The organism is Methanorbis rubei (assembly GCF_032714495.1).
GTDB classification, from domain to species: Archaea; Halobacteriota; Methanomicrobia; order Methanomicrobiales; family Methanocorpusculaceae; genus Methanocorpusculum; species Methanocorpusculum rubei.
Window position 1 is genome coordinate 1 of the sequence record NZ_JAWDKB010000003.1, and the last position, 230,686, is coordinate 230,686.

Genomic DNA, 230,686 nt, shown 5'->3' on the forward strand with positions numbered 1-230,686 from the left:
GTAGTAGTAGTAGTAGTAGTAGTAGTAGTAGTAGTAGTAGTAGTAGTAGTAGTAGTAGTAGTAGTAGTAGTAGTAGTAGTAGTAGTAGTAGTAGTAGTAGTAGTAGTAGTAGTAGTAGTAGTAGTAAGAAAAAAAGAAAAAAATTCCATCTCGTCATAAGCAATGATCTCACGAAATTATTTCGTTGGAAGTTACCCGTTGATGAATATTTTTAAACACGAAAAATCTAAAATAATTCCTTTCCGTGCTGTTCACGTCTGCTCCGTGATGTTTTCTCCGTGAAAGCTCCGTGTTTTCTGTTTTTCCGTGGGCGGAGCTGCATGCGGCCAAGGCATCCCATCTCACCACAAACCGAATATGTTATATGACAACACGTGTCACTCTTATAGTATGATTCTTGGATTACCTGACATCACCGTCTACACCGTTGGCGGAACAATAGTTGTCGTCTTTATCCTCCTCATCGTCTGGGGCCTCACCTTCCCCAAAGGAGAGGAGGAATAACCCATGGCCCTTGCTCAGGAAAGCACATTCATCACCCTCGCCTTAATCGTCGTCTACTTTGTCGTACTGCTTGGTATCGGCATCTGGGCCTCCAAAAAGATCAAAAACTCTGAAGACTACATGCTCGCCGGACGAAGCCTCGGCTTCTGGCTCTTCACCCTCTTAATCGTCTGCTCCATATGCAGTGGAATGACGCTCGTCGGCAGCAGCGGATTTGGCTACACCTCAGGCTGGCCCGGCATCTGGGAACAGATCTTCGTTCCCCTCGCAGCAGTCTTCTGTATCATCTTCTTTGGATCCAAACTCAATAAAGTCGGCAGAGAAAAAGGATGCATGACCATCGAAGACTACTTCGCCGTCAGGTATGAAAACAATCGCGAACTTCGAGCACTCTCTGCACTTGCAAGCATCGCCGTCAGTCTCGTCTACCTCGTCGGTCAGTACACCGCCATCAGCATCGTACTTATCTGGGTGTTCGGCATCGAACACTGGCAGGCACTCCTCATCTCAGGAATAATCATCACCGTCTACACCGTGATCGGCGGACTTTACGCAGTATCATGGACCGGACTCGTGCAGGGACTCATCCTCATCTTCGGTGTTCTTCTCGTCTCCCCGTTCATTCTCAGCTACGCAGGCGGTCTCGAACACATTAATACTGTGCTTGCATCGATCGACCCGAACCTTGTCATGCCGGCATTCCCGAGTGCTTATGCCTCGTACGCCTACTGTACGCCTGAGTTCTTGTTCTCGTTTGGAATTTTATTGATAGTTGGACTTGCCTGTGCTCCCCACATCATGTCCAACGTCTTTGCCGCGAAAAAGGTCTCCTACTTCAAGTGGTCGCCGCTTGTCGCGTTCGGCATCTACCTTGTCATCATGTTCTTAGTCAAACTCTCCGGCATGGGAGTTCGTGTCATGGCAGAGGACGGAAAACTTGACATGATCACATCAGCCAATGCTCAGGACTTCGCTCTGATGTACGGCATTCAGGCAGCAGCCCCGAGCATCTTCATCACCGGATTGTTCGCGGTCATCGTTCTTTCCGCAGTCATGTCAACAACCGACCGACTGATGCTCACGGTTGGAACAGAGTTCTCCTGGAACATCTTCAAGACTATGCTCAAACCCAAGGCAAGTGAGAAACAGGTGGTCCTCGTCAGCCAGATTTGTGTGCTGATCGCAGCAGTTGTCTCCCTGATTCTTGCAATCAATCCGCCGGAGATGCTTGCCTTCCTGATCTGGGTTGGAATCGGTCTGATGCTCTGCTCGTTTGCAGTTCCGCTTCTCGCAGGACTCTACTGGAGACGTGCAACCGCTGCCGGAGCGATCGCGAGTATGGCTGTTGGTCTTGTTTCCGCAGTCGGTCTTGGCTACTACTATCAGTTTGTCGAGAAGCTGCCGATGCACTTCTCGATTTATGCACTGGCTCTCTCGATTATTACGATGGTTGTCGTGAGTTTTATGACCAAGAAAAATTCGGACGAGGCTCTCAACGATACCTATACCGGCCCGTTCCTGCACCCGAGAAAACTTACCAAATAACTTTTTTTAGTTCGATCAAATATCTTATGTCATTTCAGGTAAGAGTGTTTACCAATGATTCTCGGTCTCCCTGACATTACTGTCATCGCTGTTGGTGGAACCATTGTTGTCGTGTTTATCCTTCTCATCATCTGGGGTCTGACGTTTCCAAAGACTGAGGAGTGAGAAACTTTTCCTGCGTTTTTCTTTTTGTTCCCAGCCTCGGCGGCATCAATCCAATAGGACATATATGCAAGGACTGAACAAATATATAAGGAATTTTCATGACGCGGGTTGTAATCTCAGTTGGAGGATCGGTTCTGGTACCGACACTTGACACCCATCGGCTGATGGAGTGGGCAGACGCACTCAAAAAACTGGTCAAAGCCGATCATCAGGTATTTGCCGTTGTGGGCGGGGGTGGGGAAGCCCGCAGATATATCAACGTGTGTCGTGACATCGGGCTTGACGAGGCATCTGCTGACGAGTTCGGCATTTTAATCACCCGCATTAATGCAAGACTTCTCATCTCGGCTCTTGGCGAGTATGCATATCCGAGAGTTGCCGAGTCCTATATGGAAGCAAAAGAGTTTGCCCTGACCGGCAAGATTGTGGTGATGGGCGGCGTTACTCCAGGGCAGACTACTGATGCGGTCGCCGCATGTCTTGCGGAAGAGACCAAATCATCGATGATGATCAACATGACCGCCATTGACGGCATCTACTCTGCCGACCCGAAGAAAGATCCGTGCGCCGCCAAGTACGATACGCTCAGCCCGCAGGGACTGATCGATCTGATCATGAAAGAGAAACTCTGTGCCGGCAGCAACATGGTGATCGATCTGGTCGCTGCAAAAATAACCGAACGCTCCGGCATCCCACTCGTCGTCATCGACGGCCGCGACCCGTCACTCATCTGTCAGGCATTACTCGACGGATGTTTCTCGGGTACGATTGTCGGTGACAAAGTTGTCACCTTCCCGCTCTAACCTTTTTTGTAAATATTTTTTCCGTAGAAAAATATCATGTGAATAATATTTTTTGTATTTTGCTTTGCATGATGTTTCGTTTTTCTCTCATTATGATTCCATGCTCAATACATTTATCTTCGTTACTGTGCATAAGTAGCAGTACGAAAAATCGGTTTGACAAATAAAATCTGTTTCCGATGCAAGAGGAAGTATGCATGCATAATCCCAAACGACTCCTTCTCACTATTTTTATCGTGATTCTCATCCTCACCGCTCCGGCATGGATGTATTTTGGTCCATATGCTGTCCTCAGTTACTTCAATGGAGAAAAGCTCTATACTGTTTCAATCACCGGACTCGAAGATGCCAATATCACTGAGCAGGTAGAAATTCTTGTCCCGCTTCCGCAGATGCGCAACGAGTCAATGTTTCCGGACAGCATATACTCTCAGCAGTTTGACGGCTGGACATCTGAAGTTCGGACGACAGATAACGGTACTGTGTTGGCATTTCGATCAACATCCCTGCCGGTGAAAAATCTTGATGCAGCATTTCATCAGTCACACATCATTTCAGAATCCCTGCCCGACCTGCGTGGTTATACTCCTCCGCTTTCGATGCCGCCCGAGTTGGTGATGATTACCGGAGTTACCATAACTCCTGAGATAGAGAATGTTTCACTCAATCTTCTCCTCATTGCCAGTGTGAAAAAGACCACCGCCCATCTCCTGATTCCCTATGGCATAACCTATATCACCAAATGCCAAACAGAAGTATCCGGAGGATCAGTTGCAGAACCTATTCTTCTGACTCCTGTCAGTTGGGCCATTCCCTGGGATGTCAGCCCGTCTCTGCTTTATAATCCGCTATTTGTAGCCGATTTTCCAAGGCATCTGTCTTCTGGAAGATTCTTTGATTTAGATAATGAGAGGGGAATGGAGAACTTTTTCGAGAGCCGAACTCAGGTATGAAAAAAAATTATCCAATCGAAAAAAGATCATCACTGTTGGCGACAATCACTATCTTGTAAAAAACATCTGGACACAATTCCTGTTTCGTGTGGTTCGTGTTTCAAAAAATCTCAAAGCAGTACCACGTTGAAAAATAACTCTTCCGAGGTCGTACGTCACTTCACAGAATCACACCGCGTAACTCCTATTGAAAAAATTACTCCAAACAGATCTAAACGAAAAAAAAGAGGTGGAAGAGGAGTCACTCACTCCCCATCTTCAGCGAGCCAGGCCTTGTACTCCTCTTCGCTCGGCTTCCAGGAAGGCTTCTTCAGCTTCCGCAGAATCATCGGCGGCAGGAGAATAATTGCCAGAACTGCTACCAGCATACTGACCACATACATGATCGTCTCGTCCAGTCCGAACGCCGCACCATTTGTCTCCGGCAGAAGTCCGACCACGAAGGCAAAGACCAGTGTCACAAGAGCAACACCGCCCACAAGCCACATACCGAACTTTCCTCCCGGAAGTTTGTACGGACGCTCAACATCAGGCTTGGTCCTCCGCAGCTTAATGAACGCTGCGAACAGGAACATGTACATCACTCCGTTAATCAGTGAAGTCATAGCCGTTAAGACCCAGTATCCCTGATTAATCGAGGGGATTGCAATCATTGCGATCGCAAAGATTGAGGAAATAATTGCCTGGACAACCAGTACACCGGTCGGCATACCGTGCTTGTTCACCTTGCGGAAGATTGGCGGAAGATCGCCCGTCATTGCCGCTGGCTGAAGACCTTTTGCAGGACCGACAACCCAGGTAGACAGCTGAGCGATAACACCAATCGCGATCATAATCGAGACAGGGACAATCAGCCACTCAATATTGAACGCGGTGAACATCGCGAGGAACGTCTGCACAATACCTGCATTCAGGCTTACATCGGTCATCGGAATAACAACACCGACCGCAAGCGTACCAAGAATGGACATGATACAGATAATTGCTGCTGCAATAAACATTGCAATCGGATAATCACGCTTCGGATTCTCAGTTTCGCGTGCATGATATCCGGCCATTTCCATACCGGCAAACATCAGAACAAGACTTGCCGCAAAGGTCACCGTACTCATGTTCATCGAAGGCAGCATATTCTCTACCGTCGGCATACCAAGAGCGTTCGGATTGCCGAGTGCAAGCCAGACAATCATCAGCACCACAATGATGCCGATAGGAATCAGCGAACCAAAGAAGGTACCAACCGTTGACAGCGTGGTTGAGCTTCTCGCTGTGCTGACGAAGTTAAACAGAGTAACTCCCCAGAAACAGGCGAGCATCACAATTGCCATGTAGAGATGGTTGTCGCCAAGGTAGGGTGCGAGAATCGCGTACGCCAGCGTTGCCGCAAAGAAGGACACGACCGTTGGGAACCATACCAGATTGTTCACCCAGGAACACCAGATAGTAATAAAACTACCATCTCCCGGGTATGCCTCCTTAACCCAGGCGTAAATACCACCGGCTTTCGGCCAGGTAGAGGCAAGTTCAGCAGCAACGAGAGCTGTTGGAATCAGGAAACATACGGTAAACAGCACATACCAGAAGATCATGCTCCATCCTTCCATTGCCATCGTCGGGAAGTTCCTCAGACTCAGAACTGCCGCGACGTTGATCATGGCAAGGGAGATGACGCCAAGCTTCTTGTTGGTGCTTAATTTTTTCGCCGAGGCACCGGATGCGGTGCCTGCGGCGGAAGGTGAATCAGCCATAATTCAGTTACTCCTTTAAACAGTAGATGTAATACGTTCCATCAATTGCCTCTACTCCATGAGTGTCATGGGCAAATCCGGGGAACTTGCGGTCAAACTCCTGCAGGGTCTTCAGGTACATCAGAATCGGACCATCAGCTTTTCCTGCATTTTCTCCGGGCATCAGCATGGGAATTCCCGGCGGATACGGAACAACTCCGGTTGCAACAACACGGTTTGCCATTTTATCGACCGGCAGCTGTTCGACCTGGGACTTGACAATATAACGGTGGGCATCTGCCGGCGTCATAACCGGAGTCGGCATAACCGCACATGCTTCGTTCGCAAGCTGGGTCTGACGGGTGGATTTGATCTGTTCATGCATCTCTTTTGCGAGACTCTTCAGCGTCATGCCGCCGTAGCGTTCCGGATGGGATTTGACCAGGTCCGGCAGGACAACTTCGAGTGGCGTGTCTGCATCGAACAGACGCTTGAAGTCGAAGAGTGCCGACATAAGGGTTCCCCACTTTCCTTTGGTGACTCCCATCGAGAACAGGAACAGAATATTGTAGTCGCCGGACTTTTCGTTGATGATTCCCCTCGTGTCAAGGTAGGCGAGCACAACTGCTGCCGGAATACCAAACTCTGCATGGGTTCCGTCATCATTCATTCCTGGTGTCAGGATGGTGACTTTGATCGGGTCAAGCATTGCCCAGTTCTCGGACATCTCCGGGAAACCGTGCCAGGCATCTCCGGGTTTGAGTGTCCAGCAGCTCGGGGTTCGTGCGAGGACTTCGGGGTCTGCTGCTTCGAACGCGACCTTCTTGCCTCCGGGCATAGTGACCGTCTCTGGCTGCCATGCCTTGAACCACCAGTTGCCTGCTTTGCAGATGCCGAGTTCGCCGCAGGCCCGTGCCATCATCTGACGGAACCTGACTGCTTCATCGATTGCTTCCTGCATGAGTGCGTCGCCGCCCATGTCCATCATCTTGGAGGAGACGTCGAGGGATGCGATGATGCTGTACTGCGGAGAGGTGGATGCATGCATCATGAACGACTCGTTGAAGAGTGCGTGTTCGAGCGGCTGCTTTCCGTTCTTGATATGGATCATCGATGCCTGCGAGAGTGCGGCAAGCAGTTTGTGCGTGGACTGCGTGGTGATGACGGTCGGTCGGTCTGCTGCCGGACGGCTGTCGTCATGCATGCCGAATCTTCCGGCGTACATTTTGTTGAACTTTGCGTAGCCGTACCATGCTTCATCGAAGTGGATGGTGTTGACGGTCTTGCCAAGAAGGTCTTCGGCATGGACTGCGTCGTAACAGACACCATCATACGTGGAGTTGGTGACAACTGCCACGACCGGAGTTTTGTTCTCGGCTTTGGATCCAAGCGGGTGTTCGGCAAGTTTCTTTGCAAGATTTTTCGGATCCATCTCGCGTTCCGGGATGGGCCCTAAGATTCCGTACCGGTTTCTGGTTGGAATCATGTAAACCGGAATGCCATGGTCAAGGGTGAACGCCTGTTCGAGAGATTTGTGACAGTTTCTGTCAACAAACACGACTTCCTTTGGGGCGACTATTGCTCCCTGGACGACACGGTTTGAGGTGGAGGTGCCGTTCGTGACAAAGAAGGTCATGTCGGCGCCAAAAACTTTTGCAGCATACTCTTCTGCTTCACCGATCGGACCTGAGTGGTCAAGCAGACTGCCGAGTTCGCCGACCGAGATGGAAAGGTCAGAGCGGAAGGTCTGTTCTCCGTAGAATTCGTAGAAAAGTTTGCCGATCGGGGATTTGAGGAACGCAGTTCCTGCGGTATGGCCCGGGGTGTGCCAGGAGTACTCAAAGTCTTCGGAGAAGTCCATGAGTGCGCCAAACATCGGCGGAAGAATTGCTTTGCGATATTTGCGGGATGCGGATTTGACTCTTCCTGCGATGAACTCGGGAGTGTCTCCGAGAATCCATGCGTACTCGTCGATGGTGGAGAAGACGTCAAGCGGAAGCGAGGCGAGGTCTCCGGGTTCGGTGAGCAGAAAAATGCTGACGTATTTATTATGTTCCCGGATGAGTTTGATCAGATCTTTGGCACTCTGTGCTTTCCAGTCGATCATTACGCAGTCTGCCATTGCGCCATTTGCAATGAATCCGTCCTTGAGTCCTTCAAAGGTTTCGACACAGATCACGTTCATTTCATCATTTTTCAGATGATCAATGAGTGCCTGCATGTTACGTGCAAAGGCACTGCCGGATTTTGTGTCGGCCCCGATTATCAGGACGGACAGAGTATCTGTTGGTTCCATAGTTTTCACCTGTGATTTTACAACGTTTCTGGTTGTATGCTGAACTATTCTCTTTGTGTTAATAAAACCATATCAATCGTGACAAATTATGATGAATTTTTTGTTACATTGGATATATTTATATAAAAATTTCAGATATCATGCTGTATTTTTTGTCACGATGCATTGACATATATAGGGGTCAGCAGTGTTTGTACGGATTATTTTTTTGGAGAATGGAGGAATTCGTTTTTTTGTGAGATGATATTCTCTTCCGCGCAGAATCGGGAGTTTTTTTGCAGGAAAAAATGATTTTCGTCTGCGAGGGTCTTTGGCACTTCGTGACCCCTGGATGCAGGAAGGAGTTACTATTTAATTTCACCAATCGAATGATTATCCTACGAATGAATCTGGTGTCTCCGCCGTTTTCTCTTGCTGATATTCCGCACAGCCCTGGCTGTTATCTTTACAAAGACAGCACAGGGAGGATCATTTATGTGGGCAAGGCGAAGGATCTGCGAAAACGGGTGTCGTCCTACTTTCAGAAACGGGATCATGATCCAAAGACGCAGAAGCTGGTGCAAACGATTGCGGATGTGGAGTATATTGTTACCCGGACTGATGAGGAGGCGTATCTTCTGGAGAACAGCCTCATCAAGCGTCATCAGCCGAAGTATAATATCGATCTGCGGGATGCGAAGAGCTATGCATATATTGAGCTGACGAAGGAGACGTTCCCTCGAATTACGATTGCCAGAAAGGCGAAGGGTGCGGGACAGTTTTTCGGGCCGTTTGTTTCGGGGAAGGAACGGGATTATGTGATGACCGTGGTCAAAAAAACGTTTCGTCTTCGGTCCTGCAAGAGTATGCCAAGGAATCATCGTGCGTGTCTGCGGTTTCATATCGGAAACTGTACCGGCCCCTGTGCCGGACATGTGAGTGCCGAGGGCTACGCTCTCCAGTGTTCGCAGGCCGAGGCGGTGCTGAAAGGAAAGACTGCGGAGCTGATCGGTTCTCTGACTTCCGAGATGAATCAGTATGCGGATGCTATGGAGTTTGAGGCTGCGATGCGGTGCCGGGATGTGATTACTGCGGTGACGCATCTTTCGTCACGGCAGTATGTGTCGCGACAGAAGGATTATGATGAGGATGTGATTCATTTTATTGTTTCTGAGGGGACGGTGTTTCTGATGGTGTTCCATGTGTATAAGGGGACGCTCGGGGGACGCGAGGAGTTTATTTTCGAGGAGTCGGATGGGTTTTTCGAGGAGTTTCTGGTACAGTTTTACTCGGACCATCCTGCTCCAAGGGAGGTGATTGTGCCAGAAGCTGTGGATGAGGGGCTTGCTTTGTATCTTGGAACGATTGCGAAAAGAAAGGTGGTTGTGACGGTGCCAAAGATCGGGGAGAAGGCGAAGCTGCTGGAGCTTGCGAAGAAGAATATCGAGACGGTGCACTTCGGTGATGAGATTCGGGTGGAGGAGCTGCGAAAGGCTCTGCATCTTGCGGATGCTCCGCGGGTGATTGAGTGTTTTGATATTTCGCATCTGTCAGGGACCGATACGGTTGCCTCGATGGTGCAGTTCCGAAACGGTCGGCCTGATAAGAAGAACTACCGGAGGTTTCGGATTAAGACGGTTGACGGTATTGATGATTTTTCGTCGATGGCTGAGGTTGTGCGAAGGCGGTACTCGCGGCTGGTTTCTGAGGAGAAGGAGCTGCCTGATCTGATTTTAATCGATGGAGGAAAAGGGCAGTTGTCGTCTGCGAAGCGGGTGTTGGATGAGCTGGAGGTTGATGTGCCGGTGATTTCTCTGGCGAAGAGTGAGGAGGAGGTGTTTGTGTCAGGTGTTCCGTTCCCGCTGCCGTTTGGAAAGAAGACGCGGGCGAATATGTATCTGCAGGAGGTTCGTGATGAGGCGCATCGGTTTGCGGTGACGTATAATCGGTTGCTGAGGAAAAAGCGGGTGTGTGGGTGAGTAGAGGGGGAGGGTAACTTCTCAATGGTCAGGCAGTCTTATGGTAGATATTTGGTGTTCGGGTTGGTGATTTTCAATCAACATCTTTTCAAAGTAGCATCGGAGAATTATCCAAAATGGTTCTATTACTCTTGAGTACAATATCATCTCTCTGAATTCCAAGGAATTGGGTCTGATAAAGCAATTACCATGGAGCACATTCAGAGAAAATATTTAATGTTTAAAGAGCTCCAAAGTATCGGTTCCGTCCTCTGAATTATTGGAGAGAGTGAATCTGGTAATGGGATCACTTTGGAACAGAGAATGAATAATAAATGCGATAATATATTTCTTTCTAATTATGGAAATTCATTATTACCAAAATGAATGGATAATACTATAGAACTTGATTAGGGGTTGAAAAACATCATATGATAACATGGATCATGAAACGGATTACAAAACTGCTGGATAGAGATCTCGAAGGTATTGATGAAAAAAACTTACTCGATGAAGTGAAAAAACAGAGAGACACATTCTTTTTCCTTGTAGTGCTACTGTTGTGTCTACTCGTAATTTTTCTTACCGTATCGACATATTTGAACGAGGTCCCTGAATCACAAATTGAGAACTATTTCTCCACTCAGTATTCTAATGAATATTATCTGATGGCTGAAGAGGAAATTCAATCAATTCTCGTTAAATCAGAGACTATCCCTGATCCAATTGATAAACTTACAGCAATAGCCACATGGGAAATAGATAATTTTACAAATGATCTCGAATACCTGAAATGGAATAAATCATACAATGGAACACAGAAAATCAACGCTGACTACATCTATGACGAAGACGGAAGAATTCGTGCAGTTAGTGGAAAATATCAGAATGATCCGCATTGGATAGCATATCATAAGATAGGTGCTTGTGGGGAACTTACAGCTCTGTTTGGGTATGTGGTCAATCGTTCTGGTTTTGAGACTCGAAAAGTTTGGGCAGAGTATGCAGATAATTTCCAAAACCATGCATGGGTCGAAGTTAAGATAAATGGGGAATGGATGTATTTTGATCCGACAATTTACTGGAATAACCACTACAACAGAGAGAATATCACTCGGACAGAAAAATGGTACGGATCACTGGATGAACAGAATCTATGGGGAGTTCTGGCATTAGGTGTATATGATAAAGAGACAGGTAAAGATGTGTGCGCAGAAAGATATTATAATATTAACCAGGTGAATAGATGGATTGTTTGGTATTATGATATAACGAGGAAGGCTAATTATTATCTAAATGCATTATTGAATAAGTAATAGAGGTACACGTGCCTGCTACTTTAGTTGCTATCAGACTATATCTACAAATAAACACATAACCATGGAAGAAAAATTAGATCAATATTTGGAAATGATTTCTGCTCAATATGTGGAAAATGAACAGTTGTTATTGGCAAAAATTATTGTCAATGCTGAACATGACCTACAAAGTAGATATGATGTCTTAAGTGAATATTACGAATACAGGCTCCTATTATCCGTACCAAAAGAACTCTATTTATCATGTGTAAACGAAAAAAAAGAACTTGAAGATCAGATTCTCAATGACATCCAAAAATGTTCTCTATCAGACAATAGAGATATTATATCAGTCATGATCTCTATGATCCCTAGTGATGGTGATTGGAGAGAACAAACAGGCTTATTGCTCTCGGAGAATCCTGTTGTATCGCCATCAACCGAAGCAAGACTTTGGGGTGATTCTCCAATACATGTTTTTTTCAGTTATTCCAGTACCAATCTCCCATTAATACGATCAATAAAAGAAAAATTATCTGAAATGGGAATAAACCCCTTTGTTGCTGAGGATGATATTCAGCCATCAGAACGATGGGCAGATGAAATTCGCAGTGCTTTGTCTTCCATGCACATCATGATTGCTTTCCTTACAGAAGATTTTCACCAGAGCATTTGGACAAACCAGGAGATTGGTTTTGCGATTGCCCGTAAAATATCGATAATCCCAGTCGGTTTGGGTGCGAAACCCGAAGGATTTCTCTCCCAGTTCCAAGTCCTTACTTGTGATACAGAACAGATTGCGGATAAATTGTATCATAAATTTTGCCAATTATATCCAGACTGCTCTCAGAAGTTATTCTTGAATCTGGCGTTATACAGATTTGAACATGCAGGGAATTATGAATCGGCAAATAACGCAGCCCGTAGCCTATATTCTCACAAGAATCTTTCTGAAGACATGATAAAGAGGGTTATCAACGCGTACAACTCCAACGATCAGATTCGCGGAGCATACGAGATCATGAAGCCAGCATCAAACTCTCTATCCCAAATCATATCTTATTTACAGGAAGTAACTGGACGAGAATATCACATACATCATGGCATCCTCTCAATAAAAGAGTAATATAGTATTATGGCGAAGATATCATCATGACGAATGAGATCAGAGATGCCCTCTCCTCCTACGATACCACCTCTCTTCACAAAGAGATTGATCTCATTCAAAACTGTATCTCTCGGATGGCTCAAAACTCCTTTTTAATAAAAGGCTGGTCAATTACCCTTATTGTAATTACATGGGCAATACTTGGCAAAGAATCGGGATCCTGTCTATCTCTATTATTATTAATCATTCCCATTCTTGCATTTTGGGGACTTGATGGATATTTTTTGCGGTTGGAGCGAATGTATCGTAAAATGTATGAATGGCTACTTAAAGCTAGAATTGAGGAAAAAAATTTCACCAAACCATACGATTTGAATCCATCTCGATTCCAAACAGATGTTGCATCCTGGCTTAGGGTTGTGTTCTCAAGAACACTTCTTTCGTTCTATCTTACATTGGTTGTAATCGTCATTATTGGTGCAGGAATAATGTTTTGTATTTCATAAGGGAGTTTTCATGAAACGACAAGTCTTTTACAGTTTTCATTATGCAAACGATAGCTGGAGAGTGCAACAGATTCGACACATTGGTGTTTTTGACGGGTCGCCATTGCTCTCTGCAAACAAATGGGAAGAAATTAAACGCACTGGTGAATCCAATGTGAAGAAATGGATAAATGACAATCTCAGGATGCGAAGCTGTACAATTGTTCTCATCGGTGAGGAAACTTCCAACCGAAAATGGGTAAAATACGAAATAGAACAAAGTTGGAGAATGGGTAAGGGCGTAGTCGGACTTTACATTCACAATCTTAAGGATAGTAATGGTAAGGGATCGAACAAAGGTAAAAATCCTTTTCGCGGCATCATTATTGATGGGGTAGATTTGGAAGCAGTTGTACCTGTGTATGATCCTCCAGACACAATTTACTCGTCAGCATATCTCAATATACAAAACAATATTGAAGGATTGGTGGAAAATGGAATTAGTATTAGAAATGCATATGAATCACAAAAATCTCTGGTAGCCTCCAAACCGGTAACATGTGATAATAGTAACATAGTGACTGCCCTTGCTACCGCAAGTGTAGTCATCTTGGCTGGCCTTGCTGTTTATGCTTATCTAAACAAAAGACACGATGGTGCAACAGCATATCATTGTCCGTTCTGTGGTACTCTTGTTCCTGCAAAAAACTCACGATGTCCTGTGTGCCACTCATATTTGAAATATAGATAGTTTTCCGGACGGTCATCAATACTCGTAATTTTATCTAAATCTTTTTTCAAGCTCCACAATCCCCATCACTCCCCCATCCCTCACAGCTCCATAATCCCCATCACTCCCCCTTCCCGCACAGCCCCAACAACCTCCTCCACTCCTCCCCGCACAGCATCACTCAACCCCTCTCCCTCCCCCATCCATCCAGGCTGCACCCCGACAACCACAATTCTCTCCGCAGCATCCGCCAAAAATCGTACCAAATGTGAAAGCGCCATCATATGCGTACCAATCGCAGTATCATGAATCCTCTCCTCAGGAATCCTCCTAACCGATCCTGCCGGAAGCCCCATCTCCGCAGCATCCACAATCACCAATAACTCAGGATGAATCCTGCGAACCAACCCGGTAAAATTTTCCGGCGCCGTTCCGCAGTTGTAGGCAACAGCATCCGGCAGACCTGCTGCAATAATTTTCTCAGCAACAGCAGGCCCTGCTCCGTCATCACCATGCAGAGAATTTCCAACACCGAAAACAACAATCATATCAGAAAAAGAGTGCATCGACCGGGACTCGAACCCGAGTTTAGGCGTTGGCAACGCCTAGTGATAACCACTACACTATCGATGCAAGATTGCACTAACTACAATGACGTCTATGCATTAAAACAATTCGGTTTGTAAATTAAGAGCCGCAGCGTTTGAAAAATAAACTCAGCAGTTCCCTACAACCCTCTCCATAAACAAAAGAATGCGGCTGCAGTACTCACGATCCTTGGAAACATGCAAAAGATCACTTCCCTGTACCACAAAATGATCTCCTGACTCACGCAGCCAGAACTCAGCAGACGCAGGGGCAGCGTCCCGGAGACGCATCAGATTTACTGGCGGCACCTCGCGATCATACGCCGCTGCCGCAAACAACGCCGGACGATCACCGATATGTGCTGCTTGCAGTTTCGGCACTGCTGAATACACCACGTCCCCAAAATTCAGCCACAGAGCCGCACGCACAAACGGCCGTTCAATCTCGCAGAGGAAATCAGGGATCCCATACTCCTTCATCGTATCAGTCACCACATCCTCAAACGACGAGTACGCAGACATCGCAATAAGACCATTCAGATCCTCAAGCATCCCAAACGCCACTATTGCCGCGGCCCCGCCCATCGAAACCCCGTGCAAAACAATCGGCAGTCCCTCATATCTCTCCTGACTTTGCACGTACGAAACCACCGCAGCAACATCCGCCGTCTCCTCGTATCCGAGACACACTTGGCTGCCATCACTCTTCCCGTGCCCGCGAACCTCCAGAAGAACTGATGCATAACCGTTCTCCTCCATCAACTTCGCATGTCCGTAAAACTGCGTCACCGAAGGCTGATGAATTCCCGACAAATAGATGATCACAGCTTTCGGATTTTTTGGCGACACCTCAGAGATCCATACCTGATACCCGTCTTCTGTTGTCAGAAACTGTTCGTTCGAAGAAAGACCAAAATTTTCTGGCGAAAAAATCTGCTGCATCGGAGAATTACTCAGCTCATAACTCACATGTCCTGACGTCATCGCAGAAACAATCATCAGCGGAGGTACCGCGAGAACAAATAAAACAGTCACGACAATAATAATCGCAGCGAAAAAAATTCGCCTGCGTTTTTGATCCATAAAAAAATATTATTTAAAGAAGCCGCGCTTCTTTTTCTTCTCATCTTTTTGTGTCTCAGACTCAGAAGAACTCTTTTCCTTCTTCTCTTCCTTCGGCTCCTTTGCAGGTCTCTCCTTCGGAGCATTTCCTTCCGCTGCTAAGAGCTGCTCATACAACTCCCGCTCTGCTGAAGACAGCTTCTTTGGTGTTGCAATCACAATCCTCACCAACAGATTGCCGAAGTTTCCGCGTCTCCGCACTCCTTCGCCGGGAATCCTCAGACGTGTGCCGTAAGCAATGCCTGACGGAATCTTCAGAGACACCTTCTTCTTATCCAGCGTCTCGATCTCGACCTCGCATCCGAGAGCTGCCTGTGCCGGAGTAATCTCATACTGAGTTACCAGATCATCATCCTCGCGGTCGAACTTTGCGTTTGACGCGACCCGCACCTCAATATAGAGATCCCCGTTTGGCGCTCCATAGTCTCCGGCCTCGCCATAGCCCTCCATCCGAAGCCGCATCCCGGACTCAATGCCCGGCGGCACATGCACGGTAACCTTTCGCCTGACCTTCGTCCGGCCGGTTCCGTTACATTTTTTGCAGGCCGACTCAGGGATTTTTCCGCGCCCGCCACAGTTCGGACAAGGGGCAGCAGTCACCATCTGACCGAAGATAGAGTTTCTCACCTGCTTGATCTGACCGGTTCCGCCGCACTTCGGGCAGGTCGTTGTTTTCTTCGTCGTGCTTCCGGTACCATCACACTCAGGGCACTGCTCGGTGTGCATCACCTCAATTTCTTTCTGCGCACCAAACACCGCATCTTCAAGAGTAATCTGGATACGCATCAGCAGATCATCGCCCTGACGGGGGCCGGACCTGCGTCCTCCTCCCCCCCCGCCAAAGAACGAATCAAAGATGTCGCCGAACCCGGAGAAGTCAGCAGTATATCCACCGCCGCCCGGGCCGCCGTAGCTTCCCTTCGAAGCATTCGCGAAGTTTTCGTGTCCTAACTGATCATACTGGCGGCGCTTTCCATCATCCGACAGAACCGAATACGCCTCATTGATCGACTTGAACTTCTCCTCAGCTCCCGCGTCCTTGCAGACATCAGGGTGATACTTCTTGGCAAGGTTGCGGTATGCCTTTTTGATGTCCGTCTCCGTTGCCGTGCGGGGAACACCCAAAACATCATAGTACGATTCCGAACCCATATGTGGTCACCTGAAAAGAAGGGATTTAGTCCTTCTTTACTTCGTAGTCTGCATCAACCACGTTGTCGTCACTCTTGCCGCAGTCGCCGCTGCAGTCAGGTCCGCATCCTTCGCCAGCCGCACCCTGCTGTGCCTGCTGCTCCTGCTGGACCTTCTGATAGATCTTCGAGGTCACCGCAAACACAACTTCCTGCAGAGCATCCATCTTTGCTTTGAGATCTTCTGCTGGTGCATCATCTTTCGCGAGAACCTCTTTCAGCTCTGCTGCTGCTGCCTCAATCTTCTCCTTGTCCTCGGCATCGATTTTGTCAGCAGTCTCTTTATCGTTCACGAGTTTTTCTGCGGCATAGACAGCGTTGTCCGCATTGTTGCGGAGCTCAATCTCCTCGCGGCGCTTCTTGTCCTCTTCCTCGTACTGCTTTGCATCGTTGACCATCTTCTCGATCTCATCATTCTTGAGATCTTTTCTGCCGGTAATTGTCATCGACTGCTCGTGACCGGTACCGAGATCTTTTGCCGAGACATGGACGATACCGTTTGCATCGATGTCGAACGTAACTTCAATCTGCGGCATTCCGCGTGGTGCCGGAGGGATGCCGGTCAGCTGGAACTTGCCGAGGCTGAAGTTGTCGCGGGCGAACTGACGTTCTCCCTGCACGACATGAATCTCAACAGAGGTCTGGTTATCTGCTGCCGTGCTGAAGATCTGACTTTTTCTCGTTGGGATGGTAGTGTTTCTCTCGATGAGTTTGGTTGCAATGCCGCCGAGAGTCTCAATGCCGAGAGTCAGCGGGGTAACATCGAGAAGGACAACATCCTTGGTCTCTCCGGTAAGGACCGCTCCCTGAACTGCTGCACCAAGAGCAACACACTCGTCAGGGTTGATGTTCTTGTCAGGCTCTTTGCCGAGAAGTTTGCGAACCGTGTCCACAACTGCCGGTACACGGGTCGATCCACCGACGAGAAGCACATGGTTGATGTCGGATGCGTTGAGGTTTGCGTCACGCAGTGCCTGCTTGACCGGCTCGACCGTTTTCTGTACGAGGTCGTCGATCAGCTGCTCGAACTTTGCACGGGTTAAGTCCATGTCAAGGTGTTTGGGTCCTGATGCGTCTGCGGTGATGTAAGGCAGGTTGATGTTTGCCTTTTGCAGGGAGGAAAGTTCGATCTTTGCCTTTTCTGCGGCATCCTTTAACCGCTGGGTGGCGACCGGATCCTTTCTGAGGTCAACGCCTTCCTTCTTCTTGAACTCGTCTGCGAGGTAGTCGATGACTCTCTGGTCGAAGTCGTCGCCGCCGAGACGGTTGTTTCCTGCGGTCGATTTGACTTCAAAGAGTCCGTCGTCGAGTGTGAGGATGGACACATCGAAGGTTCCTCCGCCAAGGTCATAGACAAGAACGGTGATCTCGTTCTCTTTGTCAAGTCCGTAGGCGAGAGCTGATGCTGTCGGCTCGTTGATGATACGGAGGACTTCAAGACCTGCGATCTTTCCTGCATCTTTGGTTGCCTGACGCTGTGCGTCGTTGAAGTATGCGGGAACGGTGATGACTGCCTTCTTGACTTTTTCTCCGAGGTAGGACTCTGCATCGACTTTGAGTTTCTGCAGAATCATTGCGGAAATTTCCTGCGGCGAGTATTTTTTGCCGTCGATGTCGACTGCGTAGTCAGTTCCCATGTGACGTTTGATTGAGCTGATGGTGCGGGTCGGGTTGGTGATTGCCTGACGTTTTGCAACGTTTCCAACAAGACGTTCGCCGTCTTTGGAGAAGCCGACGACTGACGGCGTGGTTCTGAATCCTTCGGAGTTTGCGATAACGATCGGGCTTCCGCCTTCCATGACGGCGAGACAGGAGTTGGTTGTTCCGAGGTCGATACCAATTACTTTGCTGCTGATTTTATCTGCCATTGATTTCACCTGTATAATTTTTTATTGTTTTCCAGCCGAGACTGCAACTTTTGCATGACGGAGAACTTTGTCATGCATGAGGTAGCCGCGTATTGCTTCGTCCACAATCATTCCTTCGGGGATGTCGGAAGGGATGTGGGCAACCGCTTCATGATTGATTGGATCAAACTTTTTTCCTTCGGCATTCATTGGCTCTACACCGTTGCGGGAGAGGACGGAAAGATACAGTTTGTGTATCTGTTCAAGTCCTGCCCGGAGATCTTCGTCACCGCCTTTGAGTGCACGTTCGAAGTTGTCTAAAACGTCAACCATGTCGCGGGCAAATTTTTCGTTTGCATAGCGAACGGTGTTTTCTGCGTCACGCTGGTTTCGTTTTTTGTAATTTTCAAACTCTGCGACGAGACGGAGATACCGATCATTTGCTTCGTCACATTTTTTGGTGAGTTCTGCGATCGGGTCAACCGGAGTCTCTTCAACGGTAGTCACCGGAGTTTCCTGTTCCGCCGGTTTTTGATCTTCCGGGGTTGCTGTTTTTTTCTCCATGGTAATTACCTGAATACTTGTTACGACTAATTATTTGTATTGCGGTTCTATATAAACATTTGTTTTGTGAGATATTATGGATATTTGGCAGTTCGAGAAAAGAAGTTGTTTTGTGAGAATTCGGGGAAGTTCAGGTTTTGATAATAGTTACCAAAGGTAAGGGAGCGCAGAGGGTTTGTTTATGGTTTTGGTTTGCCGACTTCGGCCTCTGGATCTTTTTTGCGGTAGAGTTTTATGAGTTTCCAGCAGAGGAGAATAAGAGCGACTGCTGTTGTGACCGGGAAGAGGAAGCGAAGGCTGCCGCGAAAGATGTTGACATGTTCTGCCGGAATTGTCTGAAGCGGAGAGCCTTCGTATGCATGCATTTTGAGGATGGCGGTGTCGATGATCGGCATGCCGTAGGTTTCAAAGAATGAGCTGAGGAGAACGTCAGTTGCAAATATTGCAAGAAAACAGCAGGTGGCAACTGCTATCCAGAGCCTTTGGATTCTTCGTCCCATGATTTTTTCTCGGTACTGTTTGTGTATAATTGTTCTCGTGGAAAAGGATTTTGTTTGTGAGCGCTGCTCCGCCCACGGAAAAACGGAGCACACGGAAATATCACGGAAAAATAAACATCACGGAGCAGACGTGAACATCACGGAAATGAATTGTTTTTGAAAATATTCGCCACCGCGTAAACTCTATTGAAATAATTATTTTTGGAATCATTATTCATTTCCGTGCTGTTCACGTCTGCTCCGTGATGTTTTTCTGTGAAATTTCCGTGTGTTCCGCTTTTCCGTGGGCGGCTCATAAGTAAACAAAAGTGAACCCCGCGAGGTTTTATCACCGCATGCGTTCAACATTAGTACTGCATGACCGAAACGGCATCCCACAATATGACTGATTACGAGGAAACCTACTCCACGTTTTCTATTGCCGTGCCGGAGTATTACAACTTCGGATTCGACGTAGTCGATGCATGGGCGAAAAAAGATCGAAACAAGCTCGCCATGATCTGGACTGATCAGAAAGGCAAGGAGAAGTACTTCACCTTCCGCCATATGATGAATCTGTCCAATCAGATTGCGAATATGATGTTCAAGCAACATATCGGCAAAGGCGACCGCGTAATGATTATGCTGCCGCGGGTTCCAGAGTGGTGGACCTTTGCGCTTGCAGCAATTAAAATTGGCGCTGTGTTCTGTCCTTCCCCCTGCATTCTTACTCCGCACGATCTGAAGTACCGTATTAATCAGGGCAAGTTCAAGATGATCGTGACCGACTCTGAGAACGCGTGGAAGATTGAGGAGATTCTCCCTGACTGTCCGACGCTTTCGGTGAAGTTTCTGACCGATGGCGGACTTCCCGGATGGATAAACTATCAGACTGAACTTGTTCATCCTGCCCGTGCTTCAACCCGGCTCATTCCGCTGGCACGCACTGTCCGGACGAAAGCAACTGACCCTATGCTGATCTTTTTCTCGTCAGGAACGACCGGCGAGCCAAAGATGGTTTTACATACGCACTCCTATCCGCTCGGCCACATTGTGACCGGCAGGTTCTGGTATGATTTAACCGAACGCGATCTGCATTTCACGGTGGCTGACACCGGATGGGGCAAGTCGTCGTGGGGCAAATTCTATGGGCCATGGATGGAAGGGGCCTGTGTGTTTGTCTATGATTACCGCGGAAAGTTCAACGCAACCGAGCTTCTGCCGTTGATCGAGAAGTACGAGATCACGACGTTTTGTGCGCCGCCAACAATTTTCCGCATGCTGATACTTGCGGATCTGAAAGGTTTTGACTTCTCCGAGCTCCGCCAGTGTGTGTCTGCGGGGGAAGCGCTGAACCCTGAGGTGACGCGTGTCTGGGAGGAGGCTACCGGCAAGACGATCTATGAGGCGTACGGCCAGACCGAGACGGTCGCAGTTATTGGTACGTTCCCCTGTATGCCGAATAAACCTGGCTCGATCGGTAAGCCTGCACCAGGATGGTGCGTGCAGCTGCATGATGATGCCGGTAATGAGGTGCCGATGGGTGAGGAAGGCAAGATTGCGATCAAGACGAAGGATCCAAAACCGGTCGGTCTCTTTAAGGAATATCTGGATAATCCCGAAGCTACGTCTTCGGTGTTTGTGAACGGCTGGTATTATACTGGTGATAAGGCGGTGAAGGATGCTGACGGTTATTTCTGGTTTATGGGCCGCGATGATGATATCATTAAGAGTTCAGGATACCGGATTGGCCCGAGCGAAGTTGAGTCTGCGTTGATCGAGCATCCTGCGGTGAAGGAGTCGGCAGTTGTCGGGAGTCCTGATGCTATCCGCGGTGTGATTGTGAAGGCGTTTGTGGTTCTGAAGGATGGATGGAAACCATCCGATGAGCTTGCAAAGGAGCTGCAGAATCATGTGAAGAAGACGACTGCTCCGTACAAGTATCCGCGTGCAATTGAGTTTGTGGATGATCTGCCAAAGACTATCTCAGGAAAGATCCGGAGAGTGGAGCTTCGCGAACGCGAGATGCGGCGCTATCAGGAGTTGCATCACGGCGACTCTGAGTAAGGATTATAATAATTTTTTTTTGAAACGCGAATCGCATGCCTGCGGCCTGCTCACCGCTTCGCGGAATAACGCGAATAAAAAAAATCGCCAATGACGATTTTTAAGGGATTACCAAAATTATTTTGTGAATATTTTTCGTTGTGGTGATCATGCGATGAATTTTTTGAAAAATTATTTTGTGAATATTTTTTTGATGTGGTGATCATGCGACAAATTTTTTTGAAAAATTATTTTGTGAATATTTTTCGTGGTGATGATCACATGGCGGATTTTTTTTTGAAAATCTGGTAGTAGTTTTTGCTCTGTAAGTTTAGGGTTATACTCAGAAACAATCTGGAAAATGTTACGCACTTTAGGGTTATAACCCTAAAGAAATTTCCAGTATCACCAAACATTTTGCCCATAACCCTAAACATTTCTTCCCCAAAACGTACACGGCACCCCGATCCCGCACTTGCCGCACACATCACATCCCGGATACACCGCCTCATTCTCCATACACATCATAAAACATCGTTGCCGATCAAATCCTTCCGGCGAAAGCGCTCCCGCGGGACATCTCTCAAAACACTTCCCGCACGTTCCCTTCTGCTTGTAAAGACACAACTCCTCTTCAAGAGGAACATCAGGCTCAACCGGAATACTCGCCGCAAACGAACTCACTCTTCCGCAGCATCCCATCCTCGTAATCAGCATATTGTTTACCCCGAACGTTCCAAGGCCCGCAAGCACCGCAAAATGCCGATGAGACCATCTGCTTATGAGCAAATCACCGGAAAATCCTGCTGCCTGCCCCGGCAATGCAGCCTTTCCCCCGTTTCGTTCAATCAGCTCTACCAGATGATCATTCAGCTCAGCAAACAGTTCGTTCGTCTCAGAATACGCCCGTGCCCATTCAGGTGATGCGGCAGTTCCCTCGCGATTCGTCTCGGCGATAACTTTTGCGAACGGCAGAAAATATACCACAACCACACTCGCATCAGCAAGAAGATCTTGCGGCATCAGATGATTCAGTGACACGGCCTGCTTCAGACTCTCTATCGAGGGGCTCTTTGCATCGCAGAATCCGACAATTGGCTCGCCCCATCGTGTGGCAATGCCGGAACGTTCTTCGTAGTCTTTGACAAACCTGCCGACCGCCTCCGTAATCATCTGCTTCATAAATACTGATTGATGAACCTGATATCACAATAAGGATATCGAAAAAAAGATTAGAAGTGGAAGTTCTTCTGCACAATCTTAATCGCACAGAAATCGCCGCACATCGTACATGCATCCGTATCAGCAGGCATTCTTGAGTTGCGGATCTCCTTTGCCCTCGTTGCATTCAGAGCAACCGCATACTGGCGGTCCCAGTCAAGATCGCGTCTTGCATGGCCCATCTCCAGATCCAGCTCGCGGGTTTTCGGCAGCTTCACCATATCGCCAACGTGAGCCGCAATGCGGGAACTGATCACACCCTCATACACTTCCTCAGCGGTTGGCAGGGCAAGATGCTCGGCAGGCGTCACGTAACAGATGAAGTCTGCACCTGCTGCGGACGAAACAGATGCTCCGATTGCCGCAACGCGGTCATCATATCCCGGAGCAATGTCGGTCACGAGCGGGCCGAGCATATAGAACGGCTTGTTGTTGGTAACCCGCTTCTCCAGCTGCACATTGGTTGCGATCTCATCGAGCGGAATGTGTCCGGGTCCTTCCATAATACACTGAACGCCTGCCGCATGTGCCTGATCGGCGAGCTCGGCATTGATCAAAAGCTCCTGAATTGCCGCACGATCGGTTGCATCATGACAGGCTCCTGCCCGCATACCGTTGCCGAACGAAAGCGTGACCTCGTGCTCTTTTAAGATCTCCACCAGATAATCGAATCTGCGGTAGAGCGGATTCTCCTGCTCGTTGTGCAGCATCCATGCGGTCATGAATGCGCCGCCACGGGAGACAAGGCCGCCGTGACGTCCCTGATTCTTCAGCCGCTTCACCGTCTCGTAGTTGATTCCGGTGTGGATTGCCATGAAGTTTGTTCCGAGTTTTGCCTGTTCCTCAGTGATCTTGAACAGATCATCCTCGTCCATGAAGACCACGCCGCCTTTCTTGCGTGCGGCCTCGATGAATGCCTGATAGAGAGGAACCGATCCGACCGAGAGCGTTGTCGCTGCAATGACGCGGCGGCGGATGTCAAGGAAATCTCCACCGGTTGAAAGTTCCATCAGAGAATCTGCGCCGGCAAGCTCTGCCTGTCTGGCTTTTTCGATCTCTGCTTCCACGTCCACGATATCTGAAGAGGTTCCAAGAGACGCATTTACTTTGGTGCGAAGACCCGAGCCGATACCGCAGAGCTTTACGTTCCGGTACGGGCTCATCGGAATTACAATATGTCCGCCTGCGATGCTGCGGCGGATGAAATCCTCGGTCACTCCTTCGGCTGCCGCAACGACCTTCATCTCTTCGGTGATGAGGCCGCGTTTTGCGTCTTCCACAATTGTCATGGATAGTAATCAGCAGAGATGTAATATAAATCTATTTTATATTAATTAATACAAATACAATTTAATTTGTGATGCGGGCAAGTGGGGGCGATATCAGAACAAAATATACGAAGTAATTGGTAAATTAGAAAAGAGATGTTGTGCTGGATGTGGGTTTTTTGATTGTGTTCACAATCGAACTTGCGTTCACTTGTCCATCAATCGGTCGAAAAATTTCGGCGTGCGGTGTCCTTCCTGCACATCCACACGAATATAGCCGGGGTTTGCTGCGTCAAGAACTGCGGGCACGATTACTTCTGCGAGTTTGTCACCTGCAATTTCGCCAGCGAGTCCGCCGAGTGTTGCCCCGATATATCTCCCAGTTGTTTTTCCTACAGCTCCGCCAACAATAGGAATCACCGAACCTGCAAGCCCGCCAATCTGTTTTCCGGCAAATCCACCTATTGCCGAACCTGCGGCAACTGATGCAACCTTAATTGGCACCGCCAGATCTGCCGAGAGTTTTTTCATAATCTTTCTGTTATAAGTGACGTCTGCATATATGTTTGCCGATAAACATGATTTTGATCATTCGTGATTTTTGAAGAGCGGAGACGAATATGGGGATGAAAGGCAGAATTAAATTTTGAAACGCGAATAGCACGAATAGCGCAAATAAAAAAATCGCCATTGGCGATTTTTATTCGTGTTATTCGCGTTTCAAAATCTCACCTCCTCTGAAAAGCACATCTTTATATTGTTCACAGTGAGAATTATTATCATGGTTAAAGTCCCCTGTCAGGAGATCGTATGGGACATCATCCCTGCGATGCAGGCAGCTCTCGCCGCAGAACTCGTCAGTCGCGGCGTTTCGCAGATCAATGTTGCCAAGGCCCTGTCAGTGGCACCCTCCGCAGTCTCTCAGTACCTCTCCGGCAAACGGGGATACAGGATCGTCTTCGATGACGAGATCAAAGAACTGATCGGCAAACTTGCCGAGGATATCAATAACGGCACCATCACTGAAAACGAACTCGGCGACAAATTCTGTTTCATCTGCCGGCATCTTCGCAGCGATGAAGGCTGCGGCGGCCCAATCGAATGACAATTTTTTCCGGTCTCCTGCCTGAACAGCCCTTTGCCCTGACCGTCAACGGCAGAAACCTTCTCTCAATCCTTATGATGCCAAATGATCTCGAAGAGTTCGCTTATGGCTATCTCGCAACAGAAGCAATCATTCCCTCTGACGAGATCGAATCTGTTATGATCGATGGACAGACAATTGGTGTCCTCACCACAAATCCGTTCAAAGTTCTTCTGCCCAAACGTGCTGTAGTTTCCGGCTGCGGCGGAACCGCGTCCTATCTTGATCCGGCAAAACTTCCGGTCTTGGGAAAAGGAATCACTGCTCCTTCTTCGCTGCTTACCGCAGATTTTCCTGATGACATTCTCTCGCTTGGCGGCTACTCTGCTGCCGCACGATTTCTGGATGGAGAAACCTTCCTTGCATCCGATCTCAGCCAGCACACCGCTCTTGACAAAGTCACCGGCCTTGTTTTGAAAAATGGGCGTGAGCTAGCTGATGCAATTCTTCTTCTCTCAGGAAAAGTAACTGCGGATACCGTTCGAAAAACACTCAACGCAGGCTATTCAGTTCTTGTATCTTGCCTGCCGCCCACAGCTCTTGCGGTTCAGCTTGCTGACTCCTGCGGTCTCACACTCATGTGTTTGCCGAAGAAGGTTTACACGCACTCAGAACGGATCAGATAAAAAAAAGATTTAGTAAGTGTAGGCAATCGACACTGTTGCGGTTGTCTTCAGCTCACCAGACTGAATCTGAGTCTGTGCCGAACCTGCCATACTGTCTTTTGCCATCGTTGCCATCTCATACGTAGTCGGGTAGGAGACAGAGTATCTGCTCTGATCGATCTGAACGGTTCCGGTTGAAATAATTCTCACATTCAGTGCAGATGCAACAGCGTCCGCATCAGCACGGGACGACTTTACTGCGGAGATGAGAGCATTGTTGCGTTCGGTGATCTGCTTTTCATTGGAAAGTCCAAACTGCAGACTGCTCACACTGTTTGCACCTGCTGCGACCGCTGCATCAATATAGTCGCCAGCTTTGGACACATCATACGAAGTCATCTGAATCGTGTTCGTAACCTGATAGACCTCGGTTCCGTTCGGCCACTTGCCGGGATTGTACTCACCGATCACGTACGAATAGATATTATATCCTGTAGTCTTCAGATCCTTTTCTGCAATGCCTGCACTCTTCAGTGCAGCAATCACTGCTGAAGATGCCTGGGCATTCTGCTGCTGTGCAACTTTTACATCAGGATCGGTTGTCTGGACCGAGAAGCTGATCGTAACTTTGTCAGGAGTTGTTACCGACTCCCCGTATCCTGAAGTGAGAATCACCCGGTCGGTCGGGGAAGTTTCTGCTGCTGCGGGAATCGCACAGAGGGCGAATACCGCAAACAGCAGAAGAACTGCTATCGTAATTTTTTTCATTTGTATCAGAAAAGTAATTGCCCCCAATCCGTCATATAGCTATCTTAAACTACCAAAATAATTGAAGTTTAGAAGAATCAGGTCAGAGACCCTTCTCCGGCATATTGAGAATACGAACCTCCCGCTGCGGGAACGGAATCGTGATGCCGCGTTCGCGAAACAGTCGGTCAACCTCACAGTTTACCGCATCTATTGATGCATAATAGTAGAGAGGCTTTGATGCGCAAATAACCAGCTCAAAGTTCAGACTGGAGTCGCCAAACGACAGAAAATTTGCCTGGGCCGGCTCGTCACGCGAAAGGTACGGAGTTGTGGAAAAAACATTCTCCACCGCGTCCTTCATCGTCTGCTTCACCAGAGCAACATCCGAACCGTAAGCAACTCCGATCTTCAGCCGAATCAGCATATAATCCTGTGGAGCTGAAAAGTTGATCACCGAATCGCCTGCAATTTTTGCGTTCGGAATGGTCATCAGCTGGGAGTCGAGTGTTTTAATTCTCGTACTTCTCGGTCCGATCTGGAGAACTTCGCCAAACTGTCCGTCAACTTTCACCCAGTCTCCAACACGAAACGGTGTGTCAAGGTAAAGGACTACTCCTCCGAAGATGTTGCCAAGCAGATCCTGAGCTGCAAGGGCAACAGCGATGCCGGCAATTCCTGCGCCGGCAAGAAGCGGAGTGATGTTGATCTGAAGCGTTGCGAGCACCATCATTATGCCAAGACTCCAGATGACGACGCGTAAGGAGAACTTCAGGATGGGTCCTACTCTGCTTGGTTCATGCTCTTCGTGCGGGAAAAAGTAGTCAACCGCACTCATACTCATGCGGTAAACCGTCCAGACCGCAAGCAGAACGATCACTGCCTGATAGTATGTGGCACTGATGTTAAGGAGTTCGGGCATGTAAATATGAAACGCGACGTACGTCGTCGTGGCGAGAACGTAGCCTGCGATTGGATAGCCGAACGAGCTGACGATGAATCTGGCGATTCCGCGATGAAAGTATTTGGTGAGGATGCGTGTGGCTACTGCTATACCGATTGCCACAACGATGCCGATGACAAGTATTCCCCCTCCCATGAAGAGTTCATCAAGTTCAAGCATATTTAATTCATTAGCCCCCGCCTCCCCTAATACCTTCGCCCCGTGTCAATGGGTATTTGTGGTTTCAGGCCAAATACTATCATTACGTATGACGGTCGGAACTGATATGGCGAAACTCCTCGCTGAGGTGGTTGATCGGGATATCCGGATTATGCATGTGTGCGGTACGCACGAGGCAGCGATTGCAAAGTACGGCATCCGGTCTGTTCTTCCCCCGCAACTGAAGATTGTGATGGGGCCAGGGTGTCCGGTCTGCATCACGCCGCAGGGAGAAATTGATGCTGCCTGTGAGCTTGCGGAACGCGGCTGTATTGTTGCGACGTATGGTGATCTGCTGAGAGTTCCGGGAACCAAAACTTCTCTTGAGCAGGTAAACGGCGATGTCCGGATTGTGCAGGGAGCGGCTAAGGCGGTGGAGATTGCACGACAGAATCCTGATAAGGAGGTTGTGTTTATTTCGGTCGGTTTTGAGACGACTGTGCCAACGGTTGCGGCTATGCTTCTTGCAGATCCTCCGAAGAACTTCAGTATTCTGGTGTCTCACCGTCTCGTGCCGCCCGCAATGAAGTGGCTGATGGCACAGGGTGAGGCGTCGCTTGATGGTTTTATTCTTCCGGGCCATGTGTGTGCGGTGATGGGGTATCATGAGTATGAGGCGTTTCCTGTTCCGCAGATTGTGGCAGGGTTTGAGCCTGAGGATATTCTGCTTTCTCTTCTGATGATCTGCCGCCAGGTGCAGAACGGGGAGGCGAAGGTGGAGAATGCGTATCCGCGTGTGGTTACCCGCGAGGGAAATGTGAAGGCCCAGAAACTTATGCAGGAGGTATTCACGCCGACGGATGTTGAGTGGCGTGGTTTTCCGGTAATCCCGGACTCGGGTCTTGCGCTGAAGCCTGAGTTTGAGATGTTTGATGCCCAGAAGAAGTTTGATCTGGTGTATGCGAAGGTGACGAAGAATTCGGGATGTATTTGTGATCAGGTTCTTCGCGGTCTCTGCGATCCGTCAGACTGTAAGCTTTACGGGAAAGCCTGTACGCCTCGTGTTCCGATTGGCCCCTGTATGGTGAGTCATGAGGGAGCATGCCGGATCTGGTATCAGTATCAGCTGAATAAGCAGTGACCGTGCCGGCTCTGATGTAACCGCAGTATGCGGTTACAAATTCAATCGTATTCTGCGTCTTGTTTTGGAAATTATTCTGTATCTGTTGATTTTTATTTTTTGTAGCCGATGTTTTGCTATTGTGGTTATTGGATTTTATTTTCTGATAAGAACAATGTCGATTTAGCGGTTACAGAGGTTACAGTTTTGATGAAATTCATTTTTTCGAGTTTAATTTTCATTTGGGAATGTAATTTGCCGAAATTTTGTAACCGCATGTCAGGTTACAGGTTTGTTCTGGCGGGGTTAATTACGAAATGTCTGATGATACCATCTTTATTTATACTGACAAGGTCTATAGTATAGAGCAAATTCTTTTCATGCACTTGTAGGGTAGCGGACATCCTGGAAGCCTCCGGAGCTTTCGACCCGGGTTCAAATCCCGGCAGGTGCGTAGTTTTTTTTTTGGTATTTTTTCTTAGGTATGTGATTGTAATTGCGACTGCCGCAATGTATTTGATTTCAGAAATCGAAAGATACCATCATGATGACTGAAGCTGTCACCGTTACCCTCAGCCCGGAAATTGTGCGTATGCTTGACGTGTTCAGGCAGGAAGAGGACTCCGGCTATGAGGAGGTCATCTCACGCGTCCTTGGGTACCTCACGGATGCAGACAACTATGTCACTGACGAGGAAGTGCAGGAAATTCTTGCAGCAATTGCTGAAGGAAAGGAAAAAGGATCTTTTTCATCTCAAGAGATCAGAGCGATGATTGAGAACAATCTCGCATGACAAAGATCTATTCTATAGAATATTATCCGGCAGCCCGTAGATTTTTGCAAAAACTTGACCCTCATCTTGCTCTGCGTCTCTATGAAAGTATTGAAGAGATTCGATTTGATCCCTGGAGCAAAACCGTTCCTCTTGTGAATATGGATGATCAGAGAAAACTTCGTGTGGGTGAGTACCGGATAATTCTCACCATTGATGATGATCGAATCTTTGTTACTGTCGTAAAGATTGGTCATCGCAAAAATATCTATAAATAATTCAGTGCTTCCCACATCTCAAAAATAATTACTCCTTCCCCACGATCTTATCCTTCACCACTACAGAAAAGATCACCACCGCTATCGCACAAATCACACCAAACGCACCGGTCATGTGAAAGCCCGGCAAAAACTCATCAGCAGTAAGAAGGCCCACAGCCACATTCGCCGCTTCCGGAACCGCCAGATTAAACACCAGAGCATACAACGCAACCCCCACAACCATACCGCTGTACTGGGCAAGCATCAGAACAACCGAACCGGTCCCGCCTTCCCCTTCCGGCGCATGCTCAATCAGTCTCGCACTGGACGGCCCGCCGGAAATACCAAACGTCAGACCGGAAAGTACCATCAGTAAAAGAATCCAGAAGAATCCATTCTCCGGCATCATCACTGCCATCACCAGACAAAATGCCACGCGAACAACTCCTGCACCAGTCACCAGCCAGCGCGGGCCGATTTTATCGGAAAGTGCTCCGGACGGAAGTCCGGTTATCGCGGTAAGCACGGAACTGATCAGAAGAACCATTCCCGAAGCCGCCGGGGAAAGTCCGAGAACGATTGACATATAGAACGGAATGATGTACAAAAATCCCGCGTAAATAATACTGATCAGGAAATACGATGCGGTCACGAGCGTAAAGGGCACAGACCGGAAAATTTTCACCCGCAGGATTGGCTCCTTGATTCTGAGTTCCCGAACAACAAACACCACTGCAGAAATTACAAAAACCGCAGCACAGAACAAAATCTCAGGACTCGTCCAGCCAAGCGGTGCTCCCCGCTCCAAGAGATAGATCAGTGACGCCATCGCGGTAAAGATCAGAACCGCCCCGGCAAGATCGAACTTGATCTTCGGCTGCCGCACAGCTTTTGGAATAATGCGGAGACCAAGAATGACTGCCGCAATGCCGACAGGAATATTGATGAAAAAACACCAGTGCCAGGAGAGGTACTCAGTTAAAATTCCGCCAAGTACCGGACCAAACACCAGAGCGATCGCTCCTGCCGTTGCCGTCATGCCCATCCCCATTCCCCAGTGACGTTTCGGCATTAACCTCACAACCAGAAGCGGGGCGGTCACCGCAATCATCGAAGCGCCAACACCCTGCACTGCCCGTGAGGCGATCAGCATGTTCAGGTCAGGAGAAAGGCCGCAGGCAACTGATCCTGCTGTGAACACCACAAACCCAAGGCAGAAGATCTCCTGCAGTCTCCCGTGATCCGCAATCTGTCCGAACAGCGGAATAAGGCCCACGAGAAATAAAAAGTAGGCCATGATGACCCAGGCCGCAGTCGACATATCCACGGAAAAACCTGTTGCGATTGTTGGCAGGGCGATGTTTACAATCGAGCCGTCGAGTGAGTCGATGAAGACCGCGAGAGCTATCACTGCCAGCAGTTTTTTCAGATGTGAACTGTCCGTAACCACCTGATACATGAAATATTCTCAGGGAAATGCCTGGTCTAAAGCCTCGGTCTTGTAGCTTTTGTGCAGCTTGTCAGCCCAGGGAATTTCCCGCATGGAACCGGTAGCCTTTGCCATCTCAAAAAATGCCTGAGCGTCTGTTGCGTTCTTCATCATCAGAAGAGCATACGCAATACCCACCCAGGCATCTCCGTTGATGTTGCGAACTGCGAGTGCTCTCGTGTAGAGGCGGATTGCTTCATCGTACTGACCAAACTTTGTTGCTGAGTCAGCAATTCTTAAGAGAGTCGGGAAGTCCTCGTGGGCAAGATCCGCAGCTTTCTCGTACTCGGCAACACCTTCACGAACGTTACCGTTCGTGATATTTGCCGAGCCAAGAAACATGTGATACCCGGGATTTGCCGGATCAAGAGTTACTGCCTGTGCATACATCTCGGCCGCTTCCTGCCAGAGTGAGATGCGCTTGTAGGCTGCGGCAAGTTTTGCGTAGGATACTGGAGTCGGAGACCGTTCTATCTCCTCTTTTCTGAGTCGAATCTCTTCAACGATTGCCTCCATTGAGTCGGCCTCGCGTTTGAGATGATGAAGAATTTTTCCTTTTCTGTGGAGAAGGTCTGCATTCTCCGGATATTTTGAGGAGAGCAGCGTGTAGTACACGAGTGCTTCATCGTACTTTCCAAGATATGCAAGCATGTCTCCGGCCTTTATGAGATATATGATATTGTCCTCAAGGCCTGCGGCTTTCTCAAACCAGAGTTTTGCCTCTTCATACTGGTGGACTGCGGCAAGAGCGTCTCCAAGCTCTGCCATGAACTTCGGATTTTCCGGCTCAAGGTCGGTTGCCGTGCCGAACGCATCGATTGCATCGTAGAACTGCTGATCCTGTATCAGCATTTTTCCAAGGTCGCACCAGAGGCCGGTGTTTCTGGAGTTCTCCTCAAGTGTGAGGAGATCGCGGTAAGCGTCTGCTGCTTTGCAAAACTTTCTGTCTGCTGCAAGGTGTTCTGCTGTCTGTACTGAGGGTGTGCTCATACCTCTGTTATTGGTATGCGGAAGAGAAAAAGTGTACTGACCTGACTAAGAAGAGTAAAATGCAACAACATATTTGATGCGGGAAAGAGAATGAGTAAGTAACATTTCACCGCGAGGATAACATAGGATGACAAAGACGATTATTACCGTAGTAGGAAAGGACACTGTGGGGATTATTGCCAAGGTATGTGCATATCTTGCGGCAAACAATGTGAACGTGGAGGACATCTCCCAGACGATCGTGCAGGGCTACTTCAATATGATGATGATCGCTGACGCGAGTGCATCACCAAAACCGTTCGGCGAGATGGTGCAGGACCTTGACACAATCGGCGAAGAGATCGGTGTGAAAATTCGCTGTCAGCGTGAGGACATCTTTACGAAGATGCACCGTCTCTGAGGTTTCTCATGATCAATATTTTCGAGGTCAATGAGACCAACAAGATGATCGAGCAGGAGATGCTTGATGTCCGGACGATCACGCTCGGTATCAGTCTGCTTGACTGCTGCGATGCTGATCTGGATCGGCTGAACGAAAAGATCTATGAGAAAATTACCCGTGTTGCAAAAAATCTCGTCTCTACCGGCAGAGACATCGAGCTTGAGTTTGGTATTCCAATCGTGAACAAACGCATCTCGGTTACACCGATTGCTCTTGTGGGCGGTCAGGCATGCAAGAGCCCTGAAGATTTTGTAACGATCGCAAAAACTCTTGACCGTGCGGCAAAAGACATGGGCGTGAACTTCCTTGGCGGATACTCAGCCCTCGTCTCCAAAGGCATGACGCCTGCCGATGAAAATCTGATTCGATCAATCCCTGAGGCTCTTGCTGCAACCGAACGCGTCTGCAGCTCGGTGAATATCGGCTCTACGAGAACCGGTATCAACATGGATGCAGTGAAGCTGATGGGAGAAATCATTCTTGAGACTGCCGCTGCAACCAAAGACTCAGGAAGTTTTGGATGTGCAAAGCTTGTGGTGTTCTGCAATGCGCCGGATGATAATCCGTTCATGGCAGGCGCGTTCCATGGCGTGACCGAAGCTGACGCAGTCGTGAACGTTGGTGTCAGTGGGCCGGGCGTTGTCAAGCGTGCTCTTGAGTCGGTCCGCGGTCAGAGCTTTGAGATTCTCTGCGAGACGGTCAAGAGAACTGCATTCAAAGTGACGCGTGTGGGACAGCTTGTTGCTCAGGAAGCGTCCGAGCGTCTCGGCGTTCCGTTCGGCATTGTGGATCTTTCGCTTGCTCCGACTCCTGCGGTTGGCGACAGTGTTGCAGGAATTTTAGAAGAGATGGGTCTTGAGTCGGTCGGTGCTCCCGGAACGACAGCGGCCCTTGCCCTGCTGAACGATCAGGTGAAAAAGGGCGGCGTTATGGCAAGTTCTTTTGTCGGCGGACTTTCCGGCGCATTCATTCCGGTCAGTGAGGATCAGGGCATGATTGATGCGGTGCTTCGCGGCGCTCTGACTCTCGAGAAGCTGGAGGCCATGACCTGCGTCTGTTCGGTCGGTCTTGACATGATCGCAATTCCCGGGAACACTCCTGCGACCACTATTTCCGGTGTGATTGCTGATGAAGCGGCAATTGGTATGATCAATCAGAAGACGACCGCAGTCAGACTCATCCCTGCGTACGGCAAGGATGTCGGAGACATTGTGGAGTTTGGCGGCCTGTGGGGATACGCACCCGTGCAGCCGATCAACCGTTTCTCCTGCGAAGCGTTTGTGAACCGCGGCGGCAGAATTCCTGCCCCGATTCACAGCTTCAAAAACTAATTTTTTTTATTTTTCTTAATCCCAGCACATCTTTGAGGTGCTGCCGCTTTCCGGCGCAAAGTACACTTTCCCGCATTTGCTGCAGTGGATCCGAAGCACCTCATTGTTCTCTCCGACAAGTTTGAACTTCTCCGGATCATCGCCCGGTCTCTGGCCCGGGGCAAGATCGAGCTGTGTTTTGCAGAGCTCACACTTGTATACGGGATGCCAGGTTTTTCCTCCGGTGATGATTCCGAAGTAAAAATGGACTTTCAGTGTCCGGCAGTTTGGGCAGTAGTAAATTTTATGGCCGTAGCTTCCGGGCAGGGATGTCTCAGGCACGCCGCCCTGATTTAAGTACTCGAGAGCATTCTGGTATGCTCGTCTGGTGGTGAAGTCCTTGATGAGCGGCGGGTCAGGAGAATTTCCATAAAATACGTTCTGAACCGAGTACTCCCTGCCGGTTCCAAGTGCAAGATATGTCGCCTCTCCGCAGTGGGGACAGTGGAATATGTAACCGAATCCTATGAAAATCACCTTCCTTGTAGTGTTGTACTTACTGATTTATTGTAATGATACTACAATAAAATGGTTGTGAACATGTATCAAATCATTGATCAGTTATAATGATGAGTTTTGTGACACTGGAATAATTATTGTCTTATGATCTTTTGAGACTCCCTGAAACTTCATTCGCTTGTTCCGCAAAATACTTGCCGAAATTTTTCGAGATCTTTCGATTACGAAAAAAACATTTTGAAAAAAATAAAAAAAATGGAAGTGGTTAACGGTCAGCAGTCCAGCTGAGGTGGCCGAGTGTTCTGTAGGTGAACTCGAGCTCCTCAAAGACCGGAATGTTGTGTTCGGTCAGAAGCGTGACTCCCGACTTCATGCAGTCGCCGCCAACAAGGGTTCCGACAAGCAGGTTGTCGGTCTTCTTGGAGTAGTCGATCAAGACGTTTGCGACCTGGACCGGGCTGAGCACTTTGTTCGGGAAGTTGACAAGGATTGCCATGTCCCAGAGCTTGGGGTTGCGGCAGAGCACTTCGAACACATTGCGGAACCGCTCTTCGTCTGCGTCGCCGAGAAGGTCGATCGGGTTGTTCTTGTTCCAGAATGGCGGCAGGAACGTGTTCATCTCATCGATGATCTCTTTGGGGAGGTCCACGATATCAATGCCCCATGTCTCTGCATAGTCGTTGGAGAGAACGGCAAATCCTCCGGCATTGGTGATCACCACTGCACGGCGTCCTTTGGGTGTGCGGTCTGCGTCAGAAAGGATCTTTGCGACCTTGAATGCTCCTGGCAGAGTCTTGACCGGAGTCACGCCGCACTTGCGGAACGCTTCCATGTAGACCTCGTAGGCACCGGAGAGGGATCCTGTGTGCGATGCTGCGGCTGCCTGTCCGCGTTTGGATGAACCTGCTTTGATTGCAACGATCGGTTTGGTCTTGGTGATCTCTTTTGCCATCTCCATGAAGGCGACACCGTTTTTGATCTCTTCGACGTAGAGGATGATCGCTTTGGTGTGCGGGTCACGCTGGGCATAGCTCATGTAGTCGAGGAAGTCAAGGTCAGACTGGTTGCCGACCGACACAACTTCTGAGTAGCCCATCTCGGATCCTTCGGAGAGTGAGATGCCGACAACTGCGTTGACAATTGCTCCCGACTGGGAGATGAATGCGAGGTCTCCCGGCAGCGGGGAGGTCGAGACATACGTTGTGTCCAGTTTGTACGGCGGAAGAATCAGGCCGAGACAGTTTGGCCCGACAATTCGAATGCCGTAGTTCTTGGCGATCTCAACCATGCGGTTTTCTAGTGCACGTCCGTCTTCGTCCATCTCCTTGAATCCGGCAGTGATGACAACAGCCATCTTCACGCCTTTCTGACCGCACTCTTCCATGATGCCCGGGACAAGTTGTGCCGGAACGGTGATTACTACCATGTCAACCGGTCCAGGAATCGCCGAGAGGTTCGGATAGCATTTGACGCCCTGAATCTCTTCGCGTTTGTTGTTGACCGGGTAGACTTTCCCCGGGAACTGCAGGAGGTTGTGGAACACTGCGTATCCCATCTTGGTTTTGTCGTCGGATGCACCGATTACTGCGACCGAACGCGGTTTGTAGTAGTCGATTGGGACAATCTTTGATGCATCGTAGTGCGGTGGGAGTTCAACTGGTTCGTCCTGAATGATGACGCGGGCATCGACTGCACAGCCGCCTTTCTCGTAGAGACGGAGCGGGTTGATGTCGAACTCAGTGACGTTGTCGTTCTTCTCGAAGAATGCACAGGCATTCTTTAAGGTCTGGAACAGGAACTCTTCGTCTTTGGGTGCTTCGCCGCGGTATCCTGCGATCAGGGTGTATCCTCTGATCTGTTTGATGAGACTGCGAAGTTCGTCGTCAGAGCATGGAAGAATTCTGATGCCGACGTCCTTGAAGAACTCGACCAGTGTTCCGCCAAGACCGAACGTGATGACGCGACCGAATGCCGGATCGATTTTTCCGCCGATGATCAGTTCGAGTCCGGGCTTTGCCATCTCTTCGACGATGATGCCTTTGATCTCTGCTGCAGAGTTGTAGGCTTTGACCGAGGTGACGATTTTATTGTATGCGGCCTTTGCCTCTTCATCTGTTTTGATATTAACGATGACACCGCCCGCATCACTTTTGTGAATGATCTGGGGGCTGACGATTTTCATGACAACCGGGTATCCGATCTTTCCTGCTGCCTTTGCCGCAGCTTCCGGGCTGGTCACGATCTCAAATACCGGAGCTGGCACATTGAACTTCCTCAGAAGGTCGTATCCGTCTGCTTCAGAGAGCATTTTCGTGTTTGCATGTGTTGACATGTTTGTATCTCCTGTTCTTCGCGGTTTTTGCAAAACCGCTGTTTCCATGGTGATGGAAGGATTAACATTATTTATCATGTAGATTTCTTAAATACCCTGTGGTCTGATGTGGAGTTCTTTGATCGTTAACAATCGCTTCTGCATTTGTCGAAATCGGGAAAGAGGCTTGCGGATGTTAAATTTCGATGCAAAATGATATTTTTGCAACTTGAGGGATTTTGATGGGCTTTTATAACCTCGCGCGGAATTTTTTGCTTGTGAGTCGCCCACGGAAAAACGGGACGCATGCCTTCCACACGCCGCCCCGTCGTGTTTAGCTCCTCCTTTCAGGAGTCGTTTCGGCCTGCTTACCGCTTCGCGGGAACACACGGAAAAGATCACAGATAAAATCACGGAGCAGACAAGAACATCACGGAAATAAATCATGAAAAAATACTTTAATGGGATTACAATTTTCTTATTCTGTGATGTTCTTGTCTGCTCCGTGATGTTTTTTTCCGTGAAATTCCGTGCGTCCTGTTTTTTCGTGGGTGGCTCAGGAATGAAAACTCGGGCGCTGCAATTTCCTATCCTTTTTTAAGGATGCCCTGCCAATATATATTGCATCAGGCGGGGCAGTAGGGTAGCCTGGTCCATCCTAGAGCGTTTGGGACGCTTTGACCCCAGTTCGAATCTGGGCTGCCCCATTCTTTTATGAAAATGAACACTCCTGAAGCAGTAGCTATTCTTTCAGAACTTAACTGTCTGTACCCTCACACACGTGAGGAGATGAACTTCCTCAGGTTTGAAAATCCGTACCAGATTCTTATCATGACTATTCTGTCTGCCCAGACAACTGACGTTACCATCAACGGTCTGCGTGACGAACTTTTCTCCTGCTATCCAGATCCTGCATCCCTTGCCGCAGCAAGTCAGGATGAGGTCGAACGAATTATTCACCCTGCCGGCTTCTATCACACCAAAGCAAAAAATATTATCGGCACGGCAAAATGCCTGTGCGAAAACTTTGACGGCAGTGTTCCAGAAACCGTTCAGGAGCTTGTCACGCTGCCGGGCGTCGGCAGAAAAACCGCAAACATTGTGACCAACCATGCGTTTGGCAATCCTGTCGGCATCGCGGTTGACACGCATGTCGGCAGACTCGCACAAAGGATAGGTTTCTCCGACAACACCGACCCGAACAAAATTGAGATCGATCTCATGCATCTGTTCCCGAAAGAGTGGTGGGGTGAGATCAATTATCTCTTAATCAGTCACGGTCGTGCGGTCTGTACTGCGCGAAAGCCTGCATGCGAACGCTGCTGCATCAGAGAGAGTTGCCGGACCGGACGAAAATTGGGATCTGAGTGAGTGTCATGACCGAGGTTGATGTACGAACCAGACGACTGATTCTTCTTGCCGCATCTATCGGCGCATTTTTAAATCCGCTGATCGGTTCGATGATCATCCTTGCAATGCCGGAGATTGGAACTGTCTTCACCGTCTCGGCACGCGACCTTGGCTGGCTGTCCACAATTTTTATTCTCGCAAACGCCATCTTCCTTGTTCCGGCATCCCGCCTCTCCGACACGATCGGCTACAAACGATCTTATCTTATCGGCGCCGTAATTGTTGCGCTCTCCTGCGGACTCTCGGTGTTTGCCCCAAGTTACCCGGTTCTCCTCCTCCTCAGAGTCATTGCCGCATGCGGAACCTCGTTTCTGATGATCACCAGCCTTGCCATTCTCTCAAGTGTCTATCCGCTTCATCAGAGAGGAGCGGCGTTTGGCATCAACACCGCGATGGTGTATATCGGTGCGTCAGCAGGTCCCATCCTCGGCGGTTTTCTTACTGGTATGTTTGGCTGGCGGGCGGTGTTTCTCGTCATGGTGCCTCTCGCGTTCGCGGCAGCTATTCCCATGTGGAGATTCTTCCGCGACGAGATCAAAATTCCGTCGAAGGATCCGTTCGACATCAAAGGAACTCTCCTCTACGCAGCAGCAATGCTTTGTCTGATGTACGGACTTTCCACGCTGCCGGAAACACTCTCGTTCGTTCTGGCCGGTATTGGTGCAGTCATGATGGCAGTATTCATCTGGTACGAACTCAAGCTTCCCTCGCCGGTCCTGCATGTCAGGCTGTTCTTTACCAATCACCGGTTTGCCAGATCCTCATACGCTGCACTTCTCAACTATGGCTGCACGTACGGCTCGGTATTTTTCGTGAGCCTCTACCTTCAGTCGGTCGGCCAGCTCACCGCAACAGAAGCAGGCCTTATTGTTTTCTTCCAGCCGCTCATTCAGGCGATCATGACGCCGATTGCCGGAAAATTTTCCGACAGAATCGATCCACGCTATCTTGTGACACTGGGAATGCTGCTGTCAGCGGTCGGCGTCCTGCTGCTCTCCTGTCTTGCTGTCGGCACCGACCTCCACTTCATCGCAGTCACGCAGGTGTTCATCGGTCTTGGCTCTGCCTTGTTCTCAGCCCCGAACACGAACGCCATCATGAGTTCTGTTCCGCCAGCCGAGTACAGCACTGCGTCCAGCATTGTTGCGGTGATGCGGCAGGGCGGCATGATTCTTTCGATGGCAGTCTGCATGTCAACGATCTCAATTTTTGTTGGAGGAACCGACATGCTTGGCCCGTCCATGTATCCTGAATTTTTACAGGCGCTGAAAGTCTCGATGTTCTTCTGCGCAGGACTTGCCCTGATAGGTGTAGTGTTCTCCTGGTTTAGAGGGAACGCGGAAACTGCAATAAAAAAAGAAGTTTGATTTAGTCTCTGCGGAGCAGGACTACTGCTGCGACTGCACCAAGGAGACCAAGGACTGCAATTCCCATCGGGGAAGAAGTCGGGGTCGGGTTTGGCGTCAGCGGAACGTCGACAACGGTGGTCTTGCCGCTTGCGGGTGCCTCGACTGGCTTGGTTGCGGTCTGGTAACCAGCTGCGGAGACTCTGACCTGCGTTACCGGGGTTCCGGTAGAGTAGATTGCGAACTCTGCCTGACCGTCTTTGATGGTACCGTTGTAGGCAACTGCGCCAGAAACGGAGATAAGTTCAACGGTTGCGCCGTTAACGTTGGATTTAACCTGGATAACACCGCGGTCGCCGCCAATCGGCTCATCAGGAGTCAGGGTAACGGTGACCTGTGAGGTCTCGCCCTTTGCCGGCATGGTGACCGGGACTGTTGCGGTCTGGTAGCCAGGTGCTGAAACCTTCACCTGTGTGTACGGGGTTCCGGTAGTGTAGACAGAGAATTCTGTCTGGCCGTTGACGATGGTCTGCGGTGCGCTCTCGTCGCCATTGACGGAGACTAAGACTACAGTTGCACCGTCAACGTCGCAGGAGACCTGGATTACTCCGCGGTCGCCGCCAACTGCGGTGGCTGCCGAGGCTGCTCCGGCAAAGAGTGCCAGAACAACTGCGGCGATAAGGATCATAGTGATCTTTTTCATGATATTTTCCTCCTGAGTTCTTTGAGAACTTTGAGTCAATAAGTGTATCTTCTCTTATACTCCTAAAACCTTTGGTTATTCCCTGTCGAAACACAAACTCTTTTTCGTATTCCCAAGATAGAATAAGGTCATGCATCCGTATGTTGAGAAGATTGCCAGTGTCGGGGCACAGGCCAACCCGACCTTTCAGACTCTTGGTATTGAACCGGTTTCCTGGGGAGACGGAAAAGCTGTTCTGAAGATGAACGTGACTCCTGGTATTCTGAACGGCTCAGGGTTTATGCAGGGAGGATTTTATGTTATTCTTGCTGATGAGGCGATTGCTCTTGCGATTCTTGCCGAGTGTGATGCGGAGAGCGGGACTGCGACGATTTCAGAGACGACGAACTTTTTTCGGGGCGTGAATGAGGGAGTTATCTACGGGGTTGCGTATATTGTTCGGAAAGGAAGAAGAATTGTGTTTGCCGAGGGAGAGGTGCGGAAGGGATCTCCTGACGGCGAGTTACTGTCAAAAACGGTTGTGTCCTACATTGTGACGAAGGCGTAGGTTGGTCAACTCAACAGCCGTCATTATTTTGTCCACTTTTTTTGGTAGGAGTTACGCGGTGGTTCGTGTTTCAATCGCGGGTGATGAACTCTTCCTCAGCAACCGGTTTTCCGTACCGGTTTATTTCGCCGCGATAAATCCGTGTGGAGGATACGGCTTTTCCGTCTTCTGCGAGAACGCACTGAATCTGATAGAGATCGACCATGGGTTTTCCCATCTCCTTTCGTTTGCGGTTGATTTCGTTGCCGACCGGAAATGTTTCGTAGCTGACGACAAGAGCGTCGAAGTCCTGAGTTAAGGCACTGCCGTACTGATCGTAGAGCGGTTCAATTTCATACGTTGCGGCGAACTTCTGCTTCTTAATCCATGCGGTAAGTTCGGCGAACCGCACTTCGTAACTCCTGACCGGATGCTGTTTTCGCGCAGCAAACGGATCAGCAGAAAGACCGAGTACTACATGGCCTCCGCTGCCCGCGGTCATGAACGCCCGCCGCAGCAGCAGCTGGTGTCCGATGTGGAGGGGATCAAATGTCCCGCCAACCATGACTTTCATCTGAGGTTTTGGTATGGGCTGCGAAAAGAAAAGGATGTTGGTACTTCTGACAATTTTTTTTGAAACGCGAATCGCATGCCTGCGGCCTGCGATTCGCGTTTCGAAATATTCGGAATATTTTTTTATCCGCTCGGACCGTAACTGATACCATGAGAAAGCATGTTGTGTGTGGAATCCTCTGCTTCTGCCTGATCGCCACTGTGGTGATCTCCGGATGCATCGGAGTCCCTGATGCTGAAAAGAAACTGATCGTTGTTGGTATCGGAGAAAATAATCCCCCGTACGGATATCCTGATGCAAACGAAACCTATGTCGGTCTTGATGTGGAGTCCATCGAATGGATCGCCAAACAAAACGGCTATGACGTTGCCTACCTGGGCCTGCCCTGGACTGGCATCGTCGAGAATGTCGCCAACGGAACGGTTGACATCCTCTACTGCGGTCTCACCATCACCCCTGAGCGAAGTGAGATCGTTGACTTCAGCGACCCCTACATGATCGTGAACTTTGCAATTGCTGTTCTGCCGAACTCCTCACTGACCAAAGAGGATGTTCTCTCCGGCAATGTTTCCATCAGCACGCAAACTGACGGAACCTCTCATGTATGGACCGAGAAAAATCTCAATGAGACCGGCATTCTTGCTGAGGGAAACCTCAGGCCGCAGGCAACGATTGATGATGCATTCGTGATGCTTGCTGAGGGAAAATGTGACGCAATAATCTATGATGAAGTCACCGTGAACTCGTATGTTGCACGAGGGCTTGCAAAGAATATCGGTGTGATTGAAGTCAACGAGCTCTACGGCGTAGCAGTCCGCAAAGGAGACAACGAAACTCTGCAGATGATCAACAAAGGTATTGCGGATCTTCAGGCTTCCCCCAAATGGCAGGAACTGCTGGACAAGTACGGTGTTGTTCTCTCCTGAACATCTGGTATCCGCTCTGTTCACAAGGTCTGAAATGTTTCAGACTTTCTGAGCAGAATTTTGTGATGCCACAAAAAAGATTTAGTCCGTTTTTTTTCTGAAAAAAGTGAGCGAGTAAATGGTGAACGTGGCTTCGCGGTTTCCTTTTCTCATCATGCCCACTCACCGCTTGCCCACTTACTTTTTTCGAAAAAAACGAATAAATTTTTTTGTGGGAATACATCTGAGCAGAATTTTTTTGTCTTTGGTTGTATTCGAAACAGCCGCAAAAAACATTCCATTTTTTTCTGAGAATATTTTTTTATTCCCTTGAACCGTAATTGATATCATGAGAAAGCATGTTGTGTGTGGAATCCTCTGCTTCTGTTTGATCGTCGCTGTGGTTGCCTCCGGATGTATCGGAACTCCTGCTGAAAAAAAATTGATCGTAGGCATCGGAGAAAATTATCCGCCGTACGGATATCCTGATACAAACGGCACGTATGTCGGTCTCGACGTTGAGTCCATGCAGTGGATTGCCGATCAGAACGGTTTTGATATTGCATACACGGCACTGCCCTGGACCAACATCGTCGATAATGTTGCTGACGGGACGGTGGACATCATCTACTGCGGCCTCACTATCACCCCTGAGCGAAGCGAGATCGTTGACTTCAGTAATCCTTACCTGTCCGTGAACATCGCCGTTGCTGTTCTGCCGAACTCTTCCCTGACGAAAGAGGATGTCCTCTCCGGCAACGCGTCGGTCACCACGCAAAAAGGCGGAACCTCGTATGCATGGACCGAGAAGAATCTGAATGAAACCGGCATCCTTGGTGAGGGGGCCTTCATGCCGCAGGCAACGATTAATGACGCATTTGCAATGCTTGCTGACGGAACATGTGACGCGGTAATCTATGATGAGATTACGGTGAACTCGTACGTCGCACGAGGGGTTGCGAAAAAAATCGGTGTGATTGAAGTCAACGACCCCTACGGCGTTGCTGTCCGCAAAGGAGACAACGAAACCTTACAGATGATCAACAAAGGCATTGCTGATCTTCAGGCTTCCTCCAAATGGCAGGAACTGCTGGACAAGTACGGTGTAATTCTCTCCTGAACATCAAGCACCGATTTTTTTCTTTTTTTATAGGAGTTACGCTATGATGAGTTTCATTGTTGGGGATTATTCTGTAGGTGGTCTCGTTTGGAGTAACCACGGAACACACTGAGCACACGGAATTCCACGGAAAAAACACAGAATACCGCTTCGCTTACGGAAAACACGGAAAGCCTAAGTGTACGAGTATTGTTATATGTCATCGTTTTGAGATGCAAACTTCCTTGGTCTTTCCGTGTTTTCCGTAAGCGAAGCGGTATTCTGTGTTTTTTCCGTGGAATTCCGTGTGTTCAGTGTGTTCCGTGGTTGCCCCAAATAAAACCAAGGACCGAGAATCCCTTTTCCTTATGCTATTTCATACCGCGTAATTCCAATTTTAAAATCCCGTACTAACTCGTTTGCTTTCAGAAAACACACCCTCATTGTTTTTTGCGCAATTTCCGAATACCGATGCACCACATCTCCGAACGAAATCCTGATAACTTGTCGCATTGAACTATAGTACCACTATGGATATCAGCGAAGGCCTCCCGAAACTTACCAGCGGCGGTAAGAGGGGAGAGCGGACCTTCGTCGCTCCGAACGCGACGATTGCAGGCGACGTCACTTTGGGAGACGACGTCACCGTTCTGTTCGGTGCAGTCCTCAGGGCAGACATGGCGAAAATAACGATTGGCAGCAGATCCAATGTACAGGACAACGCCGTGATCCACGAAAGCATCGGTCATCCGGTAACCATCGGCAAAAACGTCTCCATCGGTCACGGCGCAATCATTCACGGCTGCACCATCGAAGACGACTGTCTGATTGGTATGGGCGCAATCATTCTCAACGGTGCTGTGATCGGCAAAGGCTCGCTCGTTGCCGCAGGAGCACTTGTCTCGGAACGAAAAATAATTCCGCCGAACTCACTCGTCATGGGAGTTCCCGGCAAAGTCGGCAGGGAACTCACTCCCGAAGAGGCTGCCGGCAACCTCAAAAATGCCGAAACGTATGTTGCAGTCGGCAGGAGATACCGCAATGAGTGGAACTGACGTCGTCGTAATTGGGGCTGGAGTTGCCGGCATTCAGGCGGCAATGGATGTCGCCAACCACAACATCCATGTCTGGCTCGTCGAACGCGAGCCAACCATTGGCGGCCACATGGGAATGCTGGATAAAACATTTCCGACCAACGACTGTTCGATGTGCATCCTCTCGCCGAAGATGGCCGAGGTCGGGAGACACCCGAACATCACTCTCCTCACGCTTTCGGAAGTCGAAAAAATCGAAGGAACCGTAGGCGACTTCACGGTCAGCATCACCAAATATCCCCGCTATATCCGCGAGGCTGACTGTACCGGATGCGGCGACTGCACCAACATCTGTCCGGTCGAAGTCTACAATAAATTCGATGCAGGAGTTGGCGTCAGAAAAGCCATTTACAAACCCCATGCCCAGGTCGTACCAAACTGGGCGGTCAAAGATAATCTTCACTGCATCGAGTGCGGACTCTGTTACGAAGTCTGCGGCAAAAACGCTGTGCTGCATACTGACGAAGACGCTGTGCAGACGATTACCGTCAACGCGGCTGCGGTCGTGATTGCAACCGGCTACACCCTCTTTGACGCAGAAAAGAAACAACAGTTCGGCTATCTGCGTTATCCTGACGTCATCACCAGCATCGAGTTCGAGCGGATGATCAATGCCGGAGGACCGACACTCGGCGAAGTCCGCCGCATGTCGAATGGTGAGAGACCGAACTCGGTCGTTTTCGTCCAGTGTGTCGGCAGCCGCGACATCTCAATCGGCAGAAACTACTGTTCCTGCGTCTGCTGCATGTATGCACTGAAGAACTCCATGCTCATCAAAGAACATTATCCGGACACCGAAGTCACTATATTATACAACGACCTTCGTGCGTACGGCAAAGGCTACGAAGAGTACGCAGAGCGTGCAAAACAGATGGGTATCAACATCGTTCGTGCATTCCCTGGCGAGATCCAGCAGACGAGATCAAATCTCGTTCTTCCCATTGAAGACACCGAGACCGGCGAGTTCAAAAATCTTGAAGCAGACTTAGTCGTCCTCTCGGTTGGAATGGAGCCGCTCCCTGACACCATTCATCTCGCAAAATCTCTCGGACTTCCGCTGGACGACAACAACTTCCTCTCCTGTGCCGACATGAAACTCAATCCTGCCGGAACGATTCGTCCGGGCATCTACATCGCAGGTGCCGCAGTCGCTCCAAAAGATATCCCTGACTCCGTCATCTCCGGCGGAGCTGCCGCGATGAAGGCAACAATTGACTCCTACTCTTCGGAGGAGAAACCATGACGAGCGATACAAAAACAATCTGGTGGAACGATGAGAACAACTCGATCATGATGATCGACCAGACGAAACTTCCAGTTGAGTTCGTGGTCATTGAGGTGAAGACGGTTGAACGACTCGCCGACGCAATCCGCAGACTCGAAGTCCGGGGAGCTCCGGCTCTCGGCGTTGCAGGAGCTTTCGGTGTTGCGTTATCTGCAGTTTCCTGCACCTCTGACGTTGAGTTTGCCGAGACGGTTGCAAGCGACGCGGCTCTGTTGAAAAGTACCAGACCGACTGCGGTGAACCTTGCATGGGGCATTGACAAAGTGCTGCGGTCGATGGAAAATCTTCCGCCCGAGATGGCAAGGTTCCTTGCGATCACTGTCGCGAAAACTATCGCGGCTGAAGATGAGAAGTGCTGCATGCAGCTTGGCCGCAACGGGGCAGCACTTCTTCCGCAGATCGGAACAGTGCTTACTCACTGCAATGCAGGAGCGCTTGCCTGTTCAACTTGGGGAACAGCGCTCGGCGTGATCCGTTCAGCTCACAAGATGGGCAAAAAGATCTCAGTTGTCTCCTGCGAAACGCGTCCTCTCCTGCAGGGAGCACGCCTGACCGCATGGGAGCTGCATCATGACAACATTCCGGTTACCTCGATCATCGACTCGGAAGCTGCGTATCTGATGCGGAAGGGAAAGATCGACTGCGTTGTGGTGGGTGCCGACCGGATCACGAAGGATGCGGTGTTCAACAAAATCGGAACCTACATGCATGCGGTCTGTGCGAAACATCACAACATTCCGTTTTATGTCGCAGCTCCGGTCTCGACGTTTGACGTGAACGCGAGTGAATCTGATATTATTGTTGAGGAGCGAGCACGCGACGAAGTTGCGGCATTCTGGGGAAAACAGACTGTGCCCGAAGGAGTTCCGGTCATCAACTATGCATTTGATGCAACACCGCTCACGCTCGTGACCGGCATCATCACGGAGGTTGGCGTTCTGTATCCTCCCTACGACTTCTCGACCCTGAGGCAGATGTAAGTCTATGCCGGTCACCCTTCCCATCTCCATTTTTGGTCATCCGTACTGGGATTCGCTGGCTCTGATGATTGGTCAGGCAGCGCTGCTGATCTTTTTCGTCTGGTTTGCTCTGGTAGTGATTACGGTCCTGCTGTTTGTCGTGTCGATCCGGAAGAAACATCTCTACTGCCCCTGGCTTCTCCGGCCTGCGTATCTTCTGCTGAAAGGGGCGGTTCGGACCGGATGCCGGATGTTTGGCATCGATGATACCGAGATAACCACGGTTCTGATCAGGCTTGAGAACGATGTGAACCGCGACGAGTTCGCATCCGTTCCGGTGCAGGAACGTGCGGTGTTTCTTCCACACTGTCTGCGGTCAGCGAAGTGTCCGGCCCACTTGACACCGCTTGGCATCAAGTGTCTTGACTGCGACCGGTGCGGGCTTGGGATGGCGACGAATGCGTTGACTGACGCTGGGTATCTGGTGTTTATTGTGCCGGGATCGACCTACATCAAGCGACTTCTGAAGCGGTTTCATCCTCGTGCAATGATTGGCGTTGGGTGTCTGATGGAGATCAAGCAGTTTCAGGAGATGGCAAGAAAGATTGAGATGACGGCGATGGGTGTTGTGATGAAGTCGGACGGCTGTGTTGAGACTACTCTTGAATGGGACGAGCTGTTTGAGGTTGCATCGATCGGGCTCGAGAAGCCGGTTGTCGGGAGGAAGTAGATGCCTGTTACGCTGCCGTTTGAGATGACGTTGTTCAACAGTCCGTTCTGGGATAATTTTGCGCTGCTGGTCGGACAGATTCTTCTGATTCTGATTATTGTCTGGATCGTGTTTGTGATTGCGATGGTTGCGTTGATTGTTCTTTCAATCAAACGCAAGCATCTCTACTTCCCGATGCTGCTCAGACCGGTCCTCGCGTTTACGGAAGGAGCGGTTGCGACCGGCTGTCAGGTTCTCGGTGTTGATGCAACGCAGCTGATGGAATTCTTGATCAAGATCGATAATGATGTGAACACCACTGCGTTTGCGGCTGTTCCGGTTGAGAACCGCGCGGTCTTTTTCCCGCAGTGTCTGCGGTCTTCCAACTGTCCTGCCCGTCTTACGCCGGACGGGCTGAAGTGTGTTTCGTGTGGCAGGTGTGGTCTGGGCTCCGTCATCCCGCCTCTGGAGGAGGCAGGATACAAGACGTTTTTGATTCCGGGCTCCACGTTCATCAAGCGGATGGTGAAGAAGTACCGGCCTCAGGCGATGATCGGGGTCGGTTGTATTCTTGAGGTGAAGGAGGGTCTTGAGATGGGGAAGCGTATCTCGATGATCACGCTTGGTGTGGTGACCAAGACTGACGGCTGTGTTGAGACGACGATGGACTGGGATGAGCTGCTTGAGGTTGCGTCGATCGGACTGCCTGAACCGATCGTGCGGCGTGAACCTGAGGCGAAATCTGATCAGTAATTTTTTTTCGGGATACCCGACGCAATTTTTTGAAACACGAACCACACGAAGAAAAAATTCATTACGATAACTGCTGTCAATTGGCTCCGAGCGGAACACTGCTTTTTTACGATTTTATAAAAAAATAGTTCAGACCATCTGCTCAGGCGAGCCCTGCATGTACTCGCGGCAGACGGTTGTTGCATAATGGCCAGGCGGAAGCGTAAACATCAGCGTGACATCACTCCCTGCGACCGAGTACTCGATCTCGGTATGGAGCGTAATTTTTCTGTGGGCTCCGTCGAAGTTTGTTCCGGTAAATGCGGCAGCGTCGGCAAAACTTTGCATGGTGACGTTGTCTGTCTTCATCAGCGAAAACATTTCCTCTTCCATTGGTCCCGGAGTCACGGGAAGTGTTGCGCCCGGCATCCATGCGGCGACCGCACACCGACCGCGTTTCATATGCTGACGGGCGGTTGCGATATTTTTCTCGGTCACGGTATCGATGCGGTCGTTCGTGAAGATGAGATGTTCGCCTACCGCTGCGTCTTCGAGAGGCACGCCTCTCGCACAGCGTGCGGAGAGTGCCGAGTTGAAGAGCCAGGACTGGTACGCGGAGACAAACATGGAGAGAAGTTTGGGCGGCATCGCCTGAAGGGCACGCCCGTAGTCGCCCGGCTGCTTCATGAGCGAGTCGAGCATGATGCGTTCGTAGGAGAGCTGGACCGGAAGGTCATGGAGAGCTGCTTTTGCGTCACCGGTCTCGGCGAAGGCACGCCGTGCGGCTTTGACTTCGTCGGACTCCCGCGGGAACACATCGCCGACGTACATTTTCACCGCTTCCTCGTACTCGCCGCGAAGAATGTGAAGGCCGACGCGATGCGTGACCGGCTTTAGTGCGCCGAATCGCTGGATTCCATAGTAGTTGGGGATGCCGGACTCAAGGATGTCTTTGGTGATCGCTTCAACGCGGGCGGTGAGGTCTTCGGCCTCACAGCCGCGAAGTGTTATGGTGAAGCGGTTTCCTTCAAGACTACCGAGACCGAGGGAGAACTGGTGATGAGTTATCGGTTCAAGCGTGATGTCTTTGATGGCAACTTTGGCGAGGTCTTCTTCGGTGACGTCATAGAGGGAGATGTACTGGGTGGTGACTGCGTTGCGGTCTTTGGTTCCTCCCCAGGCAAGCCGTTTCGGACTGATCCCGAGGCGTTTGGTGATCTCCCGCATGGCATGCTGGTGTTCCCATGATCGTTTGGTAAGTTTTACGATGAGGTAGGGGCCGGTGCCGGTAAATTTTATCGGCAGTTCTTCGACGATGAAGTCTTCGGGGCTGCTTCTGAGAACGCCTCCGATGCCTTTGGCATCGGTTGCGTAATAATTCATGCCGAGGGACTGTTCGAGTGGGTAGGCGGATGGTTTCATGATTGTTAGAGAAGCGGGAGACCGCCGGTGATTTTGTCGATGAGTTCAGCTTTGGCAGGGCCGATGCCAAGAGCGGTGACGGTTCCGGGCGGTATTTCGGTGTAGCCTGCGTCGATAATTAAGGAGACGGGAATTCCCTGTATTTCAGCGGTTGCTTTGAGTTCATAGAGTGCCCGTTCGCTCACAGCTTTGAGTGCTACTTTTTTCTGGCCTTCCCGCATCCATGCTTTTTTGTCAAGGAGTGAGGCTTTTTCGTAGGCTCCTATTGAGGCATGGGCTGCCTGGGCACACATTTTGCCGCAGCTGAGTTTGAGATCGGTTCTGAGGATGAGGCATTGTTTGTATTTGAAGACTTCTTCGCCGCCAGTCATTGCTGAGATAGATTGGACGGGAGGGAGGATAAAGAGAGTGGGAATGGGGGATGAACAAAAGTAACCCATCACACTTTGGTCAGACTATTCATAACGAATGCCGCATCATAAATTCAATTGTAAATTAAAATTCATGTATGTAATTTTTCTAATTGGAGATATTAGTACGTCAATTGGTTTACAAGATATGATCATTCTAAAGTAGGACTGTTTCAAATTGAATTCACAGTATCCTATTCTATTGATATGGTCAGGAATGAAAGTAACATGATTGGAAAACACCGAGTAAAACTCATTATGATCATCTCAATGATTGTGATAATGAGTATTGTAATACCATCTGCCTCAGCAGAGTATTTCGCAGAACAAAATACCATGACCAATGAGAATGTCATACAAATGGTCCCATTGCCTACCCCCACATTAATTTCAACACAAAATGTTCTGGCATTGAATGATGATAAAAAATATCCTATTCACATCACGGATTTAGAGGAATATGTATCTTCATGGAATGAAAAAATGGATTGGAATATGTCTCATATTTTGATTTCCGAAACAGTGAAAAAATTGGAAAATTCACCAGCTACTTTATCTGTGTTGAACAAAGATGAGGATGGTTTTTTTATTTCAGATTACGAGACTTTTAAAATAGTTTTATCTCAGGAACTCGGCCTTAACCCTGAACAGACAGATCAATTTGTCGAAAAAACAACTCAGGAGCGCCGAATCAAAGATGAACTTCTTCAGCAAAATGCTTTGGAATCACTATCATTACTTAGAATAAATGCGATGCCAAATCGTGTTAATCCAGTTACCCACTCGGCACCATACGCTTATGGCAAAGTGTACTATCTGTATATATTTACAGATTTTGACCAGAGTCCGAGCCAGTATAAATGGACTCAGGAAAAGATAAATACGGTATTAGGTGATGCATATGTGGGAACACATGCTATCACATATGCTGCTCCATCAAGTGCACGTATGTCCAACGATGGGGGGTATTATTGGATAAGTGTATCTGGAAGTAACCCCGGTCCAGATGATCCAAACGGATATAGGCCAGGAGGTTGGATGGAACGGGCACTTTCCAAAGTTGGTTTCGCAAATTTAGGTTCAGATCAATATATTATTGATGATGTAGCTAGATCTATCAAGGCTCAAACAAATTCCGATTCAGTCATTGTTATGTATTTCACACCAGACGTATATCCGGGATATGCAGTGCCGCTTGAATCAGGTGTATATGGTGAGAGAGCGGTCGTCGCTTATTGGGAAGAAACACCATCTTCTGGTGGCAGTATCCAAGCTAGGGATACTACGTACCAGCATGAAGTACTTCATTTATTCGGGGCCCTTGATGAATATCAGAGTTCCAATTCAGCATACCTTGATTACAGTTATCGTGCCGTGAGTCCAATGAATAGATGGTATCGCAACACAAACTTTCATACACTTAATGAACCGCATGATCACAACAGTGTAATGTGTAATCATAGACAGTCCAGTACTATCGGTGACTCAACAAGGAAGTTTATCGGTTGGGGAGATCATGATGGAAATGGTGTAATTGATCTATTCGACCCATTTGATCAGAATAATTGAGGTAACAAAATATGCCAAATGATTGCTTACATTGTCGGAAAACACTCTTATTTTTAGTGATTATACTTATTGCCATTATTATTGGAAGTTGTGTCTATAGTATATTTGGAGGAACAGCTCCTGATGATAAAAACGATTCATCTCTCTCCTCCGAAAATAATTCCAGTTCCCTTTTTGTTCACTGGCAGGATCTCACCATGGAAAAAATAGGAACACGAACCGTGACTGAAGAGTACATGATCTCTTTTATCACCAAATGGAATGATATACGAAATTGGGGTGCATCAGATGCGGAAATTCTCAGTGCAGTCCAGACTCTGGAAATGATTGCCAGGAAAGCAAATACTTCCAATGAACCAACACCATTCATCCGGTTGGGAAGAGAGGAGTGGGACGAGTATGAGTATGCCATCGATCACATGCCGAAATTTTGTGCGGCGGTTGCCATATTACTGGGACAACCGGAAGCAGAAGTTATCGCGTTCCCTGATGCAGTTAGCATTGATGAGTGGGAGGAGAGGTTTGGATGCAGAAACAGTACCAGTCCAAACTGTTAATTTTTGATCACCAGTAATCACACTTTGGTCAATCTCTTTATGATGTCTTGCGGAAAAAGATACTACCAAGATATCTATGTCCCGCAGTACCGTCGCAATGACTGTTGTCACTCTCATCTGTTTTTCTGTTGCGATCATTTTCCTCGGGCTTGCCACATTGTACGCAGAACCGGACGGGCTCAGTGTTGTCTCTCACGGTCTTCATATTTTACCGGAAAATTCTGCTGAGCTGAAAGAAAAAATGGAAAAACTTGCCGGAGAAAATTATCAGTACTGGCTTGCTACCGATTACTATGATGATGTCCGTGGTAAATTATTCGGAACGGTAGTCACGATAAACTATCCAACACCTATCGATATCACGTGGACGGAGTATCAGTATACAACAGACTCTGATCAGGAAACTACTCCCGTTACCGTGAATAAGATCATCGCAATCATCCCTGACAACTCAGATGAGTATCGCCTTATTGTGTATCGTCCATCTTCCGAAACCGAACACTCCAATCCAAGTGTCTATGTATTTCGCATGCTGCCTGATCAGGCAAACGAACTGCTGGAACTGATCTGACTTGAACCAGTTCAGCAAAAGTAATTTTTTATTCCAAATGTTCCAGCTTCTCAATCAGCGTACACGCAGCACACAACCTGTTCTGCGTCGGTTCGCCGCATCGCTCGCAGACACCCATCTCCGTCACTTCGCCCTGCATAACACCGAGTTTTGCAATCAGTCTCTCCTGACCTGACACAATATTAGAAAGCGTCCCCGGATACTTATGTTCCAGAACCCCAAGCTCGGTCCGGATTCCCGCACGGAGGGCATACTTTGTGTACGGACACTCAGGCAGAGGCGTAAGCAAACGATTCACAATCCCGTAAGCAACCGTCGCCCGTTCCGTACAGCGGCAGAGCGGCTTGATTCTCGGAATAAACAGATCGCCTGCATTCGTATGATAATTCTCCGCAACTCTCCGGATATCCCCACGCAGATAATTCATCAGAACAGACTGCGCCTCATCATCCATACAGTGGCCGGTCGCAATCAGACTCGCCCCCGCATCGCGGGCAGCAGCATTCAGCGCCCGCCGCCGAAGCGTCCCGCAGACCGAACACGCCCGTTCCGGCGCAGACACTAAAAGCTCATCCAGCGTTTTTCCACAGACATCAGCAAACGAAACAATCCGGTGCTCAACACCAAGCCGCTTCACCAGTGAAACGGCTGCCGAGATCGTATCATCGCGATAATTCGCAATCCCCTCATCCACCGTAATCGCCACAAACTCTGCATCAAGATTCAGCTTTGCAAGAACAGTCAGAAGAACAGTACTATCCTTCCCGCCCGAAAGCCCGACCGCCACCCGGGAACCGGAAGGGATCATCGCATACTTTTCAATCGCATCCCGAACGCCCTCTTCATACCATGCCGAAAAATGATCCCCGCACAAAACCGCTCCGCTCGCAGGATCACGCCAGACAGCCTTTGATGCGCAGAGATCACAGACCGCCACTACTCATCCTCCATGTACTATAGATGTGGTCTCAAGTATCTGATCTTCTGCGACGAAGTCGTCAGCAAGAAGAAGCTCGCCTTCAGAGGTCACTAAAATCTCATATGGATTCAAACCAAGACCTGCTAAAATCTCCTCAACCGTTCCTGCCTTGGCATCAGCGACCGAACCGTTCGGGAGATGTACCCTAACCATGAACAAAAGTATTGGCTTTGTGAAAATAAAGTCATCACTACCAATCAGAACAATCCTCTCTCGCGATACATCTTTGCGAGATCCTCATGATCAACTGCACAGGATATCATCTCCAGAAATTCGGCCTTTGACATCCGCAACTGTGCAGCCATCTGAGATTGGAGAAAATCATTCACATCCTGATCATTGTGACTCATATGCGTTTTCACAGCAGCAACCTCTCCATTATCTTCAAAATAATAACGAACATGTCTCTGTCGTCCGGACTCGGGAACGAAACCCTTCTTCTTCAGAACTTTTCGTACAACATCCGCCTTCAGAACAGACATATCTCACATCACAACCGCATCTCTGAAATGTTTCCCGCGTTCCCGTGCTGCCGGCGACAGATGAAGATCAGGATTATTAAAAAACACAAGCCCGTCGGCAAACTGCCGCTGTGCCTCATCTACCGCCTCTTTAAGAGTCGGCAATGAGACAAGAATCGAGTACTCAGTATTTGCCAGTTGGATATATCCATTCTCGGCAATATTCAGAATTAAGGGAAGAGGACTTCTCAGTTTTTTCATCTCGCCGTCAACCGGAATCGTGTGGAGAAAAATTACACCATACTCATTCCCGTCATCTCCCACCTCAATAGTATCCAGAAGAAATTTCAGTACTTCATCGTAGGTCTGATGTTCCTTTTTTCGTGAAAGCATACGCTGTTTCGTCGCCACAGAAACAGACAACTGCGTGCGTCCATCATCTCGATCCATCGCCTGCATGATTATCAGATAATAGGAAAGACAAGAAGATAGAGTTTTTTGTCACCCCCTACACTGCAGTATCCCGCAACTCTTTATCACCAGCAGTAAAAGTACTATCGCAATGAAAAACCTGACCATAAAGGGTGCCCGCCAGCACAATCTGCAAAATATCACCCTTGAACTCCCGCGTGACCAACTCATCGTCGTCACCGGAGTTTCAGGATCCGGCAAATCCACGCTTGCCTTTGACACCATCTACGCCGAAGGCCAGCGGAGATATGTTGAATCCCTCTCATCCTACGCCCGCCAGTTCCTTGGCATCATGAACAAACCGGATGTTGACAGCATCGAAGGACTCTCCCCCGCAATATCCATCGAACAAAAAACCACCTCCAAAAATCCCCGATCGACCGTTGGAACGGTCACTGAGATCTACGACTATCTGCGTCTCCTCTACGCAAGAGTTGGTGTTCCCTACTGCCCGAAACATCAGGTAAAAATTCAGTCGCGAACGCCTGAACAGATCGCAGACGCAATCACCGCAGAGTTTCCCGCAGGCTCGATGATCACCATCTTCGCGCCGATCATCCGCAAGAAAAAGGGAACCTACGAACAACTCTTCCGCGACCTCAACGCCGACGGGTTCACCCGCGTCCGGGTCGACGAAGAAATTTTCCGAACTGATGACGAGATCAAACTCGCCAGATATGTCATGCACAATATCGACATCGTGGTCGACCGGCTCGATCCTTCGGATCGAAGCCGGCTCGTCGAAGCGATCGAGTCAGCACTCAAACGTGCTGAAGACGGACTCGTCTACGCCGCAGGAGCTGAAGGGCCGGACGCAGTTTACTCCGCAAGAATGGCGTGTCCAATCTGCGGCCTCTCCTTTGAAGAGCTTCAGCCCAGAATGTTCTCTTTTAACAGCCCGTTCGGCGCATGCCCGACCTGTAACGGCCTTGGCATCCAGATGAAGTTCGACCCTGAACTGATCATCCCTGACAAAACCAAATCCATCGCTGACGGAGCGGTTGCAATTTACCGAAATTTCCTCGACGGCTACCGCGTCCAGTATCTGGACGCAGTAGCCAAACATCTCGGCTTCACCATGATGACCCCGATCGAGGAACTGACCGAGAAACAGTACAACGGTCTCATGTACGGAACAGACGACACCCTGAAGTTTGTCATGTCCTCGAAGAATGCCGAATGGTCGCATAACGGTCAGTGGGAAGGACTGCTTCCCCAGACCGAACGGCTCTACCGCGAAACAAAGTCCGAGTACCGCAAAGAGGAACTCGAAAAGTTCATGCGTGTCCTTCCCTGTCCTGAGTGTCACGGCAGAAGACTCAAAGATCATGTGCTTGCCGTAAAGATCAATGACAAGTCGATTGCCGACGTTGCCGACCTTTCGATCGATGATGCACTCGCGTTCTTCAACACTCTGCCCTTGACGGAAAAGGAGGAGGAGATCGCAAAGCTGATCCTCCGTGAGATCAACTCACGGCTCTCGTTCCTCCAGCAGGTCGGCCTCGGCTACCTGACGCTCTCCCGTAACGCCGGAAGTCTTTCCGGCGGTGAGGCACAGCGTATCCGGCTCGCGACCCAGATCGGATCGAATCTGATGGGCGTTCTCTACATTCTTGACGAGCCTTCGATTGGTCTTCACCAGCGTGACAACCAGAAGCTGATCGGAACCCTGCAACATCTCCGTGATATTGGCAACACGCTGATCGTGGTGGAACATGATGAGGACACGATTCGTGCTGCTGATTATGTGGTGGATATCGGTCCCGGAGCCGGAGTTCACGGCGGCCACGTCGTGGCCGAAGGAACTCCGGATCAGATTGCGGCAACTCCCGACTCGATTACCGGCCAGTATCTCTCAGGCAGACAGGTGATTCCGGTACCGGAAACCCGAAGGCCTGCGAAGAAGTTCATCAGAATCAACGGGTGCACGGAAAACAATCTGAAAAATATCGATGCGAAAATTCCGATGGGAACCCTGACGGTTGTCACGGGAGTTTCCGGTTCAGGCAAGTCGACGCTGATTTACGACACGCTCTATCAGGCTCTGATGAAGGAGATCTATAAATCCCGCGTGACGCCAGGATCTTACAAGGATCTGATCTTCGAGTCCGAGATCGATAAGGTGATTGTGATCGATCAGTCGCCAATCGGGCGAACACCGAGATCGAATCCGGCAACTTACACGAAGGTGTTTGATGACATCCGTAAACTTTTCGCCGAGACGAAGGAGGCGAAACTTCGCGGTTACGATCCGGGACGGTTTTCGTTCAATCTGAAAGGCGGACGGTGCGAGGCATGTTCGGGCGACGGAGTTATCAAGATCGAGATGAATTTCCTGCCTGATGTTTACATCGAGTGCGAGGAGTGTAAGGGAACCCGCTACAATGCAGAGACGCTTGAGGTGAAGTACAAGGGCAAGTCGATCTCCGATGTGCTGAACATGAGTGTGGACGAGGCGCTGGAGCTGTTTGCGAATGTGCCAAACATTCGTGCAAAAATTGAGACGCTGGCTGATGTTGGTCTCGGCTATATTAAGCTCGGTCAGAGTTCGACGACTTTGTCAGGCGGCGAGGCACAGAGAATCAAGCTGACCCGCGAGCTTGCGAAGCGTGCGACCGGAAAGACGGTGTATCTTTTGGATGAGCCGACTACCGGTCTGCACTTCCATGATGTGAAGAAGTTGATCGGTGTTCTTGATAGTCTTGTTGCGAAGGGCAATACGGTTGTGGTGATCGAGCATAATCTGGATGTGATCAAGTGTGCGGATTATGTTATCGATCTTGGACCGGAGGGCGGTAATGCGGGCGGAAAGATCATTGCGGAAGGAACGCCTGAGGATGTGGCGAAGGTGAAGAAGAGTTATACCGGACAGTTTTTGAAAAAACTGATCTAATTTTTTTGAGAGGGAACTGTTCGGAATTTCCGAACAGTTGCCAGGATTTGCATATACTCCAGACTTTGTTGGCGAGGGGTGACGGTTCCTCTTGGTTTGAACTACTCGAAAATTTCGAGTAGTTCGATCTTCAAGAAGCTCGCCGCTTTGGTAAATCTCTTTGAGATGATACGTGATAGTGTGGCTTTCCACATCGAAGAGTTTCCCCAGCATCTTCTGCGTGAAGTCAGAGGATGCCGTCTTCGTAGCTGACTTTTCAACAGCGTCAGTTCCGCTTTGTATGGAAAAAAATGAGATACTCAACGGCGTTGCTGCGAAGATGGAGGTCGCGTGTCATTTCGTGTTTTTACGCATCCAATTTATCGTTCATCCCCAAATACCTATTCTCTTCTTTCTGTTTTTTCAAGAGGGATGCCCCCCACTACTTTTATCCTCTCCCGTGTCCCATAAAAAGTAGGTATGTACGAGGGAACAGACGTTGGAATGAGCAGCTGGGTAATCTTTGCTGTGGTCATTATCGGCTGCATCATCCTGATTGCAGTAATCTCCCGTATCGAAACAAAATACAATAAAAGATTTGTGAGCAAACGTCAGGAAATAATTCTTGAGAATGCAAGCGAACGTGCACAGGAAATGTTTTCCAAAGAAGAGCAGCCTGAGTTCGTCGTGGGACAGGTGTATCAGATGGAAGACGGGAGCCTCGCAAAGTATGCGGCCGACAAAAAATTTTACAAAATCAAAATGGAAAAATAATTTTTTTGAATGAAACGCGAATAGCGCGAATGAAAAATCGCCAATGGCGATTTTTCGAAAAAAAAATATTCTGAAAAATAATATTAGTAACTCCTGAAAAATCGTCATTGGCGATTTTTTATTCGCGCTATTCGTGCTATTCGCGTTCTTTCGCGAAGCGGTGAGCATGCCTTTGGCATGCGATTCGCGTTTCATATCACGAAATAATATTTCCAATACTTGCGTACCCGTCGCCCCGCTCTTCAGCACAACCGACCGCAGACGCCTTCGTCACATCGATCTCTTTTGTCGTCCGCTCCCGCAGACAAAATGCAAGAGCCGGCGAGCGCTCCACGACACCCGCAATCACAAAGTAGCGTGAATGCAGACAGAACCTGCACTTCTCAGGCGTTACTGATGTGCCATCAGTACACCGAAGTTTTCCCTGTTGAACAGAAATCTCATTCACCGTCATAAAACAACACTGAGTATCCGTGACCGCGGAGGAGTGCGGTGATCTCTTCACGTGATCTGTCAGGCTGTTTTTGCACACCATCAAGCCAGATATTTTTCAGATCCTCATCCTGTGTGACGAGCGAAACTTTGCCTTTCACGCGGGCGACTTCCTCGCCATTTTTGCTGATGCGTGCAGCACAGCAGTGATAATCCTTACAGATAAAGAGTCTTCCCGGATGAACAGTGCAGACATACTTGCCGTCCGCACGTTTGCGGACGAAGAAACAGGCTGAAGTATGCTCATCCTGAATTGAGTGATCATTGTCAAAAATGTCGCGGTACTCAGGCGTGACGAGGACCGCTTTCGTCTCACCAACCACTTCATTTTTGATGTAAAATCCGTACTTAGAGATCTGGCGGTCCATTTTAACAATCTCGCCAATCCCCAGGCAGCACAGTCCGCACTGCGTACACTCAAAACAGCTCATGTTACTAATATCATCGACGTTTCAGCGTAATTAAAGTATGAGTTGGGTCATTTTCAGACCCGATGCATCTCAAACGGTATATCCATATTCAAAATCTCTGACTCCACCACACCAAGCTTCTTCGGGTTGAGGGTCATGGTGAGAACTTCTCCGTCAAGTGAAAACTCAAGGGTCTTGTCGCCGTACGCTCCAAGATATTTTCCGTTACCGAGATTTTCCCAGATGAAGTTCGCATCAAAAGTTTCGTCACGGCCTGCTCCCTGGAAGTCGCCAGCGGCAGAGCCTGAGTAGTCGTCACGGAATGTCGCAGTCGCAGAGCCGTGAGCGCTTACAAAAACAATTGTCATGGTTTTTTCTCCGGCCCAATTACCGAGAATAGGATCACCTGCAGCAGGAGCTTTGGCAGGTGCTGCGGCAGTCGTCTGGGAAACGGTGGGGCTCGTACTCTGCGTTGCTATGGTCACGGACGCAGTTACGGTCGCGGTCGGCTGAGTAAGCGTTCGTACTGTTTCCGTCGCTCCAAGCGTAGTGGCTGCCGGCACTGATGATGCGGTCGAAGCAACCGAAGGCGCTGTTGTCGGCACCGAAGTTGTTGTCATTTCCGGTGTCTGAGTAACTGTTTCGTTGTCCGGATCTGCGATTGTCTGATAGCTCTGCAATGCAGAAATTCCCGAGGAGACAATAAGCAGCACTCCCACACAAACCACTACAAGAATTAGAATCGTTCCAAGTTTTGTATTATCTGCCATATATTCACCACACTTACACGGAAAAACAGTTACGAAAAACGTGAGTCGGAGTGATAAGCCTCCTCCTGTTCGTTGCGGCATTCGGCTAAGCGTCGTACCCGGACCATGGCGTTCAGGCGCCGCACGAGGGTCCTGTTCCGACTTGCACCAGCAGGGATTCGCCGTTCCATCGATCCCTCTGCATCAGCGCTCGACGGGTTAGGTGCCGTCTCATTACTCCGCAGAGGACGTGTCGTTTCTGTTCCAGAGCCGTGACTCTCGCCACCCGTGCTTGCACACGGCTGCGTTACCTGAATGGTGGGAGGACTTTCCTCAGCAATCCCGAAATGATCACCGTCGGCCGCATTCTCCCTCTCACGTATGAATTATATTGGAGTTCGCGGATTATGAATATGTCTGACGCCGGGAGCAAGATTTTTTTTATGACAGATGGTTATCAGATATCTTCGGTTTTTGGCCTGATGTAAGAGGAAACGCAAATAACAGGAACAGAAAATATTCCGTCGATTATTTTCCAAAATATTATGAACAAAGTCCGGAGTCTGATAATCATGAATTTTCTCTAGAATAAAAATGCAAAATCCGCAAACCATTACACTCTTATATTCCAACAACCGATGAATTCGGTAACGAAAATTTCGTTCACATGAAATAGTGTGATCAAAATGGAACTGACATGAACTGGACGACTGATACCTGGATTGCCCTCTTTCTGATCGTGATGTACTTTGCCCTGCTGATCGGCATCGGAGTATGGGCTGCAAAAAAGATCAAAAACTCAGAGGACTACATTCTCGCCGGACGAAGTCTCGGGTTCTGGATATTTCTTTTGCTTCTCATCACCTCCATCTGCAGCGGAGTGACCCTCATCGGTGGCAGCGGTATGGGATTCACTTACGGCTGGCCAAGCATCTGGGATCAGATTTTTGTACCGCTTGCTGCGGTGTTCTGTATTGTGTTCTTTGGATCCAAACTGAATCTGATCGGAAAAAAACAGGGAATCGTAACGCTCGAAGATTATTTTTCCCTCAGATATGAAAACACCCGCGAGCTTCGGATGCTGTCTGCGGTGATTGGAATTTTAGTCTCGCTCGTCTACCTCGTCGGCCAGTACACGGCTATCAGCATCGTGCTTGTCTGGCTGTTCGGCATTGAACACTGGCATGCGTTGTTGATTGCGGCGGCAATCATCACCACCTACACCGCCCTCGGCGGTCTGTATGCGGTCTCATGGACCGGCATGATTCAGGGACTGATTCTGATTTTCGGCATGCTTATTTTTGCGCCAATGATTGTGATGTATGCGGGAGGACTCGAACACATCAACATGGTGCTCGCTTCGATCGACCCGAACTTTGTGATGCCCGCGTTCCCTGAAAGGTACGCGGCGTATGCATACATCACGCCTGAGATCATTTTCTCGTTCGGTGTTCTGTTGATTGTCGGCCTTGCCTGTGCCCCGCACGTGGTCTCCAATGTTCTTGCGGTAAAGGACATCCGCTACTTCCGCTGGGCACCATTAATTGCGTTTGCGGTGTATCTGACGATCTCGATGCTTGTCCGGTTCTCAGGCATGGGAGTGAGGACGTTGGTCGAAGAGGGGACGGTGGTGCTTCCTGATGTTGTGAATGCCGCGGACTACTCGTTTGTCTACGGCATCAGTGCGGCTGCCGGCGGAATGGTTGCGATGGGGCTGTTTGCGGTGATGATTCTTTCAGCAGTGATGTCGACGACTGATAGGCTGATGCTGACGGTTGGAACCCAGTTCTCCTGGAATATTTTCAAGATCATCTTACGACCCGATGCATCCGAGAAGCAGGTTATCAGGATCAGTCAGATTACGATGCTTGTCGCGGTAGTAATCTCGCTGCTTCTTGCGATCAATCCGCCGGAGGTTCTGGTGTTTTTGATCTTCCTTGCGATCGGCCTCATCCTCGCATCGTTTGCGGTGCCGCTTATATCAGGACTCTACTGGCGGCGGGCAACGACTGCCGGAGCGATCGCAAGTATGGCAATTGGTCTTGTGACTGCGTTAGGGTTCGGCTACTATGATCAGTTTGTGGAGAAACTGCCGATGCACTTCTCAATATATGCACTGGCGTTTTCGATTACAACGATGGTGATCGTGAGTCTGCTGACGCAGAAGAACTCGGATGCGGCGCTGGATTCCACCTACACCGGTGGATATCTGCATCCAAAAGAGTAGTTATCTCCTTCAGGAGATGGGATAATACCCGCCGTTTTTTGGCGCACCGCGAAACTCAATCACTCTTTCATATTTCAGTTTTCGTATATGGCGTTCGGTAGTGGAAAGACTTTTGCCGGTTTTTGCTGCAAGAGTGCGGGCGTTGAGGCCGGGTTCTGTTCGGATGAGATCAAGGAGAGTATTTACCCCTTCATTTACCCCTTCATCTTCGGCAATTACACCTTCATCGATAAAAAAATCTTTTTGTGCTTCAATAGAGTGATACTGTAAAAAAATTGTCGATTTTTTAGAATTAGGAAATGAATGATTTGTCGATACACAATTTGGAAAAAATTACTCTTCCTCATCCCAGTGTTCGCGGGTCTTCTCCTCGTACGCCATACCAGGATGTTTCAGGTGCCACTCGGTTCTCCGAAGAACACCGTGAATTGTACTTGCCTCGCGGACCGTCAGATTCGTTCTGCCGAGCACACGCTTTGCAAGCAGAAGGGTCGTCTCCCGCTTCTCGATCGGATGACTGATGCCTTCAAGAAATCTTGCAAAGTGTGCATACAGAGCGTCCATCTCCACTTTGTTTGCAAGCAGATACTCGCCCCGCGGCAGATGGGCAAGCTCATAGCAGATGACACCAATCGCATGAGAGATATTCATAACCGGATACTCTGCGGATGTTGGAATCGTAGCGACGATATCGCAGCGGGCGATCTCCTCATTGTTCAGACCCCAGTTCTCCCTACCAAACAGAATTGATATTCTGCCGTCCACATTTTTGATCATTTCCCGGAGTTCAGACGGAGAGTAGTACGGCATCCGCATCGGGTGCGACACCGACTTTGCCAGACCGCCGGTTGTGGCAACCGCGAGATCGCTGCGGTGAAACACCTCTTCAAGCGTTAAAACCTCGGCCGACTCAAGCACATCCTTTGCATGCGACGCTCTGGCAGTTGCCTCCATCGTCATCTTCGGCGGGTTCACTAAAACCATGTTGTGAAACCCGAAGTTTTTCATGACACGGGCGGCAAACCCGATGTTTCCTTCGTAGAGCGGCTCTACGAGAACGATATCAACCTGCGGCATCGGGTTACCGGACCGCCCTGACCGTATCCTTCAAAACGGCGGGTCCCGCATCGTAGACCGCATTGCCCACCACAATCGCGTCAGCATACTGTCCCATCTCCGCAGCCTTCTCACCAGAGTTGATGCCGCCGCCGTAGAACACCACAATATCCTCGGCAACCTCAGAGACCGCTTTCGTCACAGCCGGATTGCCGTAGGTTCCGCTGTACTCAATGTAGAACACCGGCATGCGGTAGTACTTTTCCGCGACGACCGCGTAGGCCGCGACCTCTTCGGGAGCCAGATCGCACTTTGCATGTGTCAGTTTGCCGACAGATGACGCAGGGTTCAGCACCACATATGCCTCGCCGACAACTTTGTTCCAGTCGATTGGGAAGTGCTGCACCCACTCCTTGTGCAAACCGCAGACAAACATCGGATGCGCCGCGTTGAACACGGTCGGCACGAACACGAGATCCATTCCGTCAAATCTTGCACCAGTCGGGTCGGCAGGCTCCACCACAACAGGAAGCCCTGAGTCGCGGACCTGATCATACAGGTCAGCAAGTTTTTCCGGCGTAACATCCAGCGTCCCTGACAGCATCAGAACATCAGTTCCGCTTGCCGCAATCTCTGCAATCGCACCATCGCCCAGAATCTTATCGGGATCAAGTTTGGTAATATGTCTCCACTCTTTCCAGTTCATTATTTTCCACACACCATTTTTGCTTTTGATTTTAAGTCCGACAGAATTTCCTTATCAATACCGGTCTGTCGGGCAAGTTTTTCGATGTTCGCCTTCTTCAGAAGATCGCAACTGTAGACTCCTGCAAAGCCGAGAGACGCAAGCATCTCAGGCTCAATTCCAAGAGGAGTGAGGGTTGCAACCCCTTCGTCAAACGAAGCTTTGCTGACTGCTTCCGCGGGAGTAACGCCGATTTTTTCTGCAACAATTTTCTGATGCTTGCAGATTGTTGTGACCGACGCTCCTGTTGCAAGAGCAAGACCGGCAGGATTTGCTGCGACAAAAACTGCCGGGTCCTCGCAACCTGCGGCAACATATTTTTTCAGGGTAACGGTTGGAACACCGTACTCTTTCATTTTCGCAATGTTCACCACTTTCCGTGCTTCGGAAAGCAGGGTCTCTGCTTCCGCTTCAGAAAGACCCGACGAGGTCATGTCACTCATCTTTGCTTTTGAGAGACCCGCAACATCAACGATTCCTTTGGAGAAGAATGCATTGCTGACCTTCGAGTGGCCGCGTCCGCGTCGTGGGGCAACGTGAGCTGAGATGAACTTCTTCAGCTCAGTGCGTTTCCGGAGAAGCGCAAGAACATTTTCCGCATCAGCAATCATCTGCTCAGCCTCAGGCCGGGCGATTGAGAGACGTCTCATCAGTTCATCAGACGACATTCCCGCAAGCTCGGAAATTGCATAAATGTGAACTTTGTTCAGCTTCTCAATTCCTGCGTCCGTCATGCCGGGCAGCATGCGGAACGCCTCGGCATTGGTCTGGATGTGGGAGCAGAGCGGGCAACCAATCTTCCACGCAGGAGCGCCTTTGCGGAGAAGCTGCACATGGTTCAGCTGGTGAATCGGACAGACCTCATCCATCCGCACCGCATTGCCCCAGGTTGCCGGCGGCAGGCTCGTGTTGAAGGTGCAGTCAGGATATCCTGAACAGCCGATAAACTGTGAGCTGCCGGCACGGCGGATACGCAGGGGTTTGCCGCAAACAGGGCACGGACCGACCGTCTGTCCTTCGATCGTGCGGTCCATCAGATCCTGACCGATCGCTTCCTTGTTCGCCTCAAGATCATCGAAGATGGAAGAGAGCATGGTCTTGGACTCGGTCAGAACCGCGTTCATGGTTTTGGTTCCCGCCGCAATCTCTTCCATATGCTCTTCGAGGGTATTGGTCATGGTCGGGGCAGTGATGGTTCCGGCAAACTGTTCCAGCGACTCGGTAACCGCTCTGCCAACGATTGTCGGCTTCATCGGGTTGCCTTCGATGTACTTTCTGCCGATCAGTTTGCTGATAACTTCGTGACGCGTACTTTTCGTGCCAAGTCCGAGCTCTTCCATTCTCTGGATGAGTCTGCTCTGCGAGTAACGTGCCGGAGGCTGCGTCTCCTTCTCCTCGCAGAGTTTGTCAGCAAGCGTCAGCTTCTCGCCGACCGTAAACTCAGGAAGAACCGTCTCTTCTGCTTTGCTGTACGGATAGACCGCACGCCAGCCGGGAACCGTGAGCCGTCCGCCCGTGATAGTGTACGGCTCGGCTGCCGCGGTCATATTGACCTTCAGCGTCTTCCACTCAGCATCAGGCGAGAGCGTTGCAAAAAATCTACGGACAATGAACTCATACAACTTCCATGTCGCATCGTCTCCGATCTCCTGCCTCGTACCTTTCGAGGTCGGGTAAACCGGCGGGTGGTCGGTGGTCTCTTTCTTGCCGCGAGTGGGCGAGCCCCTCATGTTCGCAAGGACCATGTTTGCATCGCGCTCGAACTCGCCGCCGGCAAACATCTTCAGATGCTGGCGGAGGTTGAGACTTTTTGGATACACCGTGTTGTCGGTACGCGGATACGAAATAAATCCACGCATGTAGAGATCCTCAGCCCGGTTCATCGCCGATGCCGCAGACAGACCAAGCCTTCCTGCGCCGACAATCAGCGCAGTGGTGTCAAGCGGCGTTGGCGCCTTGTCAGTCTTTTTGCCGGTGATGACTTCGGTCACCGTGAGAGGATCTTTCGTTCCGGCAAATGCTGCATCCGCCTCGCTCTTGATCGTGAACCGACCGTGGGCATGACGGAACGAGAGTTCCTCCTTCCCTTTCTTTGCAGCAAGTGAGAGCATCCAGTACTTTTCCGGAACAAATGCCTCGATCTCTTTCTCGCGGTCAACGATCATCGCAAGAGTCGGGCTCTGCACACGACCAACAGAAAGAATGCTGTCGGAACCGCGGTGGGCGGCAATCGAGAGGAAACGTGTTAAGGACGCTCCCCATACAAGGTCGATGACCTGTCTCGTCTCGCCGGCTTTTGCGAGGTTGAAGTCGATCGACTGTGCTTCATCGATTGCTTTGGTGATCTCATCCTTCGTGATTGCAGAAAATCTCGCACGATCCACACTGACATTTTTGTTCACCGCACGAACCAGCTCAAAGGCTTCCATGCCGATGAGCTCTCCTTCGGTATCAAAGTCCGTTGCGATTGTGACGCGGTCTGCCTTTCTTGCATGTTTCTGCATCAAAGCAACGATCTTTTTCTCGGTCGGATGCTTTTCGATATCTGCATGAATGAGAGAACGCGGCGGATGCTCTTCGCTGCGCCAGTTGCTGTAACCTTTGGTGAAGTCCAGCTCCACCACGTGGCCGCGAAGTCCCATAACAATCGTGTCGCCAAAGGTGTACTCGGTTGCTACGCCGTCGCGTTTGGTTTGGACTTTCTGTTTTCCTGCCAGAAAGGCTGCGATGCGTTCTGCGACAATGTTCTTTTCAGCGATGATCAGATGCATGGGTTATTCTCCTACAATCTCGGCAATCATTGCGTGAATCTCACGCGGGTCGGATTTTCCTTTGGTTTCTTTCATGACCTGACCGACGATGAAGTTGAGAGCTCCTTTCTTTCCGGCTTTGTGATCAGCAACAGCCTGCGGGTTGGCGGCAAGGATCTGTTCGACGATTGTGCGGAAAGACTCTCCCTCTTCGCGGGTAAGTCCGAGACGGTCAACGATCTCAGCAGGGGTCTCGCTCTTCGCTCCAGTCTGAAGGTTGTCAAGCCAGACACGGAGGACCTCAACACCTGCAATATCCGTGATCTTTTTGTCGCGAACAAGAATAATGATCTCCTTGAATGCAGGCGTGCTTGCAGTGACAACACCAAGCGCCATGTCGCGGTAGTTGAGTTCACCGATTAAGATGTCGGCAATCCATGATGCGGCAATTGCAGCGCCAACGTCAGCGACCGTTTCATAAAACTCGGCAAGCCGGAGATCGCCGGTAAGAGTTCTGGCATGGTTTACGGCGATGCCGTACTGCTGCATGAACCGGTCGCGGCGTGCGTCCGGGAGCTCGGGAAGGACGATGTCCTTTACCCAGTCAGAAACTCGGATGACTGGCAGGTCAGGTTCCGGGAAGTAGCGGTAGTCGTTTGCGGTTTCCTTGGACCGTGCGCTCGTGGTGGTGCCTTTTCCTTCCTGGAAGTGGCGGGTCTCGCGGGCGATGGTTCCACCCCTGCGGATGAGATTTTTCTGACGGGTGATCTCAAAGGTCAGTGCTTTCTCGACACCTTTGTACGAGGAGATGTTTTTGATCTCAACGCGTTCATGGCCTTTGATGGAGATGTTCGCATCAACTCTGATGGATCCCTCTTTCTCGGGGTCGAAGACGTCGAGGTACTCAAGGGTCGCTCTCAGTTTGTTTAAGAGGCGGCGGGCTTCCTTCGGCGAAGAAAGTTCCGGCTCGGTGACCATCTCGATTAAGGGAACGCCGGATCTGTTGTAGTCTACAAGCGTGTAGTGTCCGCGTTCCTTGTTGCCCATGTGCACGAGTCTGCCAGGATCCTCCTCGACATGAATTCTCGTCATGTTGACGGACTTCGGGTTGCCGGCATCGTCCTCGATCTCAATGTAGCCGCCAATCGCAAGCGGGTCGTCGCCCATCGTTATCTGGTAGGCTTTGACGAGGTCAGGATAGAAGTAGTTCTTTCTGCAGAACTCTCCCTCTTCAGGGATGGTGCAGTTGAGAGCCTTCGCAACCTTGAGCGCGTACTCAATTGCTTTCTTGTTCAGGACCGGCAGTGCGCCCGGCAGTCCGAGGCAGACCGGACAGACATGCGTGTTCGGTGCGTCCGCACGAAAATCTGCTGAACAGCCGCAGAAGAGCTTCGAAATCGTGTCAAGCTGACAGTGGACTTCAAGTCCGATGATGACTTTCATCTCTTCATCAGCCATGTTACGCCTCCTCCTCGAATGCAAGTGCAGCGTTGAGCAATGCCTCTTCGCCAAACATCCGTCCCATCAGCTGAAGGCCGACCGGCAAGCCGTGAGCGGTGCCGCAGGGAACTGAGATTGCCGGGATTCCTGCGATGTTGATTGGAACGGTGAGGATATCGGTCTGGTACATCTGCAGCGGGTTTGCCGTCATCTCACCAAGTTTTGGCGCGACATTTGGCATGGTGGGGCCGGCAAGCATGTCGCAGTCGGTCAGCACACGCAGGAAGTCGCGGCGGATCAACTGTTTTGCATGCTGGGCTTTGAGATAATATTTGCCGTAGTAGCCTGCGGTGAGGGCGAATGTCCCGAGAAAAATTCTTCTCCGCACTTCAGGACCAAATCCTGCTGCGCGGACTTTGGTGTATGCGTCATGCCAGGGGAGGTTCATCTCAGGCTCAGGTCCGTATCTGACACCATCGAACCGATCAAGGTTGGAACTTGCCTCGCAGGTGCAGGTGACATAGTAGGCTGCAAGGGCATACTGCATGGATGGCAGCGAGACCTCGCGGGTGACTGCGCCAAGTTCTTCGAGTTTTTGAATTGCTTTCTCAACTGATGCTGCGACGTCTTTGTCGACGCCTTCGCCGAAGTACTCTTTTGGCACACCGATGACTTTTCCTTTGATCTCTGCGTGAAGTCCTGCGAAGTCGTAGGGTTTTGCAACAGACGTTGAGTCGCGGCGGTCGTGGCCTGCGATGATCGAAAAAAGTTTTGCGGTGTCGGTAACATTTGCTGCCATCGGGCCGATCTGTTCAAAGGAGTTGGCGTAAGCGATTAAGCCATAGCGGCTGACGCGGCCGTAGGATGGTTTGAGTCCGACGATGCCGCAGTAGGATGCCGGGCAGCGAATCGAGCCGCCGGTATCTGAGCCGAGCGCCATCGGGACAAGGCAGCCGGCAACTGCTGCTGCTGAGCCGCCGGACGAGCCGCCGGTGACGCGGGTGGTGTCGCGCGGGTTTAAGGCGGGACCGAACGCGCTGTTCTCGGTGGTTGTTCCCATGCCGAACTCATCCATATTGGTTTTGCCTGCGATGGTTGCGCCTGCTGCTTTGAGGAGTTCGACTGCGTGGGCGTCATAGGGGGGAATGTATCCGGTGAGGATTTTGGAGGCGCAGGTAGTTGGAATATCTTTGGTTGAGATGTTGTCTTTGACTGCGATGCGGATGCCGGCAAGCAAACCTTTTGCCTCGGACGGTATCTCGATTGTGGAGAGGAAGGCGTTGTATGTGTCCTGCATTGTTAGATCACCTTCGGTGCACGGATGTAGCCGTCCTCAGGATTGTGAGAGTTTCTGAGGACCTCTTCCTGCGAAAGGGATGGCCTTGTCTCGTCTTCGCGGAAAACGTTGACGAGCGGGCGCTCAAGGGCATCGTTTGCCTCAAGAGTGTCAAGGATATCAAAGTACTCGAGAATTGCGTTGAATTGTTCGGTGAATTTGCCGAGTTCAGCTGTGGCGATGCCGATATCAGCGAGTTCAGCTATATGGAGAACATCGTTTTCAGAGACCATTTTTCTGCGACCTGTAAATAGTAGTTTAGTGGTGAGGTTGTTTTGGGTAAAAAGAGTTACTACTCTATCATGATGATTGAGGGATTTTTGTTCAGGAAAATATGCCTGACCCACATGATGCGCGAGGTCGGAGACCTGAGTATTATAATAGTGCGGTCTCGACGTCCTTCTTGCCAGAGGCCCCCGTCTCTTCAAGCCGGTACATGATTGCAAGCCAGTCGATGAGTTCAGCAAGCCGCTCGGTGCTGTTCACGAAAGTCCCTGACCGCGGAATTTTCAGAAGCCTCGCAAGCTCAAGCTGTGCCGCAGTTACGGTGCGGATATTTTTTGGATTGAGGATGGGATACTTTTGGAGAATCTGCATCGGGAGTGGAGGGATGTATGCACAGTGGCCGGATTCTCCAATACCGTCTGCTGCGATGTAGGGGCGTGAGGTTTTTGCAATAGGGTTTTGATGATAGCTGATGTACATGATGCGGCCGTCAGGAAGCCGGTAGGTTTTCTCGGGGGCGGTATAATATGACGTTCTGCGGCAGACAAAGCGCGGGGGAAGGTGGAGCGTTTTCATGATTTTTTTGTCACCTCGGGTGTGTGATACCACTACTATGCCGAGCGGGGATATAAAGATCAGACCGCGTGGGGTGAAAGTGCGTTTGGGTTGACTTTGTTCGCAAAGTTCGGTTGATTTTATTTTTTGTCCTTGGCTTCGCTTGGAGTAACCACAGAAAATTCCAAACAATGTAACTCATCATCACGTAAGTCTCAAAAAAAAGAGTGCGGCAATGTCTGCGGCACAACACCGCAGCGTTTGTGCGGCGATTAAATTGTGCGGAAGAAAACCGTCGTGTTCATTGCCTTTGCACCGAAGAATTTTCTGCAGAACTCTGCGGCAACGCTCGGCATGTATTCCTTGCAGCTGAAGACATCGATGTATGCTGCGTTCGTGTCGTTGGCAAAGTGTGCCGACAGGAGCGAGGTTTCGATAAGTTGGGTCATCGAGTATCCGGCAACGCGGTCGCAGGGACCGAAGTGGATAATCTGCGGTTCACCGAAGCGTTTCATGTCGATCAGATCAGCGAGTTCGAGCACGAACTGGTGAATCTTATCTGCGTCACGAATCGTTGCAGGGTCACATTCCTTGAGATCAATTGAGGTACAGAGTCCCCAGCAGTTCTCTTCTTTAAATTTTGCCATGACCTCCTGATCGGTCATACCATTTGCTACCATCTGTTTCATAGACTGGGATTTCTCCATACTTTTCAAAGTCTGCGGCCACACTCAAAATATTATTACGCCGACAAACTTTGGATGATAATAGGTCAGTGTATGCATATTTAAAATTAACGTAAGAGGAAAACCGTGTAAAATTGAGAAAAACAGCTTTTGAAAGAGTTATTTGTCCAAATTGACAATTCAAAGAGTATATTCTGATAAAAACTGATTTCACACGATTATACTCAATAAAATCAAAATTGGCACGATTTGACGCGAATAAAAAAATCAGGCATTCAGGGGCGGTGCGCTCAGTCAGATATATAAATGATTTTCTTCGCTTATTATGATAGTGGGAAGTGCGTTTCCCCACATTTCGTGAAACTTTTTTCGCGCGATTTTTTCTTTAGTAGGAGTTACGCTGTGATGAGTTTCATCGTTTGAAAATTTTCTGTCCCCTTGGCCTCACTTAGAGTAACCACGGAATGCACAGAGCATACAGAGCTTCACTGAATGCACGGAGAACGCCTGCGGCGCCGGAATGCACGGAATATATTTTTCATATTTTGAGAAAATAAAAGAGAATAAATTATCTCGGAAATTTTTCCGTGCATTCCGGCGCCGCAGGCGTTCTCCGTGCATTTCATTTTTTCCGTGAAGCTCCGTGAAATTTCCGTGCATTCCGTGGTTACCTCAAGTGAGACAAAGGGCAAAAAATCCCAACCAATGAACTCATCACCGAGTACCCGCAGACGCTTCCTGAGCCTTCGGGCTTCCGGCGATAATGCGGCGGGCCGTGCGAATCACTGCCGGAGCCTCGGTCTCGGGAACCGCTGCCACAAGTTCAGTGAGAATGGCAAAGCATGCATCGCGGACTGGCTGATCATAACTGTCGAGATGGGAGAAGACCGAGAGGATGCCGGTTGAGATATACTCGTTTACGCGGGAAAGCGAGAGCAGCGAGTCACGCAGGAAGGCTCGACCCTCTTCTGTCTCCAGAGACAGTTTGCGGTTGTTTGCAAACCTGAGATACAGAGACCGGGTTTGTCCTGCCTGCTCCACATGGAAGTTTTCCGACTTCTCAATCAGCTTGAGATACGCAACCGTATCAGGAGACGAAGTACCGGCAACCGCGGCGAGGAAATTCTCCCAGGCGACAGGGTCAGCTTTGGACCGGTCAAGTTCAGCTTTCAAAATATCGAAGCGGTCGGGTGCGGTGCTTGAGAGATACAAAGACAGAGCCGCAATCCTGCTGGTTGCATTCGAGGATTTCTCATAAGATTTTTTGATCAAATCCCAGACCTCCGGCGTGTCAAGCGTTGCGAGATGAGAGAGGATCAGATTTTTGACAGCGCGTGCCTTGAATATTCTGGCAAGTTCGGCCGGAGCGGTTGTCGGCTTTTCTGCGGTATTGTATGCAGTGTAGAGAGCAAGCAGACGCTGCTCGGAAGCCGCTGCAACAGAACGCATGAACCGTTTTTTCGCAGAGTAGAGCGCAGCATAGCGATGCATGAACTCAGGATCATTCACTGACTCAAATATCGTGAGCGAGAGTGTGCCAGCACGCTGCATCGCCGTATTGTCTGAGAGAGTCGCCACATACCAGGCAACGAGCCGGGAATCAGGAACATAGTCAGGATCGCGGCAGAGTTTCGTCATCTCACGATCGACGAGGGTCTGATACGCAAGGAACCTGCTCACCACATCAGTATCATACCTGAGGAGGAGATAGAGCTCGCTGTCTGACGCTGCGTTTGCGATGCGAATGTATGCAGCATGGCCTGAGTTCCAGATGGCGGCGGCAAACGCTCCGACACAAGGGACCGTGAACTCATGATGAGGACCGTCGATTTTTTCCACGAACTCTGACACAGTAACACCCTTGTCGGTGATGAGCGTTCCCATAAGCGGAAATATCCAAGGATTTTGATCGCCAAAACCGGTCTGGTCCACCACTATTTCTGCAACCTCGTCTTCTGCATTGTAGGCTGCCGAGACAGTCACGGTCGGGTACCCGGTCTGCTTGAGCCAGCGGCCTGCCATCGTGGAAAAGTCAATTTTGCTGACATTCTCCATCGCATCAAACCAGTCGCGGGGTGAAGCATTGCTGTCGGCAAACCGGCGGTGATAGAGATCCAGCGCCCACGTAAAGGCGCGTTTGCCGAGCATGACCTGAATCATGCGAACAAACTCGGGAGCCTTGACGTACGTAACCGAGGTGATGAGATCGTTTGGATCGTTGAATCCTTCCGGTTCAATCGGCATCGCAGCAGCTCCCGTGTCAAGGGAAAACGTGCCGGTGCCGGGAGTGTAAATCTGCAGAATGTTCTGCAGCCGGATGTAGTCGCTGCCGAAGAGGAAGGAGAGGTAGTCATCCTCCATCATGACGGTGACCGCTTCGTTGAGCCAGATGGAGAACGGGGTATCTCCCGTCACGCTTGAGCCGTTCAGATTGTGATAGAACTCATGCTGCTTGACCCCAATCATGTATTCGTAGGAAGCGTCGGTGATTTCCGGAGTTGGCATGATCCTGCTCTGAATGATGGTGGTGTTGCCGGTGTTTTCCATGCCGCCGAAGTCGCTGTTCTGCATGGATATCTCGCGGTAGACGTCATAGGGGTACTGGTAGCCAAAGACGATATCTGATGCGAGGAGGGAGATCTGTCTGCGGATCGGGGCAAGAGCGGCTTTGGGGTTGCCGGGATTTTCCGCGATAATTTTATCACGGGTTTTGCAGAGCCGGTAGAGTTCGAGCCGGATGTCCGGGGATTCGTAGCGTTCGGGTCCGGTGAAGAGACAGGTCCAGAGGATGCTGTCAGCGAGGATGTCAAGCGCCGCACGTGCTCCGGCAGGGTCAGCTCCCTGCTCTGCAAGAAGTTCGAGTCTGATTTTTTTGCCGTCAGGGTACTCGAGGCTGCGGGTGAAGGTGTCCCAGGTGCCGACGCCGAGGAAGAAGAGGTACGGTGGCATGGGGTAGTTGTTCTGGTAGGTGATGATGTCGCGGGTTGCGTCATGGGATGTTCGCGGGCTTTTGATGTCGCCGTTGCTGATGAGGTTGGTGTATCTGCTGTCGGCGATGATGGTGGTGGTCCAGGTGCTTTTTGCCCGCATGTCGTCGATGATTGGAGCAATCCGCTGAAATCCCCACTGCTGGCACTGGGTTATCTGGGTTTTGGGGAGGCCGGCAGGACTTGCGTCATAGTAGAGGCCTTCAAGGATGTTGGAAGTTGGACGACAGATGGTTTCGGTCCAGAGGGTGAGGTGTGCTCCGCGGTGGGAGGGGTGCGAGAGCTGAATTTTGAGGAGGTCGTCTTCGTAGAGGTAGCGGGCGTTTTTGCCGTTGATGCGGACTTTGAGTACTTCGAGATTTTTTGCGTTGAGGGTGAGGACGTCGAGTATTTCTGTGAGAACGGTGAAGGTGGTTTCTGCGATGACACGGGTCTGTGTTTCGGTGATGTCAAAGGTGAGGTTGATGTGGCGGACGGCTACAGGCGGGGCGGGAAACTCTGAGGGACGGTAGCGATATTCTGCGGCAGTCATTTGATTTCTGTCTGTTAATTATGTTGTTTAGATAATATGAGGGTGTGGGTAGAGCGAAAATCCGGATGAGTTTTAGGGTGTCGGATGAGCGGGTGATGATCATCAGTCATCAGTTGTTGATCGTACCTCGAATACTGTTTTGATGAGAGTGGGATTTTTCTTTTTTTCTTTTTTTTCTTTTTCAATCAGGAAATTATGTAGGTTTATTATGAATTAGAGAGAGGTATAAACAACAAGACAACGGGAGAGTGTCACTTCTGAGTCAAAGAGGGGACACGGGAATGTTGGTCTGATTTTTTTTCAGGAGGAGATGATCAACTGATGATTGATGATCAGTGATTGGGAGGGTGATATTGATCTAAAAAAATCGCCATTGGCGATTTTTTATTCGCGTTTCAAAAAAAAATTATTTCTCCGAGAACCGCAGCGTCCGCATAGCATTCAGTATCGCAATCACCGCAACACCCACATCCGCAAACACCGCCTCCCACATCGTCGCAAACCCTGCCGCAGCAAAGGCGAGCACGAAAAATTTCACGCCCAGAGCAAAGACGATGTTCTCCCGGACAATCCAGAACGTCTTCTTCGAAATCCTCACCGCGGTTGCAACCTTTGCCGGATCATCATCCATCAGAACAACATCCGCCGCCTCAATCGCAGCGTCCGAGCCGAGCGACCCCATCGCAATGCCGACGTCTGCACGTGAAAGTACCGGAGCATCATTAATCCCGTCACCCACGTACGCAGTGCTGCTGCCACCAAACGTTGCCATGATGTCCTCAAGGCCCGACACCTTCTCCTGCGGCAGAAGTCCTGCACGATACGAGTCGATGCCGAGCTCCTCAGCCGTCAGCTTCGCTGCCGCCTCCGCATCGCCCGTGAGCATTGCGGTATGCTTTATGCCGAGCTTTTTTAGATCACTTACCGCTTTTTTTGCATTCGGCTTTGCGGTGTCCGCGAATCGCAAGTACCCTGCATATGATCCATCAACCGTCACATGAATCGCCGTTCCCGCCGGAACTCCGGCGGGAACAGCGACTCCCTCACCCGCAAGCAGCTTTGCATTTCCCGCAAGAACAACTCTGCCGGAAACTTCTGCCGAGACTCCTCTTCCCGCAGTTTCCGTCACGTTCGCAACAACGTTTCGGTCAATTTCTTTTCCGTACGCCGCACGAATGGAAGCTGCGAGCGGATGCGTACTCGAACTTTCCGCGAGTGCTGCATACCTAAGCAGCTGCTCTTCGGTCATCTCTCCCGCAGGCTTTATCTCGGTAACACGGAAGCTGCCGCTTGTCAGCGTTCCGGTCTTGTCAAACACAACCGTCTGTGTCTTTGCGAGAGTCTCCAGATAATTTCCGCCTTTGATCAAAATTCCGTTCCGTGACGCCCCGCCGATTCCTCCGTAGAAGCTCAGGGGAATCGATATCACGAGGGCACAGGGGCAGGATACCACCAAGAAGATCAGTGCCCGTCCGACCCAGTCGGCAAACGGTTCTCCGAGGAGGACCGGCGGCAGCACCGCAAGAGCCGCCGCAACTCCGACAACCGCAGGCGTATAGTACCGGGAAAATATCGTGATGAAGTTTTCGGTTCTCGCCTTTTTTGCTGCGGCATTTTCCACCATGTCAAGAATTCTGGCAACGGTTGATTCGCCGTAGGGTTTCTGAACTCTCACGCGAAGGAGTCCTGACATATTTACGCATCCGCTGATGACTTCGTCTCCGGCATCAACCGACCGCGGCAGTGACTCGCCGGTCAGAGACATCGTGTTCAGATCTGAGGAGCCTGAGATGACAACACCGTCGACAGGCACGCGTTCGCCCGGTTTGATGATGATTATGTCTCCGGTTTTCAGCTCGCCTGGGTCCACTTCGATGAGTCGCCCCTCGGATTCGATGTTCGCATGATCCGGCCTGATGTCCATCAGTGTGGCAATGGATTTTCGTGATTTGCTTACCGCATAGCTCTGGAACAGTTCGCCGACCTGATAGAACAGCATCACGGCGACGGCTTCAGGATACTCGCCGAGAGCAAACGCTCCGATTGTTGCAATTGTCATCAGAAAATTTTCATCGAAAATTTTTCCGTGAAAAATATTTTTTCCTGCCCGAATCAGTACATCATAGCCGATAACTGCGTACGGAACAAGATACAGCACGAGAAGAATTGCTGTTTCGCTGACGATGTTCGTCTGCTGGAGAAAAATCACGCAGACAAAGATGGCAAATGCTGCGATGATTCTGATCAGTGTCTTTTGTTGTTTTGGTGAGAGTTTCGTTGTCATTGCTTCCTTAATTGATCAGACAGTCAGGTTCAATTTTTTTGCAGACATTTCTGACTTCGGTCATGATTGTGTCAAATCTGGTTTCTTCGGCATCGATGATGAGCTTCTGGGTCATGAAGCTGATTGAGGCTTCGCTGACGCCGTCGATTTTTCTGATGCCGGTTTCCATGAGTGCTGCACAGTGGGCGCATTCAAGGTTTTCCATTCTGAATGTTTTTTTCATGATGCTCTGCAGTGATATTGGCGTTCGAGTGTTATAATGCAAAAAGTGACTCTGAGGAGAGGTAGTTTCTTTTTGGATACCGCTTTTGTCTGTTGGGTTTTGCCGCCCACGGAAAAACGGAAAACACGGAGTTTCACAGAAAAACATCACGGAGCAGACGTGAACATCACGGAAATGAATTGTTTTCGGATTCTGTGGTGTTCACGCCTCTCAGTGATGTTTTTATTTCTGTGTGTTCCATTTTTCCGTGGGCGGAGCGACAAACAATACCGAACAGCGTTTACCTATAAACGAATTTACGGGCAAACCCAGAGATGCCGGTGAATGGCTGCTCTGAAAATAGCGAAGTCAGGTTGAGTGTTCTTCAGAAGTTTGTGTAAATATTTCTGCAAGTTTCTGATATTCCATCACAATTTCAGGGGTGAGACTGTACCGAAGTTTTCTCTCCTGCTTTTTTGCGGTGAGCAGATGAGACCGTTCCAGTCTGTGAATATACCAGACAGCAGTGGTTGTGGAGATGCCAAGTTGTGCGGCGATCTCTTTTCTGGTAAGGGATGGTTGATCTATTAATGTCTGAAATATCAGATGATCTTTTTCCTTGGAGAGGATGGAAAGAAGAATTTTCTGATTTTCTGTGAGACCGGTATTAGCCGGGAGAAAACGCTGTTGTCCGTCGTATGTGAACGGTAGAATGTCCAGTGTTTTCTGCAGCCGGTTCAGATGATAATTGAGAGAACTGCGGGGTAGAGATAGGGCATCAGCGATCTGCTGCGTATTTCTTCCGGGATGTTCACTGATGTATCTGCGAATTTGTTCTCTGCGGGAGTTTGGATCCGGATCTTTCCGGCTGATTTTTCTCCGGTAGAGAATGATGAAGGCGAGACCGGATGCGAGGTAGAGAGCAGATAGTATTTTTCCCGTTGAGAGAGGAATGTATGCCATTGGGTAGGTAATGACCATCAACAGCATCTCACGTGGTGATAACTGCCAGAGCGAAAGGGGAATTATCTCAGTGTCATCATAGATAGGTTGTATTTTTCCGGATGCCGGAGTGAAATTGAGGCCGTCAATGTTTTGTCCAAGAAGATTTGGACGGGTGGCAGGATCATCATTGATGCCTCGTATCTGTCCACCGTCAATAAAAAAAAGACAAACTGAGGGAATAAAGATTATCAATGCTATGATAATAATCACAACAAGATCCCAAAGTCTCTCTTTCTGAAACATTCGTATTAGTAACTATTTATCACGAGGGTATAACTTTGTGTTCCCGAAACTCTTGCACCGGTGACAACAAAATTCCAGTGCTTCCCAGTCATCTGGGATGGCAAGGGAGTGTTCAATGATATTTCACCATTTGTCTGTCCATCGCTCGCATCATTCCAGGCTAATGGGTTTCCATTGGGCGGATACATGGTAAGGGAGAGATCATTGTTTGTTGTATGATCCCACTGAAGTGAGACTTCAAGAGTACTGTGTCCGGAGGGTACATAATACTGATGTGGATCAACTTCCCCCTGCCTTACTTCTCCATAAATCGGTGGTGCTTTTGTTACGGATATCACATCCTGCTCAACTGTTTTCACGTCAATTGTTGTTGCAGAACAGGAGTCTGCTGCTACAGGCATTATACATAAGGCCACTAATACTACCATACTTACCAGAACTGAGAAGAAAAATCTCATGAACTATCTTTTTCCCGTAAAATGATATGAATACATTGGTCAAAGTATAGTTTTTTCAGAAAAACCTATTCGCCGGAGTACATCAGTTTGAGACGTATTTTTCAAAAAACTATGTTTTGTCCAATCTTTTCATATAGGGTTATCGAAGATATGCTCGCTTGTAAATCCGACGTACTCCTGAGCAAACAGGTATGTGGTATGAAGGGTTTGCAGGAAACGTGAACGAAAATGAAATGGAAAAAGATCTTTTCAACGAAATTGGCACTGCTCGTACTGCTGCTCGCAGCGTTAGTGATGACTGTGCCTGTAAGTGCAGTCGACAGTCCGTTATTTAGTATCTCTGGAAAGACCACAATGGTTGATTCAAACGATGATATTAGTATATACAATAATAATGAGGCGACTCATTTGTCAGACTATCAACTTGTAACCTTTGCCAATGTTATTCCGATTAGTTCTGATGAAATTTCTCTCCCAATTACACTAAATGGTAAAGAGTATGTTGTTCCATTAACTCACAACACGTTTGAGTCTCTCGATGATGGTATCGATTCTTATTATGGAGCAATTCCGGGGATTACCAATTCAATGATGCTCATAACTGTGAGCGGAGGCAATACCATTTATGGCTCGATACATTTGGATGACGAGACGATTATTATTTCTCCAGTACAAAATCAGAGATCTGCTATTACAAAAAGTCCATTACATAGTGTGTATTCCAGTACTTCATTAACAGATTCTGGGTATGGTCTTTCATTTTGCCTTACAGATGATGACACGGTTGTAACTGATCAGATGTCCTCCTCTCTTGTATCTTCAGAATCTCGTGCATATGCCTATCCACGTATTCTTATTGTTACCGACAGTTATTTTGTCTCAAGTGAGAGTAATTGGCAAAATGCCGCCCAGCAATATATTCAGGAGACAAATTATCAACTGAACCGTAATGATATCCAAGCTTACATGTATATCGCTGGATATGATTCATCCAAGAGTTCTTCGCTACTGAGTTACCCACTCAATGGAAATTCTCCTCGCGAAGCTTTCAAAAGTGTATATTCTATAGCTGATTTGAACAGTTATCAGGCAGATATCGGTGTGTATTTCAGCGGATATGATCTTCCGGGATCTACTGCACTTGGGCAGGCTGAGTCTCCCACATCCTCTGCAAAAAGGTACGCTTGGGTACAAATGGCTGCCGATCAAGATAATACATCCGTTGTCACTGGTAATTATCAAGCACGTGTTTCTGTAACAATTCATGAAATTGGACATCTTTATGGAGCATCACACGGCCAAGCTTTTGAATATACTAGTACCTCCGGTAGCCGTATTTGGACTGTAATGAAAGATGAGTATCGCCCCTCACATAGCTGGGACTACTCATCTCCTTCATACCATGGGGATGCTAATCATAACAATGCAGGCCTGATTGCTTCAAATAAATTCACAGTCGCAGGTTATATCTAACATCAGGAGAATTATGTAACATGTTCGCGAGAATTGTACTTACAATCCTCCTCCTCTCCATTTTTTTCTGTGGAGTGACTGTAGCTGATGAACTGATTCACATTGATGATGTTGGTCCTCAGACAATTGGAGAATCCTTCACTCTTACTGGCAGTGCGGAGTTTCCCGCAGGTACTGTTCTGCATATTCGTATAGTGCCTGTAGATGATGTAGATATTTCTATCTCAGCTGGGCCCTCAAAGAATATGGTGTGGGGGGATACAGTAATAGAAAAGGGACCTGGAGGAACTAATGGTGCATGGAACTATACGGTGAATACTAGCAATCTTCTTCCGACTGCATATTTTGTTCGCGTGTACTCCGATGATGTGAAGTACCCGTACTCCGAACGGGCAACCGCATTTACTGCACGTTTGCCTACTCAAATAAGACCAGAACCCACTGCCTCTTCTCTACCTCTCGTCGGAATTCTTGGGGGTCTTGGCTGTGCCGCAGCTCTGGCCCATAGAATCAGAAAAATCTAAGCACTCAATTTTTTCGGCAACTCATCTGAGAATCATCGAATATTTTACCACATTCATTATATATTCCCTGTGACAAATTCTCAACCATCTCAGGACGTACACAAATGAAATTTCTGTTCCCCTTCTCCTCATCCTCGCTGTCTTCGTCGCGTTTACCGCAGGCTGTATTCAGCCGCAGATACCAGAACCACTTCCCACTCCCATCCCCACTGCTCCACCACCGTCAGGGGAACCTACCTTCTGGATCAGTGATACACCCAGATACCTCTCCTACTGGAACGAAAAAATGGGCTGGAATCTTACAGACCAGACGCTTGATGAATACGCAGAAGAGCTGAACAGTCATCTTGACGCCACGTGGGAAAAAGGAGCGATGGGCTATCATATCACCAACATCAGCCACCATCTCCATGCCGTGAAAAACATCCTCGGTCTCACCGAAGAACAGTTCGATGCATTCGTTACTGCAGATACCGAACAAAAGAAAATCGATCGGGTGAATCATCACAGTCCCAGCTCCAGTCTCTACGAAACTTCCGCAGACCAGAATTGAAACCGCATCGCAGATCAGGACTGGCTGAACAAATAAAAAAAATGTAAAATCTTTTTTTGATAAGAGTTACGCGGTGTGAAATAGTACAAGGAAAAGGGATTTTCCATCCCTTGGCCTCACTCTGAGTAACCACGGAATGCACTGAAGAACAAAGAAGATGGGCGACCTCCTTATGTTTTCCGTGCATTCCGGCGCCGCAGGCGTTCTCCGTGCATTTCTGCGAAGCAGTGAGCAGGCCGAAGGCATGCGATTTTGATATTTTCCGTGAAGCTCTGTGTACTCTGTGCATTCCGTGGTTACTCGAAGTAAAACCACATGTCGGAAAATCACACCGCATAACTCCTATTCGAAAACAAATACAACATCGCTGAACACACCAAAAAATATCCTATATCCCAATCTTTAACCAATGAGCCGTCAATCATCTTACATTATGAAACCGTCAGAACACGGCAAACTTACCAACGAAGTCGGTGCTCCCGTTGGCCAGAACGATCACGCCGTTACCGCAGGACCACGGGGGCCGGTCATGCTGCAGGATGTCTGGCTGCTTGAAAAAATCGCCCACTTCAACCGTGAGGTCATCCCGGAACGAAGAATGCATGCAAAAGGATCCGGAGCCTACGGAACACTCACGGTAACCCATGACATCTCTCGTTACACCAGAGCAAAAGTTCTCCAGCCCGGCACAAAGACCGACCTGTTTGTCAGGTTCTCCACCGTTGCCGGAGAACGGGGAGCTGCTGATGCCGAACGCGACATTCGTGGATTTGCCTGCAAGTTTTACACTGAAGAGGGCAACTGGGATCTCGTCGGCAACAACACGCCCACCTTCTTCATCCGCGACGTTCATCACTTCCCTGATCTCAACCGTGCGGTAAAACGCGACCCGAAGACCAACATGCGTTCAGCCCAGAACAACTGGGACTTCTGGACCATGTTGCCTGAGTGTTTCCATCAGGTCACCATCGTCATGTCGGACCGCGGCATTCCTGCCAGCTACCGCCACATGCATACATTCGGCGAACACACATTCAGTCTCTACGATAAAAATAACAAACGTGTCTGGTGCAAGTTCCATTTCAAAACCCAGCAGGGAATCAAAAACCTCACTGATGCAGAAGCCGCGGCAATCATTGCAAACGATCGTGAGAGTCATGGCCGCGATCTTTTTGAGGCGATCGAACGCGGCGAGTTCCCTCGCTGGACGATGTATGTACAGATCATGACCGAAGAGCAGGCGAAAAACCATTACGAGAATCCGTTCGACATCACGAAGATCTGGCGACATGCCGAGTATCCTTTAATTGAGGTCGGCGTTCTTGAGCTGAACCGCAACCCTGAGAACTACTTTGCCGAAGTCGAACAGTCTGCATTCACGCCGGCCCATGTTGTTCCGGGAATTGGTTTCAGTCCCGACAAATTCCTTCAGGGCCGTCTGTTTGCGTACGGCGACGCTCAGAGATACCGTCTCGGGGTAAACTACAATCAGATTCCGGTCAATCGTGCGAAGTGCGAGGTTCATGATTATCACCGCGACGGTCACATGCGGACCGACGGAAATTATGGGGGAACTCCTGCCTACACACCGAACAGTTATGGCGTGTGGACTGCGCAGCCGGATGTTCTTGAGTCGCCGCTGGATCTTTCGGGCGCAATGTATGCGTATGACCCGACCGATGATCCAACCGATGACTGTTTCCGTGCCGGAGGAGATCTCTGGAGAGTTCTCGAAGAGGACAAAAAAGTTCTCCTGATCGAAAACACTGCGAGAAATATTGAGGCATGTACTGAGAACATTAAGTACCGCCACGCAGTTCACTGCGTGTGGGCTGATCCTGAGTACGGCGAGAAAATGACTGCGGCCTTGGGACTTGATCAGATGCGGGTTGCAGAGCTTGCGAAGGGCGATCATCTATCGCTAATTGCGGCGACTCTGCCGAGTATGTGAGAGCCTCCGGCTGATTGAAAATTATTTTTTTGAAAAATGAAACGCGAATCGCATGCCTGCGGCCTGCTCACCGCTTCGCGGAATAACGCGAATAGCGCGAATAAAAAATCGCCAATGGCGGTTTTTCAAAAAAAATTCTTTTTACATTTTGAAACAAAGAAATCTGTCTGAAATATTTTTTAGTAGATTTTCAAAAATCGCCAATGACGATTTTTCAAAAAAAAATTTCTACATTTTGAAACAAAGAAATCTGTCTGAAATATTTTTTAGTAAATTTTGAAAATCGCCATTGGCGATTTTTTTATTCGTGCTATTCCGCGAAGCGGTGAGCAGGCCGTAGGCATGCGATTCGCGTTCCTCGCGCTATCCGTGTTTCAGGTTCTCAGACATTCACCACTCGGATACTCAGGAAACTCATCAATGATCCGGTACACCTCACGTCCCATCTGCTTGTTGATGGTCATTGCCACATTGATTGCAGAAAGTTCCGCAACAAAAGCCCCGTCCTCTGCTGTGCAGTGGAGGAACTCCTTCATGGGTTCGGAGACATGAGAGTACCAGCTTCTCATCATATCCTGAAACGCTGTAAGAATAGATCCGCCAAGATCAGAACTCTCGCAGATCTCTGTGGGGCAAAGCGGGTTGCCGGTCGCCTCGTAGCGGTAGACCGCTTTGCCTGACGCTGCATCGACAATCTCAAGAAACAGCCGCCGTTCTTTTGGGATAAACCTGATGTCAGCTCCGCAGGGCACTTTCGGATCAGCTTCCGCATTCCATATCTCATCAGGAATGTGTTCCAAAAACGCCGGGCACGTTCGCCAGCCGCATCGTCCGTTATGATGAATGCAGATACCACAAACTCTGCTCAGATGAATTTTTTCCACCGTCTTTGGCGAGGGGTCGCATCTCTCGGCTTCTGCTTCGATGTACGAAAATCCTGAGAGATCAAACACGTCGCTGCGAAGCGGTATGCAGTCTCTCTCCGCAAGTTCACAGCCGTCAAGAGTAATCAGAGAATCTTCAGGCGTGTTTGAGAGAAAGGTTAGATTTCCGTCTGCGAAGATGGTGGTCCCGAGAACAAAACAGCTCAGCCCTTTCGCACTATCATAGAAACAGTAGGCAAGAAAACTATTTCCTTCTTTTGGATACTCATGCCCGCAGGTATTTGGAACACTGCCCATAACGATCAGATATTTTTTATGAACCGAAGCAAAACGGAACTGTGAAAACTGCATCTCAGAATAATTTTGCACCCAGAATACGATAAAGGAAACGACATCTTTTACAGAATTTATTTTATCCAAAAGTGGGCACTTTCGGAAGTCTCATATCATGTCAGCAAAATAAATGTAAACAGTTCTGCGGCGGAGTCTCCTCCCTCGTTCGAATACTAATACTGATGTGAAAATCATGACTGAAAATCGTCCGAAACTGAACAAAGAGCTCGCACAAATGCTCAAAGGCGGAGTCATTATGGATGTGACGACTCCCGAACAGGCAAAAATAGCAGAAGCTGCAGGCGCATGTGCAGTTATGGCACTGGAACGCATTCCGGCTGACATTCGTGCAGCAGGAGGTGTATCCCGGATGAGCGACCCGAAGATGATCAAAGGCATTCAGGCTGCGGTCTCTATTCCGGTCATGGCAAAAGTCCGCATCGGTCACTTTGTGGAAGCCCAGATTCTTGAGGCAATCGAGATCGATTACATCGATGAGAGCGAGGTACTTTCTCCGGCCGATGATGTCTACCACATCGACAAAAACCAGTTCAAAGTGCCGTTCGTCTGCGGTGCAAGAAATCTCGGCGAAGCCCTTCGCCGCATCGTCGAAGGTGCGACGATGATTCGCACGAAAGGCGAGGCAGGTACCGGAGATGTTGTACAGGCAGTCCGCCATATGCGTGATCTGAACAGCGATATCCGCCGTGTTGTCGGCATGCGTGGCGACGAGTTGTATGAAGCTGCCAAGCAGATGCAGGTCCCCTACGATCTCATCCGTTTCGTTCACGAGAATGGCAAACTTCCGGTGGTAAACTTTGCCGCCGGCGGCGTTGCAACTCCTGCTGATGCTGCTCTTATGATGCAGCTTGGAGCAGAAGGTGTGTTTGTCGGCTCCGGCATCTTCAAGTCCGGCAATCCGGCAAAACGTGCGGCAGCTGTGGTGAAGGCTGTCACCAACTTCAATGATGCAAACGTTCTTGCCGAACTTTCCGAGGATCTTGGTCCTGCGATGGTTGGCATCAATGCTGAAGAGATCTCGATTCTGATGGCAGAACGGGGCAAATAATTTCATGCGAGTCGGTGTTCTTGCACTGCAGGGAGCGTTTACCGAGCATATTTGTATGCTTGGCTCGCTTGGTGTTGAGGCTGTTGAGATTCGGAAGAGATCTGATCTCAGCCAGCAATTGGACGGCCTCATCATCCCGGGAGGCGAGAGCACTACTATTACGAAACTTCTGCATGACCTGGGGATTTTCTCTGATCTCCGGGAAAAAATTTCTGCTGGCCTGCCGGTTATGGGTACCTGTGCCGGGTTGATCGTTCTTGCAAAACGCGTTGAGGGAGGAGTTCCCTGTCTTGCAACGATGGATATCACTGCGGTTCGGAATGCCTACGGCAGACAGCTTGGAAGTTTTGAGACGGTCTCACGGTTCGCGGATGTGGGGGATGTTCCGATGACGTTTATTCGTGCGCCTTGCGTCGAAAATCCGGGAGCTGATGTTGAGATTTTGTCAGTCGTTGACGGACGAATCGTTGCGGTCCGCGAGAAAAATCAACTGGCTCTGGCGTTTCATCCTGAGCTTGATTGCGATACGCGAGTTCATGCCTACTTCCTGGATATGATTGATGGGAAGTAATTCGATTTTTTTTATTTTCGGAATTTTTTTTATATGTGGCCTCGCTTGAAATAACCACGGAATGCACAGAGTACACGGAGCTTCACAGAAAAAATGCACGGAGAACGCCTGCGGCGCCGGAATGCACGGAAAGATTTCCGAAATAATTTATTTTATTCTCTCAAAATATGAAAAATATATTCCGTGCATTCCGGCGCCGCAGGCGTTCTCCGTGCATTTTTTATTTTTTCCGTGAAGCTCTGTGTGCTCTGTGCATTCTGTGGTTACTCCAAACAAAACCATCTATAAATAATTTCCATTAACGGAAATTATTTTTTTTACCACTCACGTCATTTTCCCCAGATAATATCGAAGAATCCACAGCGGCGGAATCGAAAGCAGAACCGCCATAATAATTACGAAAACATCCAGCGGCCGCGTATCTTCCATGCCTGCAACCTGTCCGCTGATCAGATAATACCCGAGAATCGTCATCATCAGCAGAAATCCCTCCGTAACAACTGCGGTCTCCACACTTTGAAAAAGCTGCATTCGTATGTATTTTGTTCGCAGGGACGCTTAAGTGTTCGCTGCAACACGTTACCCTTATGATATTTGCCGTCAGATTAAACGGATATCTATGGGAGAGGGAGAAGGATGTCCGGAGAATCCCGGACCGGGATTCGATCAAAACCAGTACAATCGTCTGATTCACTGCGCAAAGACCGGCGACCTCAGCGAATGGAACAAACCATATCTCGCCGTCGTCGAAGAGCTCAAATCCATTTCCGGCTCTGACATCTGGATGGATCGTGCAGGACTTCATGACACCGTATATGACAGTGCCGAAGATCACGGCGTCCGCCTTGAAGGCGCGGGCCTTGCAGAACTCAACCTCAAAGGTATCGAACTGCGGGACGCATGGCTGGAACGTGCCAACTTCTACAAAACCAATCTGGAAAAAGCCTCACTCGCCCGTGCGCATCTCGCCAAATCCTCACTCTTTCGTGCGAACCTTACCGGTGCCGACCTCCATGAAGCTGACCTCTCCGGTGCTGACATGCGGGAAGCAAACCTCGAAGGAGCTGATCTCAAAGCCGCGAATGTTTCAGACGCCGACCTCAGGGAAGCAAACCTTGAAGGAGCCGACCTGTTCCAGGCAAACCTCTCCGGCGCAAAACTCAGCATCGCAGTTCTTGAAGGAGCCGACCTCAGAGAGGCGAACCTCTCGGGCGCTGACCTTCGTGAGACAAACCTTTCGGGCGCTGACCTCAGGGAGGCAAACCTTTCGGGCGCTGACCTTCGTGAAGCAAACCTCGAAGGAGCCGACCTGTTCAAGGCTGACCTCTCCGGCGCAAAACTCAGCAGCGCCAGAATGCGTGGAGCAAAACTCGGCCTCGCCGTCCTCAGGGACGCAGACCTCTCCTACTCTGTCCTTCTCAGAGCAAATCTTTACGAAGCAGACCTCTCGGGCGCAGTACTCACCGAAGCAGAGATCAGCGAAGCTGACCTTCGCGAGGCGAATCTCTCTGACGCAGATCTCACCGAAGCAAAACTTGACGGCGCAAAACTCTCCCGTGCCAACCTCACCGACGCCAAACTTATCGGTGCAAACCTTCTCCGTGCAGACCTCCATGATGCTGAACTTGACCGTGCCGACCTGAAAAAAGCCATCCTCACCGACGCAGATTTAGTTGGTGCCCATCTGCGGGAAACAACGCTCCGTGAAACCGAACTTGTCAGAACCAACCTCTCGGGTGCCGCCCTCGGCGAAGCCGACCTTACTCAGGCGAACATGGAAGCATGCAGACTGGAGAATGCAAACTTCGAAGCAGCACTTCTCTCAGGAGCTGTCCTTCGCGGCGTCTCTGCCAAACATACCGACTTCCGTCGTGCGGTGATGGATGGCGCTGACATGACCGCAGCTGACCTACGGTATGCGACCTTCATGCGTACTGAAATGCGTGGAGCAAAAATGTCGAGATGCGATCTCAGAAACGCGATGATCGAAGAGGCCAGACTTGAAGGAGCCGACCTTACCAAAGCTGATCTCAGGCAGGCAGACATGCAGGATGCAATCCTCTGGCGGGCGAAACTTGTCGAGGCAAACCTTCGCGAGGCTGATGTCAAGGAGGCTGACCTCTCCGGCGCTGACCTTACCGGTGCTGATCTCTCGGAGGCGTACCTCGAAGGCGTAAAATTCCGCAACTCAACGCTGTTCGGTACGACCTGTTACCTTGCCAGTGTTGACGGCAGGACCGTCATTGCGAAGTGTGCGATTGACGGCAACACCGACTTTACCGGTGTCGGCATATCAGCCGCGAGAGTCGATCCGAAACTTCAGTCAAGACTTCTTCGCAATATTCGCAAGATCTGGTGGGGCGAGTGGTATGCCGAGAAGAAAATTCTCCACTGGCTTGAACGGCAGGCAGGCATTCCCGAAGAACCCGAACTTCCGAAGATCAAACAGCCGTATGTTCCCGAGAACTCATCTGTCGCTGCAAAAATGCGGGGCTTTGCTTCCTCATCTTCGTCAGGAGCTGATCAGTGGAAGAAACGGTTTTCCGCAAAACCTGTCCGGACATTCTTCGAAGGCATCCTTCAGGTTTTTGAGTCGATATTTGTGAATCTGCCAATCAAACTCTTCTGGAAAATCTCAGACTACGGCAGCAAAACCTGGCCGATTGTCGGAGCGTTCATCCTGCTGAATCTGGTGTTTACCTTCCTGTATCTGTATGTCGTGCCTCTTCTGCCGGTGATGACTCCAACAGGCATTGAGTCTGTGGCGCTTCTTGACAATACGGCAGGCCCGCTGATGGGATTCATGCAGACCACGATGATTCTCTTCAGCATCACCGACATTGCAACCAAAAATCTCGGATACATTCCGATGTTTTTCTCTCTGGTGCATGTGCTGCTCGGATACTTCATCCTCGCGGCTCTTGTCACGCGGTTTGCGGTGATGTTTCAGGGCCAGAGTCCCTGAACTTTTTTTTACGATTTTTTTCGCAGCTCCGCCCACGGAAAATCAGAACACACGGAGTTTCACGGAAAAATGAAATTTCATCGCAAAAAATGCACGGAGAACGCCTGCGGCGCTGAAATGCACGGAATATATTTTTTCATATTTTGAGAGAATTAAAAAAATTATCTCGGAAATCTTTCCGTGCATTTCAGCGCCGCAGGCGTTCTCCGTGCATTTTTTGCGAAGCGGTGAGCAGACCAAAGGTATGTGATTTTCAGTGAAGATCCGTGTACTCTGTGCATTCCGTGGTTACTCCAAGCGAGACCACATGTCGCAGAATCATCCCGCGTAACTCCTATACAAAAATAATTCACGTAAAAAAAATAATTTTTTAGTTGCGTCTCAGAACCGCGGCAACTGCGACGAGGCCGAGAAGTCCGAAGAGTGCAAAGCCCATTGGCGACTGAGTCGGAATGGGGCCTGGAAGCATACTCAGCGTGATGGACACGTAGCTTGTCTGTCCAGCTCCCGGCATCGTGACCGGAGAGGTCTGTTCATAGAATCCCGGAGAGCTTGCACGGACATCGGTTACCGGCGTTCCGGTTGTGTAGACGGTAAATGTTGTCGGACCATAACAGTAGCCGCTGTCGAGAACTGAACCTGATGCACTCAGGAGTTCGACGAATGCGCCGTCAACATTACAGGACACCTGAATGTATCCGACATCACCGCCGACCGATGTCGGAGGAATCGATACCAGAGTAAGAGATGCCGAGACATACTCTCCGGCTGCGGGCATGGAGACTGAAGAACTGTCACCATAGTAGCCGCTCTTGCTTGCCCTGACCTGAGTGATCGGTGTTCCGGTAACAGGAACGTCAAACGTCAGTCTTCCGTAGCAGTATGCGCTGTCTGCGACATTGCCGTTTACATCAATTAACTCAATTAAGGCTCCGTCAACATTACAGGAGACCTCAATATAACCGCTGTTCTCACCAGCTGCTGCAACAGGAGATACTGCGGCAAGCAGCAGCACGGCGAACACCATCAGAATCATGTAGAGAATTTTTTTCAAAAACATCACTTCCACTTCTACTAACACCACGGAAATTCAAATTCCCGTGAATATGTAAGTATCAGTGCGTTTCTCTTTTGAATATTGTGATTATGATTTTCCTTCCTCCCGAAAAATTATCAGTTCTGGCGTCATAGGAGATAACATATGAAAAAATATCTGCTGATCCTTGCCGTCCTGCTGCTTGTTGCCGCCGCAGTATTTGGTGCAGGATGCATTCAGTATATCCCGGGTCAGCCTACAACGCCGACCCCGACTCCGTCAGAGACGATGACGGAGATTCCAACAACCGCTCCAACCCAAGTAACAGCTGTTCAGACTCAGACACCAAAACCCCAGAGAACCCAGATGCCCATGCATCAGATTGACGGATCCGGAACCATGCAGACCTGGCAGATATGGCTGGACCCCGGAGTCTCGATCATCACCGGCAAAAATTACGGCACCGGAAACTTTGTGGTCTGGCTTTGTGAGAACGGTCAGCATGTGGACATGCTGTTCAATGAACTCAACTCTTACGAAGGAAAGACCGCGTTTGAGATTGATGATGCCGGGTACTACACGTTTGATGTGATCGCTTCGGGCACCTGGCAGCTGTTGGTGGACGGTCCGTACGATGCGAGCCTTGCGTCTTTCAATACCTACCGCCCAAACGGTATTATGTTCATTACCGGATCAAACACCATGACCTCTGCCCCGTTCACTCTGGAGAAAGGCGTCGCTGTGTTTAACGGCTACTATCAGGGATCAGATTCGATCTCGGCAACCCTGTATGCGAACGGCGTGTCGGCAGGAATGCTTGACTCGGATGCCCGAGGTCCGGCAAAGACGCAAGTTGTGTATCCGGTACAGATTGCAGGATCCTACACGCTGAATGTGAACACGGTAGGAAACTGGGGCTTTGAGATAACCCAGCCGCTTCCGGTGAATCCGATTCCGTTCTCCTCTATCTCCGGCAATGGCGATGAGGTGACGCAGTACTATGCCATCACCGGTGATCAGATGCTGACCATGTCAAACTCAGGCACTGTTCCTGCCGAGCTGATATTTTATCAGGCTGACGGAACGGTTGTCGGCGATGTGGTGATTCCTGCGGGCGCTACAGATTCCAAATATCTGCTGAAAAATCCGAAGGCCGGCGGAACGGTTGTGTGTCTGGTATCGGTCAGTGCGAATGGTGCCTGGTCGGTTTCCGGAACACATTCGTAAAAATAAAAAAAAATATTTTTTTGTAATTATTTGAGCATCGCAACTGCGTCAGCGACGGTTTTGTTTTCAACCGTGATTGCATAGATTGCGTTGCAGAACTTTACTGCTTCATCCAGTGTCTTCTGGTGGATGTTTCTTCCGGTTGCGTTGCCTGCTGCCCCACCGACGTGAATCTGTTCATAGAGTTCTTTGAGGAACTTTTCTTCCGTGGTTGCCGAGCCGCCGGCACAGACGAGCTTTGTTCTGCCTGCTGCTTTGACTGCTTCGCGGAGAAGTTCTGCAGAGTTTACTCCTTCTTTTTTCGGTGCATTGACCTTGACAAAGTCGCTGCCAAGGCATGCGGCTACACCTGCGGCTCCTGCGATTAAGTGTGCGTCTTTTTCGTCTTTGACTGCTTTGCCGCGTGGGTAAATCCAGAGGACGGTGACCATGCCGTACTGGTGGGCTGCGTTGATCAGCTGGGCTGCTTCTGCAAGCATGTCTGCTTCTTCTTCGCTGCCGAGGTAGATGGTGTAGCCGATTCCTGCGATCTTGACACCGCGGTCTGCGATGTCTGCGATCTGATCAACAGTCCAGAGCTGCGGGCTGACCGGATCTTTCTGGGAGACGCCGACGAGGTGGGTCTTTGAGTTCATCTTCACCAGATACGGGACATCAGGATAGTCCATTGCGTAGCGGCTGATGAGTCCAAGCTGTGCGGCAAGCACGCCGATATTTGCTTTTGCTGCGATGCGGAAGAGGTGTTCCGGATCTGCGTCATCAGCAGGGATTCCTTCGCCGCAGAAGTCATCGTTTAAGTGTTCGATCTTTTGATCGCCGGCAAACAGCATGAGCCGGCCGGAACCTGCGGTGATCATATTGTAGTTTGCAATATACTGGTCCCGCATACATTCGGGGACGTCCAGAGGAACCTTCACATCAGTCATTATCGTATATGTTGCCTTCTGAGATTGTTAAGGTTACGAGTCGGAATTTCCGATTTCTAATGTGGGGCTTTCCCTGCCGCGAACGCGGCACGGGAAAGCCCCACAGAAATCAATAATTCCGACGCACTCGACGCTTCGCGCCTCGGAGAGCTTGTTGATGAAATGGTGAAAAATGTAATTTTATTTATTAAAAAAATCGCCATTGGCGATTTTTCATTCGCGTCATTCGCGTTTGAAATCAGAATTTCTTGCCGTAGCTGGTATGCTGCTGCCATCCGGGATTCATCGTAAATCTTCCCGGAGCATACTCAACAGCGTAGCGGATTGCACTGTCCACAAAGGACTTCGCCTCTGAACATGCATCTCTGACCGGATAGCCGAGGGCAATGTGGGATGCAATGGCTGATGCAAAACAGCAGCCCGAACCGTGAACATCCTCAAGCGGATACACATTGCCGTGCAGAAGCACTGTTCCGTTTTTATCAGCAAACACATCCGTTGCCTTGCGGAAATCTGCATGTCCTCCCTTGATGACAACAGACTTTGCCCCGAGATCCAGGAACCAGTGAGCTGCTTCCTCCATCGATGCGGCATCGACGATGTCGATGCCTGAGAGAACCTTTGCCTCCGGTAAATTTGGCGTGACCACACTCGCACGGGGAATCAGCGACTCGACAAGTTCACGTTCTCCTCCCTCATCCAGCAGCCGATACTCGCGGGTTGCAAGAAGAACCGGATCAATAACAAGCCCCCGATCCTCAGGCAGGGATTTTGCAACAGCCCGAACCGTCTCCGCATTCTTCAGCATCCCTGTCTTGTAGCACCCGATTGGAAAATCCTCCTCAAGAGCTGCAATCTGCTGGCCGATAAACTCCGGCTCAACAGACGCAGTGCTTGTCACATGGTTTGCATTCTGCGCGGTAAGAGCAGCAACGACTGTCATTCCCCAAACACCACATGCCGTCATCGTCTTCAGATCAACCTGCAGTCCAGCACCGGCTGACGGGTCAGAACCGGCAACGGATACGGCAAACGCCATTCCCTTGAGCAGATTCCCGGCAGACTTTTGCGAATATTTTTCCGATGTATCCGGCGTATTTCTCATACTGATATCCTTTGCATGCTGAACCATAAGAGTTCTCGTATCCTGCCCTTTGGCTAACTTTATAGGCTGCTATCTCGCAAGTATTGTATGGATGTTGAAGGATATGTCCGCCGCAGTCTGCATAAAGGAATCTCTGAGGAAGAGGTTCTGAAACTGCTGCAGGAACGCATTCTTGAAATAAAAAATATCGATGCCGGTTACGCCTCTGAAGTTGCCCGTGCGGTCATCGACGAAGTGAAGATAACCGAAGGGCTGACCGGCGATCTGTTTTCCTATGAACACGCTGGCGTGACCATGGGAGAGTTCGGTGTCGGTTCAAGGGGCTCCGGAGATTTTTACGCACATCGAAAAATTGCCGAGGTGATCGGCAAGACTTCTGCTGATGTGGGCGTGGATCAGATGGATGACGGCGGAGTTGTCCGGGCGAACGGGACGTATGTTATCACAACGGTTGACGGCATGCACTCGCGTCTGTCTGACTTTCCGTTCCTTGCCGGATTTCATGCAACCCGTGCGACGCTTCGCGATGTGTATGTGATGGGAGCAAAACCGGTCGGTCTCATCTCCGACGTCCACATCGCTGATGACGGTGATGTGGCGAAGCTGTTTGACTACACGGCAGGAATCACTACGGTGGCAGGAGCCCTGAACGTTCCCCTGATTGCAGGGTCCACACTCCGCATTGGCGGAGATATGGTGATTGGCGATCGGATGACCGGCTGCGTGGGTGTGGTTGGGGTAGCTGATCATGTGACTGCAAGAAAGTCGACAACCCCTGGCGATGTGCTGCTGATGACGACCGGCTCGGGCGGCGGGACGATTGCGACCGCAGCGATTTACTCAGGCAATGCTGAGGTTGTGGAGGAGACGATCAATCTGCACTTCCTGAAAGCATGCGATGCTTTGATCAGATCGCAGGTTTTCCCCCGCATTCATGCGATGACCGATGTGACCAACGGCGGTCTTCGCGGCGATGTGTTTGAGATGGCGGAAACCGCGAGCTGTACGGTTGTTGTGGATGATGCTCCGCTTCGCGGTCTTGTCGCACCCAAGGTTCTGGCTCTTCTTGACAAACTCGGCATCGATTATCTTGGCGTGAGTCTGGACGCTCTTCTTGTTGTGGCACCGCCAGAGTATGCGGATGAGATCATTGCGACTGTTGCGAAGGCAGGGGTTCGGATGGAGAGAATAGGATTTGTCCGCGAAGGTCCGGGCGTTTCTCGCCTCATCAGGAATGGTGTTGAGGGAGAGTTTCTGCCAAAGTTCCGCGAGGCTCCCTATACTCCTCTGAAGAAAGTTGTCGACCGGCCGGGCCGCGACTTTGAGGAGATGAAGAGAGGAATTGATCGGGCGGCGGCTGCGGCACGGGAAAAGAAGGACCGCGTCCTTGCCAAACTTCAGTAATTTTTTTTTGAATAGGACTCACGCAGTGTGATTTTTCGCCATATGGTTTTACTTGGAATAACCACGGATCACACAGAAATTTTCGGAGCTTCACGGAAAAAATGCACGGAGAACGCCTGCGGCGCCGGAATGCACGGAATATATTATTCATATTTTGAGAGAGTAATAGAGGATAAATTGTCTTGGAGATCTTTCCGTGCATTCTCGCGAAGCGGTGAGCAGGCCGAAGGCATGCGAATCCGGCGCCGCAGGCGTTCTCCGTGCATTTTTTCCGTGAAGCTCTGTGTGTTTTGTGCATTCTGTGGTTATTTCGAGTGAGGCTAAAGACAGATAAATCACAAACAATGAGACTCACCCCACGTGATTGAAAAAAGTAATATGAAAAAAACTCTACAGTTTTTTCACCGGAATCTGAACTTCGGTCTCCCACTCATCAGGGTTTTCTCTGTCCCAGACACCGTGAATGTACTGTTCCCTCGGTGGCGCCGCAAGTTCATAACCATGTTCCTCAACCCAGGCAAACGCAAACGCATATGCATCGCCGAGCTTTGCGTAATCTCCCTTATGCAGAACACAAACAGCAGGAACCGCCTCCAGCTCTCTGAACCGGATGGTTTCGGTCTCTTTTCCTGCCGCCTCCACCACCTGACCATACTCGATCATGATCTCCTTCTCCGGCAGCACATCGCAGGGTTCCAGATAAGCGGTATAACAGTACTCATTACAGCGAAGATCGGGATTTTTCTCCCTGCACTCCTCTGCCGACCTGAGAATAAAATCAGGAATCTCCTCAAAGGATCTGATCTTCCCTTGTTTGTAATAAACAGTACAATTGGGGAGATCCTTTACTTCTGCAGCATAATTCATGTAAATACCTCAGCATATTTTTCAGCACCATGACGAAAAAGTCGTCTGGCGTGTTGTTCCAAGCGACAGATACGGCAGTGCCCGTTTCATCACCACGCCGCAGCCGCGAAGGGCAGCCGTATTTCTGACACTCTGCACTTTTCTTGTCTGTACAATCGCCTCAGCACTAACCGCACCGATACCGGGCACCCGAAGCAGCTCGGACTTCTCTGCCGTGTCCGGATTCAGGAGGGACAAATTCTGCGCAAGAAGGATTTTTGGATCCGTATTCAGCAGCATTCCCTCCTCATCAAATGCGGGAGTCAGCTCCCCGCGACTGTAGCCGTACAGCCGGAGAAGAGCATCCATCTGATACCAGCGGTTTGCCCGCCACACCGGCGTATTCTCATGCTTTTCCAGGGGTGTATCGGAAATCGCATAAAATGCCGAGTAGTAAACCCTTGCAGGATGATACTTTTCATAGGACGTCGCAACAGTGTCGAAGATATCCTTGTCACTCTCGCCAGCAGCTCCCACCACAAACTGGGTTGAGTGGCGGTCCGGCATAATCTCCGCAAGCCACTGATGGCGGGTAAGGAGATCGGACCGGTAATTCTTCACCGTTGCAATCTCTGCGAGATAGGAGGAGTTCGGCGCTTCCAGATTGATGCTTAAGCGGGTTGCATACTTTGCAAGTTCGGCAATGTCGGTGCGGGAAGCTCCCGGAAGAACCTTCAGATGCAGATACCCACGATACCCGGCGGAACGAATCAGGCGTGCAGTCTCGGTCAGTTTTTCCATACCAAGATCCACATCACCTCGGGGAATTCCGGTGCTGAGCAAAAGACCGCCGACGCGTCCTTGTCGATGCAGAGTAAGGTATCCATGGGCAAGTTCTTTTGGAGTAAAGCTGACGCCGGTTTTTTTACCGCAGACGCCGCAGTAGGCACAGTCAAACGAACAGGTTCCTTCAAGCAGAATGCGCATAACATTGCAGCATTTGCCGGACCCCTCATTACGACCGGTCTGGTCGAAGAAGGTTGAACTTGTCGCCCGTTCGATTTTCTGCATCAGCTCCGACATTACACATTATGATTGGCATGAGGGGATTTAAACCCAGGACCGCGCGTACTGAAAGTGCTCTTTTGGAAGTGATAAGCAGCACTTTTGGAATCATCTTTGAAAAAAATCGAACAGACCAAAATGATATCGAAATGAATCATTATAGATAGGGCTTACACGATCGCGAAAATTTTCAAACACGAACCACACGAAAAATCACGAAATATTTCGAAAAACACGAAATAGGGACATTGATGCAAACTGTGATCCCGAGTGATTTCGTACTGTAACGCGTTCTCTTTTCTTCTCGTCTTTCTCGAGATATACGGTGGTTCAATTTGAATCCAAGAGCAAATTTCGTGTTTTTGGAAATATTTCGTGAGTTAATTATTTCGTGATTTTTCGTGTGGTTCGTGTTTCAAAAAACCTCAAAACGACATCACATTGAAAAATAATTCTTCTGATATCGTGCGTCACCTCACAAAATCACTCCGTGTAACTCCTATTCTAAAACAATAGCACACCACCCGAATGTTTATCCATTCCCACGCTGATAACTCAACTATGCCCAGCAAAGCCGAGATACGGGAACACCTCAGATCCGTTCGCGATGCTTTGACGCTTGAAGAACGCCGCGAGAAAAGCTACTACATCACCGAGCATCTCATCAGATTCCTCAAGCCCTATACAACAGTTTTCGCCTACGTCTCCAAAGAACCTGAGGTCGAATCGCTTGTCATCATCAACAGTCTACTTGGTGCGGGAAAGACCGTAATTGTTCCAATCATTGACACAAAAACAAAAACACTCCGCCTCTCCTACCTCACCTCAGTCGCAGACCTCGAACCGGGAACCTTTCAGGTACCCGAACCCCTCTCTGCAGAAATTCCGGCAGACATCGACAAAATCGAGATAGCCCTCCTGCCTCTGATCGGATTTGACCGCTCCGGCAACCGCATCGGATACGGCGCAGGATACTATGACAGATTCTTCGACGTCTACCCTGACATCCCCCGCATCGGCCTCGCCTATGCCTGTCAGGAAGTTGACCGGATTCCTGCCGAGTCCTACGACCGGAAAATGGACTGGATTGTGACCGAAAACGGAATTACCATCTGTAATCCTGCGCGTCCTAAAGTTCCGCGTAATGTGGTTCTATAAATCTCTTTTTACCGCCCGCGGGTATTTGCCCACACATATAGTTTAAATATAACATAACGCTTACGCATAGTAAACAATACCTTACAGGTGATACTTTCATGACTGACAAAATTACTCTACCATTTATTGTACAGGAGGCAGACAGCAGCGACGTTGGACGCGGATACGCGAGAATCAACAACGACGTCATGACAAAACTCGGCGTAAACTCCGGAGACTTTGTAAAAATCACCGGCAAAAGAACCGGCGTCGCCAAAGTCATGCGTTCTTCGGTGAGCGGATCGGGCACGATTGCCATTGACGGTGACACCCGTCGTGCGGCAGGAGCAGGTATCGGCGACACCGTCATGGTGGAAAAGACCACACCGCAGACCGCCGCCAAAATTACCATCCAGCCCGCAGCCCAGAGCATCAAACTTGACAGCCGCCAGCTGGAACAGTTCATTCAGGGACAGTACGCCGGAAAACCGATCGCCAAAGGTCAGATAATTGCAATCCCGCTTGCAACCCAGCAGACGAGAGAAGACCCGTTCCTCTCAGGATGGGGAGGATTCTCCAGCTACAGCACCGAATACTACGCATTCGTCATCTCTGACGTCTCTCCGGGCGACATCGCCATCATCGGATCCGAAACCGCAGTCCATTACAAAGACTCGGTCTACAAAGGAGACGACGCCCCGAAAGGAAAATCCGCAGGCAACATCCATTACGAAGACATCGGCGGACTTGGCCGCGAACTCTCCCAGGTTCGCGAGATGATCGAGTATCCGCTCAGACACCCCGAAGTCTTTGAAAAGCTCGGCATCGAACCGCCAAAAGGCGTCCTCCTCTACGGTCCACCCGGAACCGGCAAGACGCTTATCGCCCGGGCAGTCGCCAACGAAGCAGGTGCCTACTTTGACACGATTTCAGGTCCTGAAATCGTGTCAAAATATTACGGAGACTCCGAAGAAAAACTCAGAGACATCTTCCAGAAAGCAGAAGAAAACTCTCCGGCAATCATCTTCATCGACGAAATCGACTCCATCGCACCCAAACGTGAGGAGTCCAAAGGCGAGATGGAACGGCGTGTCGTAGCCCAGCTCCTGTCTTTGATGGACGGCTTAAAGAGCCGCGGCAAAGTCATCGTCATTGCTGCAACCAACCTTCCCGACTCAATCGATCCGGCTCTCCGCCGCGGCGGACGCTTCGACCGCGAGATTGAAATCGGCGTGCCTGACAAAGAAGGAAGAAAAGAAATTCTTCAGATCCATTCAAGAAACGTTCCGCTTTCCGAGAACGTTGACCTGATCAAGTACGCGAACACCACCCACGGATTTGTGGGAGCGGATCTCGCCCTCGTCGTCAAAGAGGCCGCAATGCATGCATTACGCCGCGAGTTCCCTGGCATGAATCCTGACGAGACCATCTCCAAGGAGAAGCTCGAAGGTCTGAAGGTCACCGCCGAAGACTTTGAGTCCGCGTTGAAAATGGTCCAGCCTTCCGCAATGCGTGAGGTTCTCGTTGAAGTGCCGGACATTCACTGGTCTGACGTTGGCGGGCTTGACGGTGTCAAGGAAGAGCTTCAGCAGGCAGTTGAGTGGCCGCTGAAGTATGCGGACGTCTACAAACAGTTTGCCACAAAATCCCCGAAGGGATTCCTGATGTTCGGGCCTCCCGGTACCGGCAAGACCCTGCTGGCAAAGGCTGTCGCGAACGAGTCCGAGTGCAACTTCATCGCGGTAAAAGGTCCTGAGCTGATGTCGAAATGGGTCGGCGAGTCCGAGAAGGGCGTGCGGGAAATTTTCCGCAAAGCACGGCTTGCGTCTCCGTCGATCATCTTCTTTGACGAGATTGACTCGATCGTTCCCCGCAGAGGAAGCTACGAGGGCTCGTCCCATGTAACCGAAAGTGTAGTCAGCCAGTTCCTGACCGAGCTCGACGGGCTTGAGGAGCTGAAAAACGTGGTGGTGATTGGTGCGACCAACCGTCCGGATATGATCGATCCGGCGCTGCTTCGTCCCGGAAGGCTTGAGCAGCACATCTTTGTGCCGCCGCCGGATGAGGAAGGGAGAAAACAGATTCTTGAGGTCTACCTCAAGGGTGTGAAGGAGATGCTTGCCGAGGATCTGAATGTGGACGATCTGGTTGCCGCAACGGACGGGTTTGTCGGAGCAGACATTGAGGCTCTGGTTCGCGAGGCGAAGATGGTTGCCATCCGCGAGTTCGTGAAGGCGATGGCAGGCAGAGAGGCGCAGGAGATCTCACTTGCGATTGGCAGCGTGAGGATCTACAAACGCCACTTCGATGAGGCGCTGAAGCGTGTGCGTCCGTCGATGGATAAGGAAGGACGCAGGAATGCGGAACGTGACTCCTGGCCGTACCGGTTCAATGAGGAGGAACGTGCAACGCTTGATAAGGCGTTAACGGCGCTGAAGATGGCTGAGTATAAGGCTGATGAGGATGCGGCTGCAAAGGATCAGACTGCAAAGCTGGACAGGCTGCTGATGAGTCATCAGAAAGACTTTAGCGCAATCAGAGAGATAACTAAGAAGATGGAAAACTGAGGTTAGTGGGGGTCACCCCCCAGCCCCGGTTTTCGGATGTGAACGAGAATGCCAGAGTCACCGGATGATGCCTACAAAGATCTGATGGATATTATTCATCAGATTATTACTGCTCATGTTTCGGGCGACGGCGAGGAGAAGCTCCCGCCCGTCATGGGAGTGAAGTTTGTGTTAAACGGGGGCACGATTCATCTTGCCCCGATTAATCCTCAGCCAAAGACGATTCCAATCGAGGTGTTTGAGGATGAGGGGACAGTTATTATTCAGACGGAACTGCCCTATAACTGTCAGGATGATTTTTTCATCGCGTATCAGGATGGAAAACTGCAGCTGAATGCAGGCGAGCGGCGGGAGTATACGGCGGTGATTCCGGTGCCGCCAATCGATCCGGCGCTGACCGAGACGCATCTGCATAACGGTGTGCTTGAGATTGTGTGTTTCAAGAAAATTCTTCCGAAGATGGAAGAGTAATCATTCCACTTTTTTTCAAAAATGATTATTGAAATAATCATTATTTGGATTATATATTGATAAGAGATGGGAGGTTACTCTTCTTTTGGCAGCATCTGCAGAAGAGTAGTGAATGGTTTTCTGGAGTTCTGAGATTATTTCCCGCTTTGCCATTCTCCTCCTCTCACTGACGTCAGACGTCAGACGTCAGATGTCAGATGTCACCTATGTTTTTGAAAAAAAGATCATCCCCGAAAAAATTCCCTTACCAAAAATTGAGACAAAGTGATTGTATTTATATACTCAATGTCATAACTATACCACAAGAGGAAATATTCTCTCTCACTCATCTTCGATGAAGAGAGGAGAAGCAAAAATTTTCCAGCTATATCTTTTCTTACAACCTATGTGACATCTGAAGTCTGACATCTGACATCTGACGTCAGCAAGAATTCAGTTGACGACATATCCATCACTGAAATCAAAAAACCCTTCATTTCCGTGATGTTCACGTCTGCTCCGTGATGTTTTCTCCGTGTGATACCACGAAAAGATTTAGTCTATTTTTTCTGGAAAAAATAAGCGGGTCAGTGGCGAATGGGCATGATGAGAAAAGAAAACCGCAAATCCACGCAAATCTCGCCCTTCGGGCTCCACAAATCGCATTTGCGAACCGTCGCTCTCATCCCGCCGGATTCCGGCGGGCTCGTTGCTATCGCAACCGCGACTGCAAATGCTGGGCGGCGCCAGTCGGGCGCCGCATGTTGTTTATCGGATAATATTCATGGTGTGTCATTGTGTCTGAAACTTTCAAATTGTCCTCACTTCGGATGCGATCCATTCAACCTATGGCGGCGCCCGACTGGCGCCGTCCAGCGTTTGCCGTCGCGGTTGCGATAGCAACGAGCCCGCCGGAATCCGGCGGGATGAGAGCGACGAAATAGCAAACGCGATTTGCGGAGCGAGCATCAGCGAGCGAGATTTGCGTGGATTTGCGGTTCCTTTTTCAAGCGAAACCACGCTCACCACTTACCCGATTACTTTTTTCCAGAAAAAATCGACTAAATCTTTTTGTGAGATTACATTTCCGTTCGTTTTCCGTGGGCGGAGCTACGACAAAAGCCACCGCCAAAAAAAAAATTATCAGAACTGCGGAACTTTCCGCAGCATCTTATCAATCGCACGGGCCGCATCCTTTGCCGTCCCCATCGCAAGAATCACCGTTGCTGCCCCTGTTGCAACATCCCCTCCGGCGTAGACCGTTGGAATCGAAGTCTGGCCAAGACAGTTCACCGCAACACTTCCATTCTGGTTACGTGCAAGATCCGGCAGCATCCGCAGCAGCAGCGGATTTGGTCCCTGACCAATAGCCTCGATGACCACATCCGCCTCCACCACAAAGTTGCTTCCCTCAATCGGCTCAAACGAACTGCGGCCATCATCTCCCGGACTGCCGAGTTCCATTCTGATCGCCTCAACACCTTTGACCGACCGGTTCTCGCCTTCCACAAACCTAACAGGATTCGTACAGCAGGAAAACTCCACGCCCTCCTCCTTCGCATGACGGACCTCATCCAGCCTCGCCGGCATATCAGCCTCTCCGCGGCGGTACATCAGCGTCACTGCCGCCCCCATCCTTCGGGCAACACGGGCTGCGTCCATAGCAACATTTCCGCCGCCAATCACCACAACCCGCTTTCCAAACTTCACCGGCGTATCATTTGCCGGGAAACTTGCAGCACCCATCAGATTCACCCGTGTCAGAAACTCATTTGCCGAGTAAACGCCGCAGAGATTTTCTCCCGGAAGATTCATGAAGTACGGCAGCCCGGCTCCCGTTCCAAGGAAAACCGCATCGTAGCCGAGCAGCTCCTCAACAGGCACACTCCGGCCTACCACATGATTCGTCTTTACCTCTGCACCAAGTTTTTTCACCTGATCAATCTCGGTCTGCACGATATCCTTTGGCAGACGAAACGCTGGAATACCATACATCAAAACTCCGCCCGCCTCGTGCAGCGCCTCAAACAAAGTCACCGAGTGACCGAACCGTGCAAGCTCCGCGGCTGCCGAAAGACCGGCCGGTCCTGAACCCACAACCGCAACACGCTTACCGGTCGGCGGGAGCCGGACAGGCGTCTCAATACCATTCTCCCGCTCCCAGTCAGCGACGAAACGCTCGAGGTGACCGATCGAAATCGGCGTATCCTTATTGCCGAGCACGCACTCGCCCTGGCACTGGGTCTCCTGCGGACAGACGCGGCCGCAGATGGCAGGCAGCATGTTGTCCTTCTTAATGATCCGTGAAGCCTCGCGGAACTCACCCATCTCGCATGCATGAATAAACGCTGGAATATCAATTCCTACCGGACATCCGTTCACACACTTCGGCTTCTTACACTGAATACACCGGGCGGCCTCAGCTATAACCTCGGCCTCGGTGAATCCGAGATCCACCTCGGCGAAGTCTGTTACGCGAAGCTCTGCATCTCGATCCATTTACGCCACCTTCCTGCATCTGCACTCGTGATGAGCGTCGTGATACTCGACCGACTGCTTCTCTTCAGGCACATACATCCGCTGGCGTGCCAGAAGATCGTCCCAGTCGACCTGATGAGCGTCAAACTCAGGGCCGTCAACACAGGCAAACTTCATTTTGCCGCCAACGGTAACCCGGCAGGATCCGCACATTCCTGTGCCGTCCACCATTACCGGATTCAGCGAAACATAGGTCTTGATGCCGAACGGTTTGGTAACGCCGCTTGTTACCTTCATCATCATGCCTGGGCCGATAATCCAGACCTTGTCGATCTTTCTTCCGCTTTCGCACAGCGTCTGAAGAGGTCCGCTTGCAAATCCTTTGATGCCGTAGGATCCGTCATCGGTTGTGACGAACAGTTCATCGCAGATTGCCCGCATCTCGTCCTCAAGAATTAACAGACTCTTGTTTCTCGCACCGATAATGCCGATAACATGGTTGCCGGCATCTTTTGCTGCCTGGGCAATGATCGGTGTACAGGCAACGCCAACGCCGCCGCCGACGACAACTACGGTCTCTGGGCCCTTTGCAATGTCGCTTGGCATGCCAAGGGGACCTACCACGTCACGCAGGCAGTCGCCCGCTGAAAGGGATGCAAGCAGTTTCGTTGTTGTGCCAACTGCCATGAAGGAAAGACGGATTAAGTCACCGTCGGTCCCAGAGATGGTCAGGGGTACGCGTTCGCCTGCTTTGTCGGGGTGAATGATACAAAACTGTCCTGCTTGTGCATTTCGTGCAACCTGCGGAGCACGAATCCACATTTCAAAAACCGCCTCGGACAAGGGGTGTGCTTTCACTATCTCGTACAAATTTGTTCACTCCGCTACTGGCTTGAGAATATACGGGTACTTATTGGTTCTTGGACGACTTTAATTCTGTGACATAGAAAAGAGAGTAGCTCTCAGCCTTCACCGAGATGATATTGTATGGGAATGGACGTTAGTAGTAACCTGCGAGTGCAGGATGAGGTTATATCCGAATAGTGGCTGGTTTATCAACAGTTAGCGAATCCAGGTCATAATATCCTCCTCGAGAGGGAATTTGTTCATTTATCATACATGGCATGGAGTGTAAAACTCCATACTATACTTGATGCTTAGGTCGCGAAATACCTCTCCCGAAACTGTTTCGGAAGTTTCGGTCGTCCCGAAATTTTTTCTTCTGCCAAATCTTTTAGACCTGCGGGCTCGTACATAATCAGTACTTTGAAGCATCCTCATCCTGATACTCCCGTTGATCTTGAACTTGATTCTGACTTCACGCAAGAGGAACATGCGGAGTTTGAACAGCTTGAACAGGAGAACCCTTACGTTGAGCAGCATGAGGAAAAAGTTCGGACGCCTCCTCTCCCGGAAGATGCCCGCGACGGAAAGCATGACATTCTCTTCCTTCTCATCTTCATCATCCTTGCTGCTGTGTTTCTTTGCGCAGTTATTTTCGGCGGAGGTCTTCTTTGAACGCCCACCGGCTTTTCTTTCAGGCAGTCGAAAGTAGTGACTACACTGAGTGGAATCGCTGGTACACCAAATATCTTCGCGAGTCTGATGAGGGGATCATGATCCTGCTTGGTCAGGACTTTACCGGCATGGATCTTTCCGGTGCATGCCTCAGGAACTTTGATCTGACCGCAGCGGTTTTTGCGGGGGCTTCTCTTGCGGGAGCTGATCTCTGCGGTGCTGTGATTGATGAAGCGAACTTTTCCGGCGCAGTTCTCACTTCTGCAAACCTGTCAGGAGTTTTTGCAGCGTTTGCGGTTTTTCATGAAGCAGATATTTCTCTGGCAAATCTTTCAGGCGGCGACTTTACCGGAGCCGACTTTACCTCTGCAAATCTTCGCCGCTGTTATGCCCAGCGTGCGGTTTTTACAAATGCGGATTTTCGTAATGCTGATCTCTGCGGTGTCTACGCACGGCTTGCGGATTGCGAGGGGGCGGACTTTTCGGGTGCTGATCGGTTCGGTGCCGTCTTTTCTTGAGATAATGTGATTTGTCATAGTTCCGCCCACGGAAAAACTGAAAACACGGAGCTTCACGGAAAAAAACGTCACGGAGTAGATGTGAACAACACGGAACACGAAAACAATTCATTTTCGTGATGTTCACGTCTGCTCCGTGATGTTTTTCTGTGATATTTCCGTGTGTTCCGTTTTTCCGTGGGCGGAGCAACAAACAATATCGGACAGTGTTTGCCAATAAACGAATTTATGGGGAAAGTCGAAATAATCGCAATCCTTAAATGAGTAGACATAGACATTAATTACGCAAACGATGGGGGTCGTGGCCTAGTCCGGAATGGCGATGGGCTCCAGCGGTCTTAGCGTATGATGAACTATCGGGTCTACTGATTGATAGATGATGACCCGTTGGAGCACTGATGCAAAATCTGTTCTCCTCATGTTCGCTTGTCGGAGAGACCCGTCGATCGTGAGTTCAAATCTCACCGACCCCACGTTTTGAAAAAGCTCTTTTGAAAAATGTTTTCGATTCAGAATAAAATCTTTCGAAACGCGAATAGCGCGAATAAAAAAATCGCCAATGGCGATTTTTACAGATTAATTAAAATTATTTATTTTGGACCCATCCATTCAAAAAAACACAAATTATTTTTTTTGAAAAATCGCCATTGGCGATTTTTTTATTCGCGCTATTCGCGTTATTCCGCGAAGCGGTGAGCAGGCCGCAGGCATGCGATTCGCGTTTCAAAAAAAATATTATGGCTTCTGGAACGCCATCACCGTGTAACCGGTTGTCTCATCATAAATTCTGCTCTTCTCCGCAAAGCCGAGATACTTTATCCGCTCGGCAAAAGTATCAGGAGTATTTTTCCCTGTCGTGTAGACCGCAGAAATTATTGTTGAAACATTATTCTTCAGGAAATCCGGCTCTCTTTGGGCAACATCATGTTCGTATCCGGCAATATTCATGACCAAAGTAATGTTACTCGAAAACTTTGCATCCGATGCAAGCTGCTGCACGGTCGTTGTCGGAACCGTCACCGTCTCCACAAAGACCGAGTTGTCGGTGATTCTGTTCCTCACAATATTCGAACCTACCGAAAACGTAACGTTTGGCGAGCCGTACGCGATCGCCTTTGGCACAATCGTAAACCCTGCCGTGTTGACCGCCTTCGTCTCGTTTAAGGATGACTGCAGATACGGATTTGGCTCGACCGAGACCTGATGTATCGGCAGTATCAGACGATCATTCATGTACGTAGACAGAACCCCGACTCCTGCGCCTAACTCAATCACCGGATTTTCGGCAGGCATATACTTGTCAACAGCCGCAATCAGCTCAGCATCATATGCATTCGGGTTTAAGAGGAGATTCCAGACAAACTCGGCGTCCACATAGTCAGGATCCATAAAAATGAGATTTTCCCGGACCATAGCCTGATTCGGCGTCGGGTTTGCCACGCCAACGCATCCTGCACAAACACAGAACGCGACGCAGAGGAGAGCAAGTACTGCGGTGAGTCTGACTGTTCTGCCAGAACATCCCATAATCTTCATAGCTATCTCTTTTGCGTTTTTTCGTATTAGTAGTATTGTTGTTGAAAAAAAAGTTATTCGAGATAACCGGAGATCTCTCCGAGTATTTCGTCCATGAGCTGCTTTGCTTCTGACGGGTCTTTGGATTCGGTGTAGACGCGAACGAGCGGCTCAGTTCCTGACGGCCTAATCAATGCCCATGCACCTCCACGATTGATGCGGATGCCGTCGCGGGCATCGATCGGGCAGTTTGCAAAGTATTTTTTCATGTGTTCGGTTATTTCCGCGGCACGTTTGGTCTTTCTCTTCTCCTGATACATGGTAAAGACCGGCAGCTCTGCGATGAGTGATGAGAGCGGTTGTTTTCGTTCGGCAACAAGGTCGAGCATGGTTGCCGCAGTCATTGCGCCGTCACGACAGAACTGATGGTTCGGGTAGATGATCCCGCCGTTTCCTTCGCCGCCAATGATGACCGGCTTTCCTTCTTCGATGAGCGCACGCATGGTTCGGGCTGCGTAAATGCTGCCGACAACCGTGTAACTCGTGCTGCATCCGCAGGTTTCTGCGACCGCTTCAACGACGCCTGAGGTGCTGACCGGAGTGACGACAACACCTCCTGGATTTTTGCGGCAAAAGTAGGAGGCGACGAGTCCGAAGGTGATGTTGCCGTCCATGAAGACGCCGTGTTCATCAACGAATATGGCGCGATCCGCGTCTCCGTCATGGGAGACGCCAAACGCAGCTCCAGTTTTGACCACAAGTTCCGAGAGTTCTTTGAGTCCTTCGGCGGTTGGTTCGGGCAGTCGTCCCGGGAAGTTTCCGTCGAAGGGTTCGTTGATGACGTGAACTGTGCAGCCGAGTCTTCGGAGAATTTCCGGAGTTGTTGCGCCCGCCGGTCCGTTTCCGGGATCGACTGCGATGGTGATGCCGCGTCCGCAGTCTTTTGGGAACTGGGCAACGATTGCACTGATATAGAGTTCACGCGCGTCAGGTTCAGCCGAGAGTGAGCCGAGTTTGTTCCAGGGTGCGGCAACAAACTGTTTGTGAATCATGGTCTGTTCGAGTTGGATGGTTCGTTCGTCGCCCATCTCGGTGCCGTCAGCTTCGACGATTTTGATGCCGTTGTACTCTGGCGGGTTGTGGGATGCTGTTATCATGACGCCGCCATCGAGGTGGTGGTCAAGGACGAGGTACTGGAGGCAAGGCGTTGGGACGATGTCAAAGTCGATGACATTGCAGCCGCAGGTAAGAAGGCCTGCCCGAACTGCTGCGGCGAGTGCTGGTCCTGATGTGCGGGTGTCGCGGCCAAGACCGACGGTTTTTCCTGGGCCAAGCATGGTGCCAAATGCTTCTGCAATTTCGAGTGCGAGTGTTGGCGTCATGTCGATGCCGGTTACGCCGCGGACGCCGTTGGTGCCGAAGTACTGTTTTTCGAGTTTTGCAAGTGCCATACCAATTTCCTTGGATTAGTATTGGCGGGTGTGTAGATTATACGTGTCGAAAAGAGAGTGGGTTATTCTTCATCGTCGTCGTCATCATCGTCTTCGTCGACAGTTGTTCCTTTGCGGCTGTTGAGGAGGACGTTTGCAGACTCGCCGAGTTTTCGCATGATCTCGGTGATTTTGTCTTCGATGTCGAGTTCGTCGTCGATGGAGAGTGAGGTTCCTTCGATCTCAAGCAGGAATCTGGCGATCTCGCTGGACTCAAACAGGATGTCGTCAAGTTCGTCGAGGGTGAAAAATCCGCACATGGCTCCATAGAAGAAGGTTGCTCCGGATTTTCGTACCTTTCGTTTGAATGCGTTTCTTGCCTGGTTGACTGCCTGCGGGCTGTAGGTTTCTTCCATGAAGGGTACGAGTTCGGGGAGGTGCTGGCCGATGAAGGTCATTTCTGCGCCGTAGGGTGTTTTGAAGTCAGAGCAGAGTCTAGCGATTGCCCATTCGCGTGCGGTGATGTAGGTGCGTTTGCGGAGGAAGACGTTGACTTTGCGATAGGTTGCTCCGTCAACTTTTTTGAATTTCTGATATTTGTTGATCTCTTCTGTCCGGTCGTCTTCGCCTGGGATGGTCGGGTACTGGTCAGAGTCCATTGTGAGTGTATTGGGAGTTGATTGGTATTGAGGGTTTGGGAGTTGTTTTTGTGAGAAAATGTTGTATAGCATCATATGGTTTATTTCATGTGCGGGTGAGGTTAGTCTGGTGGATGATGTTTTTTTGTTGGGGTTTTTTTGGGATTTTTTTTGAGACGCGATATTGCAGATAAAATACAGAGAGACACTCTCACGAACGAATGCTGGGATGTTTCATCATGGTGATTCCACAAAAAAGATTTAGTCGATTTTTTTTCTTGAGAAAAAGTAAGTGGGTAGGTGGCGAGTGGGCATGATGATGAAAGAAAACCGCAAATCCACGCAAATCTCGCTCGCTGATGCTCGCTCCACAAATCGCATTTGCATTTCGTCGCTCTCATCCCGCCGGATTCCGGCGGGCTCGTTGCTATCGCAAACGCGACGGCAAATGCTGTACGGCGCCTGTCGGGCGCCGCCTATCGTTTATCGGTAATATTCATGGTGTGTCACTGTGTCGAAAACTTTCAGATTGTTCTACGCTTCGGATGCAATCCATTCAACCCATGGCGGCGCCTGTCGGGCGCCGCCCAGCATTTGCCGTCGTGTTTGCGATAGCAACGAGCCCGCCGGAATCCGACGGGATGAGAGCGACGAAATGCAAATGCGATTTGTGGAGCGAGCATCAGCGAGCGAGATTTGCGTGGATTTGCGGTTTTCTTTCCTCATCATGCCCACTCGCCACCTACTCACTTACTTTTTTTCCGAAAAAAACGGACTAAATCTTTTCGTGGGATCGTCAGGATGAAATATTCCCATTTTCGATTTTTTTTATTCACACTGTCACTGTTTCAGATTTTCACTCTGCTAACAGATGTTTCAACCACTTGCATCCTTGGGGTTGAGTCCTCGCTTGCGAAATTCGCAATGCAACATGCCTGAAAATTTTTTTACTGAATACCTCATTTCATTACCACCGCACTCCTCTCCCATCCTCCAATCAACACAACCTAACGATCCTCGCCACGCCCAATATCACAACAGAAATTTTCTCCCTCAGGATTTTTTTTTCATCAGCATCACAACATCCATCATCGAAGAAACCTGTACGAATTTTTACCCGATGCCGGAAAAATCCGACCTTCACAGACGCTATTCAAGCCGGTTTTGATCCCACGCCAAGGTGATTCATCATATCTGATCACCTCGGCCTCAAAACCCCCATTTTTCATCTCAACCAAATCTCATCAGAATATTTTCCGAACATCGAAATCCTCTCGGAAACAAAAACCACAAAACCCAATAAAAACGATCTATTTCTTATTTAAAGCTCTATTTGCCGTAATTTCAAACCTCAAAAAACCCTCAAAATATTGCGCATAATAGACATTATGCGCAAACATTATCTGCATACAGCTCCAATATCTGAACGAGTGCACCATGGCCCCGCCCAAACGAACCTTCAGCATCTGGATACCTCGCTACCTCAGCAGCATCGAAACCAAAAACTACTCTGAGAATACTATAGAAGCCTACGGCCGCGTCCTCAAACTCTTCGCACGCTACAAAACCTACCTCCTTGAACATGACGGAGCAATTCCTGAAAACGGTGCAGCACTCGCCGACTACGGCATGGGCGCTGATGTTGACGCTGACGCCTACGAAATCAGCGACTTCTTCACCATCATCCGCAACGAACGCCACTTAAGCCCCGCAAGCCTGCACCAGTACGACTCGGCCATCAGCTCCTTCTACCGACACTTAATCGCCCAGAACATCGTCGACGCAAACCCCATGGACCGTGTCGAACGGCCGAAAATCAAAGATCGCGAACTCAAATATCTCAGACACAAAGAGGTCATGAACTTCATCGCCTCCCTTGAAAATCCCCGCGACGCACTCTTAATCAGAACCATCTACGCAACCGGCATGCGTGTCTCCGAACTTTGCGGCCTCCGAGCCGAACACATCAACTTCAATGAGCAAACCATTCGTGTCAGAGGTAAAGGCGGAAAGATCAGAATCGTCTTCTGCGACCCTGACACCCTTGCAATGATCAGAGATCATCTGGACGAAAAAATCGAAGGCCCGATCTTTCTTGGCAACCGCGGGGCTGCAATCTCTCCCCGCACCGTTCAACACATCTTCAACCTCCACGCTCCCGCAGGCATAACGCCGCATAAAATCCGACATAGCTACGCCAGCGAACTCTACAAACGATCCCACAATCTTCGTGTCGTCCAGGAAAATCTCGGTCACAACTCGATTCAGACCACTGAAATATACATCCACACCGACCTTGACGAACGCAGAAAAGCATACCAGAACTACTTCCCTCTCGCATCGGGTGGGGAGTAATATTTCCACTTTCCTTCTCTTTTTCAATCGAAGTACTTCGCCAGCACCTGGAATAAACCAAATGATGCTATATGGGTTTTTGAGCGACATCAGAACAAAGATAACCGGTTACCGCAATACACAGTATCATGGAATTTTCTTCAGCACTCATGACCGCTGCAGAACTCATGGCAATATCTGCACGGACGGCACCCAAGGGGAAAGGCTCTGACGTCATCGAGATAAAAATTCTCCTGGGCGATCAGCTTGCAGCCCTTGCCATCGAAATGGAAGCGATTGCAGAAACAACCGGCATGAAATTTTTCTTCCGCGACGCAGGAAACATCCGGAACAGCGAAGTCTGTCTCGTTATCGGTGCAGACGGATTTTCCACACTTGGTCTCAACTGTGGAGCATGCGGTCATGCGACCTGTGCAGAAATGAAATCTGCCGTCAGCATCGCACCAACCGACACCCTCTTCAAAGGTCCGGTCTGTGCCATCAGATCTTCAGACCTCGGCATAGCAGTAGGCTCTGCGGTAAAAACCGCATCAATCCTCAACGTTGATAACCGCATCATGTTCTCTGCCGGCAGTGCGGCTCTTGTTCTCGGCCATCTTCCACACTCAACCATTGCCTACGGAATTCCGCTGTCGGTTACAGGGAAGAGTCCGTACTTCGACCGGTAGAAAGATTTGCTCATTCATCAGGTCCGTGGGGGATTCATGAATAAAGACACAATGCTGAGAACGCGAATTGATAACCCATCCAAACAATATGAGTATCATGAACCTGCTAACTGACGAGGACGGAGAGTTCGCGCTTGCCCGGGCAAGAACACTTGTCGAGGCGGTCGTGAAACGAAAACCGGTGGAAGAGATAGAGTACCGCCCGGCATTCTCGGCAAAACGCGGAGTGTTTGTAACGTTGAGTGAGTTTGGCGATCTCCGCGGATGCATTGGTATTCCCTATCCTGTGATGCCGCTCTCCGAAGCTCTGGAGGATGCGGCGGTTTCAGCAGCCGTCCGGGACCCAAGGTTCCGGCCGGTCTCGCCTTCGGAACTTGAGAATATCAGTATCGAGGTGACAGTGTTGACGCCACCCGAAGCTTTGATCTGCAGTCCAACAGAGCGTCCTGAACATGTGGAGGTCGGACGTCACGGACTGATTGCAAAGGCAGGCAGCAGAAGCGGGCTTCTATTGCCGCAGGTTGCAACCGAGTACGGCTGGACACCGGCAGAGTTTCTCAGCCAGACCTGCATCAAGGCCGGCCTTCCTCAGTCAGCATGGCGGGAGAGTTCCTGCAACATCTTCCTCTTCGAAGGGCAGATTTTTAGTGAAGAGTGACATCGCCAAAATTCGATGAAGAGAATAAAAATATTTTTTTTTCAATTTTTTTCAAAACGGTTTGGTTCCAAAGTCTGGGACTCTTCGAGATGGTGTCTCGCTTGGAATAACTACGAATTGCAGGTCGCAGACATGCGTTCCGTGGGCGGCCCAAAAATAGTAATGCAAAACCCTAAAACCCAAATCATTATATTTTTTCAACCGCTACATAACATCCGGAAAACTATGACCATCATGAAGATTCGGGGTGGAGATCTCGATCTCGTTGAGTATGAGTTCAGTTCTTTTTATCCGGGCGAATGCCTGCATACCGGTAACGTAACCGTTGCAAAAGAACCATACCTGACAGGAGACACCATAATAGCCCGTGCCCCAGCACGCATCCACCTCTCCGTTCTTGACATGAACCGGTTCAGCCCCGGAACCCCCGGCGGCGGCGGACTCGGATTTGCTCTCCAGATCTACTCGGAAGCAACCGTCTCCTGCACGGACCAAGATGTCATCATCGACTCGCCCCGCAGACTTCTCATCGAACACCTTGTCGCAGCATTCAAAGCAGTTACCGGTTACACCGGCGGCTTTGCAATCAAAACCACAGACCAGGGCCGCGAGCACGTAGGCCTCGGCTCGACCTGCACAATCGCCACAGCCGTTGTCAGCGCCATGAACGAAGCGGTCGGCTGCCCCTTAAGCCTCGAGGATGTCCGGATGGTCATCGGCCACAACTATGTGGAAGAGACCGAAGAAGAGGGCAAAGTCGCGTTCGGTTTTGAAACAGGCGTCGGCTCAGCCGCCAGCATCTTCGGCGGCATGACCTTCGTCGGCGACCGGTTGACCCGTGTCTACAATCACCCGTTTGCCGAAGACAAGAATGTCTTCGTCCTCATCCCAAGAATTCATGCAGAGGATGAGAACGCCGGCCATGAAGAGTTCACGCTTCTCATGAACCGTGCGAGAACCCTTGACTACCGCGACCGCGAACTCAAAGCCTACATGCTGATGATGGATATGATCCCTTCACTCGCACGCAGCAATCTGAAAAAGATGGGCGACATCATGTGGGAGATCGAATTCCGCGGTTCCAAACGTGCCGAAGTCCAGTACCACACCTTCGTTCTCTACAGCCACATGAATGCTCTGCGGAACGCAGGTCTCGAGTTCGTGGCAATGAGTTCGGTCGGTCCTTCGATCTGCGTGGTCACGGAAAAAACCGCAGCCGATATGCAGTCGATCGTATCCCAGCTCGGTCTTGAGATAGCGGTCGAGACAAAAGTTGACAACACCGGACTTGTTGTCACGAGAGTGTGAACAATGGGAATTGTTTCCGCAGTCAGACAGATGCTTCCGTATCTATTTGTCTGCGGGATTGCCTTTTACGGTCTTCCTCTTCTTGGGGAAGACACCGGCTACTTTATTGTGCTGCTGTTAATTTTACTGCCGTTGATCTGTTTTGTTTTGGGATTTCTCTACGGATTTTTCTCTGCGTTTCATCTGGTGTTCCCTCTTCTGGTGACCCTATTGTTTCTGCCGACGGTGTTTCTCTACTATAATGTCTCGGCTCTCGGGTATGCGCTGGCATTTTTGGTCATCACGTTTGTGGGCAACGGGGTCGGCTGGTTTGCGGGACAAGCGCGGAGTTAATCTCTGCTGAGTGCTAATAGTTTTGTATGCACTGTATTGTTACGGGTGGAGCGGGTTTTATCGGCTCGCATCTGGTGGATCTTCTTCTTTCTCGCGGGGATACGGTTACGGTTATCGATTCGATGGTTGCCGGCCGGATGATGAATCTTGAAGAAAATATTGGCGCTCTTACGGAGTTCCGCCATGCTGATCTTTTGGAAGACGGTTGGCAGGATGCTCTTACGGGCGCTGACCGCGTGTATCATATTGCGGCTGACCCGGACGTGCGTGGCTCAGCAAGAAAGTCGTTTGAGGTGTACAATAATAATGTGACCGCGACGGTTCGCGTGCTTGAGGCGATGAAGGAGTATGATGTGAAGGAGATTGTGTTCACGTCGACTTCGACGGTTTACGGCGAGGCGAATGTTATTCCGACGCCTGAGAATTATTCGCCCATGGTGCCGATTTCGGTCTATGGGGCAAGCAAGCTTGCGTGCGAGGCGATGATCTCTGCGTATGCGGCAACGTATGGGATGAAAGCGTGGGTTTACCGGTTTGCAAATATTATCGGTTCACGGAGTACGCACGGGGTGATTTATGATTTCGTGCAGAAGCTTCAGCAGAATCCCAAGGAGCTGGAGATTCTCGGTGACGGCAGACAGAGTAAGTCCTATCTTGCGGTAGAGAATTGTGTTTCGTCTATGGTGTATGCCCCGACGGTTTCCTCGGGAACTTTTAATGTGTTTAATATCGGGTCTGAGGACTGGGTGAGTGTGCGGCGGATTGCGGAGCTGATTGTTGAGGAGATGGGCCTCGCAAATGTTTCGTTCAAGTTCACGGGCGGCGACCGCGGATGGGTCGGTGATGTTCCGATGATGCGGCTGTCTGTTGATCTGCTGAAGGCGACCGGATGGATGCCGGGGATTACTTCTGAAGAGAGTGTCCGCCGTGCGATTCGTGCGACGCTGGATGAATAATTTTTTTTTGAGATCAGATTTGAAAAAAAATTATTTTTTTATTTTGTTTTGCGGAAATTTTTTCAATAGGAGTTACGCGGTGTGATTCTGTGGCATGTGGTTTTGTTTGGAGCAACCACGGAACACACTGAACACACGGAATTCCACAGAAAAAAAAACACGGAGAACGCCTGCGGCGCCGGAAAACACGGAACGCATGCCTTCGGCCTGCTTACCGCTTCGCGGGAAAGCCTAAGGAAGTTGGCATCTCAAAACAGTGACCTATACGCATACCCATACTATTAGATTTTCCGTGTTTTCCGTAAGCGAAGCGGTATTCTGTGTTTTTTTCCGTGTGTTCCGTGTGTTCCGTGGTTACCCCAAGCGAGACCACCTACAGAAAATCTCAAACGATGAAATTCATTGTCGCGTAGCTCCTCCTCCAAAAAATCTCTCGAAAAATTTTCAAAAAAAAATTATTAAGTCTGTTCTGCTTTTTTCTCAGCACGCTTCTTCAGTATCTGAAGAGCCGCAAGAATTGCTGCGCCCAGAATACACAGGCCCACATTGAACGTCTGCCAGCTCATCGCAGGCATCGGCTCAGAGAGCGTTGTTGCACCAAGAACAATCGCATATAAGGATCCGACCAGAAGGCCGAGACAGAGATAAATCGTCTGCGATCGGTAGCGGGCGAAACAGTACATAATCACCTTTGCGCTGATGGCAAGACCTGCGATCATGCCAAGACCGAACGCAATCAGCATGGGAACGTAGGCAAAATTCAGATGCATCACCGCACTGACCGCTGAGATCAGCGGAATGTAGAGGCCCATGATAAGAAGAAGGGTCGAGCCTGAAATTCCCGGAAGCACAAGCGCAGACACCGCAATAATTGCCGCGATGAAAAGATACATTGCAAGACCAATGGACGCCTGCGTCAGATCAACCCCGCTCCCTCCGGTTGCAGGGTTCAGTATCATCAGAAGAGGCACAACCGCAATACCAATCGCCGTGTAAATCAGATTCAGATACTTGCCTTTCATGTACTTCTTCTCTTCCATGATCACAATCGGCACAGCAATCAGCGTGAGACCGATAAACACCGAACTTATCTCATAGATATACGTGTGAAACAAAGTTGAGAGAATCAGAACACAGACCGAGAATCCTGCGACCCAGCCGACGCCGAGTTTGAAGAGGAAGGGAAACGCGGCTTTTCGTTGTTCGTTCGTTCCCAGAAGGAAGTCACTGGCCGAACCGATGAATTTCTCATAAAAGCCGAGCAGGAACGCAATCGTTCCGCCGGAGACGCCTGGCACGCTGTCAGCAACTGCCATCGCAACCCCGCGGAGGAGATCGGTTATGTGTCGTGTGATGGTATGCATGGGAGTTCCAAATTGTTTGTGCTATTCATTGACCCGTTTCCCTAATTACATTTCCGCAGGAGAATTTTGTTGCGTGGAAGTCTTCGACACAGTTTTTCTTGGAATAACCACAGAATGCACGGAGGACGCCTGCGGCACCGGAATGCACGGAAAATCTAAGAATATATCATCTTTTCATTCAGAGGCTTGATACAAAGTCTCAATAATATTTCCGTGCATTCCGGCGCCGCAGGCGTTCTCCGTGCATTCAGTGGAGCTCCGTGATATTTCTGTGTGCTCCGTGGTTGCTCCAAGTAAAATTCAGGGCGTTTCAAACTTTCTGAACAAAGAAGTCTTCGACAACTCATTTTATCAGCGTGAGAGGTCCATACTATTCAGACAAAAATATGAAATATCTTCTGATTCTTGGGGACGGTATGGCGGACGAACCGATTCCGGAGCTTGGAGGCAAGACTCCGCTTGAGGTCGCCCATAAACCGAACATGGACCGCATCGCAAGAGACGGGAAGTGCGGCATGATGAGTACGGTTCCTGACTCGCAGGAGCCAGGCTCTGACGTTGCCAACATGTCGATCCTTGGCTATGATCCGGCAAAATATTACACAAGCCGCGGCGCTCTTGAAGCAATAAGCATGGGCGTTCCATTCGGTCCGAACGATCTTGCCTACCGCTGCAACTTTGTCACAATCGAGAAGGGAAAGATGAAGGACTTCTCGGCAGGCCACATCAGCAGTACGGAAGGAAAGGAGCTGTTCGCATCGCTCTCCGAGCGGCTGAAGGATTTTGATGTGAAGTTGTATCCGGGAGTCTCCTACAGAAATGTTCTGATGCTGCCGAGCGGCAAAGGTTCTGTTACGAAAGCACCGCACGATATCGTTGCTGAGGTGATCGATCCTTATCTTCCGGTTGGTGAGGATGCGGACGTGTTGCACCGCTATATGGTGATTTCCTATGATGTGTTCGCGAACCATCCGATCAACAAGGCACGCGTTGCCGCAGGAAAGAATCCGGCAAACATGATCTGGCCCTGGAGCGGAGGAGCAAAACCTGCGATGCCGGCATTCTCTGAGATGTTCGGTAAGAAAGGTGCGGTCATTTCCGCTGTTGATCTGCTGTTCGGTATTGCCCGCTGCGCAGGCATGGAGATTGTGAGAGTTCCTGGCGCAACAGGATATCTTGATACGGATTACATGGGCAAGGCAAAGGCTGCGGTTGCAACGCTGAAGGGCGATGTAGACTTCGTCTACATGCACGTTGAGGCACCGGACGAGGCAGGGCATCTTGGTTCTGTTGAGGAGAAGATCAAGGCAATCGAACGGCTGGATGAGGCGGTCGGTTACATTCTTGACAACTTCGACGGCTGTGTGATGCTGATGCCGGATCATCCGACGCCTATTGCGAAGAAGACGCATACGAGAGATGCGGTGCCGTTCGCGGTGCTTGGTCTTGGCGGGAAGGATTCCGTGTCGGTGTACACGGAGAAAGAGGTTGCTGCGAAGGGTGAGTACGGGTCGGTTCAATCGACCGATCTCCTCAAAATAATCTTCTCCCAAAAATAATTTTTTTTAATAACAGGGTTTGCCGGTCAGATACCGGTACAGTACCATATATTTTATCGCAGAACGCGGGTAGTCTGACTGCACCTCATAGTAGGTTCCATTTTTGCAGGAAAATAAGATCTTCATCTGTAAGGAAAATGCAAAACCTGCGATGTCCTCAAACAAAAACACCCGTGCATCATCCCCTTCGCCGAACTCAAACCTGTCTGTAAACAGTGCAAACCGTCCGGTTGCAAGATGTTCAGCCTCGCCGTCCTTAATTTTATACAGCCTCTGGTCCGCATCTGAAACGATCGGTGTCGCTGGCGTTGTCTGCAAAAATGTCGGAATCAACTCCTGTAAATATCCACGCTGCCACTTGTCCCAGTCGGCGATGTTGTCGAACGGCATAGCATACTCGGATGCGTTCTCAAACAAACCATACTCATTGTACCGGACAGCAAACCCGCAGTCGCAGGAAAAAAGATCATCTTTACTCCGAAGCTTTGCAATCTCGCGGCAGTGTGGACAGACGTAAAGAACCGTCTCAAGATCCTCAGCCAGCCGTTCGCCTCGGTAGACTCCGGGGCGGACCTTTTGATCATTGAACGCATTCACATACAGGTCGCGGCGAATCGCTGTGTTCAGATCGTCAACACTCATCTCAGCAATCTGTTCTTTGGTGTACTCGGCAACCATCTCGCCGTACATCGGGCCTTTGCGTTTCACCGCAGCCCATCTCGGACTGCGGAGATAACCGCCGTGAATCCGGTAGGTCACGAGCCCAGCCCCGCTCTCCTTTACCAGCTTCCCAGTTGCCGGCGAGATGAATGCAGTCTCGCCGTTGATCGATCTGACGCCTTCAGGCGACAGCCATACATTTGCTCCCTCGGCAAGCGTCGTCTTGATCGTTTCCACAACCTCGGTTGCCGGAACACCCTTCCTTCTGATGATCGGTTTCACCGTAGCATTTGCCAAAATCCTGAGCCAGCGTTTGCGAAACAGATGTTCTCCGGCAACAAAGTACATGTGTTTCGGACATGCAGCGCCAATCAGCAGATGATCCCAGAGTGTAGTGTGATTGCAGAAAATCAGTGCAGTGCTGCTTTTTTGCACACACTTCTCGTATCGGTAGGAGAGACCAAATCGGACGATCGGGATTACACAGAGTCTGGCTGTTTTATAGACGATGGTATGCCAGAGATGATATTTCAAGACGTTGCCCCCAGAGATTTCGCAAAATGGGAAATCTACAATCTGTTTGCCGTATTGGATAATTATATTACCGCTTCGGCAGGCTATTAATTTCTGCCTCCCACGGAAAAGCGGAACGCATTCCTTCGGCCTGCTTACTGCTTCGCCGGACCACACGGAAATTCCACTTTAAATGGAGTTCCGTGATGTTCACGTCTGCTCCGTGATGTTTTTCTGTGAAACTCAGTGTGTTCCGTTTTTCCGTGGGAGGCAGGACGTAATGGGCAATAATAATATATCAAAAAAAAAGATCAGGCGGTTGCCCGTCTGACCAGGTCGAAGGCAACTTCCTCAGATCTTCTGAGAATCTCGTCAGCCTCCGGAATAACTCCTTCATGCATGAGGACAACTCCGTCGCAAATCGTTGTATCAACCGCAAGCCCGGAAGTTGCGTAGACCGCATTCGAAGAAGTGTTGAACGCAGGAGTTGTGGTGACCGTCTTTCCGACAAGGATGATGTCTGCGAGGAATCCTGGAGCAATCACTCCGGCATTTATGCCGAGGGCTTTTGCTCCGTTTCGGGACGCAATCGTGAGAGCTTCTCCTGCCGGCATGATGGTTGGGTCATTCCAGGAGAACTTCTGAAGAATTGCTGCGGTCTTCATCTCGCCGAACATGTCGAGATCATTGTTCGATGAGGCTCCGTCCGTTCCAAGAGCCACGTTGACGCCTGCGGCTTTCAGCTCCGGGTACGGCAGGGCACGACCGATCGAGAGTTTCATGTTGCTGACCGGATTGTGAACTACGGTGACTCCGCGGTCCGCGAAAAGGGCGATGTCATCCGCATTAAGCCAGCAGCAGTGGGCGGCGATGCAGCGATTTGAAAGAACACCGCAGTGGTCAAGCCACTGGGCAACCCGCATGCCGTGAGCTTTGATACAGTCAGGATTTTCATCGGTTTCGTCCACATGAATGTGGAGCGGGATGTTTTCCCGTTCTGAGAACTCAGCGCACCAGCGGAGTCCTTCTTCTGAAACGGTGTAGACTGCGTGCGGGGAGACGCCTGGGATGATGCGGGGGTTGGCCCGAGCCTTGAGGGTGGCGACGGTTTTTTCCATGACCGAGCACTCCTTCTCGAACTTTTCATGATCTCCTCCGTCGATCATGCAGTAGGATAAGCATGCCCGAATGCCAGCTTCATCGACAGCGTCAGCGACATTGTTCATCATGAAGTACATGTCGTTGAAGGTGGTGGTGCCTGTTCGGATCATCTCAAGGCAGGCGAGTTTTGCTCCCCAGTAGACGTCTGATTCTGTTAAGTGGGCTTCGGTCGGCCAGATTTTGGTGGACAGCCACTCAAAGAGCGGCATGTCATCCGAGTAGCCGCGAAGGAGACTCATCGGGGAGTGGGCATGCATGTTGACCATGCCGGGAAGGGCGGTTGCGCCGTTTCCATCGATGATGAACTCTGCGTCATGATCTTTGATTTTTTCTCCGACGCTTGCGATGTTTCCGGTTCCGTCAAGATAGATCTCGGCCGGTTTGCCGTCAAGGCGGATGTTTCTGATGAGGATCTGGGTTTTGGTTCCAAAGATTTCGGTGTCTGTTTGTGTCATGCGAGTTTCTCCACAATGTTGGTGATGATTTTGCTGATTCGGTCGCCGTTCTGTTTTGCGACGGCGACGATTTCGTCGTACTCGGGCGCGTCAGCGCCTCCAATGCCGTTTGCGTAGTTGTCAACTGTGCAGAGAGCGGCAACCGGAATGCCGAGTTCGTTTGCGAGGGTGAGTTCGCTGGCAATGGTCATGCCGACTATGTCGGTGTGCGAGGCATAGCAGGCAATTTCTGCACGGGTTTCAAATCTTGGGCCGTGCGCCTGGAAGTAGGTCCCAGAAACTGCATCGGGAACGATTTTGTCGAGTGCCTGCCGAAGGCATGCGTCCATGGACGGGGGGACGTGATGGATGCTGTTGTTGTGCAGGGTTGGGATGTCCCAGGGGCAGAAGTAGTCGTCCGGGATGACGATCGAGCCCGGGCGAATGGTTTCTTTCATGCTGCCGGTAGAGCCGATCAGGATAAGCCGATCAACACCGAGTATTTTGCAGGCTGCAAGGTGCGCTTTGTGGTTGAGGTTGTGCGGCGGTGTGTTGTTCTGATGTCTTGGAACGAAGACGAAGGAGCCTGCGAGTACTTCGGTTTTTCCAAACGGTGTTGCGACCGTTTTCTTTTCCAGAGGCGGAAGTTTTGCTGCAAGGAGTGCGGTTCCTCCGATGATTCCTAACATTTCTCTGTAATCTTTTTTCGGCTGATACGATAAATTGATGGCTCTTGGTTTCGGGAAGAAAGCAATATCTATTTATTCGCGCTGGTCTAATTTATTAGAGCACAATTTAGGTTGGGCCGGTAGATCAGTGGTAGATCGCGTCATTGGCATTGACGAGGCCGCGGATTCAATTTCCGCCCGGTCCATTGTTTTTTTTTGTTTTTTTGTCAGTCCAGATAAAATAAAAGGGATGTCTACTTATTCAATCTTTCAGACATCCAATTGGAACTACATATACACCATCATCACGACGATAGGCGAACTCGCCATCTGTAAGTACAAGCAAAAATGATGGCTCATACATTTTCTCTGCATTGATTTTACTTTGCAGCTTTTGGAGATTTTTTGCAGCTTCATCGATCGAACGTGATCCGAGTTTTACCTCAACCGCACCCCATCTGCCATCCCGCAGCTGGATGATGGCATCCGCTTCCAGATCATTTCTGTCATGATAATGAAACACCTCTCCATCAATTGCTGATGCATAAATGCGGAGATCCCGTATGCACAATGATTCAAACAAAATTCCAAAGGTATTGAAATCTTCCAGAAGTCGTTTTGGGGTTGCCCTTAGAACCGCTGCTGCAATGGAAGGATCCACAAAATGCCGTTTCGACGATGTACGGATGGCTGTTTTCGATCGAAGTGCAGGACTCCACGCAGGTTGTTCTTCAATCACAAAAATACGTTTGAGAGCATTGATATATCCTGATATGGTTTTTTCGGAGATGCTTTCTTCATCTGTGGCCATATCACTTTTTATGGTTGTTATTGTCGCCATTGTTCCTGTATTTCGGGCGAGTGAACGCAGCAATGCCCGCACACGCATCGGATTTTTTTCCACACCGTCAACATTTGAAATGTCATAGTTGATTACTGCTTCCGTGTAATCAACAGCTCGTTTCAATGCGGTTTTTTCCGAACCTGTTACCGAGGCAGGCCAACCTCCGCGGGCAATGGTGAAGGCAAGCTGTCTGATATCAAGGGAGGATATGCCGGAAATGTTTGTATTTCCAGCAAAGAGGGAGGAGAGGGAGACAGATCCATCTGATTCCCCAGATTCAAACAGGCTCATCGGACGCATGAAGATCCGAGATATTCTGCCAGTTCCGGTGTGCTGAACCAGATTGTCCTGTGGGGATGCAGAACCGGTCAAAATAAACTGGCCGGTTTTTTGCCGTTGATCAACTGAAAAACGAACTGCATCCCAGAGAACTGGTGCCATCTGCCATTCATCAATGAGACGCGGGGTTTCGCCCGCAAGAAGGAGTGATGGTTTGGTGTCAGCTATCTGAAGATATGAGGATGTTTTGTCAGGGTCCTGCAAGTAGAGTACACTTGCTGCTGCATGGTTTGCGGTCCATGTTTTTCCGCACCATTTTGGCCCTTCGATAAGCACTGCTCCGGAGGTGGATAGAGCCTCTTTAAGAGTGATATCAGTAATTCGAGGAATATATTTTGGCGTCATAAGTTTTTTGGATAGTAATTATTTCCGACTTTTGCAGCATTTCACTTCCGACTTTTGCAGCATTTCACTTCCGACTTTTGCAATTGTTATGTGGTGGTGGATATTATATATGGATTGTGCTGCGGGATGTTTATACCTAAAATCAGATTAATTTTGGCTCAGAACCTGCATTCAATAAAAAACGCATCTGTCACGAATCTCCATGCAGGAAACTTCCCGCAACCTTCATTACCTCTCCCCAACCACCAAACACAGACAAAAGGCAGACAACTCATGCTCATCAAAACCCCATCCAGACTGCACATCGCCTTAATCGATCTGAACGGCTCCTACGCACGAATCGACGGAGGAATCGGACTCACTCTTGAAAGCCCGCAGTTCATCCTCGAAGCAGAACCATCTGACGCCACCACCATCGAGTTCGCCAAAAATATTCCCGAGTGTCTTGAGATGCCAGCCTGCATTGGAAAAGTCACCGCTGCCGCAGAAAAAATCATCTCCCACTTCTCGCTCGAAGAAGGCTATCACTTCACCGTTCATCAACTCTATCCTGCTCACTCAGGCCTTGGCTCCGGCACCCAGATGTCCTTGGCCGCCGGAAAACTCATCACCGAACATATCGGACAAAACGTCTCCAGCGTAGAACTTGCAACTATCATCGGACGCGGCGGAACCTCAGGCATTGGTGTTCATGCCTTCGACCACGGAGGATTCATCGCCGACGGGGGGCACAGCTGTAAAGAAAAGAAAACCTTCATGCCCTCGTCCGCCTCTGACGCCAAACCCCCCATCCTTCTCGGCCGCTACGAATTTCCCGAAGACTGGGGCGTCCTCCTCGCAATACCAGGCAGCGGGGCATGCTTCAGCGGCAAAGAAGAGCTCGACATCTTCCAGACCCACTGCCCGCTCCCGAGGCACGATGTCGAACAGGTATCCCATCTCGTCTTCATGAACCTCATCCCCTTCCTGCTCGAAAAAGACATCGAGTCCTTCGGTTTTGTCCTTGATCAGATCCAGACAACCGGCTTCAACAAAGTCGAACTCACCCTTCAACCGCCGGAGATCACAGGCCTCATGAACGCCATGCGGGATGCCGGAGCCTATGGGGTCGGTCTCAGTTCCTTTGGACCAACCGTGTTCACTGTCTACGACCGGTCCAATCAGGATATCGTTACAGCAACTCAGGAGTATCTCGGCGATGACGGTATCGTCATCACCACTAAAGCCCAGAACCATGGGGCAGAAATTATTAGATAATATCAAATCCGATTTTATTCATTTCATGCATGGAATTTTTCTGTAGATGATTTTACTTTGAGTAGCCACGTGTCGAAGTTTCAAAAAAATCAATTCGATATTTTCTGGCAAAATATTATTCACGTTTCAAAAAATTTCGTCGCGTAATTTTCATTGAAAAAATTATTCTGCATCCGGAATTTCCGGATGGTTGGCTGCAAGGATCATAAGAAAAACTCCGGCGACAGTACAAACAACTGCTCCAAGACACCGAAGCATAAACCCGACACCAGCTCCGGAATAGAAGTTCGCGAAACCCAAAAGACCACACATTAAAGCAGCAAGAAGGATGAGAGGAGAGATTACGCCAAAAAATCTGGGAAGCCTGGAGGATTTTGTGATAGGAATCGTGAACCAGACAGGAATGAAGAGGAGGAGGACAAACGGAAGAAACGCGTAGACTATTGTTGATACGATGCCTGAGAGATTGGGAAGGATGAAACCGTAGCCTGCAATGCTCCCCAGTACGAAATAGATCGCGAGGGCGATTGAGGAGACTGCGGCAAGGATGTATTTTTTCGCAGGCTTTGCGGCACGGACATATCGGACTGCGCCGTCAGCAGGAAGAACGAGAAAGAGTGTTACTACAATGAAGGCAGGGACGCTGAAGAGCAGCGAGCCAAAGAGGACTGAGTACTCGAGAACAATACCCGGGATTTTAAAAAATGCCGTGGCGATGTAGTGAAGGACAAGTGCGAGAAGCGGGATGAAGTAGATGAGGGAGAGTTCCAGTACAGCGAGGCGGGCTGAATCGGTGCTGGTGCTTTTTTTGGTGTTCATGCAGTAGTCCTTTTGATGAAATGGGTTGGGTGATCAGAAATACTCTTCGATGTTTGGGTGGATGGTAATTATTGAATTATTGTTCTGAGGAGTATATATGAAAGTTGGAAATTTTCTGATATGGCGAGAAATAATTCGGAGAAAGAGAGAGAGAGAGAGAGAGAGAAACCTAAAGTTTATTCAATATTTATTTATGTCAGAGTATCGTTTTCTTTCAGATAGTACTTATGAAGGACAAAGGGGAAGAGAGAAGAAAGCCTAATCAGGAACATTACGAGAAACTGAAAGGGCACATTACTGGTGGAGATATTGAAGGGTGGAATGGTTGGTATCGTGAATATATGATAAATATGGGCTCCAAAAAACTGGATATAGGGGCATATTTAGAAGAAGGGAACTTCGAAGAAGAAGATCTTCAAAAAGTACAGCTCCATTATGCTCATCTGGGAGGAGCAAAATTTGGAGAGGCAAATCTATGCAATGCTGAGTTGGTGGGTGCCCATATGCAAAATTCAGATCTAGTGTGTGCGCAACTCCGCAAAACAGGACTTAATGAGGTGGATCTCACTGAAGCAAAAATGTGGGATGCTGATCTAGAGGGAGCTTCCCTTGAAAGATCCATCTTAGATGATGCAAATTTAAATTGTGCAAATTTAAAAAATGCCAAATTACATAGTGCTTCTCTCAAGAAAACTAACTTGACATATGCAGAATTACAGAGTGTTGATCTTTCTAAGGCACACGCGGAGAGAGCAGATTTCTCATATGCACATCTCGAAGGGGCAGAATTGGTGGGTACATATTTACAAGGAGCTATATTCACCCATGCCTTTGTCGACAGTGAAACCTTGATCATCGGAGATCCGAATGAGATAGTTGATGATGACACAGATTTTACTGGGGTTGGACTTTCAGTCGCTAGAATAGATCCCAAATTACGCACTCGTTTGGAGCGTAATATCAGAAAGAAACAGTGGGAGGAATGGTATGAATATCCACATATTTACTGGTTTCTAATCAAGATAATAATCTACATTGAATCTATCCATCTAAAAAAACTCCCTCAAGACATAAATACTGATAAATCAGAGAAAGATACCAAACCAGCAGTAATCTCTTTCAATGAAAATGGGGTAAACATAACAGTTAACTATCAAAGTGAATTTGATGGACACAAATGGATATACAAATTTGATCGGGTAATAAGACCATTCGTCAATATTCCAGTTAAGGTATTCTGGTGGCTTTCAGATTACGGCAGCAAAACAACCCGCATATTAGGTGCATTCGTCGGTTTAAACCTGCTCTTCACCGCACTTTATCTCTGGGTAGTGCCACTTCTCCCAACCATCAGACAAGGAGCAGAACCAATGTTTCAGGAACTGATGTTCAACAACACAACCATCGTGGACCCCGCCGCAGCTTTTATTCAATCCAATCTGATCGTCTTCAGCATCACTGATGTTGCGACTAGCAATCTGGACTACATTCCTATGGCATTCGTTCTAGTCCATATCGTCCTTGGCTATGTCCTCCTCGCGGCCCTTGTCACCCGTTTCGCCATCATGTTCCAGAGCTTAAGTCCCTGACTCTCCCTTTTTTTCTCCCCCATTATCCATCACTCAAACATAGAAATGATAAACCCGATAATAATTTTCATTCCATTGGAGATAGCGGGATTTCATCGTACCTGAATCACTATCCCGATAATACTCACTAAACTCTTTTTCGATGAGCATTGCCTCTGACTTATTTATACATTGTTCGCTGACTCGGAAACAGACGAATGGATTTTCCGTAACAACAATCGTCCCGGATGTTTCCAGAGCTGTTTTCAGGGCAGGATGGCGGGCAAGATCGTCATCAGTAACAGATACAATCATGGAGGTATTTCCGGGAGTGTAACTGAGCTGACGAACGCCAAATCCTTCATCAGCATAAGAAAAGGTAAAACCTGCGGAGAGAATGGCGAGTGCCACAATGATCACGCCAATGATAACCATGAATATTTTTTTCATAATGCCTTAGTTGTAATGTTTTCTCTGATTTTTTCATCGACAATTCAGGTGAGTCGCAAACAAAATTTTCGGGAAATAATGGAAAGAAACATCATGCCATCACTTTATGTTCCGGCTCGAGGACATCGTTGTAAATTCCTTCGGGGACTGGAAGATTATGATAGCCATAGACGTTTGGTCTGGTTGAGGCAGGAATATACCGACGAATTTCTTCATCGGTCAGATCATATGCCCGCCCGATGGAGAGATGGAATGCGTTCCAGTCGATCACATACCAGCCGCTTTCTTTGTTGTAGGATTTTGAATATTTCTCCGCAACCCCTGCGGCCCGCGAGGTTATCTCGCTTTCAGAAAAGTTCACACCAAGCAGGTGTGCTTCGGCTACTACGCAAGAGGCGATATCTTTTGTCTGGATGTCTCCGTGATCGGTAAACTCCATGAGGAGGGCTGCATCGTTAAGCTGTACGCATCCCGCAGTGAAGAGGAGGCAAACGATTCCTGTGAGGAGGAGGAGGTAACTGATTTTTCGATTCATGTAAATCATCGTATGAATTGTTCTTTCTCGTCAGTTACGTGTGTAGACTGGCCAAACCGTGATAGGAGAAGAAAGAAAGTTTGTATTTTGCAGCTGGTCATGCGGCAAACTGGTGCAGTTCATAGTACGTGTCGTTCCAGAGAAGACGGCGGTATGAGAGTTTCGATGCTCCGTCTTCCGGATACAGTACACCGAACTCATCCCAGATCATAATCGATTCGGATTTATTCACACACTGGTCTTTGTACCGTATGAATGCAAAGGGATTGGTTGTGATGAAGATAGGGTCCAGGGTTTCCAGAGAATGTTTGAGGGCAGGATGGCGGGCGAGATCCTCGTCAGTTATCTCTTTGATGGTAACATTATTTCCCGGAACCGGAAACGACTGTGTCACAAATCCTTCACTCACATAGACTAATGTGATACCTGCGGCGAGAACAGCGAGTGCCACAACGATCACGCCAATGATACCAATGAATATTTTTTTCATGATACCTTCGCTGTAATGTTTTCTCTGATTCTTTTCATCGACAATTCACGTGATATATCCTTGCAGTTCATAGTATGTGTCGTTCCAGAGAAGACGGCGGTATGATGGTTTCGATGCTCCGTCTTCCCAATACATTACGCCGAACTCATTCTGAATCATAATCGATTCGGATTTATTCACACACTGATCTCCGAACCGTATGAGTGCAAAGGGATTGGTTGTGACAAAGATAGGGTCCAGGGTTTCCAGAGAATGCTTGAGGGCAGGATGACGGGCGAGGTCTTCGTCAGTTATCTGTTTGATGGTAACATCTCCCGGAGTCGGAAACGAGTGTATCATGAATCCTTCATCATTAGAGACGAATGTGAAACATCCATAGAGGATGAGGACTACAGCAATTGCGACTGCTGCGATGATGAGTGTGGTCTTATGTTTTTCCTGCATTTTTCAACCGGTGTGATATTTATGAAAAATATCTGTTTCTGTTAATCAAGGGATTGAAAGTATATAAGTAAATTGGCCAAAGTGTGATAGGATGAAAATGGAGTTTATGCTGCCAATCATGTCCAGAATATAATGAAAATCATAGCAGCGGAGATACTTCATCTGAGATGCTGGATACCTGCCACAATGTATTTGATTTCAGCAATCCATAGATAAGATCATCATGACTGAGGCGGTCACCATTACTCTTCCCCCAGAAATTGTGCGGAAACTGGACAAACTCAGAGAGGACGAGGGGACGAGCTATGAGGATGTCATCTCACGAGTCCTTGATTACTTTATGGATGCAGACAACTATGTCACTGAAGAGGAACGGCAGGAGATCCTTGCAGCATTGGCAGATGTTGAAGCGGGGAATTACTATACCTCTGAAGAAGTTGACGCAATGCTTCAGGCTAAAATCGAATGAGATTCGTATATCGTCTCATTTATACATCCCAAGCAGTAAAATATTTGGACAGTCTTGAGATATCTACTGCATTTCGGATCCGGGATAAAATCAAGAGTATTCTTATGGATCCTTGGCGATATACCGAACCTCTGGTCGACATGGACGGATTGCGTAAACTCAGGGTCGGTGATTATCGAATAGTTCTCTCCATAGATCGTGAACAGGTGATAGTTACTATCATCAACATCGGTCACCGAAAAAATATCTATAAGTGAAGTATTTTTATTTTTGACAGGACTCACGTGAAGTGGTGCTCACGAAAGATGATCAGTATTTATGAATAAAGATTTATCAGCCGATAATATGTTTCATTATAATAGATACAGCGATTTACTTTTGTTCTGCCGTATTTTTCCATAATTTCATCGGCATCATGGACGCTGAGAGGGGTAATTCCGTCACTGGCACCATTAAGATAGATTTTCAGTTTCAGTATGCGGTTATCAGAAACAGTAAGGCTGCGGGATGGGTCGAGCATCAGAGCATGTAATGCAGGATATTGCGAGAAATCTTCGTCACTGAGATTTACCACTACTAAAAGATCACTGGGAGGATGAGTTGCAGTACCTGCTTCTGTTACTATAAGCCATCTATCCCCGCTGGTGAAAAGATACACCCCCCCTCAGTAGATCATCAGTACGAAGACACAGACGAGGATGGTAACAATTAGAGTAGTTTTTTTCATGGAATTTTCACCGAGAATGAGATGAAATCTCAGGTAATGTAGTGTATTGGAGTGAGAGTATATAAGTACATTGACCAATCCGTGATAGGTGCGTTTCGTAAAAAGTTCACAGAAAAAAAGTAAGAACTGATGTCCCTCAAGACAGAAGTTTATCCTTGATCTGGATCCATGGAGGAATGGGATCCTCTCCGATCAGTACCAGAATTTCGTTCGCCTTCTCAACCGGCAGAATGATGGTATGATCCAAATCGCCATCCCGAATAGGAGAGACATAATAATACAGCTGATTTCGCTTATTCGGCATGTCTGGAATGGTTACGTAAATCCGATCAATCATAACGGTGGCGTTTGGCCGGAATTCTTCATACAGCGGAGGACAGATGAGTTCACGAGCAGGATTGTAATGAATCTCTATTGCAACACCGTGCTGAGCGGCATCCCGTTTATTTATATAACCCATGGCATACCAATTATCATAATTCTCTTGAACGAACTGTTCGATTAGTTCGATCAATGCGGTTTCATTCTCTGTGGTGATTTCTACTCCGTGAGATACGATGGAAAGACCGTTTTTTTCCGGAATTCCCAGCGGGGACAATGAGGGGTCAGGGTGCACACTTCGTTCATTCACATCCTGAATGAGAAAAATTACTACGAGGCACACAATAGAGATGAGGACTGCATAAAATGCGATGAGTTTGAGGGTTTCATTGCGGGACATTTTGATTCATTAACTCTCAGTTAGCTGACTTTTCATTACTACAATAAAATAAATTTGAGGGTATAAATTAATTATGATTAGAGTGTCCACCCTCCATTACCATATACTACAATGTACTCTCCATTCGGCCCTGTATTTCCCTGACTGCTTTTTGCAGCATTTACTGATGATTGCAACGAATTTCCATTAGCAAGGTTTTGAATGATAATTTTATTCATGCCAAATTCGTACGTGTAATGAACTTCCTTGACATATCCTGTAACTACACTTGCTCCGGATGCAGTAAATTTGGATGCAAGTGTGTTGTCGGCGAACCACCCGTCTCCAAATCCTTTGCATATGCCTAAATGCACATACGCGCCACCAAGTTTATTGCCGCTATAATAATACTCAAAGAAGCTTGGTAAAAGGGCAAATTTATCTGGTTCATTAGATTGATAGACAACCCCTACCCGATTTTGCAGCAAATCACTGGAGTACATACTCAATTTTGTAGATGTCGTAGTTTCACAAAGAACAACACTTGGGTGGTTGGTAAGGAGGTTAAGAGAGTAAACACCTCCGTGAGATACAATAACGATTACACGGTAACCGCCTGACATCGATGTTCCTGACAACAGCGTTCTGTACTGAGGGACGGTTGGATTTCGTTCGACAGTACTTGAAATTGATGGATTATTTGTCGAAAGATAACTGATTAAAGGGTCGAAACTTGCGACATGTTGCCCTGTCGCATCCAAATCATAAATCAATAAAGCTTTATCTCCAGGTACTGCCCGCAGCAGTGATTTGTCTGAATTTAATTCATCAGAAGACAAGCTTTCCTGCATTTCTGTAAGTAAGATATCCTGATTTAATCCATCACAACATTCGTCTCTGACAAGTTTTACCATCGCGAGAACACCATTGCTGTAGGTAAAGGTAAACGTCTTCGCATTGGCATCATAATAGATCGAATCACGTTCAATCAGAGGTTCAGAGTACGTCGAAAGATCATACTGCTGCAAGATACTGTTGGTTCGCATCTGATACTGCGTCTGCATCTGCTGATTCACATTCGCGGACTCTAATCCGGAAATACTGTTCATCATCGCATATCTGTTGCCGGAAGGGCTGGACATGCTTGAGAGCACAGTTGCCATGTAGTTTGCTTTGGCATCGTCATCCAGAGAGTTGTACAGTGCATCATCAAACACAGTGGAGAAGACCGAACCTGCGGTCATCATTCCCTGAATTTCCTGTTGAGTAAACACGGCGGAGCCGTCATCAGCTACTGCGGGAACAATCACCGCACAGGTCAGAAGTACGGCAAGCAGTAGGAATACTGAGATTTTGCCAATACGACATATTTTTTTTGTTTCTTTCATAATAAGTCTCCTCATGTCGCACAGATCTCTGAAATGGAATACTCAATTCCGGAAATGTGTGCGGCATGATTAGTTCTGATACAGTATCAGGTAAGCCTAGGTTGAAAGAGATTATCCGCGTCATATTAGATAAATAAATTGACCAAAGTGTTGTGGGTTGCTGAATCACACCACACGACAACACAACCAACATCAAAATAATTGCAACCCACAACAATTTGGTCAAACTATTTATAACAAATGAAAGAAAAATATTTTCGCATGAGATATCTTAAAGGAATATTGATTGCAGCAGTTATCCTGCTGGCATGTATCGCACCGGCAACCGCAGCGAACACAGATGCTCAGGTAGAGTTTGAAATTCTGATTGATGAACAGTCTCAGAACTTAGGCAGGGCAGCACCAATTTATGGTGAGGTCAGGCAGGGAGTGACAAATTCCTACACCCACATACCAAATGGTCAGACACTCGAAATTTCACTCACATGGAATCGAGCATCAGAAAATGATCTGGATCTCTACATAACCATACCAAATGGTGGTACCAGTCTGATACACGATGATATGGATGGAAAATTCGATGGAAAAATATCTCTCAAAACATCCCTGACTTCAAGTACTGTCAATCGCATATGGGGATGTGATGTGATCGGTGCACGCGTATCAGGCACGCAACCATACACTTTGATTATTAATAGTTACTAAGTATGAAAAGCGATCTGCTGCACAGAATTGGAATTATGGTGCTTGTAATACTGATTCTCTTCAGTGCAGCAGTTGTTCTATTTTTCGCAGAGGGAGGGGAGATTCGCGGAATTAATCATGATCCGAACAATTCCAAAACGTCCTTGGACTCCCAAGGAATTGTTTTTGAAGTGGTTGAAGAAGAGATTGTTCCCATTTATGATGGAACAGAGATTAAAACCATCGAACTGTGGCAGATGCCTCCAAAGGAGATTCTCAGAAGACTCATTGTGTTTCCTATGGGATACATCCCACCCATTACAGGACAACTCATCACCTTCTTCATCTCTTGCCTCGGTCTTGCATTCATCATCCTCTTCCATCGTGAAACCAGGAAAAAAGATCATCAGGATAGCGAACGTCCGGAAAAAATTCTCACCTACATCACCGAAAATCCCGGCCGGTCCATACAACAAATCGTCAACGGAACAAATATTCCCCGCAGCAGTCTCCGTCATCATCTCAGAACAACACGGATGAAGAGTCAGATCCAAGAGTTCACATACTGCAAAAACCCGCATTATTTTTCCAGGGAAAAATCCTACACCGATATTGAGAAGCTGGTGCTTGCTGTACTTTCCAGCGAAAGCGAGAGACCGGTATTCATAGAGCTGTTCAACAATCCGAAAGCAACCAAACAGGATCTCGCAGAACGCCTGAATGTCAGCGAAAGTGCAGCGCACTGGCATCTCAAAAGACTGAATGCCGCTGAACTGCTGGTGGTTGAAACTGACAGAGGTCAGAACCGCTACCGTTTGTCCGTGGACGCAGAAAAAACATACAGGAAATTCCTTCAGATAGAAGCAGCCGCACGGGCAGGATAAAACGGTAGTCGGTATGCGGTTACAGGGAAATCGGATGAATTATTCCTTGAATGGAAAATAAATCTGAGAGAATGAATTTTGCGAAAAAGTGTAGTCGATGTAGCCGGAAAAATCAGTACTGTTCTCTTGAGAAAATATTTACTGAAAACCACAATAGAAAAATACCTACTACACAAAAGGTAACTCACCGGAAACTGAATTATTTTTGAAATAAGGGGTTGGAAACATCCTGATTTGTAGTCGCATGTATCGGCTACATCATCTTTACCCATAAAATCTGAAAAAAATAATTTCCGTTTTTGGAATTTTTGATGTCTGGCCTCGCTTGGGGTAACCACGGAAAACACTGAACACACGGAATTCCACGGAAAAAAACACAGAATACCGCTTCGCTTACGGAAAACACGGAAAGACTAAGAGTACGGGTATGTGTATAGGTCCCCGCTTTGAGACACCAACTTCCTTAGGTTTTCCGTGTTTTCCGGCGCCGCAGGCGTTCTCCGTGTTTTTTTCCGTGGAATTCCGTGTGTTCAGTGTTTTCTGTGGTTACTCCAAGCGAGACCAAAGACAGAAAAATCCCAAATAACGGAAATCATTTTCATCAGGCATCAAGATGATAACCACATCATCATTGTCATCTCAGAAAAAATATCCACCAGTAACCTCACCGCCCCGCGATCAACTCCCTCAACTTTTCTACACTCCCGACCGGAGCAGAACACATCCCATCACGACAGAAGTACAGCATCATTCCACTCTCAGGAATAGGATACGCAGCAGTAAATGGCGCGACCCCCGCAAGAGCATCAGCAGAAGACGCACTCTTCACCAGAACAGCAGCATGCGACGCTTCAGAAAATTCCAAAACATCCCATAAAATCCCATCACCAGCAGAACAACACACAACCTCGCCCGCAGGGTACAACCTCTCAAGCATCGCAAGAAGCAAAAGACAGTACCCGGCAGGATACCGCTCCGCAACTCCCGCAGCAAACGAAAGCTGCTGCTCCGCAATCTCCTGCCATCGTACATCACCAGTCAGACGGAAAAGCCGCACAAACACCAGAGCCGCCGCAGAATTTCCCGAAGGCATTGCGCCATCATACACCTCCTTCGGCCGCCCGATCAACTGCTCAGCATCGAACGCATACAAAAACAGACCGCCGTTTTCCTCATCAGAAAACAGCTCAACCATTTTTTCCGCCAGAAAAACAGCATCCAAAAGACACGAAGCATCAAAATTCGCCGCATACAACTCAAGAAGCGACCAGGAATAAAACGCATAATCCGAAAGCTGTCCGGCAACTGCGGCCTCACCATCCCGGTACCGGACAAACAGACGTCCGTCAGCATCCCGTAGATATTGATCAACAAACTCCCGGCAGCGAACGGCTGCCGCAAGATACTCCTCGTTTCCAAAAACCCGGTAACCTTTCGCAAACGCAGAAATCATCAGAGCATTCCACGAAGTCAGCACCTTATCATCAGTCAACAGTTTCGAACGGTCTCTCCGATAATCGTACATTTTTTTCCGCAGGACAGCCATATGCGGAGTTTGCTTCGCAAACTCCGCATTCCCCAAAAGATTTGGCACACTCTTCCCCTCAACCATCCCGTGCTCCAAAATCCCAAACCAATCGCAGAACTCAGATCCGTCATCAGGACCCAGAACATCCAGAACCTCTGAGCGGGAAAACAGATAGAACCTCCCCTCAACCCCCTCACTATCCGCGTCCTGCCCGCAGAAAAATCCGCCTTCAGGACTCTGAAGCTCCCGCAGAACATACGAAAAAATTTCAATCCCAACATTCTTGAAAAAAGAACTCTTCGTCAGACGAAACATCTCCGCGTACGAATACGCAAGAAGAGCATTATCATACAACATCTTCTCAAAATGCGGAACAAGCCAGGAACCATCCGTCGAGTACCGCGAAAATCCTCCGCCAACCTGATCACAAATCCCGCCGCGGGCCATCTGCGTCAACGTCTTCTCAGCCATCGACCTCGCAAACGCATCATGCTCAACCTCAAAATACCGCATCAGAAACAACAGATTATGCGGCATCGGAAACTTCGGAGCCGGACCAAAACCCCCGTTTCCGGAATCAAAACTCTGCCGGAACTGCCCAACCGCAGACCGCAGAAGACTCTTACTCACAGCTCCCGGGCGACCGGCGGCCGCCTTTGCAGCAAACGCTGCAACCTCATCAGCCGCAGAAAGAATCTGATCGCGGTCCTTTTTCCACAGCCCGAGCACCTCAGGCAGAAACTCCAGAAGTCCGGGCTTCCCGAACTTCGCATGCTTCGGCAGATAAGTTCCGGCAAAAAACGGCTTCTGATCAGCAGTCATCAGAATCGTCAGCGGCCAGCCGCCAGAACCCGTCATCGCCTGGCACACATTCATATATACTGCATCAATATCAGGCCGCTCCTCACGATCCACCTTGATCGAAACAAATTCCTCGTTCAAAACCGCAGCAACCTCGGGATCCTCAAACGACTCACTCTCCATCACATGACACCAGTGGCAGGTCGAGTAGCCGATGCTCAGAAAAATTGGTTTCCCTTCGGCCTTTGCTTTCGCAAAAGCCTCCGGCCCCCATGGATACCAGTCGACCGGATTGGTGGCATGCTGCAAAAGATACGGAGATTTCTGATCAGAAAGATGATTGGGCATGATGAAGGACCTTTGTTCAACAGTTAGCGGAAAACAAAGAAAAATGTATCAGTGGCGGCATGTTTTTCGCAAAAAACAGAGACACAATAATTCAATATCAGGATTCAGGATATTTATATATAGAAACAGGTAAATTTTCATGTATTATGAGTGAATCTGAAAAAACCGAGATCAGAAACTACCTGTCAGCTGCAGGATTTCTCCTCATCGCAACGTACATGTTGTATCTTGCGATCTCCATTGGACTGGTTCTCGCCCGTCCGGAAGTACTCAATGCAACAGTTGCCCTCTCACTGATAGTGATCGGAGTGCTTCTGCTTGCAATGCGAAAACGCGATCTCACCGCTATCACACTACTGATGTTTGGACTGAATCTCGGCATCATGCATTTCAGGCCGGAAAAAATCTTTCCTGAAAACGGAGTTCTGATTGCCGGCATCTTCTTCCTGATTCTTGCGGTGGTCATCTTAACCAGCACAGAGAAAAAGAAGTATCTGCTGTTCCTGTTGTCACTTCTCCTCGGCATCTCGCTTGTCGAGGCAGGAGTCGGAACAGGAGCTGAACCAATAGACATTGCGACTCTGGTAGTCAGCGGTCTTCTTGCACTCTACTATGCTCTTGCCGTATCTGCCGAGCGGGTCAGCCTGCCGGGCAGCACTTTGCTGAAATCTGACGGACAGACTGACTTCAAAGTGAGCGGAGCAGTGCTTGGCTATCTTATCTTCGGGCTGCTTCTTGCAGTGGACGTCGTCTATTACTTCACCGCAGGGGTTGGAACGCCACTTGGAAATGTCGCCGCAATAAAAATGATGGGCGGAATTATGCTCTGTCTCGTCGCGGTCCTCCTCTGGACACTCGGCAGAATGAAGTACACCCCGGCAATGTTTTTCATGATGGGAGTTTTCTTCTTCCTCGGCAGTCAGATTGCAGATGTGACGGTCGCAGGACAGACATTTGTTGTCAGTGAGGCATTCTACCTGATCGCTGCCATGATGGCAGTGGTCAGCATCATCACTCTGATGAAGACCGAGTCGAGAATCATTCCTGCGGTCATGATTCTGGTAACTGCCGTGTCGTATGCACTGATCGGTGTGTTTGCCGTGTCACTCTCTCCGGTTATTCAGGGAGTTGTTGCTCTGATTCCGGTACTGATCGCGGTGTACCTCGCGTTTGCGGTGTTCAGCCAGAGTAAGAAACTTCCGCTGTTCTGAAAGGAACAGCTATTTTTTTGTGAATAAAACTTACGCGATGCTTTTTTTGAAACACGAACCGCATGAAAAAACACGAATGGTTTAACTCACGAAATATTTCGAAAAACACGAAACCTGCTATTAAGTTCAGAATCAGTCACAAAATCTCTCATAAGATCTGGAAGTGTCTTTGCTGAAACTAATCAATAATTTCCGCATAGAAACTCCTATTTCGTGTTTTTCGCACTATTTCGTGAGTTAAATCATTCGTGTTTTTTAGTGTGGTTCGTGCTCTAAAAAATCACAACGCGGCATCATCCAGATCATTTTGCAAAATAATTTTTTCACCGCATTTTCTATTGCAAAAATAAAATCAAAAAAATTTTCAAAAAAAATTTCAAAATATTTTTTCAAACACCCGACCGCCTGCCGCGGAAAAATCCCGCGGCAATCCAGTAGACAACACCAATCACCACACCAACAACACCAATCGTAAGGAAGAGACCCTGATAGGTTCCGGTCAGCGCAAGAAGTTCGGCTCCGACAAACGACGACGCGAACACACCAAAGTAGACCGCGACAATCTGTCCTCCCATGATCTTGCCCAGATATTTTTGCGGCGTAATCGAAGACAGCCACATCGCTCCGGTCGGTGTTCCAAGACCAAGACCGAAACCAACAATCGCTGCACCAAGGGCAATGACTGGCACACTGACCGCAGTTCCGATCACGAACAAACCCAGCCCCTCCATCAGAAACATCAGCGAAAACATCTGAAGAGAAGTGAACCTTCTTGCAAACCGCCAGAACGAGTAACTCGAAACCGCACTGAAGAGAGCACAGAGACCAAGGACCAGACCGCAGACCGTTGTCGAAACATCCGCAGTCTGCATCAGGAGATACGCAATTTTCGACGAAACCAGATACATCATGATCAGCGAAAGAAACAGCGTCACATACACTATCAGCACCGGCTTGATATCGAGTTTCGTCGGCCTGCTGACTCTGATATGTAAGCTATCATCATACTCTGACTCGGTCTCTTCCTCACGCTTTGGTTCCTTGATGAAAAAGAATACCAGAGGGATCACCAGAATGCCGAACAGATAAATCAGGAACGGTTCACGCCAGGAGATCTCTGCAAGAATTCCGCTGCCGGTCTGCATCACAAGGCCACCTACTCCCATCGCAGCAGACATGTATCCTAAGTAGCGTGCACGGGTAGGCCCGTCATAGTACTCGGTCAGAAGCGTTGTCACTGTCGGCATGAGACCTGCGAGTCCAATGCCAAGCCACATCCGCCAGAAGATAATTGCCGTAACCGAGTCAAGGAAAAATCCGGAAACTCCTGCAAATCCGAACAGGGCAAGACTCACCAGAAGAACTTTTTTGCGCCCGTACTTGTCAGAGATGGCACCGACAAGAAAACCCGACAGAGCGGTTGCAAGAGGAGGAAGCGTGATGATGAATGAGATCATTGTCTCCGACACATCGGGAAACGCGGCACTGATCAAGGGAAGTGCCGGAGCCACCGCTGCGGTCCCAAGAAGGGCCGGCATTGCTGCAAGCAGCAGAACAATGAGCGTCCATTTTCCCGGGACAAATGGTTTGTCGGAGCCAAACATGTGCAGAGAGATTCACACTGTAAATATATCAATATGGTGCCGCTCAACAGAGCCGAAGAGGCAGGAGGCAGCAAGATTCATGGATTTTTCCAGAAATTTTTTTAAGAATAGGATGGGCGCGGCGGAGAATTTTTTGAATTGCGAAACAACGCAAAAATTCAAAAAAAATTACCTCTTCAGCACGCCCATCTCAGACAACATATTCGGCAGATACTCCTTCGTCACGAAATCGAGACCATGACTCGCGAACGCCTGCTGTTCAGACTTCAGCCCCATCTCAAGCTGAAGATTGATCTCCTTTCGCCAGAAATCATTATCAAACCGCGGATCAGAAAGTTCAGCCCGAAGCGCCGCAACATCCTGTTCACTCAGCTTATCAGCAGGAAGATTATAATCCCGAATATCAGAAGGCTTCACCCCGACAAACTTCGCCGCAGGAGTTGCCAGAAGCTCAGACATATGAGCCGCCTTAATCGAGCCATAAGCCACAGACGCATAAATACGATACGACCAGGGATCCCCGTCAGTGAAAACAACCACCGGGATGTTCATCTCCTCATTCATCCGCTTCAGCATCCGCCGCGTCGCACGCGACGGCTGGCCGCTTAAATGCAGAAGAATCGTGTTGTATTCCTCATCAAACCCGTTCTCCTGCAGACGCGAAAACATACCACCAGTCTCAATCGCGATAACGCACGAGGCATCATGATCCACCAGCTCCACATTATCCACATTATTCGGAATATGATAGCCTGCCTCGCCTACGTCATCCTGACAGTGAATCTCCTTCATCCCGCGGCGGGTATTTTCCCGAACCCGGATCGGCCCAAAAATCGAAGCCCCGTCCTCCTCAGGACGCATATGGAAAAACTCGCGCTGAAGGTTCGTAATGATCTCCAGATCCTCAATAAGATAATTACTCTCGTTCTGGGCATTGAACTTCGCCTGCTTCCAGCCTTCCGAGATGTAATACATCTCTCTGAGTGTTGAAGAACGGTTTTCCGCAAGCTGCATCTTGATGAACCCCATCACATACGCCATCTTCAGCATATGAATAGCAGACTTTGCCGTTCCCGCGTTTCTGGTACTCTCTTTTGAGCCGTAGGTCCACACCTCGGACGAATCATCGAACGCAAGATTATACTTCGTCCTCGTCGGCAGAGTAATCGACGGCACATCTCCGGCCCCCATCTGGTCATACCAGACCTGGGCAATTTCCATCAGCCGTTTCTTTGTCGCGACATCACGCGCATTTGGTTCAGACATCCAGATCCACCACCACTTTCAGATTCTCAGCAATTCCCTGCAGATCCACAATACCGCCGCCGGTACCCGTATAGGTCACCTCAAAGTTATCTCCAGAGTGCAGCAGACGTTTCCAGATCTTCGTGTACTCGCCGTCCATCTCGGTCACAAAATCCGGAGGAACGGTTGCATCTCCCGCGGCATCGCAGGAAATATCATACAACGTCATCTCCTGATCTTTGGTTGTATAGTTGTCAACCCTGATCAGAATTTTTCCAGCTGAAGATCCCTTCTTCAGCACAACACGCCGCATGATACGTCCTTCGATCAGCGAAGTGTCAGGAGTCGGAAGCTCCACAATCTCGCCAACCTTCTGGGCAATCAACGGAATCACCGAACAGATTGCCCGGGCACGATCCTCCTGTTCCTTGCTTTTGTCGCGGCGCGACAGAAACATCTTCAGATCGCGGCCAAGCTCCTGCAACGCAAGTGTAACTTCCTTCTCAACCTCGGGAACCGAAGCGACCGCATCCTTGGACTCGCTCGTGAACGGCACATTCGTTGCCGCGACATGCACGAGAATCAGAACCGGACCCATCGGGAGACCCTGTTGGGAAACCCCGTAAGCCTTCCAGTTCACGCCGGAAACGGCAGAAGTAATCGCACACGCTCCCTGCTGATACAGCAGAGGCACGCGGTTGGCGAACCGAAGAAGCATCGCACTGCCTTCAACCGGCAGTTTTCCGCCGTAACCGATCGCAGCTTCCACGATGAAGGAGTTGCCGCCAAACACACTGCTTGGACGCGTTCGTGCTTTGATGAAGTCGAGCTGGAACTCTTTTTCCATTCCCTTCACGATCAGCTCCTCAGTGATTGGGGAGAGACACTGCAGTGCAGAAGGAGCCGGAATTTTTACGGTCTGCATTGCTTCAAGCAGAGGATTCAGCTGTTCGAGCGACAGTTTGTTTGCCGAAACTTTCGAGTCCAGCTTTGCAACCGCACAGATCTCAAGAGCGGTTTTTTCGCCGACTTTGGAAAAACTTTCAATCAGGAACTCTTTAAGCGGCAGCTCGGACGCCGCGGTCATGCGTTTTAACACGCCAAGCTCAATGCCGTACGGATGCGGCTTGATGGCAACCGGACACGGCGGAACATCGTGCGAAACACGGTCAAACGTGAACGACTCGTCATCGATCTCGACACGGAACCGGGCATGCGGGTTGACGATTGAAGTGTACTTGAGATACTCCAGCATCTTCTTCTTCGCAGCCATGGAACTTTTGAACTCGAGCTCGATGCGGGTTCCATGCGGAAGCACCCAGTCGATCTCTTCATGCGAGAGAACTTCAGGTTCGTTGGTCTCGGTCTTGATGACAAGCGTCATCTTATGCGCCGGAGATTTTGCATCGGTTCGGGAGATGACAAGCGTCGGTTTTCCGGTCGTCAGCTGTGCATACAGAACTGCCGCAGAAATGCCGATACCCTGCTGACCGCGGGTCTGGCGGACCTGATGGAACCGTGAACCATAGAGAAGTTTTGCAAAAACCGCCGGCATCTTATCCGGCACAATGCCCGGACCATTGTCTTCGACCACCACGCGGTAAACATCGCCGCCGACTTTTCGTACCGAGACGAGAATGTCAGGCAGAACCTCGGCCTCTTCGCAGGCGTCAAGCGAGTTGTCGATTGCTTCTTTAATGGTGGTGATGATTCCCCGTGTCGGGGAATCAAACCCAAGCATGTGTTTGTTCTTTTCAAAGAACTCGGCGACACTGATGCTTCGTTGTTTCTTGGCGAGTTCGTCAGCAAGTGCCATTGATTACCTCAGCGACAGCGTCCGCAAGAGGCATCTCTTTCTGGCTTGCGGCGGCAAGATTTTTCAGCGTGACCGTGCCTGCGGCTGCTTCGTTTGCGCCGATAAGGACCGCATATGATGCACCGGATTTGAGTGCGGAAGAAAGCTGGGCGCCAAAGCTCCGGTCCATTAAGTCCATCACTGCGGTGATGCCTGCTGAGCGGAACGCGGCGGCGGCGGCGTACGCCGGCCCCCGCGTTTCCGCGGTCGCGATGACGGCAACGACCGGAGCGGCGGTCGGAACGATCTCGCCGAGCGAGACCATCACGCGGTCAAAGCCGATGGCAAACCCGCAGCTCGGGACATCTTTGCCGCCGAACAGATGAGCAAGCCGGTAAACTCCGCCGCCGAGGATCTGATTTTCGGCACCGAGATTGTCGGCGAAGGCTTCAAAGACCATGCCGGTATAGTAGTCAAGACCGCGGGCGATTCCGAAGTTCTGGACGAACGGAATGTTCTGGGCTTTGAGGTAGCTGAAGGTCTCTTCGATTCGTGCTTTTTCGGGAATGTCTCCGGTGACGGCGAAGACTTCGTCAAGGGTTTCGGCGGTGATGAGCCGGACAAGCGGGTCATAGAGATCCGCATGGCCGATTGAGGCAAGCGTGTTTTCCAGAAGTTCCATGTCACGCTTGTCAAGAGCTGCCATGACTTTCTTCTGTTCAACTGCGTCAAGGCCCGCAAGCATGTGTTTCATCGGGGAGAGGTGGCCGATCTTTAAGACGAACCGAACGCCGGAACAGCTCAGGAGATCAGACGCAAGGGCGATGACTTCTGCATCGGCTGCCGCAGAGTCGGCACCGATGAGTTCGCAGCCGAACTGCCAGAACTGCCGGTAGCGTCCTTTCTGCGGACGTTCGTACCGGAAGCATTCGGCGAAGTAGAACCAGCGAAGTGGTTTTGGTGCGACCTGGGCTTCGTTGACGTAGGCCCGGACAACTGCTGCTGTGATTTCTGGGCGGAGTGCTATTTTTCTGCCGCCTTTGTCTTCGAAGGCGTACATTTCTCCGATGATTCCTTCGCCTGATTTGACGGTGAAGAGTTCCTGCTCTTCAAACATGGGGGTGACGACTTCGCCGTAGCCGAATGAGGCGGCGACGTCTCTCATGCGGCGTTCGATACTTCTCCGCTGTGCCATTTCTGCGGGAAGGAAGTCCCGCGTTCCGCGTGGTTTCTGCAGCATTTTTATTTCCTCTCAGGAACGCGTCGGGGGGCGGCTCCGGTAAATCTCTGCCATGCTGATTCGTCTCCTTTCCATACGTTGCCTCGGGTGATTCTGGACTGCAGGTACATTGCAAGCAATATGAATCCGCAGGCGAGGTAGAGGAAGGTGTTGTCGGAGAATCCTGCAAGGGCTGCGGCAAACCAGCCGAGTCCGGTGAAGAGTACTCCCTGGTAGGCGGCCTTGCGGTATCCTTCAATTCCGGTCCTGACAAAGATGCGGGTGTCTCTAAGCCAGAGGAAGGAGACGACAATCGCACCGAAGGCGACGATGTAGGTTATCGGATCAACGAAGGGCATAAATGATAATTATTTGGTGTGAGTTGTCTTAATGCTGGGGGTTTGTTCGGGCGTTGTACTATTATTTCGGAGTCGCCCACGGAAAAGCGGAAAGCACGGAATAGGCACGGAAAAAACATCACGGAGTAGACGAGAACATCACGGAAGTTAAGTATTTTCCAATTCCGTGGTGTTCACGTCTGCTCCGTGATGTTTTTTTTTCTGTGAGATTTCCGTGTGTTTTGCTTTTCCGTGGGCGGAGCAACGAACAACACCGAACAGTGTTTACCCATAAACGAATTTATGGGAAAAACCGATTTGTGCGGGATGTTTTATGTGGTTGTGTTTCCTATATTCTGGATAATGAGTTCCGGAGTTCTGATCTGAAATGAGGCCTGGCTCTTCTATTAAGTTGTTTCAGGAGAAGACGATCCGGTCAACATGGAATGAGGAGGAGGAACTCTGGTACTTTTCTCTGGTGGATATTGTTGAGGTGCTGACGAATTCAGCAGATCCCACCGATTATCTGCGGAAATTGAAAAAACGGGATCCTGAACTAAAAAGCTACCTTGGGACAAATTGTCCCAAGGTAGCTATGGTCACCGAGAGCGGAAAGATGCGAAAAATTCTTGCGGGAAATGCCCGGCATATTTTCCGTCTGGTTCAGTCGATTCCTTCACCGAAAGCTGAGCCGCTGAAGCTCTGGCTGGCACAGGTCGGGTATGAGCGGTTGCAGGAGATTGAAAATCCTGAACTTGCCCAGGAACGGATGAAGGTTCTGTATGAGGAGAAGGGTTATCCAAAAGACTGGATTGATAAACGTCTTCGGGGAATGGCGATACGTCAGAATCTTACTGATGAGTGGCAGGAGAGAGGTATTTCGTCGGACAGGGAGTTTGCTATTCTCACGGCAGAAATTTCAAAGGCAACGTTTGGGATGACACCGGCAGAATACCGATCATTGAAGGGGCTTGCGAAAAAGAATGAGAATCTTCGGGATCATATGACGGATCTGGAGTTGATTTTTACGATGCTTGGCGAGCGGGTGACGACGGAAATCTCGCAAAAGGAGCAGCCGGAGAGTTTTCCGAAGAGTCGCGAGGTTGCACGCCGCGGCGGAAGGGTTGCAGGTGTTGCCAGGACGGAGACGGAACGGGAGCTTGGACACAGTGTTGCGACACCGGATAATTTTCTCGGCGAGAGTGATTCCAGTAAGAGACGAAGAGTTGCTTCAGGTAAGAAGGACTGATTTGTCTCTATCCGATCTTTTATTGTCTGCGTTCGCGTAGAGTTTGCTATGCAGCAGATGGATGAGGGAAGCGAAGCATTCAGGGAAATTTATTTTGCAGGCGGATGTTTCTGGGGTGTTGAGGAGCTGATGCGTTCAGTCCAAGGAGTTGTTGATGCGGTATCCGGGTATGCGAACGGCAGAAGCGGGCCTGCTCCATCGTATGAGGAGGTGTGTTCAGGGAGAACAGGATTTTCCGAGACGGTGAAGGTTGTCTACAACCCTGCCAGAGTGAGCCTGCCGGCACTGGTGTTTCTGTTTTTCCGGGCGATTGATCCGACAGATTCAGGCGGTCAGGGAAATGACCGGGGAACGCAGTACCGTTCAGGCATCTATTATAGTGATGAGGAGTCGGCAGTTGTTGTCAGGCGTGCGACAGATGTTGAACGGCGGAGGCATTCTGCGTTTTATGTGGAGATTTTGCCGCTGCTGAATTTTTATCCGGCAGAAGAGTTTCATCAGCGGTATCTGGAGAAGCACGAAGGCGGGTACTGTCATATTCCAAGAGAGTTGTTTTCCTATGCAGGATCGATGCGGGTGGATCCACAGCAGTACCCGCGGCCAAGTGATGCGGAGATTTCGCGCCGGCTTTCGTCTCAGGAGTTTTCCGTGACCCAGGAAGGGGCAACCGATCTGCCGCATTCGCATCCGCTGACGACTGAGGTGCGGCGGGGATTGTATGTGGACGCGGTTACCGGCGAGCCGTTGTTTTCCTCGAGAGATAAGTATCAGAGTTCCTGCGGGTGGCCGGCGTTTTCAGAGCCGGTTGATCGAAACACGATGGTGTTTTCCGAGGACCGGTCGCATGGGATGCGCCGGACTGAGGTGCGGAGCAGGACAGGAGATTCGCATCTGGGGCATGTGTTTGGAGGTGATGAGGAGTCTCCTTCAGGAGTGAGGTTTTGCATAAACGGGTCGTCATTGAGGTTCGTGCCGTATGAGAGAATGGAGGAGGAGGGGTACGGGGAGCTGATGGATCTGGTTTGAAAAAATGTGTTTTGTGGGGTTGTGGTATCACAGAAAAGATTTAGTTCGTTTTTTTCGGAAAAAAAGTAAATGGATAAGTGGCGAATGGGCATGATGAGAAAAGATTTAGTCGATTTTTTTCGGAAAAAAGTAAGTGGATAAGTGGCGAATGGGCATGATGAGAAAAGATTTAGTCGATTTTTTTCGGAAAAAAGTAAGTGGATAAGTGGCGAATGGGCATGATGAGAAAAGGAAACCGCAAATCCACGCAAATCTCGCTCGCTGATGCTCGCTCCGCAAATCGCGTTTGCTAATCGTCGCTCTCATCCCGCCGGATTCCGGCGGGCTCGTTGCTATCGCAACCGCTCCGGCAAACGCTGGACGGCGCCAGTCGGGCGCCGCCATTGTTGAAAGTATTAATACAGAACGAATTGAAATTATCCAGCCACCTCAGGCGGCGCCCGACTGGCGCCGTCCAGCATGTGCAGTCGTGTCACCGATTAGGTTCACCACCTGCGGCGGCGAACCCCCACAGAATCAAACCGGCTCGGCATCAGTCGCATGCCGCTCCCGCGTCATGCTCGGTTAATCGCGGTTGAACGAGAAAAATGAATTTTACGAAAAATAGTTCCGGGAGTTGTTTACTCCCGATCTTCCCCAGCAGTCACCCGCCCCGCTTTGATTCTAATGCGAAACAGCATCCGCCCGGAATCGGGCGGGGCAGTTCCGCAGAATCAAACCGGCTCGGCATGACTCGCTACGCTCGAAGGCAGTAGTGGAACGGGAAAAGAGATCTTACGAAAAATAGTACCGGGAGTTGTTTACTCCCGATCTTCCCCAGCAGTCGCCCGCCCTGCTTTGATTCTAATGCGAAACTGCATCCGCCCGGAATCGGGCGGGGCAGTTCCGCAGAATCAAACCAGCTCGGCATGACTCGCTACGCTCGAAGGCAGTAGTGGAACGGGAAAAGAGATCTTACGAAAAATAGTACCGGGAGTTGTTTACTCCCGATCTTCCCCAGCAGTTGCCCGATGAGTCCGGTCAAGCCACCGGTCGTTCCATGCGTAAATAGGGCCGGCGAGAATGAGGACGGCGCCGGTAATGCCCTGTGCGGCAATGCCGATAATGAGGATAGTAGTAATGGTGTCCATGATGTTTCTCCTTTTTAGTATTTTTCAAATATTTCCAATCAACCGTGATTAACCGAGCGAAGCGAGAGATGCCGAGCCGGTTTAATCCTGTGGGGGTTTACCGCCTCCGGCGGTAAACCCCCCACATTAGGATTGAAGCGGGGCGGTTAGTTGAGGCTGTTTTGTGTATCCGCCCACGCATCAACCTTAGCGAGAATCGCATCGCTCTCATAAGAACTGATCTTCAGATCCTTTCTGGTGAAACTGAGGAAATAAATCTCACCGGTCGGATCATGAATCTTAAGACGAACATTCCAGGAATCCTTAGTATTGTCGCGGTCAGCAACTGCGCTCTCGCCGAACTTTGCAGTGAGGGCAGTATCTGCAAGAATGTGGGCAACAACCGCATCGTAAACAGCACGGGTCGGAGCATCAACAACAATACTACCGATTACCTCGCCGAGGGGAGAAAGGTAAGCAATAGTTGCCTTGTAATACTCATTCGCAACACTGACGCCGTCGATAGTCTCGCCGGCGGTCTGGTAGGCAGTTGCGCCCAGCGGATTATCGGTCGCCTTCAGCGCAGCAATATTCGCATCAAATGCAGAAGCAGTAGTGATCGGTACAGTGAAACTGCGTCTTGCAGCCTTCACAACAGAAGTCTGGGTGAAATCGAGTGGCATATTCTATCGTATCCATGAGAATGCGGGCGTATTTGTATCGTGCCGCATCACTCAGATAACTATAGACAATGAAAAATAATAAAGCTAAATTTTGTCTTAGCTTCTAATTTAGAATCAAAACATCCGAAGTTTTCGCCTCACCTCCTCAGGAACATCCGCCACATAAGGTCGGGCAATCCGATGATTGCGCAGAGCAGAAACAACAGATGTCTTGCCGCATCCAAGCCTCTCAGCAATCTCTCTAACGGTCAGTTTCTCCTCAACAACCAGCCGGAGAAGCCTCTCCCGACTGGCAAGATCAGGATACAGATACCATCTCACCGGGTTTCCCCCAGAGGAACAATCATCGGCAGCTGCGGTTTTTTCACGACACTGATATACGCAGGAATCTCGCCTTCAGCAAGAACCTGCCGGAGATCCCCAAGATTCACCTGTTCAAACGCAATAACCCGATCCGGAGACGCAGCTTTCGCAAGATCATACAGATGCCTTCGTCCGAGAATCTTCTCCGCATCGCAGGACCGGATGAAAACAATTTTTTCAAACACTTCCGGAAGATCTCGCCTGAGTTTACCGGTGTCAACCATGCGGGTGAACGTATACGGCGTTTCGATCGTGTAGTGAACAGAGGTCAGACCTTCGATACAGATCCGATCGATTACTGCTGCATGCTGTTCCTCAAACCTTTCGGCAAGCTGCCGAAACACCTCGGCAAACTCTGCCGCCCAGATTGCATTTTCAAAAGGATCGCATGGCTCAGGATAAAAAATTCCGATCTTTTCCGCGAAAAGAATACCAGGATTGATGGGAACTTTTGTCATACTCCATCCCTCAGGCTGATGGTTTCTGCGGTGCGTTCAGCGATGATCTGTCGAACCTGTTTTTTTCGGGCAAGATATTCGGTGATTGCAGTACGTTCCTCAGCTCCGGCGCGGAGCGTCGGACCGCCGCAGTCCGGACAGAGGAGAATCGGGGGATGGTCAGGGGACGGACCATCCGTCCAGTCAGAGAACGTAAACGCGGTGCCGCAGAGCGGACAACAGTAGCCGGTGAGATGATAGGTCCACTCAGTCATCAGTCTCCACCTCGGCGTAGGTTGCCCGGCGGGTGATGCGGGAGACGGAATGACGGGAGATACCGAACTGAACCGCGAGTCGTTCCTGAGTTACCCCGCCTGCGGCATAGAGCCGGCGGATGGTTCGGACAACGTCAGGACTGAGGGCTGTGGGTTTGGCACGTTCGTTCTGGAGATGGGTGACGAGCCTGAGGTTCTGGAGTCTACAGTCGGTTTTGTTGTGGTTGATGTGGTCGATTTCAAGGGAAGCATCGACCGGAACATTATCAAAGCAATCACCGGAGCAGTCAGTCAGATTGATGTGTACTGGGTCAATACCCAGCGATTTATGGACAAGTACGGCGGTTCAGCCCAGATCAGAGATCCGACGATCGATGATGATGACGCCTTTGTCAATATTCATGTACACTACTCATACTCGTTCAAGGTAAATTCTGAGGAGATCTCGCTACAGCTCTTATTTGATGCATTTGGTTTCAATGCGGACATCTCCAAAAGAGAAATAGTGGAACGGCTGAACAAAGACACCGAACTACAGATCGGCACGGTTCTTGCGACGGAACTGGAACGAGTGGATGAAAACGGAAAACGGGTAATGTCAGTCTTTTCCATCAAACGGGAAAGTATCAAACTGGCAAACGCATTCTCCGCAGCATCAGACAAATCCTGTATGGAACGGTATGGAATCCACATTGTTGACATCAACAACTTCGAAGCCAAACCTGACAAAGAGTACGAGGAGATGAACCGTGCCAACGTTACCGCCGGTTCCTTTGCATCACGCGGCAGCAACCAGTATGCCAAAGCCAATACCGGTGGTATTCAGATGCAGCAGATGCTCAATCAGAACAAAGTTCTGGAGGGAATGGCCGCAGGAGCCTCAACAGGCAACAGCGGAAGCGGGGGAATTGATGCAATGGGAACCATGATGGCAATGTCCATGATGAACCAGATGCAGCAGCAACAGCAGATGCAGTCGGGTTTCCCTATGGGGCAACCTACGGAAAAGTGCGGCAAATGCGGCGGAAACCTACTTTTCGGAGCAAAATTCTGCCCGACATGTGGTACATCAACTGTTCGAACATGTTCTTCCTGCAGTAAGGAAGTTCCTGCAAATGTGGCGTTCTGCCCGTACTGCGGGGAAAAATTAGCCTAAGGAGGTAAAATACAATGCCAATTATTAAATCAGATTCATTCTCCGGAGGTTCATCCGGAAGCAGCTCGTCAGGTGGATATCGTCACAAAAGTCCGTTTCTGGCCCTCATATTATCATTTTTTATTCCGGGACTCGGTCAGGTGTACAACGGACAGATACTCAAAGGGATTGGATATTTTATTCTGACTGTTATTCTCGCCTTCCTGTCTGTGATAACCCTCGGACTCTTGTTTATTGTTTATTTTATCTGGTGGATCTGGAACATATATGACGCATATCACACAGCTGTTAAAATCAACGGTGGATACTAAGCGAAAAGATGTTCCTTTGAGCAATAAACGGAGATAAAAACATGCAAATAGATTGTCCCAAGTGCAGAAAAACCTTCGAATTTACCCATGCAGCAGATCAGTTTACCTGTCCGTACTGTGGAACGATCACCAGTCTGAACAAAGCAGATACCCTGTATCTGTACACCATGCCCTTTACGATCAACGATCAGCGTGCAAATGATGTGTTCAAAAAATGGGCTGCATCATCGGATAAAATCCATGATCTTCTGGTAAAATGTACCGACAAACAATGGAACAAGTATTATCTTCCCGTCGGAAAGATTGTTCGTATTCTGAATGGAATGGAACAGGTATCCATTTTTTCTCTCAGTGAGAACAATTCAGTAAATCAGGATCTCCACATTGATACAATCCCTCCCGGGGAACTGCTCTTCTACGAAGGAGGAATTCTGGATGCACAGGCCATTATGCCGGATAGAGACATGAATGTTCTGCTAACCGAGTACATGGGCAAACCCAAAGAACAGGCTGTGATATTTGTACCGGTATATCACCTTCAGTACAAATACGACGGCATGTCCTATTCCCTGCTTATCAACGGAGTGACCGGTACAGTTTATACAGATGCCTTTCCTAAAGCCACGGACGACATTTACCGTGAGTGTACTAAAAAATATCTCTATATAGGGATATTATGCGGAATTGTCGCTGGAATTATAGGTTTATTCCAGAGTACAGTCTTTAGTTATGTGAATGGTTGGCTGAATATGTCATACATTCTGGATGTGAATCCATGGTTTGCACTGCAGAACATTGTATCCTTGATTATATTCTTAGGATCCATCATTGGCGTGACCTACTTCTCCCATCGGGATGGTTCGGTTCTTCTTGATGAACTGGAAAAAAATCGTTCCTATGAGGAAAACACGGAGGCTGAAGCATGAATACCGATGTAGTCCGATCAGCATCGACTGATATGAACAGCAACGTTGAAGGTTATTTCTGTACAAACTGCGGTTCGAAACTGGTACTGAACGAAAAAGAGCCTGTTGTGTATTGCGAAAGCTGTCACAAAGCCTATGTTTCTACGAATTTTTATGGATTAGAAAAGTATGTTGCCAAAGCAAAAATTCTGGAAAAGGATGCATGGGACAGAGTAAACCAATGGTTCAAAGAAGGAGGAGCACGAGATCTGACAACCTCAGCGGAACTTGCCAGTGTCAAAACCATGTATCTTCCATTTTGGAAAACCAAGACAGAAACACGGACAGTTGTCTGCGGATACAATGTGTACAAAGACAATAAAGGAAACCAGAGATACGAGTTTCTTAAGCGTATGTACAAAAAAAACTATACATGGGACGACATCGCCTGTGATGGTTCTGAATACGGAGTTCAAACCTATGACACATCGGTCCCTGTAGTTCCGTTGTTTGAGATTCAGGAACAAATTTCCCTTGTACCGGTAACCATATCCGAATCTGATGCAAAGAAGGCCAGTACAGACGCAGTCATCGATACCGCACAAGATGATGCAGGTTCAGGGATAAGCAACGTAACGTTTCTCAGAATATTTCCCAAACTGAAGACCTTCAAACTGATATACCTCCCGTATGTTATTGTCCGTTACAAATATCATGGACGTGAGTACTCGGTTGTCCTTAATGGTCATACCGGAAATGTTGATGCTGGTACAAAACCAGGGGATAAAGGACAACAGGCCACAAACTTCAGTATTCGCTTTGGGATTGGAAGTACACTGATCGGCACAGGAATTGGTATTCTCGCATCTGAGCTGATTACGATGATATGGTGGTATTCGCTATTGGATGACTATTTATTATTCCTTCTTACCTCCGATAGCGAACTTCTCCTTGGATTTATCCTAACAGCGGTAGTGGCAGCTATTCTAATCCTTATTGGTCGCAGCCTTCACAAGAAGAGTCTGCACATTCTTCAGTACGGATCAGAGATCACCACCGGCAATCAGAAAACCGAATCAAAAACATCCAATGAGGTGAGATAAATGGCACTAAAAGCACTTTCCTGCCCGGAATGCGGACATGAGATAACAGGGGAAACAGGTTTTGGTGTGGTACTGGAGTGTCCCAACAACCATTATGTAGGCGTCTCCCGCGATACACATGACGTGTACTCTGTCCCAACCCAGCTGGTAAAACCCAGTGGGCTTGATCCCAAGAAGGGAAGACTGATATTTCTTCCATTCTGGGGATTTAACGTATTCATCAATGTACGTGATCGGAAGATTCAGGGAGGCGGACTTTGGAGACTGTTTTCCGGACAGAAACTCCTAAGCGGCGATTGTGCGATGTACGTCTGTGCCGCACAACTCCCGGACGACGACGTGGATGAACTCAGCAAACACTACTCTCTCAACACTCCTCCTGGCTCTTCCAACCTGGAGGACAGTTATCGGGATGATTTTGAAAAACTTCCCGTCTTTATCGATGAGAATACTGCATTCCAGCATGCCGAGTTCATTTTTCTCAAAAATGAGTTCGACGTCTCAGGAACATTGCAGTGGATAGACTACACCTTTGAATTCAAAGAGTTCGGTCTTGTTTATCTGCCGTTCTACATGGACACCAAGCGAAAAGATACTTACCATCAGATCATCTAAAAGGGTTATACATTACTATGCAGATTGATGGAAAAAGCGTTGCTGTTGCCGCAACATGTATCCTTCTCGGACTTTGTTGCGGTGTTCTCCTCACCCTCTTCCTTGTGCCTTGGGGTGCGGAAAATCATACAACCTTCGATTTTTTGGAACAGAAAAACACTCCAGAACCGGTGATAGGAACATGGTTTGGCTCCACCTCTTTTGCCGGAATTTTTACTCTCCAATCAACCCTCGTTTTTTATGATGATCAGTCCGGTAATGTGGTGTATGAACTCAGTTCTCCTTTGGTATCTGTACAGAAAACCGGTTTTGACTTCACTTGGGAAAAAACGGATGAACAAACTTACACTGCAAAAAATTCGGTTTTTGTCATGCCGTACTCCCTTTCGGACGGAAAACATACACTGAAGACCATCCTCAATCCTTCAATCATCGGAATGTCAGATCTGGATGTTCTTTCCATTGATCTCCGATATGTAAAACAGAATGCCGGATAGAGGAAAGGATATCTTTTCTGTAAAATGTCGAAATCAATGGGCACTCCCGAAGAAGACCTCAGGATTCTTCGGGAGATGCTCGTTCCTGAGATGATCCTTGAACCGGACACCGGTACCGACGGTAAGCCCCGTATAAAACTCACCGATCCGGACAATCCAAACACCTGTGTTACGATTACCGGCCTGCTTCCGCATACGATCGCGGTAAAATCCGATGCTGTTCCATGTACCGGCAGATGTTTTCAAAGCAGCAGGGGTGAGGCGAAACGTTCGGACTACATTCTTATCTGCGCCGGAGAGAAGGAGAGATGGGTTGTCTTCATCGAACTGAAGGGGTCGATGAAGTATGCGTCCCTGCACGGGGTTGCAAGCCAGCTGCTTGGTTCACGCTGTTTTTTTGAGTATGTACGGTTCACCGGCAGGATGTTTTGGGAGTGTCCGGATTTTCTGAGTGCGTATGCGGAGCGGTATGTGGTGTTTCCCCGATCGTCGAGGAGGAGTGAGGGGTGTTCTGATATGAGGTGTATGGAGGCTCTCGGGGTGATTGAGGTACGGAGGATAGGGGAGAGGATGGGGGTGCGGTTTCGGAGGATGGTGTAGGGATATGCGTTTTCATATTCTTTTGAGAATAGAAAGAAAAATCCTCTACATCATATGAGCAGAACTGGAAATCGATAGATGAAAAGTGTCCAGGGTAGAACACGATCAAGAATAGACGAATACACGCAACTTTAATCCTTCTCTAAACAATACATACACGTAACAACCATGATTTCATCACCTTTATGGGATAAATTTACTCACATAATCGCACTTGACACGGAAACATCTGGGTTAGACCCAAAAAATGACAGAATAATTGAGTTAGCCGCAATCTCAGTAGATGAACAGGGAATACAAACAAAACTCAATACATATATCCAACTTCCAGTTGCCCTTCCCCTATCTCAGAAAACCATCGAACTCACGGGAATTACGCGAGATTTTTTGCAGAGAGAAGGAGTGACTGAACAAGAAGCAGCTGCTTCTTTTGTTGCCATGATCCAAAAGATGAATCGAGTACTATTTATTGCCCATAATGCTCAATTTGATCTCTGTTTTCTTCAGGAATTTCTAAAACGAAACGGACATTCCTTACCGGAGGGATGGGGAATAATTGACACACTGACTGTATTTCGAGATCGAAAATCCTACCCAAACAAATTGTCTGATGCCATAAAATATTATGAACTTCAAAATGTACAGAACACGCACTCAGCTCTGACCGATGCATATGCAGTACATGCAGTCTTCAACGCAATGCAACAGGAACAGAACAATCTGCATGAATACCTGAATCTAATCGGCGTATATACTGAATATGAATTGTTTGGTTGGGAAATATCTGGTTTGGAATACTGGGGCCAAACGATTGATGACGAAATCTATCATACTCTCCCGGAAATAAGAAAACGATGCCTGGAAAAAGAATAATTAAGAATATCTATTTATCCTGTTTATTGTAACAAACAATTTAATTACGATCAATTCGACCCGGAAATAGACCGCAATTTGAGTTAAATTGCAAGACATGGATTGTTCTGATATTCTCTAGTTATGTTTATGGCGCATGACCACTTTTGCGGAGTTGAAACCTGGAGGCAGCGCCTTAAAAGAATCATCTGTTTTATCATACCCATGAGACTGGAACTTTGCCAAAGCTTCAATATCCAGATCGCCGGCAAGAAGCGTACAATTCACCCCACCGCCAACCTGCATCATATTTTTCAGTTCATGTTTTGTTGGCCGAAGAATACGCGAACATCCAAACTCTGACGTGTTCGAATACACCACGTAACAATGAACATCCCTCACGACAGAGTCCAGAATGTCCATAAAATAGTGGATATCCTTATTGAACGAACAGGCAATAAGGTAATCAAGTTCTGAACGGAACAATGCCCGATGCTGAATATCTGCAAGCTCAAAACAGTTGTACACTGTAAACTGAGCTTTTCTCCACTTATAGAGATGATATACATGAGAATTCAGATTCGGAAGAGAATAACCATAATTTTCTAACTGGAATATCTCCCCCGGAGCATAATGATTCTTCACTCTTAGGGATACACAACAGGATTTATACAAATTTTTCACTTGGAATGGTAGCAGTGCTGCAGTCAGATTAAAGGCAATACACCGGTTCTCATTCGTTTTATCGAGAGACAAAGAGTGAGGGGCCTGACAATCAAACACGTACTCTAAACCAAATATCAAACCAATTTGATGCTGTTTTGACCACTGTGCTAACTTTGGGAGCCAGTAGTGGGGAATTGCACATTCCGGAAAAATAACGAGATCGCACTTATCATCAACTGCCGCATTTAACACGCGTGATATCTCCAGCCAGCGTTCTAGAGAGATATCAGGAGCCAATTCCTGAGGAGCATGACACTTTTCATATCGTTCTTCGGAAATACGAAGATTGGCAAGACCAATGCGAATCTTACCCTTCATCTTTGGATCCCGTGAATCATCTGATGTAATGGTAATTTTTGTGGGATGTACAACCTTCATATCAGTAAACTGTACAGATGGCAAAGAACTGATCTTTACATTGGAAAAAGACGAATCCGCCCAACCCTTAAATGTTTTAAGTAGAAATTCATGATTTGCTTTCTGCATATAACAGCATTTCAACTCTTCGCAATCGAAGGCATTCGGGTTACCAGCAGGACAATCAGTTAAATTATGCTCTGTTTTGAGAGAGGATAACGCATAGAACAACTGATACTCATATAAATGAATGAATCTTGGAGAGAGATCTAATTTACCAGCGTCAAGTTCAGGATTCTTTAGCAGATCAGTGTTGAACACGTCAATATCAAGAAGATCACCATCATACTCCTTCAGATAGTTCAGAAGAGGATAAATCACATACTGCTGGGGAAACAAATTGGTAGAACGGAATCTATCTGCCAATGCATTAAGCCCATTGATGTCAATTGAATTGATATTTTTCGGAGAATATAGCTCCGAAATATCAGAAAAACGCCCTGCTCGTTCTTTTCTATCCTTTTCTGAAAATAGAGATAAGGGAATTGCAACCGAGAGTTTGAGATATTGTATTAATGTTGATAACAAGCGTTTCTTTAACTCACCAAACAGATTGTTTTCATTTTTTGAACGAGATTTTTTGTTGCCAAAATCATATGCACATTCCAAACGGGAAATCTGCCCGAGTAACTCATCGTACATCTTACAGGCTTCCTGGATCTGCTCCTCCTTTTTTGAGAAAAGGAGTAAACAAAACACCTTTTCCCATACGCGGGTATAGGTAAGATAATTGTTTCCGCGAAGGTCTCGGAACATGTTTTTGGTAAACTCATCAATCTTTGGAATAGGTTTACTACAAAGAGAAATATGGGACAACTGTTTTGAGAGAGTAATGGAAAACTTCGAATTGTCCACCATCAATTTCTTCAGATTTCTTAGTTTATGGGTGGATCCATCAGCAAACACCAGTTGATGCATCCCGGTATCCTGACTTTCTAAGACCGACTCTTTAGGAAGATACTGGAAGACACTGGCATTTTCCTGAATTTTTTTCAGGAATAGCCGCAGTATTGCAGTAGAATGATCAGGATCGACATGATAGAGCATAACCTTGTCATTCTGCACAGTAATTCTGGGAATTTCAAATCTGAGGTCACAGAGTCGATAAACGATATCTTTACCATTTTCTAAATCAGGAAGTCGTCTCCATTTCAAATCGCACTGGACAGACCCTCCACTAAAATCAGATAAAATTCCAGCATCCACAAATAATTTCTCTAAAATATTTCGTTTTGAGCAATCATTGGAAACAGATGAAGCCGCATCTCCACCACATCTCGGTTCTGCCAGAACAAAAATGCAGTCATCCACATATCTCCCATAATAACGTGGTCGAATGCATTCCAGGACTTTTTTATCAAACCATTTTAAATGCCAGTTCGCAAGAATTCCTGATGAGTACATGCCAATAGGAAGAACATGTCTCAGACCATGTTCTTTAATCGTGACATGGGTTACATCCGTGTAGATACTTATTTTATCATAATATTTTTCATGAATTTTCTCCAAAATATCAGTTAATATGGATGCAACACGATAATTTCCCTTAAATTTCGGACTGTTTTTTAACTCTTGCAAAAACTCTCTGATCTCCCCAAAATCACCCTCGATGTGATAGAAAAATTGTGTAAAATCCAAAGTCAGTATATCTACAATATCATCCTTTTCGACAGCCTCAACAGCACATTTCATGGCATTGTTTCTCCATGCAGTATACTGCTTGGCATACATCTTCATGAGATGACCGCTTGCATCACGTTCTTTTCTCTCATGGAGAATTTCATGAACTCTATTTCCAAAACAATGGTCACTGAGTTTTTCATCGAGATATACTCCGACTTTCATTATCCAGAGTACGTCCAGTAACATTAGTGGTATTGGAATATTACTATGGTAATTTACTCCATGCCAATAGTATGTTTCAGATGAAACAACATTAGAAACCTCAGTTTCCTCCTTTTTTTCGCGTTTTTTCATCTCTTCCTTGGATGAAAATGGAGACACCGATTTGGGTAGTACATAAAAATCAATCTGGTCAATCCACTGATCAATGTATGACCGTTGTTCTTCAGACAGGGTTTTTTTCGATTCCAATGTGTTAAAAATGCCCTGCAGATGAAATTTATCATCAGAAAAAAGACAATCTAGTTCTTCACTTTCGAACTCTGCAAATTTCTTTTTCAAAATGAGATCTGTATCATAATATATCGTCTGCTTTAATTTTTTATATGCAATGTTGTAAAGTCCGTTTTCGGTATCTGCCACGTATTTATGATTGATTTGATAGATGATAAAGTAAGATCATATCTTAGTAACAGATTTCTGAGAAACTAAAAATAACCATGGACTGATCATCCACCAGTGAACCACCACTACCTTAATACCCCTCAAGCAACCACATAATACATATCACTTTTGCAGCACACCACTGCAAAATACATATGAAAAAGTGTGGTGAGCATACATGAAGCGGCACATATTCAAAAAACTCCTTGCATGGAAAAACGATCCGGCAAGAAAACCACTTCTCATAAAAGGCGTCAGGCAATGCGGAAAGACCTGGCTTCTCAAACAGTTCGGCAAAGAACACTTCACCGACACCGCCTACTTCAACTTCGAAGGAAACAATCCCCTCCACAACGTCTTCGCATCAGACCTTAGCACGAATCGAATCCTCACCGAACTCGGCCTCTTACGCGGACGCCCGATAACTCTAGGCACCACCCTCCTCATCTTCGACGAAATACAGTTCTGTCCAAATGCCCTCACCTCCCTCAAATACTTCGCCGAAGATCTGCCGGAACAGCACATAGCCTGTGCAGGATCCCTGCTTGGCATCGCCCTTGCAAAACCGCTCTCCTTTCCGGTCGGCAAAGTCACCATCCTCACCCTCCATCCCATGAACTTCCCGGAATTTCTGCTCGCAAACGGCAAAGACCTCCTCTGTTCACACCTCGCCGACCTTCATGTAGAAGATCAGATTCCAAAAAGCATTCTGCCGGAACTCAAAACACTCTACCGTGATTACCTCATCACCGGCGGAATGCCAGAAGCCGTCTCCATCTGGCTTGCAACACATGATGCATCCCGCGTCGAAGAAACACATAAACAGATCCTGCAAAGCTACACCCTCGACTTCGCCAAACACGCTCCACTCAAAGACGTCCCCAAACTCAGCCTCATCTGGGACGCAATTCCCGGACAACTTGCCAAAGACACCGGCAAATTTGTCTTCGGACATGTCAAATCCGGAGCCCGGGCAAAAGATCTCGAAGACGCCCTTCAGTGGCTGATCGACGCCGGACTCGTTCACAAAATAGAAAAAATTGACCGGCCAGACATTCCGCTTTCCGCCTACGCTGATGCCACCCACTTCAAACTCTACCTCGCAGACATCGGTCTTCTCAGAACCATGAGTGGATTTCCGGCAGAAGCATTGCTCGCCGCAAACCCTGAGACCTCCCATATGCGGGGAGCTTTGACGGAAAATTATGTACTCGCCGAACTCGCCGCACAGGATATCGGCCCGATATTTTTCTGGAAATCCGGCAACCGTGCCGAAGTCGATTTCGTACTCCAGATCAAAACCGAAATAATCCCCATCGAAGTAAAATCAGCAGAAAACACCAGATCAAAAAGCCTTGCCAGATACCGGGAACTCTATGAGCCTCATCTCTCAACAAAAATAAGTCTGGAAAACCTCAGAATACTGAGAAAGGAAAATGGCAGTCTGCTTGAACTTCCGCTCCCGCTCGTGTGGAAAATGAAGGATTTCGCAGAAGATCTTCTCACGCAGCCTTAAGCTTCTCCTCATCCAGCATATCCAGCTTTGCTGCCACCTGCACCATATCGATTGGAACCGCCACCATATTCAGCGCCGTACTCAAAAAATCCAGCAGAATCTCCAGTACCACTGCAATACCCAGTGCCTCAACAGGAATCCCTAACTGCAGGAAAAGAATCGAGTAACACGCAATACCTCCTCCCGGCACCGGCGGAACCGCAAGAGCCAGAAGACCGCAGGTCAGAATCGCCATAAAAACCCATGACAACGTTATCGGAACAGCGTAATAACTTGCCATAAACATGCACACGCAGAAAAAGATTGCCGCATGCCCGGGCCTTGAAAACGCAGTTCCAAGCGGCACACCAAAGTTCACCAGTCTCGTTGAGATGCCGAGCCTCTTCTCACAGGTCTCCATATTTGTTGAAAACGTTGCCGCAGAAGAAGCCGTTGTTAAAGCAATCAGGAACGAAGGAAACAGTTTCTTTGCAAGAAGCACCGGAGAAATTTTTCTGCCGAGAACAACGCCGCCGCCCATCAGAACAAGATTCACCGCAACGCAGAGAAGAATCACGGCAAACAGTTTCCAGAGATCGCCGAGATTCTCAATATCGGTCAGCATCAGATGCAGAATACTCACAAAAATAATCACCGGCAGAAGCGAAGTGATCCACTCCATCACCAGCTGAATCAGCGTGCTTGCCTGCCCGACCATCTGAACCAGCGTTGGAATTTTTTTATTTAAGATAAGCATCGCAAGACCGAATACCACCGCAAGGAAGATGATTTGCAGCGTGTTTCCTTCCGCGAACGGTGCAATGATGTTGGATGGGACGATGGAGAGCAGCATCGCAAAAATTGCCTGAAACTCGCCGATCCCTTGCGTTCCTCCCGAGGCACTGAACGGGAAGAAGAACAGGCAGATGAACGTACAGACGACGAGTGTAAAATAAATTCTTCCGAAGTAGCGGCCGATGACTTTGTTGCCGATGTTTCCCAGAGTCGCCGTGTCGCCGATACTGTAGATGCCCCAGAGGAGGGAGAGAAACATCATCGGAAGAGCGATTGCAATCAGAATGCCGATGAAGGTGTCAAACAAAGGAGTGACCAGACCTTCAGCGATGGCATGCGAAACATCGGACGGAAGAGACCGGCAGGCAAGACCTGCGATGAGTCCTGCAATCACGGAGCAGATCAGGTAAACGATCGGGTTGATCTTTTTCCGTTTCGGCATCAGGGCGATCTGGTTTTCGCCGTTGACGTAATGGTAGGACGGAACGAGGCCGATATTTGCAAGAAGGGTCTGGACCGAGTTGCCGCCGGTTAAGACGCAGTCCTCTTCGCCGCAGAACGGATTCACTTTAGGACCCGGAACTGCGAGGGTGATGTACTGGCGACCGAGTCTTCTGCCGCTGCGGAACGTACACTCGCTTCCTTCGCCCAAAACAGAGAGCCATTTGAGAAGAACTTTTTCAACTGCTATCTGTAAGTTTCTGGCATCTTCCTGATCGATCTGTCCTTCCTTCAGGGTTTTTGCGGTGAGGGAGCCAAGTTCGGTAACTGCCGTTTCTGAGAGGCGGTAGGTGAGGGTTTTCGGGGTGATGTCAAGCTGCATGGATAATCGGTTTGTGTGTGAGTGTACTGTTTGTTGTGGGGGGATAAATAGAGGGGGGAGTTGTGAGAAAGGCTGGTCTGTTTATATGGGAGAATTGCCTATATTGTGGTAATGATCACCGGGGTTTTGCGGAATAAGATTGATGGGTTGTGGGAAGTTTTCTGGACAGGAGGTCTGACAAATCCTCTGGATGTGATTGAGCAGATTACGTATCTGATGTTTGTTCACGATCTGGATGATATGGATAATGAGAGATCGAAGGAGAGTGTGATGCTGGGGTTGCCGTACTCGAGTATTTTTGATCGAAAGGTGAGAATTTCAGAGGAGCTTTGTGATGCGAAGATTTTGAAGTGGTCGGTGTTTCGGGATTTTCCGGCAGCAAGAATGTATGAGGTGATGCAGTCCGGCGTTTTTCCGTTTATCAAATCTCTTGATTCGAATCGTGATAGTGCGTACTCGCAGTATATGGGAGATGCGATTTTTAAGGTGCCGACTCCGGCGAAGTTAACGCAGATTGTGGATGCTCTGGATGGGATTTATGGTTTGATGAAGCAGGGGGAGATGGATGATACGAAGGGGGATGTGTATGAGTATCTGCTTTCAAAGATTTCAACGTCGGGGACGAACGGACAGTTTCGTACGCCGAGGCATGTTATCCGGATGATGGTGGAGCTGATGGCACCAAAGCCGGGGGAGGTTATCTGCGATCCGGCATGCGGGACAGCGGGATTTTTGGTTTCTGCTGGAGAGTATTTGCGTGAACGGTATCTTGAGGAGATCTTTTATGATAAGGATCAACTGAACCATTATCATTCTGGGATGTTTTTTGGGTATGATATGGATCGGACGATGCTGCGGATCGGGGCGATGAATATGATGACGCATGGTGTTCGAAGTCCGCATATTGAGTACCGAGATAGTTTGTCGGATCAGAATACGGATGCGGGAAAGTTTTCTTTGATTCTGACGAATCCTCCATTTAAGGGTAGTCTGGATTTTGATATTGTGTCGAGTGATCTTTTGCGGGTTGCGAAGACGAAGAAGACGGAGCTGTTGTTTCTGGTTTTGTTTTTGCGGATGCTGAAGGTTGGCGGACGGTGTGCGGCGATTGTGCCGGATGGTGTTTTGTTCGGGTCGTCTTCGGCACATAAGGCGGTGCGGAAGGAGTTAGTGGAGAACAACCGGCTGGAGGCGATAATTTCGATGCCGTCAGGAGTGTTCAAGCCATATGCAGGGGTTTCAACTGCGATTGTGATCTTTACGAAGACCGGACACGGGGGGACGGATAAGGTGTGGATGTATGATATGGAGGCTGATGGTTTTTCTCTGGATGATAAGAGATCTCCGGTAAGAGAGAATGATATTTCTGATATTGTGTCAAGGTTCCATGATTTGCCTGGAGAAGAGGGACGTGCGAGAACGGAGAAGAGTTTTTTTGTGCCAAAGGAGGAGATTGTTGGCAACGGCTATGATCTGTCGGTGAATAAGTACCGGGAGGTTGTGTATGAGGCTGAGGAGTTTCCGCCAACGAGTGAGATTTTGGCAGAGATTCGGAGGATTGAGGGGGAGATTATGAAGGGGATTGATGAGCTGGAGAGGATGATCTGAATGGTTTTGCTCGAGTCGGATGTGTTGGAGTTAAAGAGGGAGCTTACGGAGTCATTTGAGCGTGGGGTAGTGGCGTTTCTGAATTCCAAAACTGGAGGAAAGATTTTGATTGGAGTGGAGGATTCAGGTGTTGTGGTTGGTGTTTCGGATCCTGATGATGTTTTGTTGAGGGTTAAGGATCGGTTGAAAAATAATATTTCTCCTGCGTGTCTGGAGTTTTGCGATATTTCTCTGTTTGAGGAGGAGGGATGTGTTGTGGTGGAGGTTTCTGTTGCGAGTGGTTGGGAGAAGCCGTATTATGTGAAGAGGTATGGGATGTCTCCACGCGGATGTTTTGTGAGGCGGGGGAGTTCTGCTGAATCGTTGCCGGAGGTTTCGATTGAGCTGATGTTTTCGCGGAGGGTGCGAAATAGTCTGGCGATGGTTCCTTCTCCACGTCAGGATTTGACGTTTCGGCAGTTGAAGATTTATTATGAGGAGAAGGGTCATGTGCTGAATGCACAGTTTTTGCGAAGTCTGGGATTGATGACGCCGGAGGGTGAGTACAATTATGCGGCGTTTTTGCTTGCGGATGAGAATGATGTTTCGATTAAGATGGGGAAGTATGCGGATGCATCCAGGGTTGTTTTGACAGGGAATGAGGAGTATGGGTATTGTTGTCTGGTGAAGGCGTTTGATCGTCTGAGTGATCGGCTGCTTGTGGAGAATACGACGTTTGCAATGATTACTCCGAAGAGGCGGGTTGAGCGGAAGCTGCTTGAACCGGCAGCTCTTCGTGAGGCGGTGTTGAATGCGCTTTTGCATAATGATTATGTGAATTCGTCGCCACCGAAGGTTGAGTTTTTTTCGGATCATGTGGAGATTACGTCGATGGGGGGTCTGCCGTTCGGGGTTACTGAGGAGGATTTCTTTTCGGGTTTGTCTTCTCCACGGAATAAGGAGTTGATGCGGGTGTTTCGTGATCTGAATATTGTGGAACATCTGGGTTCAGGGGTGCCAAGAATTTTAGAGGCGTATGGAAAGGAGGTGTTTGTAATTTCAGAGAATTTTGTGCGTGTGGTACTGCCGTTTGCGAGGGAGGCGGAGGCGGGTTCTGTGGATGATGCCAGAATAAATGTCGGAACAAATGTCGGAATAAATGTCGGAATAAATGTCGGAATAAATGAGAGGCAGGTGCTTGAGGAAATTTTGAAGAATCCGTTGGCTACAGCAAAAAATATTTCGCAAAATGCAGGGATTACGGACAGACAGGTCGAACGTATTCTTTCACAGCTGAAGGAGAAGGGAGTTATCAGGAGAGTGGGGTCGAAGAAGACCGGGCATTGGGAGGTCGTTTTGGAAGGTGATTTGCATGAGTAGGTGTTTGGGGACATGTCGATGTCACCGTAAATGTCACCATTGCCAGGATATGATTTGCCGCATCAGAGAGGTGGAATACGATGAGTGAAATGGAGGGAGGTGATAGCATGAAAGGAGTTGAGAAAGTGGAGAGGATGAATCTGACGGGAGGGAAAAAGGAAAAATGGCCAATGGTGCGACTGGGGGATGTGTGCCAGATTGTTTCTGGTTCAACACCCAAAACCCATGTTTCTGAATATTGGAACGGTACAGTAAAATGGGTAACTCCTGCTGAGATTAAGATAGATAGCAATTACATTCATGACACAGATCGACACTTAACAGAGGCTGGAAAGTTAAGTGCCAGTTTACAACTCATCCCGAAAGGAACAGTTTTACTGACCTCACGAGCCCCAATTGGGAAAGTTGCTATTGCAGGAGATGACATGTATTGCAATCAGGGTTTTAAAAATCTGATATGTTCTCCAAAAATTTACAATCGTTATCTCTTCTATTTTTTAAAGAAGAATACACATTATTTGAATTCTCTTGGGAATGGAGCGACTTTCAAAGAAATTTCTAAAAAAGTTGTTGAGAATATACTTATCCCCCTCCCTCCGCTTCCTGAGCAGCAGCGTATCGCGGCGGCCTTAGATCATGTAAATTCGCTGATAGCTCTGCGGAAGGCGCAGATCACACAGCTGGATATGCTGGTGAAGGCGAGGTTTGGGGAGATGTTTGGAGATCCGGTGAGAAATTTCATGCAATGGGATACTCTGACCCTAAATGAATTATGTGATGGTATCGGAGATGGTTTGCATGGAACACCAACGTACAATGAAAATGGAAACTATCCATTTATTAACGGAAATAACCTAATGGATGGTAAAATTGTGATAACTGAATCTACGAAATTTGTAGAAAAAAATGAGTACAATAGATTATATATTCCAATATATCAAAATGCGATATTGATTTCAATTAATGGCACACTTGGTAGAGTAGCCTATTATAATAATGAAGAAGTTGTTCTCGGCAAAAGTGTGTGTTACTGTAATTTGAAAAATACTGTCATCAAAGTGTTTATTTATGAAATTATGATGAGTGATGCGTTTAAGGAATTTCTTGAATCAGCATCTACAAAAAGTACAATTAAGAACGTCGGATTGAAAGCGATGCGAGAATATAGAGTTATATTGCCTCCAATAAACCTTCAGGAACAGTTTGCCGGATTTGTCTCACAAATAGACAAATCAAAATTTGAAATCCATAACGGGCTTACTCAGTTGAAAATTTTGAAAAAATCTCTCATGCAGGAATATTTTGGGTGATTTAAGTGAGTGAAGAATCTAACGAAAAAATTATTTGCCCAATCTGCGGCAATTATGCTGATTGTAATAACAGAGGGTTTACAGACTATATCACCTGCCCCTCATGCGGCCCCTACGCTCTCCCTTCCTTAGATCAAAAATATTTGGAAGCTATCCAAAATAAACACCTCCTTGTTGGTTATCTCTTTGAAACAAAAGAAGATCGAAGAAAATCAATAAAACTTGGTGGCGATGGCCTTCTTCTAACTCCTGAAACCATCAATAAAATACTCGCATCTTCATTAATTCCGAAAACCTCCATGCAAAAGTTGGACAAAATTATCCTGACCATGTACCGATCAGGGAAAGATTTTGAATCGGTTATGCTCAGTACTGATGTTTTTCCACCAGCAGTAGGATATGCAAAGAGTGAAATAGAGATTAGACTCATGATCGACGCCTTATGTGAACTTGGATATCTAAAAAGAGATCAGTTCTCGCCGGAGGCATCTGCATATATTATAACTATCAAAGGCCTCCAATACGCAGAATCCCTCCTCGCCACCAACACAAACTCCACTAAAGTGTTTGTCGCCATGCAGTTCTCCCCCGACGACCATCTCGTCATTCGTGACGCTGCCATCAAACCTGCCTGTGAAGCATGCGGCTTTACCGCGTTTACCGTCAACGAAGAGGAACACAATGACGACATCACTGACAAAATCATCAGCGGAATCAAAACATCCCGGTTCATCATCGCCGACTTCACGTACAACAATCTCGGCGTCTACTACGAAGCAGGTTATGCCAAAGGACTGGGCAGGACTGTTATCAAAACATGCCGGAAAGACTGGTTCGAAGAGACGGATGCAACCGGGGAGCGGAAAAACCAGCTTCACTTCGACATTGCGCATGACAATCTGATTCTCTGGAAGGATGCGAACGATCTACGTGAACTTTTGGAACATAGGATACGGGCGACGATACTCTAAAAACTATAAAAATCGAGGCAGGGGGATCTGCCCCAATTGCCTGATTGAGTACAATACAGGTGTTTATCTATCGATATCTCAACATTAGAATGTCTTGGAATGACATTCCCAACATAGAATCCGGCAATTTCGCAGGCTGTCTGTACCACCCTTGCGAGCAGGATTGCTGTGATGGGCTTCCCAGCATCCACGTCCAGAACGTCCGCGGTTACCTCGTGTGAGAAGCTTTCCGCATTTCTCACACCGACCGTTTGTTCGTGTCCACGCACGACTCACAACATCATTTGGAAACATAAATTATCACCTCCATATTTTAGGTAATGAAATGGCATATTCGATTCTTTCAATGGAAAGAGGGGATATTTTCCACTTCAATCACTACATAGAACATGATTCCTTAATTAGTTAACGCAGGACACCGAAATTGGGAGTGGCACACGCAATATTCCAAAAATGATGTCTGGTATTTTCAAACTGCAAAACTATTCCCTTTGACAATAAATTCCTTTCATCTCAAGCGGCCCAATCACCCGATCAAGAACCCAACGATACACCTCTTCATCCATCAACTCCCGATTCATCATCGAACAATCCGGGCTTCCAATATCGTCCAACCCCTTCTGAAATACCAGAAGCGGTTCACAGTCGTCATATGAATTGTCATATACCAGCGCCTCATCAGCAACAAGAATCATTGCTGGCAGAAAACCAACCGAACGCTCGTATCTCTTTCTGATCTTTTCCTCCGGTACATCATGACCACCATCCAGAACCCGTCTTCTCACTCTCGCAACATTAATGTCTGGATTTTTCGTCATCACATATGTCAATCGAATACGGTATCCGGCAGTCTTCACATGCTCCATAAATGCCAATCTGCTATGATGGGAAAACACTGTTTCCCAGGCAAAACAGACATCAGATGAAAGCATCTCAGAAAATTGCCTTTCTGTCTCCTCCCAGGCCTTGATGGAACGCTCCACACCATCAGGCATCTCCAAAATATGAGGATCGGATCTGGCACAGTAATCTGCGTTAATATACACACATTCTGGATACGCATCAAGCGTCTGGGTAATCGCAGTTGATTTTCCCGACCCGTTCGGACCGGCAAAAAGAAAAAGAATTTTCATCGGCTCTGCTTGCAGAACTCGTACGTCCTACGGGACGCCTTCAGCAAAACTGCATCCGTGTTCTTGAACGAGGGAATAAAACCTATTTCACTCCACTTCATCGAAGCATGGATCATCTGGCTCTCGGGGGACATACGAGAAATGGCTTCCTTTTCGGACACAGCACCTTTTCTCGCATGCCGTACCTCATACCTTACTATCTCCTTTCGCGAACAGACTTTGTGAAGGGAAGACCCTGATAATGTAGTACTATCCATAAGACATCATCCCTGATAATGATCTATATCTCGTCTCGTATCCATATAAATATCACTCTCTTGATAAATCAGTGGAAACTCGGTGGATTCAAATTACTAAATCCGAATTACTAATTGTCACAAATTAGTAATTCTTAGTAATTCTCCAACTCACAAAAAAATACCCGACCCATTCACCCAAAGCCTTTAACCTCTCTCACAACAAATACCAAAAACATCCAAAACACATGCCGCCAGCATCTGATAATCAACCCCCGAAATACCAAGACATCCTTCAGACAGCTCAGGCCGCCGAAAAACTCTGTTCAATAGACACAGCTGCCGCAATCATCACCTGCCGCAGAGCACTCGAACTCTCTCTTAAGTGGCTGTATGCCCACGATAAAACACTCATCCCTCCCTATCAGGACAATCTCGCCGCTTATCTCAACAGTCCCGAACTCCGAAGCCTTCTCGGACCTGACCTCCACAAACGCATAAACTACATCCGAATTCTGGGAAACGCCGCAGCTCACAGCACCACCAGTCCGGAACCTGAACAAACAGACCTCGCCTGCCAAAACCTCAATGTTTTCCTCGATCATCTCGCTGCCAGCTACATCTCAGACGAAATCCCTGCCGGACAAAAAATATCATCTCCAAAACCCCTCAACCTCTCAGAATACAAAACCCGAAAACTCTACATCGACACCCTCCTCATGGATGCAGGATGGACACGCGGCCGCGACTGGCTCGAAGAGTACGAACTCGCCGGAATGCCCAACAAAGCAGGCCTCGGCTATGCCGACTATGTCCTCTTTGGAGACGACGGCAAACCCCTCGCAGTAATTGAAGCCAAAAAAACCTGCAAAGACCCAGCGATCGGACGTCAGCAGGCAAAACTCTACGCCGACCTCCTTGAACAAAAATTCGGCATCAGACCAATCATCTTCCTCACCAACGGCTTTGACACCAAAATCTGGGACGACGTTCACTACCCGGAACGTCCGGTCTCCGGCATCTACGCCAAGTTCGACCTCCAGAAAGAACACAACAAACATACCCAGAAAACCTCTCTTGAACACATCATCATCAACGAAAACATTGCCGGACGATACTATCAAAAAGAAGCAATCACTGCAGTTACCGAAACATTCGGCAAACAAAACCGCAGACATGCCCTCCTCGTCATGGCGACCGGTAGCGGAAAAACGAGAACAGTCATCGCCTTAGTTGCCCTCCTTCTCCGTTCCGGTTGGATCAAAAACATCCTCTTCTTAGCAGACAGAACCAGCCTTGTCACACAGGCAAAACGATCCTTCGCCAACCTCCTCCCCGACCTTGCCGCAGCCAACCTCTGCGAAGAAAAAAATGTTGCAACCGCCAGAGCAGTATTCTCCACCTATCAGACCATGATGAACGCCATCGACGATGTTCGGGATGAAGATGGAGGAAAACTCTTCACCTGCGGCCACTTCGATCTCATCATCATCGACGAAGCCCATCGCAGCATCTACAACAAATACAAAGACATCTTCACCTACTTCGATGCTCATCTAATCGGTCTTACCGCAACCCCAAAAGACGAGATCGACAAAAATACCTACGAAACCTTCCGCCTCGAATCCGGCATCCCCACCTATGGCTATGATCTCGCTCAGGCAGTTGCCGACGGTTACCTCGTTGACTTTGTCTCCATCGAAACAAAACTCAAATTTCTTACCGACGGAATCATCTACGATGAACTCACCGAAGAAGAAAAAGAAGAGTACGAAAAACTCTTCCTCGATGAAAACGGAGAAATTCCTCAGGCAATCGACAGTTCCGCACTCAACGAATGGATCTTTAATGCCGACACCATCAAAGAAGTACTTGCAACACTCTTTACCCACGGCATAAAAATCGGCTATGGAAGTAAAATTGGAAAAACAATTCTTTTCGCGAAAAATCATGCCCATGCCGAAAAGATCTACGAGATCTTTGGCAGAGAATACCCAAATTATCCGCCAGGTTACGTCCGTGTCATTGACAACTACACCAACTATGCCCAAAGCCTCATCGACGAATTTTCAAATTCCGAAAAATACCCGCAAATCGCAATCTCCGTTGACATGCTGGATACCGGCATTGACATCCCTGAGGTCGTTAACCTTGTCTTCTTCAAAAAAGTTCTCAGCAAAGCAAAGTTCTGGCAGATGATCGGACGCGGCACACGACTCTGCCCTGGCCTTATCGATGGTTCCGACAAAGACAAATTTTACATCTTTGACTTTTGCGGCAACTTCGAATTTTTCCGCGTCAATGATCACGGTCGCGAAACCGACACGATCATGACAGTGCAGGAATGTATCTTCAGTCTTCAGACTGAGATGGCCTACAAACTTCAGGAGTACGAGTACCAGACAGAATCTCTCCGCAGCTTCCGGCGTGATCTCATCTCTGATCTTCTGACAAAGGTCAAAGAACTTAACCGGGATAACTTCGCCGTCCGTCAGCATCTGCGATACATTGATCGATATCGGGAAGAAACGGCTTGGCAGGTTTTGACCTACGAAGACACGCTCAAAATTTCTGAGGAGATTGCACCCCTCATCCTTCCCAGTAACGATGAAGCATCAGCCGTACGATTCGACGCTCTTTTGTATGGTCTTGAACTCGCATGGCTGGTAAGCAAACCCTATCCAAAAGCCAGAAAAGATCTTCTGAAAAAAGTCAGAGCAATTGCCGACATCTCAACTATTCCTGAGATTCTTGCACAAAAAGAATTGATTGGAAAAATTCTCCATACAGACTATGTCAAAAATGCCGGCATCAGTGAACTTGAACACATCCGGAACAAACTCCGCGACCTCATGAAGTACCTTCCGGCAGGATCCAAAACAATCTATGACACAAACTTCAGTGATAAAATCCTGGAGACAGAATGGCATGTATCTGATCTGACCGAGGATTACCTGAGAACCTATAAAGAAAAGGCGATAGCATATCTGCGTGAACATCAGAATGTTCCGGTCATTTCGAAACTAAGAACAAACGTTCCATTAGATAGCAATGACATTACTGTTCTTGAAAATATTCTCTGGAAAGAAGTGGGAAGTCATGAACAGTACAAAGCAGAATATGGAAGTAAGCCCCTCGGAGTGTTTGTGCGGGAGATCGTCGGCCTTGACATGAACGCAGCGAAAGAAGCATTTTCCATCTACTTGCAGGATGCCCGTCTCAATCAGCAGCAGATATATTTCCTCAACCGGATTGTCGAGTACATCGTCAAAAACGGCATGATGACAGATATGTCAGTCCTTCAGGGAACACCGTTTACTGACAAAGGAACTGTCGTAGATCTTTTCTCAGGGGACCAGGGTCTCTGGAATGGCATTCGGCAAACCATTGAAAAGATCAATGCAAATGCCCAGACCGTATAGCCCATCACCCTAATATCTCCTGCCGCCCTACTATAGTACAACCATGCCGGAACATCATACCCTCCCTGAAATACTCATACAGGTACGGAACGGCACCCTCTCCCCAGCAACCGCCGAACAGCTCATCGCAGGTCTTCCGGTGGACGAAGTCGCAAACCTCGACCTGGCCAGAACCGATCGCTGCGGCATCCCTGAAGTCGTCCTCGCCGAAGGAAAGGACACAGATTCCCTCATCAAAATCATGCATAGTTACGTCCGTGCTGCAGGACGCGTTATCGCAAGCCGCATCACCCCCGAACAAACCGCAGCAGTACTTGCCGCCTTGCCTTCAGGCATCACCGCAGACTATCGCGAAATCTGCCGCATCCTCATTCTCTCGGACGGCACTGTCCCGAAATCCGTAGGCGGCACCGTTGCCATAGTAACCGCCGGAACCTCAGACATCCGCGTCGCCGAAGAAGCCAGAACCATCGCCGAAGAAATGGGGACCGCTGTACTCACAGCCTACGACGTAGGCGTTGCAGGAATTCACCGGCTCTTCCCTGCACTCGAACGGCTCAAAGAAGCCGACATCTACATCGTCTGCGCCGGACGCGAAGGAACTCTTCCTTCAGTCGTTGCAGGCCTTGTCAACAAACCGGTCATCGGCGTACCGGTCAGCACCGGCTACGGCTACATGGGCCACGGCGAAGCAGCTCTCGCCTCCATGCTCCAGTCCTGCGCCGCAATAACCGTCGTCAACATCGACGCAGGATTTACCGCAGGCGCGGTAGCTGCCAGAACCGCAGCACTCATCGGAGGAAAAAAATGAAACGAGGCCTCTACGTTGGAAGATTTCAGCCCTATCACAACGGCCACAATGCCGTCATCGACAGCATTGCAAACGAAGTCGACGAACTCATCATCGGAATCGGCAGTGCAGAGATCAGTCATGACCTCCGTCACCCCTTCACCGCAGGCGAACGCGTCCTCATGATCAGCCGTGCCCTCAAAAATATCGACATCCCCATCTACATCATTCCTCTGGAGGACGTCAAGCGAAATGCCCTCTGGGTTTCTCATGTCAAATCCATGACGCCGCCCTTTGACACCGTCTACACCTCAAACCCGCTCGTCATCCAGCTCTTCCGTGAAGCAGGAATAACCGTCACCTCACCTCCCATGTATCAGAGAGAAATGCTTTCCGGAACATCAATTCGTGCCCGCATGATCGCAGGTGAAAACTGGGATGAATGCGTCCCACCGGAAGTCGCAGACGTCATCCGGGAAATTCACGGCATTGACCGTATCCGCCAGATCGCCAAAACCGACTGACAACTCGTAGGAAAAACTATATCGCGACGCGTATCGCAGTAATAAAAAAATCGGTGAATAGTTGTGAATGTCATTGAAAATCCCCTCTATCAAAAACTCCTTCTCGCAGCCGTTGCCATAGGTGTTATTATGGACGGACTTGACGGATCCATCGTCAACGTCGTCCTGCCGGTGATAGCGGCGGATTTTGGAACCGACACCGGAACAATCTCCTGGGTCATCATCACCTACCTCCTCATGATGGCGGGATTCCTTCTCGTGTTCGGAAAATTTGCCGACCGCGGCCATATCCGCAAAGTCTTCGTCGGCGGATTTGTTATCTTCACCATAGGCTCTGCGGTCTGCGGTCTTTCAACTGATCTCTCATGGCTGCTTGGGGCACGCATGTTTCAGGGCGTAGGCGCTGCAATGATTGCAGCTGCCGCCCCAATGCTCTGCGTCAAATGCCTGCCGGCACGAATGCTCGGATTTGCTCTTGGAGTTTTAACCATGGCAAGTTCAATCGGGTTTGCAGCAGGTCCGGCACTTGGAGGAATCCTCACGCATTACCTCTCCTGGCACTGGATCTTTTTGATCAACATCCCAATCGGTATCGCCGCAATTCCTTTCGCTCTTCGCGTCATCCCCAAAGATGTGCCGGCAGAAAAGAAACCATTCGATCTGATCGGTGCCGTACTGCTGTTTGCCATGATGGTCTTCGGCATCTATGCACTCGAAAGAGTTCCGCATCTGGGACTCTCCAATCCACAGATAACTCTCTGTGCCGCATTCTGTCTGATCTTTGCCGTACTGTTTGTGGTTCGGGAACTGAGATGCAGATCGCCTCTGATCAACATCAGAGTGTTTACCGCCTGGAAATTTTCGGCGGTCGTTGTGGCATTCATGCTCATCAATGTTATCTACATGGGAGTCATCTACCTCCTGCCGTTCTATCTGCATACAGGAATGCATTTTGACACGGCGGCAAGCGGCATGTATCTCTTAATTCCTCCGGCACTTACGGCAGTTCTTGGAATTCCAATCGGCAGATGGTCGGACAGAACCGGACGGCGGAGTTTTGCGGTCGCCGCATGTGTTGTGCTGGTGATGTTCAATTTAATCTATGTGATGATTCTGCCGGAGATGGGAGTTGTTCCGCTGCTCTGTGCTCTGATACTGATGGGAGTTCTGTGGGGTCTTGCCGGCGGACCTGCCGCAAGCCGGATTGTGGAGAATGCTCCGGAAGGAGAGAGGGGAACCGGCTCGTCACTGATGGCGGTCTGCATTTACCTCGGCAGTGTGATTGGAACCGCATTGTATGCAACAATCTTTACCTTCGCAACGTCGCCGTCCGGAACGGTGGTGGCGTTTACGAATCTGGATCCGACAACATTTATGAACGGATTTCATTTCACGATTCTCGTGGGTCTTGGTCTTGCGGTGCTGGCAATAATTTTGTCGGCGATTGTTCGTGATCAGAAGAAGGGAGAGATAGAGTCATGACCGCAGTTGGTGCAGCGCGATGTGATTCCTATGAGAGGGACGTTGTTGCAGCAGCCGTTGCAAAGGCGGTGGCCGCGGCCTGCGGTCTGCCGATAGTTGCAGGAAAAAAAGTTCTCATAAAACCAAATCTTTTGTCTGATGCAGGACCCGACTCTTCGGCAACGACGCATCCTGAGATTGTGTATGCGGTCTGCAAGATGGTCCTTGATGCAGGAGGAATACCCATCATCGCCGACAGTCCTGGGGCAGGTATTGTCTACACGCCGAGAACTCTGCGAAGAGTTTACGAACGATCCGGCATCACGGCCGCAGCAGCAGACCTCGGGATTGAGCCATCGCTGGACACTGAGTTCTCCGAGATTTCCTTTCCGGAAGGAAAGGTGATGAAACGATTTTCGATCATTCGTGCTGCAACTGAAGCGGATGTGATAATCTCGGTCTGTAAGCTGAAGACCCATATGTTCACCGGATTTTCCGGGGCGGTAAAAAATACGTTCGGTGTTGTTCCCGGGCATGATAAAGCGGTGTTTCACTCAAGGTTTCCGAAGTCTGATGGTTTTTCTGAGATGCTGGTGGACTTGAACGAACTCATCAGACCGGATTTTGTGGTGATGGACGCGGTTGTCGGGATGGAAGGAAACGGTCCTATGGGAGGCGAGCCAAAACATTGCGGGTACGTGTTTGCCTCATCTTCGATCTATGCTCTTGATGTTTCGGCGCAGCGGTTGATTGGTATGGAGCCGGAACGGATTGGAACAACGGCGGCTGCACAAAGACGCGGTCTTTTGGATCTGAATTCTGTGGAAGAGGTGGGAGATGAAGTCGTGCCAATCACTGACTTCGCCCTGCCGCCCACCTATTTTGTGCCGCAGAAGAATACCTGGTTTCGCAGGATGATTTTGTCACGCCTGTTTCAGATGGGCAAAGTCTACGCACCTGCTCCGCATATTGTGAAAGAGAAATGCATCGGCTGCAGACAGTGTGTAAGAATCTGTCCGAAGAAAGCAGTCGAACTGCGGGAAGGTAAGGCGGTAATAAACTTGCGAAACTGTATTCGCTGCTACTGCTGTCATGAGATGTGCCAGGAAAAAGCAATTGATCTGAAGAGAAGTCTCTTGGGCGAAGCCCTACACAAATTCGTGCGGTGAGTTCACCGCCTCTCGTATCTGACCTCTTCTTCCCGCACGACCCATTCCGAAAGCAGCTTCGCAAACTCCTCCTCCTTCGGGAGACACAACATATATTTTGATGCAAACACCTGCGATTCTCCTTCGGGCAGCGTGTACTTTACGACAGCATCAGATTTGTCTGCACACAAAACGATTCCAATCGGGGAAGTATCTCCCTCATTCATCAGCTCACGCGTGTAGTAGTTCACATACATCTGCATCTGGCCGAGGTCCTGATGCGTCAGATCGCCAAGTTTCAGATCCACCAAGACAAAACATTTCAGAATATAGTTGTAAAACACCAGATCGATGTAAAAATGCCGGTCATCAAAAGTGATTCGTTTCTGTCTGGCAACAAATGAAAATCCCCGGCCGAGTTCCAGCAAAAAATCCTGCAGTGAGTCGATCAGTGCCTGTTCGAGATCTTTTTCATACCATTCTGATCTTCCTTTCAGATCGAGAAACTCCAACACGTACGGATCCTTGATGATTTTCTCGTACTCTGGTTTTGGTTCCGTACGGAAAATTTCCTCTGCGACTCCTTCGGCATCTCTGCTTGCAAGCAATCTCTCATAATAGAGTGTTGAGATCTGACGCTCCAGCTGACGCGTACTCCATCCAGCCTCAGCACATTCATGCAGATAGAACAAACGTGCTTTCTCGCTTGGAACACGCATCAGCAGGCGATAGTGCGTCCAACTCAATTCGGAACGCAGTGCGTTCCGAATTTGAAACAGTATATAAAACTGCCGCATGAGTCGAAGATTTCTCTCGGAAAATGAATCTCCAAACTCCTCTGTCAGCCGTTTCGCAAGATATGCAATCAGCGATGCTCCGTATTCGGCCCGGTCGCCCACAGCCAGAAATATTTTTTCGCCAATCTCATGATACGCGAGAACCATCGAAACATTTACCGCTGAGTAGACTCTTCGCTGTGCTGAAATCACTGAGCCGCGAACGTCGCGGTAGACAGCATCAGAATCGGGAAAAATATTTTCCGGCACGATCATCTCCATTCAAATTGCGGGTGATAAAAGTAAATGAACCTGAGGGAAGATAAAAAGAACTGAAAAAATAATTATGGAAAAATAAACAAAAAAATTATTTCTTCCCGTACTCCTTCCCGGCGTACTGGTACTTCTCCGAAGTTCCCCCATGAGTCACAATATACAGCCACTGGTAAATCGATTTCATCGCCCCAAACTCAATATATCTCCGCATCGAAAACCCGACCTTCAGATTCGTATCAAGTTTCACCTTTCCATACTGTTTCATCCGGCGGGCAATCTCAAAATCATCACCCGCATCAGCCGTAATATACATCCCGGCCTCCATAAACAGATCCTTCCGGAACGCAGTATTACAGCCGAGCGTCATATAAATAGTTCCCGTCCAGTAACCGAGTCTTGACACAATATTGTATCCGAGAAGAGACAGCTTATGCTTAATTCCCGGCTCAAGCGGATACACAATACCGTAAATCGTCGACGCATCAGGATATTTTTTGAAATCCGCAAGAACTTTCTCCAGCCAGTCGCGGGGAAGGAAACAGTCCGCATCAGTTGTCGCAAGAATATCGTACTTCGCAGCCATCGCACCATCATTTCGTGCGCCGCCAACCTTCTTACTCGTCTGAATAAACACCAGATCCGCGTACTTCTCCGCAATCTCGCGGGTCTTATCCTTCGAATTACCGTCCACCACGATGATCTCGTATTGATCTCGCGGAAGCGTCTGATCACACAGACTCTGAAGGCATGCCTCCACGCCCTCCTCCTCATTAAACGTTGGAACTATAACAGAAATCATGCCAAAAGCCTCTCATACAAATCCACATGCATCTTTGCAATGCGATGAATATCAAACTGCTCAACCGATGCCCGCGACGTTGTTGCCGACCGTCGCCAGAGTTCCTCATCTCTGATGAGGAACTCAGCCTCCTCATTGTTCGAGAAAAATCCGCAGATGCCGGAGAACACCTCGCGGAACTCTGGCAGATCGCGGGAGATAACCGGGAGACCGCTTGCAAGGCCCTCCAGAGCAACGATCGACATAATCTCGCCGTACGAAGGCATGAACAGCAGGTCAGCTCCACAATAGACCGCCGTAATATCAGGAACAAAACCGGTGAAGATAACATTCGAGCCGGCCTTCGCCTTTCGTTCCTCAATCATCTTGCGGTCGCTCGACAGCAACCCGTACGGATAACCGCCAACCCACACAAACGTGTACTCAGGCATCGTGTCGGCGATGGTCAGAAAATCATAGATTCCTTTTCGAGGAGTCTGCTGGGCAACAGTCAGAACAACCGGCCGGTCATCCGAAATTCCGAGGAACTCACGGAACTCACGGCGTTTCTGATCTGACGGAGCGAAACTGGTCAGGTCAACGCCGTTTGGGATCATCGTTATCGGCATATCGGGAAGCATGTCCTGAACCTCGCGGGTACTCGGCGGCGTAATCGTTACGATGTGGTCGAACTTCCGATAGATCGGCGGGTAAAGGCGATTGATGTAGGAAGCTCCGGCAACGTTGCCGGTATTCAGACGAGGCGTTGAGTGGGCGGTCAGAATACTGATGCCTTTGTTACGCATCCGGTTGAGATGAACGCCTGGCCCGAACGAGTGGTAGTGCGTGACATCCATCGAAGGACTGGAACTATTATAGTAGGCCTCAACTCCCGGAACTGCAGCGATGCCTTGGTAAAGCATGCGGGCGAGGGTGGAACAGCCGATGTACTTGAACACCCAGTAGTCTTCAACGTAGATGTTGACCTTCATTGCCGTTTCACGAAGTCCAGGACGCTGCGGATGCAGCCGTCCATATTCAGATATTCAAACTGGGAGAACCTGCCGACGAGATCAACTCCGGCAGTTCCTTCCAGATAATTTCGAACGATTTTGATATTTTGCAGATAGTCGAGGTCGTAGACAACGTAGGCGAACTTGAAGTGATCAACTGCGGCGTGAACGACATCGGCTTTGTTTGGAACGATGCCCATTCGAACGAGACCGTCAACCGTGTGGGAGACGAGCTCTGCATCCGTCATCTTTGAAATGTCGTCACCTTCGTTGTAGGTGATCTCTGCCAAAACTGCGGCACAGCCTTCAGGAGCCACGTGATGCGAGAAGTTGGAAGGGAAGGAGAGGCGGTTGAACATTCCCCATTCATCTTCGGGGACGTACATCCATGAGATGTCTGGGGCAGTTCCTTTGAATCCTACGCTGATGCAGGCGATGGAGTTGTAGCGGAGAGCATCACAGGCTGTGCGGACATTGTCCGGAACGCCTTCAAGCATCGGAAGAAGAATCTGTAAAGGAACAGTGGAGATGAACCGGTCTGCAGTGATGGTCTGTTTGCCGTTGCTAATCTCCCAGCCGTTCGCAGTCTTTTTGACGGTTGTTGCTTCAAAGTTGGTGATGATATTGTTTTTGATTGGAGCAGCAATTGCGGTGACCAGGGATTCAATGCCGCCGTCTATTGGGTAGGAGAATACCGCCTGATGAGTGTATCCTTCGGTTTCGATGCCGATCGCGGATTTGATGATGTCGTCAACCGGCGGGCGGGGAACTCTGCCGTCCATCCAGTGTTTGGACATTTTTTCGGTCGGGTAGTTCCAGATCTTTTCATTGTAGGGAACAAGGTAACACTCGGCGATTCCTTTGCCGAAGTTTGCATAGATCCAGTCGCGGAAGTTTTCCGGGACCGGGATTTCTCCCTTCTCATTCGCGATGAGATTTTTGATGTACTCGCTGATGCAGAAGTAGAGGTCTTCTTTGGGCAGGTCGGCAAGGCCGTTTTCAAACGGGTATTTGATGTACTGGTGTTTGTAATAGATTTTGGTATTTCGGTTGCGGGTGTCCCGGTTGTCTTCGAGGACATCCTGCATGAATCCAAGGACTTCGGTGTCCTTGGAGAATATGATATGTGATCCGCCGGAATCAAAGGTAAATCCGTTGCGTGTTTCTGATTGGCAGAGTCCGCCAATCTTTGTTTCTTTTTCAAGAACGGTTACGTCATCGCCGCGTTCCGCAAGGAGACGGGCGAGGGTGACACCGGTTAAGCCTCCGCCGAGAATTGCCCACTTCACGGTACTATAATGTGTGTTATAGGATTATACTCTTTATGATGATTTGTGTGCCGCGCCTCACAGAACAGCTGAAAGTTCATCCAGCATCCACTGACGAAGTTCGTCTCGTGTTCTGCGGTAGTCGGAGAGTTCATCTTCACCAATCCATGGTTCGGGAGATCGGATCGGATGAAAAAGTAATTTTTTTGTTTTGGGAAAATGATCTCTTGCTCCCCATGCATTTTCGCAGAGGACGATGATTACGTCATACGTTTGGTCCGGCAGTTCGGTGAGATGTTTTGCCTGCATGTTCGAACAGTCACAGCCTGATTCTTCGAGACACCGGACGACATAAGGAGAGATGTTTCCTCTGGCAACTCCTGCCGAATTGATGTTCCAGTCAGGATGAAGTTGTCTGCATACGCCTTCAGCGATCTGGGAGCGGACAGAGTTGTAGGTGCAGAGGAAGAGGATAGAAGGCATTGAAGAAGTATGTACTGCGGTCAATGATGAAATTGTTTACTGGCAAAAGGCGTGAAAGATCTCAGGTTTGAAGCCATGCAGTCAGAAAATATATACCCTCTCGAATGAAACAGAAAAACATATTCTAAAAAATTGTGTGACTGGCATGAAATATACAAAAATCCTCTTCGTTCTCCTTGCAGCAGTTCTCTTTGCCGCATGTCTTTGCGCGCCGGCAGCTGCCTGGCATACCAATACCGATGCAAAAGTATCTCCCACAGGTGTTCTGATGCCGGGAGATACTGTGACTACCGAAGTTTCCCTCACCTTTTTGCGGGGAAACCCTACGGATCACAGCCTGTATCTGACCACCGACCTCTCTAACGCCCAGTGGAAATGTGAAATATTCCATGCAGGAGGAACACCTCTTACCACACTCGCGCACTCCGGGAAATACTACTCGATAAACGGATTCAGCTTGTCCTATAGGTCACATGAAATCATTACGACCATCACGCTGACCGGAACAGTTCCCCAAAGCACGATCGGCAGTGAACTCGTCCTCCTCAGTGCCGAAGAAAGTACTGCCAACGACATTGTCATCTCTTCGTATGAAAAGAAGGCGGTGATCGGATCATCAGCAGCTACGGCAACACCGACAGCGACCGCCACAGCAACTACAACCACAACGGCAACCGCTACCCAGACTACAACCGCAACGACCACAGCGACGCCAGTTGCGACCGCAACACCAAAACCAACTCCGTCAACTGCGACAGTTATCATCTCCTCAAACCCGTCAGGCTCTGACATATTCATCGACAACAACTACAAAGGATTCACGCCGACCACACAGACAGATGTCAGCCCCGGAATGCACACGATTCTTCTGAAGAAGGACGGCTATCTGGATGATACTCAGACGATGAGATTTGATGCAGGCGTCACGTACGACATGAGCTTCACTCTCGCGCCCGAACCAAAAGCATCCGAGGTGGTGATCGATCTCGTCAAAGAGTATCCGACCGCTTCGCTTGTCGTGGTGCTGATCTTTGTAGTCGGTGTTTTCATTCTGATGCTGCTTGTTAGAAGACGATGAACTTTTTTTTTATTTTTTTTTGATTCAGAAAAAAAATGTTCTGATGAAATTTATTTTTTCGTAGGAATTACGCGGTGTGATTTCTGAAACGCGAATAACGCGAATAAAAAAATCGCCAATGGCGATTTTTAAAAAACTACCAAAATTATTTATTTGAACATATCTATCCATTTAGAAATGTATAGGATTTTTTTATTTGTGCTATTCGTGTTATTCCGCGAAGCTGCAAAGCAGGCCGAAGGCATGTGATTCGCGTTTCGAAATATTCGCCATCGCGCAACTCCAACTCAAGAAAAAAAAATCATTTCATGACAGTGAATTCAACTGCCTCGAATTCGAGGCAATAAAAAAATAAAAAAAAGAGTTCCTCCTTACTCCACAATCTGACTCTCGGCGAACCGGTCCTCAGTTGCGAGCAGGAACTCATTACTCATGGACAACGCATCCTTCGAACAGATATCAATGCACTGTCCGCAGAAGATACAGCTGGCAACATAAATCCGAATGCGTTTTTCCGTCTTCGTCTTCTCGGAAACATTGCCTTCAGCGTCAGTCACCGAAATTTTCACCGGCGGATAAACTACCTGCTCAATCGCGTGAGCAGGACAGACCTTCAAACATAATCCGCATCCATTGCAGGCTGCTCTATCATAGACAATTTTTCCGCGGAATGCTTTCGGCTCTGCAACCGGTGGAGTGATTGTTGCTTTCCCGTTTGCAACATCTCCCAAGAATCCGGTGATGGATTTCGGCAGGCGAACGGCAGGGAACAGATTCGTCACCGGTTTTTTCACGGACTGCACAAGGATCTCCTTGAACATTGGAAGTGACCCGCGACGCGGGGAACGAACCAAATCTTTGGTTTGCGACTGCTTTACCATTCTCAGATCACCCCAAGCAGATACGCATCAGCCATCATCAGAATAATCGCAACAGCACCAAGACCGCCCAGCACCAGCCAGTAAAGTCCCATCACCTGCGTAATTCTGAAACGTGCCATCATCGTCCGGACGACTGTGACTGAAACAACCGCGACGAAGATAACTTTCAGAACAAAGAAGATAAGATCCACAACGCCTGCCGCAGCTCCGGTAAGACCAAGGAACGGTGAAAGATTCCAGGGCAGCAGGAGAATAATGCCAAACGCCGCCATCGCAACAGTCTTCACTGCCTGAGAAAGCGTGAAGAGACCAAGGTTCTTACCAGAGTACTCAACAAGAATACCGCCGGCAAGCTCGGTCTCAGCTTCGGGCGAGTCGAACGGAATCTTCGACAGCTCTCCGGGCGTAACCCAGGCGAGCATCACGAGAAGCAGCAGGAGGGCAACAATGCCCAGAGGTCCCACAACATCCCATGCCGAAGTCTGCATCAGGGTCAGCATCGAGAACGGATCCGCAACACCTGCGGCCATCAGCCGCCAGGCAATCGCAATCACTGCTGCTGCAAGCGGCAGTTCATACGCAATCATCGAAACCATCTCACGCTGGGCACCAACCGTCGCATACGGAGAACCGGATGCAAAACCGCCGATAACCAGAGCAAGTGAAGGGATGATCAGCAGATAGAGCACGAGGATAACATCGCCGAGCTCGCCGAGAATCGGGGCAAAGCTGCCGAACGGCAGATACATCAGAATCGCAATCGCTGATGCGAGGGCAATGATCGGCATGGCATTGAACAGCCAGGGGATCGCATTCGCCGGAACGATGTTCTGCTTCGCAAACAGTTTGCGAACATCGGTAAACGGCTGAAGAAGCGGTGGGCCGATACGTGCCTGCATGCGGGCAACAATTCTCCGGTCAACTCCTGAAAGGATCAGACCAAACACAATTGCAAGGATCGCAAGAACGATGGTTCCGCCAACCGCTGCAAGAATTATATTCATTGTTTCATCCTCCGCGTCTTCTCATACGACAAACGGGTCAGCTCCTCTTTGGTGAAAATTTTTGTTCTGGATGCGTCAGCGTCCGTGACTGCCACGCGGTCAGTGCAGGAGAGACAGGGATCAACCGAGGCAACGATGATTGGAATGTCTGCGAGCTGGGCACCTTTCAGGATCAGCGGCCAGACATGCAGGTTGCTGTAGGACGAAGCCTTCACTTTCCATGCGATCGGAGCATCTGATCTGTCCATTGCAACATAATGCAGACATTCGCCGCGGGGAGCTTCATGACGGCCGACGGCTTCGCCTTCGGCCTTCTTGCATGTGGCAAGAATTTTGGCAACTTTTTCTTCCCAGAGGACCGGGCCCGCCGGCATATTGGCAAGACACTGTTCAATGATTTCAATCGACTGAGCAATCTCAAAGATGCGGACAACGATTCTGTCATAGGTATCGCCGTTCACTTCGCTGCCGTAAGCAGTGGGAAGGATCGGTTTGAGATCCAGATCTCCGTAAGCTGCGTACGGATAATCCACACGAAGGTCAGCCGTGCAACCCGAGGCTCTTGCGGTCGGACCGACCGTTGAGTAGGCCATGGCTTTTTCAAACGAAAGAAGTCCGGTTCCTTTACAGCGGGAACTGATCACCGCATCTTCGAGGAACAGGGTCTTGAGTTTGCCGAAGAGATCCTTGTAGTTGTTGAGACAGCGAAGGATCTGTTCATGCTGATCCTCGGTGATGTCACGACGAACTCCTCCGATCTGGATGATGTCATAGTTCACGCGGTTGCCGGTGATGAGTTCGATTGCATCCATCGCCTCTTCGCGGACACGCCACGCAAGATAGAACAGCGTGTCAAATCCAAGTTCATGCGCCGCAACTCCTGCCCAGAGCAGGTGGGACTGAATGCGTTCAAACTCTGCGATGATCGTTCGGACATAATCTGCCCGTTCGGGGACAGTGATGTCTGCGATCTGTTCGACTGCCCGTGCGAATGCGAGCGAGTGGGTCACGCCGCAGATACCGCAGATGCGGTCGGTTAAGTGAACAATCTGTACAGGATTTCTGGACAGACCCATCCACTCAATACCGCGATGCGTCTGGCCGGGAGTGAAATCAGCAGAGATTACCTCTTCACCGACAACCGTCAGCTCGATATGAACCGGCTCTTTTAACGCCGGATGAATCGGGCCGACCGGTACGATGTAGGGTGCTTTCTTTGCCATGTTACTCATCTCCTCCGCCAAGTGGTGCGGGCGGCCTGTTTACAGGACGGCCGCATGCCCAGAGATCTTTTATCATGGAGTCTGGAATTTTCTTGTCGTCTTTGCGGAGCGGATACACATCCTTCGGGAAGTTCTGCGGAAGGAAGAACTTATGCGGAGCCGGTGCAAGGCCGTCAATGGTGATTCCCAGATACTCGGTCTTCTCATGTTCGGTGAACGCCGCACCTTCGAGAATGTCCGTAAGCGTCGGCAGGCGGGCATCGTTCTTTGGAAGATCTAAAGAGAAGATCACCATGTATTCTCCCTTCACAACTCCGCCGTAGATTGAGAAGATGTACTGTATCCGAAGATCAGGCGAGTCTGCACCTTTGTCGTATCCTGCAATGCAGGAGAGATGCGGATACCAGATCTTCATCAGCTCTTCTGCTGCTGCGTGAACAGCGTCCCGGCGGATCGTTATCCAGATATTGATATTTTCAATTTTTTTGCTTCCTTCAGCCCGCCGTTGAATGCGGGTGTCAAGAACTGCGTCGCCAAGGGCCGCGGTAAGTTGTGCCGCAACCTCTTCAGGCGAAAGAATTTTGTCGGTCATGCCTCACCGTCTCCCTGTAATCGTTCAAGTTTTGCAATTGCAGTCACCACGCCCTGAATGATTGCTTCCGGACGCGGGGCGCATCCGGGAACATAGACGTCGACCGGAATGATCTGGTCGATCGGGCCTGCAAGGTTGTAGGAGGTGCTGAACACACCGCCGGACTGACCGCAGGTTCCAACAACCATCACCAGTTTCGGGCCGGGCATCTGAGCATACACAAGCCGCAGACGGTCCGCCATCTGATTGGTGACAGGACCAGTTACCAGTAACACGTCTGCGTGACGCGGAGAGCCGACCAGTTTTACGCCGAAGCGTTCAGGATCATAACGGGGCGTAAGGGTTGCGACAATTTCAATGTCGCAACCGTTACAGGACCCGCTGTTGAAGTGGAAGACCCACAGCGACCGGTTCAGTGAAGTTGTCATCTTCATAACAGAATCACCGCCACGAAGAGAACAACCACACCTATCAGGAACCATGAGACGTAATCGTTCACAATTCCTGAGTGAAGTGGGATGAGTTTGTCATAGTAGGACTTGAGAGCTGCGGTAAATCCCCAGTACATGTTGCCGGCACGAACGTGGACGGCACCTTTTGCAGGCTCGGCATTACCGGAGAGATAAGACGCAGTCTGTTCGGTGTCCTCGTCATAGTCTGACTCGCCGCATCTCCAGATTATCCAGGAGAAGAGGAGAGCGACTGCAATGACGCATAACCATACAAGCGGGTTCCATACACCAAATCCTGTTGTAAGAGTTCCAATCATAATCCACCTCCGAGAACGGATGCAATATACTGACCCTGATTGAGCAGGGCATCAGCTGCCGGAGCGACCAGAGTGTTGACGACGAGGTCAGGCACAAGACCGAACGCGACCACAAAGAATGCGAGAATTGCCATGCCGGCAAGCATTCTCTTTGGAACCTCGCGGACTTTTTCATACTCGGGCAGCTGCGGGCCCATGAATACTGAATGGAAGACCTTCATGAACGAGGCAAGCGTCAGGATACTTACGACCATGGCGATTACGGCGAGCGCCGGATTGAACGCGAACGTTGATTCATAGATCATCAGCTTTGAGGCAAAACCGTTGAACGGCGGAATGCCTGCGATCGCAAGGGCACCGATTAAGAAGAAGATCATCGTCCACTTCATTTTGTGGCCGAGTCCTCCCATCTCGTTGAGATTCCACACACCGGTACGGTAAATTACTGCGCCGACCGCAAGGAACAGCAGTCCTTTGTACATTGCATGGTTGATGATATGGAAGAGACCTCCTTCCATTGCCATTCTGCCGAACGCGTCGGTGAGGGCGATGTCGCCGAGAACAGCGAGAGCAACGCCGACTCCAAGCAGCATGTATCCGGTCTGGGATACTGCGTGATACGAGAGCAGGCGTTTGATGTCTTTCTGCGGAATTGCCATCGTGACACCGATAAACATCGAGAGAACACCAAGGATGATGATGACCCAGCCGATGGTTTCTGAGGTGAACACGTGTCCGTACACCGAGAAGAGAATACGAAACATTCCATACAGTCCTGCCTGACTTGCGACGATCATGAGTGCAGTGATGCCGGACGGTGCAACCGAGTAGGCGTCGGGCGTTGCAAAGTGGAACGGTACTGCTCCTGCTTTGGTGGCGAGTCCTGCAATGAAGAGGACGAGTGCCAGAATGTTTAAGGATGTCAGCGATATCTGTGATGCAATCACCGCCATGTTCAGTGAGTTGTACTGGGCGTACAGCAGGCCGATTGCAAAGAGAATCATCAGTGCGCCAACCGTGTTGACGATCAAATACTTCAGTGCCCCTTCTGCGGCAAGTCCGCCGTTGCGGTGGTACGCAATCAAGGCGGACGCGGCAAGAGAGTTGATCTCAAGGAACACGAAGAAGTTGAACATGTCGCCGGTTGAGACCATGCCAAAGATACCTGCGGTAAGCAGGAGGTAGAGGGCATAGAACTCTGAACGATAACTTCTCTTGCTCTGCGAAAGGGTGAGGTAGAGAATCACTGCAAACGAAACGATTGCAGCAGATATCAGCATTAATGCGCCGAATCCGTCGATCGCAAACAGAATGCGGATCGGAATTCCTCCTGAGTCGGCAGGAATCGTGCCGACGCCGGGAGCAGCACCAAACACGTAGACGATTGTGCCTTTGGCATACACCTGTGCTGCGAGAAGAATCGCAACGACTGACGAGACAAAGGATGCGAGAATCACCCATGCGTCACGGATGCTTGGCAGGAATCTGCCGATGACCGGCGTTAAGAATGCGCCAAACAAGGGAATCGCAATCAGCAGTGCCGGAAGGTTCGCAAGAAGAACGTCAGCGTTCATTCTTTGAGCCTCCGCATCTCATCAGCATTCACAGTTCCGTACTTTTTGTAGATCAGCATCACGAACGAAAGCATGAGTGCAGTTGTCGCAACGCCGATAACGATGTTTGTGAGAGTCAGCGCCTGAACGGTTGGCATGACCATCTCAACGCCCTCCGGAGCGCTGGTGAAGATCGGGGCAATGCCTCCTTCACGGTAGCCGAGGCTGACGAGGAAGAGGTTGACCGCTGCTTCAAGGATGCCAAGACCCATGATCATTTTGATCATGTTGCGTTTGAGAAGAACCATCGCAAAGCCGATGCCGATAAGAACCGCGACCGCGATGAACGGAAGGTTTGCGATCATGACTCATCCTCCGTCTGAGCGAAACTGACGGTTTCGGATTCATCCTCTTTCGCGGACGACTCTTTGAGTCCTGCAAACATGTAGAGGAGAACAACCGACAGACCGCCGAACACTTCGATACCAACTGCAAAGTTGAGTACCGGAATAATTCCTGCGGTGAAGAGGTCTCCTGCGTTCACACCGTACTCAACCGGGTTGCCGAAAAGTCCGCCGCTTGCGTTCAGCCAGTTGAAGAAGAACGAAGATGCGAGCACGAGTCCGGCAAGGGCTGTGCAGATGAAGAGGATGAGACCTGCTGATTCAATGAGTTTGAAGTTTTTGGCCTCGATGAAATTTTCCATACACTCGCGGTAGTAGTAACAGACAAGAACAAGGGCAACGCCTGTTGCAATTACTGCTCCTCCCTGGAATCCTCCGCCCGGAGAGATGTGGCCGTGAGCTACGACGTAGAAGCCGAAGATGAAGATGAACGGAATAAGCAGGCGTCCTGCTGATCTTCCGATAAGACCTGTTACCATGTTAGTGTCTCCTCCTGAAGAACATTGATACGCCTAAGACGGCGATGAAGAGAACGGTTGCTTCGCCAAGCGTGTCAAATCCACGGAAGTCGAAGACGATTGCGGTGACCGCATTGTTTGAACCTGTGTCAACCTGCGTGTGATCGATGTAGTACTGATCCGTGTTCGAAGTAAGCGGGTGGCCGAATGAGAGGCCGAACGCCGGCAGGAGCAGGATCAGTGTTACTGCGATGATGAGGAAGATGGTCAGCTTTGGAGGTACTGAACAACGTGCCATGTTATTCACTCTCCTCACGGGTTGTTCCACGGATGGCGATGATGAGAATTGCAGTCGAGATTCCTGCACCAATGGCAGCTTCTGCGATTGCAACATCAGGTGCCTGCAGGATGAAGAACTCCAGAGCCAGAAGGAAACTGAATGCTGCAAATGCGATTGCTGCTGCGATGAGGTCTTTGAGGAAGAAGACGGCAACCGCACAGAGAATCATTGCTGCAAGGAAGAGAATGTGTAAGATGACGTAGCTTGCAGGGAAGAGTTCGATCATTTGCGTGCCTCCTTTTGTGCGTTGAGTTTGGACTCGTCTTTCTTGAGTGCGTCAATCTGAAGGAGTTTCGGGGTGTTGCCCGAGCGGTATGCACTGCGGGCGATTGCATGAGTCGAGGTTGCTGCGGTGACAACAACGATGATTAAAGCAAGCAGTACGTGTGCTCCGTAGTTGAACCATGCGTCGTCTCCTGCGGCATACAAGGTGTATGCGTAGAGAAGTACGCCAAGTCCTGCGAAGAGGAGGCCGAAGCTTCCGACAAGGCCAGCAGCATGTATTCTTGTGTAGAAGTCGGGGAACCGGAAGAGTCCGATGACGCCAAGTACACTGAAGATTACGGATATTACGACGAAGAGGATGATGAGTTCGTCAATCATTCGAGGTCACCTCTGATGAGTTTTGCGACATAGAGTGTTCCAACAAAGGACAGCAGGGCATAGATGATTGCAACGTCGATGAAGCCGGGCTGGGCGAACCGGATCGAGAGGATGATCATGATGATGACAACGAGTGCGTTGATGACGTCGAGGGCAAGCATCCGATCCGCGTTGGTCGGGCCGAGCCACATCCGGACTCCGCATGCGAAGATGAGGAGGACGAAGATGATAGCTGCTATCATGAAGATGTCAATGTCGATCATTCGGTGATCCTCCGAATCCATTTGACGAGGTCGAGTTTGGCAAAGATTTTGCCGGGCTCGCGGGTTTCTTTTGCGTCGTCTCCGATGTCAAGGCAGTGAATGTAGAGTTCACGGGTTTCTTCGTTGACGTCAACCGTGGCGGTTCCGGGCTGGAAGGTGATGGAGGTTGAGAGCAGGAGTGCTCCGGCATCAGTGCTGAGTCCGGGAGTGAGTTTGACAATTCCGGGTCTGATGTTTCTGAGGGTGATGATCTTCCAGGCAACGGTGAGGTTGGCGATAATCAGTTCGATTACAAACGGAATGATATAGACTGCAAGCAGTAGCCAGCGAAGCGGGTTGGCCATGGCGTAGCGTTTGCCCTGCCATAGTTTGAGACATAGCAGCCCGGTAATAATCGAAAGAATTAGCCCGATGACAAGTTCGGGTACTGACCAGAGCAGGATTGAGTTGGTAGGGCCTGCGGAGCCGACAGATAGTACAAGATAGATGATAAACGCGGCGATAGTAGCCGAGATGAATGGGATGATGCTTTTTTTGGTCACGGGACTATCTCCTCCGTGAGGTTTGTGTTCAGCAATTTGTTCATACACACCTCCCCATACGATGGGGTCTGGCAGGTCCGGTTTGGATCTGCATCTATTATAATAGAATGTTCATGCAATTAAGGTGTGTGCTCGCCGGGTGGCGAGGGATGGAGTCAATTGTGTTTGTATTTGGAAATTTTTGTGTGTGGTCTCGCTTGGAATAACCACGGAATGCACAGAATTACACGGAGCTTCACTGAATGCACGGAGAACGCCTGCGGCGCCGGAATGCACGGAAAGGCTAAGGAAACTGGGATCTCAAAGCGATGACCTATACCCATACCCATAACTCTTAGGCTTTTCATGAAAAATAATGGGAAATGCGTTCAACTACAGATGATCTCGATTTCTTCGGTGATGTTTTCTCCTCCCCAGGTACAGAGCTGGTCGAGGATGGGCATGATTGATCTGCCTTTGTCGGTGAGTGAGTATTCTACTTTGGGAGGGATCTCAGGGTAGACGGTTCTGGTGACAAGTCCGCTTTTTTCAAGGTCTCTGAGTTCTTTGGTGAGCATTCTCTGGGTGATTTTTCTTGGAAGGGCCGGCTGTATCTGGCTGTATCTGAGGGTTCCGTCCATTAGGGCGTAGAGTATGTGGGCTTTCCATTTCCCTCCGATGATGTCAAGGGCTGCGTCGATTCCACAGATGTATTTTTGTTTTTTGGCGTTTGGAGGGTTATGGTCCATTAGTATCATTTGTGTGTGAATAAGACAAATATGTTCCTACCATCTATATGTGACATACCTGCAAAAAGTATACTTCAGAAGATGCGCCGATTTTTTTGGTGCGTCGGAGCTGATGGTATGAAACAGGTTCTGGTTATTTCGGCAACTCCGCGGAAAGGCGGAAATTCGGATGTTTTGTGTGATGAGTTTGTTCGCGGTGCAAGAGAGGCTGGACATTCTGCAGAGAAGATCTTTTTGTGTGATAAAAAAATCGGGTTCTGTACTGCATGTGATTACTGCCAGACGAATGCGGGCGAGTGTATTCAGGATGATGATATGGCGGAGATTTTGGAGAAACTTGTTTCTTCTGATGTGATTGTTCTTGCAAGTCCGGTCTACTTCTACACGCTGAATGCCCAGATGAAGACGCTGATCGATCGTGTGTATGCACGATTCACTGAGGTTCGCGGGAAAGAGCTCTACTTTATGGTGACTGCTGCGGATACAGAGGTTGCAAATATGCAGCGGACGATTGAGTGCTTCCGCGGTTTTGCAGACTGTCTGCCTGAGTCAAAGGAGATGGGTGTGATTTATGGTACCGGAGCATGGGAAGTTGGCGACATCAAGAAACTGCCGGCTATGGGGCAGGCGTACGAGATGGGCAAGGCAGTGTGAGAGAAGGGATTTTTTGAAATATTTTTTATTGAAGATCTTTTTGCAAAATTATTTTTGGATGATTTTTTTTTCAAAAAAAAAAGAAACGGGTCAGAGTCCCCTTACAAACTCAGACGACCGGTTTTATCATATCACTCTGCGGGGCTGGAACCATTCCTGCCGGATTCACCGTCTCTGCGATGACCTTCATCAGCATCTCAAGGCCCTGAACAAGCTGCTCATCCTCGATAACCAGAGGTGGCATAATCTTCACCACCGTATCCTCGCGGCCTGACAGCTCAAGAATCAGACCATTCTCAAAGCATGCCTTTCTGATCTGCTGCGTGGTTCCGCACGGATATGACCCGAAATCAATACCCCACATCAGACCAAGACCGCGGAACGTCAGAGAAGGATCAATCTGCCGCAGGCGTGCTGCCAGATACTCCTCAACAATTCTTCCCTTGCGAACCGTCTCGGCCTCAAGATTGTGCTCCATCATGTACTCGATTGCTGCTTTTCCCGCAACAAACGCCAGCTGGAACCCGCGGAACGTCCCGTTGTGCTCGCCCGGCAGAAGAACATCATACTCAGGCTTCACGAGAGCAATCGAACACGGCATACCAATACCGCCGAGAGACTTCGCCATCACCACAATATCAGGGATAATATCTGCCCGCTCGAACGAGAAGAACGAACCTGTTCTGCCGCAGCCGGTCTGAATCTCATCAAGGATTAAGAGCATATCATGCTTATCGCACAGCGCCCGCATATCGCGGAGCCACTCGTTCGACACAATATTAATGCCGCCCTCTCCCTGCACCGACTCAACAATGATCGCAGCCGGCTTGTCCACACCGCTGTGGTCATCGCTCAGCAGCATATCGATGTAGGCGATCGTATCAAATCCCGGCATCATCGACGGATGCGGAACATGCGTCACATTGCCGAGTGAGACACCGCAGGCATCACGTGCCGACCTCTCGGTCGTCAACGCAAGCGAGCCAAGCGACATACCATGGAAGCCGCCCATTAAGGCAAGCACATTTGATCTGCCTTTGACTTTCCTCGCAATCTTCAGTGCGACCTCGACAGCATTCGTGCCGGTCGGTCCCGGGAACAGAACCTTATAGTCAAATCCCCGCGGGATGAGAATCTCTCTCTCCAGACAGTCGATGAACTCGCCTTTTGCGATCGAGTACATATCAAGACCATGGAGAAGTCCGTCTCCCATTAAATATTCAACAACTTTTCCCTTGATATAGTCATTATTATGACCATAATTGCAGCTTCCTGCTCCACAGAGGAAATCAATGTATTCTCTTCCACTCTGATCGATCAGTACTGACCCTTTGGCTTTCGAGAAAATAACCGGATATTTTCTGCAGTACGATCTCACGTTGCTTTCGAAGGTTTCGAATACCGTTGGTTCCATTAAGACGTCGTTTGTGTTTCTCTGACCCATAGACCACACCCCCACTTGTTGTATAGGATAGTATGAATTTACAGGCAATCTTACTCTGCAGAATTCACTGCGCCGAGATTACATTATCATGTTACCCCCCTCACGGCTTAAAGGTGTCCATTGAAATAAAGGCCTATGGCCTGATTTATGGACTTTCGGACGTTATTCTTGGACTTCAAATACCCCCCTGAAAACTCCAATTCCCCATCCATGACCCGGGGGGGGTTAAATGGTTTCCGGGGGAAAAAATTTTCAGATTTTTCTCGCGCATGAAAAAAAGAAAAATTATTTTCCTACCATGACTTCGCCGAGTTCATTGACACCAATCACTTTTTCGCCGGACTCACGGAGGTTTTTGATGTAAATTATGACTTGTTCGGTGAGTTTTTCTCCGGGACAAACGAACGGGATGCCGGGCGGGTAGGGGATGATGGAGGAGGCACAGATTCTACCGGCACTTTTCTCGAGTGGAATGCGTTCTTTGTTTTGGGGAATTGGGAAGAGTTCGAGTTTTTCTTCGAACACAGCGTTCACGGATTTTTTTGGCGTGCGGGCTGCGCCTGCATGTTCGCGGCTTATTGCCGCGAGAGCGGCAATAAGCCGTTCCATGTGTTGTCTGGTGTTGCCGATGCCGGTCATGCACATGAGGATGTTGCCGGTAGTGAGTTCTGCGTAGATTCCTTTTTCGATGAGGAGCTGTTCGAGCTCTGCGGCATCGAGTCCTGCGTTGCTCATGTCAAGGTTGAGTTTGGTGATATCGAGGTTGATCGGTTCTTTGGTATCGAAGGGGTTGCCGATCACAACAAGCCCAGGAATTTTTCCTGCTTCTTGGTAGAAGTAGAGGAGGGCGTCATGCCACTCCTGCATCAGCTGATCTTTGTGCTGGTTGAGAATTGCGGCGTTGATGTCAAGCGAGGCCATGAGGAGGTAGGAGGGGCTGGTTGACTGGATCATCTGAAGTTTGTCTTCGAGGGTGTAGCGGTCAACGCGGTCTGAGTTGAGGTTGAGGACTGCACTCTGGGTGAAGGAGGCGAGCGTTTTGTGGACCGAGTTAATGACGATGTCTGCTCCTTCTTCTTCGGCAGATTTCGGCATGTCGGTGAAACCTGCGTCCTGGAAGAATTTGAGATGGGCGCCATGCGCCTGATCGATAATGAGGATTTTTCCATGAGAGTAGACGACGTCTGCGATTGCACGGATGTCAGAGCAGATGCCGTAGTAGTTGGGGGAGGGGAGGATGACTGCTTCTGCTTCAGGATTTTCTCTGATGCAGCGTTCGATCTCGTGTGCGGTGATTTCTCCTGAGATGCCGTACTCGTGAATGATTTCCGGGTATGCATATACCGGCTGGATGTCAGCAAGCACGAGTGCGTTGAAGATGGCTTTGTGGGAGTTTCTGGCCATGATCAGTTTTTTTCCTTTGGGAACTGATGCCATGATGGCGGCGATTACGCCGCCGCTTGTTCCGTTTATGAGGAGGTAGGATCTTTTTACTCCGTAGAGGTTTGCGTAGTTTTTCTGTGCGGTTTTGAGGATTCCTTCGGTCTGAAAGAGGTTGTCTGCGCCAGGAATTTCGGTGATGTCGCAGTCCATGATTTTTTGAAGGAAGGGCTCAAAGCCGAATCGTTGGTAGATTGCGGAGCCTTTGTGCCCCGGCATGTGAAAGGATACGGTCTGTTTTTCAGCGTGATCGAGGAGGAAGTTGAGGATAGGAAGGTTAGTCATGACATCTCCTTGTTGATAGAAACGTTGACGCGGGAGGGAGATTAGTATTGCGATGCCTGATATTTTTCTGTTCTTGGCCTCACAAGGAGTAACCACGTGACGCATGCCTTTGGCCTGCTCACCGCTTCGCGGGAATGCACGGAATATATTTTTCATATTTTGAGAGAGTAAAAAGGAATTAATTTTCTCGGAAATCTTTCCGTGCATTCCGGCGCCGCAGGCGTTCTCCGTGCATTTTATTCAGTGAAGCTCTGTGTACTCCGTGCATTCTGTGGTTATTTCAAACAAAACCACATGTCACAGAACCACATCGCGTAAGTTTTATTGGAGCAAAATGACGTGTCGAAAATTTTTCTCAACAAAAATTATTTTTTTCATCAGAAATAATTTTACCGCCGCATCCGATACTCTCCGTTCTCTTCCCGAACAAAAAATCCTTCACCACACATCTCGTCAAGAATTTTTTCAACCCGCTCACCCGACTTTCCCACCGCACACGCAATCTCTTCAATATTTTTTCCATCGCCCGCAAGAAGCATTCGAAGAACCGCACCCCTCACCTGTCGGTCAGAGCCTTCAAAGGCTGACTGCTTCACGTACTGGCGACTCCTCCGGTTCGGATTCGGCACTGAGGATTTTAGGGCTGTTCCAAGATCCATCAATGCCCAGTACCACTCGCGGGAGCGATTCATCAGAAGGCATGCGGTAGCAAGCGGAAGAATATCTCGGTCATCCACGACCGCATCGTCAGCGAAGAAGTAGTGGATGAAGACACGGCGGATGTTGGTCTCGATAAACACCACCGGGCGGTTGAAGGCAAATGCCGCAATCGAGCAGGAGGTGGCAGGACCAATTCCCGGAAGTTTTTCCAGCAGTTCCGGATCCTCCGGCAAAACGCCGCCGTACTCATCTGTTACCTGACGTGCGAGTTTTTGCAGCCGCAGAGCACGGCTGTTGTAGCCCATTCCCTGCCATGCGGCAAGCAGCTCGGCCTGCGGAGCTGCTGCGAGTGCGGCGAAGTTTGGAAACCTCTCGATGAACTTCGGATACATCGTTTCAACTCGCGGCACCTGCGTCTGCTGGAGCATGACTTCAGATACCACAATTCGGTACGGATCAAAATGCAGTCGCCACTCCATCTCATGGCGTCCCTTTGCCTCGTAGAACTCCATCACTTCGTCCTGAAAGTCGCGGACGAGATCAGGCGTCATGCCTGAACTGGCAAAACGCTGACGGAACTCGGAGATGAGATGAGGGGACATAAATGCATCATATTGTGTGTCGAATCTTACGAAAATAATTTGGGAAAACTGCATTCAGACTACAACAAAAAATTCAATACTATTTTTTCTGTGACGTATTTTTGCTCCGTGTCCCATGACATTCTGGATAGCGGCTGCAGCCATAAAATTCTCCAAATTTACCATGCCGGAGAGACATCAAGGAGCCACATTTCGGACAGAACACCTGTTGTTCGGCGGAGAATGTAGTCTTGGGACAAAAAATAATATTATCTGTGTCCTGTTTTAGTAATTCGTTAACGAATATCGAAACTTTTGAGTTTTGCTCTGGTACTGGGAGATACACGTTGTTTCGTGTTCTGGTAAGAGCAACATAAAACAACCTCCTCTCCTCCCCATACAGATATCCATCTTTCTGCGTGAGGACCAGTCGAAGAATCGGATCGTCTGCAATCTTATTTGGGAATCCTAATATATTGTTTTCCAGATTCAGTATGATAACATTATCTGCCTCCAATCCCTTGGAACGATGAGCAGTTAAAAATTCCACAACAAGTTTAGGATACTTTTCAGAAACCACAAATACCTGATTATGATCAGAAGTTCTGATTTTTTTCAGGGAAAATCCTGTACCAAATATGCATAAACCATCGCGTTCAATGTCACTGTTTGTCCTTCCCAGAACCATTATCGTTGCCTCTTCACCAAACTTTGTGACAATATCTTTAACAATATCTTTCAGCGCCTCTGCTGGGGATTTTTGATATGACACAATCCTGATTGGATGAACGTGATGGGATGCAGAGCGTAGATCCTTTTTCAACTGTTCAGGATTTGTCATCACAAATTTTCCGGCAGAATTTACTAACTCTTGGGAATTGCGGTAGGTCTTTTCAATTTTTAATGTAGCAGTATATCCAAAATATTTTGCAAAATTAGTAAAGAGCCCAATATCAGATCCAGCAAACCGATAAATCGATTGCCAGTCATCCCCCACACAGACTACTTTTGCCTGTGTTTTGTCACGAATTGCCTGAATAAGTCTGAATCTACCAACTGAAATATCCTGAAACTCATCAACTATGATGTATCGATAGGGGAGGGTAAGATGGCCTGATGTCACAGCAGCTGCAGCTTGATTGATCATATCCGCAAAATCAATCAGATTATCGGTTTTTAACTGATCCTGATATCTGGTAAATATCGGCGAAACAATATCAAGAAACAGTCTCTCTCTTTCACGAAGATAAGGGTTCGACGAAAGATCTTTTCTGAAGGTGGAGGATGGATTGTTGGTATATCCGTTGGATTTGTACAATGTAATAAATTCGGCAATCAGATTCAAAAAATCAAAATAACCGTGCATATACTTGTGTTCCAGCCATGCGGTGTACATTTTGGTAAGATCACATGTTTGGAATATGATATCATGAGAACAAAGCAACTCCTCCAGTTTTTCTAAAAGAATACCATCCTTTTGATAATAGGAATATGTTTCAAGCAATATAGTGCCATGTTTTTTGTGAATCTCACGCTTCCAGTCAATTCCGAGTTTGTATTCTCTCTCTTTCTCCGGTGATAACCAAGGAACAGAACCATCAGCCGAGATACCAAAATGTTCAAGATACAGATCATAATCTGGCAAGTAAAAATCCGGCTGATAAGTTTTTTTCAGAGGATCATCTGTACTGAAGGGATATGGTCGCTCGTACTCATATCGTATCCCATGCAAAAACAGATAATTTGCAATTACCAACTCCTCAAAACTTTTCACTTTCTCGAAAGCGTGCGTAATGCGGTCTTCCTGCTGAACTTTGTCTATATAAGATTCAGCTTTAGATCGCAATGTTTCAAGTTGAAGATTTTGACACACGGCAGTTACATCCGACATGTTCTGACAGTCTTTGAATTCGGTAGGAATATTCAGATAACTACCGAAATATGTCATAATCGTTGCGATCTGTGAGGGATTTTCTCCGAGTGATTTGAAATACTGCTGAATACATGATTTTAACAAATATTCTTCCGCAACACGGGGCTGATATCCTTTAGATGTAGTAATCAGACTCAATCCCAGTTTATGAAAGGTTTTTGCGTCGATTGAAACATCCATTCCTCGAGATACACGATTCCTTAGCTCCTCCGTTGCTTTATTGGTATAGGATATGAGAAGAATTTCGTTAGGATTGATCTGTTTTTTCTCAATAAGATATCGTACTTTTCCGCAGATTGTAAGTGTTTTTCCAGTACCTGCACCGGCAATGACGAGGATATTGTCTTCATCCGTTACGGCAACCGTACGTTGTTGAATATCCAAGGATTTTCCATCAATGTCATCAAAAAATATCTTCGTGGCATCCAATTCTTTTTTGATGAATTCTTGGTTCCAGTCGTCGACGTATGATTGTAAATGTGAGTAGGTATCAAGAAATGTTTTTTCATTTTTCTCAAATGAGTACCACTTCGGAAGATGATCAAAATATGAGCAGACATTTTGAAATCTGTTCTGTAAATTTAGGACATCTTGGTGAGCAATGAAATTTTTCTTGAGAATATCCAGCTGAGAATAAAAATCAGCAGTGGATGTATGCATCTCGTGATAGATCACATCCTGTCGTATTTCTTTAGTTAGTCTCTCTCGTTCAGCTGACAATTTTCTTTTTCTGTGAATAACAATCCAGATACAGCCACAGCTTATGAGAAGAAGAATGAGTAATACGATGAGTAATTCACCAAATATCATTGATATATTGCCTCAGTATTTATAATGTAATTTTCTATTGGGATAATAATATCTAAAATTAGTGTGATAAAAATAGATTCGGGGATGTCCAAATCCCCACAAGAACATAATGTCCACACGATTTTTTACTTACTCATCATCTTTTCTGCCCTTCGCCCCTCTCCAGTATCCGAAGAAGTAGCCCACAATAACCGCTCCGATAGCCGCCTGCACACAGAAGAACAGCGACTCAATCTCTCCGCTTGGCGGCTCCCAGATTGGATTGAACCAGGGCTCATACCCGCTCTCGTCAATCATATCCGCAGCTCCGCCGTCAGCTCCACCCCAGCCTTCTTCTCCTTCAGCGCCGGAAGGGATCAGCAGAAGAGTGCCGATAACAAAGATGACGATGACTGCAATGCCGAGAATAATTTCAATCGTCGCCCGGTTCATGCTGCCTCACCCTGAATCTTTGCTATCTCGTCATCACCAATGATGCCGAGCTTCTTCAGAATGTCAGGCTTCACGCGGACGATGTACTTTGCCACAAGACCGCAGATGATACCCTCAATGATTGCGAGCGGAATCTGCGTGACTGCAAAGATTGCCGCAAACGCAATGAATGCCGAAAGAATGCTGCCGTCAGCAGGGAACGCAAGGGCAAGCTGCAGAGAGGTAACCGTGTAGGTCACAAGGTTTGCAACAGCCGCGGTCACGAACACCGCAAGACCAAGACCGACTTTGCTTTTTCTCAAAGCCACGAACACGAGCCATGCAACAAACGGTCCTGCGATTGCCATCGAGAACACATTTGCGCCAAGCGTCGTAAGACCGCCGTGCGCGAGAAGAATTGCCTGAAATACCAGTACGATGGTTCCAAGAACCGACGTGATCCATGGACCGAAGAATGCAGCGGACAGACCGGTTCCCGTTGGATGGGAACAGCTTCCGGTAACTGACGGAATCTTGAGTGCAGAGAGTACGAAAACAAATGCACCGCAGACCGCCATCAGAGGAAGAACGCGTCTGTCCTGCTGTATCATCTGTTTCATCCTCCACAGACCATAGATGACACAAGGTGCTGAGAGCACAGCCCACAGCACACACCATTCGATGGGGAGATACCCTTCCATAATGTGCATTAAAATTAATTGGTATAACAACTATTTATTTGTGTTCAATTCAAATCGAAATGAGTGTGAGTAATATTTATTGTGTTGCGGCGTGGGCGTCCGGGCATCTGAAAGGTGCATGAGATGATCCCGGAATCATTTTTCCAGTCAGTGCCGCACTACGGTTGTGTGATGCGGATATTTTCATAATTTGATGAAAATATCCGATTTATTGGCAGGATATATGTCGCATTTCATGGACCTTCATAGAGGGCAAATAAGGCTCTTAAAATTTCGGGAAGGGTATTTCATCGTCCGAAAAAACCCTGGCCGGATGAGGTGACCGGTTGGATCATATAATGACGCGGTATATGGGAGTATTTTTCCCTCCCTATCCGGCATTTTGAAAAAAAGGAGGGGTTAGACTGCTTTCCAGAGGAACTTTTCACTGCGGAGACCTTTCTTTTTCTGGCCTTTCGGTGTTTCGGCGAGGTCGTCTACAATGCTCCTGAGCATGGAGCTTGCTCCGTCCGCCTGATTGACGAGCCATGCTTCAGCAGTGAGCGGCACGACATCGCCGTAGATGCCGTGATGGGACTGGATGATGTGGCGGAGCTGTAAGAGCTGCGACTCGGAGATGAGATTTTTGTACTCATCGATGAACATGATGCCCATGGTGATGTGTTCGATTAAGTTGTAGGTGTCGTTTGGCACGTAGCCGTAGCCGACTTTGTCGAAGCAGAATATTTTTCCGATGTCATGCAGAACCGCTCCGGCGATGACCATGTCGCGGTTGATCTCGGTTCTCGGCATTGTTTCAACCAGATTCAGGGCAATCTTTGCGGTCTCAAGCGAGTGCTCGCAGAGTCCGCCGGTGTATTCATGATGGCGGCGGATTGCTGCGGGGCATTCGTAGAATCTCTGATCCAGACAGCAGGCGACGAAGAGTCTGAGGTCTCCGTTGATGATACTTGCGACCAGTTTCTGCAGCTCGGCTGCGTTGCCTTTGATGTCAGCCGGCGTAAAGATGAAGTCAGTTGCCTGTCCGTTCATCAGAGTAACCGGCTGGCCCGTGAGTGATTCCAGTGTCTGTGTTGATTCTGAGTGTACGTAAATATCGCCGGTCTGTTTTGCTTTACCAACGCCGTTTACTGCGTAGACAGCTCCGGTTTTTACCGCACGTGCGGCTTCGACGACGTTTGTGCCATAGGCTTTGCACTCGATCGTTCCCGTCCGGTCAGCGAGTGTCATGTAGAGAAACTGTTCGCCGTGTTTGTTGCGGAGATCCGCCCGCTTAATCAGGAATAGCGATTTTACTTCGGTTCCGTCCGCGATATTATTTATGTAGAGGGTTTTTTCCATGAATATTTCCGTGCTATGTAGTTGGGGGTCCGGCAATAAATGGTTGTTTGATTCGGTCTGCGGGAATTTTCTGTAGGTGGTTTTCCTTGGAGTAACCACGGAATTCCACGGAAAAAAACACGGAGAACGCCTGCGGCGCCGGAAAACACAGAAAGCCTAAGGAAGTTGGCGTCTCAAAACAGTGACCAACTACACATACCCGTACTCTTAGGCTTTCCGTGTTTTCCATAAGCGAAGCGGTATTCTGTGTTTTTTTCTGTGGTGCTCCGTGTGTTCAGTGTTTTCCGTGGTTACTCCAAACGAGACCAAAATTTGAATTCCAAAAGAAATCCTTATGATTTGGGCGGGCATACAGAAGTGGCAATGATTCATATAATTCCCAAACCCACCGATACCCCGACCGATAACTCGACCGGCATGGTGATGGCGGAACTCAAGCGGATGAATGTCCCCTTTGAAGTTCTCAACCTTGCCTCGGTTGACCCCTTCAACTTGCCGGTCGACGGCGAAACCATCTGGGCATGCGGCATTAAGCAGGACGGCGTACAGTTTGAACTCCTCAAGGCGCTCGAACTCACCAACCGCGTCATCAACTCTCCTGAGGCAATCGCTACCTGTGCAAGCAAAGTAACTACAACCGCCATGCTGATCAATGCCGGAGCGCCAAGCCCTGACACCTGCTTCACGAACGACAAAAAAGTCGTCGCCGATTTTCTCGCGGCCCATGACGGCAAAGCAGTCTACAAACCAATTTACGGATTTGATGGAAACGGCATCTATCTCTTCAACTCAGTTGATCAGATCACTGAGACAGCTCCCTACTATGTACAGGAGTACGTCAAAAACGACCGCGATTTCCGCATCTTCGTCATAGGAAACAAAGCTGTCGGCGCAATCAAACGCGAGTCCGATCACCTGACTCACAACATCCATCAGGGTGGTTGCGGCACAGCAGTAGAAATCCCAGTCGACATGCGTGCGGCAGCAGAAGCTGCCGCACGTGCTGTCGGCATCGACTACTGCGGCGTCGATCTTCTGCCGCTTGAAGACGGAGGCTACACCGTCCTCGAAGTCAACGGAACCCCGAACTGGCACTGCATGACAGCCCCCATCCCCAGACTGCTTGCCGAGTATCTGGTCGAACAGGATAAACTCGGGAAGTGCTGAAAAATTTAAAACGCGAATCACACGCCGTTTCGTCGTGCTCATCGCTTCGCAGAATAAAAAATCGCCAATGGCGATTTTTGAGAATTTATTATAATTACTTATTTTTGGAAAAAAAATTTCCATTCCGAAATGCGATGACTATTTTTTTGAAAAATCGCCATTGGCGATTTTTTATTCGCGCTATTCGTGCTATTCGCGTTTCAACACATCATTACGAATGTTCGCGTTCGGATTCCATCTCTTTCAACGTCTTCTCCGCAAGCTCCTTCATACGTGTTGGAATACCGCGGGAAGAAATCGTCTCAAACTCCTTCATCGACGCCGCAAGTTCAGAACCAAGGATAAAAATTGCATATTTGTGCTCAAGCTTGCTGCGATTGATCTGGTCAGGCTGGATCTTCAGTGCAGTATATTGGGGGAATTTCAGATCCGGATTGATCGACTCAAAGTACTCCTTTATATCGAAAAATATCTGGTGCAGTTCGATAAGCTCTTCCTTATGCATGTGTCATACAAGTGAGAATTCAGACAACATAAGCATTTGTCAGAAACCATTTTTGGGGTATATGAACATTATGCGGAGAGGCAGTGCAGGCAACCTGCCGCGGGCACAATAACTATCACTGCTTCCGTTCAAATATATACCACAATTCCAATCACCAACAGGAGACAGCTGTGAAAACTGTGAAAACCATCTATGTAATCGGCCACCGACACCCTGACACCGACAGTATCTGCAGTGTTATAGGTTACGCCGCATATCTCAATACACTGGGCGGCGGCCAGTACATCGCCGCCCGCTGCGGTGATCTCAACGCCGAGTCCAGGTTTGCCCTAGAGAAATTTGGCGTTGAGGCTCCGGAACTTATCCTGAATGTTGAGCCTTCTGTCGCTGACATTCCGGTCACCTACTCCCAGAGTGCGACCGCGAACACACCGACAATCGACGTCATCGAAACAATGGACGCAAATGATCTGCGAAATCTGCCGATCACCGATGCCGCAGGAAAACTGATCGGTCTTGTCAGTGAGCACGGTCTTGCCCACGCTTATGTCAGCACAATCAAGCGGGAAAATCTGGTTATGTCGCCGATGCCAGTCGAGACTCTCGCACGGATTCTCTCAGCAGACATCCGCGTCCGCAAGCATGATGTCCTCGAAGGTTCGGTCTACATCTCAATCGATGCGCTGCATGTGATTCTCTCCCGCATCACTGCAAAAGATATCGCCATAGTCGGTGACGACGAGCCTACCCAGCTTGCTCTGGTATCCGCAGGAATCGCGGCTCTGATAATCGCTGACTCGGCACCGGTCGGCGACCGTGTGCTTACGGCTGCCGAGGCCAGAGGAGTGACGGTCCTCTCGACCGATGTTGATGCGTTTGGTGTTGCAAAGACGATTCACCTGACTCTCCCCGCAGAGATGATCATGGCGACCGATGTGCCAACCGTTCATATGGGCGACACGCTTGAGTATGTGAAGGAACTCGTTTCCAACTCGAAGTATCGCACGGCTTGTGTTCTGGATGAGAACGGCAAACTGATCAGCACGATCTCGCGCAACTCGTTGATGGATGATGTGGAGAAGTCGGTGATTCTTCTGGATCACAATGAGTACAGCCAGGCGGTCGAGGGAATTGAGACTGCTGATATTATTGAGATCATTGATCATCACCGCCTTGGGGCAATGGCAACCTTGCAGCCGATCCGTTTTGATCTTGAGCCGGTTGGTTCAACCTCAACGATTGTGACCAGGAGATTTATGGAGTCAGGGATTGAGCCGGAGAAAGGGGTTGCGGGTGCTCTTCTGTCAGGAATTCTTTCTGATACCCTTGGGCTGAAGATGTCGACGTCGACGAAACTTGATGAGGATGCTGTCTCTTTCCTCGCAAAAATTGCTGATGTGGATCCAACAGCTTATGCTCAGGAGCTGATTGCAGAAGGTATGTCGCTGTCGGGTGTGTCCCAAAACGAGCTGCTTGACCGCGATACGAAGGAGTACAGTCTTTCCGGCAAGCGGGTGATTGTTGCTCAGATTCTGACGCCTTCGTATGAGTATGCACAGAATCAGTCTGAGGAGATTTATGCGGCTCTGCAGATGAAGATGCATGAGTCGAATGCTCCTGATATCTATATTGCGCTGTATACGAGTGTGTCAGAGATGGGTTCTGATATGTTTGCGGTTGCGGATGAGTCGACGATGATGAAGATGCACTGGGGCAGAAAACCGATGCATCTTGAGGGCGTTGTGTCGCGGAAGAAGGATTTCGTTCCACGCTTCGGACGTGCTCTGGCAAATCTTTTGTAAATATTTTTTTTCTTTTTTTGTGGGAATTTTTTTTGTCCACGTCCTCGCTTTGAATAACCACGGAATGCACAGAACACACAGAGTTTCACTGAAAAATGCACGGAGAACGCCTGCGGCGCCGGAATGCACGGAAATATATTTTTCATATTTTTAGAGTAAATAAAATAAATTATCTCGGAAATCTTTCCGTGCATTCCGGCGCCGCAGGCGTTCTCCGTGCATTTCATTTTTTTCCGTGAAGCTCCGTGACATTTCCGTGCATTCCGTGGTTACTCAAAATGAGACCAAGGATAGAAACAAACAAAAAAAAGTGATTATGAGAGATGAATAGTATTACTGTTCTTCTGCTTCTTCAGCATCTTCCGGAGCATCAACTGCATCGGCTGCTGCTCTGGCAAGCATAGCCTTCTCAAGCTTCTGCACCTTCGCCGAAAGCGACGGAACCGTCAGGACAGTTGCGTCACGCTCTGCCGGCGGGTTCATCCGTGCGGTATGCTCGTACTCGGCAATATCTGCTGCTACATCGGTCGGCAGATTCTCGGCCTTCTGCAGAAGCTCCAGCATCTCATTGCTGAAGTAAGTGTCAAGCACAATCTTTCTCTTCGCTGCATGGCTCAACTCACCGATAAACTGGCAGATCTGATTCAGCTCGAACGGAGTAATCTGGCGGGCGAACTCGTACTCCTCAATTCTGTGAAGTGTGCGAACAACCGCTTCAAGCGCCTCAGGCGTAACCACAAATACTGTGCAGCGTGTAGACTCATACACAAACTCGGTCAGCTTGGATGCAACAAGGTTCGGCACCACAAGATATGCCTCGCCGCGGACGCCGTCCTCTTTTGCTGACTCGAACAGCTCGGCAGCTTCTGCTGCAACACGTCCCTCAAAGGATGCAACCTCGTCAGGGGACGCAGGAGACACCGTGTTGAAGAACACAAAGCTGCTGTTGACCAGCACCGCAAAATCAGGGTGACCAGTGCCGTGATAGGTCGCCTCGGTCTTCAGACCAAGGTTCAGGTCAGCACAGACTTTTTCCAGAATGGTGCCGACATGTGCATGATGACCGTCAAAGACCTCCACCATATCCTGGCGTGCGGCTAAGTCAGCTGCTGCTCTCTCCTCGGAAAGTTTTGCCGAAAGTGCGTTCAGACGCTCAGCCTCGGTCGCAAGAGCCGCATACTTTGCATCGCGCTCGCTCACATGTGTATTGATCTCTTCCTGGCGTGCAGAGTTTTCCTTCACCGCTGCATCGATTGCCTTCCTGAGAGCGTCCATCTCTGCCTCGCGGGAGAGGTACTGCTCGCGGAAGATTCGTGCCTGATCATTATCTGCCAGATGAGCATTGCGTTCTGCGGTAAGTTCAGTAGCAAGACTGTCGCGTTCGGAGACAACGCAGTTGTAGTTTCCGGTAAGTTCAGTGTACTGATCGTTCAAGGCCTGCAGTTCAGCCTGACGCGAACCTTCCGCAGCCCTCCACTGTTCGGCAGAGTTTGCATTCGCAGATGCAGTCTTCGTCATCTCGAACAGTTTGCTCTCCAGAACATCCTTCTCCTCTGAAAGAGCGTCTCCGTCGTTGTGGAGATCCTCGTTCATGGATTTTATTTCTTCCAGACGAAGAGTCAGCGCATTGATCTCAGCCTCCTGATCTGCAGCAAGACACTCTGTCTCTGCAAGCCTCTCTTGTGTCTCCGAAAGAGTGCCGGTTACGGCCTTATACTCTTCCTCTGCGGTTGCCGCTGCCGCAGTGATCTTCTTCCAGGAGAAGAGGCGAGCCCCCACACCGGCATCGCGGACCTTTCCGAAGAATGTATCAAGATTTTCCGAATCGCTCATAATCTAATCAAGAAAATATATGTGTGTCCTATCAGATAATACATTCGCATTTCCCAATAGAAAAACAAGCAGAAAAAAGGGGAGTTAGCGGGTCTGGGTCTTTTCATAGACCACAAACCGCGCAACCGTTCTGACCGCTGCGATCACTTGTGAAGGGGTGATCACTTCGACCGAACAGGCCGGAGATGCATACAAAGTCTTCGTAATATACATCATGCACTCGTCCGGGACAACGATGAACGCTTCTTTGCGGCAGTTTGCGGTGCCAAGGCCGGCTGCCAGTTTCTTTGCAGTCTCGCGGACTTTGGCGTCTGCACCACGCAGCTCTTCGTAGGACTTCGGGGCGAAGGGTGCGAACACGACATGGTGACCGCTGATTGTCGCGAGGAATCCGTACTTCTCTTCTGCCGGCGCTGTTCCTGCGGCATCAGTGATGGCGGACTTCGTGCGCAGGGGATGCTCCTTCCATTCATCGAGAATTTCTGAAGTGATGGCAGAGTAGGTGGAGAGCGTATCCTTTTTTGCGCAAAGGTCAGACTCAAGCGAGTGTTTGGTCTGTTCGAGATGACTGATCTCGCGGGAGAGTTTGGCCTGCTGTTCCTTGAGTTGTTCCTGCTTGGTTTGGTTTTCCAAGTTGGTCTTTACTGATGCAAATCCTATCCGGTTGATGTCGTTGAGCATCTGCCTTTTGACGTCATGCAGTTCGCTGAGTTCTCTTTTGAGTTCCTCAGCCTCCGCACATTTTTCGTCAAGGTCAGTTTTGAGACGGTGAATTTCAGTTAAGTCGCACTCACGCTGGTACTTCCATGAGTCCACCGTCCGCGTGAGTTCGTGGATGGTCGGAACAAACAAGCGGCTTCGTTCGTTGAAGTCTGCGTTGAGTGTTTCGATCTCTTTTTCGTGGGTCAGAGTGAGGCGGGAAATATTTTCTTCGGAGGCTGCAACACTATCGTTTTTCTCGCAGACGAGTCCGGCGTAGTCCGAGGTTAAGACATGGTATTTGGCATCAATTTCCGCAAGTTCAGTTTTATTTTCGGCAAGCTGTGTTTCAAGTTCCTGATATCTTGTAAGAGAGCTCTCCAACTCTGCTTCGAGCCTGCTGATCTCACTCATTTTGGCTGCAAGTTCGATATGCTGATTATGAATCTCCAACTCTTTTATCTTTTCATCATCAGACCAGTTTTGTGAGTTAGCTTCGTAGCTGTCCTTGAGAAGCTGGTGCGCGATTGTTTCGCCAGCAAGTTTCTCGGACAATTGGATGAATTGGATGGTTGCCTGTTCATATTTTTCGGTGAGTGCTGCGTTCTCGCACTTGAGCTGATCGATATTTCTATTTGCCGAAGAAAGTGAGTTCGCAATTTCCAGATATTCATTTTCCGCAGATACTATCTCGGATTGGACTTTTCCCCACGAAAATAATCGTTCCGAGACACCAGCGCCGGATAGTTTCCGGTATCGGTCTGAACCGCCAGTAGTATTATTGTCAACCATACCTCTGATACCTACTATATTTATATCATCATCGGTATTTAAGATAAATGTTCGTTTTTTAGTATCGCTGAAATCGCCAGAAAAATATCAGAGTTTGGGGGCAGGAGTTTTTCGAGCGAAAAAATAATTTTTGTTTTGAGGAAAATACGAAAATATTTCGTTGATTTTTCTGAGAAAAAAGAGGTGACTCACCGGCGAGTGAACAGGATAGAGATCTCAAACACCTATAATTTTTTCAGGTAAATTTTTTCGGAAAAAAATCCGACCCAATCTTTTTTGTGGTGTCTGGGGTTTGTGTTTCCTTTCAAACAAAAATCCGCCCGCCACTCAGCAGACATCTTTCTTCAACTTCGATGGATGTTTCACGCGAGTACACGGGATGATATCACATCTATGAAATCATGATATGCGAGGTTATTTTTCAAATGTTAGGACATATATCGAGATATACTCTCAAATAGCCCCATATTGAGAGTGTTTTTACCAACAAAAGACGATTCGGTTTGCAGATAATTATATTATTTCTGAAATCCAAAATACCATACTAAAAGGGAGATAGGCGGTGAAATATGGTGCTGATAAATGCCAAAAATAATGATAATGCGGTTTCGCCGGTGATTGGAACGATCTTACTCGTGATGATAACAGTGGTGCTCGTTGCTATTGTCGCAATCGCTGTGATGGGTATGGCAGGCAATCAGTCAGGGTATGTCGTCGGAGTTACGGTGGGTGCCGCAGATTCAGGGAATGATGCGGTCGTGACACTGTACAGCAGCAAAAATCTTCCTGAGTTGGTAAAGGTCGAGGTAATCGATGCCGGCTCTTCGCTTGGAGAGTTTGTTGAGGTATGGAACGGAACGGCAGGTTCTGCACCGGTCGGCGTTCCGTTCACGGCGAAGAAGGTTGCGAGGCCTGCTGAGGAGATGCAGTCATACTCGACGGAACTTTCGGTGCGGGGAACATTTGCTGACGGAACAGAGCAGGTGCTGCTTATGCAGGATGTGATTTTTTCGGGAGTAGAAGAGGTGGTGGAGGGGCCGACAATTGCTTTCGATAATAAAGTGGAGTGGGGTTATCAATATAGTATCGAACCCGAACAAGGTAGTCAAGTGCCAGTTTCTCAAGGGACATTATTGGACTTTGGAAATGGAGAGTATGTATATGTTAAGGATACTGGTGCAGGATATTGGAAAGGTAACGTGGAGGCAGGTTATAAGAGAAGTCAATTTATGAATACGGTTGGTAGTGGTGGTGCGTTCATCCCAGTGGATATTACACCAGAGAAAATCCAGAGTGAACAATCACTGAATAGCGCAACCACATCCATTACAACATCTGATCCTATAGGGACAGTGTATCGTGATGGTAAGGGGACATTATACATGATGATATCTCCTGCTAATTGGGGTACGAACAGGGTGATTAAAATAGGTTCAATAACCCCTTAATATTTATTCGATTGAACAGGATTTTTGCAAAGTCTTTGATCTCCATCACCAAGACTATCGCATTCACGCAATATTTTTCCCCATCACCCTCTTTTCTTCTTCCCCTCCATCTTCAGCAGATCCCTCTTGATCTGCAGATCAGGCGTGAAGCCGCCGAGCGTTCCGTCAGATGCGGTAACGCGGTGGCAGGGAACGATCAGTGAGGTAGGATTTCTCGCCATCGCATTGCCGACAACCCGTGGATGTGTATCAGCTACAAGAGCAACCTCGCGGTACGTCCGCGTCTCCCCGTAAGGAATTTTCGACACCGCCGCATACACGCGTGAATACGCGTTATCTCCGGAAACCGCAGCGGACACAAGCGGATCAAACGAATCAACCCGGCCCGCGAGAAACTTCGTGAACTGCACGGGAACCGGACCCTCAGGTGCGGTTCTGACGAACTGCACCTGATACACAACATTTCCCTCCCATGAAACAATAACCTTCCACAGCCCGAAGCTACATGAACCTGTTTGCATCATCCCATCACTTCCATTTCGCAAGAATTCCAGGCAACGTATCTGCGTCGCACTCTTTGAGCTCTGCCTTCATCCAGGGCGGAAGTCCGGAAAAGATCTCAGGATCCAAAAACCGTTCCTCGCCTAAGATAAGCACGCCGCGATCCGTCTCGGTTCGGAGAACGCGGCCGAGCGCCTGCAATGCCTTGTTCATCGCAGGAAGCGTATAGGCGATGAACTCTCCTTCGCTTCCAAACTTTCGCTTAAAGTAGCTGTTCACCATCCGCCTCACTTGTGTAAACGGTGCCAGAGGAAGACCAATCACCATCGCCGCAGTCAGTTGATCGCCGCGGTAGTCAAGCCCCTCGCTCCATTTTCCTCCGCAGACCGCAAACATCACGCCCGACTTTCGCTGACTCGGAAGGCTGATGAACTCCTTGAGTGCTGCGTTCGCCTCCTCGGTCTCGCGTGGCTCGATGAACACCTGCTTTGACCGAATTTTTCCATCACAGAGCTTCGCAAACTGCGACTGCAACTGGTACGAAGGGAAGTATATCGCAATGTTTCCGGGAAGCTTTGCGAACGCAAGAATGTAGGCGGTGATAGCCGCCGTATTTTCCGAGTTCTGCCGCCGCGAAAATGCAGTCGTGATATCACGGCTGCCGAGCACCAGACGATTCTCTTTTGGAAACGAGTTCGGCAGAGACAACGTCCCAACCGGCATCTCGCCGAAATAGTAACGCCGATAGGACTCTACCGGCGCAAGAGTTCCGCTGATAAGAACGGTCGCCGCATGCATCGAAACCATCTCCTGCAACCGGTTTGCCGGATCGATGTTTCTCACCTCAAGATTTACCGCATCCCCGTCTTTCACATAAACCGTCAAAAATGCCGGGTCGGATGAAGACCGGTAAATCCTGAACAGAAACTCGCACAGCCGTTCGATTGCCGTCTCGCGGTACTCAGCCTTCTGAATACTTGCCTCGCGAAGCGTCTCCTTAATCGACAAAAGATCATCTAAGATGTCGTCGAGTTTCGTGTAGAGCGAACCCTTGATTAACAATCTGTTAAAGATTGTCGGATCAAACCAGTCCTCCACCTCGTTCGACCGCCTCAGTCCATTCATGAACTCAGCAATTCTCGGCAGAACATGACGGACCGCATCAGCCCCGCGAACCTTTCCGCGGATCGAGGCGAGCTCATGCGAAGCATTTTCGATATCAGTCTCGCTGAGACGGATGCTCTGAATGCCCTGCACCACATCGCCGAGATTGTGGGCTTCGTCAAGAAGCATCATCACGTCCGTTGGCTCGCATTGGAGAGTCACATACAGCTGTTCGCGAATATCGTCGTTGAAGAGGTGATGATAGTTGAGAATCACCACGTCAGCCCCGCGAGCCGCAGAAAGCATCAGATCGTACGGACAGACGCTGCCGGCAAACTCATGCAGATCGGCTGGCATGACAACACCCTTCTGTGCCCGCTCGGCTTTGGTTCGCATCTCAGGAGACGGGATGAGTCTTCTCCCGCCGTCCTCTCCCTGCACAAATACACGGCTGTTCACAAAGTAGGGACAGATCATCGGATGATCGCGGTCCTGCTTTCGAATTTGTTCAAGGATCATCTTGTCCTTTGACGGAACCATCGAACCGCGGTCTGCCCGCTCCTGCATGAGAGCGGTCGAGAATGCTTTCACTCCCTCGCATCTGCGGTAGACATCGCCGTACCCGCCTAACGGACACATGTTTCCTTTGCCGATCAAGTAGACGAACTTGAGGTCACGCTTTTTCTTCTGCCTGATGAGTTCAAGTTCGCGGATGAAGATCTGCAGCTGCGAAATTGTTCTGACCGCAACAAAAATTTTTTTGCCGTTTGCCTCGGCAAGCAGGGGAGCGATCACGCTTGACTTGCCGCTTCCGGTTGGTGCATCCACCATGAGAATGCCGCCTTCCCGAGCGGTCTTTGCTACCGCTTCCAGCATCTCTTTCTGGTTGTTGCGGTAGGACTGATAGGGGAAGTAGTCGGCGATGGATGACATTGATGAGTTAGTATTGGACCTCCAGTAATAATGGAGTTACGCTTTGTCTGGTTTAACATCTTTCATCTTGAACCGCCCACGGAAAAACGGAACACACTGAAAAAAAACATCACGGAGCAGACGTGAACAACACGGAATCCGAAAACAATTCATTTCTGTGATGTTCACGCCTCTCAGTGATATTTTTCGGTGAATTTCCGTGTGCTCCGCTTTTCTGTGGGAGAAAAACCATTGAAAAAAAGTATTGGGGTATCCGTTGTGTGTGGGGATTATCGGATACCGACTATGAATGAATGCTTGTGTGTGGTGGTTGCTTGTGTGATGTTGCTTTTCTGTACAAATCACGACTCTGTAGCAGTCGTGATTCAATATTATTCAGACTTTGTAGCCGAATAACATTGTCTGTTGTGATCTTTTCAGGATTTTTCCCGAACTCTCACAACCATATACAAATAGAACTCCGCTGTATAAAACCTTTTACATAATGTGTTGGAAGCTCGTCATATTTTCAGACAAACTGAGAAAACAATTTTGATACGAAAAGGTGAGGCACGCGATTAATGAGTCTTATCGCGTGCCATAGGTTCGGCTTGTGGAGAACCGTATACCCGTTTTTTGGAGAGTATGTGTGTGTGGTATGAATGTGTATGTAACTGTCCGAAGGCTGGAAGACTCTGCCGGTCTTTGGACAAACTGTAGCTGTGGTTGGGGCAAGGGTGTTTTGCCCTATTCTGGCCTGTTCCTTCTGGTGATTCACAGATCTTGCCACTATCACAAATCCTGCCGGCAGCTTTCAATTCGGGGGCAAAAGCTGCCTTCGGAACTGGAGAGTGCAGTTCTGTAACGAGTGCCGACCCCTCCCCGGAGTTCTCAGAGTCTGGAGCCTTCACTCGTTGATAGTATAGTACGTCACAATCCTATAAAGGAGTATATTTAGTACCAAAATTTTTTCAGAAAAAGAGGGATATGTTGTATTTGAAGATTAAGATCTAACCAAAGGTTCACATCTTTTTTGTCTTGCGCACGCGGACGGCAACGCCGCGGGAAGAGCGAAGCATCTCATCAGCACTCATCGCAGCTTTTCCGGTCGCAAGATACCCCGAACCGGTCACATAGACCTCATCGCCTTCACGAATGTTTGGATCACAATTCAGAATACCGGGCGCAAGAATATCTCCCTGCGGCACAAAACCATCGCTGATCGTAACGCGGTAACCGGAGATGAACTGCCAGCCTTCCATCGTCGGTCTGAGAAGGCCGGTCGAGCTGTCGATGGAAAATATCTGCTGTTTTTTGTCAAAGATCTTCTGTTCAGGATACCTGCCTTTCGTTATCCATCCTTTCGTATCGACAAGTTCGCCGAACTGCCAGGCAAGCGTTCCGCGAATGGGGTCGGAGCGGCGTTTGCGGCAGTCGTGCAGGGCATTGTTCAGCGCCCGCAACGAGTCTGGGGAAGAGGGGCGGTCGTCATTGCAGGTGTGTTCAAGAACAACGCCCGCTTTTTCTGCAGCAGCAGTTGCCACGGCTTTTGCTCCTCCTTCGAGATGACAGATGACTTGTTCGTAACGATGCTTTGCAAGATATGCTGCAACGTACTCGACAAGGATTGCCGACTCTTCGCGGTCCCAATATCCGGTTACCGGTACATCATAGTGGCCGGCAGGATAGAGAAGTTCAAGCTCGCGGGGCACGACACCCAACGGCGAGGTGATGATGACCTCGTGTGCCCGACCTTCGACAACTCTCTGAAACTTTTGATGAGTTTTCGAAAGCGAGTAGGGTTTTCGTGCGGCGCAGGGCAGGAGGACGCAGACATCATTTCGCGAAGGAACAAATCTGTTCACCACGCGGTCTTCGAAGAATGCAATCTCCGGTCGCGTCATGGACTCGGCGGAGTTTGCCATGAAATGTGAGGACCGCACAGCAGGCAGAGCGGCTGAGGTGACTGGCGATCGGTCAAGATGACGGAGCAGGCCTACCTGTTCGGCATGAAGTCTGCATCGCTGCTCAATCAGCTCGCGAATCTGTCCTGACTCGATCCATGTTTTCACCACAGCAATCTCGCGGTCGAGAGCGAGTCTGTTATGCAGAGCAAGGTCGCCTGCCTTGCATCCTTCGCAGCCGCAGACGCCCTTCTCCATATAGGATGCATCGAACTCGCCTTCGGTCATGCAGAATTTTTTCTGGATGCTGGCGAGATCGACTGCGGTGTAATCAAAGAGATCAAAACCGGTCGCTATCAGCATCGCAACATTTGACGGAAGTGCGGATGCCGGAGAGTAGCGGGCAGTGTCTGGCGGAGTTCTTGCAAAAAGCGGAGAGAGATACTCCACATATCTGCGGGCGTTTCCGAGGACCGACCGCCAGCCGGGAACCATCACGACGTCGCCGGACTCTGCGGGGCAGTCTGCAAACGGATGGAAGGAGACCGGATCTTTACCAGCCACATAATATTTGTCTGCGTCAGACTTTGGTGCGGAAAGCGGGAGGTTGGTGAACGGCCGATTCAGCAGCGAGGGAAACAGCCTGAGTATGTCGACTGCTGCCGGAGTTTTTATCTCTTCGTCACCGACGCGGAGCATGCCGGTTCTGGCAAGGCCGTCGCGGACTCTCGCGTCAAAGACGCTCATACAATGACCTCGCAGTCAGGGAATGCGGTTCTGAACTGAGGTGCCCACTTCTCTGTTGTGGAGATGGTGACTTTGGTGTCAGGGTTGGTGGCGAGAAGTGCGGCAAGACCTTTGATGCCATAGGCAACCATGACCTCATCCCAGGACGGGATTTCGCAGGGACCGACCGGAAAAGTCTCGGCAAGCTCGTACGGCACCGGACCAAACGGTGGTTTGAATCCAATGACTTCGGCGAAGCGTGAGGGAATCGGTCCTCCGGCATCAATCAAAGAGACCTCCGCGAGTTTTACTCGTGGAATCATCTCATGATACTTTTTGACCTCGGTTCTGTCGCAGGATTCTGAACCGCGATAGAAGAATCTGCGTTTGGTTGCACGGTCGAGGTGTTCGAGCTCTGCCGCACGGTCCAGCAGTCTGCGGTATCCGTCAAGAAGCCTCGGGTGTGCACGGCAACGTTCGTCGACGAGTTCCCAGAGGGTTCCTTCCTGAACCGCCGCACGAACGCGGGAGATCTCTGCCATGGTGACGGCGAGGTTGTGGTAGGCGAGGAGCTTCTGTTTGTCGGGAGATTTTCTGAGTTCGTCCGCGGTGTGCGAGCGGCAGACCGGGCAGGCGCAGGGAAGCTCGCTCATCTCTTCGAGTTTGAGGGTGCCGGACGGCGTGATGTAGCGTCCCTCTTTTGCGTAGAGTGCGTAGGCTGCCGAGTCGAAGACGTCACAGCCGAGAGCTACCGCGAGGGCAAACATGGACGGGTGTCCTGCGCCGAAGAGGTGGACGCATGCTCCCGGGTTGAGACCTTTTTTGGCGGCGATGATGACGTCGACGAGTTCGCGGTACCGGTAGGATTCCATTAACGGGACGACCGCCCCAACCGGACAGTAGGCAAACTCCATCTCAGAAACCGCTCTGCCTGCGGACTCGCGGAGGTCTTCAAAGACTGCTCCCTGGACCGGTCCTGAGAGCGGTGCGTCGGGTCCGAAGATCTCTTTTGCCTCACGCATCCGGTCCATGGTGATCTGCATCTGGGCAATGACCTCTTCGCGGTCGGTGTCCGGATGCGTCGGAATGTCAAGAGGCACCCAGATGTCAGAGCCGATATCACGCTGGAAGGAGATCGTTTCCTCATTAGTGATGTCCACACTTCCGTAGACCGACATCTGAAATGATCCTGAGTCGGTCATGATGAGGCCGTCGAAGTCGAGGACATCATGCAGTCCGCGTTCGAGCGCCTGGTCACAGTACTCCTCGCTCTTGGAGAAGATGTAGGCGTTGGTGATGATTCCTTCCACGCCCATCTTCTTCATCTCGGACGGCGGAATTATCTGCAGGTGGGGGTTGACGACCGGCAGGAGTGCCGGGGTTTTGATGGTTTTGTCGCCGACTTTGAGTTTGCCGACGCGTCCTGCGATGTCTTTGTGGATTACTTCAAAATATATGCCCATTTTTTGTATCTGCTCCCTTAGGAAAATGTCAGCGTTTGATTGGTATTTGTTTGGCGGGAGTCCTATTAAATCTGGGGCTTTGAAAGAATTTTTCGAACAAAAATTGATTTTCTTTCATGGGGATTTTTGTCTCCGGTTTATTTGGAGCAACCATGAAACACGCGTAGCTCCGAGAAAAACACAGAATCTCGCTTTCCTTGGAAAAAACATGGAATATTCAAGAGAATAACTTCAGACAACAGAAATAATTTTTCTATCACTAACCCTGCAAACTATTTAGAAAAATATCTAAATACATTCCAGACAGAAAATATACCCAAGGCGGCACGCAATGGGATTTCCGGAAACCTTCAAAGCTCTCTCTGATCCTGCGAGACGGAAAATTCTCGTCATGCTCAAATCCGGCCGGATGTCCGCCGGGGAGGTCGCCGCAAACTTTGCGATGACAAACGCCACCATCTCCTACCATCTCTCCCAACTCAAAAAAGCCGGTCTTGTACTGGAACACAAAGAAAAAAATTTCGTGTACTATGAACTCAACATCTCAGTCTTTGAGGAACTGATGTTCTGGATTGCACAGTTCAAAGAGGAAAACCCGAATGAAAAATCTTGACCTGACCCTGATCCTTACTTCAATCGTCTGCCTTCTGCCGATTATTCCTGGTCTTGTGCTCTACGACCAGCTGCCGGACCAGCTTATCATTCACTGGAACGCGTCAGGCCAGCCGGACGGTTACGCACCAAAAAATATCGTGCTCTTCGGCATGCCGCTGCTCTTCTGCGGTCTGAACATTTTTCTCCAGTTCGTGCTTCGGACGGATCCGAAGATCAACAATGCTTCCGTGATGCTGGTCGCATTCAGCAAATGGATAATTCCCATCATTGGCATAATCGTGATGTCGCTCACGCTTCTTGCAGGACTCGGCATGGATGTCCCGATCAATGTGGTGATCCCAATTGTTATCGGTATGATATTTGTGGTGATAGGAAATTTTCTGCCGAAATCAAAACAGAGTTACACTGTCGGCATTCGCCTGCCGTGGACACTGAACAGCGAGGAAAACTGGAACAGAACACATCGGCTTGCAGGATATCTCTGGATGGCAGGCGGAGTTGTGCTGATTTTGTCTGCGTTCCTCACGCCCGCGTGGATGTTTGCGGTACTGATGAGCGCAATTATCGTGATGGTTGCGATTCCGTTCGCCTACTCATACAGTCTGTATCGAAAAGGGGTATAAATCCCCTTTACTCTACTGCGATGTAGAGATAACAGTGAGTTATTCCATCTTTAGTGCGGACCAGATCATTTTCCATGTTTTTTCTCAACATCTCCTCCACCATATTTTTACAGAGTCAATTCTATTTACACAAGTCTCTCTAAAGGCATTGGGATGCACACACAACTTAAATAAAATAACTCATCACCAATCGTGATACGAATAAAAAAATACGTATGATACATTTATATCAATTTTGCACCAATGATTACATATGAAAAAACTGGTGGTTTTTCTTACACTGCTCCTCGCCCTTGGTCTTCTTGTGCCTGGTGTTTCGGCAGTAAACATTGTAACAACCATGCCAAATCTCTGGGATGTGGCGGGGGAAATCGGCGGAGACTCAGTCATCGTCATGTACGTTGCCCCACCCGCGGCAGTTCACGTCTCCAGTGATACTATTGATGCCCTGCTTCAGCAGAACAGCGAGTTCATCAGAACTGCCGACATCTTCCTTGGACAGGGTGGATCAATGGACGGAACAGTCATCACCAAAGTAACTGAGTTCCGCAAAAAAAATTTCGATGAAGACACTGACTGGCTTCTCTTAAGCAACGTCTCCAAAGATGCAGTTCCGAATGTAACCGTCGCCTACGACAATCCGAAAGTTCTCCAGGGATACAGCGAAACAATTACGTACCTCCTCTCTACCGCTGATTCTCTCAACGCATCGGTGTATCAGAAAAATCTCAATACCTATCTGAAGAAAATATCCGAAGAAACAAAACTTTCCGCAGACGAACAAGATATCCTCTCAAACATTCCCATTATCTGCCACTTCCGGATCAAAAATCAGGCAGTCAACTGGCTTGGCATGGACTGCATTAACTCCTACCCTGATCCGACAACAGCAAAGGATTTGATCGATGATATCCATCAAAATCCGAACAAGTACAAATCCATTGCTGCAAACTCTTCTATTGGAAAAATAGTTGTCATCGAAAACATTGTCGCAGGATCTGACATGGGCATTGGAGTACACGAGGCACTCAAAGATACCGGAGTTCCCTGTGAAAGAATTATCTTCCTCAATCTTCCAAAATCAGCTGAAAACGTTGATACCATTTTCGACTACTATGCGTACAACAAAAATCTCATCCTCTCTCTTGCATCCCCCTCTGAAACACCAACAACAACACAATCTCCAGTTGGTCCCGGCCTTGCCTTTGTCGGTATTCTCGGTGCTGCCCTCCTTCTCAGGAGAAACTAACTCTATTTTTTTACTACGAAAATATAATTTCTGCATACTTTATATCTCTCAAAAATAAAGTATGCCATATGAAATGGCATGAGTCCTGCAGATACATGGAACTGTCCCGGGAATACACCGTTGAAGAGCTCGCAAAATTTCACGGACACCTCGGCCCCTTTATTGTCCTCGGATACCGAATGGGGAGGTTTGCTCTTCAACATTTTGATAACGATCCCTTTGCTCTGTTCGCAACCGTCTACTGTTCCGGCAAACCGCCGGAGTCATGTCTTATAGACGGCGTTCAGATTGGCTCAGGCTGCACGTTCGGCAAACGAAACATCGAACTCAGCGTGTCTCCGCATATCTCTGTTATGTTTCGCCACGCAGATGGTGGTGCGATTCTTTTGAAACAGGGATCATATCTCTCAAGGCGGTCAGAGTTTGATAATGTTGACAAAGAACTTGCTCTCGAAAACTTTGCCGAGGCAATGTACTCTATGCCGGACCAGGAATTGTTCAAGGTCGAGGAACTTTGAATGGATGATCCGATCATCCAGATGAACAGCGTCACGACAACGTACGAAGGTGCTGCCCATCCGGTGATTCATGATATCGATCTCGCCATAGGCAAAGGTGAGTTTGTAATCGTCGGAGGTCCGAATGGTGCGGGAAAAACGACACTGCTTGAAACCATCGCAGGGCTTCTGCCGATAATCTCAGGATCGGTTACTGTTTGCGGTCTTGATGTGATGAAGAGTGGACCGGAGATGCGCAAAAAACTGGGATATGTTATTCAGAACTTTGATTTTGATCCATACACTCCCTTCACCGTTGAAGAGGTTCTTCTGATAGGTCGCTATGGACTACTGGGATTTTTCAGACGACCGGGCACTGAGGATTTTGCAGCTGTCGACCGATCACTTGAACAAATGGGAATTACTGATCTGCGAAAGAAACATATCGGCAAATTATCCGGCGGTCAGCAGCAGAAAGTCCTAATAGCTCACAACCTGACAAAAAATCCTGATGTTCTGTTGTTAGACGAACCGTTCAGCAATCTGGATCTGGCAACACGTGAGCATGTTTGTGACATACTCTGTGATGTCGCGGATGCAGGAATTACTGTTGTGATAGTTTCCCATGCATTCGATGCTTTGCCAAAACGAGACGTCCGCGTTGTGGTGATGAAAGGCGGATCAGTTGTGCTGAACAAAATTGTACCCTCGGAACAGGTTCAGGAAACTGTTCGCCAGAGCTCGGAGGATTCAAATGCTTGAATTTCTGATCCCCAACAATATGATCTGCCATGCAGTCGAGGCGATGCTTTTTGCTTCGGTTGGTTGTGCAATTCTTGCGGTACTCATAACGCAGATGAAGATATCCTCGATAGGATTTACGATGGCGCACGGGGCATTTGCGGGAGCTGCTGTCGGCATGTTTTTCGGCATTGATATGACCATAGCAGCACTTATCGGAAGTGTTCTGCTTGCATTTATTCTCGGACCATTGTCTGAAAAATCCCGTATGCCAACCGATACAACGCTTGGAGTATTGTTTGGATCGATGATGGCTGTTGCTATATTTTTCTATGCATGGATGCAGCAGCTTGGTATCAGCTACAATGCGACTGCTTTGATGTTCGGCAGTGTGATCTCTCTGTATCGTGAGGAAATTTACGGACTGTTCATCATCATGCTGGTGGTGATTGTGTTTGTTATGATGTTTTATAAGGAGATCTCGGCAATGATCTTTAACAGAAAGATTGCTGAGGTTGCCGGAATTCGTACCAAACCAATGATGTATGCCCTGCTGTTTATGATTGCCCTGATGGTTGCTCTGACACTTCCGATTGTCGGGGGTCTGCTTTTGTACGTGTGGGTGGTGACGCCAGCGGCAATTGCGTACCAGTTTTGCGGAACACTCAAACAGATGATGATTGTGTCACCAGTTATTGCTGCAATCGTCAGTTTGTGCGGAACGTTTGTTTCTTTTTCGATGAATCTGCCGGTCGCACCATTTTCTGCGGTGCTGTTTGCCCTGGTATTTGCGGCAGCGGTGATTCTTTCACCAAAGCGCCGTATTGCAAAAACGATGATAAAATAAAAAGTGAAAAGAGTTATCCTCTTTTTGCGAAATATTTTTTGGATGCTCCGCACATCGGGCATACCCAGGTGTAGGGAATTTTTTCAAAAGTAGTTCCCGCCGGAACTGCGGGTGGAGCTCCTTTGGTCTCATCATATATGTAGCCGCAGGTGACACAAACGTACTTTGCCATGCTATCCCTTTTGTCGGTGATAATGGTAAAGTGTTTGCTTACCTGCATAAATTTTTTTATTCAACCTGCACAAAAGACTCTTTTCCGGCGCCGCAAACAGGACACTCCCATGTGTCAGGAATTTTTTCAAACGTTGTCTTTGGAGGAACATTTGGCACATCTCCGACCTCTTCATCGTAAATGTAGCCGCAGGGTTTGCATTTGTACTTTGCCATACATTCTCATTGTTCTGAGGATTGGTAAACCTTGAGATTGTTACATTTTTTGATTTTATGCAAAAAACGCGAATCGCATGCCTGCGGCCTGCTCACCGCTTCGCGGAATATCGCGAATAAAAAAAATCGTCAATGACGATTTTTCAAAAAGAAATTATCTGTGCCTTTCTGAACGGATAGATCTATTTAAAAATTACATAACATTATTAATCTCCTAAAAATCGCCATTGGCGATTTTTTTATTCGCGCTATTCGTGCTATTCGCGTTTACCGAACAAAACATCCCGACGAAACAGTTATAGAGTTTCGGATACGATACTCTCCAAGAAAAATGGCCGGAGATCCCAAACCACTCATCTATCTCAACAATGCCGCAACCAGCTGGCCGAAACCTCCCGAAGTTCTCAAAGCGATGACTGACGCACTTTCTCTGCCGGTGTTCGGCTCAGGCCGGACGACCGGGACGCAAGGGAAGGATTACGTAACTCTTGCCAGAGAGAAGGTCTCAGGATTTTTGGGAACCAAAAATCCTGAGAACATCATCTTCACAGAGAACGCAACAGCCTCCCTGAATATGCTGATAGCAGGATTTCTTGCTGGTCGGCAGGATACCTGCCGCGTCCTCACCACCGCCCTTGATCACAACTCAGTCCTTCGGCCGCTTCACGAATATCAGCAGGCAAACCGCATCAAACTCAACATTCTCCCGTTCACTGGCGGAGCAGTCAGCCCGAAAACTGTCGAAGACGCCCTCACACCTGACACAAAACTCATGGTCATGACCCATGGAAGCAATGTTCTCGGTTCCGTACAGAACATTCAGGCAATAGGCGAAGCACTCCAAGACCACGGAGTATTCTTCATCGTGGACGGAGCCCAGACAGCAGGCCACATTCCAATCTCACTCAGCAACCTGCCAATCGACGCGTTTGTGTTTACCGGCCACAAAGGACTTCTCGGCGTCTCGGGAACCGGAGGATTTTATCTGAAAAATCCTGACGAAGTTGCCCCGACAAAATTTGGCGGAACCGGCACAAACTCGCAGTCGCTCCTTCACCCACGCACGATGCCGGAGAAGTTCGAGGCAGGAACCCACAACTATCCCGGCCTCGCCGCTCTCGCCGCAGGAGTGGCGTTCGTTGAACGGAAGGGTGTTGCCGCAATACAAGATCAGGCAAAAAAGCAGACATCATCCATCATCAAAGTACTTGCAAAGGAAGAGAACATCATCATCCACAATCATCACCCTGACCTGCCGGTAATTTCTCTCAACATCCGGGATGTTCCCAACGATGACGTGGGATTCATTCTTGCGAGAGCCTACAATATAATTGTGCGAACCGGACTCCACTGCGCCCCGCTCGTCCATAAGATCCTTGATGACGGACAGGGCTCTGTCCGCTTGAGTCTCTCCTGTTTCACCACTGATGAAGAATGCCGGACCGCGGCAGAGGCAATTCTGGAGGTCGCAGAGAATGCGAATTCAAAGATCCGTTCAGCATAAGTACTGTGCTGACGGCTCGTTCATGAAGGAGTATCAGCTGGACTCTCCGGTTACGGAAGGATTTTTCCAGTATCTGAAAAACTTCGGAAAAGTTGAGACGATACCCAACCTCGGCCAGGGATTTTACACGTTTGAGAAACCTGACTGGTTTTCGATCAAAGGATTTGTCGGGGACACGACCGTTGAGGTGCGGTTCAGGACGCAGTCGATGGATCTGACGAGCGAGTTTCTGTATTTTCTGTTCTCGTCGTACCGGGAAGGGGAGACGATCGATCTCACGGTTCTGAAAAGAAGGGAGAGTTCGCTTTCTGAGCGGGTCAGAAAACATCTGTATGGAAACTCCTAATTTTTTTGGCGTACTCGCCGATATCAGAGCATCCATTTTTCTTTGCGATGCGTTTGAGTGCTGCGGTCGTGCCGGTCCCATACTGCATGGCTTTCTTGTGTTTCCATGCGATGTCTTTTGGAAGATATTTTTCAGCAACTTTTCGAAGGGCAATTTTTCTCTGGTCGCCACTCACTAATTCGTCGTCGGAAAATTTTCGTGAGACTTTGATGACGCGTTCGTCCATGTACGGCATGGAGTACCAGACGCCAAAGCATCCGGCGGCAGCCGCGTCGCGGGCACGCTGAGACGCGAGTTCGAGAAAATCTTTGGCGAGATCAGACCGGAGGTCTGGACTTCTGCCGTAACGTGCGTAGCCGCCAAAGAGTTCGTCGGCTGCCTGGCCGGTGAGAATTTTTTCTGCGCCAAAATTTTTTGCGGCGCGACCGATGAAGTATCCGGCGAGGCCTATCTCGATGTCCATTGCTGTTGCTGAGGGAAGGACAGAGAGAAGTTTTGGCAGGGCTTCTTCGATATCATCTTCAGCTATCTCGCAAACATTCAGTCGAAGGCCAAGTCTGTCAGCAGCGTCCGCAGCTGCGGCGAGGTCGTGCGAGTCAGAAAGACCGACGGCGATGCAGGGGAGATCAGCAAGGACTGCTATCAGAGTTGAGTCGACGCCGCCCGAGAGGGTGACGACCGCGGCTTCGCCGCGGTTGTCAGCCCGAAGCCTGACCGCCTCGCATACTGCGTCCTCCAGAGAAAGATCCGGAACTTCGGGATGGATGTGGAGTTCCTCGTCCGAGAAACTGATCACTCCTTCCGCGACCGGAGCTGGCATGATGCCGTAACAGTCCCGAGCGGTGAAGAGATCGTTCCGCAGAAAAAATTCTCCGCCGCATTTTTGCAGAGACGCAGGAGTGATCGATTCTATCTCCGTGCGGGTGAGAATGTGCCCGTCTCTTTCGATCCAGCCGCGAAACTCCATTCAGTATCCCCGCGAAAGTACTTCGAGTTCATCACGAACGCAGGAGCGGATCATTTTTTCGAGTGCTTTCATATCGATTGATTTTGCAGATTGATCTATTTCCAAGAGTTTTGCTTCCATAGCGCGGATGCCTTCGCTGGGTGTTTTCCCATATTTGAGAGAGATGGCGATGGCGTCCTCGTCAAGGCGGATGACCTTTGTTGGCATTGTGATAGAGATCAGCGGTGTTTCCATATATATGTTACAGATTGTAACAGAGAAATGTTGATGATGTTACGATTTGTAACTTAGCTTTCGCACACTGTTACTAATTGTAACAGTCATGATAGACAGGTGCGAGCGACAAAGAACAGATGTCAATAAACGAATTTAAGCTTGAGATCACCAAAACCGAAACTCTCTTATTTTTCCATGCCAATTGGTAACATAATCATACATTCTTCCAATGAAAATGTCTCCGTCTGTTTACACACCGCCCTTCACTATTACGAATGCGATGATCGATCGCATTGCAACCATCAGTGAGCTGGTTGGCACATTGTCCACAGCTGGGGCTGTGAACAAAAGTCCGTATCTTCGGAGAAATAATCGGATACGAACAATTCACTCATCACTGGCCATTGAAAACAACACGCTGACGCTTGCACAGGTTACTGCGATCATCAATGGACAACATGTTCTCGGTCCACCGAAGGAAATCCGTGAGGTCACGAATGCATACGAAGCATATGATCTGCTTCTGACACTCAATCCTTATCGCGTGGAGGATCTGTTGAAGGCTCACAAAATTATGATGATGGATCTTGTTCATGAGTCGGGAATGTTTCGGACGACAAGTGTCGGAGTTTTTGCAGGAACACAAATCGTCCATATGGCTCCACCAGCAGAACTCGTTCCTGATCAGGTGGCAAATCTTTTGGCATGGTGTAAAAGTTCGGATGTTCATCCTCTGATAAAGAGTTGCGTCTTTCATGTGGAGTTTGAGTTCATCCATCCGTTTGTCGATGGAAACGGAAGGATGGGGAGAATGTGGCAGACGTTGATCCTGAGTAAATGGAAACCCTTGTTTGCCTGGATACCGGTGGAATCCCTCATAGAAAAATATCAGGAACGTTACTACGCAGCTCTTGGTGATGCGGGAAAAACCGGAAACTGTACTGTATTTGTTGAGTTTATGCTTGAGGTCCTCGAACGTTCTCTAAAAGAGATCAGAAAAATGCGGATCTATGAGACTGTAAATGATACTGTATCTGACACCGTAAATGAGAATGTATTTGAGACTGTAAATCTTTCCGAGAAAGAGCGGTTTGTTCTGATGCATCTAAGAAATAACGAGAATATTACTATTCAGGAACTGATGAAAAAGACCGGATACTCCCGTTCGACAATTACCCGTAGCCTTGCTTCCCTCAAGGAAAAAAATGTGGTGGCACGATACGGTTCAGATAAAACCGGTAAATGGGTTGTTCTCTCTTGAGCACAGAAAAATTATCTGATAAATTTCTCCACCATTGCGTAGACCGGCATTTTCACCAGCTTGATGCAGACTCCGACAAGCACTGCCGCAATCAGTGTTCCTTCGCGGACACCATACACGGTTGAGAACATCAGCATCGACACAACGACCGACAGAATCACGAGCGTCACATCAAGCCCGATTTTTACCGTACCAAACTCCACCTTAAACCTGCGGGAGAATGCCGTAAGCATTCCTTCGCTTGCCATCACCAGAACATTTGGTGCGACTTCAAAGCAGATGCCGATAGCAAGCAGCACGCAGCTTATCACGACAAGCAGGAGCTGTTCGACATAACTTACAGGGACCAGCCAGGTAAATCCCCACAGCGTCAGATCGATAAACACACCGAAGATCATTGCGGCAACGAGCTGAAGCAGCTGGATAAGCTCAAACTCTTTTCGCATCAGCAGATACTCGATCAAAAGAAAGCATGCATGCAGAAGAATCGTCAGCATTCCAACCGTCAAGGGCACACCGAGACTTATCACATACGGCAGACTTGAGATCGGGGTAATTCCCATGTTGGCCTTAATCGACAGAGAAATTCCCAAGGCCATAACAAACAGGCCCGCAACAAACACAAGGTATCTGCGGGCTAACTTATAATAAACAAATTTTGGTTGCGTGATAACTATATTGGCGAGAAAAGTATTTGGGAGTTGCCTTTAGAATGGCATTGCATCCAAAATTATTTGTTGACAATGCGATGCAGTGAAAATATTTCGTCACAATTTTTTTTTGGAAAAAATTTTCAGAAAAAAAATTCGCGGTGACGAATATTTCGAAACGCGAATAGCGCAAATAAAAAATTTCTATCTATCGTCCAAAAAAATAATTTTAGTAATTTCTGAAAAAATCGCCATTGGCGATTTTTTTATTCCGCGAAGTGGTGAGCAGGCCGCAGGCATGCGATTCGCGTTTCAGAAAAATATTTTCACGCGCCCCTCACGTCGAATCAAAACCAACCATCTGATTGATCATAATCTCCGCAATATCAGAACTGTACTCACTCATCCGATGCATACTGTTTGCAATCGTCGTCATCGCAACAGCCTCTTTTACCTTCATCTTCTGCGTGATCGCAGAAAGTGTATGATACTCAGGCTTCAGCTCATCCGCAGCATCGATAATCGCGTTCGCCTCAGGAATACTGTTCGCATAAATTGCCTTGATACTCCGGTTAAAGATCTCAAGTGACGCCTCGCCCGCTTTTGTCACCTTCGCAACCACCGTGTGGTCAACACGCATATCGATTAGAACAAGAGCTGCCTCAGAAATCGCCACCGCGTGATCACCCACCCGTTCAATAATTCGCGAGATCTGATAATAGGTCGCAGCTTTTGCAGGAGTAATCTCCATCCTCCGCGACAGAGCAGGGTTCGTTACAATCAAAGAAAACTGCCGGTGAACCAACCAGTGCAGCCGATCAACATCCGAATCACGTGCCGAAACATCCTCAGCAAGTTCGCGGCGTCCCTGCTCAAGAGCATACAAAGCGTCCTCATGCATCGCCTTCACGATTACATACATTCGCCGAATCGTATTCTCAAACGGCATCTCCGAGGGATTCAAAATATCCTTCAGAATAATACTGTTGTCGCTTTCTTCCGCAACCTCCTGGCCGATCGTCATCTGCGTAAACTTCCGCACCACTTGCCGGACTTTCGGCGGAATCCGTCCCGCAGACGTTACACGAATCGTCGTAAAACCCGTAATATATGCACCAATAAGAGACCGCAGAAGCATGTTTGGATCAGGATAATCTTTCAGGGAAAACTCCTTCACCCGCGTTGTATTATCATACATCAGATTCGGTGTGAGAAGCAGGGTCCCATCAGCCTGGGCAATCACACCTACCGGATCATTTTTCTCAATCTTCTGCTGGCGGACCCAACCTTTCGGCAGGGAAATCACATACGATGACCCTCCCGTAACCTGCACTTTCCGAATTTCCATTGTCTGAAGTAGTATATGATGCGGATGCTATTTATTGACATCCACATACTCTCTATAGACGCAATAGAAATATAGAAAAAACGATTGCCTCATGTCGAAACAGAGATTACTCAATCTATGTCGAGTATCACTATACCACATAGCTTCTAATCTTGTAATCGGAAAAGCAGCGGTCAAATTCGCTGAGTTTTCCGGGTGTAATTTCTTATGCGTAGCTTCAAAAGCTCTCACAAATCTGGTCTTGCCGCTCTTCTTGCAGCAGCAGTTCTCGTTCTCGTGGTCCTCACCGCAGGATGTGTCAGCACACCTGCAGAGGATGATGTTTCCGGCACCATCTCACTTGCCGGCTCAACAACAGTTCTTCCGGTTGCCCAGGCGGTTGCCGAAGTTTACATGAACAATCACCAATCCGCAGACATTCAGATCAGCGGCGGAGGCTCTGGCGTCGGAGTAACCGCAATCACTGCAGGCACAGCCGATATCGGTATGCTTTCCCGTGACCTCAAAGAAACTGAAAAAACCGGAAACGACTTCAAAGAGTATGTCATCGGCCGTGATGGAATCGCCATCATTGCAAACCCTGCAAACACCGTCTCTGAACTGACGATTGCTCAGGTGAAAGACATCTATCAGGGTAAGATCACCAACTGGAAAGAAGTTGGCGGAGCTGACGCGGTAATCGTTCTTGTCGGCCGCGACAGTGCATCAGGAACCCGGGAGTTCTTCACCGAGTTCGTCTTAAACAAAGAAGACTCCGCAAAAACCATGCAGGAACTCAACTCGAACGGAGCAGTACAGAAAAGCGTCGCCCAAACCCCTGGGGCAATCGGCTATGTATCTCTTGAGTACGTTGACGGCACGGTCAAAGCATTCACCATCGACGGAATAAAACCCTCAGTCGCAACCGTTATTGACGGAACCTACAAGATCAACCGCCCGCTCCTGATGATTACCAAAGGAGAGGCAACTGGCCTTGCAAAAAGTTACCTCGACTTCATCCTCTCATCTGACGGACAAAAGATCTTAAGCGAGAACGGATTCGTTCCAATCGCATAATTCCTGTCACCAATCTTTTTTTCGGGGGAAAAAAATCATGACGGAACAAAACGACACCAAAGCAAGCAGCCGTGCAGTCCGGGAAAAAGCCATCAAATCTGTCTGGCTTGCTACCGCTCTCATCTCTGCTGCTGCGGTTGTCTTCATTCTTGGATATCTGATCTACACAGCCCTTCCGGCCTTTGCCGAAGTGGGGATTTCAGGATTTTTACTCAATACCGACTGGAACCCAACCGGCTCGACTCCTTCCTACGGTATTGCCGCACTTATTGTTGATACTCTACTGGTGACTCTTGGCGCACTGATCTTTGCCGTGCCGCTCGGGCTTGCCGCAGCAGTTTACTTATCGTACCTTGCACCGCCAAAAATCCGTGACACGGTAAAACCGATCATCGAACTCCTCGCAGGAATTCCTTCAGTGGTCTACGGATTTTTTGGTATGGTTGTACTCTGTAACTTTCTCAGAGTTGCCCTTGACATCCCGAGCGGATTCTGCTGGCTTGCAGCTTCCGTGATTCTCGGCATCATGGCACTTCCAACAATCGTCTCGGTCTCCGAAGACGCTCTCTTTGCAGTACCCAAAGATTACAAAGAAGCATCGCTCGGACTTGGGGCAACCTACTGGCACACCATCTCCCGCGTCCTTCTGCCGGCAGCGGCTTCGGGAATCTCCGCAGCCGTTGTGCTCGGCATGGGACGGGCAATTGGTGAGACCATGGCGGTTATGATGGTTGCCGGAAACGCTGCGATCATTCCTGACCCGATCTGGAACGTTCTCTCGCCGGTCAGAACGCTTACCGCAACACTTGGAATCGAGATGGCCGAAGTTGCGACCGGCAGTATGCACTACTATGCCCTCTTCGGTGTTGCGGTCGTGCTTCTTCTCATCACGCTCATCGTGAACCTCGCGTCTGCGTGGGTGATCAAACGAACACAGACCGGATCAAAAACCGGCTCACTCATCTCAAGCAAAACGAAAAGATATCTCAAACTCGCGGCAGCTACCGCAGCCGCAGTCATTTTCTTCTGCTTCCTTGTGGCATCACTTGGCATTCTCTGGGCGATTGGAATCTCAGCAACAGTTGCCGCCTGGTACTTTGGCAGAAAAAAAGTCTCGCACAAAATTGCAGAAAAAAGTTCCTTTCTTCTGATCTATGCCTGCACTGCTGGAGTCATTCTGATTCTCGCAATCATCCTCTGGGACATTTTTTCCAATGGTCTTCCGGTAATCTCCTGGGAGTTCCTCACCGAAAGTCCCAAAGATCTCGGCCGGGCAGGAGGAATTTATCCGGCAATTATTGGAACACTGCAACTGGTTGCCGGAGCAATCATCATCGCATTGCCGGTGGGAATTGGTGCTGCGATCTACTTAATCGAGTACTCACGCGAAAACTTCCTGACCAAAGCGCTTCGAACCGGAAACGATCTTTTGAACGGCACGCCTTCCATCGTGTTTGGTCTCTTCGGCTTTGCCTTCTTCGTCATCTACCTCAACTGGGGAATCTGTATGCTGGCAGGTCAGATCTGTCTCGCTCTGATGATTCTTCCAACAATCGTTCGGACGACTGAAGAGGCGCTCAAAGCAGTGCCGAACGCACAGCGGGAAGCATCGCTCGGACTTGGAGCAACCAAATGGCAGACGATTAGAAAAGTCGTTCTCCCTTCAGCTGCTCCCGGAATATTAACCGGCGCAATTCTTTCGGTCGGCAGAGCCGCAGGAGAGACCGCCCCAATTATGTTCACAGCTGTTGTGTTCACCAAACGATTCGTCAGCATGAACGTATTTGATCCGGTCATGGCACTTCCCTTCCACCTGTTCGTCCTCTCGACCAGTGTGCCGGGAGCGACCCCGCAGCAGTATGGAACCGCGGTCGTTTTGATCGTGATTGTCATGGCAATTTATCTTGCGGCAATCTTCCTTCGCAGACACTACCAGAACAAACTTCTCAGATAATTATGACAAGCGTTATTCAAACCAACAATCTCAATCTTTCGTACGGAACCAAACAGGCACTGTTTGAAGTGAACTTCCCGTTTGCAGAAAAAAAAGTTACCGCACTAATCGGTCCTTCGGGCTGCGGGAAGTCAACACTTCTCCGTTGTCTCAACCGGATGAATGATCTCATCCCGACGTGTAAGATCGGCGGAGAAATTTTGTTCAGAGATGAAAATATTCTGAACGCTGATCCTGTCGAGCTTCGCAAACATATCGGCATGGTGTTCCAGCGCCCGAACCCGTTTCCGAAGTCGATCTATGACAACATCGCGTATGGTCCCCGCGCTCACGGCGAGCATGATGCGTCAACGCTTGACAAAATTGTCGAGACGAGTCTGAAAGGCGCAGCTCTCTGGGATGAGGTCAAAGACCGGCTTCATGACTCGGCTCTCGGACTTTCGGGCGGCCAACAGCAGCGTCTCTGTATTGCACGAACGCTTGCGGTAAGTCCTGAGATCATTCTCATGGACGAGCCGTGTTCGGCACTTGATCCAATCGCCACCTCAAAAATTGAGACGCTGATAACAGATCTCAAGAAAAACTATACGGTCATTATTGTGACCCACAATATGCAGCAGGCAGCAAGAGTCAGCGACACGACCGGCTTTATGTACATCGGCAAGCTTGTGGAAGTGAATGACACGAAAAAGATCTTTTCCAATCCCGCCGAAGAACTCACCGAACGTTATGTAACTGGAAGGTTTGGTTAAAATGAATGAATATTTCCATTTGGAGCTTGGGTCCTATAAGGAACAGGTAAACTGGTACGGCCGGTTTGCGCTTGGTATGCTGAAGAACTCGCTGATGGCGTTTGAGACGATTGATCGCGAGGTCGCAGCAGACGTCGTCCGCCAGAAGGAGTATATCGCCAGCCAGTATGATCTCTTGAACGAGCGCGGTGTTCTGTTAATCGCTCTGAACCAGCCGATGGCAGCAGATCTCAGGCTGATCGCCTGTAGTCTGGATATGATTACGTCATCTGAGCGTGTCGGTCGTTACGGCAAAGATATCGGCGAGCTGCTTGTGCAGTTTGAGAACCGTGATCATGTTGCCCTGCTTGCAAAGCAGTTGACCGAGATGGGCAGCATTACTACGTCCATGCTTGATATTGTCTACAACGCGTTTGCTACCGGAGATACGGAGACGCTTTCGCCGCTTTCTGATATGGAGGAGACGATTGATCAGATGTATGATGTCATCTA

Annotated in this window: 224 protein-coding genes, 5 tRNA genes and 1 other RNA gene (1 of these 230 cut by a window edge); 104 read left to right on the forward strand and 126 right to left on the reverse strand. The window is 49.0% G+C overall.

Annotated features, from left to right (window positions below; all coding sequences use genetic code 11):
* The first annotated feature begins 507 nt into the window (after positions 1–507).
* The 3 genes from McpCs1_RS03515 to McpCs1_RS03525 all read left to right on the forward strand — a co-directional run bounded on the left by McpCs1_RS03515 (position 508) and on the right by McpCs1_RS03525 (position 3,970).
* Positions 508–2,049: a sodium:solute symporter family protein gene (locus McpCs1_RS03515; RefSeq protein ID WP_338095877.1), complete on the forward strand. Its 1,542-nt coding sequence runs from the start codon at positions 508–510 to the stop codon at positions 2,047–2,049.
* A 263-nt stretch (positions 2,050–2,312) separates the two neighbouring features.
* Positions 2,313–3,017 carry a UMP kinase gene (gene pyrH, locus McpCs1_RS03520; RefSeq protein WP_338095878.1) on the forward strand — a complete coding sequence of 235 codons (705 nt, stop codon included), beginning with the start codon at positions 2,313–2,315 and terminating at the stop codon, positions 3,015–3,017.
* Positions 3,018–3,214: 197 nt separating this feature from the next.
* A complete protein-coding gene (locus McpCs1_RS03525; RefSeq protein ID WP_338095879.1) occupies positions 3,215–3,970 on the forward strand; it encodes a hypothetical protein in 756 nt (251 codons plus the stop codon).
* Between the two features lie 245 nt (positions 3,971–4,215).
* Here the strand turns inward: McpCs1_RS03525 and McpCs1_RS03530 are convergent, their stop codons facing one another.
* The gene (locus McpCs1_RS03530; protein WP_338095880.1) at positions 4,216–5,718 is read right to left on the reverse strand and encodes an amino acid permease; all 1,503 of its coding nucleotides are present in this window, start codon (positions 5,716–5,718) and stop codon (positions 4,216–4,218) included.
* Positions 5,719–5,725: 7 nt separating this feature from the next.
* Positions 5,726–7,993: an Orn/Lys/Arg family decarboxylase gene (locus McpCs1_RS03535; RefSeq protein ID WP_338095881.1), complete on the reverse strand. Its 2,268-nt coding sequence runs from the start codon at positions 7,991–7,993 to the stop codon at positions 5,726–5,728.
* Between the two features lie 383 nt (positions 7,994–8,376).
* Here McpCs1_RS03535 and uvrC point away from each other — a divergent pair, with 383 nt between their 5' ends.
* The 5 genes from uvrC (at position 8,377) to McpCs1_RS03560 (ending at position 13,572) form a co-directional block, all read left to right on the forward strand.
* Entirely contained in the window at positions 8,377–9,951 is a 1,575-nt protein-coding gene (gene uvrC / locus McpCs1_RS03540) for an excinuclease ABC subunit UvrC (RefSeq protein ID WP_338095882.1), read from the forward strand.
* 425 nt (positions 9,952–10,376) lie between these two features.
* The gene (locus McpCs1_RS03545; RefSeq protein ID WP_338095883.1) at positions 10,377–11,246 is read left to right on the forward strand and encodes a transglutaminase domain-containing protein; all 870 of its coding nucleotides are present in this window, start codon (positions 10,377–10,379) and stop codon (positions 11,244–11,246) included.
* 64 nt (positions 11,247–11,310) lie between these two features.
* On the forward strand, positions 11,311–12,354 hold the full coding sequence (locus McpCs1_RS03550; protein ID WP_338095884.1) for a toll/interleukin-1 receptor domain-containing protein: 1,044 nt from the start codon (positions 11,311–11,313) through the stop codon (positions 12,352–12,354).
* A 26-nt stretch (positions 12,355–12,380) separates the two neighbouring features.
* The gene (locus McpCs1_RS03555; RefSeq protein ID WP_338095885.1) at positions 12,381–12,842 is read left to right on the forward strand and encodes a hypothetical protein; all 462 of its coding nucleotides are present in this window, start codon (positions 12,381–12,383) and stop codon (positions 12,840–12,842) included.
* A 10-nt stretch (positions 12,843–12,852) separates the two neighbouring features.
* Complete coding sequence (locus tag McpCs1_RS03560) at positions 12,853–13,572, forward strand: TIR domain-containing protein (RefSeq protein WP_338095886.1); 720 nt, start codon at positions 12,853–12,855, stop codon at positions 13,570–13,572.
* Positions 13,573–13,652: 80 nt separating this feature from the next.
* On the opposite strand, the gene McpCs1_RS03565 is transcribed toward McpCs1_RS03560, so the two are convergent.
* From McpCs1_RS03565 to McpCs1_RS03595, 7 genes are all read right to left on the reverse strand, one after another.
* Positions 13,653–14,099 carry a hydrogenase 3 maturation endopeptidase HyCI gene (locus tag McpCs1_RS03565; RefSeq protein ID WP_338095887.1) on the reverse strand — a complete coding sequence of 149 codons (447 nt, stop codon included), beginning with the start codon at positions 14,097–14,099 and terminating at the stop codon, positions 13,653–13,655.
* 13 nt (positions 14,100–14,112) lie between these two features.
* Positions 14,113–14,184: transfer RNA gene (locus tag McpCs1_RS03570), tRNA-Gly, on the reverse strand.
* 83 nt (positions 14,185–14,267) lie between these two features.
* Positions 14,268–15,173 carry an alpha/beta hydrolase gene (locus McpCs1_RS03575; protein WP_338095888.1) on the reverse strand — a complete coding sequence of 302 codons (906 nt, stop codon included), beginning with the start codon at positions 15,171–15,173 and terminating at the stop codon, positions 14,268–14,270.
* Positions 15,174–15,230: 57 nt separating this feature from the next.
* Positions 15,231–16,412: a molecular chaperone DnaJ gene (gene dnaJ / locus McpCs1_RS03580; RefSeq protein WP_338095889.1), complete on the reverse strand. Its 1,182-nt coding sequence runs from the start codon at positions 16,410–16,412 to the stop codon at positions 15,231–15,233.
* A 25-nt stretch (positions 16,413–16,437) separates the two neighbouring features.
* Entirely contained in the window at positions 16,438–18,318 is a 1,881-nt protein-coding gene (dnaK, locus tag McpCs1_RS03585) for a molecular chaperone DnaK (RefSeq protein WP_338095890.1), read from the reverse strand.
* Positions 18,319–18,339: 21 nt separating this feature from the next.
* Positions 18,340–18,861: a nucleotide exchange factor GrpE gene (locus McpCs1_RS03590; RefSeq protein WP_338095891.1), complete on the reverse strand. Its 522-nt coding sequence runs from the start codon at positions 18,859–18,861 to the stop codon at positions 18,340–18,342.
* Between the two features lie 179 nt (positions 18,862–19,040).
* Entirely contained in the window at positions 19,041–19,361 is a 321-nt protein-coding gene (locus McpCs1_RS03595) for a hypothetical protein (protein ID WP_338095892.1), read from the reverse strand.
* 357 nt (positions 19,362–19,718) lie between these two features.
* Between McpCs1_RS03595 and McpCs1_RS03600 the strand changes: the two genes are divergently transcribed.
* Positions 19,719–21,407, forward strand: coding sequence for an AMP-binding protein (locus McpCs1_RS03600; RefSeq protein WP_338095893.1), 1,689 nt, complete (start codon positions 19,719–19,721; stop codon positions 21,405–21,407).
* Between the two features lie 408 nt (positions 21,408–21,815).
* Here McpCs1_RS03600 and McpCs1_RS03605 read toward each other — a convergent pair whose 3' ends face one another.
* The 3 genes from McpCs1_RS03605 to McpCs1_RS03615 form a co-directional block, all read right to left on the reverse strand.
* Positions 21,816–22,568 carry a hypothetical protein gene (locus tag McpCs1_RS03605; RefSeq protein ID WP_338095894.1) on the reverse strand — a complete coding sequence of 251 codons (753 nt, stop codon included), beginning with the start codon at positions 22,566–22,568 and terminating at the stop codon, positions 21,816–21,818.
* A 50-nt stretch (positions 22,569–22,618) separates the two neighbouring features.
* Positions 22,619–23,896 carry a phosphomethylpyrimidine synthase ThiC gene (thiC, locus tag McpCs1_RS03610; RefSeq protein WP_338095895.1) on the reverse strand — a complete coding sequence of 426 codons (1,278 nt, stop codon included), beginning with the start codon at positions 23,894–23,896 and terminating at the stop codon, positions 22,619–22,621.
* Between the two features lie 186 nt (positions 23,897–24,082).
* Complete coding sequence (locus tag McpCs1_RS03615; RefSeq protein WP_338095896.1) at positions 24,083–24,406, reverse strand: hypothetical protein; 324 nt, start codon at positions 24,404–24,406, stop codon at positions 24,083–24,085.
* Between the two features lie 250 nt (positions 24,407–24,656).
* On the opposite strand from McpCs1_RS03615, the gene McpCs1_RS03620 reads away from it, so the two are divergent.
* Both McpCs1_RS03620 and McpCs1_RS03625 read left to right on the forward strand, forming a co-directional pair.
* Positions 24,657–24,980, forward strand: coding sequence for a transcriptional regulator (locus McpCs1_RS03620; protein WP_338095897.1), 324 nt, complete (start codon positions 24,657–24,659; stop codon positions 24,978–24,980).
* The gene (locus McpCs1_RS03625) at positions 24,977–25,645 is read left to right on the forward strand and encodes a formate dehydrogenase accessory sulfurtransferase FdhD (protein ID WP_338095898.1); all 669 of its coding nucleotides are present in this window, start codon (positions 24,977–24,979) and stop codon (positions 25,643–25,645) included. The genes McpCs1_RS03620 and McpCs1_RS03625 overlap by 4 nt, the downstream gene beginning before the upstream one ends.
* A 9-nt stretch (positions 25,646–25,654) precedes the next feature.
* Here the strand turns inward: McpCs1_RS03625 and McpCs1_RS03630 are convergent, their stop codons facing one another.
* Together McpCs1_RS03630 and McpCs1_RS03635 are read right to left on the reverse strand one after the other, a co-directional pair.
* On the reverse strand, positions 25,655–26,392 hold the full coding sequence (locus tag McpCs1_RS03630; protein WP_338095899.1) for an SIMPL domain-containing protein: 738 nt from the start codon (positions 26,390–26,392) through the stop codon (positions 25,655–25,657).
* Between the two features lie 82 nt (positions 26,393–26,474).
* A complete protein-coding gene (locus tag McpCs1_RS03635) occupies positions 26,475–27,494 on the reverse strand; it encodes a mechanosensitive ion channel family protein (protein WP_338095900.1) in 1,020 nt (339 codons plus the stop codon).
* Positions 27,495–27,582: 88 nt separating this feature from the next.
* Between McpCs1_RS03635 and hypD the strand changes: the two genes are divergently transcribed.
* The 4 genes from hypD (at position 27,583) to McpCs1_RS03655 (ending at position 29,643) form a co-directional block, all read left to right on the forward strand.
* Positions 27,583–28,614: a hydrogenase formation protein HypD gene (hypD, locus tag McpCs1_RS03640; protein ID WP_338095901.1), complete on the forward strand. Its 1,032-nt coding sequence runs from the start codon at positions 27,583–27,585 to the stop codon at positions 28,612–28,614.
* Positions 28,615–28,975: 361 nt separating this feature from the next.
* A tRNA-Arg gene (locus tag McpCs1_RS03645) sits at positions 28,976–29,047 on the forward strand.
* Between the two features lie 90 nt (positions 29,048–29,137).
* Entirely contained in the window at positions 29,138–29,386 is a 249-nt protein-coding gene (locus McpCs1_RS03650; protein WP_338095902.1) for a hypothetical protein, read from the forward strand.
* Positions 29,383–29,643 (forward strand): type II toxin-antitoxin system RelE family toxin, encoded by a 261-nt coding sequence (locus McpCs1_RS03655; protein WP_338095903.1) that lies wholly within the window; start codon positions 29,383–29,385, stop codon positions 29,641–29,643. Before McpCs1_RS03650 ends, McpCs1_RS03655 begins: the two co-directional genes overlap by 4 nt.
* A gap of 28 nt (positions 29,644–29,671) precedes the next feature.
* Here McpCs1_RS03655 and McpCs1_RS03660 read toward each other — a convergent pair whose 3' ends face one another.
* Together McpCs1_RS03660 and McpCs1_RS03665 are read right to left on the reverse strand one after the other, a co-directional pair.
* Positions 29,672–31,084 (reverse strand): DHA2 family efflux MFS transporter permease subunit, encoded by a 1,413-nt coding sequence (locus McpCs1_RS03660; RefSeq protein ID WP_338095904.1) that lies wholly within the window; start codon positions 31,082–31,084, stop codon positions 29,672–29,674.
* Between the two features lie 9 nt (positions 31,085–31,093).
* A complete protein-coding gene (locus McpCs1_RS03665) occupies positions 31,094–32,104 on the reverse strand; it encodes a tetratricopeptide repeat protein (protein WP_338095905.1) in 1,011 nt (336 codons plus the stop codon).
* A gap of 127 nt (positions 32,105–32,231) precedes the next feature.
* Here McpCs1_RS03665 and McpCs1_RS03670 point away from each other — a divergent pair, with 127 nt between their 5' ends.
* The gene (locus McpCs1_RS03670) at positions 32,232–32,504 is read left to right on the forward strand and encodes an ACT domain-containing protein (RefSeq protein ID WP_338095906.1); all 273 of its coding nucleotides are present in this window, start codon (positions 32,232–32,234) and stop codon (positions 32,502–32,504) included.
* An 8-nt stretch (positions 32,505–32,512) separates the two neighbouring features.
* Positions 32,513–33,877, forward strand: a complete 1,365-nt coding sequence (locus McpCs1_RS03675; protein WP_338095907.1) for a PFL family protein — start codon at positions 32,513–32,515, stop codon at positions 33,875–33,877.
* Positions 33,878–33,892: 15 nt separating this feature from the next.
* Here McpCs1_RS03675 and McpCs1_RS03680 read toward each other — a convergent pair whose 3' ends face one another.
* Positions 33,893–34,393, reverse strand: a complete 501-nt coding sequence (locus McpCs1_RS03680; RefSeq protein ID WP_338095908.1) for a hypothetical protein — start codon at positions 34,391–34,393, stop codon at positions 33,893–33,895.
* 247 nt (positions 34,394–34,640) lie between these two features.
* On the reverse strand, positions 34,641–36,707 hold the full coding sequence (locus tag McpCs1_RS03685; RefSeq protein ID WP_338095909.1) for an acetate--CoA ligase family protein: 2,067 nt from the start codon (positions 36,705–36,707) through the stop codon (positions 34,641–34,643).
* A gap of 611 nt (positions 36,708–37,318) precedes the next feature.
* Here McpCs1_RS03685 and McpCs1_RS03690 point away from each other — a divergent pair.
* The 3 genes from McpCs1_RS03690 (at position 37,319) to McpCs1_RS03700 (ending at position 39,463) form a co-directional block, all read left to right on the forward strand.
* Positions 37,319–37,393: transfer RNA gene (locus McpCs1_RS03690), tRNA-Pro, on the forward strand.
* A 13-nt stretch (positions 37,394–37,406) separates the two neighbouring features.
* On the forward strand, positions 37,407–38,057 hold the full coding sequence (gene nth / locus McpCs1_RS03695; RefSeq protein WP_338095910.1) for an endonuclease III: 651 nt from the start codon (positions 37,407–37,409) through the stop codon (positions 38,055–38,057).
* 5 nt (positions 38,058–38,062) lie between these two features.
* On the forward strand, positions 38,063–39,463 hold the full coding sequence (locus tag McpCs1_RS03700; protein ID WP_338095911.1) for an MFS transporter: 1,401 nt from the start codon (positions 38,063–38,065) through the stop codon (positions 39,461–39,463).
* Between the two features lies 1 nt (position 39,464).
* On the opposite strand, the gene McpCs1_RS03705 is transcribed toward McpCs1_RS03700, so the two are convergent.
* Positions 39,465–40,145 carry a hypothetical protein gene (locus McpCs1_RS03705; protein WP_338095912.1) on the reverse strand — a complete coding sequence of 227 codons (681 nt, stop codon included), beginning with the start codon at positions 40,143–40,145 and terminating at the stop codon, positions 39,465–39,467.
* 130 nt (positions 40,146–40,275) lie between these two features.
* Here McpCs1_RS03705 and McpCs1_RS03710 point away from each other — a divergent pair, with 130 nt between their 5' ends.
* Entirely contained in the window at positions 40,276–40,692 is a 417-nt protein-coding gene (locus McpCs1_RS03710; RefSeq protein ID WP_338095913.1) for a PaaI family thioesterase, read from the forward strand.
* Positions 40,693–40,762: 70 nt separating this feature from the next.
* Here the strand turns inward: McpCs1_RS03710 and McpCs1_RS03715 are convergent, their stop codons facing one another.
* Positions 40,763–41,245, reverse strand: coding sequence for a phosphopantetheine adenylyltransferase (locus McpCs1_RS03715; RefSeq protein ID WP_338095914.1), 483 nt, complete (start codon positions 41,243–41,245; stop codon positions 40,763–40,765).
* Between the two features lie 149 nt (positions 41,246–41,394).
* Between McpCs1_RS03715 and McpCs1_RS03720 the strand changes: the two genes are divergently transcribed.
* The 7 genes from McpCs1_RS03720 to McpCs1_RS03750 all read left to right on the forward strand — a co-directional run bounded on the left by McpCs1_RS03720 (position 41,395) and on the right by McpCs1_RS03750 (position 48,049).
* Entirely contained in the window at positions 41,395–42,171 is a 777-nt protein-coding gene (locus McpCs1_RS03720) for an ABC transporter substrate-binding protein (RefSeq protein WP_338095915.1), read from the forward strand.
* A gap of 328 nt (positions 42,172–42,499) precedes the next feature.
* Positions 42,500–43,270 carry an ABC transporter substrate-binding protein gene (locus McpCs1_RS03725; RefSeq protein WP_338095916.1) on the forward strand — a complete coding sequence of 257 codons (771 nt, stop codon included), beginning with the start codon at positions 42,500–42,502 and terminating at the stop codon, positions 43,268–43,270.
* 509 nt (positions 43,271–43,779) lie between these two features.
* Complete coding sequence (locus tag McpCs1_RS03730) at positions 43,780–44,304, forward strand: gamma carbonic anhydrase family protein (protein ID WP_338095917.1); 525 nt, start codon at positions 43,780–43,782, stop codon at positions 44,302–44,304.
* A complete protein-coding gene (locus McpCs1_RS03735) occupies positions 44,291–45,586 on the forward strand; it encodes an FAD-dependent oxidoreductase (RefSeq protein WP_338095918.1) in 1,296 nt (431 codons plus the stop codon). Before McpCs1_RS03730 ends, McpCs1_RS03735 begins: the two co-directional genes overlap by 14 nt.
* Positions 45,583–46,608 carry an S-methyl-5-thioribose-1-phosphate isomerase gene (gene mtnA / locus McpCs1_RS03740; RefSeq protein ID WP_338095919.1) on the forward strand — a complete coding sequence of 342 codons (1,026 nt, stop codon included), beginning with the start codon at positions 45,583–45,585 and terminating at the stop codon, positions 46,606–46,608. Before McpCs1_RS03735 ends, mtnA begins: the two co-directional genes overlap by 4 nt.
* Before the next feature lie 4 nt (positions 46,609–46,612).
* Positions 46,613–47,317 (forward strand): DUF116 domain-containing protein, encoded by a 705-nt coding sequence (locus McpCs1_RS03745; RefSeq protein WP_338095920.1) that lies wholly within the window; start codon positions 46,613–46,615, stop codon positions 47,315–47,317.
* A complete protein-coding gene (locus McpCs1_RS03750; protein ID WP_338095921.1) occupies positions 47,318–48,049 on the forward strand; it encodes a DUF116 domain-containing protein in 732 nt (243 codons plus the stop codon).
* Positions 48,050–48,178: 129 nt separating this feature from the next.
* Here the strand turns inward: McpCs1_RS03750 and truD are convergent, their stop codons facing one another.
* Together truD and pth2 are read right to left on the reverse strand one after the other, a co-directional pair.
* Positions 48,179–49,450: a tRNA pseudouridine(13) synthase TruD gene (truD, locus tag McpCs1_RS03755; protein WP_338095922.1), complete on the reverse strand. Its 1,272-nt coding sequence runs from the start codon at positions 49,448–49,450 to the stop codon at positions 48,179–48,181.
* Positions 49,451–49,455: 5 nt separating this feature from the next.
* Positions 49,456–49,821, reverse strand: a complete 366-nt coding sequence (pth2, locus tag McpCs1_RS03760; protein ID WP_338095923.1) for a peptidyl-tRNA hydrolase Pth2 — start codon at positions 49,819–49,821, stop codon at positions 49,456–49,458.
* Positions 49,822–50,088: 267 nt separating this feature from the next.
* Between pth2 and McpCs1_RS03765 the strand changes: the two genes are divergently transcribed.
* The 3 genes from McpCs1_RS03765 (at position 50,089) to McpCs1_RS03775 (ending at position 52,557) form a co-directional block, all read left to right on the forward strand.
* Positions 50,089–51,429, forward strand: coding sequence for a hypothetical protein (locus McpCs1_RS03765; RefSeq protein WP_338095924.1), 1,341 nt, complete (start codon positions 50,089–50,091; stop codon positions 51,427–51,429).
* Between the two features lie 197 nt (positions 51,430–51,626).
* Positions 51,627–51,986, forward strand: coding sequence for a hypothetical protein (locus tag McpCs1_RS03770; protein WP_338095925.1), 360 nt, complete (start codon positions 51,627–51,629; stop codon positions 51,984–51,986).
* Between the two features lie 76 nt (positions 51,987–52,062).
* The gene (locus McpCs1_RS03775) at positions 52,063–52,557 is read left to right on the forward strand and encodes a hypothetical protein (RefSeq protein ID WP_338095926.1); all 495 of its coding nucleotides are present in this window, start codon (positions 52,063–52,065) and stop codon (positions 52,555–52,557) included.
* A 28-nt stretch (positions 52,558–52,585) separates the two neighbouring features.
* Here the strand turns inward: McpCs1_RS03775 and McpCs1_RS03780 are convergent, their stop codons facing one another.
* From McpCs1_RS03780 to McpCs1_RS03795, 4 genes are read right to left on the reverse strand one after another with little or no spacing between them, the layout of a single operon-like run.
* Entirely contained in the window at positions 52,586–53,494 is a 909-nt protein-coding gene (locus tag McpCs1_RS03780) for a TIGR00269 family protein (protein ID WP_338095927.1), read from the reverse strand.
* Positions 53,495–53,497: 3 nt separating this feature from the next.
* Positions 53,498–53,689 (reverse strand): ubiquitin family protein, encoded by a 192-nt coding sequence (locus McpCs1_RS03785; RefSeq protein WP_338094024.1) that lies wholly within the window; start codon positions 53,687–53,689, stop codon positions 53,498–53,500.
* A gap of 44 nt (positions 53,690–53,733) precedes the next feature.
* The gene (locus McpCs1_RS03790) at positions 53,734–54,018 is read right to left on the reverse strand and encodes a hypothetical protein (RefSeq protein WP_338095928.1); all 285 of its coding nucleotides are present in this window, start codon (positions 54,016–54,018) and stop codon (positions 53,734–53,736) included.
* Between the two features lie 3 nt (positions 54,019–54,021).
* On the reverse strand, positions 54,022–54,456 hold the full coding sequence (locus McpCs1_RS03795) for a hypothetical protein (protein WP_338095929.1): 435 nt from the start codon (positions 54,454–54,456) through the stop codon (positions 54,022–54,024).
* A gap of 103 nt (positions 54,457–54,559) precedes the next feature.
* Here McpCs1_RS03795 and uvrA point away from each other — a divergent pair, with 103 nt between their 5' ends.
* Together uvrA and McpCs1_RS03805 are read left to right on the forward strand one after the other, a co-directional pair.
* A complete protein-coding gene (gene uvrA, locus McpCs1_RS03800) occupies positions 54,560–57,361 on the forward strand; it encodes an excinuclease ABC subunit UvrA (RefSeq protein WP_338095930.1) in 2,802 nt (933 codons plus the stop codon).
* A gap of 459 nt (positions 57,362–57,820) precedes the next feature.
* On the forward strand, positions 57,821–58,114 hold the full coding sequence (locus McpCs1_RS03805; RefSeq protein WP_338095931.1) for a hypothetical protein: 294 nt from the start codon (positions 57,821–57,823) through the stop codon (positions 58,112–58,114).
* 196 nt (positions 58,115–58,310) lie between these two features.
* On the opposite strand, the gene McpCs1_RS03810 is transcribed toward McpCs1_RS03805, so the two are convergent.
* The 4 genes from McpCs1_RS03810 to rnpB all read right to left on the reverse strand — a co-directional run bounded on the left by McpCs1_RS03810 (position 58,311) and on the right by rnpB (position 60,142).
* Positions 58,311–58,568, reverse strand: coding sequence for a hypothetical protein (locus McpCs1_RS03810; RefSeq protein ID WP_338095932.1), 258 nt, complete (start codon positions 58,566–58,568; stop codon positions 58,311–58,313).
* Positions 58,555–58,974 (reverse strand): hypothetical protein, encoded by a 420-nt coding sequence (locus McpCs1_RS03815; RefSeq protein WP_338095933.1) that lies wholly within the window; start codon positions 58,972–58,974, stop codon positions 58,555–58,557. The genes McpCs1_RS03810 and McpCs1_RS03815 overlap by 14 nt, the downstream gene beginning before the upstream one ends.
* Before the next feature lie 116 nt (positions 58,975–59,090).
* Complete coding sequence (locus McpCs1_RS03820; protein WP_338095934.1) at positions 59,091–59,786, reverse strand: hypothetical protein; 696 nt, start codon at positions 59,784–59,786, stop codon at positions 59,091–59,093.
* Positions 59,787–59,828: 42 nt separating this feature from the next.
* Positions 59,829–60,142, reverse strand: an RNA gene (rnpB, locus tag McpCs1_RS03825) — RNase P RNA component.
* Positions 60,143–60,462: 320 nt separating this feature from the next.
* On the opposite strand from rnpB, the gene McpCs1_RS03830 reads away from it, so the two are divergent.
* Positions 60,463–61,992: a sodium:solute symporter family protein gene (locus McpCs1_RS03830; protein ID WP_338095935.1), complete on the forward strand. Its 1,530-nt coding sequence runs from the start codon at positions 60,463–60,465 to the stop codon at positions 61,990–61,992.
* A 9-nt stretch (positions 61,993–62,001) separates the two neighbouring features.
* Here the strand turns inward: McpCs1_RS03830 and McpCs1_RS09310 are convergent, their stop codons facing one another.
* The 14 genes from McpCs1_RS09310 to McpCs1_RS03895 form a co-directional block, all read right to left on the reverse strand.
* A complete protein-coding gene (locus McpCs1_RS09310; RefSeq protein WP_420847066.1) occupies positions 62,002–62,268 on the reverse strand; it encodes a winged helix-turn-helix transcriptional regulator in 267 nt (88 codons plus the stop codon).
* A gap of 57 nt (positions 62,269–62,325) precedes the next feature.
* The gene (locus tag McpCs1_RS03835; RefSeq protein ID WP_338095936.1) at positions 62,326–63,069 is read right to left on the reverse strand and encodes an RNA methyltransferase; all 744 of its coding nucleotides are present in this window, start codon (positions 63,067–63,069) and stop codon (positions 62,326–62,328) included.
* A gap of 4 nt (positions 63,070–63,073) precedes the next feature.
* Positions 63,074–63,754 (reverse strand): phosphoglycerol geranylgeranyltransferase, encoded by a 681-nt coding sequence (locus tag McpCs1_RS03840; protein ID WP_338095937.1) that lies wholly within the window; start codon positions 63,752–63,754, stop codon positions 63,074–63,076.
* Entirely contained in the window at positions 63,754–66,564 is a 2,811-nt protein-coding gene (locus McpCs1_RS03845; RefSeq protein WP_338095938.1) for a DNA topoisomerase I, read from the reverse strand. The genes McpCs1_RS03840 and McpCs1_RS03845 overlap by 1 nt, the downstream gene beginning before the upstream one ends.
* A gap of 3 nt (positions 66,565–66,567) precedes the next feature.
* Positions 66,568–68,001, reverse strand: a complete 1,434-nt coding sequence (gatB, locus tag McpCs1_RS03850; RefSeq protein WP_338095939.1) for an Asp-tRNA(Asn)/Glu-tRNA(Gln) amidotransferase subunit GatB — start codon at positions 67,999–68,001, stop codon at positions 66,568–66,570.
* A gap of 1 nt (position 68,002) precedes the next feature.
* Complete coding sequence (gene gatA / locus McpCs1_RS03855) at positions 68,003–69,280, reverse strand: Asp-tRNA(Asn)/Glu-tRNA(Gln) amidotransferase subunit GatA (RefSeq protein ID WP_338095940.1); 1,278 nt, start codon at positions 69,278–69,280, stop codon at positions 68,003–68,005.
* Between the two features lie 2 nt (positions 69,281–69,282).
* Positions 69,283–69,552, reverse strand: coding sequence for an Asp-tRNA(Asn)/Glu-tRNA(Gln) amidotransferase subunit GatC (gene gatC / locus McpCs1_RS03860; RefSeq protein WP_338095941.1), 270 nt, complete (start codon positions 69,550–69,552; stop codon positions 69,283–69,285).
* A 142-nt stretch (positions 69,553–69,694) separates the two neighbouring features.
* Positions 69,695–70,120 (reverse strand): hypothetical protein, encoded by a 426-nt coding sequence (locus McpCs1_RS03865; protein WP_338095942.1) that lies wholly within the window; start codon positions 70,118–70,120, stop codon positions 69,695–69,697.
* A 251-nt stretch (positions 70,121–70,371) separates the two neighbouring features.
* Entirely contained in the window at positions 70,372–70,788 is a 417-nt protein-coding gene (gene speD, locus McpCs1_RS03870; RefSeq protein ID WP_338095943.1) for an S-adenosylmethionine decarboxylase, read from the reverse strand.
* A 711-nt stretch (positions 70,789–71,499) separates the two neighbouring features.
* Complete coding sequence (locus tag McpCs1_RS03875; protein ID WP_338095944.1) at positions 71,500–74,304, reverse strand: aminopeptidase N C-terminal domain-containing protein; 2,805 nt, start codon at positions 74,302–74,304, stop codon at positions 71,500–71,502.
* Positions 74,305–74,710: 406 nt separating this feature from the next.
* Positions 74,711–76,588: a heavy metal translocating P-type ATPase gene (locus McpCs1_RS03880; protein ID WP_338095945.1), complete on the reverse strand. Its 1,878-nt coding sequence runs from the start codon at positions 76,586–76,588 to the stop codon at positions 74,711–74,713.
* Between the two features lie 7 nt (positions 76,589–76,595).
* Entirely contained in the window at positions 76,596–76,811 is a 216-nt protein-coding gene (locus McpCs1_RS03885; RefSeq protein WP_338095946.1) for a cation transporter, read from the reverse strand.
* Between the two features lie 348 nt (positions 76,812–77,159).
* Positions 77,160–78,038, reverse strand: coding sequence for a winged helix-turn-helix transcriptional regulator (locus tag McpCs1_RS03890; RefSeq protein WP_338095947.1), 879 nt, complete (start codon positions 78,036–78,038; stop codon positions 77,160–77,162).
* Between the two features lie 5 nt (positions 78,039–78,043).
* Positions 78,044–78,496 (reverse strand): hypothetical protein, encoded by a 453-nt coding sequence (locus McpCs1_RS03895; protein WP_338095948.1) that lies wholly within the window; start codon positions 78,494–78,496, stop codon positions 78,044–78,046.
* A 228-nt stretch (positions 78,497–78,724) separates the two neighbouring features.
* Between McpCs1_RS03895 and McpCs1_RS03900 the strand changes: the two genes are divergently transcribed.
* The 4 genes from McpCs1_RS03900 (at position 78,725) to McpCs1_RS03915 (ending at position 82,997) form a co-directional block, all read left to right on the forward strand.
* A complete protein-coding gene (locus tag McpCs1_RS03900) occupies positions 78,725–79,969 on the forward strand; it encodes a M12 family metallo-peptidase (RefSeq protein WP_338095949.1) in 1,245 nt (414 codons plus the stop codon).
* A 20-nt stretch (positions 79,970–79,989) separates the two neighbouring features.
* Positions 79,990–80,493 (forward strand): hypothetical protein, encoded by a 504-nt coding sequence (locus McpCs1_RS03905; protein WP_338095950.1) that lies wholly within the window; start codon positions 79,990–79,992, stop codon positions 80,491–80,493.
* 286 nt (positions 80,494–80,779) lie between these two features.
* A complete protein-coding gene (locus McpCs1_RS03910; protein ID WP_338095951.1) occupies positions 80,780–81,046 on the forward strand; it encodes a hypothetical protein in 267 nt (88 codons plus the stop codon).
* Positions 81,047–81,479: 433 nt separating this feature from the next.
* Positions 81,480–82,997 (forward strand): catalase, encoded by a 1,518-nt coding sequence (locus McpCs1_RS03915; RefSeq protein ID WP_338095952.1) that lies wholly within the window; start codon positions 81,480–81,482, stop codon positions 82,995–82,997.
* A 374-nt stretch (positions 82,998–83,371) separates the two neighbouring features.
* Here the strand turns inward: McpCs1_RS03915 and McpCs1_RS03920 are convergent, their stop codons facing one another.
* Positions 83,372–84,232: a hypothetical protein gene (locus tag McpCs1_RS03920; protein ID WP_338095953.1), complete on the reverse strand. Its 861-nt coding sequence runs from the start codon at positions 84,230–84,232 to the stop codon at positions 83,372–83,374.
* 175 nt (positions 84,233–84,407) lie between these two features.
* Here McpCs1_RS03920 and pdxS point away from each other — a divergent pair, with 175 nt between their 5' ends.
* Positions 84,408–85,283 (forward strand): pyridoxal 5'-phosphate synthase lyase subunit PdxS, encoded by an 876-nt coding sequence (gene pdxS, locus McpCs1_RS03925; protein ID WP_338095954.1) that lies wholly within the window; start codon positions 84,408–84,410, stop codon positions 85,281–85,283.
* A 4-nt stretch (positions 85,284–85,287) separates the two neighbouring features.
* A complete protein-coding gene (pdxT, locus tag McpCs1_RS03930) occupies positions 85,288–85,854 on the forward strand; it encodes a pyridoxal 5'-phosphate synthase glutaminase subunit PdxT (RefSeq protein ID WP_338095955.1) in 567 nt (188 codons plus the stop codon).
* A 324-nt stretch (positions 85,855–86,178) separates the two neighbouring features.
* Here the strand turns inward: pdxT and McpCs1_RS03935 are convergent, their stop codons facing one another.
* Positions 86,179–86,385, reverse strand: a complete 207-nt coding sequence (locus McpCs1_RS03935; RefSeq protein WP_338095956.1) for a hypothetical protein — start codon at positions 86,383–86,385, stop codon at positions 86,179–86,181.
* An 88-nt stretch (positions 86,386–86,473) separates the two neighbouring features.
* Between McpCs1_RS03935 and McpCs1_RS03940 the strand changes: the two genes are divergently transcribed.
* Entirely contained in the window at positions 86,474–88,819 is a 2,346-nt protein-coding gene (locus McpCs1_RS03940; RefSeq protein ID WP_338095957.1) for a pentapeptide repeat-containing protein, read from the forward strand.
* Positions 88,820–89,189: 370 nt separating this feature from the next.
* Here McpCs1_RS03940 and McpCs1_RS03945 read toward each other — a convergent pair whose 3' ends face one another.
* Positions 89,190–89,879, reverse strand: a complete 690-nt coding sequence (locus McpCs1_RS03945; protein WP_338095958.1) for a hypothetical protein — start codon at positions 89,877–89,879, stop codon at positions 89,190–89,192.
* 141 nt (positions 89,880–90,020) lie between these two features.
* On the opposite strand from McpCs1_RS03945, the gene McpCs1_RS03950 reads away from it, so the two are divergent.
* A complete protein-coding gene (locus tag McpCs1_RS03950) occupies positions 90,021–91,082 on the forward strand; it encodes a hypothetical protein (protein ID WP_338095959.1) in 1,062 nt (353 codons plus the stop codon).
* Positions 91,083–91,108: 26 nt separating this feature from the next.
* Here McpCs1_RS03950 and McpCs1_RS03955 read toward each other — a convergent pair whose 3' ends face one another.
* Together McpCs1_RS03955 and thiD are read right to left on the reverse strand one after the other, a co-directional pair.
* Positions 91,109–92,008, reverse strand: coding sequence for a beta/alpha barrel domain-containing protein (locus McpCs1_RS03955; protein WP_338095960.1), 900 nt, complete (start codon positions 92,006–92,008; stop codon positions 91,109–91,111).
* A 238-nt stretch (positions 92,009–92,246) separates the two neighbouring features.
* On the reverse strand, positions 92,247–93,140 hold the full coding sequence (thiD, locus tag McpCs1_RS03960) for a bifunctional hydroxymethylpyrimidine kinase/phosphomethylpyrimidine kinase (protein ID WP_338095961.1): 894 nt from the start codon (positions 93,138–93,140) through the stop codon (positions 92,247–92,249).
* Positions 93,141–93,200: 60 nt separating this feature from the next.
* Between thiD and McpCs1_RS03965 the strand changes: the two genes are divergently transcribed.
* Positions 93,201–94,517 (forward strand): AIR synthase-related protein, encoded by a 1,317-nt coding sequence (locus tag McpCs1_RS03965; RefSeq protein ID WP_338095962.1) that lies wholly within the window; start codon positions 93,201–93,203, stop codon positions 94,515–94,517.
* 390 nt (positions 94,518–94,907) lie between these two features.
* Here McpCs1_RS03965 and McpCs1_RS03970 read toward each other — a convergent pair whose 3' ends face one another.
* Together McpCs1_RS03970 and McpCs1_RS03975 are read right to left on the reverse strand one after the other, a co-directional pair.
* The gene (locus tag McpCs1_RS03970; protein ID WP_338095963.1) at positions 94,908–95,384 is read right to left on the reverse strand and encodes a GyrI-like domain-containing protein; all 477 of its coding nucleotides are present in this window, start codon (positions 95,382–95,384) and stop codon (positions 94,908–94,910) included.
* Between the two features lie 21 nt (positions 95,385–95,405).
* The gene (locus tag McpCs1_RS03975; protein WP_338095964.1) at positions 95,406–96,446 is read right to left on the reverse strand and encodes a radical SAM protein; all 1,041 of its coding nucleotides are present in this window, start codon (positions 96,444–96,446) and stop codon (positions 95,406–95,408) included.
* Positions 96,447–96,989: 543 nt separating this feature from the next.
* On the opposite strand from McpCs1_RS03975, the gene McpCs1_RS03980 reads away from it, so the two are divergent.
* The 4 genes from McpCs1_RS03980 (at position 96,990) to McpCs1_RS03995 (ending at position 100,871) form a co-directional block, all read left to right on the forward strand.
* Positions 96,990–97,586, forward strand: coding sequence for a 5-formyltetrahydrofolate cyclo-ligase (locus McpCs1_RS03980; protein WP_338095965.1), 597 nt, complete (start codon positions 96,990–96,992; stop codon positions 97,584–97,586).
* A 98-nt stretch (positions 97,587–97,684) separates the two neighbouring features.
* A complete protein-coding gene (locus tag McpCs1_RS03985; RefSeq protein WP_338095966.1) occupies positions 97,685–100,132 on the forward strand; it encodes a CDC48 family AAA ATPase in 2,448 nt (815 codons plus the stop codon).
* A 48-nt stretch (positions 100,133–100,180) separates the two neighbouring features.
* A complete protein-coding gene (locus McpCs1_RS03990) occupies positions 100,181–100,603 on the forward strand; it encodes an Hsp20/alpha crystallin family protein (protein ID WP_338095967.1) in 423 nt (140 codons plus the stop codon).
* A gap of 112 nt (positions 100,604–100,715) precedes the next feature.
* Positions 100,716–100,871, forward strand: coding sequence for a hypothetical protein (locus McpCs1_RS03995; protein WP_338095968.1), 156 nt, complete (start codon positions 100,716–100,718; stop codon positions 100,869–100,871).
* 854 nt (positions 100,872–101,725) lie between these two features.
* Here McpCs1_RS03995 and gltA read toward each other — a convergent pair.
* Positions 101,726–103,081 carry an NADPH-dependent glutamate synthase gene (gltA, locus tag McpCs1_RS04000; RefSeq protein ID WP_338095969.1) on the reverse strand — a complete coding sequence of 452 codons (1,356 nt, stop codon included), beginning with the start codon at positions 103,079–103,081 and terminating at the stop codon, positions 101,726–101,728.
* Entirely contained in the window at positions 103,082–103,930 is an 849-nt protein-coding gene (locus McpCs1_RS04005; RefSeq protein ID WP_420847062.1) for a sulfide/dihydroorotate dehydrogenase-like FAD/NAD-binding protein, read from the reverse strand.
* Positions 103,931–104,326: 396 nt separating this feature from the next.
* On the opposite strand from McpCs1_RS04005, the gene McpCs1_RS04010 reads away from it, so the two are divergent.
* The 3 genes from McpCs1_RS04010 (at position 104,327) to McpCs1_RS04020 (ending at position 105,569) form a co-directional block, all read left to right on the forward strand.
* Positions 104,327–104,578, forward strand: a complete 252-nt coding sequence (locus McpCs1_RS04010; RefSeq protein WP_338095971.1) for a hypothetical protein — start codon at positions 104,327–104,329, stop codon at positions 104,576–104,578.
* Positions 104,575–105,096, forward strand: coding sequence for a pentapeptide repeat-containing protein (locus McpCs1_RS04015; RefSeq protein ID WP_338095972.1), 522 nt, complete (start codon positions 104,575–104,577; stop codon positions 105,094–105,096). Before McpCs1_RS04010 ends, McpCs1_RS04015 begins: the two co-directional genes overlap by 4 nt.
* A 295-nt stretch (positions 105,097–105,391) precedes the next feature.
* Positions 105,392–105,569 (forward strand) — tRNA-Trp (locus McpCs1_RS04020).
* Between the two features lie 262 nt (positions 105,570–105,831).
* On the opposite strand, the gene McpCs1_RS04025 is transcribed toward McpCs1_RS04020, so the two are convergent.
* From McpCs1_RS04025 to McpCs1_RS04035, 3 genes are all read right to left on the reverse strand, one after another.
* Positions 105,832–106,632 carry a hypothetical protein gene (locus McpCs1_RS04025; RefSeq protein ID WP_338095973.1) on the reverse strand — a complete coding sequence of 267 codons (801 nt, stop codon included), beginning with the start codon at positions 106,630–106,632 and terminating at the stop codon, positions 105,832–105,834.
* A 53-nt stretch (positions 106,633–106,685) separates the two neighbouring features.
* Positions 106,686–108,062, reverse strand: coding sequence for a phosphoglucosamine mutase (gene glmM, locus McpCs1_RS04030; protein WP_338095974.1), 1,377 nt, complete (start codon positions 108,060–108,062; stop codon positions 106,686–106,688).
* Between the two features lie 62 nt (positions 108,063–108,124).
* The gene (locus McpCs1_RS04035) at positions 108,125–108,700 is read right to left on the reverse strand and encodes a DUF5806 family protein (protein WP_338095975.1); all 576 of its coding nucleotides are present in this window, start codon (positions 108,698–108,700) and stop codon (positions 108,125–108,127) included.
* A 1,416-nt stretch (positions 108,701–110,116) separates the two neighbouring features.
* On the opposite strand from McpCs1_RS04035, the gene xerA reads away from it, so the two are divergent.
* From xerA to McpCs1_RS04065, 6 genes are all read left to right on the forward strand, one after another.
* The gene (gene xerA / locus McpCs1_RS04040; protein ID WP_338095976.1) at positions 110,117–111,034 is read left to right on the forward strand and encodes a site-specific tyrosine recombinase/integron integrase; all 918 of its coding nucleotides are present in this window, start codon (positions 110,117–110,119) and stop codon (positions 111,032–111,034) included.
* A gap of 128 nt (positions 111,035–111,162) precedes the next feature.
* Entirely contained in the window at positions 111,163–111,702 is a 540-nt protein-coding gene (locus McpCs1_RS04045; protein ID WP_338095977.1) for a ferredoxin domain-containing protein, read from the forward strand.
* A 97-nt stretch (positions 111,703–111,799) separates the two neighbouring features.
* Positions 111,800–112,360 carry a TIGR00296 family protein gene (locus tag McpCs1_RS04050; protein ID WP_338095978.1) on the forward strand — a complete coding sequence of 187 codons (561 nt, stop codon included), beginning with the start codon at positions 111,800–111,802 and terminating at the stop codon, positions 112,358–112,360.
* Between the two features lie 225 nt (positions 112,361–112,585).
* A complete protein-coding gene (locus tag McpCs1_RS04055) occupies positions 112,586–113,668 on the forward strand; it encodes a GHMP family kinase ATP-binding protein (RefSeq protein WP_420847063.1) in 1,083 nt (360 codons plus the stop codon).
* A 3-nt stretch (positions 113,669–113,671) separates the two neighbouring features.
* Positions 113,672–114,001: a hypothetical protein gene (locus tag McpCs1_RS04060; RefSeq protein WP_338095980.1), complete on the forward strand. Its 330-nt coding sequence runs from the start codon at positions 113,672–113,674 to the stop codon at positions 113,999–114,001.
* A gap of 26 nt (positions 114,002–114,027) precedes the next feature.
* Entirely contained in the window at positions 114,028–114,957 is a 930-nt protein-coding gene (locus McpCs1_RS04065) for an NAD-dependent epimerase/dehydratase family protein (RefSeq protein ID WP_338095981.1), read from the forward strand.
* A 458-nt stretch (positions 114,958–115,415) separates the two neighbouring features.
* Here McpCs1_RS04065 and McpCs1_RS04070 read toward each other — a convergent pair whose 3' ends face one another.
* Positions 115,416–116,321: a DUF368 domain-containing protein gene (locus McpCs1_RS04070; RefSeq protein WP_338095982.1), complete on the reverse strand. Its 906-nt coding sequence runs from the start codon at positions 116,319–116,321 to the stop codon at positions 115,416–115,418.
* A gap of 386 nt (positions 116,322–116,707) precedes the next feature.
* Between McpCs1_RS04070 and McpCs1_RS04075 the strand changes: the two genes are divergently transcribed.
* Positions 116,708–117,880 (forward strand): cofactor-independent phosphoglycerate mutase, encoded by a 1,173-nt coding sequence (locus McpCs1_RS04075; RefSeq protein WP_338095983.1) that lies wholly within the window; start codon positions 116,708–116,710, stop codon positions 117,878–117,880.
* A gap of 6 nt (positions 117,881–117,886) precedes the next feature.
* Here the strand turns inward: McpCs1_RS04075 and McpCs1_RS04080 are convergent, their stop codons facing one another.
* The 3 genes from McpCs1_RS04080 to McpCs1_RS04090 form a co-directional block, all read right to left on the reverse strand.
* Positions 117,887–119,074 carry a lysophospholipid acyltransferase family protein gene (locus tag McpCs1_RS04080; RefSeq protein ID WP_338095984.1) on the reverse strand — a complete coding sequence of 396 codons (1,188 nt, stop codon included), beginning with the start codon at positions 119,072–119,074 and terminating at the stop codon, positions 117,887–117,889.
* Positions 119,075–119,364: 290 nt separating this feature from the next.
* Complete coding sequence (locus McpCs1_RS04085; protein WP_338095985.1) at positions 119,365–120,669, reverse strand: amidohydrolase; 1,305 nt, start codon at positions 120,667–120,669, stop codon at positions 119,365–119,367.
* Entirely contained in the window at positions 120,666–121,337 is a 672-nt protein-coding gene (locus McpCs1_RS04090) for an MTAP family purine nucleoside phosphorylase (protein WP_338095986.1), read from the reverse strand. Before McpCs1_RS04090 ends, McpCs1_RS04085 begins: the two co-directional genes overlap by 4 nt.
* A gap of 113 nt (positions 121,338–121,450) precedes the next feature.
* Between McpCs1_RS04090 and McpCs1_RS04095 the strand changes: the two genes are divergently transcribed.
* Positions 121,451–121,522: transfer RNA gene (locus McpCs1_RS04095), tRNA-Ala, on the forward strand.
* 56 nt (positions 121,523–121,578) lie between these two features.
* On the opposite strand, the gene McpCs1_RS04100 is transcribed toward McpCs1_RS04095, so the two are convergent.
* Positions 121,579–122,844 (reverse strand): ATP-binding protein, encoded by a 1,266-nt coding sequence (locus McpCs1_RS04100; RefSeq protein WP_338095987.1) that lies wholly within the window; start codon positions 122,842–122,844, stop codon positions 121,579–121,581.
* Positions 122,845–123,117: 273 nt separating this feature from the next.
* Here McpCs1_RS04100 and McpCs1_RS04105 point away from each other — a divergent pair, with 273 nt between their 5' ends.
* Positions 123,118–124,101, forward strand: coding sequence for a beta-ribofuranosylaminobenzene 5'-phosphate synthase (locus McpCs1_RS04105; RefSeq protein ID WP_338095988.1), 984 nt, complete (start codon positions 123,118–123,120; stop codon positions 124,099–124,101).
* A 162-nt stretch (positions 124,102–124,263) separates the two neighbouring features.
* Here McpCs1_RS04105 and McpCs1_RS04110 read toward each other — a convergent pair whose 3' ends face one another.
* Positions 124,264–124,920, reverse strand: coding sequence for a hypothetical protein (locus tag McpCs1_RS04110; protein WP_338095989.1), 657 nt, complete (start codon positions 124,918–124,920; stop codon positions 124,264–124,266).
* Positions 124,921–125,147: 227 nt separating this feature from the next.
* Here McpCs1_RS04110 and McpCs1_RS04115 point away from each other — a divergent pair, with 227 nt between their 5' ends.
* Positions 125,148–126,509 (forward strand): pentapeptide repeat-containing protein, encoded by a 1,362-nt coding sequence (locus McpCs1_RS04115; protein ID WP_338095990.1) that lies wholly within the window; start codon positions 125,148–125,150, stop codon positions 126,507–126,509.
* 33 nt (positions 126,510–126,542) lie between these two features.
* Here McpCs1_RS04115 and McpCs1_RS04120 read toward each other — a convergent pair whose 3' ends face one another.
* The 4 genes from McpCs1_RS04120 to McpCs1_RS04135 form a co-directional block, all read right to left on the reverse strand.
* Positions 126,543–126,923: a hypothetical protein gene (locus tag McpCs1_RS04120; protein WP_338095991.1), complete on the reverse strand. Its 381-nt coding sequence runs from the start codon at positions 126,921–126,923 to the stop codon at positions 126,543–126,545.
* Between the two features lie 106 nt (positions 126,924–127,029).
* Positions 127,030–127,473 (reverse strand): hypothetical protein, encoded by a 444-nt coding sequence (locus tag McpCs1_RS04125; RefSeq protein ID WP_338095992.1) that lies wholly within the window; start codon positions 127,471–127,473, stop codon positions 127,030–127,032.
* Between the two features lie 97 nt (positions 127,474–127,570).
* The gene (locus tag McpCs1_RS04130; protein ID WP_338095993.1) at positions 127,571–127,963 is read right to left on the reverse strand and encodes a hypothetical protein; all 393 of its coding nucleotides are present in this window, start codon (positions 127,961–127,963) and stop codon (positions 127,571–127,573) included.
* Between the two features lie 45 nt (positions 127,964–128,008).
* Positions 128,009–128,407, reverse strand: a complete 399-nt coding sequence (locus McpCs1_RS04135; RefSeq protein WP_338095994.1) for a hypothetical protein — start codon at positions 128,405–128,407, stop codon at positions 128,009–128,011.
* 223 nt (positions 128,408–128,630) lie between these two features.
* Between McpCs1_RS04135 and McpCs1_RS04140 the strand changes: the two genes are divergently transcribed.
* Positions 128,631–128,876, forward strand: coding sequence for a ribbon-helix-helix protein, CopG family (locus McpCs1_RS04140; protein ID WP_338095995.1), 246 nt, complete (start codon positions 128,631–128,633; stop codon positions 128,874–128,876).
* Positions 128,873–129,133 (forward strand): type II toxin-antitoxin system RelE family toxin, encoded by a 261-nt coding sequence (locus McpCs1_RS09315; protein ID WP_420847064.1) that lies wholly within the window; start codon positions 128,873–128,875, stop codon positions 129,131–129,133. Before McpCs1_RS04140 ends, McpCs1_RS09315 begins: the two co-directional genes overlap by 4 nt.
* Before the next feature lie 59 nt (positions 129,134–129,192).
* On the opposite strand, the gene McpCs1_RS04145 is transcribed toward McpCs1_RS09315, so the two are convergent.
* The 3 genes from McpCs1_RS04145 to McpCs1_RS04155 all read right to left on the reverse strand — a co-directional run bounded on the left by McpCs1_RS04145 (position 129,193) and on the right by McpCs1_RS04155 (position 131,691).
* The gene (locus McpCs1_RS04145; protein ID WP_338095996.1) at positions 129,193–129,534 is read right to left on the reverse strand and encodes a hypothetical protein; all 342 of its coding nucleotides are present in this window, start codon (positions 129,532–129,534) and stop codon (positions 129,193–129,195) included.
* A 205-nt stretch (positions 129,535–129,739) separates the two neighbouring features.
* Positions 129,740–130,324: a hypothetical protein gene (locus McpCs1_RS04150; RefSeq protein ID WP_338095997.1), complete on the reverse strand. Its 585-nt coding sequence runs from the start codon at positions 130,322–130,324 to the stop codon at positions 129,740–129,742.
* 77 nt (positions 130,325–130,401) lie between these two features.
* Positions 130,402–131,691, reverse strand: coding sequence for a hypothetical protein (locus McpCs1_RS04155; protein ID WP_338095998.1), 1,290 nt, complete (start codon positions 131,689–131,691; stop codon positions 130,402–130,404).
* A 261-nt stretch (positions 131,692–131,952) separates the two neighbouring features.
* Here McpCs1_RS04155 and McpCs1_RS04160 point away from each other — a divergent pair, with 261 nt between their 5' ends.
* Together McpCs1_RS04160 and McpCs1_RS04165 are read left to right on the forward strand one after the other, a co-directional pair.
* Entirely contained in the window at positions 131,953–132,396 is a 444-nt protein-coding gene (locus tag McpCs1_RS04160) for a hypothetical protein (protein ID WP_338095999.1), read from the forward strand.
* 2 nt (positions 132,397–132,398) lie between these two features.
* A complete protein-coding gene (locus McpCs1_RS04165) occupies positions 132,399–133,259 on the forward strand; it encodes a winged helix-turn-helix transcriptional regulator (RefSeq protein ID WP_338096000.1) in 861 nt (286 codons plus the stop codon).
* A gap of 664 nt (positions 133,260–133,923) precedes the next feature.
* On the opposite strand, the gene McpCs1_RS04170 is transcribed toward McpCs1_RS04165, so the two are convergent.
* Positions 133,924–135,936, reverse strand: a complete 2,013-nt coding sequence (locus tag McpCs1_RS04170; RefSeq protein ID WP_338096001.1) for a thioredoxin domain-containing protein — start codon at positions 135,934–135,936, stop codon at positions 133,924–133,926.
* A gap of 146 nt (positions 135,937–136,082) precedes the next feature.
* On the opposite strand from McpCs1_RS04170, the gene McpCs1_RS04175 reads away from it, so the two are divergent.
* Entirely contained in the window at positions 136,083–137,147 is a 1,065-nt protein-coding gene (locus McpCs1_RS04175; RefSeq protein ID WP_338096002.1) for a hypothetical protein, read from the forward strand.
* Positions 137,148–137,536: 389 nt separating this feature from the next.
* On the opposite strand, the gene McpCs1_RS04180 is transcribed toward McpCs1_RS04175, so the two are convergent.
* The 5 genes from McpCs1_RS04180 to McpCs1_RS04200 all read right to left on the reverse strand — a co-directional run bounded on the left by McpCs1_RS04180 (position 137,537) and on the right by McpCs1_RS04200 (position 143,369).
* A complete protein-coding gene (locus McpCs1_RS04180; RefSeq protein WP_338096003.1) occupies positions 137,537–138,751 on the reverse strand; it encodes an MFS transporter in 1,215 nt (404 codons plus the stop codon).
* 168 nt (positions 138,752–138,919) lie between these two features.
* Positions 138,920–140,017, reverse strand: a complete 1,098-nt coding sequence (locus McpCs1_RS04185; RefSeq protein ID WP_338096004.1) for a DNA topoisomerase IV subunit A — start codon at positions 140,015–140,017, stop codon at positions 138,920–138,922.
* Positions 140,010–141,812, reverse strand: a complete 1,803-nt coding sequence (locus McpCs1_RS04190) for a DNA topoisomerase VI subunit B (RefSeq protein WP_338096005.1) — start codon at positions 141,810–141,812, stop codon at positions 140,010–140,012. Before McpCs1_RS04190 ends, McpCs1_RS04185 begins: the two co-directional genes overlap by 8 nt.
* Positions 141,799–143,031 carry a histidine--tRNA ligase gene (hisS, locus tag McpCs1_RS04195; protein ID WP_338096006.1) on the reverse strand — a complete coding sequence of 411 codons (1,233 nt, stop codon included), beginning with the start codon at positions 143,029–143,031 and terminating at the stop codon, positions 141,799–141,801. Before hisS ends, McpCs1_RS04190 begins: the two co-directional genes overlap by 14 nt.
* Before the next feature lie 2 nt (positions 143,032–143,033).
* Positions 143,034–143,369 carry an ABC transporter permease gene (locus tag McpCs1_RS04200; RefSeq protein ID WP_338096007.1) on the reverse strand — a complete coding sequence of 112 codons (336 nt, stop codon included), beginning with the start codon at positions 143,367–143,369 and terminating at the stop codon, positions 143,034–143,036.
* Between the two features lie 367 nt (positions 143,370–143,736).
* On the opposite strand from McpCs1_RS04200, the gene McpCs1_RS04205 reads away from it, so the two are divergent.
* The 3 genes from McpCs1_RS04205 (at position 143,737) to McpCs1_RS04215 (ending at position 146,191) form a co-directional block, all read left to right on the forward strand.
* Positions 143,737–144,597 (forward strand): BRO family protein, encoded by an 861-nt coding sequence (locus McpCs1_RS04205; RefSeq protein ID WP_338096008.1) that lies wholly within the window; start codon positions 143,737–143,739, stop codon positions 144,595–144,597.
* A 48-nt stretch (positions 144,598–144,645) separates the two neighbouring features.
* Entirely contained in the window at positions 144,646–145,623 is a 978-nt protein-coding gene (gene msrA, locus McpCs1_RS04210) for a peptide-methionine (S)-S-oxide reductase MsrA (protein ID WP_338096009.1), read from the forward strand.
* Positions 145,624–145,909: 286 nt separating this feature from the next.
* The gene (locus McpCs1_RS04215) at positions 145,910–146,191 is read left to right on the forward strand and encodes a hypothetical protein (RefSeq protein WP_338096010.1); all 282 of its coding nucleotides are present in this window, start codon (positions 145,910–145,912) and stop codon (positions 146,189–146,191) included.
* A gap of 412 nt (positions 146,192–146,603) precedes the next feature.
* Here the strand turns inward: McpCs1_RS04215 and McpCs1_RS04220 are convergent, their stop codons facing one another.
* From McpCs1_RS04220 to McpCs1_RS09320, 6 genes are all read right to left on the reverse strand, one after another.
* Positions 146,604–146,753, reverse strand: a complete 150-nt coding sequence (locus McpCs1_RS04220; RefSeq protein ID WP_338096011.1) for a hypothetical protein — start codon at positions 146,751–146,753, stop codon at positions 146,604–146,606.
* 146 nt (positions 146,754–146,899) lie between these two features.
* A complete protein-coding gene (locus tag McpCs1_RS04225) occupies positions 146,900–147,415 on the reverse strand; it encodes a hypothetical protein (protein WP_338096012.1) in 516 nt (171 codons plus the stop codon).
* 114 nt (positions 147,416–147,529) lie between these two features.
* On the reverse strand, positions 147,530–147,736 hold the full coding sequence (locus tag McpCs1_RS04230) for a hypothetical protein (protein WP_338096013.1): 207 nt from the start codon (positions 147,734–147,736) through the stop codon (positions 147,530–147,532).
* On the reverse strand, positions 147,733–148,236 hold the full coding sequence (locus McpCs1_RS04235) for a hypothetical protein (protein WP_338096014.1): 504 nt from the start codon (positions 148,234–148,236) through the stop codon (positions 147,733–147,735). The genes McpCs1_RS04230 and McpCs1_RS04235 overlap by 4 nt, the downstream gene beginning before the upstream one ends.
* Positions 148,233–148,490, reverse strand: coding sequence for a hypothetical protein (locus tag McpCs1_RS04240; protein ID WP_338096015.1), 258 nt, complete (start codon positions 148,488–148,490; stop codon positions 148,233–148,235). The genes McpCs1_RS04235 and McpCs1_RS04240 overlap by 4 nt, the downstream gene beginning before the upstream one ends.
* Positions 148,483–148,812, reverse strand: coding sequence for an HNH endonuclease (locus tag McpCs1_RS09320; RefSeq protein ID WP_420847067.1), 330 nt, complete (start codon positions 148,810–148,812; stop codon positions 148,483–148,485). Before McpCs1_RS09320 ends, McpCs1_RS04240 begins: the two co-directional genes overlap by 8 nt.
* A 666-nt stretch (positions 148,813–149,478) precedes the next feature.
* Between McpCs1_RS09320 and McpCs1_RS09325 the strand changes: the two genes are divergently transcribed.
* The 8 genes from McpCs1_RS09325 (at position 149,479) to McpCs1_RS04280 (ending at position 154,550) form a co-directional block, all read left to right on the forward strand.
* Positions 149,479–149,646: a double zinc ribbon domain-containing protein gene (locus McpCs1_RS09325; protein ID WP_420847068.1), complete on the forward strand. Its 168-nt coding sequence runs from the start codon at positions 149,479–149,481 to the stop codon at positions 149,644–149,646.
* Positions 149,647–149,660: 14 nt separating this feature from the next.
* Complete coding sequence (locus McpCs1_RS04250; RefSeq protein ID WP_338096017.1) at positions 149,661–149,957, forward strand: DUF5683 domain-containing protein; 297 nt, start codon at positions 149,661–149,663, stop codon at positions 149,955–149,957.
* A 41-nt stretch (positions 149,958–149,998) separates the two neighbouring features.
* Positions 149,999–150,883 carry a TFIIB-type zinc ribbon-containing protein gene (locus McpCs1_RS04255; RefSeq protein ID WP_338096018.1) on the forward strand — a complete coding sequence of 295 codons (885 nt, stop codon included), beginning with the start codon at positions 149,999–150,001 and terminating at the stop codon, positions 150,881–150,883.
* Positions 150,880–151,965: a hypothetical protein gene (locus McpCs1_RS04260; RefSeq protein WP_338096019.1), complete on the forward strand. Its 1,086-nt coding sequence runs from the start codon at positions 150,880–150,882 to the stop codon at positions 151,963–151,965. The genes McpCs1_RS04255 and McpCs1_RS04260 overlap by 4 nt, the downstream gene beginning before the upstream one ends.
* Positions 151,966–152,580, forward strand: a complete 615-nt coding sequence (locus McpCs1_RS04265; protein WP_338096020.1) for a hypothetical protein — start codon at positions 151,966–151,968, stop codon at positions 152,578–152,580.
* A gap of 17 nt (positions 152,581–152,597) precedes the next feature.
* A complete protein-coding gene (locus tag McpCs1_RS04270) occupies positions 152,598–153,077 on the forward strand; it encodes a hypothetical protein (RefSeq protein WP_338096021.1) in 480 nt (159 codons plus the stop codon).
* Positions 153,078–153,101: 24 nt separating this feature from the next.
* Positions 153,102–153,677 (forward strand): hypothetical protein, encoded by a 576-nt coding sequence (locus McpCs1_RS04275; protein WP_338096022.1) that lies wholly within the window; start codon positions 153,102–153,104, stop codon positions 153,675–153,677.
* Positions 153,678–153,845: 168 nt separating this feature from the next.
* On the forward strand, positions 153,846–154,550 hold the full coding sequence (locus tag McpCs1_RS04280) for a 3'-5' exonuclease (RefSeq protein WP_338096023.1): 705 nt from the start codon (positions 153,846–153,848) through the stop codon (positions 154,548–154,550).
* Between the two features lie 117 nt (positions 154,551–154,667).
* Here the strand turns inward: McpCs1_RS04280 and McpCs1_RS04285 are convergent, their stop codons facing one another.
* Entirely contained in the window at positions 154,668–157,937 is a 3,270-nt protein-coding gene (locus tag McpCs1_RS04285; protein ID WP_338096024.1) for a hypothetical protein, read from the reverse strand.
* A 199-nt stretch (positions 157,938–158,136) separates the two neighbouring features.
* On the opposite strand from McpCs1_RS04285, the gene McpCs1_RS04290 reads away from it, so the two are divergent.
* The gene (locus tag McpCs1_RS04290) at positions 158,137–159,474 is read left to right on the forward strand and encodes an ATP-binding protein (protein WP_338096025.1); all 1,338 of its coding nucleotides are present in this window, start codon (positions 158,137–158,139) and stop codon (positions 159,472–159,474) included.
* Here McpCs1_RS04290 and McpCs1_RS04295 read toward each other — a convergent pair.
* On the reverse strand, positions 159,461–161,071 hold the full coding sequence (locus McpCs1_RS04295; RefSeq protein WP_338096026.1) for a dicarboxylate/amino acid:cation symporter: 1,611 nt from the start codon (positions 161,069–161,071) through the stop codon (positions 159,461–159,463). The two genes, McpCs1_RS04290 and McpCs1_RS04295, sit on opposite strands and share 14 nt — an antisense overlap.
* 111 nt (positions 161,072–161,182) lie before the next feature.
* Between McpCs1_RS04295 and McpCs1_RS04300 the strand changes: the two genes are divergently transcribed.
* The 3 genes from McpCs1_RS04300 to McpCs1_RS04310 all read left to right on the forward strand — a co-directional run bounded on the left by McpCs1_RS04300 (position 161,183) and on the right by McpCs1_RS04310 (position 165,348).
* Positions 161,183–162,679 carry a class I SAM-dependent DNA methyltransferase gene (locus tag McpCs1_RS04300; RefSeq protein ID WP_338096027.1) on the forward strand — a complete coding sequence of 499 codons (1,497 nt, stop codon included), beginning with the start codon at positions 161,183–161,185 and terminating at the stop codon, positions 162,677–162,679.
* Positions 162,680–164,038, forward strand: coding sequence for an RNA-binding domain-containing protein (locus tag McpCs1_RS04305; RefSeq protein ID WP_338096028.1), 1,359 nt, complete (start codon positions 162,680–162,682; stop codon positions 164,036–164,038).
* A gap of 107 nt (positions 164,039–164,145) precedes the next feature.
* Positions 164,146–165,348, forward strand: coding sequence for a restriction endonuclease subunit S (locus McpCs1_RS04310; RefSeq protein WP_338096029.1), 1,203 nt, complete (start codon positions 164,146–164,148; stop codon positions 165,346–165,348).
* 178 nt (positions 165,349–165,526) lie between these two features.
* Here the strand turns inward: McpCs1_RS04310 and McpCs1_RS04315 are convergent, their stop codons facing one another.
* Positions 165,527–165,778 carry a hypothetical protein gene (locus McpCs1_RS04315; RefSeq protein WP_338096030.1) on the reverse strand — a complete coding sequence of 84 codons (252 nt, stop codon included), beginning with the start codon at positions 165,776–165,778 and terminating at the stop codon, positions 165,527–165,529.
* Between McpCs1_RS04315 and McpCs1_RS04320 the strand changes: the two genes are divergently transcribed.
* Positions 165,777–166,319: a hypothetical protein gene (locus tag McpCs1_RS04320; RefSeq protein ID WP_338096031.1), complete on the forward strand. Its 543-nt coding sequence runs from the start codon at positions 165,777–165,779 to the stop codon at positions 166,317–166,319. The two genes, McpCs1_RS04315 and McpCs1_RS04320, sit on opposite strands and share 2 nt — an antisense overlap.
* An 84-nt stretch (positions 166,320–166,403) precedes the next feature.
* On the opposite strand, the gene McpCs1_RS09330 is transcribed toward McpCs1_RS04320, so the two are convergent.
* Together McpCs1_RS09330 and McpCs1_RS04325 are read right to left on the reverse strand one after the other, a co-directional pair.
* Entirely contained in the window at positions 166,404–166,613 is a 210-nt protein-coding gene (locus McpCs1_RS09330; protein ID WP_420847065.1) for an HNH endonuclease, read from the reverse strand.
* A 188-nt stretch (positions 166,614–166,801) separates the two neighbouring features.
* The gene (locus McpCs1_RS04325; RefSeq protein ID WP_338096032.1) at positions 166,802–167,452 is read right to left on the reverse strand and encodes an ATPase; all 651 of its coding nucleotides are present in this window, start codon (positions 167,450–167,452) and stop codon (positions 166,802–166,804) included.
* A gap of 484 nt (positions 167,453–167,936) precedes the next feature.
* Between McpCs1_RS04325 and McpCs1_RS04330 the strand changes: the two genes are divergently transcribed.
* The 5 genes from McpCs1_RS04330 (at position 167,937) to McpCs1_RS04350 (ending at position 175,054) form a co-directional block, all read left to right on the forward strand.
* Complete coding sequence (locus tag McpCs1_RS04330) at positions 167,937–171,110, forward strand: DEAD/DEAH box helicase family protein (RefSeq protein WP_338096033.1); 3,174 nt, start codon at positions 167,937–167,939, stop codon at positions 171,108–171,110.
* A 43-nt stretch (positions 171,111–171,153) separates the two neighbouring features.
* A complete protein-coding gene (gene larB, locus McpCs1_RS04335) occupies positions 171,154–171,921 on the forward strand; it encodes a nickel pincer cofactor biosynthesis protein LarB (RefSeq protein WP_338096034.1) in 768 nt (255 codons plus the stop codon).
* Entirely contained in the window at positions 171,918–172,424 is a 507-nt protein-coding gene (locus McpCs1_RS04340) for a nicotinamide-nucleotide adenylyltransferase (protein WP_338096035.1), read from the forward strand. Before larB ends, McpCs1_RS04340 begins: the two co-directional genes overlap by 4 nt.
* 63 nt (positions 172,425–172,487) lie before the next feature.
* Complete coding sequence (locus McpCs1_RS04345) at positions 172,488–173,906, forward strand: DHA2 family efflux MFS transporter permease subunit (protein WP_338096036.1); 1,419 nt, start codon at positions 172,488–172,490, stop codon at positions 173,904–173,906.
* Positions 173,903–175,054 carry a DUF362 domain-containing protein gene (locus McpCs1_RS04350; protein WP_338096037.1) on the forward strand — a complete coding sequence of 384 codons (1,152 nt, stop codon included), beginning with the start codon at positions 173,903–173,905 and terminating at the stop codon, positions 175,052–175,054. Before McpCs1_RS04345 ends, McpCs1_RS04350 begins: the two co-directional genes overlap by 4 nt.
* 2 nt (positions 175,055–175,056) lie before the next feature.
* Here the strand turns inward: McpCs1_RS04350 and McpCs1_RS04355 are convergent, their stop codons facing one another.
* The 5 genes from McpCs1_RS04355 to McpCs1_RS04375 all read right to left on the reverse strand — a co-directional run bounded on the left by McpCs1_RS04355 (position 175,057) and on the right by McpCs1_RS04375 (position 179,627).
* Positions 175,057–176,079 (reverse strand): PDDEXK nuclease domain-containing protein, encoded by a 1,023-nt coding sequence (locus tag McpCs1_RS04355; protein ID WP_338096038.1) that lies wholly within the window; start codon positions 176,077–176,079, stop codon positions 175,057–175,059.
* 97 nt (positions 176,080–176,176) lie between these two features.
* Complete coding sequence (locus McpCs1_RS04360) at positions 176,177–176,884, reverse strand: glycosyltransferase family 2 protein (protein WP_338096039.1); 708 nt, start codon at positions 176,882–176,884, stop codon at positions 176,177–176,179.
* On the reverse strand, positions 176,881–177,855 hold the full coding sequence (locus McpCs1_RS04365; RefSeq protein WP_338096040.1) for a glycosyltransferase family 4 protein: 975 nt from the start codon (positions 177,853–177,855) through the stop codon (positions 176,881–176,883). Before McpCs1_RS04365 ends, McpCs1_RS04360 begins: the two co-directional genes overlap by 4 nt.
* Positions 177,852–179,165, reverse strand: coding sequence for a protoporphyrinogen/coproporphyrinogen oxidase (locus tag McpCs1_RS04370; protein WP_338096041.1), 1,314 nt, complete (start codon positions 179,163–179,165; stop codon positions 177,852–177,854). The genes McpCs1_RS04365 and McpCs1_RS04370 overlap by 4 nt, the downstream gene beginning before the upstream one ends.
* 57 nt (positions 179,166–179,222) lie before the next feature.
* Entirely contained in the window at positions 179,223–179,627 is a 405-nt protein-coding gene (locus McpCs1_RS04375) for an arsenate-mycothiol transferase ArsC (protein ID WP_338096042.1), read from the reverse strand.
* Positions 179,628–179,772: 145 nt separating this feature from the next.
* Between McpCs1_RS04375 and McpCs1_RS04380 the strand changes: the two genes are divergently transcribed.
* The gene (locus McpCs1_RS04380) at positions 179,773–180,705 is read left to right on the forward strand and encodes a PEGA domain-containing protein (protein ID WP_338096043.1); all 933 of its coding nucleotides are present in this window, start codon (positions 179,773–179,775) and stop codon (positions 180,703–180,705) included.
* 371 nt (positions 180,706–181,076) lie between these two features.
* Here McpCs1_RS04380 and McpCs1_RS04385 read toward each other — a convergent pair whose 3' ends face one another.
* The 15 genes from McpCs1_RS04385 to McpCs1_RS04455 all read right to left on the reverse strand — a co-directional run bounded on the left by McpCs1_RS04385 (position 181,077) and on the right by McpCs1_RS04455 (position 190,065).
* The gene (locus tag McpCs1_RS04385; RefSeq protein ID WP_338096044.1) at positions 181,077–181,586 is read right to left on the reverse strand and encodes a 4Fe-4S dicluster domain-containing protein; all 510 of its coding nucleotides are present in this window, start codon (positions 181,584–181,586) and stop codon (positions 181,077–181,079) included.
* Between the two features lie 2 nt (positions 181,587–181,588).
* Positions 181,589–182,590, reverse strand: coding sequence for a respiratory chain complex I subunit 1 family protein (locus tag McpCs1_RS04390; protein ID WP_338096045.1), 1,002 nt, complete (start codon positions 182,588–182,590; stop codon positions 181,589–181,591).
* On the reverse strand, positions 182,587–183,813 hold the full coding sequence (locus McpCs1_RS04395; RefSeq protein ID WP_338096046.1) for a hydrogenase large subunit: 1,227 nt from the start codon (positions 183,811–183,813) through the stop codon (positions 182,587–182,589). The genes McpCs1_RS04390 and McpCs1_RS04395 overlap by 4 nt, the downstream gene beginning before the upstream one ends.
* Before the next feature lies 1 nt (position 183,814).
* Positions 183,815–184,405, reverse strand: a complete 591-nt coding sequence (locus McpCs1_RS04400; RefSeq protein ID WP_338096047.1) for an NADH-quinone oxidoreductase subunit C — start codon at positions 184,403–184,405, stop codon at positions 183,815–183,817.
* Positions 184,402–184,839 carry an NADH-quinone oxidoreductase subunit B family protein gene (locus tag McpCs1_RS04405; RefSeq protein WP_338096048.1) on the reverse strand — a complete coding sequence of 146 codons (438 nt, stop codon included), beginning with the start codon at positions 184,837–184,839 and terminating at the stop codon, positions 184,402–184,404. The genes McpCs1_RS04400 and McpCs1_RS04405 overlap by 4 nt, the downstream gene beginning before the upstream one ends.
* Positions 184,836–185,174 (reverse strand): membrane-bound hydrogenase complex subunit MbhI, encoded by a 339-nt coding sequence (mbhI, locus tag McpCs1_RS04410; RefSeq protein ID WP_338096049.1) that lies wholly within the window; start codon positions 185,172–185,174, stop codon positions 184,836–184,838. The genes McpCs1_RS04405 and mbhI overlap by 4 nt, the downstream gene beginning before the upstream one ends.
* Complete coding sequence (locus tag McpCs1_RS04415; RefSeq protein ID WP_338096050.1) at positions 185,171–186,748, reverse strand: proton-conducting transporter transmembrane domain-containing protein; 1,578 nt, start codon at positions 186,746–186,748, stop codon at positions 185,171–185,173. The genes mbhI and McpCs1_RS04415 overlap by 4 nt, the downstream gene beginning before the upstream one ends.
* The gene (locus tag McpCs1_RS04420; RefSeq protein WP_338096051.1) at positions 186,745–187,092 is read right to left on the reverse strand and encodes a sodium:proton antiporter; all 348 of its coding nucleotides are present in this window, start codon (positions 187,090–187,092) and stop codon (positions 186,745–186,747) included. The genes McpCs1_RS04415 and McpCs1_RS04420 overlap by 4 nt, the downstream gene beginning before the upstream one ends.
* A complete protein-coding gene (locus tag McpCs1_RS04425) occupies positions 187,089–187,610 on the reverse strand; it encodes a Na(+)/H(+) antiporter subunit B (protein ID WP_338096052.1) in 522 nt (173 codons plus the stop codon). Before McpCs1_RS04425 ends, McpCs1_RS04420 begins: the two co-directional genes overlap by 4 nt.
* 1 nt (position 187,611) lies before the next feature.
* Positions 187,612–187,887, reverse strand: coding sequence for a hydrogen gas-evolving membrane-bound hydrogenase subunit E (gene mbhE, locus McpCs1_RS04430; RefSeq protein WP_338096053.1), 276 nt, complete (start codon positions 187,885–187,887; stop codon positions 187,612–187,614).
* Between the two features lies 1 nt (position 187,888).
* The gene (locus McpCs1_RS04435) at positions 187,889–188,155 is read right to left on the reverse strand and encodes a hydrogenase subunit MbhD domain-containing protein (protein ID WP_338096054.1); all 267 of its coding nucleotides are present in this window, start codon (positions 188,153–188,155) and stop codon (positions 187,889–187,891) included.
* Positions 188,152–188,532 (reverse strand): monovalent cation/H(+) antiporter subunit G, encoded by a 381-nt coding sequence (gene mnhG / locus McpCs1_RS04440; RefSeq protein WP_338096055.1) that lies wholly within the window; start codon positions 188,530–188,532, stop codon positions 188,152–188,154. The genes McpCs1_RS04435 and mnhG overlap by 4 nt, the downstream gene beginning before the upstream one ends.
* On the reverse strand, positions 188,529–188,795 hold the full coding sequence (locus McpCs1_RS04445) for a cation:proton antiporter (protein ID WP_338096056.1): 267 nt from the start codon (positions 188,793–188,795) through the stop codon (positions 188,529–188,531). Before McpCs1_RS04445 ends, mnhG begins: the two co-directional genes overlap by 4 nt.
* On the reverse strand, positions 188,792–189,337 hold the full coding sequence (locus tag McpCs1_RS04450; protein ID WP_338096057.1) for a Na+/H+ antiporter subunit E: 546 nt from the start codon (positions 189,335–189,337) through the stop codon (positions 188,792–188,794). The genes McpCs1_RS04445 and McpCs1_RS04450 overlap by 4 nt, the downstream gene beginning before the upstream one ends.
* A gap of 368 nt (positions 189,338–189,705) precedes the next feature.
* Positions 189,706–190,065 carry a winged helix-turn-helix transcriptional regulator gene (locus tag McpCs1_RS04455; RefSeq protein ID WP_338096058.1) on the reverse strand — a complete coding sequence of 120 codons (360 nt, stop codon included), beginning with the start codon at positions 190,063–190,065 and terminating at the stop codon, positions 189,706–189,708.
* A gap of 117 nt (positions 190,066–190,182) precedes the next feature.
* Here McpCs1_RS04455 and McpCs1_RS04460 point away from each other — a divergent pair, with 117 nt between their 5' ends.
* Positions 190,183–190,719, forward strand: a complete 537-nt coding sequence (locus McpCs1_RS04460) for a flavodoxin family protein (RefSeq protein ID WP_338096059.1) — start codon at positions 190,183–190,185, stop codon at positions 190,717–190,719.
* A 109-nt stretch (positions 190,720–190,828) separates the two neighbouring features.
* Here McpCs1_RS04460 and McpCs1_RS04465 read toward each other — a convergent pair whose 3' ends face one another.
* The 7 genes from McpCs1_RS04465 to McpCs1_RS04495 all read right to left on the reverse strand — a co-directional run bounded on the left by McpCs1_RS04465 (position 190,829) and on the right by McpCs1_RS04495 (position 200,325).
* Positions 190,829–192,163: an aspartate aminotransferase family protein gene (locus McpCs1_RS04465; protein ID WP_338096060.1), complete on the reverse strand. Its 1,335-nt coding sequence runs from the start codon at positions 192,161–192,163 to the stop codon at positions 190,829–190,831.
* A gap of 285 nt (positions 192,164–192,448) precedes the next feature.
* Positions 192,449–193,888 carry an aminotransferase class I/II-fold pyridoxal phosphate-dependent enzyme gene (locus McpCs1_RS04470; protein WP_338096061.1) on the reverse strand — a complete coding sequence of 480 codons (1,440 nt, stop codon included), beginning with the start codon at positions 193,886–193,888 and terminating at the stop codon, positions 192,449–192,451.
* Positions 193,889–194,277: 389 nt separating this feature from the next.
* Entirely contained in the window at positions 194,278–195,150 is an 873-nt protein-coding gene (locus tag McpCs1_RS04475; protein ID WP_338096062.1) for an A/G-specific adenine glycosylase, read from the reverse strand.
* Positions 195,151–195,229: 79 nt separating this feature from the next.
* The gene (locus McpCs1_RS04480) at positions 195,230–197,782 is read right to left on the reverse strand and encodes a UvrD-helicase domain-containing protein (protein WP_338096063.1); all 2,553 of its coding nucleotides are present in this window, start codon (positions 197,780–197,782) and stop codon (positions 195,230–195,232) included.
* Between the two features lie 219 nt (positions 197,783–198,001).
* Positions 198,002–198,304: an energy-coupling factor ABC transporter substrate-binding protein gene (locus McpCs1_RS04485; protein ID WP_338096064.1), complete on the reverse strand. Its 303-nt coding sequence runs from the start codon at positions 198,302–198,304 to the stop codon at positions 198,002–198,004.
* Positions 198,301–198,993 carry an energy-coupling factor ABC transporter permease gene (locus tag McpCs1_RS04490; protein WP_338096065.1) on the reverse strand — a complete coding sequence of 231 codons (693 nt, stop codon included), beginning with the start codon at positions 198,991–198,993 and terminating at the stop codon, positions 198,301–198,303. The genes McpCs1_RS04485 and McpCs1_RS04490 overlap by 4 nt, the downstream gene beginning before the upstream one ends.
* A 390-nt stretch (positions 198,994–199,383) precedes the next feature.
* Positions 199,384–200,325: an HD domain-containing protein gene (locus McpCs1_RS04495; RefSeq protein ID WP_338096066.1), complete on the reverse strand. Its 942-nt coding sequence runs from the start codon at positions 200,323–200,325 to the stop codon at positions 199,384–199,386.
* Between the two features lie 363 nt (positions 200,326–200,688).
* Between McpCs1_RS04495 and McpCs1_RS04500 the strand changes: the two genes are divergently transcribed.
* Entirely contained in the window at positions 200,689–201,492 is an 804-nt protein-coding gene (locus McpCs1_RS04500) for an ATP-grasp domain-containing protein (RefSeq protein WP_338096067.1), read from the forward strand.
* A 211-nt stretch (positions 201,493–201,703) separates the two neighbouring features.
* On the opposite strand, the gene McpCs1_RS04505 is transcribed toward McpCs1_RS04500, so the two are convergent.
* Positions 201,704–201,997: a UPF0058 family protein gene (locus tag McpCs1_RS04505; RefSeq protein ID WP_338096068.1), complete on the reverse strand. Its 294-nt coding sequence runs from the start codon at positions 201,995–201,997 to the stop codon at positions 201,704–201,706.
* A gap of 170 nt (positions 201,998–202,167) precedes the next feature.
* Between McpCs1_RS04505 and McpCs1_RS04510 the strand changes: the two genes are divergently transcribed.
* Positions 202,168–203,799 (forward strand): putative manganese-dependent inorganic diphosphatase, encoded by a 1,632-nt coding sequence (locus tag McpCs1_RS04510; protein WP_338096069.1) that lies wholly within the window; start codon positions 202,168–202,170, stop codon positions 203,797–203,799.
* Positions 203,800–204,132: 333 nt separating this feature from the next.
* On the opposite strand, the gene McpCs1_RS04515 is transcribed toward McpCs1_RS04510, so the two are convergent.
* A complete protein-coding gene (locus McpCs1_RS04515) occupies positions 204,133–205,632 on the reverse strand; it encodes a coiled-coil domain-containing protein (RefSeq protein WP_338096070.1) in 1,500 nt (499 codons plus the stop codon).
* An 84-nt stretch (positions 205,633–205,716) separates the two neighbouring features.
* Positions 205,717–207,123 carry an AAA family ATPase gene (locus McpCs1_RS04520; protein WP_338096071.1) on the reverse strand — a complete coding sequence of 469 codons (1,407 nt, stop codon included), beginning with the start codon at positions 207,121–207,123 and terminating at the stop codon, positions 205,717–205,719.
* A gap of 569 nt (positions 207,124–207,692) precedes the next feature.
* Between McpCs1_RS04520 and McpCs1_RS04525 the strand changes: the two genes are divergently transcribed.
* Positions 207,693–208,571: a type IV pilin domain-containing protein gene (locus McpCs1_RS04525; protein ID WP_338096072.1), complete on the forward strand. Its 879-nt coding sequence runs from the start codon at positions 207,693–207,695 to the stop codon at positions 208,569–208,571.
* Between the two features lie 83 nt (positions 208,572–208,654).
* Here the strand turns inward: McpCs1_RS04525 and McpCs1_RS04530 are convergent, their stop codons facing one another.
* From McpCs1_RS04530 to tgtA, 4 genes are all read right to left on the reverse strand, one after another.
* Positions 208,655–209,095 (reverse strand): methylated-DNA--[protein]-cysteine S-methyltransferase, encoded by a 441-nt coding sequence (locus McpCs1_RS04530; protein WP_338096073.1) that lies wholly within the window; start codon positions 209,093–209,095, stop codon positions 208,655–208,657.
* A gap of 4 nt (positions 209,096–209,099) precedes the next feature.
* Positions 209,100–211,109: an ATP-dependent DNA helicase gene (locus tag McpCs1_RS04535; protein WP_338096074.1), complete on the reverse strand. Its 2,010-nt coding sequence runs from the start codon at positions 211,107–211,109 to the stop codon at positions 209,100–209,102.
* A gap of 1,001 nt (positions 211,110–212,110) precedes the next feature.
* A complete protein-coding gene (gene arcS / locus McpCs1_RS04540; RefSeq protein ID WP_338096075.1) occupies positions 212,111–213,739 on the reverse strand; it encodes an archaeosine synthase subunit alpha in 1,629 nt (542 codons plus the stop codon).
* Entirely contained in the window at positions 213,736–215,181 is a 1,446-nt protein-coding gene (gene tgtA / locus McpCs1_RS04545; protein WP_338096076.1) for a tRNA guanosine(15) transglycosylase TgtA, read from the reverse strand. The genes arcS and tgtA overlap by 4 nt, the downstream gene beginning before the upstream one ends.
* A 331-nt stretch (positions 215,182–215,512) precedes the next feature.
* On the opposite strand from tgtA, the gene McpCs1_RS04550 reads away from it, so the two are divergent.
* The 6 genes from McpCs1_RS04550 (at position 215,513) to McpCs1_RS04575 (ending at position 219,753) form a co-directional block, all read left to right on the forward strand.
* Positions 215,513–215,794 (forward strand): autorepressor SdpR family transcription factor, encoded by a 282-nt coding sequence (locus McpCs1_RS04550; protein WP_338096077.1) that lies wholly within the window; start codon positions 215,513–215,515, stop codon positions 215,792–215,794.
* Entirely contained in the window at positions 215,781–216,419 is a 639-nt protein-coding gene (locus McpCs1_RS04555) for an SdpI family protein (RefSeq protein WP_338096078.1), read from the forward strand. The genes McpCs1_RS04550 and McpCs1_RS04555 overlap by 14 nt, the downstream gene beginning before the upstream one ends.
* A gap of 253 nt (positions 216,420–216,672) precedes the next feature.
* Entirely contained in the window at positions 216,673–217,668 is a 996-nt protein-coding gene (locus tag McpCs1_RS04560; protein WP_338096079.1) for a metal ABC transporter solute-binding protein, Zn/Mn family, read from the forward strand.
* A 68-nt stretch (positions 217,669–217,736) separates the two neighbouring features.
* Complete coding sequence (locus McpCs1_RS04565; protein ID WP_338096080.1) at positions 217,737–218,186, forward strand: FmdE family protein; 450 nt, start codon at positions 217,737–217,739, stop codon at positions 218,184–218,186.
* The gene (locus tag McpCs1_RS04570) at positions 218,187–218,927 is read left to right on the forward strand and encodes a metal ABC transporter ATP-binding protein (protein ID WP_338096081.1); all 741 of its coding nucleotides are present in this window, start codon (positions 218,187–218,189) and stop codon (positions 218,925–218,927) included.
* The gene (locus tag McpCs1_RS04575; RefSeq protein WP_338096082.1) at positions 218,920–219,753 is read left to right on the forward strand and encodes a metal ABC transporter permease; all 834 of its coding nucleotides are present in this window, start codon (positions 218,920–218,922) and stop codon (positions 219,751–219,753) included. The genes McpCs1_RS04570 and McpCs1_RS04575 overlap by 8 nt, the downstream gene beginning before the upstream one ends.
* 13 nt (positions 219,754–219,766) lie before the next feature.
* Here the strand turns inward: McpCs1_RS04575 and McpCs1_RS04580 are convergent, their stop codons facing one another.
* Both McpCs1_RS04580 and McpCs1_RS04585 read right to left on the reverse strand, forming a co-directional pair.
* The gene (locus tag McpCs1_RS04580; protein ID WP_338096083.1) at positions 219,767–219,925 is read right to left on the reverse strand and encodes a rubredoxin; all 159 of its coding nucleotides are present in this window, start codon (positions 219,923–219,925) and stop codon (positions 219,767–219,769) included.
* A 56-nt stretch (positions 219,926–219,981) separates the two neighbouring features.
* The gene (locus McpCs1_RS04585; RefSeq protein ID WP_338096084.1) at positions 219,982–220,140 is read right to left on the reverse strand and encodes a rubredoxin; all 159 of its coding nucleotides are present in this window, start codon (positions 220,138–220,140) and stop codon (positions 219,982–219,984) included.
* A gap of 331 nt (positions 220,141–220,471) precedes the next feature.
* Here McpCs1_RS04585 and McpCs1_RS04590 point away from each other — a divergent pair, with 331 nt between their 5' ends.
* Complete coding sequence (locus McpCs1_RS04590) at positions 220,472–221,644, forward strand: aminotransferase class V-fold PLP-dependent enzyme (RefSeq protein WP_338096085.1); 1,173 nt, start codon at positions 220,472–220,474, stop codon at positions 221,642–221,644.
* Positions 221,616–221,990, forward strand: a complete 375-nt coding sequence (locus McpCs1_RS04595) for a hypothetical protein (RefSeq protein ID WP_338096086.1) — start codon at positions 221,616–221,618, stop codon at positions 221,988–221,990. Before McpCs1_RS04590 ends, McpCs1_RS04595 begins: the two co-directional genes overlap by 29 nt.
* Here the strand turns inward: McpCs1_RS04595 and McpCs1_RS04600 are convergent.
* Both McpCs1_RS04600 and McpCs1_RS04605 read right to left on the reverse strand, forming a co-directional pair.
* Complete coding sequence (locus McpCs1_RS04600) at positions 221,962–222,957, reverse strand: asparagine synthase C-terminal domain-containing protein (protein ID WP_338096087.1); 996 nt, start codon at positions 222,955–222,957, stop codon at positions 221,962–221,964. The genes McpCs1_RS04595 and McpCs1_RS04600 overlap by 29 nt on opposite strands.
* Positions 222,958–223,164 (reverse strand): hypothetical protein, encoded by a 207-nt coding sequence (locus McpCs1_RS04605; RefSeq protein WP_338096088.1) that lies wholly within the window; start codon positions 223,162–223,164, stop codon positions 222,958–222,960.
* 289 nt (positions 223,165–223,453) lie between these two features.
* On the opposite strand from McpCs1_RS04605, the gene McpCs1_RS04610 reads away from it, so the two are divergent.
* Positions 223,454–224,434, forward strand: a complete 981-nt coding sequence (locus tag McpCs1_RS04610; RefSeq protein ID WP_338096089.1) for a Fic family protein — start codon at positions 223,454–223,456, stop codon at positions 224,432–224,434.
* Positions 224,435–224,445: 11 nt separating this feature from the next.
* Here the strand turns inward: McpCs1_RS04610 and McpCs1_RS04615 are convergent, their stop codons facing one another.
* Positions 224,446–225,057, reverse strand: coding sequence for a YczE/YyaS/YitT family protein (locus McpCs1_RS04615; protein ID WP_338096090.1), 612 nt, complete (start codon positions 225,055–225,057; stop codon positions 224,446–224,448).
* A 364-nt stretch (positions 225,058–225,421) separates the two neighbouring features.
* Positions 225,422–226,432: a PhoU domain-containing protein gene (locus tag McpCs1_RS04620; RefSeq protein WP_338096091.1), complete on the reverse strand. Its 1,011-nt coding sequence runs from the start codon at positions 226,430–226,432 to the stop codon at positions 225,422–225,424.
* A gap of 207 nt (positions 226,433–226,639) precedes the next feature.
* On the opposite strand from McpCs1_RS04620, the gene McpCs1_RS04625 reads away from it, so the two are divergent.
* The 4 genes in view from McpCs1_RS04625 to McpCs1_RS04640 are tightly spaced (at most 37 nt apart) and all read left to right on the forward strand, a layout consistent with a single transcriptional unit that may run on beyond the window.
* Positions 226,640–227,488, forward strand: a complete 849-nt coding sequence (locus McpCs1_RS04625; RefSeq protein WP_338096092.1) for a phosphate ABC transporter substrate-binding protein — start codon at positions 226,640–226,642, stop codon at positions 227,486–227,488.
* Between the two features lie 37 nt (positions 227,489–227,525).
* The gene (pstA, locus tag McpCs1_RS04630) at positions 227,526–229,442 is read left to right on the forward strand and encodes a phosphate ABC transporter permease PstA (protein WP_338096093.1); all 1,917 of its coding nucleotides are present in this window, start codon (positions 227,526–227,528) and stop codon (positions 229,440–229,442) included.
* Positions 229,443–229,444: 2 nt separating this feature from the next.
* Positions 229,445–230,194 carry a phosphate ABC transporter ATP-binding protein PstB gene (gene pstB / locus McpCs1_RS04635; protein WP_338096094.1) on the forward strand — a complete coding sequence of 250 codons (750 nt, stop codon included), beginning with the start codon at positions 229,445–229,447 and terminating at the stop codon, positions 230,192–230,194.
* A 1-nt stretch (position 230,195) separates the two neighbouring features.
* Positions 230,196–230,686, forward strand: partial view of a phosphate signaling complex PhoU family protein gene (locus tag McpCs1_RS04640; RefSeq protein WP_338096095.1) — the 5' portion only. Its footprint extends 175 nt past the window's final position; 491 of the gene's 666 nt are visible here — the first part of the coding sequence; it begins with the start codon at positions 230,196–230,198; its stop codon lies off the right edge, out of view.

Bases quoted from the DNA above. Each gene is read 5' to 3' on its own strand.
- McpCs1_RS03515 (WP_338095877.1), top strand. From the start codon at position 508: ATGGCCCTTGCTCAGGAAAGCACATTCATCACCCTCGCCTTAATCGTC.
- pyrH (WP_338095878.1), top strand. From the start codon at position 2,313: ATGACGCGGGTTGTAATCTCAGTTGGAGGATCGGTTCTGGTACCGACA.
- McpCs1_RS03525 (WP_338095879.1), top strand. From the start codon at position 3,215: ATGCATAATCCCAAACGACTCCTTCTCACTATTTTTATCGTGATTCTC.
- McpCs1_RS03530 (WP_338095880.1), bottom strand. From the start codon at position 5,718: ATGGCTGATTCACCTTCCGCCGCAGGCACCGCATCCGGTGCCTCGGCG.
- McpCs1_RS03535 (WP_338095881.1), bottom strand. From the start codon at position 7,993: ATGGAACCAACAGATACTCTGTCCGTCCTGATAATCGGGGCCGACACA.
- uvrC (WP_338095882.1), top strand. From the start codon at position 8,377: ATGAATCTGGTGTCTCCGCCGTTTTCTCTTGCTGATATTCCGCACAGC.
- McpCs1_RS03545 (WP_338095883.1), top strand. From the start codon at position 10,377: ATGAAACGGATTACAAAACTGCTGGATAGAGATCTCGAAGGTATTGAT.
- McpCs1_RS03550 (WP_338095884.1), top strand. From the start codon at position 11,311: ATGGAAGAAAAATTAGATCAATATTTGGAAATGATTTCTGCTCAATAT.
- McpCs1_RS03555 (WP_338095885.1), top strand. From the start codon at position 12,381: ATGACGAATGAGATCAGAGATGCCCTCTCCTCCTACGATACCACCTCT.
- McpCs1_RS03560 (WP_338095886.1), top strand. From the start codon at position 12,853: ATGAAACGACAAGTCTTTTACAGTTTTCATTATGCAAACGATAGCTGG.
- McpCs1_RS03565 (WP_338095887.1), bottom strand. From the start codon at position 14,099: ATGATTGTTGTTTTCGGTGTTGGAAATTCTCTGCATGGTGATGACGGA.
- dnaJ (WP_338095889.1), bottom strand. From the start codon at position 16,412: ATGGGTTCGGAATCGTACTATGATGTTTTGGGTGTTCCCCGCACGGCA.
- dnaK (WP_338095890.1), bottom strand. From the start codon at position 18,318: ATGGCAGATAAAATCAGCAGCAAAGTAATTGGTATCGACCTCGGAACA.
- McpCs1_RS03590 (WP_338095891.1), bottom strand. From the start codon at position 18,861: ATGGAGAAAAAAACAGCAACCCCGGAAGATCAAAAACCGGCGGAACAG.
- McpCs1_RS03595 (WP_338095892.1), bottom strand. From the start codon at position 19,361: ATGGGACGAAGAATCCAAAGGCTCTGGATAGCAGTTGCCACCTGCTGT.
- McpCs1_RS03600 (WP_338095893.1), top strand. From the start codon at position 19,719: ATGACCGAAACGGCATCCCACAATATGACTGATTACGAGGAAACCTAC.
- McpCs1_RS03605 (WP_338095894.1), bottom strand. From the start codon at position 22,568: ATGAAGCAGATGATTACGGAGGCGGTCGGCAGGTTTGTCAAAGACTAC.
- thiC (WP_338095895.1), bottom strand. From the start codon at position 23,896: ATGACAATTGTGGAAGACGCAAAACGCGGCCTCATCACCGAAGAGATG.
- McpCs1_RS03615 (WP_338095896.1), bottom strand. From the start codon at position 24,406: ATGAAAAAACTCTCGGCAGATCTGGCGGTGCCAATTAAGGTTGCATCA.
- McpCs1_RS03620 (WP_338095897.1), top strand. From the start codon at position 24,657: ATGGTTAAAGTCCCCTGTCAGGAGATCGTATGGGACATCATCCCTGCG.
- McpCs1_RS03625 (WP_338095898.1), top strand. From the start codon at position 24,977: ATGACAATTTTTTCCGGTCTCCTGCCTGAACAGCCCTTTGCCCTGACC.
- McpCs1_RS03630 (WP_338095899.1), bottom strand. From the start codon at position 26,392: ATGAAAAAAATTACGATAGCAGTTCTTCTGCTGTTTGCGGTATTCGCC.
- McpCs1_RS03635 (WP_338095900.1), bottom strand. From the start codon at position 27,494: ATGCTTGAACTTGATGAACTCTTCATGGGAGGGGGAATACTTGTCATC.
- hypD (WP_338095901.1), top strand. From the start codon at position 27,583: ATGACGGTCGGAACTGATATGGCGAAACTCCTCGCTGAGGTGGTTGAT.
- McpCs1_RS03650 (WP_338095902.1), top strand. From the start codon at position 29,138: ATGATGACTGAAGCTGTCACCGTTACCCTCAGCCCGGAAATTGTGCGT.
- McpCs1_RS03655 (WP_338095903.1), top strand. From the start codon at position 29,383: ATGACAAAGATCTATTCTATAGAATATTATCCGGCAGCCCGTAGATTT.
- McpCs1_RS03660 (WP_338095904.1), bottom strand. From the start codon at position 31,084: ATGTATCAGGTGGTTACGGACAGTTCACATCTGAAAAAACTGCTGGCA.
- McpCs1_RS03665 (WP_338095905.1), bottom strand. From the start codon at position 32,104: ATGAGCACACCCTCAGTACAGACAGCAGAACACCTTGCAGCAGACAGA.
- McpCs1_RS03670 (WP_338095906.1), top strand. From the start codon at position 32,232: ATGACAAAGACGATTATTACCGTAGTAGGAAAGGACACTGTGGGGATT.
- McpCs1_RS03675 (WP_338095907.1), top strand. From the start codon at position 32,513: ATGATCAATATTTTCGAGGTCAATGAGACCAACAAGATGATCGAGCAG.
- McpCs1_RS03685 (WP_338095909.1), bottom strand. From the start codon at position 36,707: ATGTCAACACATGCAAACACGAAAATGCTCTCTGAAGCAGACGGATAC.
- nth (WP_338095910.1), top strand. From the start codon at position 37,407: ATGAACACTCCTGAAGCAGTAGCTATTCTTTCAGAACTTAACTGTCTG.
- McpCs1_RS03700 (WP_338095911.1), top strand. From the start codon at position 38,063: ATGACCGAGGTTGATGTACGAACCAGACGACTGATTCTTCTTGCCGCA.
- McpCs1_RS03705 (WP_338095912.1), bottom strand. From the start codon at position 40,145: ATGAAAAAGATCACTATGATCCTTATCGCCGCAGTTGTTCTGGCACTC.
- McpCs1_RS03710 (WP_338095913.1), top strand. From the start codon at position 40,276: ATGCATCCGTATGTTGAGAAGATTGCCAGTGTCGGGGCACAGGCCAAC.
- McpCs1_RS03715 (WP_338095914.1), bottom strand. From the start codon at position 41,245: ATGAAAGTCATGGTTGGCGGGACATTTGATCCCCTCCACATCGGACAC.
- McpCs1_RS03720 (WP_338095915.1), top strand. From the start codon at position 41,395: ATGAGAAAGCATGTTGTGTGTGGAATCCTCTGCTTCTGCCTGATCGCC.
- McpCs1_RS03725 (WP_338095916.1), top strand. From the start codon at position 42,500: ATGAGAAAGCATGTTGTGTGTGGAATCCTCTGCTTCTGTTTGATCGTC.
- McpCs1_RS03730 (WP_338095917.1), top strand. From the start codon at position 43,780: ATGGATATCAGCGAAGGCCTCCCGAAACTTACCAGCGGCGGTAAGAGG.
- McpCs1_RS03735 (WP_338095918.1), top strand. From the start codon at position 44,291: ATGAGTGGAACTGACGTCGTCGTAATTGGGGCTGGAGTTGCCGGCATT.
- mtnA (WP_338095919.1), top strand. From the start codon at position 45,583: ATGACGAGCGATACAAAAACAATCTGGTGGAACGATGAGAACAACTCG.
- McpCs1_RS03745 (WP_338095920.1), top strand. From the start codon at position 46,613: ATGCCGGTCACCCTTCCCATCTCCATTTTTGGTCATCCGTACTGGGAT.
- McpCs1_RS03750 (WP_338095921.1), top strand. From the start codon at position 47,318: ATGCCTGTTACGCTGCCGTTTGAGATGACGTTGTTCAACAGTCCGTTC.
- truD (WP_338095922.1), bottom strand. From the start codon at position 49,450: ATGAAACCATCCGCCTACCCACTCGAACAGTCCCTCGGCATGAATTAT.
- pth2 (WP_338095923.1), bottom strand. From the start codon at position 49,821: ATGACTGGCGGCGAAGAAGTCTTCAAATACAAACAATGCCTCATCCTC.
- McpCs1_RS03765 (WP_338095924.1), top strand. From the start codon at position 50,089: ATGATTGGAAAACACCGAGTAAAACTCATTATGATCATCTCAATGATT.
- McpCs1_RS03770 (WP_338095925.1), top strand. From the start codon at position 51,627: ATGGAAAAAATAGGAACACGAACCGTGACTGAAGAGTACATGATCTCT.
- McpCs1_RS03775 (WP_338095926.1), top strand. From the start codon at position 52,063: ATGTCCCGCAGTACCGTCGCAATGACTGTTGTCACTCTCATCTGTTTT.
- McpCs1_RS03785 (WP_338094024.1), bottom strand. From the start codon at position 53,689: ATGGTTAGGGTACATCTCCCGAACGGTTCGGTCGCTGATGCCAAGGCA.
- McpCs1_RS03790 (WP_338095928.1), bottom strand. From the start codon at position 54,018: ATGTCTGTTCTGAAGGCGGATGTTGTACGAAAAGTTCTGAAGAAGAAG.
- McpCs1_RS03795 (WP_338095929.1), bottom strand. From the start codon at position 54,456: ATGCAGGCGATGGATCGAGATGATGGACGCACGCAGTTGTCTGTTTCT.
- uvrA (WP_338095930.1), top strand. From the start codon at position 54,560: ATGAAAAACCTGACCATAAAGGGTGCCCGCCAGCACAATCTGCAAAAT.
- McpCs1_RS03805 (WP_338095931.1), top strand. From the start codon at position 57,821: ATGTACGAGGGAACAGACGTTGGAATGAGCAGCTGGGTAATCTTTGCT.
- McpCs1_RS03810 (WP_338095932.1), bottom strand. From the start codon at position 58,568: ATGACGGTGAATGAGATTTCTGTTCAACAGGGAAAACTTCGGTGTACT.
- McpCs1_RS03815 (WP_338095933.1), bottom strand. From the start codon at position 58,974: ATGGACCGCCAGATCTCTAAGTACGGATTTTACATCAAAAATGAAGTG.
- McpCs1_RS03820 (WP_338095934.1), bottom strand. From the start codon at position 59,786: ATGGCAGATAATACAAAACTTGGAACGATTCTAATTCTTGTAGTGGTT.
- McpCs1_RS03830 (WP_338095935.1), top strand. From the start codon at position 60,463: ATGAACTGGACGACTGATACCTGGATTGCCCTCTTTCTGATCGTGATG.
- McpCs1_RS03835 (WP_338095936.1), bottom strand. From the start codon at position 63,069: ATGCCGCAGGTTGATATCGTTCTCGTAGAGCCGCTCTACGAAGGAAAC.
- McpCs1_RS03840 (WP_338095937.1), bottom strand. From the start codon at position 63,754: ATGAACTGGAAAGAGTGGAGACATATTACCAAACTTGATCCCGATAAG.
- McpCs1_RS03845 (WP_338095938.1), bottom strand. From the start codon at position 66,564: ATGCATCTGATCATCGCTGAAAAGAACATTGTCGCAGAACGCATCGCA.
- gatB (WP_338095939.1), bottom strand. From the start codon at position 68,001: ATGGCTGATGAAGAGATGAAAGTCATCATCGGACTTGAAGTCCACTGT.
- gatA (WP_338095940.1), bottom strand. From the start codon at position 69,280: ATGCAGGACACATACAACGCCTTCCTCTCCACAATCGAGATACCGTCC.
- gatC (WP_338095941.1), bottom strand. From the start codon at position 69,552: ATGGTCTCTGAAAACGATGTTCTCCATATAGCTGAACTCGCTGATATC.
- McpCs1_RS03865 (WP_338095942.1), bottom strand. From the start codon at position 70,120: ATGAAAACGCTCCACCTTCCCCCGCGCTTTGTCTGCCGCAGAACGTCA.
- speD (WP_338095943.1), bottom strand. From the start codon at position 70,788: ATGAAACAGATGGTAGCAAATGGTATGACCGATCAGGAGGTCATGGCA.
- McpCs1_RS03875 (WP_338095944.1), bottom strand. From the start codon at position 74,304: ATGACTGCCGCAGAATATCGCTACCGTCCCTCAGAGTTTCCCGCCCCG.
- McpCs1_RS03880 (WP_338095945.1), bottom strand. From the start codon at position 76,588: ATGACAACGAAACTCTCACCAAAACAACAAAAGACACTGATCAGAATC.
- McpCs1_RS03885 (WP_338095946.1), bottom strand. From the start codon at position 76,811: ATGAAAAAAACATTCAGAATGGAAAACCTTGAATGCGCCCACTGTGCA.
- McpCs1_RS03890 (WP_338095947.1), bottom strand. From the start codon at position 78,038: ATGTTTCAGAAAGAGAGACTTTGGGATCTTGTTGTGATTATTATCATA.
- McpCs1_RS03895 (WP_338095948.1), bottom strand. From the start codon at position 78,496: ATGAGATTTTTCTTCTCAGTTCTGGTAAGTATGGTAGTATTAGTGGCC.
- McpCs1_RS03900 (WP_338095949.1), top strand. From the start codon at position 78,725: ATGAAATGGAAAAAGATCTTTTCAACGAAATTGGCACTGCTCGTACTG.
- McpCs1_RS03905 (WP_338095950.1), top strand. From the start codon at position 79,990: ATGTTCGCGAGAATTGTACTTACAATCCTCCTCCTCTCCATTTTTTTC.
- McpCs1_RS03910 (WP_338095951.1), top strand. From the start codon at position 80,780: ATGGGCTGGAATCTTACAGACCAGACGCTTGATGAATACGCAGAAGAG.
- McpCs1_RS03915 (WP_338095952.1), top strand. From the start codon at position 81,480: ATGAAACCGTCAGAACACGGCAAACTTACCAACGAAGTCGGTGCTCCC.
- McpCs1_RS03920 (WP_338095953.1), bottom strand. From the start codon at position 84,232: ATGCAGTTTTCACAGTTCCGTTTTGCTTCGGTTCATAAAAAATATCTG.
- pdxS (WP_338095954.1), top strand. From the start codon at position 84,408: ATGACTGAAAATCGTCCGAAACTGAACAAAGAGCTCGCACAAATGCTC.
- pdxT (WP_338095955.1), top strand. From the start codon at position 85,288: ATGCGAGTCGGTGTTCTTGCACTGCAGGGAGCGTTTACCGAGCATATT.
- McpCs1_RS03935 (WP_338095956.1), bottom strand. From the start codon at position 86,385: ATGCAGCTTTTTCAAAGTGTGGAGACCGCAGTTGTTACGGAGGGATTT.
- McpCs1_RS03940 (WP_338095957.1), top strand. From the start codon at position 86,474: ATGGGAGAGGGAGAAGGATGTCCGGAGAATCCCGGACCGGGATTCGAT.
- McpCs1_RS03945 (WP_338095958.1), bottom strand. From the start codon at position 89,879: ATGTTTTTGAAAAAAATTCTCTACATGATTCTGATGGTGTTCGCCGTG.
- McpCs1_RS03950 (WP_338095959.1), top strand. From the start codon at position 90,021: ATGAAAAAATATCTGCTGATCCTTGCCGTCCTGCTGCTTGTTGCCGCC.
- McpCs1_RS03955 (WP_338095960.1), bottom strand. From the start codon at position 92,008: ATGACTGATGTGAAGGTTCCTCTGGACGTCCCCGAATGTATGCGGGAC.
- thiD (WP_338095961.1), bottom strand. From the start codon at position 93,140: ATGGTTCAGCATGCAAAGGATATCAGTATGAGAAATACGCCGGATACA.
- McpCs1_RS03965 (WP_338095962.1), top strand. From the start codon at position 93,201: ATGGATGTTGAAGGATATGTCCGCCGCAGTCTGCATAAAGGAATCTCT.
- McpCs1_RS03970 (WP_338095963.1), bottom strand. From the start codon at position 95,384: ATGAATTATGCTGCAGAAGTAAAGGATCTCCCCAATTGTACTGTTTAT.
- McpCs1_RS03975 (WP_338095964.1), bottom strand. From the start codon at position 96,446: ATGTCGGAGCTGATGCAGAAAATCGAACGGGCGACAAGTTCAACCTTC.
- McpCs1_RS03980 (WP_338095965.1), top strand. From the start codon at position 96,990: ATGCCCAGCAAAGCCGAGATACGGGAACACCTCAGATCCGTTCGCGAT.
- McpCs1_RS03985 (WP_338095966.1), top strand. From the start codon at position 97,685: ATGACTGACAAAATTACTCTACCATTTATTGTACAGGAGGCAGACAGC.
- McpCs1_RS03990 (WP_338095967.1), top strand. From the start codon at position 100,181: ATGCCAGAGTCACCGGATGATGCCTACAAAGATCTGATGGATATTATT.
- McpCs1_RS03995 (WP_338095968.1), top strand. From the start codon at position 100,716: ATGGTTTTCTGGAGTTCTGAGATTATTTCCCGCTTTGCCATTCTCCTC.
- gltA (WP_338095969.1), bottom strand. From the start codon at position 103,081: ATGGATCGAGATGCAGAGCTTCGCGTAACAGACTTCGCCGAGGTGGAT.
- McpCs1_RS04025 (WP_338095973.1), bottom strand. From the start codon at position 106,632: ATGAAGATTATGGGATGTTCTGGCAGAACAGTCAGACTCACCGCAGTA.
- glmM (WP_338095974.1), bottom strand. From the start codon at position 108,062: ATGGCACTTGCAAAACTCGAAAAACAGTACTTCGGCACCAACGGCGTC.
- McpCs1_RS04035 (WP_338095975.1), bottom strand. From the start codon at position 108,700: ATGGACTCTGACCAGTACCCGACCATCCCAGGCGAAGACGACCGGACA.
- xerA (WP_338095976.1), top strand. From the start codon at position 110,117: ATGGCCCCGCCCAAACGAACCTTCAGCATCTGGATACCTCGCTACCTC.
- McpCs1_RS04045 (WP_338095977.1), top strand. From the start codon at position 111,163: ATGGAATTTTCTTCAGCACTCATGACCGCTGCAGAACTCATGGCAATA.
- McpCs1_RS04050 (WP_338095978.1), top strand. From the start codon at position 111,800: ATGAACCTGCTAACTGACGAGGACGGAGAGTTCGCGCTTGCCCGGGCA.
- McpCs1_RS04055 (WP_420847063.1), top strand. From the start codon at position 112,586: ATGACCATCATGAAGATTCGGGGTGGAGATCTCGATCTCGTTGAGTAT.
- McpCs1_RS04060 (WP_338095980.1), top strand. From the start codon at position 113,672: ATGGGAATTGTTTCCGCAGTCAGACAGATGCTTCCGTATCTATTTGTC.
- McpCs1_RS04065 (WP_338095981.1), top strand. From the start codon at position 114,028: ATGCACTGTATTGTTACGGGTGGAGCGGGTTTTATCGGCTCGCATCTG.
- McpCs1_RS04070 (WP_338095982.1), bottom strand. From the start codon at position 116,321: ATGCATACCATCACACGACACATAACCGATCTCCTCCGCGGGGTTGCG.
- McpCs1_RS04075 (WP_338095983.1), top strand. From the start codon at position 116,708: ATGAAATATCTTCTGATTCTTGGGGACGGTATGGCGGACGAACCGATT.
- McpCs1_RS04085 (WP_338095985.1), bottom strand. From the start codon at position 120,669: ATGACACAAACAGACACCGAAATCTTTGGAACCAAAACCCAGATCCTC.
- McpCs1_RS04090 (WP_338095986.1), bottom strand. From the start codon at position 121,337: ATGTTAGGAATCATCGGAGGAACCGCACTCCTTGCAGCAAAACTTCCG.
- McpCs1_RS04100 (WP_338095987.1), bottom strand. From the start codon at position 122,844: ATGACGCCAAAATATATTCCTCGAATTACTGATATCACTCTTAAAGAG.
- McpCs1_RS04105 (WP_338095988.1), top strand. From the start codon at position 123,118: ATGCTCATCAAAACCCCATCCAGACTGCACATCGCCTTAATCGATCTG.
- McpCs1_RS04110 (WP_338095989.1), bottom strand. From the start codon at position 124,920: ATGAACACCAAAAAAAGCACCAGCACCGATTCAGCCCGCCTCGCTGTA.
- McpCs1_RS04115 (WP_338095990.1), top strand. From the start codon at position 125,148: ATGAAGGACAAAGGGGAAGAGAGAAGAAAGCCTAATCAGGAACATTAC.
- McpCs1_RS04120 (WP_338095991.1), bottom strand. From the start codon at position 126,923: ATGGTTATCATTGGCGTGATCATTGTGGCACTCGCCATTCTCTCCGCA.
- McpCs1_RS04125 (WP_338095992.1), bottom strand. From the start codon at position 127,473: ATGAATCGAAAAATCAGTTACCTCCTCCTCCTCACAGGAATCGTTTGC.
- McpCs1_RS04130 (WP_338095993.1), bottom strand. From the start codon at position 127,963: ATGAAAAAAATATTCATTGGTATCATTGGCGTGATCGTTGTGGCACTC.
- McpCs1_RS04135 (WP_338095994.1), bottom strand. From the start codon at position 128,407: ATGCAGGAAAAACATAAGACCACACTCATCATCGCAGCAGTCGCAATT.
- McpCs1_RS04140 (WP_338095995.1), top strand. From the start codon at position 128,631: ATGACTGAGGCGGTCACCATTACTCTTCCCCCAGAAATTGTGCGGAAA.
- McpCs1_RS09315 (WP_420847064.1), top strand. From the start codon at position 128,873: ATGAGATTCGTATATCGTCTCATTTATACATCCCAAGCAGTAAAATAT.
- McpCs1_RS04150 (WP_338095997.1), bottom strand. From the start codon at position 130,324: ATGTCCCGCAATGAAACCCTCAAACTCATCGCATTTTATGCAGTCCTC.
- McpCs1_RS04155 (WP_338095998.1), bottom strand. From the start codon at position 131,691: ATGAAAGAAACAAAAAAAATATGTCGTATTGGCAAAATCTCAGTATTC.
- McpCs1_RS04160 (WP_338095999.1), top strand. From the start codon at position 131,953: ATGAGATATCTTAAAGGAATATTGATTGCAGCAGTTATCCTGCTGGCA.
- McpCs1_RS04165 (WP_338096000.1), top strand. From the start codon at position 132,399: ATGAAAAGCGATCTGCTGCACAGAATTGGAATTATGGTGCTTGTAATA.
- McpCs1_RS04170 (WP_338096001.1), bottom strand. From the start codon at position 135,936: ATGCCCAATCATCTTTCTGATCAGAAATCTCCGTATCTTTTGCAGCAT.
- McpCs1_RS04175 (WP_338096002.1), top strand. From the start codon at position 136,083: ATGAGTGAATCTGAAAAAACCGAGATCAGAAACTACCTGTCAGCTGCA.
- McpCs1_RS04180 (WP_338096003.1), bottom strand. From the start codon at position 138,751: ATGTTTGGCTCCGACAAACCATTTGTCCCGGGAAAATGGACGCTCATT.
- McpCs1_RS04185 (WP_338096004.1), bottom strand. From the start codon at position 140,017: ATGTCTGAACCAAATGCGCGTGATGTCGCGACAAAGAAACGGCTGATG.
- McpCs1_RS04190 (WP_338096005.1), bottom strand. From the start codon at position 141,812: ATGGCACTTGCTGACGAACTCGCCAAGAAACAACGAAGCATCAGTGTC.
- hisS (WP_338096006.1), bottom strand. From the start codon at position 143,031: ATGCTGCAGAAACCACGCGGAACGCGGGACTTCCTTCCCGCAGAAATG.
- McpCs1_RS04200 (WP_338096007.1), bottom strand. From the start codon at position 143,369: ATGCCCTTCGTTGATCCGATAACCTACATCGTCGCCTTCGGTGCGATT.
- McpCs1_RS04205 (WP_338096008.1), top strand. From the start codon at position 143,737: ATGAGGCCTGGCTCTTCTATTAAGTTGTTTCAGGAGAAGACGATCCGG.
- msrA (WP_338096009.1), top strand. From the start codon at position 144,646: ATGCAGCAGATGGATGAGGGAAGCGAAGCATTCAGGGAAATTTATTTT.
- McpCs1_RS04220 (WP_338096011.1), bottom strand. From the start codon at position 146,753: ATGGACACCATTACTACTATCCTCATTATCGGCATTGCCGCACAGGGC.
- McpCs1_RS04225 (WP_338096012.1), bottom strand. From the start codon at position 147,415: ATGCCACTCGATTTCACCCAGACTTCTGTTGTGAAGGCTGCAAGACGC.
- McpCs1_RS04235 (WP_338096014.1), bottom strand. From the start codon at position 148,236: ATGACAAAAGTTCCCATCAATCCTGGTATTCTTTTCGCGGAAAAGATC.
- McpCs1_RS04240 (WP_338096015.1), bottom strand. From the start codon at position 148,490: ATGACTGAGTGGACCTATCATCTCACCGGCTACTGTTGTCCGCTCTGC.
- McpCs1_RS09325 (WP_420847068.1), top strand. From the start codon at position 149,479: ATGGGGCAACCTACGGAAAAGTGCGGCAAATGCGGCGGAAACCTACTT.
- McpCs1_RS04250 (WP_338096017.1), top strand. From the start codon at position 149,661: ATGCCAATTATTAAATCAGATTCATTCTCCGGAGGTTCATCCGGAAGC.
- McpCs1_RS04255 (WP_338096018.1), top strand. From the start codon at position 149,999: ATGCAAATAGATTGTCCCAAGTGCAGAAAAACCTTCGAATTTACCCAT.
- McpCs1_RS04260 (WP_338096019.1), top strand. From the start codon at position 150,880: ATGAATACCGATGTAGTCCGATCAGCATCGACTGATATGAACAGCAAC.
- McpCs1_RS04265 (WP_338096020.1), top strand. From the start codon at position 151,966: ATGGCACTAAAAGCACTTTCCTGCCCGGAATGCGGACATGAGATAACA.
- McpCs1_RS04270 (WP_338096021.1), top strand. From the start codon at position 152,598: ATGCAGATTGATGGAAAAAGCGTTGCTGTTGCCGCAACATGTATCCTT.
- McpCs1_RS04275 (WP_338096022.1), top strand. From the start codon at position 153,102: ATGTCGAAATCAATGGGCACTCCCGAAGAAGACCTCAGGATTCTTCGG.
- McpCs1_RS04280 (WP_338096023.1), top strand. From the start codon at position 153,846: ATGATTTCATCACCTTTATGGGATAAATTTACTCACATAATCGCACTT.
- McpCs1_RS04290 (WP_338096025.1), top strand. From the start codon at position 158,137: ATGAAGCGGCACATATTCAAAAAACTCCTTGCATGGAAAAACGATCCG.
- McpCs1_RS04295 (WP_338096026.1), bottom strand. From the start codon at position 161,071: ATGCAGCTTGACATCACCCCGAAAACCCTCACCTACCGCCTCTCAGAA.
- McpCs1_RS04300 (WP_338096027.1), top strand. From the start codon at position 161,183: ATGATCACCGGGGTTTTGCGGAATAAGATTGATGGGTTGTGGGAAGTT.
- McpCs1_RS04305 (WP_338096028.1), top strand. From the start codon at position 162,680: ATGGTTTTGCTCGAGTCGGATGTGTTGGAGTTAAAGAGGGAGCTTACG.
- McpCs1_RS04310 (WP_338096029.1), top strand. From the start codon at position 164,146: ATGAAAGGAGTTGAGAAAGTGGAGAGGATGAATCTGACGGGAGGGAAA.
- McpCs1_RS04320 (WP_338096031.1), top strand. From the start codon at position 165,777: ATGATCGACGCCTTATGTGAACTTGGATATCTAAAAAGAGATCAGTTC.
- McpCs1_RS04315 (WP_338096030.1), bottom strand. From the start codon at position 165,778: ATGAGTCTAATCTCTATTTCACTCTTTGCATATCCTACTGCTGGTGGA.
- McpCs1_RS09330 (WP_420847065.1), bottom strand. From the start codon at position 166,613: ATGTTTCCAAATGATGTTGTGAGTCGTGCGTGGACACGAACAAACGGT.
- McpCs1_RS04325 (WP_338096032.1), bottom strand. From the start codon at position 167,452: ATGAAAATTCTTTTTCTTTTTGCCGGTCCGAACGGGTCGGGAAAATCA.
- McpCs1_RS04330 (WP_338096033.1), top strand. From the start codon at position 167,937: ATGCCGCCAGCATCTGATAATCAACCCCCGAAATACCAAGACATCCTT.
- larB (WP_338096034.1), top strand. From the start codon at position 171,154: ATGCCGGAACATCATACCCTCCCTGAAATACTCATACAGGTACGGAAC.
- McpCs1_RS04340 (WP_338096035.1), top strand. From the start codon at position 171,918: ATGAAACGAGGCCTCTACGTTGGAAGATTTCAGCCCTATCACAACGGC.
- McpCs1_RS04350 (WP_338096037.1), top strand. From the start codon at position 173,903: ATGACCGCAGTTGGTGCAGCGCGATGTGATTCCTATGAGAGGGACGTT.
- McpCs1_RS04360 (WP_338096039.1), bottom strand. From the start codon at position 176,884: ATGATTTCTGTTATAGTTCCAACGTTTAATGAGGAGGAGGGCGTGGAG.
- McpCs1_RS04365 (WP_338096040.1), bottom strand. From the start codon at position 177,855: ATGAAGGTCAACATCTACGTTGAAGACTACTGGGTGTTCAAGTACATC.
- McpCs1_RS04375 (WP_338096042.1), bottom strand. From the start codon at position 179,627: ATGCCTTCTATCCTCTTCCTCTGCACCTACAACTCTGTCCGCTCCCAG.
- McpCs1_RS04380 (WP_338096043.1), top strand. From the start codon at position 179,773: ATGAAATATACAAAAATCCTCTTCGTTCTCCTTGCAGCAGTTCTCTTT.
- McpCs1_RS04385 (WP_338096044.1), bottom strand. From the start codon at position 181,586: ATGGTAAAGCAGTCGCAAACCAAAGATTTGGTTCGTTCCCCGCGTCGC.
- McpCs1_RS04390 (WP_338096045.1), bottom strand. From the start codon at position 182,590: ATGAATATAATTCTTGCAGCGGTTGGCGGAACCATCGTTCTTGCGATC.
- McpCs1_RS04395 (WP_338096046.1), bottom strand. From the start codon at position 183,813: ATGGCAAAGAAAGCACCCTACATCGTACCGGTCGGCCCGATTCATCCG.
- McpCs1_RS04400 (WP_338096047.1), bottom strand. From the start codon at position 184,405: ATGACCGACAAAATTCTTTCGCCTGAAGAGGTTGCGGCACAACTTACC.
- McpCs1_RS04405 (WP_338096048.1), bottom strand. From the start codon at position 184,839: ATGAAGATGACAACTTCACTGAACCGGTCGCTGTGGGTCTTCCACTTC.
- mbhI (WP_338096049.1), bottom strand. From the start codon at position 185,174: ATGATTGGAACTCTTACAACAGGATTTGGTGTATGGAACCCGCTTGTA.
- McpCs1_RS04415 (WP_338096050.1), bottom strand. From the start codon at position 186,748: ATGAACGCTGACGTTCTTCTTGCGAACCTTCCGGCACTGCTGATTGCG.
- McpCs1_RS04420 (WP_338096051.1), bottom strand. From the start codon at position 187,092: ATGATCGCAAACCTTCCGTTCATCGCGGTCGCGGTTCTTATCGGCATC.
- McpCs1_RS04425 (WP_338096052.1), bottom strand. From the start codon at position 187,610: ATGGTAACAGGTCTTATCGGAAGATCAGCAGGACGCCTGCTTATTCCG.
- mbhE (WP_338096053.1), bottom strand. From the start codon at position 187,887: ATGGCACGTTGTTCAGTACCTCCAAAGCTGACCATCTTCCTCATCATC.
- McpCs1_RS04435 (WP_338096054.1), bottom strand. From the start codon at position 188,155: ATGATCGAACTCTTCCCTGCAAGCTACGTCATCTTACACATTCTCTTC.
- mnhG (WP_338096055.1), bottom strand. From the start codon at position 188,532: ATGATTGACGAACTCATCATCCTCTTCGTCGTAATATCCGTAATCTTC.
- McpCs1_RS04445 (WP_338096056.1), bottom strand. From the start codon at position 188,795: ATGATCGACATTGACATCTTCATGATAGCAGCTATCATCTTCGTCCTC.
- McpCs1_RS04455 (WP_338096058.1), bottom strand. From the start codon at position 190,065: ATGGACCATAACCCTCCAAACGCCAAAAAACAAAAATACATCTGTGGA.
- McpCs1_RS04460 (WP_338096059.1), top strand. From the start codon at position 190,183: ATGAAACAGGTTCTGGTTATTTCGGCAACTCCGCGGAAAGGCGGAAAT.
- McpCs1_RS04465 (WP_338096060.1), bottom strand. From the start codon at position 192,163: ATGGGTCAGAGAAACACAAACGACGTCTTAATGGAACCAACGGTATTC.
- McpCs1_RS04470 (WP_338096061.1), bottom strand. From the start codon at position 193,888: ATGACTAACCTTCCTATCCTCAACTTCCTCCTCGATCACGCTGAAAAA.
- McpCs1_RS04475 (WP_338096062.1), bottom strand. From the start codon at position 195,150: ATGTCCCCTCATCTCATCTCCGAGTTCCGTCAGCGTTTTGCCAGTTCA.
- McpCs1_RS04485 (WP_338096064.1), bottom strand. From the start codon at position 198,304: ATGAACCGGGCGACGATTGAAATTATTCTCGGCATTGCAGTCATCGTC.
- McpCs1_RS04490 (WP_338096065.1), bottom strand. From the start codon at position 198,993: ATGCACATTATGGAAGGGTATCTCCCCATCGAATGGTGTGTGCTGTGG.
- McpCs1_RS04495 (WP_338096066.1), bottom strand. From the start codon at position 200,325: ATGGAAAAAACCCTCTACATAAATAATATCGCGGACGGAACCGAAGTA.
- McpCs1_RS04500 (WP_338096067.1), top strand. From the start codon at position 200,689: ATGATTCATATAATTCCCAAACCCACCGATACCCCGACCGATAACTCG.
- McpCs1_RS04505 (WP_338096068.1), bottom strand. From the start codon at position 201,997: ATGCATAAGGAAGAGCTTATCGAACTGCACCAGATATTTTTCGATATA.
- McpCs1_RS04515 (WP_338096070.1), bottom strand. From the start codon at position 205,632: ATGAGCGATTCGGAAAATCTTGATACATTCTTCGGAAAGGTCCGCGAT.
- McpCs1_RS04520 (WP_338096071.1), bottom strand. From the start codon at position 207,123: ATGGTTGACAATAATACTACTGGCGGTTCAGACCGATACCGGAAACTA.
- McpCs1_RS04525 (WP_338096072.1), top strand. From the start codon at position 207,693: ATGGTGCTGATAAATGCCAAAAATAATGATAATGCGGTTTCGCCGGTG.
- McpCs1_RS04530 (WP_338096073.1), bottom strand. From the start codon at position 209,095: ATGATGCAAACAGGTTCATGTAGCTTCGGGCTGTGGAAGGTTATTGTT.
- McpCs1_RS04535 (WP_338096074.1), bottom strand. From the start codon at position 211,109: ATGTCATCCATCGCCGACTACTTCCCCTATCAGTCCTACCGCAACAAC.
- arcS (WP_338096075.1), bottom strand. From the start codon at position 213,739: ATGAGCGTCTTTGACGCGAGAGTCCGCGACGGCCTTGCCAGAACCGGC.
- tgtA (WP_338096076.1), bottom strand. From the start codon at position 215,181: ATGGGCATATATTTTGAAGTAATCCACAAAGACATCGCAGGACGCGTC.
- McpCs1_RS04550 (WP_338096077.1), top strand. From the start codon at position 215,513: ATGGGATTTCCGGAAACCTTCAAAGCTCTCTCTGATCCTGCGAGACGG.
- McpCs1_RS04555 (WP_338096078.1), top strand. From the start codon at position 215,781: ATGAAAAATCTTGACCTGACCCTGATCCTTACTTCAATCGTCTGCCTT.
- McpCs1_RS04560 (WP_338096079.1), top strand. From the start codon at position 216,673: ATGAAAAAACTGGTGGTTTTTCTTACACTGCTCCTCGCCCTTGGTCTT.
- McpCs1_RS04565 (WP_338096080.1), top strand. From the start codon at position 217,737: ATGAAATGGCATGAGTCCTGCAGATACATGGAACTGTCCCGGGAATAC.
- McpCs1_RS04570 (WP_338096081.1), top strand. From the start codon at position 218,187: ATGGATGATCCGATCATCCAGATGAACAGCGTCACGACAACGTACGAA.
- McpCs1_RS04575 (WP_338096082.1), top strand. From the start codon at position 218,920: ATGCTTGAATTTCTGATCCCCAACAATATGATCTGCCATGCAGTCGAG.
- McpCs1_RS04580 (WP_338096083.1), bottom strand. From the start codon at position 219,925: ATGGCAAAGTACGTTTGTGTCACCTGCGGCTACATATATGATGAGACC.
- McpCs1_RS04585 (WP_338096084.1), bottom strand. From the start codon at position 220,140: ATGGCAAAGTACAAATGCAAACCCTGCGGCTACATTTACGATGAAGAG.
- McpCs1_RS04590 (WP_338096085.1), top strand. From the start codon at position 220,472: ATGGCCGGAGATCCCAAACCACTCATCTATCTCAACAATGCCGCAACC.
- McpCs1_RS04595 (WP_338096086.1), top strand. From the start codon at position 221,616: ATGCGAATTCAAAGATCCGTTCAGCATAAGTACTGTGCTGACGGCTCG.
- McpCs1_RS04600 (WP_338096087.1), bottom strand. From the start codon at position 222,957: ATGGAGTTTCGCGGCTGGATCGAAAGAGACGGGCACATTCTCACCCGC.
- McpCs1_RS04605 (WP_338096088.1), bottom strand. From the start codon at position 223,164: ATGCCAACAAAGGTCATCCGCCTTGACGAGGACGCCATCGCCATCTCT.
- McpCs1_RS04610 (WP_338096089.1), top strand. From the start codon at position 223,454: ATGATCGATCGCATTGCAACCATCAGTGAGCTGGTTGGCACATTGTCC.
- McpCs1_RS04620 (WP_338096091.1), bottom strand. From the start codon at position 226,432: ATGGAAATTCGGAAAGTGCAGGTTACGGGAGGGTCATCGTATGTGATT.
- McpCs1_RS04625 (WP_338096092.1), top strand. From the start codon at position 226,640: ATGCGTAGCTTCAAAAGCTCTCACAAATCTGGTCTTGCCGCTCTTCTT.
- pstA (WP_338096093.1), top strand. From the start codon at position 227,526: ATGACGGAACAAAACGACACCAAAGCAAGCAGCCGTGCAGTCCGGGAA.
- pstB (WP_338096094.1), top strand. From the start codon at position 229,445: ATGACAAGCGTTATTCAAACCAACAATCTCAATCTTTCGTACGGAACC.